Raw genomic sequence first — 230686 nt, 5'->3', positions numbered from 1 at the left:
CGCCGGAATGGTGAACGGCGACAGCTTGCGCGGCCCGCGGCTGTCGGTGGTGCGCACGGCGTCGACGATTGTGCCAAAGCCACCAATGCCCGACCCGATCACCGTGGCCGTGCGCTGCCGCGACGCCTCGTCCGTGGGCGCCCAGCCCGCCTGGGCCAACGCCTCGCGGGCGGCGGCGAGGGCAAACATAATGAAACGGTCCATCTTCTTCTGTTCCTTGGGCGCCGCGGCCAGGTCCGGGTCGAAGCCGGCCTGCGGATCTTCCCCAAGCGTTGGCACTACCCCGCCGACCCGCGCAGGCAGGTCGGCGACCACGCTTTCAGGCAACTCACGCAAGCCTGATTGGCCGGCCAGCAAGCGGCCCCACACGGTTTCCACGCCGGTGCCGAGTGGCGAGACCAGGCCCATGCCGGTGATGACGATTCTGCGGTTGTTCATGATATCCCCTTGCTAGAAGCAAAAACCTGTCGCCACAACCTCAAGGCCGCTGCGGCAGCCGTGCCGCCGTGGCAAAACCCTCGGGATAAGAAGGCAATTAAATGTCAACCATAATTCTATAAAATAGTATTACATCCATAATCTTAAAAAGCAATCAACCCTGAGGGGAGCATTTCCTCACTCGATACGCGTGGCTACGTTTCCATTTTATTTGTATTATCGTACAAATAATTGGCTGCGGCCGATCAAGGACGACACACCATGAAACTCATGCTCGTACTGCTTGCTGCCACCCTGACTGGCTGCGGCACCATCAATACCGTCTTTCGCGACGATCAGGTTACCGTCAAGAATCTCAATGACGCGAAATCCTACTGCGGCGCCGTCCCTCGAGTATACAGCGGCGTCATGTATGACTTCTGTGCGCTGCACGCGCCCGTCAAGGAGAGTGACTCGCGCACCGGTTCCAGCTCATATGCCATGGGCATGGTCCTGGACGTCGCGATCTCCGGCGCACTCGATACTCTCGTATTGCCCTACACGCTCGTGCGCCAGCACAGCGACGGCAGCATCGTCCTGAACTAAGCCCCCTCCCCCGCCAAGCAACCCCTTTTTTCAAGGAAAGATCAATGCAGTTGTCGCCCAGGCGCCCTGTAAGTGGCCAGTATTACCCTTACATTGATGGCCTCCGCGCCCTTGCGGTGCTCGCAGTATTCATTTTCCACCTTAACAGCGCCTGGCTACCGGGCGGTTTCGTCGGTGTGGACGTCTTCTTCGTCATCTCCGGTTTTGTCGTCAGCGCGTCGATGGTCAACCATCCAGGACGCAACCTTCTCGAATTTCTCGGGCTGTTTTACTCCAGGCGGCTGAAAAGGCTGTTCCCGGCGCTGATCGTCTGCCTGCTGGTGACCACCGTACTCACGGCCTTGTTCGTGCCCACTTCGTTCCTGAGCGTCGCCAACCAGAAGACGGGGTTAAGTGCGTTTTTCGGGTTCAGCAATTTCCTGCTTGCCAATGGTGGGCGCGATTACTTCGGGACTCTGACCGAGTTCAACCCCTACACCCATACCTGGTCACTGGCGGTAGAGGAGCAGTTCTATCTGGTGTTCCCACTCCTGTTCTTCGGCTGGGTAGTGGGGGGCAGGCTGCGCTGGCTGTCCTGCGGCCTGCTGGCTGCGGGCGTGCTGGCGTCAGGCATATTCTCCACCTGGCAAAGCAGCAGCGATCCGACCGCTGCGTTTTTCCTCAGTCCTGGGCGTTTCTGGGAGCTTGCGGCCGGCGCGCTGTTGTTCCAGTTCATCGATAGCCGTGAGCGAGATGCTACCGGCAAGGCACTCTGGAGGCTGGTGGTTGCAACACTATCCCTGGGTTTGCTGGGGGCCGGTTTCTTTCTCTCCAGGCCACAGCATTTCCCGATGCCGGGTGCCCTGATTGCCGTGGCTGCCACCCTTGGGCTGATCGCAAGCCTTCACCAGGCCAATGGCGACAATCCAATCCAACGACTGTTGGGAACACGCTGGTTGGTCAGTGTCGGCCTGATTTCCTATTCGCTTTACCTGTGGCACTGGCCAGTGTTCGTGATGTTCCGATGGACCTGCGGTCTGGATTCAATCATCACGCAATTGGCCGCGACCCTCCTTTCCTTCGCCTTGGCCATCGCTTCCTACCAATGGGTGGAGAAGCCGGTCCGGCATAGTGCCTGGCTGCGCCGCGCACCTACCTACGCCGTAGTAGGCTGCGCGCTGCTGGCCATCACCGCTTCGTGGCACATTGCGAAGAAGATCAACAAAAAAACCAGTGAATTGTCGCTTAGCGTGGTGGTACAAAACCTCCAGCAATGGACGCCCTATGAATATGCGAGCCTGCCGGACCACCCAGGCTGCCGGGTGGCAACCCAGGGCACGGTCATGGGCGGCGGTATTCGCTACGATTACCAGCCCCAAGGCTGTGACCAACCGATTTCCGTGGGCAACACTCACCTGTTCACTATCGGTGATTCGCACAACATGTCGTATTCCCGGATGTTCAAGCAGTTCAGTGTGGAAGCTGCGTCCCTGGTAACGTCCTACGACAACGGCGGGTGTCCGTTCCTCAGCTTCCAGCCCGAACGGGACCTGGATAATGCCGCATGCCGCAACAACACTGAAGCGGCTCTGCTGGACATCAAACAGCATGCAAAACCTGGCGATATCCTTTTCCTGCCTTCGTTGCGCCTGCCGCGCTTCGCGGACCAGTGGGCCTATCTGGGAGATGGCTGGGTCAATGAAAAGATGTTCGGCGAGCGTGCGGTTCAGGACCGTGAACGCGCCACCGAAAATGCGATAACAATGCTACGGCCAATCACGGAGCTGGGTATCAAGGTGGTTTTCGAGGCACCGAAGCCGGTTTTCTATTCCCCCGCCATGCGCTGTGCCGACTGGTTCAATAGAGCGAACCCCGCGTGCAAGTTTGGCCTGGAAATACCACGAGATAAGGTAGAGGCACTTCGCGCCCCCGTAATGACCCGGCTTGCCGAAATAACCAACGCGGTGCCCGGTGTCAGCGTCTGGGACCCGTTGCCCGTGCTATGCCCCACCGCTTCCTGCAACGCTTTTGACGGTTCAAAGCCGCTCTTTTTCGACGCTGATCATTTGAGCGGCCATGGAAATGAAGTATTGCTAAGGCCGTTCATGTCGTTCATGGCTGCGCATTTCCCTCCTCAGGCACCGCAATTGACTGCGGTTCCTTGAGTATTCCGTAGCCGTCAGGTTGGGGCGCCAGGCGCCCCAACCCAGACCTACGTCACTCCAGCGTCAGCTTGTCGCGGTTCTTGTCGACCAACGACTTGCCGATGCCTTTGACTTCAAGCAACTCATCCACCGACGTGAATACACCGTGCTGTTCACGATGCGCGACGATAGCTAGTGCCTTGGCTGCACCTATACCGGACAACTCTTGCTGCAGTGTATTTGCGTCGGCCTGGTTGAGATTGACCTTGCCGGCAGCGGCAGCCTGCACCATTGCAGATGGAGTGGGGGCAACCGGCGCGGCGTTGGCGAGCACGGATGCGCTGGCCAGCAGCGCGAACAGGATGGAACGGAACAAGGTTGGCATGAAACAGCTCCTGACTACAGTGGGTTCAAAGGCGGCTTTCCTGAGCCGCCCTTTCAACCTAGTCGAGCCTGATACGTTGTCCAACGGCATCACGTCAGGGGATGTTTCACCGGGACTCAATGCCCCGTGGATTGAAGCTGTACCGAGCGCAGGTAAATTCCCAGTACCCGGCCGTCGGTGCTCCCGGACAGCTGGCTGGGCGCCCTGGCGCCGAGGACGGAAAACTCGAAGACCTGATCTTCACGGCCGGCCTCCAACGGCAAGGCAAGCGTCACCACGTCATCATCGAGATGCACCTGCTGGACCGGCGCTGCTGAGCCCTCTGGTTTGCGCACCTGCAGCGTTACAGGATGCCCTGCGGTCGCCCCTACTGTGTTGTAGGACAGCAGCACCCGACACCCCCCGCCCTTGCATTCGGGCGGAACCGGCAAACGCAGGCTCGCTTCAGGCTTCGACCAGACCGCCCCTGGCTCAAGCGTGTACCACCCGGACAGAAGCAGAAACGCCGCGTTGGGCAAGCCACTACCGAAGGCGATGGGGTAAGGCGTCGCCGCCAATTGTTCCAGGCTGACCCGAGTGGTCTGTTCGCTCGACCTGGCCTTGAGCTGGACTATCGCAAAATAGGGCGTCTGCGTGACGGAGAGCAACGGATTACCTTGCAGAAGGCTGACCGTACCCGCCAGCACCTGCCGGAATTGTGCAGGGCATTTGAAATTATCCAACAGCGACAAGCGTCGATCCTCGGCCGTCAATATGGCAGGGCTCAACTCCGGGCATGGCCAGACTTCTGCGCCCCTCAAGGTATTGAAATAAGGGATGACGATAGCGTCGGCATGGTTGTCCAGCAAGAACTTCAACACCTGGTCAGGACGTACGCCACCCGCGCCATCGAAGTAGTCCAGCATGGCAGCAGGCCAATGTTTCTGGGCCATCGCCAGGTTCTTGTCGCCGCCGATATTGTAGGTGCGGTAGCCGCCAAACGAAGCCAGGTGGTTAACCATGAAATCGTTGGTATAGGGCACGAATGCGACCAGCTCATTGTGGGAAAATGCTTTGGCCAATGGCTGCGTAACGTCACGTTCAATGGCGTCGAACATCTGCCGGTTGATGACCGCACGCTGCCAGTTTTCACCCGCCGCTGGCCAGTACAGCACGAACAGCACCAGCACGCCTGCCCCAGCCCAGCGCACGCTGCGCGTCTCGAGCGCTGCCAGGCCCATGACGCTCAGCCACCACAGCGCAAGAATCGCCAACGCGGCCCAGCGATAGGTAGCGCGCATCACCTTGAAGCCCGGCAGGTACTCCCAGACCCAGGCGTTGCCCGTGGCAGGTGCCAGACCGGCGGGCATCAAGGCACTCAGCGCACCAGGCGCCTGCTGCTGCACCAGCAACGGCTTGACGCTGTCTATCTTCAGCGACGGGCCCAGGGCCAGGTAAAAACCAAGCAGCGCCACCACCAGCAATGCAGAGGCAAGCCATTCGCGGCGGCGTGCGCTGCAGTAGCCGAGCAACCCAGCTAGCAGGATAGGCAGGCTATAGGGGGTAGCCCAGACAGACTTGTCCCCGTAATACAGCTCGTTTGAACGATAGACACTCCAGCCCAGGGCATCGGCCACCGCACTGACCCCGTGGGTAGGCACCAGGGCAAACGAGAGATCCAGGCCCCAACCACGAAAAAACGCCAACGGGCTGGGGGTAAAGTGCGAACTTCCAACGTAATGCGTATAGGCCTCGTAGGCCAAGCCAAACCCAAGCAGGCACACCGGGGCGGCGAATACCAGCAACTCACGCCGCGCGGCAGGCTGGCGCAACAGAAACGCTACCCCCAGGACAGCCATGCCGGCGAAGAACATCACAAAGGTGTAGCCGTCCATGAACACCGAAAGCAGCGTGGTCATGACGAATAGCAATCCGCGCGTCAATCGAGCAAAGCGCCCCAGGCCATGGGTCGTGAACAGGCGATACCCTACGAGAAAGTAACTGGGCAGCAATGCCATCGCCATGGACAACATGCTGTAACCCGCATGGCCCCAGATAATTGGCAGGCAAAGCCACAGCGCCGCAGCACTGGCAGCGAGGCTGATGGAGCGCATATACAGGCGCGCCAGGCCTATGGCCCCCCAGTAAGCGAGGGCAAGCCACAGGGCACACACCAGCGAATAGGCATTGGCCATGTCCATGCCGGTCCGAATCAACAGCGCCATCGGCCATGCGCCGGCTAGCCCGAAGGCAAGCGGGGCCCCTGAGGGGTAGCCAATGAAAATCGAATGCGTACTGAACAACCCTTCACGCGCCAGCGACTCGGCAAAGCCCCCCAGCCATAGCGCCTGTCCCAGAGTAGGCACAGCCACGAACGGCACCGCACCCTGATAGGCGAGAATGCCCACCAGCAGGGCAACGGCGAAGATAATGCGTTTTAAGTCCCACTGCATTTAACTTGCCCTCCCAGGCTGCCGCAGTTTCAGCCGCCATAAAGACGCCACCACAAAGGCAAGTACATCGCCACTCACTGTCACGACGCGACCAGCGACTACCGCTACTATCACGTCAGTTTCCGTCAGCGTCGTCTTGAGGAAGAAAAACAGCACCATTTCCCGGATGCCGATGCCTGCTGGCGCCCCCGGCGTCACCATGCCAATGAGCCAGGCCAGCACATAGGCACCTACTACCAGCACCACATTGGTGGATGCCCAGTCCGTTCCATAGTCAAGCACCCGCAGGACACCCTGGAAAACCAGGCCCGATATGAGCAGGAACAGACTGTATAAGGCAAAGGCCCAAGCCAGCCGGCCACCCTGCCAGCGCCGAAGCACAAGCAGCACCAGTGCTGCGCCTAGCAGGTAGGCAGAGACCGCGAAGCCGGTGCCCAAGGCCGGCTCCAATCGTGCCAGCGCGAGGCAACCGAGCAAGGCGCCCGCCATGCACAGCAGAACAGTTTCCAGCACGGCACTCTTGGCCAGCCGCCAGCCTGGCAGACCCGCCATCATTCCGAGGGCTTGCCGCCCCGCGAGATGAAAGATGTTGCCAGGCACGTACTTCGACAGCTGCGTGGCGCCATACACGCTGCAGGCCCACTGCGGCGCCACCGCGAGGCCCAGGTGACCAAGGCATTGCCACCAGCCAGCGCCCAGCAGCGCAGTGGCCAGGCCATAGGTGGCGGCCAGCCCGACCAGCGCCCACCATTGCCCCGTTCGCACCGTGGAGAAATCCAGCACTGCATCATATTTGCGGAAGCTCAGGACAATGAAACCAATGGCCAGCACGGCCAAAACGCTTCCCACCGTTCCTGTAATCGTCTTGCCATGGCGCCGCAACAGCCCAGGCATGGCACTCAACGGGTGCGCGCCTTGCACAGCACCATGGTCCACGGCAAGGGGCTGCGCACTTCGACCACATCGAAATACTGCGACACAAAGGCCACGAATTGGCGTTTGGACCAATGCTGAATATGGCCGGGCGTGTTTCCCCACTGCCGCAGGTATTTCCCCCGGACGAAGTTGAGCAGGCACCACAAGGGTTCCCGCGGCACACTCAGGATCACGTAGCCGGTGGCGATGGACTGCAGCGCGGCAATCCCCTGCTGCGGGGATTCCAGGTGTTCCAGAACCTCACAACACACCACCAGGTCGGCGCCGTCCGCAGGCGCCTTCAGGTCGTAGATGCTCTTCACGGAGAAACGCTCTGGCGGTACCTGGTTGAGCGCCGCGTTCTGCTGGGCGATCTCCACCACCTTGCCGGAAAAATCGCAACCGCGCACATCAAGGCCCTGCTTGAGCCACTGGATAGTCCAGAAACCTTCGCCGCAGCCTATTTCATGAATGGCTTTGGCATCGGTGCGGGCCATCAACGACGCAAGCGCGTCATCGAAGCCTTTCATCATCCAGCGGACAATGGGGTTTCGAGAACCATACTTGTCGAACGCGTTGCCAATGACGATATCGTCTTCAGTCGCGCCACCCGCCATCTTCATGTGTTGCGCTCCCGGGGTTGGTTCACTCATCACTTTTGTTCGAACTGTTCAATTTAAAGCGAATATCTTCCAACAACTTTCGGTTCGCTGCCTGCAGGTCCGCCACCACGGCGATCAGTAGCGTCTGGAAGCCCATGATCAGCAAGGTGGCGGCCAGGATCAAGGATTGCACGTGACCGCCGCCATCCCCCTGAAGGTACAGGTTGAGAAACCTGCCACCCAATACCAGCCCGCAACAGAAAATGACCAGGCCGATAGTGCCGAAAAAGCGAAATGGCCTGTAAACGATGAAAATTCGAAGTATTGTCACAATACTTTTTTGAATGTATGACGGGATACTTTTCACTAATCGCGAGGGACGCAAATCACCGTTCACCCGCACCGGTACGGAAACCACGGCCATATTCTTCTGGCCCGCCTGGATAATGGTCTCCAGTGTGTAGGTGTAATTGTTGAATACCATCAGGTGCTGTGCCGCTACACGGCTCAGTGCACGAAAACCACTGGGTGCATCCGGAATATCGGTGTTACTGGCCACGCGTACCACCCAGCTACCCAGGCGCTGCAACAGCTTTTTAACCGGAGAAAAGTGCTCGATGGCATCGATGGGGCGAGCGCCAATCACCATGTCAGCGCGGTGTTCGAGAATAGGCTGGGTTAACGAAGGAATATCTGCCGCGCAATACTGGTTGTCGGCATCTGTATTGACGATGACATCGGCACCCCGTTGCAGGCATGCATCCAGGCCGGTCATGAATGCCTTTGCCAGCCCTTGGTTGCGGGTATGGCGTACCACATGATCCACCCCAAGGCTTCGGGCGACCTCACTGGTGTTGTCCTGGCTGCCGTCATCGATAACCAGCCATTCGACCGTGTCAAAGCCTGCCAATGACCTTGGCAATGCAGCAACAGTGACAGCTAACGTGGCCGACTCGTTAAAGCAGGGAATCTGTATGATAAGTTTCAATACAACACCTCAGATTACCCGGCATGCGGGTCACTGTTATTTTACTCTTCTTCGACAACCACCCCACACTTCCCCACATTTGTATAGATATGGATACTTTCGCCGACGAAGATTGCGCGGCGAAAGTTTCCTCCAGTAGGCACCTTAACGCAATAATGGCCATTAGATGCCACCGCGCTGTATTTGTAATAACAAACCAGGTCCAGCATTTACGCCGCATCACTGCAGCAACGCGATGCTGCCCACTTCATTACAGCTCGTTGCGCTGCTGCAGGTATACCCAATCGACAATCTCGCCCTCAGGCGTATAACCACTCACCGTATCCCGAAGCAACTGCCTTACCCGGGAGTAATCATTGCTTTCAATACCCTGCATCAATTCAGCGAGCCGCTCCTTGAGCAGGTCCCAATGAATGTGCTCCTCATGAGCGCTCATGATCATGGGGTGCCGGGTCAACACCACGTTGTCGCCAATCAGCAGTTCCTCATACAACTTCTCCCCAGGCCTGAGCCCGGTAAATTCAATGGCGATATCGCCCTGCGGGTTTTTCTCGGAACGAATGCTCAACCCGGACAAGTGCACCATTTTCTCCGCCAGCTCGGCAATGCGCACCGGCTCGCCCATGTCGAGCACGAACACGTCGCCGCCTTGCCCCATCGAGCCCGCCTGGATAACCAACTGGGCAGCCTCGGGGATGGTCATGAAGTAACGGGTGATCTTGGGATGGGTAACCGTCAGCGGCCCACCTGACTTGATCTGCTTGTGGAACAGCGGAATCACTGAACCGGAGGAGCCAAGCACGTTGCCGAACCGCACCATGGTGAAGCGGGTCTTGTTGACGCGGGCCACATTGGCCGGGTCGCCGTACAATACCGGCGCCAACTCCCGGCTCAGGGCCTGCAAGGTCATTTCCGCAAGGCGCTTGGTGCTGCCCATGACATTAGTAGGGCGCACCGCCTTGTCGGTGGAGATCAACACGAAATTGGCCACTCCCGCCTGGAGGGCGGCCTGAGCAGTATTAAGGCTGCCAATGACGTTGTTCAACACCCCCTCGGCAATGTTGTGCTCCACCATGGGCACGTGCTTGTAGGCGGCCGCGTGATAGACGGTGTTGATGTTCCAGGTCTTCATCACTTCGAGCAATTTATGCGGGTGGCGCACCGACCCCAGGATAGGCAACAGGCGCACTGTCAGCGCCTCTCTTTCCAGGCGCTGTTCCAGCTCGGTCATGATGCTGTAGAGGTTGAACTCACTGTGCTCGAACAGCACCAGCAGCGTTGGCCGCAAGGCAACGATCTGGCGGCAGAGCTCGGACCCGATGGAGCCACCGGCTCCCGTTACCATCACCGCCTTGTCGCTGATGCAGTGGGTCAACAGGTCATCCTGGGCCGGCACTGCGTCGCGGCCCAGCAGGTCGGCAATGTCGACTTCCTGGATGTCATCCACCTTGACCCGGCCACTGGCAAGGTCGGTGACGTTGGGCACGCTGCGCACGTGCAACGGAAACCCCTCCAGGAAACCGAGGATTTCCCGGCGTCGTGCGCGGGTAGTGGAAGGCAGCGCCAGCAATATTTCCTGGGCACCGGTGACGTCGATCATCTGCTGGATATGCTTGGGCTTGAACACCTGCAAGCCGGAAATAATGCGGTCGGCAATGCTGTTGTCATCGTCGATGAACGCCACCGGCCGCATGGTGCGGCCCATGCGCAAGGCTGCGACGAGCTGGTTGCCGGCCACGCCCGCCCCATAGACGGCTACCTTGGTGAGCCCCTCGTCACGGTTGCGAAACGGCACATAATTGACCGAGGTGAACCAGTCACCCATGAAATATTGCCGCATGGCCAGACGCAGCCCGCCAATGATCACCAGGCTCAGCCACCAATAGTTGAAGATGATCGAGCGCGGGACCACCGCCTGGTGGTTGCTGTACCAGTAAACCACCACGGCCAGGATGAGTGACGACAGGCTTACGGCCTTGACGATGGCCACCAGGGCATCATTGCCGAAATAGCGCATCACCGCCCGGTACATGCCGAAACGAATAAACAGCGGGATGGCCACGATCGGCGCGCACACAAACAGCCAGGTATGGACGATGAAAGGGTTGTACATGTCCTCGATGCCCAGCCGCACCATGAAGGCCAGCCATAGGGCACCCCACACCAGGAGAACGTCGGTCGCCACCTGAATGATCCGCTTGTGGCGGCGCGGGAGGCTCAATAAAAACGTTCGAAATCTATCCATAATCCCTTTACCTTCAAGGTCTACTGCATCCAACAGACCGGATCATTGTAGCGGCATTGCCGAGACTAGATCATCAGACAGCAGGATTCACGGTTTCCCGCACGCCTGCATGATATTTCCACGCCAACCCCAGCAGCGGCATGTATGCCAGCAACAACCCTGCCAAACCGTCCAAGTGCAGCCAGGTTACCGCCAGCGCCATGGGCAGCAGCCACAGCACGTTGATCAGGGCCACCGCCAGGGTCACCGGACGATGCCCGCGAAAATGCCGCGACGCATACTGATAGGCGTGGCTGCGGTGCGCCTCGTAGACCTTCTCGCCACGGGCCAGGCGCCGCGCGAGGGTGAACGTGGCATCGACGATGAACACCCCCATCAGGATCAACCATGCCCACAGGTAGCCAGTTTCAACGTGAGCGCCCTGCAGCGACAGCGCCGCCAGCACAAGCCCGAGGAAACCACTGCCGGCATCGCCCATGAAGATTTTTGCCGGGGGAAAATTCCATAGCAGGAAGCCCGCTGCCGCAGCGGCCAGCATCAACGGCGACCACGCCAGTTCAACATGCCCGTCCAGCCAGTAGACCAGGCAGATGCCGAGGCACACCGTCACTGCCTGCACGCCGGCAATACCATCGATGCCATCCATGAAGTTGTAGAGGTTGAGCATCCACACAAGGTAAAGCAGGCCCACCACGCCCATCAGCCAGCCGGCATCCAGCCGCAGGCCGGCGAACTGCACCACCGGCATGCCGCCCACGAAGTACAGTACCCACGCCCCAGCACAAAAATGCCCCAGCAGGCGCCAGCGCGCGGCAATATGACCATGGTCATCCATGAAGCCGAGTACCGCGACCAGCAAGCCCGATCCCGCCAGAGCTACGAACGCGCTGCCTGCCACGCCCCCCTGGAGCGCCAACGCCGCCAATGCCGCCAGATAGGCACAAACGATAGCCACACCCCCGCCTCGCGGGGTCGGTACCGTGTGCGAACTGCGGGCATTGGGCACATCCATGAGGCTGCGCTTGAGCGCATAGCGTCGTAAAACGCCCGTCAGCAGGAAGGACCCCGCCAGCACCAGCAGCCCTGTTATGCAATGGTTCATGCCCGACGAGACTCCCTGTAGGACTTTGCTGTGTCGGCCAACGCCGTTTGCGTTGCCACTGGCGGAGCCCAACCCAGCAGCCGTTTATTTTTGCCCAGGTCCACTTGCAGGCTACCCAGCAACCGTTGTGCCACCGCTCCCTTGCCCAACAGCCGGGCCGCCAGGGCAAGCCAGGCTGCCGGCACCGGCACCAGCCGGGCGGGCCGGCCCAAGGCCTGCCCCAACTGTACCAACAGTTGCGTGGTGGACAGGTCGTGGCCGTCGCTGGCGAGGAACACCTGGTTAGCCGCCGCAGGGTGATGGATACATGCTTCGATCAGGTCAACCAGATTGCCCAGGTACACCAGACTCCGGCGGTTGTTCACCGCCCCCAGCGGCAATGGCACACGCTTGTCCAGCCAGCGCATCATGCTGTGAAAATTGGCCTTTACCCCAGGGCCGTACACCAGGACCGGGCGAATGATCACCACTTCCATAGCGGTGTCACGGGCAAGGGCCAGCAACTGCTGCTCGGCTTCCCATTTTGATTCACCGTAGGGGTCAAGGGGAGCTGGTGCGTCGTCTGCAGAAAAAGGTCGGCCCACGGCTGTCTGTTCGCCGTTGACCTTGATGGAACTGATGAACACAAAGCGGCGGACACCTGAGGCGGCAGCCTGTCGAGCCAATGCCAGGGTGCCCTCGACGTTCACCTGGCGAAACGCGGCAAGGGGATTCTCGGCGCGTTCGTTCATCACATGCACGCGTGCCGCGCAATGCACTACCGCGTCGACCCCAGCAAGCGCAGCCGACCAGTCCGTGGCACGGTCGATGCTGCCGATGAGACAGGATTGCACGTTTGCCGGCAGCCTGCTGGCGGGGTTACGCGACGCCGCGACTACCCGTTGGGATGGCCGCCCGGCAAAATGCCGGACGACAGCGGAACCCACGAAACCGGCGGCTCCGGTAACCAATATGGAATTGCACGACATGCCAAGCGCCTCAAGAAAATCGACCCATCAAACAGGCTATGCCCTGCCCAGCAGCTCATCATAAAGGCCCGCGTAGGCATCAACCATTCCATCGATGGAGAATACCGTCTCGAATCGTTTCCGCGCGTTCCCCCCCCACCGGGTCGCCTCTTCAGGCTCACTCCACAGCTGGATCATTGCCTGGGCCAGCGCCGGTGCATCCCGCGGTGGTACAACCCGCCCCGTCACCCCGTCGATATTGATGAACGTGGTGCCGGTACCAATCTCGCAGGAGATCATCGGCTTGCCATACATCGCCGCCTCCAGCAGCGATATCCCGAAGGACTCGGAGCGCAGGTGCGAGGGGAACACAAACCCCAGGCAGAGTTGCAGCAACGCAGCCTTGTCCTCGTCCGGCAAGCCGCCCAGGAAATGCACGTTGTTCAACCCCAGCCGCAGCGCTTGGGCCTTGAGCTCCTGCTCCAGGTGGCCGCCACCTACGATGGCCACCGGCAGGCCGGTCAGATGCGCCGCCTCAAGCAGGTAGTCGATGCCCTTGTAGTACCGCAACGCCCCCACGAACAGGAAAAACCGCGGCCCCAGGGTTTGCCGCCAAAAAGCCAGGCGCGCGGCATCGGGCACCGGATAGGTCGACTCGTCCAGCGCGTAGGGGATCATCCGCACCTTGTCGCCCAGCCCCTGCAGCACCGGGCTGCTGCGGGCATAGTTGGGCGACGAGGTTACCACCGCATCGACACTGTTGAGGAACCGGTTCATCAGCGGCTGGTAAAGCTTGAGCAGGTGTTTCTGCTTGACGATATCGGAGTGGTAGCTGACCACCGTCGGCTTGCGTACGCGGCTGGCGAAATGCACCAGGTCCATGAAGGGCCAGGGGAAGTGGTAATGAATCAGGTCTGCCTCAGCGGCCAGCTCCTTGAAGTCCTTGAAAGCAGACAGCGAAAAGCCGGTGGACGCGACATGCAGGTCCAGCCTGGAGCGATGGGTGACATGGTGGGCCAGTGGCTGGTTGCGCGCAGCACCCTGCTCGCTCAGCGACAGCACCTGGGCGTCGAAACCACGCGGCGTGCAACCCTCGGCGATCTGGAAGATGACCTGTTCGATCCCCCCCATGCTGTCTGGGTAATAGGTTTTGAAGAAATGCAGGACCTTGGTCATCGCCCCTGGCTCACTGTCTGGTAGACGTCGAGTGTCTGTGCAGTGCAGCGCTCCCAGGAAAAGCGTGCGGCATGGGCAAGCCCGCAGGCGACCGCCTGCTCGCGCCATGCGGCGTCTTCGAGGCCGCGTTGCAGGTTGGCTGTCAGGGCATCCACGTCCATGGGCGCGCACATCAGTGCTGCATCCCCTGCCACTTCGGGCAGTGACGAACTATTGGAACAGACAACCGGCACACCTGAGCTCATGGCCTCGAGCACCGGCAAACCGAACCCTTCGTAAAGCGACGGGAAGGCAAACAGGCGCGCCCCCGCAAACAGCAATGGCAAGTCCTCACTGGGGACGAACCCCAGGTACCGCGCCCAGCCCTCGCGCTTTGCCTGGTCCAGGCGTTTATGAATAGCCTCGTTGGCCCAGCCATGATAACCGGTGAGAATCAGTGGCCAACGACGGCGCAGTGCCAATGGTAAGCGCCCATAGGCGTCGAGCAGCGTGTCAATGTTCTTGCGTGGCTCGATGGTGCTGACAAACAGGCTGTAGCCGCCTGGTGCAAGGTCATGGCGTGCAAGAGCTGGCGCCAGCGCTTCGGCCGTACGCGGGTAGAACTCTGGCGAACTGGCCAGAGGAACCGCGTGGATGCGCTCCAGCGGGAAGTTGAAATAGTTCGCCAGTTCGTGACGGGTGTATTGCGAGTCCGTGATCAGCGCATCAGCGCGGGCCACCGTCACGGTCAACTCCTTTTGCAGGTAACGCGCCATCTGCGGTGCATGGCAGTGCGCCCAGGTGAAAGGCGACAGGTCATGGAACGTCGCAACGCTGCGCCCGGCAAAAGGCGGGAGGTAATAGTTGGGGCTATGGTACAGGTAATCACCATGCCCCTTGAGCGCGCGCTTGCGCAAATACGGCATCAGCAACCGATAGGCTTCGATGGCGAGGAAGTTTTTCTGCACCGCGCGCTTGAGCCCGTAGCCCGACCCCGATGTTTCGGCGGCCGTGGGCAGTGCAGGCAGAAAAGAGCGGCCGGCGAAATACTGCAAGTCACTGATTTCAGGACTCTGCTGTAGCCGCATGGCCAGTTCGTAGGTATAGCGACCTATGCCGGTCAGCGGAAAGCGGACCGGCTCAACGGAAAGGATGACCTTCATTTATTCAGCCAGCATCCAACCCAGGGTGTCTTGCAAGGGCGGAGTTTGCCAGCCCGGTACCAGTGCACGCAGCTTGGCATTGTCACCGCAGAGGGTCTTGACCTCATTGGCGCGCACAAAGGCGGGGTTCACCTCGACCTGCAACTGATGCCCGGTGATTTCGCTGCACATGGCAATGACCTCGCGCAGCGAGTAGGTCTTGCCCGAGCTGACGTTGACCGTCTCGCCCAGGGGCCTGGCCTCGATAAGCCCGCGGTAGGCCTTGACCAGCGCGCGCACATCACTGAAATCACGCCACACATCCAGGTTGCCCAACTCGATCCGTTCGGCCTTGCGGCGAAAATGGGAAACGATCTTGGGCAACAGGAAATTGTCAGCCTGGCCTACGCCGGTGTAGTTGAACGGTCGCGTCATGACGATAGGCAAGCGGTCACACCACAGCTTGACCATGTATTCCATGGCCAGCTTGCTCACGGCATAGTCATTGGCCGGCGCTGGCGGGGTAACCTCGCTCAGCAAGCCCTCGGACACGTTGCCGTAGACATTGGCGCTGCTGGCGACCAGCACGCAGTCCGGGGTCTTGCCGCAAGCGGCGACGGCCTCCAGCAGGTTGCGCGTGCCTATCAGGTTGACCTGGTAGAACGCCTCGGCCGAGCCGTGCCCGACAAAGGCAAGCGCGGCCAGGTGAATGACGATATCTGGCTGAAGCACTGCCAGCAGCGTGCGCAGTCCCGGCGCATCGGCCAGGTCCACTTGATGATAATTGACTTCATCCGAGGGGTGGGTACCCATCCCCAGCACTTCATAGCCATGGGCTTGAAGCTCTGCCGCCATGTAGCGACCGGTAAAACCATGAATCCCTGTTATCAGTGCACGTTTGCCGGCAGTGGTCATCAGAAGGAAAATCCTTTTTCGTTACGGCGCAGGTCGGCCAATACCATCATCCGACACAGTTCTTCGAGAGAAGTTTTCGGCTCCCAGCCCAAAATCTCTTTCGCTTTCGCGGGGTTGCCGATCAGCAGGTCAACTTCGGTCGGGCGGTAGAACTTAGGGTTCACCGCTACCACAACCTTGCCGGTGGCCTGGTCGATGGCGTGCTCGCCTTCGGCTTCGCCGTGCCACTTGATCTCGATGTTCGCGGCCTTGAACGCCATGGTGACGAAATCACGCACGGTTTCAGTACGGTTGGTGGCCAGCACGAAGGTATCCGGCTCGTCCGCTTGCAGCATGCGCCACATGCCTTCGACGTATTCCTTGGCAAAGCCCCAGTCGCGCTTGGCGTCCATGTTGCCCAGTTCCATCTTGTCCAGCAGGCCCAGCTTGATCTTGGCGACCGAGTCGGTGATCTTGCGGGTGACGAACTCACGACCGCGCAGGGGCGATTCGTGGTTGAACAGGATGCCGCTGGTGGCAAAGATGCCGTAGGACTCGCGGTAGTTGATGGTCATCCAGTGCGCGTACAGCTTGGCAACGCCGTATGGGCTACGTGGGTAGAAAGGCGTGCTTTCGATTTGCGGGATAGCCTGCACCTTGCCGAACATTTCCGAGGTCGACGCCTGATAGAAGCGGACCTTGGGGTTGACGATGCGAATGGCTTCCAGCAGGTTCACCGCGCCCAGGCCGGTGATTTCGGCAGTGGTCAGCGGTTGCTCGAAGGAGACGCCCACGAAGCTCTGTGCCGCCAGGTTGTAGACTTCGGTGGCCTCAGTGGTCTGCAGCAGGCGAATGCTGGCCGACAGGTCGGTCAGGTCGTACTCGACAAGGTGCAGGTTCGGGTTGGTATGGATACCCAGCTCTTCGATACGCCAGAAATTGACAGAACTGGTACGGCGGTAGGTACCGTAGACGGTGTACCCCTTCTCCAGCAGCAACTCAGCCAGGTAGGCGCCGTCTTGACCAGTGATACCAGTGACAATTGCTTTCATTCGAGCTTCTAAACTCCATTTTGATGCCGGATCGGCATGCGCAGACAAGGACAAGGACAAGGACATGCCACGGTAGCGGCGCTAAGCATCTGATTGATTACATCAGGATAGGCGATTATACAACCCACGGCACCATCACTCGAGATGAAGATCGAGCAATGGCCGGGAAATTGTAACCGGTTCAATCAAAGACCACGACCGCCGCACGTGCTCAGGCACTTACATCAGGCAATGGTTCCATTGTGCCTGCTAGCGCACTGCAGTGGCCTGCCCTGGTGCCGGGGCTGGCACGGCAGGCGCTGGCGCGCCCCCGAGCCAGGCGTTGACATCGCTGACACTGGCTTCGGAGAGCTTGCCAGCCCAGCGATCCAGCATGAACAGGTTGGTGACGAAATCGTATTGGGACTTGAGCAGGTCGCGACGGGCCTTGAACTCCGCCTGGACGCCGTTGAGCACATCCACCGCGTTCACCACACCGTAGGCAAATGCCTTCTGGGCGGCGACACTGGACTGGCTGGCCGAACTCAATGCGTTGCGGTTGGCGCGGATCTTTTCCACACTCGACTGGGCAGTCAGGTAGGCGCTGGTGGTTTCCTTCACCACCTGGCGCTTCACCGCCTCCTGCTCCTGCTCGGCGGCGTCCTGCTCATCGTAGAGTCCCCGCACCCGCGCAGACGTTGAGCCACCGCTATAGATAGGCACTTTCAGCCCCAGCGTAGCCACGTAGCTGTCCGCACGCGGCGACTCGGTATTGTCGTAGCCTTCATCGCTCTGCTGCCCGCTGAGGCTGAAGCTCAGCGACGGGTAGTGGCCGCCCTTGCCGCCCCGCACAGCCGCTTCGGCAGCCTCCAGGTTACTTTGCTTGGCCTTCAGCGCCGGGTTGCTGTTGATCGCCAACTGAATCCAGTTATCCAGGCTATCCATGGGCGCGCGGTAGGTCACGTCATCGCGAATGCGGCTCAAGGCCTCATTGATCGGCCGCCCCACCAGCTCCGAAAGGGCCGCGCGGCTCAGGCGCACCTGGTTGCGCGCCTCCACTTCCTGCGCGGCAAGGCTGTCAACCCGCGCCTGCAGGTCCAGCTGGTCGGTAATCTTGGCCATGTGCCGAGCGTACAGGGCATTGACCTGATCAAGGTTTTTTTGCGTGGCGCGACGCTCGGCCATCAACAGCTCAAGCTCGTCATCGGCAGCCAGGGCCGTGAAGTAGCGCTGGGCAAGATCAACCGTCGACTCGGCGAGCGCCTCCTCGGCTTCGGAGCCTCGCTGGCGGGTGACGCTCTTGCTCTTCTGCCAGTCTTCCCAAGCCTGCTTGTTATAGATGTACTGGGTCAGGCTGAGCGAATAGCTCTGGCTGTCATACACCTCGCGGGAATATTCATCCTTGCGCAAAATCCGGTTGTAATTGCCGTTGGCGGAAATCTGGGGCAACAGGCCACCCAGGGCCGCACGCTGCTGTTCGGCGGCAGACCGCGCGTGCAGGCCCGCGGCAATCACCCGCGGATCCTGCAGCCGGGCTTCCTTGTACAGGGACAACAGGTCGAGCGCATACGTGTTGGCACTGACGCCACGCGGTGCAACATCCCCGGCAGCAGCCTGCACCTGGACCGCGAGCAGGCTGAGCAAGGCAACGGGTAACAAACGCACAATCATTCCTCGATCATCGACTTGGCGAACATGTTGTGCGCAGGGCGCAACAGGTACTGCAGCATGGTCCGGCTACCGGCATTGATCAGCACTTCGGCCGGCATGCCTGGCAACAGCTTGCGCTCGCCCAATTTCTTCAGGCCATCTTCGGTCAGCGCCACGCGCACCAGGTAATAGGGGTCGCCAGTGCGATCATCGGTCAGCCGGTCGGCTGAGATCCGGGTGACCGTACCCTCGATGACGGGCGTGGTAGCGTTGTTGAACGCGGTAAAGCGAATGTCGGCCGTCTTGCCCAGGGAGATCCGATCGATATCGTTCAACCCCACGTGCGCCTCGACCACCAGCTGCGACGACTCCGGCACGATATCCATCAACGGCGTGCCCGGGCTGACCACCCCGCCCACGGTGTGAACCTTCATGTCGAGCACCATCCCCTCTTCCGGTGCGCGGATGACGATACGAGTCAGCTTGTCCTTGAGCGCGGAGACCTTTTCCTGCAAGTCAAACACCTGACTCTGCACGTCGGCCAGGTCCTTCACCACTTCAGAGTTGAAGTTCTTGGTCAGCTGGACGATCTCCAACTGCGTCTCGTTGATCTGCAGGCGCGTGGTGAGAATGCTTGACTGATGGTCAGCCACCTCCGCCTTCAGCGAATCCAGCTTGCGCTCCTGGTCCAGCAACCGCTGCTTGTCGACGAAGCCCTGGGCCAGCAGCTCCTTTAGTTCGCGAATCTCGCCCACGTAGGATTGCGCCATGCCCTGCTTGTTGCGAATCATCGCCTCAAGCCCGGTGATCTGCTGGCCCAACTGGCCAACGCGCTCTTTCTTTACGGCAATCTCACCCAGCCGCGAGTTACGGCGAGCATTGAACACATGAGCCTCACCCTCGAGCGCCTCCTGGGCACGCTGGGAGTCCGCGCCGTCGAACGGCACCTGAGGCATGGCCGGCAGGTCATCCCGCTCGGCGCGCAGGCGAGCTTCCTTGACGCGCGCAGCGATCAGCTGGCTGTGCGCCGATTCGTATTCGGCGCTGACCTGGGACTGGTCGAGTACAATCAGCGGGTCACCCTTGTGCACCAGCTGGCCATCATGCACCAGCAGCTCTTTGACGATGCCGCCTTCCAGGTGTTGCACGGTCTTGCGATAGCTTTGCACAGTGACCTGGCCACTGCCGAACACGGCGTTATCCAACGGCGCCAAGGCCGCCCAGCCACCGAAGATGCCGAAGGTCACAAACACGATGCCCATGCCCAGGCGGCGGATATTGCGGTCAGACGTAGGCACTTCGTCCAGGTCGTCGCCCAGAGGCAGGAGGGTAGTACTGGTCATTTGAAATAATTCCTTTTACGCGCTGGCCGGGGCGGCACCGGCGGCGGGCGCTTGCGCGACGCGCTGCTGGGCTTTTGCCTGCTGATTGGCCAGTTCGGCGATCACTTGCTCACGCGCGCCATAGAGACTGATGGTACCGGCGCTCAGCACCATGATGCGATCAAGGCGCGAGAGAATGTTGGGGCGGTGCGACACGATGAATACCGTTGCGCCGCTCTCCTTGATTTTCTGCAAGGCGACGCCCAGCGCCCGCTCGCCGACCTCGTCGAGGTTGGAGTTGGGTTCATCCAGCACGATCAGCCGCGGGCTGCCGTAGATGGCACGCGCCAGGCCGATCCGCTGGCGTTGACCGCCGGACAGGTTGATCCCTTCGCCACCGATCACGGTGTCGTAGCCGTCAGGCAGCATCAGGATCATTTCGTGTACGCCGGCAGTCTTGGCGGCCAGGACCACCTTCTCCGCATCGATGGCTTCGAAGCGTGCAATATTTTCGCTGATGCTGCCTTCGAACAGTTCAATGTCCTGCGGAAGGTACCCTACATACGGGCCCAGCTCCTGCTTGTCCCAGGTACTGATGTCGGCACCATCCAGCCGCACCACACCGCGCTGCGGCTTCCAGATGCCCATGATGGCGCGCACCAGGGTCGACTTGCCGGCCGCGCTGGGCCCCACGATACCCACGACACTGCCCGCCGGCGCGACAAAACTGATGCCACGCACCACGGGCTCCTTGGCACCAGGCGGCATGACTACCAGGCCTTCGACCTGGATATGGCCCTCGGGGGCCGGCAGCTTCATGCGCTCGGGTTCGGCGTTGAGCTTGTCCAGTGTTTCATTGAGGCGCTGGTACTGCACCCGCGCCGCCACGAACCCCTTCCAGTTGCCGATCATTTGGTCGATCGGCGCCAGGGCGCGCCCCAGAAGCAGGGAGCCGGCCATCATGAGGCCTGGGTTGATGTCGTGATTGATGACGAGGTATGCACCCAGCGCAAGGATGATGGACTGGGTCCACTGGCGAAACGTCTTCGAGAATGACGTGATGATCCCGCTTTTATCACTGGCATAAGACTGAAGCCGCAAGACCTTACGCTGGCGCGCCGCCCAGCGATTCATCAGCGTCCCCAGCATCCCCATCGACTCAATGACTTCAGCGTTTCGCAAGGTCTTGCTGGTATGGAGCGACGCCTTGACATTCTCCTTGTTCGCCTCGGTGATCGCCGCCCCGGTGAACCGTTGATTCAGCACCGCCAGGACAATCAGCACGATTGCACAGCCCACTGTCATCCAGCCGAACATGTCGTCAAAAATGAACATGACCCCGATATACACGGGCAGCCAAGGCGCATCGAAAAATGCGAACAGACCGCTACCGGTCAGGAATTGGCGCAAGGCGGTCAGGTCGCTGAGCGACTGCGCCGAAGCGTCCATGCCGCCGCTCTCCAAGGCACGACGAAAACTGGCCCGGTAGACGTCATGGCTGAGCAAGGCATCGAGGCGGTTACTGATGCGCACCATAATGCGCGAGCGCACCCACTCCAGTGCACCCATGGTCAACATCAACACGCTCATGATCAGTACCAGCATCAGCAAGGTCGACTCACTGCTGCTGGGCACCACGCGCCCGGATACCTGGATCATGAAGAAGGTGGGGACCAGCATGAGGGCATTGACGAAGAGGCTGAAAAAACCCACGGAAAGGAAACTGCCTTTGCAAACCTTGAGGGCGGCCTGCAAGTTGTTTTCGTGTAAGCGACTCATAGCATCCATACTGAAGGGGAAAGGCGGAAAGCGCCGGAGTGTACCACTCGGTCCGGGGCTGAACAGCCAAAAAAATAAAATCAGCTGCAAGTTTAATGTTTTGCCGACGAGCGACGACAACTGTTACGGAGTATAACAAAGTGAATAATAGCCAATAGCCACTACCACAGGCGCGCATCGCTCACCACAGTCCTTGCACTGCCAATCCGAACACACCTCCCATATGTAGGACCACTATGTAGGGCATTTCCCAAAACGGAGCCAAATCGACCACCGGTACAGACATCATGATTTTTTGCCCCTACCATAGCCCATCGATTTTCGGACCATTTGGCCTTCCGTCTCGGAACTTTCCAACACAGCCGAAAGACCAAGAAATACGCGCACGGAAGCAGACAAACTGCAGCCACGAGAGTGCAGAGCAAGGACCCATGAACCTACTGTTTATTCATCAAAACTTCCCCGGACAGTTCCTCCACGCCGCGGTCCATTTTGCCAGCCTGGGGCATCGGGTGATGGCGCTGCGCGAGGGGCCGATGAAGCACGCCCCGCTGGCCGGCGTGGAGGTGTTGAGCTACCGACCAAAACAGGGCAATACCCCCGGAATACATGGGTTTGCGCAGGAATTCGAAAGCAAGACGCTGCGCGCGGAGGGCTGCGCCCTGCTGGCCCAGAACCTCGCGGAGAGCGGCTTTGTACCCGACGTGATACTTGCCCACCCCGGCTGGGGCGAAGCGCTGTACCTCAAGGATGTTTTTCCGGAAGCACGCCTGGTCTGCCTCATGGAATATTTCTACCGCGCCAAGGGCCAGGACCTGGATTTCGACCCGGAATTTCCCGCCCTCGACCTGACAGCAAAGGCGCGCCTGCACACCAAGAACGCCAATTTGCTGCTCGCAATGGAGGCCATGGACCTGGGCATCGCCGCCACACACTGGCAGGCGAGCACCCTGCCCCAGTGGGCTCGCGCCAAGACCACCGTCATCCACGAAGGTATCGACACTGACGAAGTGGCCCCACACTCCGCAGCCGAATTACGCTTGCCGAACAAGCACCTGCACGTGCGCCATGGGGACGAGGTACTGACCTTCGTGGCTCGCAACCTGGAGCCCGTACGCGGCTACCACCAGTTCATGCGCGCCCTGCCGGCTATCATGAAAGCGCGCCCGAACCTCCAGGTATTCATCGTCGGCGGCGAAGCACAAGGGTACGGCAGCAAGGGCGAAACCCTGAGCTGGCGTGAACATTACCTCAGCGAAGTAGCGCACCTGCTGGACCCTGCCCGCGTGCATTTCCTCGGGCAGGTTTCGCGCACCGTGTTCCTGCGCCTGATGCAGATCAGCCGCTGCCACGTCTACCTGACCTACCCCTTCGTGCTGTCCTGGTCGATGCTGGAAGCCATGAGCGCGGGCGCCATAGTTGTCGGCTCCGACACCAAACCCGTACAAGAAGTGATTGAGCACGGCAAGAATGGCCTCCTGGTCGACTTCTTCAACCCACAACAGATCGCCAGCACCGTCTGCCACGTACTGGCCAACCCCAATGAATACGGGCACATCAGGGCTCAAGCGCGCGCCACTATCAAGGCTCGCTATGACCTCAAAAGCGTTTGCCTACAAGCCTATGAAAAAATTCTTACACAACCCCATTGTGAAAGAGAACAAGATCGATTAATCTCGCTTCCAGTCAGGGAAGCCACCATAACGCCATTAGCCTTTAATTAAGTAAGATCAGTTACCGCTCGGTTCACCTTTTTACACGAGCGAAGGCGCTTACCGTTCAAGGATAGAAGGAGCTTCATCGGGTGTCGTCTCAAACTACAGATGGTCTCAAGATTACCTCTCGAGTTACACTTCTCGAGCCGGGTATGTATATCTTTCGCTATGCATCGCAAACCACGACGGAAAAAGCCGTGTGCATTGCGCTGCAACAAGCGCCATTAGGCAAAGGTCTAATCGACTTCTTCCCCGCCGAGGGCGTCAGCAAGAACATGCTGACCAAACTGGGCGACTGCATTATTGGCCGGGTAAAAAACGGCGTCACCACGGTATTGATCACCGAATACCACCTGGCCAATGTGGAAGTTGATCCTGTCGATCTGCGTATTGACCGAATCGACACTTCCGCAGCAATCATGCGTAACTTTTCCGCGCCGGAAACTGTCATCGAAACTTCCCCTGTGGCCTTGATGCCCGCGGGTGAAAGTGCGCACCTGAAACTGCTGGGCCATATCGAATCCCTGGGTGATGTCGCCGCTGCCGATGGGTGGCTGGGCGATGCCCGTGGCCAGGCGCGCCTGGAAGGTTTCGTGGTCGAGTGGGCTGACCGCCCGGCCGGCGTCGACCTTGTCTACACCAGCACCCTCGCAGGCTCCGGCCCCAGCCCCAAAGTGCTGTCGGGCCAGTACAGCGGCACCCGCAGCAAGGGTGCTGCGCTGGTGGCCGTCGGCTTCGGCCTGACCGGCCCCAACAGTGCCCGCTACCAGCTGAGCGGCCACGTGGCCTTCGCCGGTGCCGCGCCAAAACCAATTGCTGCCGACCAGATGCTTTTCGGGCCCACGGGCAAGGAACCTCTGGTTGCCATACAGCTAACGATTTCCCCCCATCCTGAGATCAACGCTCCCCGCTATAAGTCTCCATGGGAAAACCCTGCGGTTACGCAAAAATATAGCTCTGAGGGCCAACTGGCCTGATCTACAGGAATTAAACAATGCAATATGATAATCCGTTCTGGTCCAGCGAAATCACCGACGCCCTGACCGGCTCGTCGGCCAACCTGTCCACCACCACCGTGGACGCTATCTCTCAGATCCTGAACCTGGACACCGTTGAGTCCGTGGTTGTTGGTTCGTGGGATGGTTCGGGCGATGTCGTTGTCCCAACCGGTAAGACTGCCCAGGCTATCTTCGCTGACGTTGCTGGCGCTGCCGGCACCGACGTTGACGTCAACCTGCACGCTGACGGCCTGGCTGCTGCCAAGGCATTCGTATTCGCCAGCGACGCCAACCTGACCCTGGACTTCACTGCTCCAGAAGCCAGCGCATTCGTCCGCGCTGCCGTCACCACCACTACCGACAACGTTGATCGCGTTATCGTCAGCGGCAACGGCAACGACACCATCACCGTCGGCAATGGCAACACCACCATCGACGCTGGTGCTGGCAACGACACCGTTCACACCGGCAGCGGCAATGACCTGATCATCGCCAACAGCGGTAACAACGACATCTCCACCGGTGCTGGCAACGACACCATCATCGCTGGTACCGGCAACGACACCATCGACGCTGGCGACGGCTTCGACACCGTTCAAGTAGCTGCCTCGCGCGCTGACTTCACCGCTACCGTTTCGGGCGACGACGTTGTTCTGACCGCTGCTGGCCAGACCATCACTACTGCCAACGCCGAGTTCATCAGCTTCAACAACGGTGACTCCATCGCTGTTGCTGCCAACGACCAGGAAGCTGCTGCACTGCGCCTGTACGAAGGCCTGCTGGGCCGTGACGCTGACGCTGCCGGTGCACAACACTGGACCGCAGAAGCTGACGCTGGCACTTCGCTGACCGATATCGCCAACGCCTTCCTGAGCTCGGGCGAGTTCTCGAACAACGCGAACGACGCTTTCGTTGAAAGCCTGTACACCAACCTGCTGGGCCGTGAAGCTGACACCGCTGGCGAAGCCAAGTGGCTGGCTGACCTGGCCAACGGTGCAAGCCGTACCGACGTCATCAACAGCATCGCTGGTTCGGCCGAAGGCCAGGCCGCTTCCGCTTCGTCGGCTAACGCTGACTACGTCGAAGCCCTGTACTCCAGCGTTCTGGGTCGCACCGCTGACGCTACCGGCCTGCAGAGCTGGGTTGCCCAACTGGAAGCCGGTGCAGACCGCGCTACCATCGCCGACGGTATCGCAGGTTCCGCCGAGGCTTCGGCCAAAGCCACCTCCGACTTCCTGGACAACCTGTACGAAAGCGCTCTGGGTCGCGACGTCGACGCACTGGGCAAAGCTGCCTGGACCTCCGCTCTGGAGCACGGCGCTACTCAGGCTGAAGTGGCTATCGCTGTCGTCGGTTCCGACGAAGGCGTTGCTCACAACACCAGCGTTGTGGTTGTACACGGCGTAGCGTAACGCTACCTCGTTGCACGCTTGAAAGCTTCCGGCCGCAAGGCCGGAAGTCTTCGAAAAAGGGGCCCCTCATGGGTGCCCCTCTTTTATTTCACAGTGGTACCCCAATTCCATGTCAAGACACCTCGACCATGAGCCCCTGACGCTTATGGAACTCTTCCATCGCGAGCGCCAGAATGGCCAGCATGGCAGTGCGTCGGCCCATCTCGAACGTGCCTTGCATACCCCCGAATACCGCTCCGAGGCCCTGATCTGGAAAGGGATCGATGCCTTGCAGCAACACAAGCCTCAGGATGCCTTCGTGCACTTGAGCAATGCCGCCGCAGCCCTGCCGCGTCGTACCGACATACTGGCGCTGACAGCCCGGTGCATCCAGGCGCAACAGCAGCCTGACCTTGCTACCCGCTTCCTCGCCGCCGCCTGGCGCGACCACCCCACCGATACAGCCTTGCGCCTGGCACTGTGGCAAGCCCGCAACCATACCGAGACACCGGCGCGCCTGCGGCAATTGATACTGCAACAACTTGCGGATATCACCGACGCTCGTGAATTGAAACTGGTGCTGGGCCTGCTCGCAGCGCAGGCCGATGCACCGCCACACATCGGCGTCGTCTACCCACCTGTCGGCACCCAGGCACTGTCGGGCTGGGCCGTCAACCTGCGCAGCCCGCAAGCACCGGTACGCCTGTGGCTGAAGCAGGCGGGCAAGCGCACCCTGGTCAAGGCCAACGCCCCCCACGCGCTGCTGGCCGGCCTTGGCCTGGCCCATCACGGCGGCTTCAGCGTCGCTGCCCAAAGCGGCGTAGCCCCGTCTACCCTGGAGTTCGAAGACGGCACGGCACTGCGCGGCTCCCCAGTGGTCATCCTGCCGCCGTTGCAGACGCACGCTATCGCCAACGACAGCGTGCCAGGCGAACAACCGGTCGACGTACTGATTCCCGTGTATGAAGGGCTTGATGAAACCCTTGAGTGCGTGCACAGCGTGCTGCGCCATCGCAGCGCCAACCGCACCGAACACCGGGTAGTGGTGCTGGACGACGCCTCGCCAAACCTGGCGCTGGCCCAAGCCCTCGCAGCCCTGGGCGAACAAGGTCTCATCCACTACCTACGCCAGCCTGTGAACCTGGGCTTCATTCGCAACACCAACCGCGGCATGGCGTTGAGCCCCGACCGCGACGTGGTGTGGCTCAATGCCGACACCCGGGTGCATGGCGACTGGCTCGACCGGCTGCGCGATGTCGCCGGGCAACGCGATGACATCGCCTCTGTGACACCCTTTACCAACAACGGCGAGTTGATGAGTTTCCCGCACAGTCGGGTCAGCCAGCCCATGCCCGATGCACTCGCCCAAGCCGAACTCGATACGCTGGCACGTACTACCCGCACCCCAGCTGTGGAAATTGAAACGGGTTGCGGCTTCTGCCTGTATATCAAGCGCGACGCCCTGAACGACGTGGGTTTGCTGGATGAGGTTCACCTGTCCCGGGGCTACGGCGAAGAAACCGACTGGTGCCTACGGGCCCGCAGCAAAGGTTGGCGCCACATGGGCGCTACCCAGGTATTCGTTGCCCATCAGGGCGGCATCTCGTTCGGCGATGAAAAAGTACTGCGCGTGGCCCAGAACAACGCCATCCTGCGCCGTCGCTACCCTGATGCCGAAGCTCGCTACAAAGCCTTCTGCAAACGCGACGACCTCAAGTCCGCACGCCAGGCCCTGCAGCGGGCACGCCTGCACCAGTTGCCCCAGTGGATGCTTGGCGCACCCGCCTGCGCGCGCACTGGCAAACAACCGACTTCGTTGCACCTGCATGGCAATCGCAGCGTCGATGCACCGCTGCACCTGCAATTCGCGGTGCAGCGAAGCGGTGCGCGCGTCACCTTGAACGCAGCCCTTGCGCCGCTGCCGTTGGCAATCGACTACCGCTGGCCAGCCCAGGCCACCGAATTGCTGGACGACCTGCGGGCGCTGCCGATCGAAGAGCTGGTCTTCGAGCAACTGCAGGGCTGCCCTGCCGACCTGCTGACCTTGCTTGAACGCCTGCAGCGCCCCTATCGCATACTGGGCCCGGACGACTGCCTGGCGCGTGCCGATACGCCACACAACTGGCCTGCCTTTGCCGCCAGGGCGCGAGAAATCGTGCTGCCGTTCCAGGCGCTGCTCGCCAGTTACCAGGCCGCACACCCCCAGGCGACGTTCAGCCTGGCACCCCATACCCCTGCGCAGCACGCTGCCGCCACGCCTCCCGGCGTGCTGCTGATTGCCGACGACCTGCACAGCGCGCCCACCGGCCAGCGCTGGCTGGCACTGGCGCGGCAGCTTCGCAGCCAAGGCTCGGCGCTGCGCCTGCTGGTGCTGCAAGACAGCCCATGGCTGGCGCAACTGCAACACACAGGTTGCGCCGAACTGCTGCCTGAATTGCCGGGGCTCAGCGTGCACGAGTGCCTGGCACTCGCTGGCTGCACCGCCGCCGCCAGCCTGGTGGAGACACCAGGGGCGGACTGGCGAGCCCCGGCGCTAGCCCAAACCTACCACTTGCCCCTCTACGCCCCAGCCGGCGCAGTCGCCCATGAAGCCGGCGCCTTGCCCCTGGCCCTGCTGCCTTTACCCGGAGTCGCGCCCAGCGCAAGCCAATGCCCATGAACATTCCCGCTACCCTGCCCCAACCCTTGTACGAAGGCGCAATCACCGGACTGTACGGAGACGTGCTGCAAGGCTGGGCCAAAGACCTGACCAACCCGGACCTGAGCCTGGTGGTCGAGATCTGCGTGGATGGCGCGTATGTGGCCATGGTACGGGCGGATCAGTTTCAGCCCGATGGGGAAGCCGGGGAGTATCACGGTTTCGCTATTCAACTTCGCCAAGCGTGGCTGGAGGGGGCTCGATCTATTGCTGCACGCGTTGCCAATCAGCCGAAATGGCTGGACGGCAGTGTCGAAATGCCAGCTCGCAAACCTTCCATCCCGGCAGCGGTTGCCAGCCAGGTGTGGCATACAGGTGGGCTGCGTATCAGTGGCTGGGCGTGGGATGCCGAAGACCCTGCGCGTCATGTGCAGATCTCGGTACGCGAAGGTGAGCAGACCTTGGCCGTCACCTCGGCCAACGTGAAACACCAGGCACTGGCAAACCGGGAAAGCGACACACACGGCTTTAACCTCGACCTGCCTTGGGCGCTGGCGGACGGCAAACTGCACACCCTGATCGTAGAAAATGACTTGGGCGAGCCCTTATCCGGTAGTCCACTCACTCTATGCTGCTGGCCAGAAGGCCTTGAAGGCCTGCTGCATGAGTTGGACAAGGAAAATCCCCAACCGGAAAAACTTCGGTTGCTGGAAGTCATGGCCCGTGAACATACCCTGCGCGCACCGAAAAGCGTGGGCTTCCACCATTATCCGCAATGGTTCGAGGTGTTTCAGCAACCGGAACCGCTGGCTTCCGACCTGCAGCGTACGGTCGGCATCCTGCTGATCAGCAATGGTGATCCTGGCCTGGACCACATCTCCGTTCTCAGCATCCAACGCCAACGCCTGCCGGCGCTGGAAACGATGTCAGCGCCGGCCAGCAATCTGTTGCCAGCCCTCGAGTATCTACTGAATGCCGGGTGCACAGCCATCCTGCCGGTGTTCGCTGGAGACCGCTTGGCAGATCATGCGCTCGACCATCTTGCCTCGCTGCTCGACACTACCAGTGCCTGGGCGTTTGCTGACTGCGACCACGACACTCCCGATGGTCAACGAAGCGCCCCCTGGCTGAAGCCCGTATGGGATCTCGACCTATTCATGGGCGCGGATATTTTCACCCCGGGCGCGATCTTCAGCGCAGAGATCATCAAGCATACCCTGCAGTCCCTGGCCCCAGCAGGCGGCCTCAGCTACATGACCTGGCAGCACCTCATGGCTGGTATCGCGCTGACCACAGAGCGGAATCAAGCGAGTGTTACACACTTGCCCAAGGTCCTTTACCACCGTCACAGCAGCGCTCCCACCTGCCCTTCCGCAGCGACCCCGGACCTGGACCGCCACCAGGCAATGGCCTGGTTGGCCCAACAGTTGGCAGCAGGCGCCACCGTCGAGCCGGTGGCCGGTTACCCTGCCCTGCTGCGCACCCGCTGGCCGCTGCCCGAGGCACTGCCTTTGGTGAGCCTTATCGTCCCGACACGCGATCAGGTGGGCTTGCTAAAGACCTGCATCGAAGGCCTGCTGAATGACACTGATTATCCGAACCTGGAAATCATAGTCGTTGATAACCAGTCCAGCGATCCGGAGGCCCTGAAGTACCTGGCCTCGTTGCCGGAGCGTGGAGTGAAGGTGCTGGCGCACCCTTATCCGTTCAACTACTCGACGATTAATAATCGAGCGGTGGAGGTTGCGAGGGGGGAGATTGTAGGGCTGGTGAATAATGATATTGAGATTATTGACCCATCATGGCTCGATGAAATGATCGCCCATCTGCTGCGGCCTGGAATAGGGATAGTCGGAGCTAAGCTGCTTTGGCCAAACCGCATGGTCCAGCATGGCGGAGTGGTGGTCGGGATTAATCAACTCGCTGCACATACCGGAAATAATTTAGCAGAAGGCGATGCTGGATATCTTGGATTCAATCAAATAACGCGGCAGCAGAGCGCGGTGACTGCCGCTTGTCTCCTTGTGCGCAGAGAAAACTTCCTTACCGCAGGAGGGCTCAATGAAACAGCATTTCCTGTGGCTTTCAATGACATTGATTTCTGCTTACGTGTAAAACACCCCTCCGCAAAGGTTATATGGACTGCCTTCGCCACGTTGATCCATGCAGAGTCAGCGAGCCGAGGGAAGGATCAGGCCCCAGCGCAACGCGCACGCGCCGAGCGGGAGCAGGACAACTTTAGGAAGCGATGGAACCATCTGACAATCGATCCGGCGTATCACCCACACCTCAGCTTTGACTACGCAACTGGCCCTTACGGGGGACTGGCACTTCGCCAGCAACAAAAGCCAGCCGGGAACACGGGATTAAACTTGATACCCAGAAACAATTGCAGATAAACATCAAACAGTAGACCAATACTCAACTGGCTCACCAGAAAAATTTAACCAGATAATATTTCATGTTTACGACAACCAAAGCTTGGTGCACAAGAAAAGCCCAAAGCCCGCAGGCCGCGCTGCTAGCCCCTGAAGGAATCCAATGAAGATTGCAATCGCAGGGACGGGGTACGTTGGGCTCTCAAATGCCATTTTACTTGCGCAAAATAACGATGTTTATGCATTGGACCTTTTGCCTGAAAAAGTAGCATTGATAAATGATCGCTGCTCTCCAATTGCGGACCGAGAAGCAGAACATTACCTTAAAAATGAAAAGCTCAGTCTCACCGCGACGACGGATAAAAACCTCGCATTCAAAAACGCCGCAGTGGTTATAGTTGCGACTCCCACCGACTATGACCCAGAGACAAACTACTTTAACACCCTGTCGGTAGAGCAGGTAATTTCCGACGTACTGGCAATTCAGCACGACGCAATCATCGTTGTAAAGTCCACCGTACCAGTAGGCTTTACAGAGACTATGCGCCAAAAATTCAATTATCAAAAAATCATATTTTCCCCGGAGTTCCTAAGGGAAGGCCGAGCATTGCAGGATAACCTGTTCCCATCGAGAATCGTGGTTGGGGATCAAACGGAATCAGGAACCCTCATTGCTAACTTACTACTTCAAGGTAGCGCCAAAAAAGATGCACCCGTCTTGCTTACGGACTCTACAGAAGCAGAGGCTATAAAACTGTTCTCCAACACTTATCTGGCGATGCGCATCGCTTACTTCAACGAATTAGATACTTACGCGGAACACCACAACTTAAATTCAAAACAAATTATTGATGGCATTGGACTTGACCCGAGAATAGGAAGCCACTATCAAAACCCTTCTTTTGGCTACGGCGGCTATTGCCTACCTAAGGATACCAAACAACTACTAGCAAACTATGAAGCCATTCCAAACGACCTTATCCAGGCGATTGTAGCTTCCAATACTACGCGCAAAAACTTCATAGCAGAATCGATTGTGAAGCGAGCTCCCAAGGTAGTAGGGATTTTCCGCTTAATCATGAAAGCCGGGTCAGACAATTTCCGAGAATCATCAATTCAGGGAATAATGAAGCGTTTGAGGGCACAGAAATTAAAAATCATCATCTATGAGCCCGCGCTGAACGCGAAAACATTCGATGGCTTTGAGGTAGTCAGGGACCTTGAAGAATTCAAATCACTGGCTGACGTTATCGTTGCAAATCGACCTACCAGCGAAATTTTCGACGTTAGAGACAAAATATACACCAGAGACATCTTTGGAAGCGATTAGCGCAACCAGACAATCACTTCCAAAACTACAGGATCAGCGATGAACATAAGCCACAAATCACTCTACGAATTCGGAATGAGCTTTCTAGCTCCTATTTTAAACCACTATACCCGGCAGATTGTTAAAAACTCCAAGAATAAAATTCCTGTATGCCTTGCACGCGAAGGCTGGGTATTGCATTTGCTCTTGACCCGACTTCAAGATAAAAACCTGATAAAACTTGATTTCCCGCCGATTTACCTTCGCGTTTCACGCACACTTTTATTCCGCAGCCAACTCGGCAACGCTGACGCGTGGGATATTACGCTAAAAAATCGCTTTAAAGGCTCAGTACTCCAACTGCTGATGAAGCGCTTTGGCATCCAGTTTCACGAGGCGTATGCGCTCCTCCCATCGACGCTATTGGACTTCGAGCTTTCTCTTCCAGAGGATCTTGAAAAGGTTAAACAGTGGTTAGCCCCCCATGAGGAGCGACTTGCCGAATTCGCTCACCCCACCAAGATGGGACTTCTGGCGTATTTGGACCAAGCCGGTGTATCGGGATCCGGACCAGAATCGTTAATGCTGGACATCGGCTACGCAGGCACCATTCAAAAGATGCTGACCGGCCTCATCAACAAAAACACGAATGGACTCTACTTCATTGCCAATGATGCCTCGGGTGCAAAAGTAGGAAAAAATTTAGCTCGTATGAAGGGCGTTTTTCGGGAAGATATTAACTGGCAGGCCGGTTATCTAATGCTTGAAAGATCTCTTTTGCTTGAGTGCATCATGACGGCTCCTCACGGGCAGGTCGTAGACATTCGACTTCAATCTAACGGGCAGTTAGATTTTTTCTATGGACGCCTAGCGGCACCGCAACGTCACTTCCAGGATCTCGATGTCGTTTTTCAAGGAGCCGTGGACGGAGTCGAAGCCGGCTTCAAGAGCGGAATTGAATATTCAATCGAGGAAATTGAGGAGATATTTTCTGCTTTTGCCTGCTCCCCGAGCGCCATCCCCAAAGCTGTTCAACACCTTTTCAGCATAGATGATGAATTTTCCGGGAATGGTATTTTGAATGCCACTGCAGTCTTCGGTCTTTAACCCATCTCCCCACAATACTTTTGAAAGCAACTTTTATGACAACGCACAAAAACGTCAAAACCATGACCATCAACGACTATATAAAACTAGTTGAATCCAGCGGCGCATTTGACAAAAAATTCTACCGTGACCAGCTAAAAAAAATTGGAATAGACGCAAAAGAAGTCATAAAACATTACTTAACTGAAGGTTGGAAATCCGGTCTCGAACCGCACCCCTGCTTCAATACAATCTTCTACTTCAAAAGCAATACAGATATTCATGCATTAAACACTCACCCTTTCCTTCACTTCATCACCCACGGTTTCAAAGAAGATCGGATGACAAAGGATGATTTCTCCCTTACAAACTATCGCCAGCTGCACCCCGAAGTTTCAGCATTGGGAATAAATCCATTAAAGCACTTCACAAAAAACTACGGACAAAGCGCGATAGCTTTCAACGGAGGCCACTCGCCCTTCCCTAAGGCCCTAGTGAAAACAAAGAAAAGCACCAATGATATAAATCATTTGCTTTCTGCTGCCCTAAAGCTTGGCCTATTTGATCCAGCCTGGTATGGCCAAACATACAAAAAAGATTTTACCAGCGCTTTCGACGCTTTCGCTGATTACCTGGAAAAGTCAGAGTTCTCGTCAATCAACCCCTCAACAAAATTTGACACAGAACATTATCATCGCGCAAACCTTGATGTGCATCACGCACGTATGAGTCCTCTGCACCATTATATTATCTCGGGAAAAAAAGAGGGCCGAGCCATCGTTCCTGCAATAAATCGCTGGACCCCCAGCAAGGAGCTAGATAGCGGCAATTGGCTATCGCCAACTTCTGCCACGCTCAACGTAGCGATTTGTTTGCATATCTTTTATGCAGACTACATAGAGAAATTCGCGAAAGCTCTTGATCATTTTCCCATCAGTGTGGATGTGTATGTCACACTAGCCCATCAAGAACACGAAGCGGAAGTTCTTTCCACTTTCCAAAACCACCCAAAAGTTAAAAAGGTTACAGTTCGAATAGTACCTAATCGAGGAAGGAACTTTGGACCGCTGCTGGTAGAGTTCGCAGAAGCTCTCAAGCACTACGATCTATTTTGCCATCTACACTCGAAGAAATCACTATATTCCGGCAGAGAACAGACTCATTGGGCGGATTACCTTTGCGAGTACATGCTGAAAGACTCCAACATAATCACGAGACTTCTCAATATCTTCTCAACTCATGATGACCTAGGTGTTTATTATCCAACTACTTACTGGATGATGCCTTCATGGGTAAACCATGTAACTATGAACAGCGGACACATGCGGGAGTGGGAAACAACGCTTTCTCTGAAAGAGCATAGAGGCTTCTTGAGTTATCCTGCCGGTGGGATGTTCTGGGCCCGACCGGCCGCGCTCAAAGATCTACTGGACCAACCATTTACGTATGATTCATTTCCACCAGAACCGCTCCCAAATGACGGATCCATGCTTCATGCTTTAGAAAGGATCATTGGGGCGATAGCCGAGAAAAATAAATACAAACAGTTCTTTTTCCACCCATCATCCGGAAAGTTCACCACAGATGATAGTTATACAACAATGAACTACAAGGGGCAAATGGAGGGCCTAACAAGCCAACTAAGGAACTTCTCCATCATCAGCTTTGATGTTTTCGACACTCTAGTACGCCGCGAACACACCGTCCCCGACTATGCAAAGCTTCTTCTCGGGAAGGAATTAGAAGCTAACAACATTGTTGCTTCAGCTGCACATTTTGTAGAGATTCGCAATTCGGCTGAGTTCAATCTTCGAAAACGCTCCAACTTCCAAGGAGATGTTGGCCTGGAAGCAATTTATGCCGAAGTATGCAACCTCCTGGAGCACAGCCACTTGGATGCGCTACATCTTATGAATCGCGAATTCGAGCTTGATTTGAGCTTGATTTGTGCAAAAGATGAAATGGTTGACACTTTCAACCACCTAGGCAGCCTTGGGCACATCCTTTGGGTGATTTCGGATACTTATTACTCCAAAACACAAGTCGGCCTTATGTTGAAAAAAGCTGGCGTCAGTGTGCCGTTTAGACTTCTTGTATCCAGCGAAGAACAGAAACGAAAAGACAATGGAACCATGTGGCACATGGTGAAATCCGACCTATCTTCCGAAAACATTAGCTCCTATATTCACGTCGGCGATAACGTTGTAGCTGACGCCCAAATTCCTGGCGATTTAGGGCTAGCGTCTTTTCACATCCTGCACCCAGAAGACAAATGGCAGGCGCTTGGGTTCCCCGAATCCCGACTACATTCTACCCCTCTTAACGAGACTGAAATCTTGAAATGGGGTAAACTTATTAGCTGTGTCGGGCGAGTACCTTTTATCTAACCACTGGCGCCACGCTGCGCTCCACCATTAATACTGGAAGCGATGATAAAGTATGAAAATAAAATTAGCGGCCATTGCCAAGAACGAAGCAGCATACATCCCTCAATGGATCTTCCACCATCTCAAATGCGGATTCGACGGTATTGAGATTTGGATCAACGGCACCACTGATAACTCTAGAGCAATGATAGCCAAAATAAGCGAAGCTTATCCCGGAAGAATTGCGCTACAAGAAGCCGATGAACTCTTAGAAATATGCAAAACCAAAGAGCTAAATTTTCAAACTCAAGCTTACAAAAAAATATTTGAAGAAACAAAAGCGAAGGGAGAGTTCACTCATCTCTTTTTCCTAGACTTAGACGAATATTGGATGTCAAGCGCTCCAGACGTCTCCATCCACGATTTTCTGTCATCTCGATTAGATGCAGACGCAATTTCTCTTCAGTGGTTCATCGACACTCCGGATTATGCGCGCGACGTTTTCGAACGAATCATCAAAAATGAATATTTTGTGCGCAAAGATCGACACGTAAAGACAATACTCAAAATATCCGACAGAATTAATCAAGTTCTCATTCACAATAGCAAAATTACCAATGGGATTTTCCTGCTTCCCGACGGTACCGAACTAGCGGAAACAGATCCAGAACAGGAACACCGCCAAAAGGTGTCTAAGGAGTACTTTAACAAGACCCAGATGGAGCCTGAAGATTTTTTCATCTTCCATTTTGTTCATCGGTCTCAAACCGAGTATACTGCCTCGCTTATGCGTGGACGCGTTCATGTGAACGACAATCATATTTTCAAATTTAATCGAGCCGGCTACATCCCGAAACATCACTCTGATGAGCAACACATTACTTTCAACGAATCACGTACACTAACATACAATCACCAATATGATGATTTCCTGCTCGAGTGTGGTTTGAGTTCCCTTTTAGCAGAAGCAAAAGATTTCGTTCATGCGAAATGCAATCATGTGCTCGACCTTCTCTCCACAAACCCTGAGTTAATACAACGATACTCTCTTCAGCTCAGCGGCTTGCAAATTGACCATCTTCAAAAGATTCGTAGAAAAGCCACGTCACCGCATCATCACATCGACGTCATAAGGCTAGATAGCGGCACCTTGGAAATTCGCGGCTGGGTATTCGACCCGCTGTCAAATGACCCAATCCAAATATCCGTTGAACCTGATTTTGGTTCTATGGTGGGAATTGAACGAATGGATCGCCCCGACGTGGTAAAAGCCTACCCTACCGCGAATATTGATTGTGGCTTCAAGGTACTTATGGAAATCAAGGGAGACCATAGCTTCCTTCAAGACCAATCGTCACCCGTAACGGTCCTCGCCACAAATACATACTTTAATGTCGAACTTAAAACATCAAAAAAACTCACAATAGCATCATAAAATACCTATTATAAAATTAGCGCGAATCATGGCCCAAACAACCCCTTGGGCCATTACTTTGCGACCTTTCCTATTATCGAGATACTTCAACCAGTAGCTAACCAATCACCCGCCTCAACCCCCTAATCGGCGCCGTAATCCGCCAACTCGTAGAACTCTGCAGCACCTCCAACCCCTGCCTCAACAGCTGCACTTCCCTATCCTTTTCCTCGAGCTGACGGCGCATCTGCGCAAGTTCTGCCTCGATCAGTTCACGCTCCAGCACCGCCGGGTCAATGATGGGGTGGACCACTGCCGGCAGCGGGGTTGCGTACCGCGATAGCGGTTTGCGCAGCACCAGCACGCGGCCGTCCATGGCGGCGTCGATGCCGGGGTATTCAGGCACCACGGGCCAGGCGTAGCCGGCCTGCTCGTCAAATTCCAGGGTCTGTGCCGCAAAGCCTTCGTAGGCCGCCAGTTGCAGCAACTCCGTGTGGGAAATCAGGCGCATTTCAAGGGTGCTGCCAGGGCCGCCGTGGAAGCACGGGCTGGTGTTCACGTGCGACTGGCCCATGGCGTCTGTCCAGTGAACACTGTAGTTGCCATCCAGGTTACGTACTTCCAGTGACTGGGCGTCGGGGTACCATTCCAGGGTTTTTGCGAAGGTATAGGTGGGTACCGAGAGAATCAGCGTGCCGCCAGGCTTGAGCATTCGGAACATGTGCCGCAGGGTGACGTGGGGACGTTCGCTGGTGTGTTCGATTACGTCGGAACACACAATAAGATCAAGTTCGCTATAGGTGCAAATCGACTGCTCATTGCACAAGTCCAGGAACGGCTCGGTGTGGTAATAGGTGTTCGTATAGCTCAGTTTGGCTTCCAGTAGCTGCGCATAGGACTGGCTATCGGAAACGCCAATTGCCTTTATGTCATCGCGTGGGGGCTGCTGTAATAGTGGTACCGTCGCGTCGTGGATGACATGGCGCATCACACCCAGCATCAAACCACGAAATCGAGAGTTGCTGCCGCACCCCGAACAGATGTTCATTTCACGATGAACCGATTCACCCCAGTTCTGCTCGAGCCCACAGATGCAACAGCTGAAGCCATCCATTACTTCACCCCGCTATAGGTCGGTATTTTTATAATTAAACCGTTACAATGCGCCACGTTAGCACGGCAAAAACAACCGCGCTACCGTGCCTAGGCAGCCTCCCGTAGAAAGCTTTCTAACAAAAACTCTTTCAAAACATTAGCTTATAAACGCCCGCAATCGTGCGAACGTTATTCTAGCGATGAATGGTTAACTTCCCTTTATTTCATTCCTGTCCAAACACAAACGGGTAATAACGATCGGGAATATCCAACGGCGGCTTGAACCAATCTATACCCTTGGGAATGGCCCAATGGCCATTCACCGACTGCCGTGCCAAGGTGTTTTTCGTGATTGCTCCAGTTTTACCGTTTACCTCGAGGCGCTGACTGGCCAGCCCCTCTCCATAAAGAATGCTGGTGTTCATTGGCCGCTGATACCAGGCACTGAAGGCCTTGGCGAGCAGGCTGTTGTCAGGGGTGTAGGCATTCACCCAGATATCATCGCCGCGCTGTATGACCACTGGGGTAGCTTGAGTGTCCCCCGGCAGAGTGATGTTGGCCAAGGCCTTGCACTCGCTGCAGGGGATAGCGTGGATGACGTCGTCGCGCACGAAGATATGGGTCTGCAGGTCGGGGACAGCCACCTCGGCGTTAACGGTAGGGGCGTCAGACAACTGTGCAAAATAACTGGCAACCGCACCGCCATTGGACGTCGCCAAGGGCGCGAACGCCAGGATATGGTGGTTGGCCATGCGTTCCAGCAACCAGCCTGGCAGGCTGCTGCCTTTCTGTGACGACGCATCGATGATGTAGGGATAGGCATCCAGCAGCTTCGGGCTGGTTTCCTCTACGGTGCGCACATCAGCCTGGGGGGCAAACCGACGCATGCTGTACAACAACATGTCCCGTAGGATCGATAGATGCCAGTCATCCCTGCGGCTGGACCAGTATTGGTCCAGGTCGTCGACGATGAGCAGGGTCTTGGGCAGTGGGGCCTCGTCGTGGGCATTCATCCGCTGGATCAATGCCTTGGCGAGGCGCGCCTTGGTGTCCGCCCAATGTTGCGTGGGCAGCAGCATGGAGCCTTCGAACGGCTCGTTCCAACTATAGATAAACAGCAGCGAAGGGTCTGCGGCATTGCTGAGCCAGCCCATTTCCTCAATATAGCGTTTGTCCTGGCGTACTACCCGCTGGAGGCCGTCGCGGCGCAGCACGCCCAGGTTATCGAAGCCAAAGTTCCAGGTGACCGAATCGTGACCGAATTGGCTTTGCGGCGTGTCGAGGACAAAATGGAAGGGGATGAAATTGTCACGGTGGTGGAGAAACAGGTGCTCTTCGAAGATTGAATTCTTTGCGGTCCAGTAGAACGCAGGCTCCACGCCTGTGAATGTTTTGACCTGGCTGACCAGGCCGTCGCCAAACTGTTTCCAGTTTGCCGGGTTCGGTTGATTGTCGTCAAAGCCGTAACCAAAGACGAAGTTGACGGCACGGCCCTTGGTGTCCACCGCCCGCAGGTCCGCGGGGACCTTGTCGTAGAACTGCTGGAGGTCCTGGGCAATTTGGTTGACCGTATCCAGGTCAGGCTTGATCGAGCCCGGCGTGGATAAGGTAGGCAGCCGTTTGGAGTTGAACTCGGTGCGCACCTTGGCGCAAATTTCCCAATCGTAGAACGGCGCAATCTTCAAGCCGCTGCGACGCAGGGCACGCAGGGCAACTTCGGATGGATACGTGAGCTGGGTACCACCGGGAATGTAGTACTCCCACGCCAGGGCAGTCACACCCAAGGACTTTATGTACTTGAACTGCCGGTAGTAAAAGTCTTCCGATGCGCGGTCGTCACCCTGTATGCCCAGATACTTCCACTCAGGCGGGTCGACGAATTTCTGTTCCTGCCATTCCGGCAAGTGGAACCAGTCAAAGAAGTGCAGGAACACCGGACGTTGCGGTGCCGTGTTGTTTGCTTGGGCGGCACTGCCCTGTAACGACCACAGCAACGAAAGACTCAACAGACTGCTGACTACTAATCGCGTAATACCCATGCGAATCGCTTACCCCTACGGTCTTCATTCCTTTTTAACGCACGGTGCGAGGCGGCAGTTGGGCCGAAAGCATGCACCTGCGCGCGAGACCAATAGGTGATAGACGTAAAAACGGGGGCTCGCCAGCGAATGGCGACTTTTATTTCAGAAAGTGTCTGATGGGCGCACCTGCCGGGTAACGGCAGGTGCGCTGCCGTACTACTCCAGCATGAAGGCGTTCAACAGTGCCACGCTTTCCTGCCAGGGGCGCGCGGGCAGGGTCGCTGCGGTAGCGCCATCGCCAGCCAGCGGCATCAGCCCTACCCGCAGCGGCCGAACCCGTTTGGCTGCGTAGCTGTGGTGCCATTCGCCAAACGCGTTCAAGGCCGGCTGCGAAGTAGCCATGAGACCATCCATGTAGCGGCTCAAGTGCAGCCAGCGCTCCGCTATCGAGCTTGCGTCCGACTCGGCCCCACGCGGATGCTCCAGCAGCGGCAGGTCGTAGAGCATGAAATACACGCCTACGCCGGCGCGACGCAGAAAGCGATAGAAAGGCGCCTGCGCCACCTGCGCTTCAGGATTGTGGGCGAGCCCAAGGAACAAGTCTCCCGCGTGAATATCCACCGGGCCGCCATCAGCGCCCGGCACGTCAGTTGCCGAGGCGTAGCGGTAGCCGAATGTTTCCGCCATGGCGATGACCGGCCGAACAACAAAGCCGGCAGGCGGCTGGGCCTGCAGCGCCATCAGCAGCGCCTGCACGGCCTGCTGGCTCGCGATGACCTGCTGCCCAGGCGCAAGGCCCGACACATCCACCAGCAGCTGGCGCTCAGCGACCGGCGTGTGCAGCGCCAGGGATTGCGCGGTGCCACGCATCTCATCTTCGGAAAACGAAGCACTGCTGGCAGCAATTTCCTGCAGCAACCAGGTGCGCCGGGCGGCAGCCCCGAGCCCCTGGGGTGGCGCCCCTGCAGTACGCGCATGGAACTGTTCGAACGCCTCAAGGGTGCGCCTGGCGCTGATATCCCAGCTGAACCTGCGCGCCTGGATGGGGCCGTTGGCTTTCAACTGTTCATACAGTCGGGAATCCCCCAACACTTCAATGACCTTGTCGGCCATGGACCGAGGCGACGTAGGGTCGAACAGGGCCCGGGGGTCAACCAGGATTTCGGGCACACTGGTGGTGTTGGAACCAATTGCCGCAGCGCCACAGCACATGGCCTCCAGTACCGGCAAGCCAAAACCTTCGTGCAGTGATGCAAATATGTACAACGCGCATTGGTTGTAGAACTGCACCAACTCATCATCGCTGACACGCCCGGTGATGATGACATCGTCCAGACTAAGGCCGCACTTGAGAATGTGCTGTTCAAAGTGAAAACGATGGACATCAGGCAAGCCGCCTACCAGCAACAGCTGGTATTGCGTGCGTAATGCCGGAGGCAGCAGCGCGTAGGCGCTGATCAACCCCAGATGGTTCTTGCGATCGTCGGTAGCGCCGGAGTACATCAGGTACGGCCCCCGGACGCGGTACTTCTGCTGCAGCGCCTGGGTCGCTTCTTCCGTATAGGCGTGCGGCTGGAATATATCGTCGACCGCCGCCGAGATGTTCACCAGCTGGTCCTCGCCCAGGGTCAGGTAATCCCGGGCCTCCAGCCGCGACGACTCGGAGATCGCCAGCATCAGGTCGGCGCGATTGAGGTGGCCGATCTTTTCCCGGTAAAGCCGTTCGAAGTCCGGGTAGGGTTTGAAGTAGGTGTCACTCTGAATCAGCGGAATGAGGTCGTAGAAGGTGACGGCCGTGGGTATCTTGAACGGGGCAAGGCCGACGCTGTGCACGGCATCATCACCGAAACCTTCGATCAGGCTGGTGACGTGCACCATGTCAGGCTCCAGGCTGGCCAGAAACTCTTCACGAATCAGCTCGGCGTTGTGTTTGCGGGTGTCGTTCTGCGGGTCGAAGGAGTGCACGGGACCGACCGCGTACCACACCTTGATGTTCTCCGGTGGCAGCACTTGGGCAAAGGTATCGCGCAGGTCATCCAGGGTCTCAGTGAAAAGGCCGTTCAGGGCAAGAATGATCTCGTGATCGCCTTTGTGCCTGATCATGGCCAGGGCCAGGGCCGTCGTGTAGCGGCCAATACCGCGCAGGCGGCTTCCGGTCTGGGCCCCTTGCATGTCGATGACAATACGCATTACTGGCCATCCTTGGTCGGCATTAACTGCTTCAACTGGGCATGAATCTCCTGGGCTTGAGGCGACAGGGGCAGGTAGCGCGGGTCAAACTCCAGCATGTTGCCGCCGTACAGGTTGGGCCCCTGCCCTTTGCTGGTAGCCAGCAAGCCGCGGCGGTGGGCAAACAGGCGTACTTTCTGATACAGCCCGGGATGGCGACGGCACAGGTCCTGAAGGGCATGGCGGGCGCGAGGGTTGCGGACAATGGGCCCCACGGCGACCATCAAGGCCGCACGGGCCATTCTGAGCGCCTTGCGCTGGACCCTGCCGGGCAGGCTGCGCAAGGTGTGCCGGACGAGACGGTACGGCGTGGCCATCATCCCGGCCAATCTGGATAGCATGGAAAACCTCAATTACGGGGGGACTTCGCGATGGCCGGGGCAACGCGGACCGCGACCCAAAGTTCGCGGCCCGGTGCCTGCCAGTGTTACGCCTGGATCAGTTTTTCGAGTTCGGCCACTCGCACGGCGACCTGGGGCTGGTCTGCACGAGTCTCGACGTTGAGCCGCAGCAACGGCTCGGTGTTGGAACCGCGAACGTTGAAGCGCCAGTTGGCAAACTCCACGCTCAGGCCGTCGGTAGTATCGATCGCCGGCGACTGCGCCTCATAGAAGCTGAGGATGCGGGCCAGGGTGGCCTTGACGTCACTGACCTTGTAGTTGATCTCGCCACTGCAAGGATAGGACTCGATGCGCTCGTCGACCATCTGGGCCAGGGTTTTGCCGGTGCGTGACATCAGGGCAGTCACCAACAGCCAGGGAATCATGCCGCTGTCGCAATAAGCGAAGTCGCGGAAGTAGTGGTGGGCGCTCATTTCCCCGCCGTATACCGCATCTTCGGCGCGCATGCGCTCCTTGATGAACGCGTGGCCGGTCTTGCTCTGGATGGCGTCACCACCCGCCTCGCGGACCTGATCGATGGTGTTCCAGGTAAGCCGCGGGTCGTGGATGATCTTGCTGCCGGGGTGCAGTTGCAACATCATCTCGGCCAACAGCCCGACCAGGTAGTAGCCCTCGATGAAGCGGCCGTCTGCGTCGAAGAAGAAGCAGCGGTCGAAGTCACCGTCCCAGGCCAGGCCCAGGTCGCACTGGTTGTCCAACAGGGCCTGGCGGGTGAGGTCACGGTTTTCGGGCAGCAGTGGGTTAGGTACGCCGTTGGGGAAATGGCCGTCGGGCTCGATGTTGATGAACACCCACTCGAACGGCAGGCGCTTGGCCAGGGCCTGCAGGGCTGGCCCCACCGCACCATTGCCGGCGTCGCCCAGAATACGCAGTGGCTTGAGGGCGGATACGTCAACGTAACCGATCAGGTGATCAAGGTAGGCCGTCTTGTCCTCGGCGTGACGAACCACGCCTGGGGTGGCGCCGGCAGGGGCCAGGTCGCCCGCCTCTACGCGACGACGAATCGCGTCCAGCCCGGTGTCACCGCTGATGGGGCGTGATTGTTCACGAACCAGCTTCATGCCGTTGTAACCCTTGGGGTTATGGCTGGCAGTGACCATCACGCCGCCATCCGCCTGGTGGTGGCTGGTGGCGAAATAGACTTCCTCGGTGCCGCACAGGCCAATATCGATAACGTCGGCACCGGCCTCGGTGATACCACGAATCAACGCACTGGCTAGGGCCGGGCTTTCCAACCGCACATCGCGGCCAACGACGAAGCTTTTGCCCTGAAGCTCGACCACCAGGGCGCTGCCGATGCGATAGGCGATGTCTTCGTCCAGCTGATCCGGCACCTGGCCGCGAATATCATAAGCTTTGAAGCAGTGGGTCTTGACTGGAGGGTACATAAGCTCACCGACTGAAATGCCGCGCCAGCCACCCGGCCACACGCGGCAAAATGAAGGATTGCCAGGCCTGCGGGCCTGGCGTTCGAAGCATTACGAAAACCAAAAAGGCATTCGGTTCAATTACTGCTCCACACGACCGTAGTTATCTTCGAAGCGGACGATGTCGTCCTCCCCCAGATAATCCCCGCTCTGTACTTCAATCAGCACCAGGTCGATAACCCCCGGGTTCTTCAAACGATGGGTGTGGCCAGCACGAATGAAGGTCGATTCATTGGTGTTGAGCATCATGGTGCGCTGGTCGTTGACGACCTCGGCCATGCCACTGACCACAATCCAGTGTTCACTGCGGTGATGGTGCATCTGCAGCGACAGGGACGCCTGGGGCTTGACCACGATCCGCTTGATCTTGAAGCGTTCGCCGTTCTCCAGCGTAGTGTAGGTGCCCCATGGCCGATGGACGGTACGATGCAGGAGGTGAGCGGTATGTCCGTTAGCCTTGAGTTGGCCGACGATGCCCTTGACGTCCTGGGCGTGGTCCTTGTGGGCGATCAGGACCGCGTCTGGCGTGTCGATCACCAGCAGGTCCTCCACGCCTACCAGGGCAGTCAGGCGGCTTTCGCTGTTGACGTAGTTGTTGCGCGCGTCCTGACACAGCACCTCCCCTTCGAAGCGGTTACCGTTGGCATCGGCGGGGGTCAGTTCGCTGACCGCGTTCCAGGAGCCAATATCGCTCCAGCCAATATCACACGGCACCGTAGCGACGCGTTGCGAACGCTCCATCAGCGCATAGTCGATGGAGATATCCGGCACCTGGCCGAACGTCTGCGGGTCCAGGGTCAGGCAGCTGTACTGCTTGCCCGAGACAAGACGCGAAGCCTCCAGGGCCACGCTGACTGCTTCGACCACTTCGGGAGCATGTTGCTTGAGCTGCTCGAGCACCGTGCCCACACGGAAGCAGAACATGCCCGAGTTCCAGTAGTAATGGCCTGCATCAATGTAGGCTTGGGCAGTTGCCAGGTCCGGCTTTTCAACAAAGCGCGCGACCCCGAAACCGCTCGCCAGGGGTCGCGTCTTGTCAGCATCGATATAGCCAAAGCCTGTTTCCGGGTACTGGGGCTCGATACCGAACGTCACCAGCCAATCTTCTGCCGACAGCTTCAGCGCAGCCGCCACGGCTTCGGAGAACGCCTGCTCGTTGCTGATGAGGTGGTCGGCGGCCAGCACCAGCATGTGCACGTCCGGCCCGTGGGCGTCGTGGAGGTGCATGGCCGCCGCCGCCACCGCCGCTGCAGTGTTGCGGCCAAAGGGCTCGAGGATGAAGCTTTGGGCATGCCCCGCCTTGTTCACCGCCACGTATTCATCTTCAGTCTTGAACAGCAGTTCGCGGTTGGTGACCGTGAGAACTTCACGCACGCCCGGCAGGCGGGCAGCGCGGGCAAATGTCTTCTGGATCAGGTTCTGACCGTCCGGCAACGTCATGAAGGGCTTGGGATGCGCCTCCCGCGACACCGGCCACAGCCGGCTGCCTACGCCACCTGACAAGATGACGGGAATCAATTCCATGTTCAAATCCTTATCGCCCTCTGCGTTAACTGAAATCATTGGGTGGGCTCGCTAGCGACCAGTAAGGTCGAAAAGATCCTGGCAAGACGGCGGGCGGCGGCGCGGCAGATGCCTTCTGCTCGATACGCGCGCCGGCCGCCAGCCTGCGTGTCAGATAGAAGTAACTGGCAACTTCCGGTTACTGTGCCGCCGAAAGTGCTTGTGTCGCCACAGGTTCGAACGCTTGCAAAAACTCACTGAACGATGCGCTGAATACCTCTTTCGAGTAGTCCTGAGCCCGGACCTGCGCGCACTCGCGCATCTGCGCAATCTTGTCGTCTTCACCGAACAAGATAGTCATGGTGTGCTCGATCAACTCGTTCTCGGTGTCGTAGCAGAAACCACTGATACCGTGCTGCACCGAGATAGCCGGGCCGCCGTTGTTGACCACGACCGGAATAACCCCGGCAGACATGGCCTCGACGACGCTAATGCCGAAGTGTTCACATTTCTCCGGCGCGACGTCAGTATCCACGCCATAGCCGCCACCGTGCCAGTACACCGAGGCTTCGGCATACAGGTCGACCAGCACTTCCGTCGCCGCATCCACATGGAAGTGCACTGGCAACCCTTGGGCCAGGCGCTGGCATTCCACGAAGTACTCACGGTGCTGGCTTTCGGATGGCAACGAACCCACCAGATGCAACTCTGCATCGATGCCCATTTCGATCAGGCGGCGGAACGCGACGATCAGCATGTGTTGCTGCTTGCAGTGGCCACCGGTGAAGAAGCGACCCACCGAGATAATACTGCCGCGCTTCTTCTCGCCCGACACCTGCAGCATGTCCACGGGAGGACGAATGATATGCGTCGGCATTTCGGGGAACTTGTGCAGGCGCAGTTGCTTGTGGATGTTGACCTCTACAAACTCCGAATAGAGGATGTAGGCGTCGAAACCCTCGAGCCATGGCCGACGGCGCTCCAGTTCCTGGTCTGAACAGGGGAACGGGAATTGGCAGCAGTAGAAGCTTTTCTTGCCCAGGGCAGCGATCGGTGGTGCGATCTCGTTGGCCATGGCCACGAACACATCAAAGGGCTGCATCGCTTCGGCTTCGTCGGTAGTGATGATCGCCAGCCCTTGCAATTGCAAGCCAAAGATCCCAGCCACCTTGGTGATGCGCAGCAACGAGTAGCGCTCCGGGGTCACAAGCCAGGTCTGGTAGCCAGCGCCGATCAGGGCCTCGGCAATGGACAGCAGGTAACGCTCACCACCACCGGGGTTGATGTTGTAAGGCGTGTAGATCGCCGCTGTCCTGGCGCCAGCGGTAGTTGCCGGGCGAATGACCGGAAAGTCGTTCGGATGGAAGTCCAGGTGCACGCCGGTTTTCAGGAATTGATCCCAGCGCGCCACGAATTTTTTCTGGTTGACTGCCACGATATTATTCAGCAGCGCGCTATTACGCGGGTCTGCGGTTGTGGCATTTTCGTGGTGAACCACGCACGACTCTGGAATGTAGTACGTCTTCAAGCCGATCTGCCCAAGCTTCAGGCAAAGATCGACGTCTTCGTAATAGGCCGGCTCGTAGATAAAGTCGAACCCCAGAATCTCCTCGAACTTTTCCTTGCGCATCACCACCGTGGCGGCGGAAACATAGTCAACCGTACGACCAAGGTTGAACTGTGGCAGCTTGGGGTCCTGGAACTTGCCGATCTGCACCGAACCGCCATGCTCGTCCATCAGCGCGCCAGCTTCCTGCAGCATACCGTTGGGGTACAGGAATTTGGGGCCAGTGGCACCGCAGTCGGAATGCTTCTCGAACGGTTCCATCAACGGCGGCAGCCAGTTGGAAGTTACCGTGACGTCATTGTTCATGAACACCACGAACTCGCCCTTGGCGGCTTCGGCACCTATATTGTTGCCTTCGCCGAAGTAGCGGTTCACGTCGAGACGCAGCAGCTTGTAACAGCCTTTGAAGTCGGAAAGGATGGCAAACTCGTCTGGTCGACTGCCGTTATCCACCACAATGATTTCGTAGCGGTAGCCTTGGGTATATTCCCACAGGCTTTGCAGGCAATCGATGGTCAGCTTGGCCTTGTTGAAGTTCAGCACCACGATTGAAACCTGAGGCGCTTCGGGGCTGTACCAGCTCATGGCCTTGATGAAGCTTTCTTCTGTCGTGATCCGCATGTGCTTACACCCGATTTTGCTGGGTTTGAATGGACGCAACAGTGCGGAAACCACGCTTGATCCCCGCGAAGCCCTCTGCCTTGTAGAGGCGCAGGGCCTTCTGGGCAGTGCTACGCACGCCGCCACCGTGGTACAGGGCTGGCCCCATCAAGCGCAGCGCATGCTTGACCCGTTGCAGGGAATAGGAGAACGAGCGCACTGGTGCCGAAAGCTGGGCGCCAGCCATGCCGCGCATTTCAGCCAACTGGCGATCTTTCTCCGCCAACGCGCGTTGCCCTTCCAGTACCTTGCACGACAGTTGGAACTGGGCACGGTAATTTTCGATCTCGACCTGGCGCACACGCAGCTTCAGGTCCAGCACCTGCTGGCTCAGGCCCTGGATTTCCAGGTCCTTGACACCATTGGCCTGAATAGCGGCGTCAGCGGCGGCGGCCTGGGCGCTCACACGAGCGAACTCTGCCTCCTGGGCCTCACGCTCGGCCGCTAGCTGCGGGTCGACATAAACAACCTTGGGCGCCTGCTTGCCGATGACCTTGCCCAACGAGGCAAACACTCGGCGTGCATAGCCACGTGCCTGGTCATCGAGGGCAACCAATTCCTGCGCCTCGGCGCAGGCCTTGTCGCCGTACACCAGCACGCCAAGCCCATTGCAGTGGAGGAACGAGAAAGTCTTGCCCGGGTAGGTTTCTTCCAGCTCGGCGAAGAACTTCCATACGCCGAACTCACGTTCCTTGACGTTGATGTCGTGGAACAGCACAACGGCGCGATCACTAAGCTTGGGGCGCCAGGATTCGAAGTCATACTTGACGTCTTCATAGCCGTGGCGACCGTCGATGTGCAGCAGGTCAACGCTGCCATCTTCGAAATACTGCAGGGCATCGTCGAAGGTGGTGCGGATCAGGCGCGAGAAGCCGGCGTAGTGTTCGGCGTGGTAGGCGGAAAACTCTTCGTACACCTGCTCGCTGTAGTGGCCTGCATGCTCCTCGCCTTTCCAGGTGTCGACGCCATAGCAGGCAGTCGGCAACTGGAACGCTTCCACCGCCTGGCAGAAGGCGCTGTAGGAGTCGCCCTTGTGCACGCCCAGTTCGACGAACACGGACGGCTGGACCTTGCTGATCAACCAGAAAGCAAACGGAATGTGCTCGTGCCAGCTGATGATTTCAGTCAACCGCTTGGGCGTCATTTCCAGGTAGCGGACATCGGAGAAAAGCAGTTCAAAAGACGCTGCACCAAGGTTTTTTGCCATGATCAATGAGCTCCAAAATAAGCGGCTGCAACTGTTTCCGGATCGCCGTCCATACGGATCTTTCCGTGTTCAAGCCAAATCACGCGGTTACAGGTATGCATGACCAGGTCACGGGAGTGGCTGGCGATCACCAGGATATTTGTGGCGCTGACCAGCTCGGTCATGCGCGCTTCGGCCTTATGCCGAAAACCTTCGTCACCTACCGACAACCATTCGTCCATCAGCAGAATTTCCGGGCGCACTGTGGTGGATACCGCGAAGGCCAGACGCAAGTGCATGCCGGTGGAGTAAGTACGCAGGGGCATGTCGACGAAGTCGCCCAGTTCGGAAAACTCGATGATTTCCTCTATTTTGCTGGCGACTTCCTTCTTGGACATACCCAGCAGCGCGCCCCGCAGGAAGATATTCTCGCGCCCGGTTGCCTCAGGGTCGATGCCCAGGGAAATATCGATCAGCGACCCAATATCGCCCTTGATGACTGCGGTACCACTGGACGGCTCGTAGACACCGCTGAGCAGGCGCAACAAGGTGCTCTTGCCCGCGCCGTTATGACCGAGCAGGCCAACCCGGTCGCCGTCGTTAAGAGTAAAGTCCAACCCTTCCAATGCCCGCACAACTACTCGTCCATTAGGGTCGGAGCCCAGCTGGCCGCCGGTGGCAACCTGGATCAAGCGTTTTTTCAGTGATCGACCACTGGCGTTATAAATTGGAAAATCCACACTTACATTTTGAAATTCAATAGAAGCCATATTATTTTCTTCTTTATAACCAGTAAGCGATGCGACGCTTGTATACGCCATAGATCAAAGCGGCGGCGATCCATCCAACCACTGCCATCGCACCGGAAACCTGCCAATTAAGGGCAGTTGGAACCTCGTCCATCAACGGCGAACGCACCACCGAAATAACGTGGTAAATAGGGTTCCAATCGAGAAGATAAAGGTTGGCCTTGCCCGAGAGCAGACTGGGCATCCACATGATGGGCGTCAGGTAGAACAGAACTTGCAACGCACTGCCGATGATTTGTGGCAGGTCACGGTAACGTGCGCACAATACACCGAGCAACAGTGCCACCCATACCAGATTAAGCACCGCAAGCATGAACCCTGGAATGGCTAGCAGTGCAATCCAGCCTATAGGCTTGCCAACTGCCAACAACACCAGCGGGTAGATAACGATGTTGTGGCCGAAAATCAGGATATTTCGCCATGTCATCCGCATGACGTGTATGAACAAAGGCAGCGGCAGTTGCTTGATCACCCCTTCCGCGGCGATGAACGTCATGCAACCATCGTTGACCACGGACGAGATGAACGACCAGAGAATCATGCCCGCCGCCAGGAACGGCAGGAACTCGCGCAGCGGGGTCTTGAAGATCTCCCCAAACACCACGCCGATGGTGCCAATCATGACCCCCATGCTGATGGTCAGCCAGAACGGCCCAAGCGCAGAGCGCCGGTAGCGCTGCCTTACGTCCTGCCACCCCAGCATTCCAACCAGCGAGTAACGCTTGGTTGCCTGAACTATATCCTTTAGTGCGACACTTACTGATCTTCCAGGCATTACCCACACTCTTTCTTGGAAACCTTGCATCTTAATGGAAGACCGCACTGCCTGTCATCCCGACCCGGGCAAAGGCAGGCGCGACCCATAATTCTAAAATTCAGGCTTTCACTGAAAAATCAGAGCGAGACTCTGTATGAAACTGTAATGAGGCCCAAAGTATGGCGCTGCAGTCACATATAAGACTTCAGTAGCCAGCATCCTATCGGACACAATTGGTGGCACAAAACTCAACTATAGGGCGATATCATTTAGCCACGTTGCGCGGCACTGATCTGCGCCCCATCAAAGCTGCCAGTACCGGACCGATGGCAAGACCTACCAGTAGCGCCCCCAACACCAGCAACGATACCGGCAATTGAGGCCCCACCCTGCCGAACACCACCAGGGCGACGCTTTGCTGGTTTTCCAGCACGAACAGCAACGTCACGACGACAATCGCCAAAAGCACCAACATTCCCACTAGCCGTTTGACGTTTCGCACGCCCGCCTCCTGTCCCAACCACGCTATGCGTGGACTTCACCCTCTTCATCCTCATTCACCCGGTCGCGCAGCTCCTTGCCCGGCTTGAAGTGAGGAACGAATTTCCCATCCAGACTGACCGACTGCCCGGTCTTGGGATTGCGGCCTACCCGTGGCGCCCGGTAGTGCAGCGAGAAGCTGCCAAAACCGCGAATCTCGATACGATCACCCGTGGCCAGGCACTGTGACATCTGCTCAAGCATGGTCTTGATGGCCAGCTCCACATCCTTGGATGAAAGCAGGCCTTGATGGGTGACAATACGGTCGATCAGTTCAGATTTCGTCATATTTTTCCCTTCTTTATCAAGAAGCTAGACAATCGCTTCAAAGGTTTTAGCATGGCTGGAGGGATTTGAACAGCCCGCGTATTGACTTGTTGCAAAGGTTTACGGTAGATCACGGAATCCAGCTGTCAGGACTGCCGGCAACGCACCACCAGGCTACGGCTCGACATACCTGCAGGATTGATACCAAAGGGGTAGTCAGGCGTATCATCACTGAGGTCCGTGGACTTGCTCAGCACGCTATACCCTGGCGCCCCGCAGGCGCTCTCCGCTTTCTCGTAGCACTTCTCCCACGAGGACGTGATACCCGAGCAATTGATGTGCAGGGTAGCGATGCCCTTCACGTTGTGGCTGGACATGGTCGCTGCGCAGCCTGACAACGCGATCAACAGGGTGAGTGGCAGCCATCCTTTCATTACCGATCCTTTCGATTGCCCCGGAAACGGTCAATGACCCTTTCGCCGAGTCGCCGCATGCCCTCTTTTGGGTAGACAACTGATTTTGCAGGAGATTCTCCTGCATTCCGGATTTCTTCCGGCGGAGCATCAGAGTGGCGACTGTTTATGACTGTTTAATGTAGCAGGCCGGATGAAGGTACACCGCTGCCGCACCGGCACAATCAGCAGGCAGGCCGAAATGGCCTGCCTGCTGCTGGAGGCCACTGATTCACTGCACCTCGACCTCAACGGCCTGATCTCCCCTTGGGGTGCGCTCGACGCTGAAGGTCACTCTCTGGCCCTCCAGGAGGCTCTTGAAGCCATCACCCTTGATGGCCTTGTAGTGAACGAACAGATCCTTGCCTGTTTCAGCGGCGATGAAGCCAAAGCCTTTTTCGTTGTTGAACCATTTGACGGTGCCGGTGGGCATGGGCGCTTCTCCTTGAATGAACAGCCGCGACGATGGGAACGCGCGGGCTTCCTGCATGGGTGAGCGGACGATAGTGCGACAGGAGAGGCAGGAGGATCAACGAAGGGATTGTTTCAAAATGAAGCCGTAGCAGCGGCCGCCAGGCCGCGTCTGGGTGAACCGTGATACGCCTGGAGTAGCCAGCGCCTGCGGACGCGGCCTGGCGGCCGCCGCTACGGGGAGTGTCGCTCGATCGCCGGCAGGTAAATCGCGGGCACAAAAAAGGGCGACCGAAGTCGCCCTTTTTCTAATGGTCAATCAGAACTTAGTTCTGCTTTTCCATTTGAGCACGCAGCAGGTCACCCAGGGTGGTTGGACCAGTTGCGATGTCCGAAGCAGCTGGCTTGTCGCGCAGGCTCTGGATTGCTTCTTTCTCGTCTTCAACGTCTTTCGACTTGATGGACAAGTTGATCACGCGCGACTTGCGGTCAACGCTGATGATCTTGGCTTCGACTTCTTCGCCTTCCTTCAGGACGTTACGCGCGTCTTCAACGCGGTCACGGCTGATTTCGGAAGCTTTCAGAGTGGCTTCGATGTCGTCGGCCAGGGTGATGATGGCGCCTTTGGCGTCAACTTCTTTAACGGTACCGCGAACGATAGCGCCTTTGTCGTTGACAGCAACGTAGTTGGAGAACGGATCGCTTTCCAGTTGCTTGATGCCCAGGGAGATGCGCTCACGCTCTGGATCAACCGACAGGATCACAGTGTTCAGCTCATCGCCTTTCTTGTAGCGGCGTACTGCTTCTTCGCCAGCTTCGTTCCAGGAGATGTCGGACAGGTGAACCAGACCGTCGATGCCGCCGTCCAGACCAATGAAGATACCGAAATCGGTGATCGACTTGATGGTGCCGGAGATTTCGTCGCCCTTGTTGAACTGGCCAGAGAAGTCTTCCCATGGGTTCGACTTGCACTGCTTGATGCCCAGGGAGATACGACGACGCTCTTCGTCGATGTCCAGAACCATGACTTCCACTTCGTCGCCGACTTGTACGACTTTCGAAGGGTGGATGTTCTTGTTGGTCCAGTCCATTTCGGAAACGTGTACCAGACCTTCAACGCCTTCTTCCAGCTCAGCGAAGCAGCCGTAGTCGGTCAGGTTGGTCACGCGCGCCATGACGCGGGTGTTCTCTGGGTAACGAGCCTTGATAGCAACCCATGGGTCTTCACCCAGTTGCTTGAAGCCCAGGGAAACGCGGTTGCGCTCGCGATCGTACTTCAGAACCTTGACGTCGATCTCGTCGCCAACGTTGACCACTTCGGAAGGGTGCTTGATGCGCTTCCAGGCCATGTCGGTGATGTGCAGCAGGCCGTCCACGCCGCCCAGGTCCACGAAGGCGCCGTAGTCGGTGAGGTTCTTGACGATACCCTTGACTTGCTGGCCTTCCTGCAGCGATTCCAGCAGAGCTTCGCGCTCGGCCGAGTTCTCTGCTTCCAGGACGCTGCGACGAGAAACGACAACGTTGTTGCGCTTCTGGTCCAGCTTGATGACCTTGAATTCCAGCTCTTTGCCTTCCAGGTGCGTGGTATCACGAACCGGACGGACGTCGACCAGGGAACCAGGCAGGAACGCACGGATGCCGTTAACGTCGACAGTGAAGCCGCCTTTAACCTTACCGTTGATAACGCCCTTGACCACTTCTTCGGCGGCGAAAGCTGCTTCCAGAACAATCCAGCACTCGGCGCGCTTGGCTTTTTCACGGGACAGCTTGGTTTCGCCAAAGCCGTCTTCGACCGCGTCCAGCGCAACGTGAACTTCGTCACCGACCTTGATGGTCAGCTCGCCAGCTTCGTTGTAGAACTGCTCGAGCGGGATGACGCCCTCGGATTTCAGACCGGCGTGGACAGTAACCCAGTCACCGTCGATATCGACAACGATACCGGTGATGATCGCACCTGGTTGAAGGTTGAGGGTTTTCAGGCTTTCTTCAAAGAGTTCCGCAAAGCTTTCGCTCATTTTAATTCCTGTAGATTTGGGCGGTAGAAACGCCCATCAGCCGCACTCCAGACAATGCGGGTTCGTTCATAGTAAAGAAGGCGTACGGGCTAGGGACTGGTTTCCCGTACGCGTTCTGGTCACCCGGCGATGTCGCGTAGTGCGACTTCGCTCATGATGCGTTCCAACACCTGCTCGATGGACAATTCCGTGGAATCCAGCTGTATGGCGTCAGCCGCCGGCTTGAGCGGGGCTACCGCTCGCTGGGTGTCACGCTCATCGCGCGCACGTATCTCATCTAGCAGACTCGACAGACTAACATCTTCGCCTTTGCCCTTCAACTGCAAGTAACGTCGACGAGCACGCTCCTCGGCACTGGCGGTCAGGAAGATTTTCAGCGGTGCATCAGGGAACACCACGGTGCCCATGTCGCGGCCATCGGCGATCAGGCCCGGGGCCTCCAGGAACGCGCGCTGGCGCTGCAGCAGGGCGTCACGCACGGCCGGCAGGGCGGCGACTTTCGAGGCGCCGGCGCCGGCGGTCTCGGTGCGGATCACGCTGCTGACCTCATCACCCTCGAGGATGATGCGTTGCAGCTGGCCTTCGGTGGCGGCGATGAATTGCACATCCAGATGAGCGGCCAGTTGCGCGAGCAAGGCTTCGTTGTCCAGGGCCACGCCATGGTTGCCGGCATTGAAGGCCAGCAGGCGATACAGGGCGCCGGAGTCCAGCAGGTTCCAGCCCAGGCGCTTGGCCAGGATACCGGCCACAGTGCCTTTGCCCGAGCCGCTTGGGCCGTCGATAGTAATTACTGGCGCGTGGGAAATCACGACTTGCCCTCTTCGGTTACACGGATCCCGACCTGGCCGCACAGGGCCAGGAAGTTGGGAAAGGAGGTGGCGACGTTGGCGCAATCCAGGATGCGGATGGGCGCACTGGCGCGCAGCGCGGCGACGCTGAAGGCCATGGCGATGCGATGGTCGCCCTGCCCTTGCACTTCGCCGCCCTGCATTGCACCGCCGTCGATGATGATGCCGTCCTCGGTTGGCTGACATGTTACACCCAGCGCCTTGAGGCCGTCGGCCATGGCCTGGATGCGATCCGATTCCTTGACCCGCAGCTCCTGGGCGCCGCGCAGCACGGTACGCCCCTGGGCGCAGGCGGCGGCGACGAACAGCACCGGGAATTCGTCGATGGCCAGCGGTACCAGCTCGACAGGAATATCGATGCCCTTGAGCGGCGCCGAGCGCACATGCAGGTCGGCCACCGGTTCGCCGCCCACTTCACGACGGTTTTCCAAGCGAATGTCGGCACCCATCAGGCGCAGGATGTCGATGACACCGGTGCGTGTGGGGTTGATACCCACGTGTTCCAGCACCAGGTCCGAGCCTTCGGCGATGGACGCGGCCACCAGGAAGAACGCGGCGGAAGAAATATCCCCCGGCACTTCGATGCGCGTGGCCGTCAGTGGCTGGCCGGCCGCCAGGGACACCGTGGCGCCCTGCGTATTCACCGGGTAGCCGAAGCCACGCAGCATGCGCTCGGTGTGGTCGCGGGTCGGCGCCGGCTCGGTGACGCGGGTCTCGCCCTGGGCGTACAGGCCCGCCAGCAGCAGGCTGGATTTGACCTGGGCACTGGCCATGGGCAGCGTGTAGTCCAGCGCCTTGAGCGGCTGGCCACCGCGAATGGTCAGCGGCGGCAGGCCGTCGGCGCCGGTCTCGATCTGCGCGCCCATTTCCCGCAGCGGCTTGGCCACGCGGCTCATGGGGCGTTTGGACAAGGACGCATCGCCGGTCAGCACGCTGTCGAAGCGCTGGGCCGCGAGCAGCCCAGCCAGCAGGCGCATGCTGGTGCCGGAATTGCCGACATAAATAGGCCCCGGCGGCGGCTGCAAGCCGTGCAGGCCGACGCCATGAATGGTCAAGCGGCCGTGGTGCGGGCCCTCGATGACCACGCCCATGTCGCGGAACGCCTGCAGGGTGGCCAAGGCGTCCTCGCCTTCAAGGAAGCCTTCCACCTCGGTGGTGCCGTCGGCGAGCGCGCCGAGCATCACCGCGCGATGGGAAATGGATTTGTCGCCCGGCACGCGGATGCGCCCCGACAGGCGGCCACCCGGCGCGGCGACGAAGTTCAGGTCGCGCGCCTCGCGCTTGTCGACGTAGGCACGGCGGGCGAGGATCTTGCCGAAGTGCTCGCGCGCCATGCGCGCACGGGTGAACACGCCGAGCATCTTCTGCCCGTCGCCGGCGTCCACGGCGTCGCGCAGCGCGTCCAGGTCGCTGCGGAAGGTGTCGAGGGTGCGCAGCACCGCGTCACGGTTGGCCAGGAAGATGTCATGCCACATCACCGGATCGCTGCCGGCAATGCGCGTAAAGTCGCGGAAACCGCCCGCGGCGTAGCGGAAGATTTCCAGGTTTTCGTTGCGCTTGGCCAGGGAATCCACCAGGCCGAAGGCCAGCAGGTGCGGCAGGTGGCTGGTGGCCGCCAGCACTTCGTCGTGGCGCTCGATGGCCATGTGCTCGACGTCGGCGCCCAGCGCACGCCACAGCGCGTCGACGATGGACAGCGCACGCGGCGCGGTCTCCGGCAACGGCGTGAGGATGACCTTGTGGCGCTGGAACAGCTTGGCGTTGGAGGCCTCCACCCCGCTCTGCTCGGACCCGGCAATCGGGTGGCCGGGCACGAAGTTGAGCAGCTGCGCCGGCGCCAGCACCTCACGCGCCGCACGCACGACGTTGCCCTTGGCACTGCCCACGTCGGTGAGGATGGCATCGCCCAGGTCGAGCTGCGCCAGCTTGGCCAGCAGCTTTTCCATGGCCAGGATGGGCACGGCCAGCTGGATCACGTCGGCGCCCTTGCAGGCTTCGGCCAGGTCGGCCTCGCAGCGGTCGACCACGCCCAGCTCCACCGCCAGCTTGCGCGACTGCGGGTCCAGGTCCAGGCCCACCACTTCCGCGCACAGGCCGCTTTCGCGCACGCCCTTGGCGAAGGAACCACCGATCAGGCCCAGGCCAACCACCACCAGGCGGCCGATCAGGGGCTTGGGTGCTACTACCGAAAAACCATCAACCACGTGCCAGGACCTTGCTCAGCGCTTCCAGGAAACGAGCGTTTTCAGTCGGCAGGCCAATGGTCACCCGCAGGTGGTTGGGCATGCCGTAGTTGGCCACCGGACGCACGATCACGCCTTCCTGCAACAGGCCCTGGAACACCGGTGCGGCCACGCGGCCCAGGTCGATGCAGAGGAAGTTGCCCTTGGACGGGATCCAGCCCAGGCCCAGCTCGCGGCAGCCTTCCTGCAGCTGTTGCATGCCGAACTCGTTGAGCTCGCGGCTCTTGGCCAGATAAGCGGAGTCGGTCAGCGCCGCACAGGCGGCCGCCAGGGCCAGGCTGTTGACGTTGAACGGCTGGCGCACGCGGTTGAGCACGTCGGCGATCACCGGCGAGGACAGCGCGTAGCCCACGCGCAACGCTGCCAGGCCATAGGCCTTGGAGAAGGTGCGCGAGACCAGCAGGTTGGGGTGCCGCGCCAGGTAGTCGAGGCCGTCCGGCAGCTCGCCGCCGGTGGCGTATTCGATGTAGGCCTCGTCCAGCACCACCAGCACGTCCTGCGGCACGTCGCGCAGGAAATCGCCCAGCGCCTGGGCATTGAACCAGGTGCCGGTAGGGTTGTTGGGGTTGGCGATGAAGACGATGCGGGTGTCGGCGTCGATGGCCGCCAGCATGGCCGGCAGGTCGTGGCCCCACTCCTTGGCCGGCACCACGCGCGACTCGGCGCCCACGGCCTGGGTCACGATCGGGTAGACGGCGAAGGCGTGTTCACTGAACACCGCGTTCTGGCCAGGGGCCAGGTAGGCGCGGGCCACCAGCTCGAGGATGTCGTTGGAGCCGTTACCCAGGGTGACCTGATTGACCTGCACGCGGCAGCGCTCGGCCAGCAGGGTCTTCAGCTCGAAGCCGTTGCCATCGGGGTAGCGGGTCAGCTCGGCCAGTTCGTTGGCGATGGCTTCGCGCACCTTGGGGCTGGCACCCAGCGGGTTTTCGTTGCTGGCCAGCTTGACGATGTTCGCCGGGTCCAGGTTCAACTCGCGGGCCAGTTCATCCACCGGCTTGCCGGGGACGTAAGGCGACAGCTTTTGTACGCCCGACTGCGCGAGGGCGAGAAAATCACTCATTGCTAAACCTCAGAGAACGGCTTTCGGGTACGAGCCCAGCACCTTGAGTGCCACGGCTTCCTGGCTGATCTTCTCGAGCACGCCCTTGATCAGCGGATCACGGTGATGGCCGACGAAATCGATGAAGAATACGTAGGTCCATTTACCGCTGCGTGACGGACGGGTCTCGATACGGGTCAGGTCGATGCCGTTGTCGTGGAACGGCACCAGCAGCTCGTGCAGCGCACCCGGGCGGTTGCTCATGGAGACGATGATCGAGGTCTTGTCGTCGCCGGTGGGCGGCACTTCCTGGTTGCCGATGATCAGGAACCGCGTGGAGTTGTCCGGGCGGTCCTCGATTTTCTCGGCCAGGCGGGTCAGGCCGTAGAGGCTGGCCGCCATGTCGCCGGCGATGGCCGCCGAGTTCCACTCGCCCTTGACCCGCTTGGCGGCCTCGGCGTTGCTGGACACGGCGATGCGCTCGACGTTGGGGTAATGCGCGTCCAGCCACTTGCGGCACTGGGCCAGGGACTGGGCGTGGGAATAGATACGCGTGATCGCGTCGGTCTTGGTGCTTTCGCCAATCAGCAGGTGATGGTGGATACGCAGCTCCACCTCACCGCAGATGACCATGTCGTGTTCCAGGAAGCTGTCCAGGGTGTGGTTGACCGCACCCTCGGTGGAGTTTTCCACCGGCACCACGCCGAAGTTGACCGCACCGGCCACCACTTCACGGAACACTTCGTCGATGGCCGCCATCGGCTTGCTGATCACGGCGTGACCGAAGTGCTTCATGGCCGCGGCCTGGGTGAAGGTACCTTCAGGGCCCAGGTAAGCGACTTTCAGTGGGTTCTCCAGGGCCAGGCACGAGGACATGACTTCGCGGAACAAGCGCGCCATCTCTTCGTTGCTCAAGGGGCCCTTGTTGCGCTCCATCACGCGCTTCAGCACCTGGGCTTCGCGCTCGGGCCGGTAGAACACCGGCACCTCGCCTTCGGCCAGGGAGGCCATTTTCACGCGGGCAACTTCTTCGGCGCAGCGGGCACGATCGCTGATCAGTTCGAGAATTTTCTCGTCCAGGGCATCGATGCGCACCCGCAGGGCTTTCAGCTCCTGGTCAGACATCAGGCGTTTTCCTTCTCGAACTCGGCCATGTAGGCAACCAGCGCTTCAACCGCGTCCAGGCCCAGGGCGTTGTAGATGGAGGCACGCATGCCGCCCACCGAACGGTGGCCCTTGAGGTTGAGCAGGCCACGGGCGTCGGCGCCGGCCAGGAAGGCCTTATCCAGGCGCTCGTCCGCCAGGCGGAACGGCACGTTCATCCACGAGCGGGCGTTGTGCGAGATCGGGTTGGTGTAGAAGGCGCTGCTGTCGATGAAGCCGTACAGGCGGTCTTTCTTGGCGCGGTTGCGCGCTTCCATGGCCTCGACGCCACCCTGCTCCTTCAGCCACTCGAACACCAGGCCCGAGAGGTACCAGGAGTAAGTGGCCGGGGTGTTGTACATCGACGCGTTGTCGGCGGCGATCTTGTAGTTGAGCATGGTCGGGCAGGCGCTGCGGGCGCGGCCCAGCAGGTCTTCGCGAATGATCACCACCACCAGGCCGCTGGGGCCGATGTTCTTCTGCGCACCGGCGTAGATCATGCCGTACTGCGACACGTCGATGGGGCGCGAGAGGATGTCGGAGGACATGTCCACCACCAGCGGCACGTCACCGGTCTGCGGTACCCAGTCGAATTCCAGGCCGCCGATGGTTTCGTTGGACGCGTAGTGAACGTAGGCGGCGCCTGGAGTCAGGTTCCACTCGTTCTGGCCAGGAATGGCCAGGTAGTCGTAGGGCTTGGCGCTGGCGGCGACGTTGATGTTGCCGTAGCGACGCGCTTCCTCGATGGCCTTCTTCGACCAGATGCCGGTCTCGATGTAGTCCGCAGTGCCGCCTTCGGGCAGCAGGTTCAGCGGGATCTCGGCGAACTGCTGGCTGGCGCCACCCTGCAGGAACAGGACCTTGTAGTTGGACGGAATGGACAGCAGGTCACGCAGGTCCTGCTCGGCCTTCTCGGCAATGGCCACGTAGTCGTCGCTGCGGTGGCTCATCTCCATGACGGAGAGGCCCTTGCCGCGCCAGTTCAGCATTTCGGCCTGGGCGCGCTGCAGGACAGCTTCAGGGAGCGCAGCGGGACCTGCGCAGAAGTTAAAGGCTCGGTTGCTCACATCCACTCTCGCTCTGCTTGAATTCGTTAGATCGGCGGTGAGGCCATCGCGGCCAAGGCCGGCTCCTACGGCCAACGTTGACGGCAACCAGCACCACCACCCAAATATCATTGAGGGCACCGAAGTGCCCCCATGATCCATCACGACAATTTATTCCTGCGGCAACTCGTCGTCGCCTGGCGCCTCATCCGGCACCTCGGCGCCTTCGGCCGGCGCTTCGAAGCCCTCTTCGCCCTCGAGCAATTCCTCGCCCTCGACTTCCGATGGCTCCTGCACGCGCTCCAGGCCTACCAGCGTCTCGTCGCTGGCCAGCTTGATCAGCGTCACGCCCTGGGTGTTACGGCCCAGGCTGGACACTTCGCTGACGCGGGTACGCACCAGGGTGCCCTGGTCGGAAATCAGCATGATCTCCTCGCCGTCGAGCACCTGTACAGCCCCGACCAGACGGCCGTTGCGGTCGTTGCTGACCATGGCGATGACGCCCTGGCCGCCACGCTTGTACTCGGGGAACTCGCCGATGGCGGTGCGCTTGCCATAACCACGCTCGGAAGCGGTGAGGATCTGGCTGCCTTCTTCAGGGATCAGCATGGAAATCAGCTTCTGCCCTTCTGGCAGGCGCATGCCGCGCACGCCGCGGGCGGTACGGCCCATGGCCCGTACGTCGGATTCCTTGAAGCGGGTAACCTTGCCACCGTCGGAGAACAGCATGACCTCACGCTCGCCGTCGGTGATGGCGGCCGAGATCAGCACGTCGCCTTCGTCCAGCTCCAGGGCGATCAGGCCCACGCTGCGCTGGCGGCTGAAGGATTCCAGCGGGGTCTTCTTCACGGTGCCGTTGGCGGTGGCCATGAAGATGAAGTGACCTTCGGTGTATTCCTCCACCGGCAGCATGGTGGTGATGTACTCGCCATCGTCCAGCGGCAGCAGGTTGACCAGCGGGCGACCACGGGCGGCACGCGAGGCCTCCGGGATCTCGTAGGTCTTGAGCCAGTACACCTTGCCCTTGCTGGAGAACAGCAGCAGGGTGGTATGGCTGTTCGCTACCAGCAGGTGGGCGATGTAGTCTTCGTCCTTCACGCCGGTAGCCGACTTGCCCTTGCCGCCGCGGCGCTGGGCCTGGTAGGCAGCCAGTGGCTGGGTCTTGGCGTAGCCGCCGTGGGAGATGGTCACCACGCGCTCTTCTTCCGGGATCATGTCACCCAGGGTCAGGTCCAGGCGCGCGTCGAGGATCTCGGTGCGGCGCACGTCGCCGTATTCGGCGCGGATCACTTCCAGCTCTTCGCGGATCACTTCCATCAGGCGCGCGGCGCTGTTGAGGATGCGGATCAGTTCGCCGATCTGGTTGAGGATCTCCTGGTACTCGGCCAGCAGCTTCTCGTGCTCCAGGCCGGTGAGGCGGTGCAGGCGCAGGTCGAGGATGGCCTGGGCCTGTTCCGGCGACAGCCAGTACTTGCCGTCACGCAGGCCGTACTGCGGGTCCAGGTTCTCGGGGCGCGACGACTCGGCGCCGGCCGCTTCCACCATGGCTACCACGGCGCTGGATTCCCAGGCGGTGCTGACCAGCGCTTCCTTGGCCTCGGACGGCGTCGGCGAGGCCTTGATCAGGGCGATGACCGGGTCGATGTTCGACAGGGCAACGGCCTGGCCTTCCAGGATGTGGCCGCGCTCGCGGGCCTTGCGCAGCTCGAACACAGTGCGGCGGGTGACCACTTCGCGGCGGTGGCGCACGAAGGCTTCCAGCAGGTCCTTGAGGTTCAGCACGCGCGGGCGGCCGTCGATCAGGGCCACCACGTTGATGCCGAACACGGCCTGCATCTGGGTCTGGGCGTAGAGGTTGTTGAGGATCACCTCCGGCACTTCGCCGCGACGCAGCTCGATGACGATGCGCATGCCGTCCTTGTCGGACTCGTCGCGCAGTTCGGTGATGCCTTCCAGCTTCTTCTCTTTCACAAGCTCGGCGATCTTCTCGATCAGGCGGGCCTTGTTCAGCTGGTACGGCAGCTCGGTGACCACGATCTGCTGGCGGCCGCCGACCTTGTCGATGTCTTCGACGGTGGAACGGGCACGCATATAAATGCGGCCACGGCCGGTGCGGTAGGCCTCGATGATGCCGGCGCGACCGTTGATGATGCCTGCGGTCGGGAAGTCGGGGCCAGGGATGAACTGCATCAGTTCATCGATGGTGATGTCGGCGTTGTCGATCAGCGCCAGGCAACCGTCGATGACTTCACCGAGGTTGTGTGGCGGGATGTTGGTGGCCATGCCCACGGCGATGCCGCTGGAGCCGTTGACCAGCAGGTTGGGGATGCGCGTCGGCATCACCGCCGGGATCTGCTCGGTGCCGTCGTAGTTGGGCACCCAGTCCACGGTTTCCTTGTGCAGGTCGGCCAGCAGCTCATGGGCCAGCTTGGTCATGCGCACTTCGGTGTAACGCATGGCCGCGGCGTTGTCGCCGTCCACCGAACCGAAGTTGCCCTGGCCGTCTACCAGCAGGTAGCGCAGGGAGAAAGGCTGGGCCATACGCACGATGGTGTCGTAGACCGCGGTGTCACCGTGAGGGTGGTACTTACCGATCACGTCACCGACCACACGGGCGGATTTCTTGTACGGTTTGTTCCAGTCGTTACCCAGTTCACTCATCGCAAACAGAACGCGGCGATGCACGGGCTTCAAGCCATCACGCGCATCAGGCAGTGCACGCCCGACGATGACGCTCATCGCGTAGTCGAGGTAGGACTGTCTCAGCTCGTCTTCGATATTGACCGGGAGGATTTCTTTGGCCAGTTCGCCCATGAGAAGCCTGATTCCTTTTTCTGGTGAAACTCCGTCACATCCAATGGGACGAACGAAGCTCGCCGCCGACGGCACGGCCGTGAGGCGACTTACGACAAATCAACGAGTTATGCTCTGGATCTGCGCAGTGGGGGCCGCCTCAAAGGGCGACCCTGGAAACCGTCGGATGTTACCACAAAGCCCGTCAGGGACCTATCCCCTGGAAGGCTTGCAAACCCATTAATTGATGAGTGATCGCGCCTGGGATGGCTCTGAGGGGCTTTTGTGCGCAATTGGCAATGTTTACACCCCTGATTTCCCCGTAGCAGCTGCCGAAGGCTGCGTCCCGGATCGGCGCAGTCCCAGAGCGTGCGTGGCGCAGGTGTGAGTCAATGCAACCGCTTGCGACACATCAACTGGGCCAGCTTGGCCGCGTCGGGCCGCTCGACGATACCTTTCTCGGTGATGATCGCGTCGATCAGGTCCGCCGGGGTCACGTCGAACACCGGGTTGAAGGCATCGACGTCGGCGCCCAGGCGCTGCCCGCCCACTTCCAGCAGTTCGCGGCCGTCGCGCTCCTCGATGGGAATGTCCTCGCCACTGGCCAGGCTCATGTCGATGGTGGAGCTGGGCGCCACCACCATGAAGCGCACGCCGTGGTGCATGGCGGTAACGGCCAGTTGGTAGGTGCCGATCTTGTTCGCCACGTCGCCGTTGGCGGTGATGCGGTCGGCGCCGACGATGACCCAGGTGATGCCCTTGGTTTTCATCAGGTGCGCGGCGGCGGAATCGGCGTTGACGGTGACCGGGATGCCCTCGTTGGCCAGCTCCCAGGCAGTCAGGCGCGAGCCCTGCAGCCAAGGGCGGGTCTCGTCGGCATAGACGCGCTCGACCATGCCTTCGATGAACGCCCCGCGGATCACCCCCAGCGCCGTGCCGAAGCCGCCGGTGGCCAGGGCGCCGGTGTTGCAGTGGGTGAGGATGGCCTGGGCGTTGCCCTGGTGACGACGGATCAGGTCCACGCCCAGCTGGGCCATGGTCAGGTTGGCCTCGCGGTCGCTTTCATGGATGGCCAGGGCCTCGGCCTCCAGCAGGCCCAGCACGTCGGCATGGGCCTTGACCCGCTCCAGGCGCTCGCGCATGCGGTTCAGCGCCCAGAACAGGTTGACCGCCGTAGGCCGTGAGGCCGCCAGCACGGTGAAATCCTGCTCCAGCGCTGCCAGCCAATCGCCACCCTGGGCATGACGTTGGCGGGCGCCCAGGACGATGCCATAGGCGGCACTGATGCCGATGGCCGGCGCCCCGCGCACCACCATGGCGCGAATGGCCTCGGCGACGCCGGCGGCGTCGGTGTAGGCCAGCCAGGTCTCCTGGTGCGGCAGCACACGCTGGTCGAGCAGATGCAGGGCCCCGTCACGCCAGTCGATGGCCTTCACTTTCTCTGCTGCCAATAGACGTTCGCGCATTGCCCACCCCTGATCTGAAAGCTGACATCAAAAGCGGCCGATTATAGCGAGCCCCCGGGGAAGACGCTCGGGTATACTTCGCCATCACCGACCCAAAGCACTGGAACCTCACCATGCCCGACGCTGCCCAGCCCCTCGACCTGTTGCTGTTGCCCAGCTGGCTGGTGCCCGTGGAACCGGCCGGCGTGGTGCTGAAGGAGCATGGCCTGGGCGTGCGTGATGGCAATATAGTGTTTATCGGCCCGCGAGCGGAAGCCTTGAAGCTGGCGGCCCGCGAGGTGCGCGAGCTGCCCGGCATGCTGCTGACCCCGGGTTTGGTCAACGCCCACGGCCACGCGGCCATGACCCTGTTCCGCGGCCTGGCCGACGATTTGCCGCTGATGACCTGGCTGCAGGACCACATCTGGCCCGCCGAAGGGCGCTGGGTGGACGAGGCCTTCGTACGCGACGGCACTGACCTGGCCATCGCCGAGCAATTGAAAGGCGGCGTTACCTGTTTTTCGGACATGTACTTCTACCCGCGCGCGGCCAGCGAACGGGTGCACCACAGCGGCATGCGCGCGCAAATCAGCATTCCGGTGCTGGATTTCCCCATTCCGGGCGCACGCAGCGCCGATGAAGCCCTGCACCAGGGCGTGGAACTGTTCAGTGACCTGAAACACCATCCGCGCATCTCCATTGCCTTCGGCCCCCACGCCCCTTATACCGTGGGTGACGCCAACCTGGAAAAAATCCGCGTGCTGGCCGACGAACTGGACGCTGCCATCCAGATGCACGTGCACGAGACGGCTGGCGAAGTGGAGCAGGCCCTGGCGCAGGGTGGCGAACGGCCACTGGCGCGCCTGGGCCGCCTGGGCCTGCTGGGCCCGCGCTTCCAGGCCGTGCACATGACGCAAATCAGCGAAGAGGACCTGGCCCTGCTGGTGGAAAGCAACACCAGCGTGGTGCACTGCCCCGAATCCAACCTCAAGCTGGCCAGCGGCTTCTGCCCGGTGGAACGCCTGTGGCAGGCCGGCGTCAATGTGGCAGTAGGCACCGACGGCGCCGCCAGCAACAATGACCTCGACCTGCTGGGCGAGACGCGCACCGCCGCGCTGCTGGCCAAGGCCGTGGCCGGCAACGCCACCGCCCTGGACGCCCACCGCGCCCTGCGCATGGCCACGCTCAACGGTGCCCGCGCCCTGGGCCTGGAGGCCAGCATCGGCTCGCTGGAAGTGGGCAAGGCCGCCGACATGACCGCGTTCGACCTGTCGGGGCTGGCCCAGCAGCCAGTGTACGACCCGGTGTCGCAACTGATCTACGCCACGGGCCGGGACTGCGTGACGCACGTCTGGGTCGGTGGCACCGCCCTGCTCCAGGACCGTGCGCTGACGCGCATGGACGAACAGGGCCTGGCGGCCACCGCCGCCGGCTGGGGCCAGCGCATCGTGGCCCGGCACGAATAACCCTTGCGGCCGCCTGGTGGCGGCCGGCACTACGCCAAATTCAACACAGTTTTCAAAAGGACACCCCAATGAGCAACGTCGACCACGCCGAAATCGCCAAGTTCGAAGCCCTGGCGCACCGCTGGTGGGACCGCGAGAGCGAGTTCAAGCCCCTGCACGACATCAACCCCATGCGCGTCAACTGGATTGACGAGCGCGCCAAGCTGTCCGGCAAGAAGGTCCTGGACGTAGGCTGCGGCGGCGGCATCCTCAGCGAAGCCATGGCCCTGCGCGGCGCCACCGTCACCGGCATCGACATGGGCGAGGCACCACTGGCCGTGGCCCAGCTGCACCAGCTGGAGTCCGGCGTGCAGGTGGAATACCGGCAGATCACCGCCGAGGCCCTGGCCGAGGAAATGCCTGGCCAGTTCGACGTGGTCACCTGCCTGGAAATGCTCGAGCACGTGCCCGACCCGTCGTCGGTGATCCGCGCCTGCTACAAAATGGTCAAGCCGGGCGGCCAGGTGTTCTTCTCCACCATCAACCGCAACCCCAAGTCCTACCTGTTCGCCATCATCGGCGCCGAGTACATCCTCAAGCTGATGCCGCGTGGCACCCACGACTTCAAGAAATTCATCCGCCCTTCCGAGCTGGGCGCCTGGGCGCGCACCGCCGGCCTGTCGGTCAAGGACATCATCGGCCTGACCTACAACCCGCTGACCAAGCACTACAAGCTGGCCGCCGACGTCGACGTCAACTACATGGTCCAGACCCTGCGGGAGGAGTGATCGATGCGCTTGAGAGCGGTTCTCTTCGACATGGACGGCACCCTGCTGGACACGGCGCCGGACTTCATCGCCATCTGCCAGGCCATGCTCGCCGAGCGCAACCTGCCGGCCATCGATGAGCAGCTGATTCGCGACGTGGTGTCGGGCGGCGCCAAGGCCATGGTCTCGGCCACCTTCGCCCTGTCGCCCCAGGCGCCGGAGTTCGAGGCCCTGCGCCTGGAATTCCTGGAGCGCTACCAGGTTGGCTGCGCGGTGCACAGCCACCTCTACGAGGGCATGGCCGAGCTGCTGGACGACATCGAGAAAGCCGGCCTGCGCTGGGGCGTGGTCACCAACAAGCCAGTGCGCTTCGCCGAGCCGATCATGCAACAGCTGGGGCTGGCCGAGCGCTCGGCGCTGCTGATCTGCCCGGACCACGTGACCAACAGCAAGCCCGACCCCGAGCCGCTGACCCTGGCGTGCAAGATGCTCGACCTGGACCCGGCCAGCGTGCTGTTCGTGGGCGACGACCTGCGCGACATCGAGTCGGGCCGCGACGCCGGCACCCGCACCGCGGCCGTGCGCTACGGCTACATCCACCCCCACGACAACCCCAGCCACTGGGGCGCCGACGTGGTGGTGGACCACCCGCTGGAACTGCGCAAGGTGCTGGACCAGGCCATGTGCAGCTGCTGACCGCCGGCCCACCACGCCCGTAGCCGCTGCCGCCAGGCTGCGCTGGCCCTATGCCCCGCTGGAGATCTACGGCGCAGTTCAGGGCCAGCGCAGGCTTCGCCAGCGGCTACGGGGATGTGGCGGCCGCAAAGGAGAATTTTCATGTTCGACTACACCGCACCACCCGCCCTGCTCAAGGACCGCGTCATCCTGGTGACCGGCGCCGGCCGTGGCATCGGCGCCGCAGCCGCCCTCGCCTACGCCGCCCACGGCGCCACCGTGCTGCTGCTGGGCAAGACCGAAGCCAACCTGAGCGAGGTCTACGACCAGATCGAGGCCGCCGGCCATCCGCGCCCGGTGGTCATCCCCTTCAACCTGGAAACTGCCCTGCCGCATCACTACGACGAGCTGGCAGTGATGATCGAGAACGAGTTCGGCCGCCTCGACGGGCTGCTGCACAACGCCTCCATCATCGGCCCGCGCACGCCCCTCGACCAACTGTCGGGCGAGCACTTCATGCGGGTGATGCACGTCAACGTCAACGCCACCTTCATGCTCACCAGCACGCTGCTGCCACTGCTCAAGCTGTCGGCGGATGGTTCGATGGTGTTCACCTCCAGCAGCGTCGGGCGCAAGGGCCGGGCCTACTGGGGTGCGTACGGGGTGTCGAAATTCGCCACCGAAGGCCTGATGCAGACCCTGGCCGACGAGCTCGATGGCATGGGCACGTTGCGCGCCAACAGCATCAACCCGGGCGCCACGCGCACCAGCATGCGCGCCCAGGCCTACCCGGCGGAAGCGCCGGAGAAGAACCCGCTGCCCGAGGCCATCATGCCGGTGTACCTGTACCTGATGGGCCCGGACAGCAAGGGCGTGAACGGCCAGGCATTCAACGCCCAGTAATCACCCTCAGTGCTGGGCGGCCACGGCCGCCAGGCGTTCGCGGCGCACGCTGTGCTGCTCGCGCTCGAACGCCATGCAGCGCTCCAGGAAGTTGAACATGTAGTCGTAGCTGCGGCACACCGCGCGGCGCAGCTCGGCCTGCAGCGCCTTGGTGGGGTTGTGGCCGGCCAGGGTGCAGATGATCTCCAGCGCTTCCCACGGGTGGGCATCGTCGTACTGGGCGTGCATCTTCAGCCACTTCATGGCGCGCTTGCGACCTTCCTCGGGGAAGGAATTGGCGTACACGTCGTTGGCGCAGACCACCGCCGACCATTCGCCGGTGGCGCCCTCGATGGCGTAGTTGGTGGCGGCGATGCCGACGATCAGCGAATCCGCCGACGTGGTCTGCCAGCACCAATGGCTCAGCGACAGCAGCTCGGCAGGCACGTCCTGCGCCTGCAGATCTTCCAGGCTGACGCCATGGGCGTTGCACCAGTGCACCCAGTAATCGGCATGGTTGAGTTCCACGCGAATGTTGCGCATCAGCCAGCGGCGGGCCATGTCCTCGCCCGGGTGGCGGCCAAAACGGGTCTTGGTCAAGCTCTGGGCCATGTACAGGGCAAACTGCTCCACCACCGGCCAGCCACCAATCAGGTACTGACGCATGGTCTTGGCGCTGAGGGTGGCATCGCGCATGGCGCGGTACAGCTCATGGTCCACCACGCGCCGCTTGCTTTCGCTGCAGTCACGAATCAGCTGTTGGGCCCAGAGCGGGTAACTGGTGGCTTCCATGAGGGGGCCAGTACGGACGAACGCCTCGATCACTTGTCAGATTCCTTCTTTATTGAGTGACGGTCACGGCTGCGGCATCAGCGAAAAGTCCCCGGCGCCTTGAACAACAAGGGGCGCGGGCGGACCTCGCGACGTTGCAGACTTTCGCAGGTGAATACCTGTGGACGTTCTATCAGATAACCCTGGGCATAATCTACCCCGATTTCCAGCAAAGCCTGCTCTATCAGCGGGGTTTCGACGAATTCGGCAATGGTTTCCTTGCCCATCACGTGGCCGATATGGTTGATCACCTCGACCATGGCGCGGTTGATGGGGTCGTCGAGCATGTCCTTGACGAAGCTGCCGTCGATCTTGAGGAAGTCCACTGGCAGGTGCTTGAGGTAGGCGAACGAGGACATGCCGGCGCAGAAATCGTCCAGCGAGAAGCGGCAACCCAGGCTCTTGAGCTCGTTGATGAAGCGAATGGCGCTGCCCAGGTTGGAAATCGCCGCGGTCTCGGTGATTTCGAAGCAGATCAGCTCCGGCGGGATGGCAAAGCGCTGGAACTGCTCGCGCAGGTACTCCAGGAACGCCTCGTCGCCGATACTGGTGCCCGACAGGTTGATGGCGCAGATGGCCAGCGGCCCTTCCACGCCTTCGCTCATGCACTGCTGGATGATTTTGAAGACGTTCTGCACCACCCAGCGGTCCAGCGCCGTCATCAGGCCGTAGCGCTCAGCGGCGGGGATGAAGTTCTCCGGCATGATGATGCGCCCGCTTTCATCGTGCAGGCGCAGCAAAATCTCCACATGGCCGCCGGAGGCCGAAGTGCGGCCCAGGGCGGCGATTTCCTGGGCGTAGAGCACGAAGCGGTTCTCTTCCAGGGCCATGTGCAGGCGCTGCACCCAGGCCATCTCGCCGAAGCGCATGGACAGCTCGGTGTCGTCGGCGTGGTACACCTGCACGCGGTTGCGGCCCTTCTCCTTGGCCATGTAGCAGGCCATGTCGGCGGCGCGCAGGGAGGCTTCCAGGGTAGTGGGCAACTGGGCAATGTGCACCAGGCCAATACTGACGGTGGTCACGAACGGCCGGCCCTTCCACACGAAATGCAGGTTCTGCACGGTCTGGCGCAGGCTGTCGGCGATGCGCTCGGCGACATCGGCCGGGCAGTTTTCCAGGAGGATGCCGAACTCGTCGCCACCCAGGCGCGCCAGGGTGTCACCGTCGCGCAGCCCCGATTGCAACAAGGTGCAGATATGCCGCAGCAGCTCGTCGCCGGCAGCGTGGCCGCAGGTGTCGTTGACCAGCTTGAACTGGTCCAGGTCGAGGAACATCAGCGAGTGGCGGCACTGGTTGCGGCCTACGTTGCCCAGGGCCTGTTCCAGGCGGAATTCGAACTCGCGGCGGTTGGCCAGGCCGGTCAGGGCGTCGTGGGTGGCCTGCCAGGACAGGTTGGCGATGTACTGCCGCTCCTGGGTCATGTCGTGCAGCACCAGCACGGTGCCGCTGATGCGCCCGTCGGTGCGGATGGGCGCGCCCACCAGGGTCACCGACACGGTGCTGCCGTCCAGGCGCTGGATCAGCTTGGCGTGCTCGCTGCCACCGGTCAGCTGGCCGCCGAGAATGTGCTCGATCAGGGTGAAGCTGTCTTTCTCGGCGTTTTCGTCCAGCAGGTTGAACAGCGAGGCCAGCGGCAGGCCGGCCGCCTGCTCGGCGTTCCAGTGGGTGAGCTGCTCGGCAGCCGGGTTCATGTAGGCGATGCAGCCCTCGAAGTCGGTGGCGATCACGCCATCGCCGATGGACGCCAGGGTCACCTGGGCACGCTCTTTCTCAAGCTCCAGGGCCGTGGCGAAGGCGCGGCGCTGCACCAGCAGCTTGTGGCTGCGCCAGAGGGCCAGGGCGATGAGCAGCAGCGCGGTGCCGACGTTGACCAGCATCAACAGCCGCCAGAGGAACCGCGAGCCCTCCCCCAGCGCGTCGCTGAAAGCCTTGGCCGCCGGCGTGACGCCGTCGTTGATGGCCAGGATGCGGTCCTTCCAGCGCATGATGTCTTCTTCGCTGGCGCTGCCACTGCCGATGCCGGCGTGCATCTGCTGGGCCACCGAGTCCAGCTGCACCAGGTAGCTGTCGCCCACGGTCCAGCGCTCGATGGCGCGCTCCAGGTAGCTGAAATGACGGAAATTGAGGTACAGCCAGATCAGGCTGGACACATCGTCAGGGTGGTTGCCGCCCTGCAGGATGCCCTGGCGTGCCGCGACCAGGTCCGGAACGGGCTGGTCGAGGGCCACGCGCAGGTCATGGCTGCCCTGCGGCACGGCAATGGCAGCCTGGTACTTGCTGAAAATGCGTTCGTCGCGGCTGTCGGCGTACAGGTTCAGGTAGTAGATGGCGTCTTTCTGGCCCTTGGACCACAGACTCTCGCCGGCCACATAGCCCCGCACGGCCGACAACGCGTATAGGCTGATGCACCCCAATAGTGCCTGAAACAATACGACTGCTATAAATGGCCAGACGATGCCCAATAATCTCGGCGTTTCGAGAGTCCGATTTTGCTTCATGAGGTCCCTTGCATCAGCAGAGCCAGACAACCATCCAGGAAAACTCCACTCACATCAGCTCAGCCTAGGCGAAAACTGCGCGTTCAGTGGGTTATCGATGATCAGGCATTACATTTCGTTCAAGGCGGCACTTTACAGGCCTATCCAAATGAATGGCTAGCGTTGTCTTTGGTACAAATGTACTCAAAACCGGACGTTTCAGACCTGTTGCAAGTGGCCGTACAGCCGCGCGTACAGCCCGCCATCGGCAATCAATTGCTGGTGATCGCCGTCCTCGGCCACCCTTCCGCCATCGAACACCAGCACCCGGTCGGCCTGTTTCACCGCCGACAAGCGATGGGCGATGATCAGCGTGGTGCGGCCGTTGAGGAAGCGCGCCATGGCCTGGTGCAGGTTGTACTCGGTGGCAGCGTCCAGCGCCGAGGTGGCCTCGTCGAGAATGACCACCTTGGGTTGCGCCAGAATCATCCGGGCAATCGCCAGGCGCTGCCGCTGGCCGCCGGAAAGGCGCACGCCAGAGCGGCCGACGATGCTGTCCAGGCCTTGCGGCAGCAGGCGGATGGCGGCGTCCAGCTGGGCGATCTCCAGGGCCTGCCAGCAGGCTTCGTCGCTGCGCTCGCGGCCCATGGTGAGGTTGGCGCGCACGGTGTCGTTGAACAGCGACGGGTGCTGCAGCACCACCGCGACGTTTTCACGCAGGGTGGTCAGGCCGATGTCCTGCTGGGTGCAACCGCCAAAACGGATGACCCCGCTCTGCGGCGTGTACAGGCCCAGCAGCAGTTGCACCAGGGTGCTCTTGCCGCCGCCACTGGCGCCGACGATGGCCACTTTCTCGCCCGGGGCGATGGACAGGTCCAGGTGCTCCAGCACCTGGTCCTCGCCGTAGCCGAAGCTCAGGTCGCGCACCTCGATGCCCACGGTGTCGCGGTTGCGGAACGGGTCGATGCCGCCGGGGTATTGCGGCTCGTCGGCGCGCGCCAGCAGTTCGTTGATGCGGGTCAGCGCGCCACCGGCGGCGTAGTAGGCGTATTGCAGGTTGAGCAACTGCTCCACCGGGCTGATCATGAACCACAGGTAGCTGAACACCGCCAGCATCTGGCCGATGGACAGGTCGGAAAACAGCACGGTGAGCATGGCCACCGCGCGGAAGATATCGATGCCGAACTGGAACAGCAGGCCGCTGGCACGCCCCGAGGCATCGCTTTTCCATTGCGAGGCCACGGCATAGTCGCGCACTTCACGGGCGCGCTGGCCCAGGCGGCCGAGGAAGAAGCCCTGGCGGTTGCCGGCGCGCACCTCCTGGATGGCCTCCAGCGTTTCGGTCAGCGCCTGGGTAAAGCGTGCGGTGCTGTCGTTTTCCAGCTTCTTCAGGTGCTTGACGCGCTTGCCCAACTGCACCGTGGCGAAAATCACCAGCGGGTTGAAGCACAGAATCAGCAGCGCCAGCTTCCAGTTCATCCACATCAGGATGGTGGCGGTGCCCACCAGGGTGAGCATGGCCACCAGGAAGCGGCTCAGGGTTTCGCCAACGAACTTGTCCAGGGTGTCCAGGTCGGTGACCAGGTGCGTGGTCACGGTGCCGCCGCCCAGGCTTTCGTATTCGCTGAGGGAGATGCGCTTGAGGCGTTCGATCAGGCGGATGCGCAGGCGGTAGACGATGTCCTTGGCCAGCCCGGCGAACAGCCTGGCCTGCACCACGTTGAACACCAGCGCCAGGCAGCGCAGGGCAAAGGTCACCAGCAACATCAGGCCGATGTAGCCGGCGGCCTTCTGCCAGGCGCCGGGCAGCACGTGGTTCATCACTTGCAGCGCGGTGTCGCCATGGCCCAGCAGCACTTCGTCCACCAGCAACGGCAACAGCAGGGGAATGGGCACGCTGCACAGGGTGGCCAGCACGGCCACGCCATTGGCCAGCCACAGCGCTTTGCGGTGCCGCAGGGCCAATTGCCGAATGTGCGCCCAACTCAACCGGTCGGGGGTGACCGGCCCGGGCCGCAGGGGCAGTTCGGTCGGCCCGGGCAGGTCAAGCATGGGCAGCCCGTTCCAGCCAGCGGGCGAACAGCGGCGCCAGCTCGTCCAGCGGCTGGTAGCCGTTGGTCAGCAGGGCCATCTGGCCGCCGCGCTGGGCCAGCAAGGTGGGGAAGCCGGCAATGTTGAGGTCGCGCACCCAGTTGAAGTCGGCCGCGGTGGCTGCCAGTTGCTCGGCGCTGTCAAAGGCGGCGGCGAACTCGATGCGCGGGATGCCGGCCGCCTCGGCCAGTTCCACCAGCACCGCCACCTGGGTCACGTCGCGGCCTTCAGCATAGAAGGCGTGCTGGATCAGCTTGGCCATGGCCCAGGCCGCGCCTTCGTCGAGGCTGCGCACCGCCACCACCGCCCGGCAGGCCGGTTCGGTGTCGTAGACGAAGCCTTCGGGCAGCGCGCCGTCGAACTGGAACGGCTGGCCGGTGGCCTCGTGCACCGCGTGCCAGTGGTGCAGGATGCTGCTGCGCAGCGACGGTTCCAGCGCCGCGCCGCCGCCAGTGCGCAGGCCGCCCATTACCAGGTGCACGCCCACGCCAGCGGCCTGGGCTTGCTCGATCAGCGCCTGCGCCACGGGTGCGAAGCCCCAGCACCAGGAGCACATGGGGTCCATCACGTAGAGCAGGCGGTTTTGCATGGCGTCAGTCCTGGGCAGCGGCTTTACGGTAATTATGGCCTATCGGATGCGGAAGGTTGCGCGCCTTGGCCAATTCAATCTGCTTCTGGCGGTCGATGGCGCTCTTGCGGGTTTTCTCGCTCAGGCTGTCCCAGCAGTGCGGGCAGCTGATGCCGGGCGCGTAGTGCTCGCTGGCGCGGTCTTCGACGCTGATGGGCGTGCGGCAGGCGTGGCACTGGTCGTAGTCGCCCTCGGTGAGGTCGTGGCGCACGGTGACGCGGTTGTCGAACACGAAGCAGTCGCCCTGCCACTTGGACTCTTCCTGGGGCACTTCTTCCAGGTACTTGAGGATGCCGCCCTTGAGGTGGAACACCTCGCCGTAGCCTTCGCCCAGCATGTAGCTGGAGGCTTTTTCACAGCGGATGCCGCCGGTGCAGAACATGGCCACTTTCTTGTGCACCGCCGGGTCGAAGTTCGCCTTGATGTAGTCGGGGAACTCGCGGAACGAGGTGGTCTTGGGGTCGATGGCGCCTTCGAAGGTGCCGATGGCCACTTCGTAGTCGTTGCGGGTGTCGATCAGCAGCACTTCGGGGTCGTTGATCAGCGCGTTCCAGTCCTTGGGGTCGACGTAGGTGCCGACGCTGCGGTTGGGGTCCACGCCCGGCACGCCCAGGGTCACGATCTCTTTCTTGAGCTTGACCTTGGTGCGGTAGAACGGCTGCTCGTCGCAGTACGATTCCTTGTGGTCGATGTCCACCAGGCGCGCGTCGCTGCGCAGCCAGGCCAGCAGGCCGTCGATGCCTTCGCGGGTGCCGGAGACCGTGCCGTTGATGCCTTCCTCGGCGATCAGCAGGGTGCCCTTGATGCCGTTGTCGACCATGGCATTGAGCAGGGGCTCGCGCAGGTCAACGTAATCTTCCAGGGTGACGAACTTGTACAGTGCCGCCACGACAATGGCTTGTGTCATGGATGAAACTCCAGGTGGTTGCCCTCGTAAAGGGCGGACCGGGTTGATGGTTCAGGGGTACGAAAAATAAATGTGGGAGGTTGCTTGTGTGGGAGCTGGCTTGCCAGCGAGCTCTGAGAATCAAAGGCTCGCTGGCAAGCCAGCTCCCACACAAGCAACCTCCCACAGTGTCAGCAATTACACCTGGGCCAATTCTATCAAAAAACCGGCCCAGGAAGTATTGCTCTGGATCAATGCCCGCCCGCGCAGGTGGGCGACGCCGGGGCGGCGCCCAGCTGTGCCCATTCCTCGGGGGTGTAGGTGTGCTGGGCCAGGGCGTGGAACTGCCCCATCAGCTCACCCAGGGTGGCATAGACCATCTGCTGACGCTTCACGCGCGACAGGCCGGCGAAACGGTCGGTGACCAGCACCACCTTGTAATGGGTTTCCTGGCCGCGGCTGTGCATGTGGCTCTCGTCGAGCACCTGCAAATGCGCCGGGTCCAGGGCCACCAGGGCCTGTTCAATGCGTTGCTGCATGGTCATGACGGGCCCCGCTTACGGCTTCTTGGCCGGTGCGGCTGGCGTGGCGGCCTTGGCCGGTGCCAGTTCGTTGGTCATGTCAGACAGCAGCTTGTTGACCACCGGCACCGCGCTTTCCAGCTTCTGCTGGGTGATCTGGGCGGACTGCTGGGTCACTGAAGGCATCTTCTCCAGCACTTTCTTGCCCAGTGGCGACTGGTAGAACTTGACCAGGTCGCGCAGCTCCTGCTCGGTGAAGTTGTCGGTGTACAGCTTGACCATGTCCGGCTTCAGCTTCGGCCAGCCAATGGCCTGGTCCAGGGCGGCGTTGGCCTTGGCCTGGTAGGTTTCCAGCACGGCGCGCTTGGAGTCCGGGGCCTTGGTCTGTTCGAAACGCTGGGCAAACATCTGCTGCACCTGCATGTAGACCGGGGTCCCGAGCTTGTCGGCGTGCGCCATCATCAGGAACGATTCGGCACTGGCGTTGTGGCTGGCGGTGTCGGCGAAGACCTGGCCGCTGGCGCAGACCAGAGCAACCGCGGTACAGATGGCACGAAGACGGGTCATCGAGTTTCCTTAAGTTAGCAGGCGAGGTAGTACCCCGGAATCGAACATTCTGCGCCCAAGCAAGCCTGTGGCTCAACCCCGGGCGCACGGTCGGCAGATGAAACCTGATGGAACCGCAACGGCGATCCGCAGCCTAAACTGCCAATCACACCGTTAAGGAGGACCGTCGCATGAGCCGAACAGAAACTGACAGCCTGGGCCCCATCGAAGTTCCCGACGAGGCCTACTGGGGGGCCCAGACCCAGCGCTCGCTGATCAACTTCGCCATCGGCGACCAGCGCATGCCCCTGGCGGTGCTGCATGCCCTGGCGCTGATCAAGAAGGCCGCGGCGCGGGTCAATGACCGCAACGGCGACCTGCCGGCCGACATCGCCCGGCTGATCGAACAGGCGGCCGACGAAGTGCTGGGCGGCGAGCACGACGACCAGTTCCCCCTGGTGGTGTGGCAGACCGGCAGCGGCACCCAGAGCAACATGAACGTCAACGAGGTGATCGCCGGGCGCGCCAACGAGCTGGCCGGCAAGGGCCGCGGCGGCAAGGCGCCGGTGCACCCGAACGACCACGTCAACCGTTCGCAGAGCTCCAACGACTGCTTCCCCACGGCCATGAGCATCGCCGCCGCCCAGGCGGTGAACCAGGACCTGCTGCCGGCCATCGCCGAGCTGTCGGCGGGCCTGGCGGAACTGGCGGCGCGGCACATGCACCTGGTCAAGACCGGGCGCACGCACATGATGGACGCCACGCCCATCACCTTCGGCCAGGAACTGTCGGCCTACGTGGCGCAACTCGATTACGCCCAGCGCGCCATTCGCGCGGCGCTGCCGGCGGTGTGCGAACTGGCCCAGGGCGGCACGGCGGTAGGCACTGGTTTGAACGCGCCCCACGGTTTTTCCGAGGCCATCGCCGCCGAGCTGGCGGCGCTGTCGGGGCTGCCGTTCATCACCGCGCCGAACAAATTCGCCGCCCTGGCCGGCCACGAACCGCTGACCACCCTGGCTGGCGCCCTGAAGACCCTGGCGGTGGCCCTGATGAAGCTGGCCAACGACCTGCGCCTGCTGGGCTCCGGCCCCCGCGCGGGCATCGCCGAGGTGAAATTGCCGGCCAACGAGCCGGGTAGCTCGATCATGCCCGGCAAGGTCAACCCCACCCAGTGCGAGGCGCTGTCGATGCTGGCCTGCCAGGTGCTGGGCAACGACGTGGCCATCGGCTTTGCCGCCAGCCAAGGGCACCTGCAGTTGAACGTGTACAAGCCGGTGATCATCCACAACCTGCTGCAATCCATCCGCCTGCTGGCCGACGGCTGCAGCAACTTCCAGGCCCACTGCATCGCCGGGCTGGAGCCCGACCCGGTACAGATGGCCGACCACCTGGAGCGCGGGCTGATGCTGGTGACCGCGTTGAACCCGCACATCGGCTACGACAAGGCCGCGCAGATCGCCAAGAAGGCCTACGCCGAGAACCTCACCCTGCGCCAGGCGGCGCTGGACCTGGGTTACCTCACCGACGCCGAGTTCGACCAGTGGGTGCGTCCGGAAAACATGCTCGAATCAGGGAAGACCGGCTGACAGCGCTCCGCCTTGCACACTCCGGCGCCCGTGACGCGGCCTGATGGCCGCTGCTACGGGGGTGACGGGTGGTAGCTATGCTGGCGGGGGAAAATGGATAAGATGAAGGCAACCAGCCTGGGGGAATTTCCATGTACGGCAAGCGTGCGCAAGACCCGGTACCCACGGTGCACTACCGCAGTGACCGGGTGATCATGGTCAATGGCGAGTTTTTCTTCACCACCCGGGAAAACACCCAGGAAGGCCCCTACCCTACCCGCGAGCTCGCGGCGCAGGAGACCGAGGCCTATATCCAGCGCATGCAGCGCCAAGGCTGAAGGCTTACAGCGCCTCGAACAGCCCCGCCGCGCCCATGCCGCCGCCCACGCACATGGTCACCACGCCATAGCGCAGCTTCTGCCGCTGCAGTTCACGCACGATATGCCCCACCTGCCGCGAGCCGGTCATGCCGAACGGGTGGCCGATGGCAATCGAGCCGCCGTTGACGTTGTACCTGGCGTTGTCGATTTCCAGGCGGTCCCGGCAGTACAGGCACTGGGAGGCAAACGCCTCGTTCAGCTCCCACAGGTCCACGTCCTGCAGGCTCACACCCGCCGCCTTCAGCAGCTTGGGCACGGCGAACACCGGGCCAATGCCCATCTCGTCCGGCTCGCAGCCGGCCACGGTAAACCCGCGGAAGATAGCGCGCGGCTTCAGGCCCAGGGCCTGGGCACGTTCCAGGCTCATGACCAGGGTCATGGAAGCGCCATCCGACAGTTGCGAGGCGTTGCCGGCGGTTACCGAACCGTCTTCGCTGAACGCCGGCTTCAGGCTGGCCAGGCTTTCCAGGGTAGTGTCGGGGCGGTTGCAGTCGTCGCGGTCGACCACGCCGTCCTGCCACTTCTGCTCGCCGCTGGCCTTGTCTTCCACCAGGTAGCGGGTGTGCATGGCCACGATCTCGTCGTCGAAGCGGCCATCGACCTGGGCCTGGGCGGTGCGTTGCTGGCTCTGCAGGGCGTAGGCGTCCTGGGCCTGGCGGCTGACCTGGTAACGCTTAGCCACCACCTCGGCGGTCAGGCCCATGGGCATGTAGATGCCTGGCGAGCTTTCCTGCAGGGTGGGGTTGAGCAGGCGGTCCTGGTTGACGCTGCGCAGGGTCAGGCTGATGGACTCAACGCCGCCGGCGACGATGATGTCGCTGAAGCCCGAGGCAATCTGGTTGGCCGCGATAGCGATGGCCTGCAGGCCCGAGGAGCAGAACCGGTTGAGGGTCATGCCGGCGGTGCCGGTGCCCAGTTTCGACAGCACCGCCACGTTGCGGCCAATGTTGAAGCCTTGGGCGCCCTCGTTGGACGCCGCCCCCACGATACAGTCCTCGACGCTGGCCGGGTCGATACCGTTGCGCGACAGCAGCGCGTTGACGCAATGAGCCGCCATGTCATCGGGGCGGGTCTGGTTGAACTTGCCGCGAAAGGACTTGGCCAGGCCGGTCCGCACGCTGTCGACGATCACCACTTCACGCATGCCACACCTCGTTGTTGTCGTTGTCGGGAATGTGACCCAGCATAGGTGCGGAGTAGCGCTGCCGCGACGATAATCGAGGCGCCTGATGCCGCGCCATCGCGAAGGTTTTGCGGGGCAGATGATCTGCCGTTGATCGGTTGTTGATCTGGCTTGTGATCTGGCTTGTGATCTGGCTTTTGATCTTGATCTTGATCTTGATCTTGATCTTGCTTTTGATCTTGGCCCCGTTAAGCGCCAGGGCCGACTGGAGGCGTCGATCAACGGGCTGCCCGAAGGGCCGAGGCCGCAGGCCGAAGAGACGGTAACCCGCAGGCTTCTATAGCGGGTGCCGTCTGATGTGGCCTAATTATCCCGGACACGCCCAAAGGAGCGGTAATCTACCGCTCAACCAAGAGGTGTTCGATGTCCCGACGTAATTTTTCGACAGAGTTCAGGCAAGAGGCAGCAGCCCTTGTTCTTGATAGTGGCTACACCACTCCAGAAGCCTGCAAAGCCATGGGCGTGGGCCCGACCGCACTGCGTCGGTGGGTGGAACAACTCCGCCAAGAGCGTTTTGGCATCACCCCTGAAACGGCCTCTGCCATGACGCCTGAACAACAGCAAATCCAGGCGCTGCAGGTAAAAATCCGCAAGCTCGAGCTGGAGAAGGAAATCTTAAAAAAGGCTACCGCTCTCTTGATGAACGATTCCCTCGATCGAAGGCTTTGATCGATGCGTTAAGTGAGCGTTTCTCGGTGACTGATTTGTGTCGTGTTTTTGGGATAAGCCGCAGCGGTTATTACGAGCATCTCAAGCGCCGCAATTGCCCCGATCCAGACCGGGAACGGCTGAAAACGTTGGCCACAGGGCTGCACGCCGAAAGTCGAGGCTCCATGGGCGCACGAGTATTGTCTGCGGCGCTCAAGGCCCAAGGCGAGCAGGTGGGGCGTTTTTTGGCCGGACGTTTAATGGCCGAGGCTGATTTGCGGAGCATTCAACGTCGGCCAAACCCTTATCGCCTGGCCACGGTGGAGGCAAAATTTGCACCCAATCTATTGGAGCGCCAGTTCGAAGTGTCGGCGCCCAATCGGGTTTGGTGTGGTGATATCACCTATATCTGGGCGGGGACGCATTGGCTCTATCTGGCGGCTGTCCTCGATCTGTATGCCCGGCGGATCGTGGGTTGGGCCATCTCCAAAAGCCCCGATTCGGCATTGGCGTGCAAGGCATTGGAGCTGGCTTATCAGGCCCGCGGAATGCCCGACAAGGTCATGTTTCATTCGGATCAAGGCTGTCAGTACAGCAGTGAGCTGTTTCGCGACAAGCTTGAAGGATTCGGGATGAGGCAAAGCATGAGCCGGCGTGGAAACTGCTGGGATAATGCACCGATGGAGCGTTTTTTCAGCAGCCTGAAGTCAGAATGGATACCCAAGAAAGGCTACCAGGACGAGGCGAAGGCCAGGCCGGATGTGCTTCGATACGTGATCCATCATTACAACCAGGTCCGGCTTCACAGCCATAACGAGTACCGCACGCCGGTGGAGCATGAAAGGCTGGCGGCGTAGCTCCTAAACAAATGTCCGGGATTGGTTGACCAGATCAGTCTGCCCGTTGAGCGGCGCCGGAAGGAGGGGACCCGTAGCGCAGCGGAGGGCCCAAGCAGGGGCAAGCGTTTTTTGCTTACTTTTTTTGGCGTCTGAAAAAAAGTGAGTCGGCGTAAGGCCGAAACGGTCGGTGGTCTCACCGCGAAAATGGATATGTCCGAATCCCTCAGAAGCGAGATTCGAAAGCCATGCACATATCCAATGCCAAGGGTGATGCACAATCACCTTTCCGGCCTTACGTGAACTGACCCCCGAATGTTGGACACCTGACCTCGCCGGAGGGTGTTCAATGACGAAGTACGACCGATCGCTCAAACAATCACTGATTGAGGAATGTCTGTCTGCGGGCAGTGTTCATGAGGTGGCAATCAAGCATGGCCTGAGCCCATCGATCCTGCGCCGCTGGGTCAAAGGCTATGAGACGCACGGCGCCGCAGGTTTGGCTGCCAAATACAGCCACTACGATGCCCAGTTCAAAATGAAGGTGTTGCAGTGCATCGAGCAAGAGGGGCTGTCAACCCAGCAAGCGTGCATACGGTTTGATATCCGCGGCCCGAGCAGCATCAGGCAATGGAAAACGCGGTACGATGCAGGCGGAATTGAAGCACTTCAATCGCATCGTCACCGAGAGCCCAGCGTGTCCCGCAAAACCTCCAAAGCACCCACAGTAAGTCCTGAGAACCATGCGGACGCTGACCTGACACCTGAGCAAATGCTCAAGGAGCTGGCCTATCTGCGCGCCGAGAATGCCTATCTAAAAAAGCTCGATGCCTTGATCCAGGCGGATCCTCGGACTGCGCAATCAAAAAAACGCAGGCCGTCCAAGGATTGAGGCAGGTATATCCACTTGCTTTGCTGCTTCGTGCTGCCGGGTTGGCGCGCAGCACCTTCTACTACCAAGGCAAGGCACTGCTGACTGACAAGCATTCTGATCTGAAAGACCGCATACGCAGCGTCTATCACAAGCATCGAGGGCGCTACGGCTATCGCCGCATCACCGCAGCCCTTGGGCGCACTGGTGAGTCGGTCAATCACAAGAAGGTGCAGCGTCTGATGCAGTTGATGGGCCTAAAATCGCTGATCAGGGTGAAGAAGTACCGTTCTTATCGGGGCGATGAGGGGCTTGCCTCACGTAATCTGCTTAAGCGCGAATTCAAGGCAGAAGCCCCCAACCAGAAATGGGCGACCGATGTGACGGAGTTCAACGTAAGAGGGCAGAAGTTGTTTCTTTCGCCTGTGATGGACCTGTACAACGGAGAAATCCTGGCTTACCAGACCAACCGCCGCCCTGAGTTCAATATGGTTTCGAGCATGTTGGAGCAAGCTTTTGGGCGGCTTAATCAAGGTGACAAACCGATCCTGCACTCTGATCAAGGCTGGCAGTACCGCCAGCCGACCTACCGGCACATGCTGGCCGAAAAAAACATTGAGCAGAGCATGTCGCGCAAGGGCAATTGTCTGGACAACGCCGCCATGGAAAGCTTTTTCGGCACGCTCAAGAGTGAGTTCTTCTACCTGGAATCTTTTGAGAGCGTGGAGCAACTGGCATCAGGGCTAGAGAGCTACATCGACTACTACAACCAGGAACGCATAAGCCTCAGATTGAATGGCTTGAGTCCGGTACAATTTCGGACCCAAGCACGGAAACACTAACCCTTGTCCAACATTAGGGGGTCAGTTCAACGCCGGCTCACTTTTTGTCAAACGCCACAAAAAGTAAGCAAAAAAGGCTTGCCCCTGCTTGGTCCCTCCGCTTCGCTGCGGGTCCCCTCCCTCCGGCGTCGCCCAAGCGGCCGACGGCCCGGAATAGAAGCGCCTCCGGTTCCGTCTTCTTCGGCTACGCCTCAGCCCGCTTGGCCGACGCCTCCAGTCGGCCCTGGCGCTTTATGGGGCACACAATCAAGATCAAAGGCCTCACGGGATCAAGATCAAAGGCAGCTTGCGGCGCAGCGGGTAGCGCAGCTGCGCAGCAGCGCAGCCTACTTCTTGTCATGCTTGAACGCCGCCTCCAACGCCTCATTGATCGTGCGCAACACCTTCACCCGCGCCCAATGCTTATCATTGGCTTCAATCAACGTCCAAGGCGCCAGTTCGGTGCTGGTGCGGTCGACCATGTCGCCGACGGCCTGGCGGTACTGGTCCCATTTCTTGCGGTTGCGCCAGTCGTCCTCGGTGATCTTGAAGCGCTTGTAGGGCACCGCCTCGCGGGCCTGGAAGCGCTCCAGCTGGGTCTGTTTGTCGATGGCCAGCCAGAACTTCACCACCACCACGCCGGCGTTGTGCAGCTGCTCTTCGTAGTCGTTGATTTCACCGTACGCACGCAGCCAGTCAACATCGCTGCACAGGCCCTCCACCCGCTCCACCAGCACCCGCCCGTACCAGCTGCGGTCGAAGATGGTGAACTTGCCCCGCGCCGGGATCTGCCGCCAGAAGCGCCACAGGTACGGCTGCGCCAGCTCGTCCTGGCTGGGTGCGGCAATGGGCACGATGTTGTACTGGCGCGGGTCCAGGGCCGCGCACACCCGGCGAATGGCGCCGCCCTTGCCGGCGGCGTCGTTGCCTTCGAACGCGGCCACCAGGGCGTGGCGGCGCATGCGCTTGTCGCGCAGCAGGCCGGCCAGGCGCGCCTGTTCGGCGGTCAATTGCTTGCGGTAGTGATCCTTGTCCAATTGCTGGCTCAGGTCGAGGCTGTCGAGCAGGTTCTTGCCGTCCAGGCTCACGCCCAGTGGCGCGACGCTCTGGTGCACCGGCTCGGTCGGGGCCTTGAGTGCGGCCTGCAGGCCTTCGAGCAGCAGCTTGCCCACGGTGAGGCTGCGGTAGTGTGGGTCCACACCCTCGATGATGTGCCAGGGCGCGTACTCGCGGCTGGTGCGGCGCAGCACGCGCTCACCGAAGCGCACGAAGCGGTCGTAGGTTTCCGATTGCTGCCAGTCCAGCGGGCTGATGCGCCAGCTGTGCAGCGGGTCGTCCTGCAGGGCCTTGAGGCGCGCCTTCATCTGCTTCTTGGACAGGTGGAACCAGAACTTGAAGATCAGCGCACCTTCGTCGCAGAGCATCTGCTCCAGGCGCTCGGCACCATTGATGGCCTGGTCCAGCACCGCGTCCTTGAACTCGCGGTGCACGCGGCCCTGGATCATCTGGCTGTACCAGTTGCCGAAGAACACGCCGATCTTGCCCTTGGCCGGCAGCTGGCGCCAGTAGCGCCAGGCTGGCGGCCGGGCCAGTTCCTCGTCGGTCTGCTGATCGAAGGAACGCACTTCGATCAGCCGTGGGTCCATCCACTCGTTGAGCAGCTTGACCGTCTCGCCCTTGCCCGCCCCCTCGATGCCATTGATCAGCACGATCACCGGGAAGCGCGCCTGTTCCTTGAGCTCGTTCTGCGCTTCCAGCAAGGCCTCGCGCAAAGCGGGCACCTCGGCGTCGTAGGTCTCCTTGTCGATGGCATGGCCGATTTCGGCGGACTCGAACATAAGCATGGGCTCCTTGGCAGCTAATGCCTGGAGCGTAGCGCATCAGCCCGCCGAAGGGTTATCCCCGCGCTCGGCGCGCGTCAGGTGGGCAAAGATTGCCTCCCGGGCCTGGTCACGCCCTGGCCAGTCCCCTACGGCTTCGAACGGCGCCAGGACAGCGTTGATTTCCATAGAGTGGTTGCGCATCAAGTGGGCAACCCACTGCTGCCGGCTGATCAGGTATTGGATGAAATCCTCGCCTTGTTCGGCGGCCACCAGCGCTTGCCGTGCAGCCTCGACCTGCACGCCATCAAGCAGGGCGGTGCCGGGAACCGGGCCGCGCAGGGGGTGCGCCGGCATGGCGAAATGCTCACCCAGGGTCGCACGCAGCTGCAGGCGCACGGTAGGCTCCTGGGCCAGCAGCCCGGGTATTCTCAAGTCGCCAAACACCAGTCGGGTGGCGTAGTCGTGGATCTGCTGGTCCCGGAACATCGAGCGCAAGCGGCTGTACAGCAGTTGCCCGGATTGTGGGTTGAGCTCGGGGTCGGCGGGCTCGAATCCGAAAGCCGCCATTTCCAGGTCGCTGAAAGTCAGCACCGTCGCATCCTCGCTGCCAGCCGCGAAGCGGGCGATATCGAACAGACGCGTGCGCAGGGTTGGAATGCGTACCGCACGCTGCACCAGCTCCAGCACCCGCCGCGACAGGTCAACCCGGTCGAGGGTGTATTGCGGCGTGCTGCGCAGGTCTTCGAGCACATTGAGAAAGCGCACTGAACGACCGTGGCCGATCAACGCACGCCAGTCATTGAGGTAGCCCTCATGATCGACGCTGTTGAGCCCCAGCAACCAAGGGCTCGACAGGTGCTCGGCGCTCCAGGGCACGGGGGGCTCGGTGAAATAGAGGTCGAACAGGCGCCCGGCCAGCGCCCGGCCGACGATACGCCTGCGCAGCGGCGCCGGGAAAGGATTCGAGCGCAGGTCCACCTGGATCAGCCGGCCCTCGCCCTGCTGCGTCCAGAGTTGCTCGGGCAGTTGCACCAGCCCGGTGTTGGTGAGATTCAAGGCACGCAAGCGCGGCAGGGTCGCCACCCACTCAGGCCAGTTCCCCAGGGCAGTATTGCCCAGGTCCAGGTTACGCAGGCGCGCAAAGCCATTGGCCTGGGTGACGCCCAGCAACAGGTTGCCGTTGAGCGAGAGCGTGCGCAGTGCCGGCAAGCGCCCCAGCTCACCCATCATCGCCTGGTCCAGCAGCAGATGGTTACCGCCCAGCTCCAGGTTGCGCAGGGTGGCCCGCTGATGTGATAGATCGGGCAACACCTGCAGCCCGGCGTTGCTCAGGTCCAGGTCACGCAACTGACGGAAATTGAGCAGCAATTCGCCCAGGCCTTCCGCGCTCAGGTGACTGTGGCTCAGGTCCAGGCGCGCGATGAAATTGAAAGCATGCATCAGCGGCGGCAGCTCCAGCAGCGACAAACCGCTGAGGTCCAGCGCCGGGTTGTTCAACTCGTGGGGGAATTCGTCGGGGCCATTGCGCCGCCAGGTCATCAGCAGGCGCGAGCGCACGTCGCGGCGCTGGTGCTGCAATTCCAGCAGGTCGCCGTTGAAGCGGCGCAGCGCCTCTGCCGACGGCTGAGCTTCAACCCACAGCTGCAAGTAGATATCCAGCTGCTGATACTCGGCCTGGTGCGCATCGAGGATGGCCAGGGCATCATCATAGCGGCGGCCGAAACGGTGGATGTAACGCAGGTACTCCAGGGCCTGAGGCCTGCCCAGCGCCGGGAACAACGCGCGGACCCTGCTGACCATGTGGTTCTGGCTGGGGTTGTCAGCAGGCAATTCGCCCGCCCTGCGGCCAGACATTCCATACCCCCAGCGGCCCAGTTCGTCACGTGCCGGGGCACTGAAGAACGCCGCCGGCGGTTGCTGCTTCAGCCAGCGGGCACATTGCTCGCGGTCGGCCAGGGCCGCGTCTCGTATCTGGGCGGCACTGGCCTGCGCCCCGAGGCGCTTCCTGAAGTTGCCCGCCAGTACAGCGCTGTCGGGCGTCGCCAGGCGTGCCCGGCACAGCCCCTCGAGGGCGCGATTCAGGCGCAATGCCTGTTGGTAAAGACGCGCCTGCTCAGCCACTGCCAGCGGCAACCGCTGAGCCTGGGCGAGAGCCAACCGCGCCTTCGGGCTAAGCTTGCGCAACAGTTCCTCGGCCACCGCCACCGGCAGCGAGGGAAAGTCGCGACGCACCACGCCGTTGGCAAGGTCACTGCCGAAATGGGAGTCATCGTACAGCGCCTTGAACAGTGCGTTGTCGTCGCTGCCCTGGGCCTCGGCCTGGAAGGTTTCCGCCAGCTTGTAGGCCAGGCTCGAACGCGTCACCTCCAGCCCCTGGCGGTGTTGGCTGATGGCCAGGTCAATATCGAAACGTTCAAGCGTATCAGTCAGCAGCGCCGAGGCGCGGGTGCCGCGGTAAAACACCTGGTCAAGCAGCTCGGGCTCCACCCCGGCACAGCGCATCGCCAGGCCCAGCCCTTGGCTGTCCAGGTGCGCCGCCGGACCATCCAGCAGGGTGCGCAGGCTGCGTCCAGTGACAGCCTCGGCCTGCTCGGGCGCCAGTTGCCACACGCCCGAGTCCTCCATGACGAGCGGCTGGTAGGCGTTGTGATCCTCAGGATGAATGACCCGCCAGGCCTGGCGGTCGCCGTCGAAGCGCACCGCGTAGGGGCGCCCCTGGATCAGCACGTATTCCTGGTCCAGATACTCCATCACCAGATCATCATTGAGCGGCAGGTCGCCGGGCAGTGCCAGGCGTTGCGCATAGCCGTCCAAGGTCGAGCGCAACAGGCGTTCGGCACCACTGGGCAGTCGCAGCGGCTGCAACTCATCGAATGCCGCACCCTGGGGCCACATAGGCACCCGCGGGCGTGCAGCCAGCGCGGTCCCGGCGCTCATTACCGCCAGCAACGCCAGGTTTTCAGCCACGCCTAGCGCATGGGTCGCGGCGGCATCGGCGTCGCCATGGCGCCAGTCCTGCACCCCGGTGTATACCTCGTACACCAGCTGCGCCGCAGCGCAGGCCAGCATCAACTCACCCACGCCGGGGATGAATAATGCCACCACTCCCAGCAACTCCAGGCCCGCACTCAGCCAGCTGCGGTTGCGCTCATCGCGCTGCTGCTGGTCGACTTCGGCGGTAGGCATGGCCAGGGTGCGGCCGTCGTCCAGCACGCGTGCCACGCGACGGGCATGCACCGCAGCGAACAACGGCCCGGTCAGCGCAACCCGCTCCAGGAACAGGTTGGCTTCGGGGTCGGGGGCTCGCCGGGGAGTCGCGGGAAAGGTGGTGACCAGTGGCGTCAGGCGGTCCTTGAGGTGGTCCAGGAACGGGGCAAGGTGAGCATGGCTGACAAAGCGCTGCCAGTAACGCAGGTAGGCCGGGGCGCGGAGCTTGTTCCGAAGGGCGTCATGGGCAGCCTGCAGCGAGGCGAACTCCTGGAGCGGCTGCTCCGGCTCCTGGGGCAGGTACAGCACGCAAGGACCGTGGTCGGTTGTATCCAGCAACAGCGGCCCGTGCAGGTCGCCCCCGTCGAAGGTCGAGCTGTGCATCATGCGCAAGGCGCTGGCGCGCACTGGCCGTTGGTGCCAGGTAGCGGGCCGGCCGGCGGCCAGGTCCAACAGCATGCGGTAGGCCGGTTCGCTGAGATGCTTGCGCAGATGCCCGATGTGCGCCAGCACCTCCAGGCCGTGACGGTCATTGTCGGTGAACAGGGCCTCGATGCGCTCGGCCTGCGCGCTGGGGCTGAAATACTGCTTGAGCTGCAGTTGATACGCACCGCCGATGTCCTGCGTGCGGCACAACCGCGCGAACTGCGCCGCAGTGATGGCCAGGGCGCTGCCCGGGTTGACGCGGTAGCTCATGCCCGCGTCTTCCAGCACCAGGGCATGGTCGGGCAGCACCAGCGAGCCTTCCAGGAAGGCTTCGTTTTCGACGAAGTTCTGCAGCGCGGCGTGCAACAGGGTCTGGCGAGTCATCTGCAGGCGTGGCACGCCCAGCGAGGTGATGTCCTTCTTGCGAGCCAATATGTGTTTGTGTACATCGACTTGACCGATCAGGGGCTGCAGTGCTGCCTCCAGACGGGTCTGGGCGAAGGTTTCCAGGCCTGGCAGCGGCGCCAGCCACTCGGTCAATGCCTGGCGGGCGACCTGGCTGCGGGCCTGGCTGGCGCGCAACGCCGCCTGCACGTCCGGTGACGCGTCCAGCAACCAGCGGGGCAGGCTGGCGGCGACGACGCGAGCGTGATTGCGCGCCTTGAAGTCGCCTTCCTGGGCAACCGGAATAAGAAAAGTCTCCTGGGGATTCATGCTCGCTCCTTGCGATGGCGTTGAATGACCGCCACCCTACCAAGCGCTTCCCGGCTAAAAGGCGGCAATAAACACCACCCGCCGTTATCATGGGCGCTTGTCTGTCGCCGAGCCGAACATGAGTACCGAACCGCTGCACGCCCAGATCGACTGGGACGACCTGGGCCGCCCCACCTCGCGCCACTACGGCGACGTCTATTTCGCCGCTTCCGGCCTGGAGGAGACGCGCCATGTGTTTATCGACCAGAACGACCTGACCGCGCGCTTCAGTGCCCTGGGCGACGGCCAGCGCCTGGTGATCGGCGAGACCGGCTTCGGCACCGGGCTGAATTTCTTCTGCGCCTGGCAGCTGTTCGCCGAACGCGCCGCCCCCGGTGCGCGCCTGCAGTTCATCAGCGTGGAGAAATACCCGCTCAGCCACGCCGACCTGAGCCGCGCCCTGGCGCTGTGGCCGGAACTGGCGCCGTTCACCGGGCCGCTGCTGGAGCAGTACGCGGGTATCCATGCCGGCTTCCAGCGCCTGGTGTTCGACGGCGGGCGGGTGACCCTGACGCTGCTGATCGGCGACGTCCTGGAGAAACTGCCGCAGCTGGACGCCCAGGTCGATGCCTGGTTCCTGGACGGCTTCGCGCCGGCGAAGAACCCGGAAATGTGGACGCCCGAGCTGTTCGCGGAATTGGCTCGGCTGGCCGCACCAGGTTCCACCCTGGGCACTTTCACCAGCACCGGCTGGGTGCGCCGCGGGCTGATCGCGGTGGGCTACAAGATGAAACGCATTCCCGGCATCGGCAAGAAATGGGAGGTGTCGCGGGGCAGGTTCGAGGGCTTCATGGGGCCGCCCGTGCCACGCGTCAAACCCTGGTTCGCTCGCCCGCCGCACCCGACGGGCGAACGCCACGCGCTGGTCGTCGGCGCCGGCCTGGCCGGCTGCGCCACGGCGGCCAGCCTGGCCGCGCGCGGCTGGCGGGTCAGCCTGCTGGAGCGTCACGGCGCCGTGGCCGAGGAGGCGTCGGGCAACCCCCAGGGTGTGCTTTACCTCAAGCTGTCGGCCCACGGCACGGCACTGTCGCAGCTGATTCTCAGCGGTTTCGGCCACACCCGCCGGCTGCTGGAGCGCTTGCAGCGCGGCCGCGACTGGGACGCGTGCGGCGTGCTGCAGCTGGCGTTCGACGCCAAGGAAGCCCAGCGCCAGGCGCAACTGGCCACGGCCTTCGACCCGCAGCTGTTGCAGGTGCTGAGCCGCGAGGAAGCCCAGGCCCGGGCCGGTGTACAGTTGCCCAGCGGCGGCCTGTACTTCCCGGAAGGCGGCTGGGTGCACCCACCGGCGCTGTGCCAGTTCCAGGCGGCGCAGCCAGGGGTAACGCTGCTGGTGCATCACGACGTCCTGCAACTGCGCCACGTCGACGGCCAGTGGCAAGCCTGGGACGGCGAGCGCCTGCTGGCCAGCGCACCGGCGGCGGTGCTGTGCACGGCGGCCCAGGTGCGCGAGGTGGAGCAGACCGCGCAACTGCCGCTCAAGCGCATCCGCGGGCAGATCACCCGGCTGGCCGAGACCGCCGCCAGCGCCGCGCTGGCCACCGTGGTGTGCGCCGAGGGCTACGTGGCGCCCGCGCGGCTGGGCGAGCACACCCTGGGCGCCAGCTTCGATTTCCACAACGATGACCTCACCCCCACCCTGGCCGAGCACCAGGGCAACCTGGCCATGCTCGACGAGATCTCCCCCGACCTGGCCACGCGCCTGGGGGTTGCCGACCTGCCCGCCGAGCAGTGGCAGGGCCGCGCGGCGTTCCGTTGCACCAGCCCCGACTACCTGCCCATCGTTGGCCCGGTGGCCGACCGCGAGGCGTTTGCCAGCACCTACGCCATCCTCGCCCGCGACGCCCGCCAGGTGCCCGCCCTGCCCTGCCCATGGCTGCCTGGCCTGTACGTGAACAGTGGCCATGGCTCGCGCGGCCTGATCACCGCGCCGCTGAGCGGCGAGCTGATCGCCGCCTGGCTGGACGACGAAGCCCTGCCCCTGCCGCGCGCCGTGGCCGAAGCCTGCCACCCCAACCGCTTCTGGGTGCGCAACCTGGTGAAGGGCAAGGCGTAGCAGCGGCCGCTGTTGTGGGAGCTGGCTTGCCAGCGAGCTGTTGAGGCCCTAAAAACTCGCTGGCAAGCCAGCTCCCACAAAGACAGTTGCGGCTACGGTGCTTGTGCCGGCCACTGCTGGTGAGGGATGCTGGGGGCCGGCGTCACCCACGGACAGTCCCATGCTGCGCATCACCCAACTGCACAAATCCTACCCCACGCCCCAGGGCCCGCTGCCCGTGCTGGCCGGCGTCGACCTGCAGCTGGAACAGGGCCAGAGCCTGGCGTTGATGGGCGAGTCGGGCAGTGGCAAGAGCACCCTGCTGCACCTGGTGGCCGGCCTGGACCGGGCTGACCGCGGCCACATCGACGTGAACGGCCAGGCGCTGGAAAAATTGGGCGAACGCCAATTGGCTGCCTGGCGGCGCAGCGGCATCGGCCTGATCTTCCAGCAGTTCAACCTGGTCACCAGCCTCACCGTGGCCGACAACCTGGCCTTCCAGGCGCGCCTGGCCGGCCGCCACGACCCAGCCTGGCAAGGCGAGCTGGCCGAACGCCTGGGCCTCACCGCACTGCTGGCGCGCTACCCCGAACAACTCTCCGGCGGCCAGCAGCAGCGGGTGGCGCTGGGCCGCGCCCTGGCCTCGCGCCCGGCATTGCTGTTGGCCGACGAGCCTACCGGCAACCTCGACGAGCACACCAGCACCCAGGTGCTCGACCTACTACTGCAGCTGCAGGCCGACAGCGGCTGCAGCCTGCTGATGGTCACCCACAGTTCGGCCATCGCCGCGCGCCTGCAACGGCGCGTGGTGCTCAAGGCCGGCCGCGTGCAGGGCAACTGACATGCCCACCCTGTACTGGGCCCTGTGCACGCTATTGAGCCACTGGCGCAAACACCCGGTGCAACTGGCCAGCGTGCTGGCCGGGCTGTGGCTGGCCACGGCCCTGCTGATTGGCGTGCAGGCCCTCAACGGCCAGGCCCGCGCCAGCTACGCCCAGGCCAGCGCCTTGATTGGCGGCCAGGCGCAGGCCAGCCTGGTGCCGACCCAGGGCGAACGCCTGCCCCAGGCGCTGTTCGTCAGCCTGCGCCGCCAGGGCTGGCCGGTGTCGCCCTTGCTGCAGGGCCGGCTGGACCTCAACGGGCAGCGCCTGCAAGTCACCGGCATCGACCCGCTGAGCCTGCCACCTCGCACCGCCCTGGCCGGGCAGGTGCCGACCGCGGATGAGCTGTACGCGTTCATCGGCGACCCTGGGCAAACCTGGGTGTCGCGCCAGACCCTCGACGCCCTGGGCGTTGCCGACGGCAGCCGCCTCAACGACACGCTGCCCCCGCTGCATGCCCGGGACGACATGGCGCCCGGGGTGCTGCTGATGGACATTGGTCACGCCCAGGCCGTGTTGCAGGCCCCCGAGCAACTGTCGCGCCTGCTGTTGCCCGCCGACTTCACGGCCGCCCTGCCGCCCGACCTCGCCGCGCAGCTGCGCATCGATCACAGCGACCCGGGCCAGGACATGCAGCGCCTGACCGAGGCCCTGCACCTGAACCTTGCTGCCCTGGGCCTGCTGTCGTTCGTGGTCGGCCTGTTCATTGCCCAGGCGGCCATTGGCCTGGCGCTGGAACAGCGGCGTGGCTTGCTGCGCACCCTGCGCGCCTGCGGCGTGGGCCTGGCCACGCTGGTGACGGCGCTGGTGCTGGAGCTGACGCTGCTGGCCCTGCTGGGGGCCGTCGCCGGCGTGCTCAGCGGCTACGCATTGGCCAGCGCCCTGCTGCCCGACGTCGCCGCCAGCCTGCGTGGCCTGTACGGCGCCGAGGTAGGCACGCAGCTCAGCCTCGGAGCCGGCTGGTGGCTGGGCGCCATCGGCCTGAGCCTGGCCGGCGCGCTGCTGGCCGGGGCACAAAGCCTGTGGCGCGCCGCCCGCCTGCCACTGTTGGCGCTGGCCGCCCAGGAAGCCTGGCGCAGTGCCCACGGCCAGTGGCTGCGGCGCCAAGGCTATGCCGCGTTGCTGCTGGGGCTGGCGGCGTTGCTGCTGGCCTGGCGCGGTGACAGCCTGGCGGCCGGCTTTGCCCTGTTGGCCTGCCTGCTGCTGGCTGCGGCGCTGGCCCTGCCGGTGCTGCTCGATGGCCTGTTGGCCGCGCTGCGCCCCGCCCGCCCCCTGGCCCAGTGGTTTCTCGCCGACTGCCGCCAGCAGTTGCCGGCCCTGAGCCAGGCGCTGATGGCCCTGCTGCTGGCCATGGCCACCAACATCGGCGCCTCGAGCATGACCGAGGGTTTCCGCCATACTTTCACCCACTGGCTGGAGCAGCGCCTGGTGGCCGAGCTGTACGTGCGCCCCACCGACGCCAGCCAGACCGCCCGCATACAGGCGTGGCTGGCGCAGCGGAGCGATGTGACGCGGGTGTTGCCCGGCCGCGAGCAGGACATCAAGGTGCAGGGCTGGCCAGTCGAGGTACACGGCGTCATCGATGACCCGCTGTACCGCGATCACTGGCCGCTGCTGCAACAGGCCGCCGGTGCGCCCTGGGACGATTTGTTCGACAGCCCCAGCCTGATGCTCAGCGAGCAACTGGCCCGCCACCTGCGCATCGGCATTGGCGACCGCCTGCAGGTGCCGGGGCAGGCGGCCAGCGAGCCACTGACCGTGGTGGGCATCTACGCCGACTACGGCAACCCCAAGGGCCACGTGCTGCTCAGCGCCGCCACCTGGCAAACCCTATGGCCGACCGAAGGCCCCACGCGCCTGGCCCTGCGCCTGACGCCCCGGGCAGTACCGGCGCTCAAGGCCGACCTCCTGGCAAGCTTTGCCCTGGACGACAGCCGCGTGGTCGATCAGGGCCAGCTCAAGCGCTGGGCCGTGCAGGTGTTCGAGCGCACCTTTAGCGCGACCACGGCCCTGGACAGCCTGACCCTGGGCGTGGCCGCCCTGGCCCTGTTCATCAGCCTGCTGACCCAGAGCGACAATCGCCTGGGCCACCTGGCGCCGCTGTGGGCGCTGGGCGTGGGCCGGCGGCAACTGATCCTGCTCAACCTGGCGCAGACCTGGCTGATGAGCCTGTTGACCCTGCTGCTGGCCATGCCCCTGGGCATTCTCCTGGCCTGGTGCCTGGTGGCGGTGGTCAACGTCCAGGCCTTCGGCTGGCGCCTGCCGCTGCAAGTGTTCCCGCTGCAGCTGCTGCAACTGCTGGGTTGGGCACTGCTGGCCACAGTCCTGGCATCCATTTGGCCGCTGGTGCGCCTGCTGCGCAGCAAGCCTGCGGACCTGCTGCGAGTATTCGCCGATGAACGCTAGAAGCGCGCTGGCGCTGACCCTGTTGCTGGGCCTGGCCGCATGCGACCAGCCTGCACCACCGCCCCAGGGCTTCGCCGGCCTGGGTGCCGAGGGCCAGGGCTTCGCCCAGGTCACCCGCGGCGCGCCGCTGGTGTTCCCCCGCGACCACGGCGCCCACCCCGGCTACCGAATCGAATGGTGGTACGTGACCGCCAACCTCAAGGCCGCCAGCGGCGAAACCTTCGGCGCCCAGTGGACCCTGTTCCGCAGCGCCCTGGCGCCCGGTGCCGAGCCCGCCGGCTGGAGCCACAAGACCCTCTGGCTGGCCCACGCCGCACTCACCGGCGCCCACTTCCAGCACAGCGCCCAGGCCCTGGCCCGTGGCGGCACCGGCCAGGCCGGGGTGCAGGCGCAGCCCTTCGCCGCCTGGATCGATGACTGGCAACTGGAAGCCCGCGAACCGGCCACCGACAACCTCGGCAACCTGCGCATGCGCGCCCACGGTGCCGACTTCAGCTACGACCTGACACTACAGGCCGACAAGCCGCTGGTGCTGCAGGGCGACCACGGTTACAGCCGCAAGTCGTTACAGGGCCAGGCCTCCTGGTATTACAGCCAACCCTTCTACCAGGCCAGCGGCAGTATCCAGGCCCAGGGGCAGCAGTGGCAGGTCAGCGGTCAGGCCTGGCTGGACCACGAATGGAGCAGCCAGCCCCTGGCCGCCAACCAGCAAGGCTGGGACTGGTTCGCCCTGCACCTGGACGACGGCAGCCAGGTGATGCTGTTCCGCCTGCGGCAGCAAGACGGCGCAGACTTCATCAGCGGCAACTGGATCAGCCCCGACGGCCACGGCCAGCCCCTGGCCAGCGGCCAGGTCGAACTCCAGGCCTCGGCGCCCATGGCCACCCTCGACGGCCACCAGGCGCCCACGCGCTGGCACCTGCGCATCGCCAGCCATGGCCTGGACGTGCAACTGCACGCCCTGAACCCTGAGGCCTGGATGAAGGTGGAACCGCCGTATTGGGAGGGCCCGGTGCGGCTGGATGGCAGCCACGGTGGCCAGGGTTATCTGGAAATGACGGGGTATTGAGGGGTCAGATCAGGCCGCACAGCACCGCTTTCACCACGGCCGAGAGCTTGTTGCACACCCCGAGCTTTTCGATGCAGCGCGCAATATGGAAATTCACCGTGCGCTCGCTCAGTTGCAGCACGTTGGCAACGTCTACCGAGGTCAGGCCCTGCGCCGTCCACTTCAGTACTTCCAGCTCCCGGGGCGACAGGCTGGCCTGTACCCCGCTGTCTACCAACTGCCGCTGGGCCTCCTCCTCGATGCGCGGCACCAGCGCGTTGTGCATGAGATTGGCCAGCCACAGCACGTCGCCGGCCTTGTCATAAAACTCGGCATTGCTGATGGCGTCCTGGCTGCGGGCCAGGCTCAGGACAGTGGTAGCGCCGTTGATGCCATGCACCGTCTGGCTGACCCCATGGCACAGGCCATGGGCATGGTACTGGCGCTCGATCTCACGCTCGTCCACAAACAACTCCGGCTGCCACAACAACGGGAGATGGCAGCGCATGCTTGCTTTGATCAAGGGGTCACTGACGGCGTAGCGGTTGTCTTTGTAAAATTGGTTCCATTTCACCGAATAATTGTTGCGCTTGAAAACTTTGTTGTGTCCCAGGGGGCGATGTACGTAGATATTGAGGCTGAAATACTGATAGCCCAACTCGCGGGTTACCGCGAGCAACGAGCCAAACAGGCTGTCTTCGCTGGCATCAGGGCAAAACCTTTCGAGCGATCGCAAGGTCCACAACATGATCGAATATCCATTTACGAAGTGCCCCGGTATGGGATCCAAGATTTATTATCAACAAAATAGTAGACCAACAGTTGTTGGCGTGACAAATAACCAATCGAAATTTAAGACCGGTTGAAATGGCAGCAGGAGATGTACAAATGAAAAATGGCAACTTTCAAAAAGTCGCGAAATATATTTCACAATATTTTGATTAATTACTCTAAAAAATGGAGCAACAATAATCCATTATAACATATCGATCTAAAACTCTTGAAAATCTCACCGGTCAGTTCCTTAAGCGCGCCCCTAGCGGCGCCCCTCCCCAACGGAACAACCGGTAAGGACTTATGTGCGGATTAGCAGGTGAACTTCGTTTTGACCAACAACCGGCGGACCTCGCCGCCATCGAACGCATCACCCACCACCTGGCCCCTCGCGGCCCGGACGCCTGGGGCTTCCACAGCCAGGGGCCAGTAGCCCTGGGCCATCGGCGGCTGAAAATCATGGACCTGTCGGATGGCTCGGCGCAGCCCATGATCGATCAGCAGCTGGGCCTGTCCCTGGCGTTCAACGGCGCCATCTACAACTTCCCCGAACTGCGCAGCGAACTGGAAGCCCTGGGCTATGCCTTCTATTCGGGCGGCGACACCGAAGTGCTGCTCAAGGGCTACCACGCGTGGGGCGAGGCGCTGCTGCCCAAGCTCAACGGCATGTTCGCCTTTGCCATCTGGGAACGCGATACCCAGCGCCTGTTCATCGCCCGCGACCGCCTGGGCGTGAAGCCCCTGTACCTGTCGCGCACGGCTGGCCGTTTGCGCTTTGCGTCAGCCTTGCCGGCGCTGCTCAAGGGCGGCGACATCAATCCGATCCTCGACCCCGTGGCGCTGAACCACTACCTCAACTTCCACGCCGTGGTGCCGGCGCCGCGCACCCTGCTGGCCGGCATCGAGAAACTGCCACCGGCGACCTGGTTGCGCATTGACGCCCAAGGCAACACCGAGCAGCAGACCTGGTGGACCCTGCCCTACGGCCCCCACGCCGACGAGGCCAACCTGACCCTGGAAGACTGGCGCGACCGCGTGCTGGACAGCACTCGCGAGGCAGTTGCCATCCGCCAGCGCGCCGCCGTGGACGTCGGCGTGCTGCTATCGGGCGGCGTCGATTCCAGCCTGCTGGTGGGCCTGTTGCGCGAAGTAGGCGTGGAAGACTTGTCGACCTTCTCCATCGGCTTCCAGGACGCCGGTGGCGAGCGCGGCGACGAGTTCCAGTATTCCGACCTGATCGCCAAGCACTACGGCACCCGCCACCACCAGTTACGCATTGACGAAGCCGAGATCATCGAACAGCTGCCAGCTGCCTTCCGCGCCATGAGCGAGCCGATGGTCAGCCACGACTGCATCGCCTTCTACCTGCTGTCCCGAGAAGTGGCCAAGCACTGCAAGGTGGTGCAGAGCGGCCAGGGCGCCGACGAACTGTTCGCCGGCTACCACTGGTACCCGCAGGTGGACGGCGCCAGCGACCCCTATGCCGCCTACCGCGACGCCTTCTTCGACCGCAGCTACGACGACTACGCGGCCACCGTGCAGCCGGCCTGGCTGACCAAAAATGACGCCGCCGGCGACTATGTCCGCGAGCATTTCGCCATGCCCGGCGCCAGCGCCGCCGTGGACAAGGCCCTGCGCCTGGACAGCACGGTGATGCTGGTGGACGACCCGGTCAAACGCGTGGACAACATGACCATGGCCTGGGGCCTGGAGGCGCGCACGCCGTTCCTGGACTACCGCCTGGTGGAACTGTCGGCGCGGGTGCCAGCGCGCTTCAAACTGCCCGACGGCGGCAAGCAGGTGCTCAAGGAAGCCGCGCGCCTGGTGATTCCCAGCGAAGTCATCGACCGCAAGAAAGGCTACTTCCCGGTGCCGGGCCTCAAGCACCTGGAAGGTAACACCCTCAACTGGGTGCGCGAGCTGCTGCTGGACCCCAGCCAGGATCGCGGCCTGTTCAAGCCGGCCATGCTCGACCAGTTGCTGACCAACCCCCAGGGCCAGCTGACGCCGCTGCGCGGCTCCAAGCTGTGGCAACTGGCGGCCCTGAACCTGTGGCTCAGCGAACAAGGAATCTGACCGATGAAACCCCACGCCACGGCCTACAACCAGCGCCTGCTGCGCGGCCAGTCGCCCAGCTATGAACGCCTGCAGGCGCGCTTTGCCGAAGACGGCAGCGCCCACGGCGGCCAGCCCCACGCCGTGCATTGCGGCTGGGGGCGGCTGCTGATGGGCCACACCTTCCCCGACCCCGCCAGCCTGGCCGCCGAACTGGCCGACGAACAGCACGGCGAGCGTGACATCGCCCTGTACGTGGCCGCCCCCCAGCAGGTGCTGGCCCAGGCGCCGCAGCAGCTGTTCCTCGACCCCTCCGACACCCTGCGCCTGTGGTTCAGCGACTACCGGCCGGCCCAGCGGGTGTTCCGCGGTTTCCGCATTCGCCGGGCGCAAAGCGACGCCGACTGGGAGGCCATCAACCAGCTGTACCTCAAGCGCCGCATGCTGCCCATCGACCCCACGCGCCTGACCCCACGCCACCAGGGCGGCCCGGTGTACTGGCTAGCCGAGGATGAGGAAAGCGGCCAGGTGATCGGCAGCGTCATGGGCCTGAATCATGAAAAGGCCTTCCACGACCCCGAGCACGGCAGCAGCCTGTGGTGTCTTGCAGTGGACCCGCGCTGCACCCGCCCAGGCGTGGGCGAAGTGCTGGTGCGCCACCTGATCGAGCACTTCATGAGCCGTGGCCTGAGCTACCTGGACCTGTCGGTGCTGCACGACAACCGCCTGGCCAAGAACCTCTACGCCAAGCTCGATTTCCGCACCCTGCCCACCTTCGCCATCAAGCGCAAGAACGGCATCAACCAGAGCCTGTTCCTCGGCCCCGGCCCCCAGGCAGACCTGAACCCCTACGCGCGGATCATCGTCGACGAAGCCCTGCGCCGCGGCATCGAGGTGCAGATCGACGACGCCGACGCCGGCCTGTTCACCCTCAACCATGGTGGCCGGCGCATTCGCTGCCGCGAGTCGCTGTGCGACCTCACCAGCGCCATCAGCATGAACCTGTGCCAGGACAAGAGCCTGACCCACAAGGTACTCAGTGCCGCCGGGCTGAAACTGCCGGCGCAGCAGCTGGCCGGCAGCGCCGACGACAACCAGGACTTCCTCGAGCAGCACGGGCGCATTGTCGTCAAGCCGGTGGACGGCGAGCAGGGCCAGGGGGTGGCGGTGGACATCGACAACCTCGATGACGTGCAGCAAGCCATCGAACACGCCCACCAGTTCGACAGCCGCGTGTTGCTGGAGAGTTTCCACGCGGGCGCCGACCTGCGCATCGTGGTGATCGGCTTTGAAGTGGTGGCCGCAGCCATTCGCCGCCCGGCGTCCATCACCGGCGATGGCCTGCACGCCATCGGCGCGCTGATCGAGGCCCAGAGCCGCCGACGCCAGGCCGCCACCCAGGGCGAAAGTCGCATCCCGCTGGACCACGAGACCCAGCGCACCCTGCACGCCGCCGGGGTGGACTACGACACCGTGCTGCCCAAGGGCCAGGTGCTGGCTGTGCGCCGCGCCGCCAACCTGCACACCGGCGGCCACCTGGAGGACGTGACCGACATCCTCCACCCGGTGCTGGCCGATGCCGCCGTGCGTGCCGCCCGCGCGCTGAACATTCCGGTGGTGGGCCTGGACCTGCTGGTGCCGGCGGCCGACCAGCCGGAGTACGTGTTCATCGAAGCCAACGAACGCGTGGGCCTGGCCAACCACGAGCCGCGGCCTACCGCGCAGAAGTTCATCGACCTGCTGTTTCCGCACTGCCAGGTCCTTACCTGAACCACCTTGTAGCCGCTGCCGCCAGGCTGCGCTGGCCAGTTGCCCCCGCCGGAGATTTCCAGCGCACACGACGGCCAGCGCAGCCTGACGGCAGCGGCTACAGACCGAGGAGTTTTCATGACTAGCAAGATTCCCGAACCCGACACCCACTACCTGCAGAAAGTCCTGCTGGAAATGCTCGCCATCCCCAGCCCCACAGGTTTCACCGACACCATCGTGCGCTACGTGGCCGAACGCCTGGAAGAGCTGGGCATCCCTTTCGAACTCACCCGTCGCGGTACCATTCGCGCCACCCTCAGGGGCCAACAGAGCTCGCCTGACCGCGCCGTGTCGGCGCACCTGGACACCATTGGCGCCAGCGTCCGCGCCTTCCAGGACAACGGCCGCCTGTCGCTGGCGCCGGTGGGCTGCTGGTCCAGCCGCTTCGCCGAAGGCAGCCGGGTCAGCGTGTTCACCGACACCGGCGTGATACGCGGCAGCGTGCTGCCGCTGATGGCCTCCGGGCACGCCTTCAACACCGCCGTGGACCAACTACCCGTGAGCTGGGACCACGTGGAGCTGCGCCTGGACGCCTACTGTGCCACCCGCGCCGACTGCGAGAGCCTGGGCATCAACATTGGCGATTTCGTAGCCTTCGACCCGCTGCCTGAGTTCACCGACAGCGGCCACATCAGCGCCCGCCACCTGGACGACAAGGCCGGTGTCGCCGCCCTGCTGGCAAGCCTCAAGGCCATCGTCGAGAGCGGCGCCCAACCGGCCATCGACTGCCACCCGCTGTTCACCATCACCGAGGAAACCGGCTCCGGCGCCGCCGGCGCACTGCCCTGGGACGTCAGCGAGTTCGTCGGCATCGACATCGCCCCGGTGGCCCCGGGCCAACACAGCAACGAGCACAGCGTCAGCGTTGCCATGCAGGACTCCAGTGGCCCCTACGACTACCACCTGTCACGCCACCTGCTGAACCTGGCTCGCGACCACGAGCTGCCGGTGCGCCGCGACCTGTTCCGCTACTACTTCAGCGACGCGCATTCGGCGGTGACCGCCGGGCATGACATCCGCACGGCGTTGCTGGCGTTCGGCTGCGATGCCACTCACGGCTACGAGCGCACGCACATCGACAGCCTGCAGGCGCTGAGCCGCATCCTGACCGCGTACATGCTCAGCCCGCCGGTGTTCGCCAGCGATGCGCAGCCGGCGCATGGTTCATTGGAAAGGTTCAGCCACCAACTGGAGCATGATGCGCAAATGGAGAGCGACACCCGGGTGCCGGCGGTGGATACCCTGGTGGGCCAGAAATAGAGGCCCGGGAACACATAATTGTGGGAGCTGGCTTGCCAGCGAGCCTTTAGGAGTCAAAAACTCGCTGGCAAGCCAGCTCCCACAAATTGGTTCCGATTTCGCCTCAGCGGTCGTTGTGGCCCAGGTCGCGGGCCGGGTCGATGTGGTCGCGCACGCGCTGCTTCAACACCTTGGCCTCAGGGAAGCCCCCGTCGGCCTTGCGCTCCCAGAGCTGCACGTCGTCGCAGGTGATGCGAAACACCCCGCCGGTGCCGGGCTCCAGGCTGACCCGGCCCAGGTCGTCGGCAAAGGTGCTGAGCAGCTCCTGGGCCAGCCAGGCGGCGCGCAGCAGCCATTGGCACTGGGTGCAGTAGGTGATGACGATGTGCGGGCGGGTGCTGGTCATGCTGGCCTCAGGCAATTTTCGACAGTAGCTGGCGCGCCACCTGCTGGTCGTCTTCATCGCCGTCCAGAAGGATCTCGTGCAACAGGTCGGCGGCGCTGCGCAGGTCACCCTGGTCGATGCAGTTCTGCGCCTGTTCAAGCTTGTCCGGCGTTTGCGGCGCCTCGTCCTGGGCATCGAAGTCCACGGTCAGGGCATCCAGTTCGGGCAAGTCGGCACCGGCGACGAAGCTGTCGAGGAAAGCGTCGTCCAGGCCATCGTCCGCCGTCACCGGCTCTTCCTCGGCGAAGTCGCTGAGGAACTGCTCGTCGGGCATCTCGAACACGTCCGGGAACTCCTTGAGGTTGCTGGCGAACTCCGGGTCCACCGCCGCTTCAGGCTCGGCCGGGGTGTCGGTGCCCTTGCGCGCCGGGGCCGGATCGAAGGGGCTGACCAGGTCCCAGTCGGCGTCCATGGACAGGTCGTCCAGGTTCAACTGGAAGTCATCCAGCGGCTCGGCGGCAGGCGGCGGGGTATCGACAATGGCCGGGGCCACGGCCGCCACGGTGGCCAGCGCCGCAGGGATCACCGGCAGCGCCTCGGGAGCTGCCTGGGGTACCGGCGTGGCCGGTTGCAGCTTGGGGTAGTGCCCGCGGATGGCCTCGATCTTCTCGGCCTTGAAGTCCTGGGCCAACAGCGCCCGCTCCTCTTCGGCAAAGCCGGCGACGTCGCCCTGCTGGCCCAGCACCTCCAGCAGGCGCAGGCGCAGGTCGGTGCGGTGCGGTTCCTTCTGCAGGCCTTCACGCAGGATGGCCGTGGCCTCGTTGAAGCGGCCATAGGCGATGTAGATGCTGGCGCCGTCCATGGCGTCGGTAGCCGGGCCGCTCTCGCGCTTGGGCGCAACACCGGGCACCGGCTCGTCCTCGATAAGCTCGGGGGCCGGCGCCAGGCCGCCCTGGGCCGGTTTTATCAGCACGTCAGGCTCATGGGCCGGGTACGCGACCGGTATCACCGCCGCTTGCTGGCGGCGACGGTTGTAGACCAGGCCACCCAGCAGCAACAGGATCAACACCACCCCCAGGATCGGCAGCCAGGGGATATCACCACTGTCGTCGATGACCGGGGCCGGCGTCACCGGCGCAGGCGGCGCCGCCGGCACCACGGGCTTGGGCGCGGGGTGGGCCTGGGCTTGCGCCTGGGCCAGTTGCTGCTGCAGTTGCTGCAGTTGCTGGTCCTTGCCGTTCATCTGCTCTTGCAGGGTTTGCAGCTTGGCGTTGAGGTCGTCGATGTCCTTGTGCAGCGCCTGGTCGTCCGGCGCCGGTGCAGCGGCGGGCGGGGTGTCAGGCACCGCCGGTGCAGCGGCCGATGCAGGCGCGGCGACCATGGCGGGCGCCGGCTGGGCACCGGGCAGCACCGCGCTGTCTGGCAGCAACAGGCTCTGCCCGGCCTTCAACCTGCCCGGGTTCAGGGCGCGCAGTTGCTGCACCAGGGTATTGGGCGGCGTTGTGGTGCCAGCCGCCTGCAGGCGCTTGGCGATGCTCCACAGGGTGTCGCCCTTCTGCACGTCCAGGCGTTTTTCCTGGGTAGCCGGTGGCAACGCTGCGGCGGGCTGCTGCGCGGCTGCAGCCCGGGCGGTCGGCGTGGGGCCGTTGGCGCTGGCCAGGGCACTGGCGATGCTGCTGACCGGGGCATCGTCGAACTTGGGCGCCGGCGGCAAGGCCACGGTGCCCGGCGGGTCGATGAGCACGGTGAACTCGCGCAGCAATTGGCCGCTGGGGCGGTTCAATTGCACCAGGAAGTCCAGGTAAGGCTCGGTCACCGCCTTGCTGGTGGTGACGTGAATGAATTTGTAGCTGCCGCTCAGCACCGGGGTGAAGTGCAGGTCATTGAGGAAGAACGCGCGGTCGACGCCAGCCCGGGCGAACTCGTCGGCCGTGGCCAGGCCCACCGACAGGTCGGCGGCCCCCAGCCCCTGGGCATCCACCAGCGCGATATCGGCGCTCAGCGGCTGGCCCAGCGAGGAATGCAGGGTGATGTCACCCAGGCCCAGCGCGTAGGCCTGGCCGGCGGCGGCGGCCAGCACGGCCGCCAGCAAGCGGGCGGTGGTCGAGGTGGAAATGGCCCGGAACATGGACCGCGAGCGCTCTAGCATGAGAATCCCTTTGAGGAACCTGCTTCCTGTCATTCTGGTTATAGCCTGCGAACCGGCCTTTCTCAAAGCGCGCGGAGTACGCGGGCTCAGGATTTTTTCTCGAGGTTGTCCAGAATCTGCTTGTGCACGCGCATGCAGACGCGCATTTCGTCCTCGTCCACGCCCACGAACAGCTCGGCGCGCAAGGTGTTGGCAATGGTCTCGATCTGCTCGATCAGCGGCAAGGCTGGCTCGCACAGCAGGATCTTCTTCGCCCGGCGGTCTTCGAGCACCGCCTGGCGCTGCACCAGCCCCTGGGTTTCCAGGCTGTCGAGCAACCGCGCCAGGGTCGGACCCTCCACCCCCACGCTCTGCGCCAGTTCGCGCTGTGTGGGGGTTTCCTCGAACCGGGCCAGGTGCAGCAGCACCAGCCAGCGCGCCTGGGACAAGCCCAGGCCGGCCAGGCGGCGATCCAGTTCCGCACGCCAGCCCCGGGACATCTGGGCCAGCTGCATTCCGAAACGGTGTTGGTCAGTCAACGGCATAAGCAACTCTTAAAGGACAAAACTAATTGATAGTGAGCTAATCATGGCCTTGACCAAGAGGCAATACTCATGCCGGAACGAATGTGTATTTCGCAATGTACAAATGTCAGTCTGAAACCGCTCACATTTCGAACTCGGACTGCAACGCTGCCCTCACGCAATACAGCACGCCCTCCGGCACGCGGCCGAAGAACAGCGGCGCAATGTCGGTCACCGACGGCAGCTCGCCCTCGCCATCCAGGAACGCATCCTGCACCTCGGCCATCACCTCCTCGGGCAGGTCCAGGGCCTGTTCCAGGGACAGTTGCTGGGCAGCGATGGCCTCGGCCAGCAGGCTGTAGACGTTCTTCTCGCTGCATTGCAGCTGGCCGGCGATCTGCAGCGGGGTCATGCCGGCACGGGCCAGGCTGATCAGCTCATGGCGCAGGTCGGCGACCACCCGCGGTGCCTCTTCCGCGCCACCGTTGAGCACGCCCAGGAAGGCCTCGCCGTAACGCTCCAGCTTGCGCGCGCCGACGCCGCTGACACGGCCCATCTCGGCCATGCTGCCCGGCTGGCTGCGGAGCATTTCCAGCAGCGTGGAGTCGGGGAAGATGACGTACGGCGGCACGCCGTGCTCCTCGGCCAGCTTGCGCCGCAGGGTGCGCAGGGCTTCCCACTGCTCGCGCTCTTCGCCGCGCACCAGCTGGCTGGCCGGGCTGCCGGAGCCGCTGCGGGTGCTGCTGCCCTTCTGCGGCTTGGGCTCCAGGCGCAGTTCCAGGGTGACTTCGCCGCGCAGCAGTGGCCGGCAGGTGTCGCTCAGGCGCAGGCCGCCGTAGCCTTCCAGGTCGATGTCGGCCAGGCCGCGGGCCACCAGTTGGCGGAACAGCGAGCGCCATTCGTGCTCGCTGCGGGCCTTGCCCACGCCGAACACCGAGAGTTTCTCGTGGCCGAAGCTGCGGACCTTTTCGGTGTCCTTGCCCAGCAGCACGTCTACCAGGTGGCCTACGCCGTAGCGCTGGCCGGTGCGGAACACCGCCGACAGGGCCTGGCGCGCCGGTTCGGTGGCGTCCCAGGTCTGCACGCCGTCGATGCAGTTGTCGCAGTGGCCGCAGGCGGTGGGCATGTCTTCGTCGAAGTAGGCCAGCAGCGCCTGGCGGCGGCAGCGGGTTTCCTCGCACAGGGCCAGCATGGCGTCGAGCTTGTGCTGTTCAACGCGCTTATGGCGTTCATCGCCTTCGGAGTTCTGCAGCATCTGCTTGAGCATCAGCACGTCCTGCAGGCCGTAGGCCATCCAGGCATCGGCGGGCAGGCCGTCACGGCCACCACGGCCGGTTTCCTGGTAGTAGGCTTCCAGCGACTTGGGCAGGTCCATGTGGGCCACGAAGCGCACGTTGGGCTTGTCGATGCCCATGCCGAAGGCGATGGTGGCGACCATGATCAGGCCCTCCTCGTTGAGGAAGCGCTTCTGGTTGGCGGCGCGCACGTCCGACGGCAGGCCGGCGTGGTACGACAGCGCCGGGAAGCCCTGCTCGCAGAGGAACGCGGCGGTCTCGTCGACCTTCTTGCGCGACAGGCAATAGACGATGCCGGCGTCGCTGCGGCGCTCGGCCAGGAAGGTCATCAGCTGCTTGCGCGGGTTTTCCTTGGGCACGATGCGGTAGAAAATGTTCGGCCGGTCGAAGCTGGACAGGAAGCGCTCGGCGTCCTGCAGGTGCAGGCGGTTGACGATTTCCTCGCGGGTGCGCTTGTCGGCCGTGGCGGTCAGGGCAATGCGCGGGACGTTGGGGAACAGCTCGGCCAGTTGCCCAAGTTGCAGGTACTCGGGCCGGAAGTCGTGGCCCCATTGCGACACGCAGTGCGCTTCGTCGATGGCGAACAGGGCGATGTCCAGGTTGCGCAGGAAATCGAGCATGCGCGGCTGCACCAGGCGCTCGGGGGCCAGGTAGAGCATTTTCACCTCGCCGCGACGAATGCGCGCAGCCAGGTCGCGCTGCTGTTCGGCGCTGAGGGTGGAGTTCAGCGATGCAGCGGCCACGCCCAGTTCTTCCAGGGTGGCGACCTGGTCGTCCATCAGCGCGATGAGCGGCGACACCACCACCGCAAGGCCCGGGCGCAGCAGGGCCGGCACCTGGAAGCACAGGGACTTGCCGCCACCGGTGGGCATCAGTACCAGGGCATCGCCGCCACTGGCCACGCGCTCGATAATGGCACCCTGGCGACCCCGGAAACTGTCATAGCCGAAGATGTCCTTAAGGACGCGTTGAGCCTGTTCGAGCATAAGAACTCCAAATATCGCAGAACCATCCGGGCCTAGGCTGGATGAAAATCGCGCGCGTTTCACGCAAAAATGCGTAAGCGCCCGTTGCCGGGGCAACCTTTCAGGGCGTGAAACGGCCAAAGCGGCGCATTATACCCGAGCGCCCGCCTGCGCAGGGCACCACTGATAAGGCCATGTTTTTCAGGCTTGGGTGGCGCATGCCCCCTAACAAGGCCTAGAATTCACTATCGTAAATTCTTCAAGGTAGCCTTTTAATGTCCTTCGCTGAGCAACTGAACCGCCTGCAAGCCTTCCTCGACGCCGATGAGCTGCACGAGGAAGCGCTGGACTACGTGGCCGCTCACGGCTATCTGACCGCCCTTTCCGTGTGTTCCGAGGAAGTGCCGGAGCGCGAGTGGATCGACGCCCTGTTCGCCGAGGAGCCGCACTACAGCAGCGACGCCCAGCGCGCGGAAATCGAAGGCACCCTGGTGGCCCTCAAGGCGCACATCGCCCGCCAGCTGGCCAGCGACGAGGAATTCGAACTGCCGTGCGACCTGGACCTGGGTGAAGAGCCGGACGACTCCGAGCTGCGCGGCTGGTGCATAGGCTTCATGGAAGGCGTGTTCATGCGCGAAGCGGCCTGGTTCGAGACCGCCGAGGACGAAGTCAGCGAAATGCTCCTGCCGATCATGGTGGGTTCGGGCCTGTTCGACGAACAACCGGAGTTCGCCGACATTGCCGCCGACGCCAACCTGCAGGACGACATGATCGTGCAGATCCCCGAGGCGCTGACCGCCCTGTACCTGCTGTGCAACGCCCCGGACGAAAAACCGGCCATCCTCAAGCCACGCCATCACTGATCGCACCTGCTGTAGCCGCTGCCGAAGGCTGCGCTGGCCCCATACGCCACTGGAGATCTCCAGTGCACATCCGGGCCAGCGCAGCCTGACGGCAGCGGCTACGCAGCGATGGTCCATACACCGTATGTGGTGTACGGAAATATATATCCCCTCCCCCCTGTGCTGTCCGTTCGCCATCTCCTAGACTCTACCGACTGACCCCAGAGTTTCCTGGCATGCTCCACCGCCCGCGTCGACAAGGATGGCTCTCGCCCCGGCTGTGGCATGTGTTCGGCTGGATGGTGCTGTGCCTGTCGCTGAGCGTGGCCGGCGACAACTGGCCCGAGTGGGACTTCAACCAGATCATCAGCAAGGCCGACCAGCAGTACGGCGGGTTGGGCTCCGCCCGCGAGCGCCTGGAGGCCTGGGCGCGGCTGCTGCAGACCAGCGGCGACAAACCCGAGCTGGAAAAGCTGGCCCTGGTCAACAGCTTCTTCAACCGCCAGATGGCGTTCAAGGACGACATGACCGTGTGGCACGTGGAAGACTACTGGGCCACCCCGTTGGAAGCCTTGTGGAAAGGCGCTGGCGACTGCGAAGACTATGCCATTGCCAAGTATTTCAGCCTGCGCCGCCTGGGCGTGCCCGCCGACAAGCTGCGCATCACCTACGTCAAGGCGCTGGAGCTGAACCAGGCGCACATGGTGCTGGCCTACTACGCCACCGACCGCGCCGACCCGCTGGTGCTGGACAACCTCAAGCCCGACATCAGGCCCGCCTCCCAGCGCAAGGACCTGCTGCCGGTGTATGCCTTCAATGCCGAGGGCGTGTATTTGCCCGGCGCCTCGGCCAGTGCCCGCACCAGCGACAGCAAGAAGCTGTCGCGGTGGCAGGATGTGTTGCAAAAAATGAAAGCCGAAGGCTTCGCCATTGGCGACGGATAGGAGTGCCCGATGTCATTACTCAAGCAACTGTTCCTGGCGATCTGCCTGTTCCTGGTGGTGGCCTTCAGCGGCAGCTTTTTCGTCGGGCTGGAGAACTCCCGTGAACAGCTGGTCAGCCAACTGCGCTCCCATGGCCAGGACGCGGCCACGGCGCTGGGGCTGTCGCTGGCGCCCCACGTGGACGACCCGACCATGATCGAGCTGATGGTCTCGTCGATCTTCGACAGCGGCTATTTCTCCAACATTCGCGTGGTCAACCTGGCGGACAACAGCACCCTGGTGGAACGCGCCGCGCCGCCGGGCACGGGCGAGGTGCCCGACTGGTTCGTGCGCCTGGTCAACCTCAAGCCCCAGGGCGGTGACGCGCTGGTGATGCGCGGCTGGGAACAGGCGGCGCGGGTGGAAGTGTTGAGCAACCCGCAGTTCGCCCTGGCCAAGCTGTGGGAAACCGCCATCGGCAGCCTGGCGTGGCTGGCCCTGTGCGGCCTGTTGAGCGCGATTTTCGGCGGCTGGCTGCTGCGCAAGCAACTGCGCCCGCTGGACAACATGGTGCAACAGGCCAACGCCATCAGCCACCGCGAGTTCCTGACCTTGCCGCGCATCCCGCGCACGCCGGAACTGCGACGGGTGGTGCTGGCCATGAACCAGATGGTCGAGAAGCTCAAGGCGTTGTTCGCCGAGGAAGCGGCGCGCAGCGAAAAACTGCGCGAAGAGTCCTACCAGGACAGCCTCACGGGCCTGGCCAACCGCCGCCTGTTCGACACCCAATTGACCAACCAGCTGATGGTCACCGAGCAGAACAGCGAGGGCTTCGTGCTGATGTTGCGGGTGAACGACCTGGCCGGCCTCAACCAGCGTCTCGGGGGCCAGCATACCGACGCCCTGATCGCCGAGATCGGCGAGGTGCTCACCGCCCAGTTGCAAGACCCACGGCGTAGCCGCTGGACCGCCGCGCGCAACCGTGGCGGCGAATTCAGCCTACTGGCCCCGGCCATCAACGGCGAGGACGCCCAACGCCTGGCCGAAGACCTCAGCCGCCAGCTGGAGAACTTCTACCTCACCGGTGCCAGCGACCGCTCGCCGGTAGCGCACATCGGCGTGGCCGCGTACAAGCCCGGCGAGGCGCTGAACACGGTGTACATGCACCTGGACCAGGCCGTCACCGAGGCGCAGAACCACCCACGCCAGCCTTGGGCCGTGCTGGCGCACTTCAATGGCGCGCCTATCCAGAACCCGGCGCAGTGGCGCACCTGGATCGACGAAGCGCTGACCCTGCGCAAGCTCAAGCTGTACTTCCAGCCGGTGGTGCCCTGTGCAGAGCCGGGGCAGATCCTGCACCACAAGGTACTGGCGCGCCTGCTCGACCCGGCGGGCGAGGCCGTGGCCGCGGCGCATTTCCTGCCGTGGATCGAGCGCCTGGGCTGGTCGGCGCGTTTTGACCTGGCGATGCTGGAACATACCTTGGAATACTTGCAGGAACACCCTCACCCGCTGGCGTTGAGCCTGTCGGGCAGCACCCTGCGCAGCGAGGAACACCTAACGCCGATCCTCGACCTGCTCAAGGCCAGCCCCGGCCAGGCGCACCTGCTGACCCTGGAGGCGGACGAACACCACCTGCCGCCGCCTGATCAGTTGCAGAGCCTGAGCCAGGCCATTCGCGACACCGGCTACCGCTTTGGCCTGCAGCATTTCGGCGGGCGCTTCAGCCAGATCGGCAACTTCACCCACCTGGGCCTGGCGTACCTGAAGATCGACGGCAGCTACATCCGCGCCATCGACCAGCAGAGCGACAAGCGCCTGTTCATCGAAGCCATCTATCGCGCCACCAACAGCATCGACATGCCGCTGATCGCCGAGATGGTGGAGACCGCTGGCGAGCTGGAGGTGTTGAAAGAACTGGGGCTGCACGGCGCCATGGGCCGCCTGATCGGCGCGCCTGCACCGCAGGTCTGAAGCCAGGCGCCGGGCGCGCCCCTTGCGTAGCAGCTGCCGCAGGCTGCGTCCGAAATCGCCGCGGTATGCCTGGAGCTGCGCGGCGGCCCCGACGCGGCCTGCGGCCGCTGCTACGGAACCCTGCGTAGCAGCAACTGTCTTGAAATGGCGTCGTCTGCATCGCGACTAAAGTCGGCTCCTACACTATTCGTGGTAGGAGCCGGCCTTGGCCGCGATGCAGGCGACGCGGTCCATGGGGTATCCGTATTCGCGTAGCAGCTGCCGCAGGCTGCGTCCGAAATCGCCGCGGTGTGCCTGGGGTTATGCGGGCCGGGGGTGGGCTTGCAGCTTGCAAAAAAATCCCGCCATCGTGGCGGGATTTTTTCTTCAGCGGTGAAGCGTCATGCCACGTCCACCTTCAACGAATGATCCCCCAGCATCCCGCTGACGATGGTCGCCGTGTCATGGGACGAGATGGTGCCGCCCGAGCCCGGGGTAACCCCGTAGTGGCTGGCCAGGTCGACGCCTTTCAGGTCGATGGTCTGGCTGGCCGCGCCGCCGGCGGTGGTGCTGACGTCGATGCTGGAGACCAGCCCCGAGCCGCTGCCGGTGACCTTGAAGTGCAGGTAGCTGTCCAGGGTAGACGCCGTGGCCCCGTCACCTTGCAGCAGTTGCGACAGGTCGAGCTTGTCGGTGCCCACGGTGAAGTCGGTGATGGTGTCGTGGCCCGAGTTGCCGGCCAGGTACTTGAAGGTGTCGGCACCGTCGCCGCCGGTCAGGGTGTTGTTGCCCAGGCCGCCAATCAGGGTGTCGTTGCCGCCCCCGCCGTTGATCACGTCATTGCCCGCGCCGCCGGTGATGACGTTGGCCTGGCTGTTGCCGGTCAGGTGGTCGCCGTAATCGGAACCGATCAGGTTCTGGATGTTGACCAGCTGATCGTGCCCGGCATTGACGGTGTCCTGCACCCCGGTGTTGCTCAGGTCGACCGTCACCGGCCCCTTGGCGTTGTGGTAGCTGACCGTGGTCACGCCGGTGCCGCCCTGGAACACATCGTCGCCAGCGCCGCCCATCATGAAGTCGTGGCCCGCCACGCCCACCAGCTTGGTGCCGCTGTCGTTGCCGATCAGGATGTCATCGCCCGCCGTGCCGGTCAGGGTATGGCCGGCCTGGTAGGTGATGGTCGCCGCCGCGGTGTCGCTGCCGCCATGGTTGTCGGTGACGGTGTAGGTCGCCGGCAGGTCCGGGGTATAGCTGGCGGCGCCGGCATAGTTGATGCTCATGTCCAGGCTGTAGGTGGTCTGCCCGGTGTGGCCGCTGGCGTGGCTGATGTGGATGGTGTAGTCACCGTCGCTGCTGGCAGTGAGCTCATTGCCGTTCAACGTGGTGTAGGTATTGCCGGTCTTGAGGCTGAAGGCCAGGTGGCTGTTGCCGTTGTCCGCCAGGCTCAAGGTTTCGCCGGCGTTCAGGTGCACCGTGATGTTGTCACTGGCGTTGGCATTGCTGCCCGAGCCCAGGAAGCCGGCGACCATGAGCAGTGCCGTGGTGCCGCTGGTGATGCTGAACTCACTGCGGTCCAGGGTCTTGGTCTGGTTGAGGCTGGAATTGCCGGTGCCGGCGAACTGGATGGTCTGCACCGTGATGGCGGTGAAGTCCGCGCCCTTGGGCGCCCAGCCGGTGTCGAAGCCGGTGTTGGCCACGGTCAGCGGGTCGCCGTTGGCATCGGTGTCGTTGGCCGTCAGGGCCTCGCTCGGCACGATGATGGTGGACGACAGGATGTTGGTGATCACGTGGTCGGCAGCCGCCACCGGTGGCGAGTTCGGCGTCACGGTGATGCTCAGGTTGGCCGGGCTGGACAGGTCGCCGTCGTTGTCGGCCAGCACGAAGCCCACCTTGTCGGTGAAGGTCGAGCTGCCGCCACTGGACGCGGCGGTGTAGGTGTAGGCGCCGGTGTCCATGTTCACCACCACGGTACCGCCGTGGCTGCTGGCCACGCTGATGCTGTTGGTGGTCGTGTCGAACGTACCGTGGCTGGTGCCACCTTCAGTGGTCATGCCGCCGGTGCCGTTGTTGGCCTTCGGATCGTAGGTGTAGGTGGTGCCGTCGACGGTGATGGATTTGACGAAGCCACCGTCGGCGCCAAAGCTGCCGTTGGTCAACAGGGTACCGGCCAGCGATACGCTCTGCACCGTGCTGCTGAGCACGTTGTTGAGGTCGTTGAGGTTGGTGACTACGGTCGAATTGGTGTTGGTGCCGGTGGTGCCGTCGTAGGCGATCGGGTTGAGGTACTGGGCGTCGACGCCGTTGCCCAGGCCAATGGCGTAGGCCTTGATGTCGTTGGCATTGAGGAAGTCGGTCCAGGCCTTCTCCTCGGTGGTGTCGATACCGTCGCCCAGGTTGGGGTTGGTCTGGCTGCCCGACTGGCCGTTACCCGATGTCGGGTGGGTGCTGGACAGGGTCGGGTTGCCGTCCGAGAAGAAGTACGCCACGTTCTGCCCGCCCACCAGCTTGCCGTTGGTGGTGAAGGCGTTTTCGGCCGCGCTCAGGGCGTAGTCGTAGTTGGTGCCGCCGTTGGCGTGCAGGCCGGCGATGTAGGCCTTGGCAGTGGCCACGTCGACCCAGACGTTGCTCGGGGTCTCGGTGCCGTTGCTGAAGGTCACCACCTGCACTTTCACGTCGCCCATGCCGTCGTACTTGTCCAGCAGCGCGCTGATGGCCTGCTTGGCCAGGTCCAGGCGCGACAGGTTACCCACGCCGGACGGATCGTCCATGCTGCCCGACACGTCGATCACCAGCAGCACGTTGGTGTTGAGTTCCGGGGCGATGGCCACGCGGTCGATGGCGCCCGCCTGGGGCACGTCATCGGTGATGTTGATCACCAGTTGGTTGGTGAGGCTGTTGCCCTGGCTATCGGTGCCGCGGTAGGTGATGGTGTCGGTGGTGGTGTCGGCGCCGTTGTTGGCCGATGGGTCGGTCTTGGGTGCCGAGGTCAGGGTGTAGGTGTAGCTGCCGTCGGCGTTGAGCTGGATCACCCCGTGGGCGGTGGTGAACAGGCCGTTCACCGCGCCTTCGATGCTGTAGGTAATGCCACCGCTGCCGCCGGCGATGGAGCCTGCCACCGAGCCGGTGGTGGTTTCGGCGGTGGAATCGGGGTTGCTGCCGGTGACGGTGCCGGCGGCCAGGTCCTTGCCGTCCTGGTTCAGGTCCAGGGCGGCTTCGGCCACGGTCACGCCCGGGCCGTCGCCCGGCACGATGTGCAGGCCGGCGCCGCCGACCTGGATGGTGACGGTGGTGGTGCTCAGGTCACCGTCCTTGTCGGCCATGGTGTAGGTGAAGGTGTCGGTCACGTCGCCATGGTTCGCCGCGTTGGCGTTGGCGTGATAGGCACTGCTGCCGTCGGCCGCGATGATCAGCTGGCCATACAGCCCCTCGATGACGGTACCCACGCCGGTGGTGACCGGCTTGCCATCCAGGCCGCCGGCGCGCACGCCGACCACGCCGTAGAAGCCGTCGGCCCCCGCCACGTCGTTGCCTAGCACGTTGCCCTGCACGGTCTGGCCTTCGAGGATGTGCGCGGAGTCCGGATAGGCCTGCGGCTTGTCATCGACGATCTTGATGGTCAGCTGGCTGGCCACGTGGTTGCCGACGCTGTCGGTGGTCACCAGGGTGAAGGTTTCGGTGGTGCCGATGCCGTGCACCTGGGGGGCACTGGTAAGGGTGTAGGTGTAGGTGCCGTCGGCGTTCATGTGGATCACGCCGTACTGGCCCTGCAGGTCGCCGCTGGCGTTGGAGCCGTAGAGGCTGTAGTTCAACGCACCTACCCCGCCGGTCACCGAACCGGCAACGGTGCCGCTGGCGGTTTCCGAGGTCCAGTCCGGGTGGCTGCCGGTGGTGTTGCCGGCGGCCAGGTCGTTGCCGTCCTTGGTGGTGTCCAGGGCAGCTTCGAAGACGGTGACGCCGTCGACGTTGGTGGCTTTCAGGTGGGCGTCGTCGACCTTGATGGTGAGCGTGGTGGTGCTCAGGTCACCGTCCTTGTCCGCCACGGTGTAGGTGAACACGTCGACGCCGAAGTGGCCGACCGAGTTGGCGTTGGCGTGGTACACGCTGGTGCCGTCGGCAGCGATGACCAGTTCGCCGTACTGGCCCTGGATCACGGTGCCGACGCCGCTGGTGACGGCCTTGCCGTCCAGGCCGCCAGCACGCACGCCAACCACGCCGGCGAAGCCGTCGGCGCCCGACACGTCGTTCTGCAGCACGTTGCCCTGGGCGGTCTGGCCCTCGGTGATGCGGGCAAAATCTGCGTAGGCCTGCGGCTGGTCGTCGACGATCTTGATGGTCAGCTGGCTGGCGACGTGATTGCCGACGCTGTCGGTGGTCACCACGGTCAGGGTTTCGGTGGTGCCCAGGCCCGCCACTTGCGGGGCGCTGGTGAGGGTGTAGGTGTAGGTGCCGTCGGCGTTCATGTGAACGACGCCGTACTGGGTCTTCAGGTCGCCATTGGCATCGGAGCCGTACAGGCTGTAGGTCAGTGCGCCAACACCGCCGGTCACGGAGCCGGCGACGGTGCCGCTGGCGGTTTCCGAGGTCCAGTCGGGGTGGCTGCCGGTGGTGGTGCCGGCGGCCAGGTCGTTGCCGTCCTTGGTGGTGTCCAGGGCGGCTTCGAACACGGTGACGCCGTCGACGTTGGTGGCCTTCAGGTGGGCGTCGTCGACCTTGATGGTGAGCGTGGTGGTGCTCAGGTCACCGTCCTTGTCCGCCACGGTGTAGGTGAACACGTCGACGCCGAAGTGGCCGACCGAGTTGGCGTTGGCGTGGTACACGCTGGTGCCGTCGGCGGCGATGACCAGTTCGCCGTACTGGCCCTGGATCACAGTGCCCACGCCGCTGGTGACGGCCTTGCCGTCCAGGCCACCAGCGCGCACGCCAACCACGCCGGCGAAGCCGTCGGCGCCTGACACGTCGTTCTGCAGCACGTTGCCTTGGGCGGTCTGGCCCTCGGTGATGCGGGCAAAATCTGCGTAAGCCTGCGGCTGGTCGTCGACGATTTTGATGGTCAGCTGGCTGGCCACGTGGTTGCCGACGCTGTCGGTGGTCACCACGGTCAGGGTTTCGGTGGTGCCCAGGCCCGCCACTTGCGGCGCGCTGGTGAGGGTGTAGGTGTAGGTGCCGTCGGCGTTCATGTGAACGACGCCGTACTGGGTCTTCAGGTCGCCGTTGGCATCGGAGCCGTACAGGCTGTAGGTCAGCGCGCCGACGCCGCCGGTCACGGAGCCGGCCACAGTGCCGCTGGCGGTTTCCGAGGTCCAGTCCGGGTGGCTGCCGGTGGTGTTGCCGGCGGCCAGGTCGTTGCCGTCCTTGGTGGTGTCCAGGGCAGCTTCGAAGACGGTGACGCCGTCGACGTTGGTGGCCTTCAGGTGGGCGTCGTCGACCTTGATGGTCAAGGTGGTGGTGCTCAGGTCACCGTCCTTGTCCGCCACGGTGTAGGTGAACACGTCGACGCCAAAGTGGCCGACCGAGTTGGCGTTGGCGTGGTACACGCTGGTGCCGTCGGCGGCGATGACCAGTTCGCCGTACTGGCCCTGGATCACAGTGCCCACGCCGCTGGTGACGGCCTTGCCGTCCAGGCCGCCGGCCCGCACGCCAACCACGCCGGCGAAGCCGTCGGCGCCCGACACGTCGTTCTGCAGCACGTTGCCCTGGGCGGTCTGGCCCTCGGTGATGCGGGCGAAGTCAGCGTAAGCCTGCGGCTGGTCGTCGACGATCTTGATGGTCAGCTGGCTGGCCACGTGGTTGCCGACGCTGTCGGTGGTCACCACGGTCAGGGTTTCGGTGGTGCCCAGGCCCGCCACTTGCGGCGCGCTGGTGAGGGTGTAGGTGTAGGTGCCGTCGGCGTTCATGTGAACGACGCCGTACTGGGTCTTCAGGTCGCCGTTGGCGTCGGAGCCGTACAGGCTGTAGGTCAGCGCGCCGACGCCGCCGGTCACCGAGCCGGCCACAGTGCCGCTGGCGGTTTCCGAAGTCCAGTCCGGGTGGCTGCCGGTGGTGGTGCCAGGCGCCAGGTCCTTGCCGTCCTGGTTCAAGTCCAGGGCGGCCTCGAAGACGGTGACACCGTTGACGTTCTTGGCGTGCAGGCCCGAATCGGTGACGTTAATGGTGACGGTGGTGGTGCTGATGTCGCCGTCTTTGTCGATGATCGAGTAGGTGAAGGTATCAGTGGCGCCCGCCTTGCCTACCGAGTTGGCATCGGCGTGGTAGATGGCGGTGCCATCGGCCTTGATCAGCAGTTCACCGTAGGTGCCCTGGATGACCGTGCCCACGCCGCCGGTGACTGGGGTGTTGGTGTTGCTGCCGGCGCGCACGCCGATCACTGCGGCAATGCCGTCGGCGCCACCGACGTCGTTGGCCAGCACGTTGCCTTGCGCGACAAGGCCCTCGGTGATGGACACGCTGTCGGGCACTGCCACCGGGGCGTCGTCGACGATCTTGATCGACACCTGGCTTTCAACGTGGTTGCCGACGCTGTCGGTGGTCACCAGGGTGAAGGTGTCGAGGGTGCCAATGCCCGGCACTTGCGGGGCAACGTTGAGGGTGTAGGTGTAAGTGCCGTCGGCATTCAGGTGCAGGGTGCCGTACTGGCTGGTGACATTGCCGTTGGCGTCGGAGCCCAGCAGGCTGTAGGTCAACTGACCGACGCCGCCAGTGACAGAACCGGCGACCGTGCCGGTGCCCACTTCGCTGGTCCAGTCCGGGTGGCTGCCGGTGGGCAGCGCCGCTTCGAACACGGTGGCGCCATCGACGTTGGTGGCCTTCAGGCCCGCGTCGGTGACGTTGATGGTGATGGTGGTGGTGCCGATGTCGCCGTCTTTGTCGATGATCGAGTAGGTGAAGGTATCGGTGGCACCCGCCTTGCCTACCGAGTTGGCATCGGCATGGTAGATGGCGGTGCCATCGGCCTTGATCAGCAGTTCACCGTAGGTGCCCTGGATGACCGTGCCCACGCCGCCGGTGACTGGGGTGTTGGTGTTGCTGCCGGCGCGCACGCCGATCACTGCGGCAATGCCGTCGGCGCCACCGACGTCATTGGCCAGCACGTTGCCTTGCGCGACAAGGCCCTCGGTGATGGACACGCTGTCGGGCACTGCCACCGGGGCGTCGTCGACGATCTTGATCGACACCTGGCTTTCAACGTGGTTGCCGACGCTGTCGGTGGTCACCAGGGTGAAGGTGTCGAGGGTGCCGATGCCCGGCACTTGCGGGGCAACGTTGAGGGTGTAGGTGTAGGTGCCGTCGGCATTCAGGTGCAGGGTGCCGTACTGGCTGGTGACATTGCCGTTGGCGTCGGAGCCCAGCAGGCTGTAGGTCAACTGACCGACGCCGCCAGTGACAGAACCGGCGACCGTGCCGGTGCCCACTTCGCTGGTCCAGTCCGGGTGGCTGCCGGTGGGCAGCGCCGCTTCGAACACGGTGGCGCCATCGACGTTGGTGGCATTCAGGCCCGCGTCGGTGACGTTGATGGTGATGGTGGTGGTGCTGATGTCGCCGTCTTTGTCGATGATCGAGTAGGTGAAGGTATCGGTGGCACCCGCCCTGCCTACCGAGTTGGCATCGGCATGGTAGATGGCGGTGCCATCGGCCTTGATCAGCAACTCGCCATAGGCGCCCTGGATGACCGTGCCTACGCCGCTGGTCACAGGCGTGGAAACGTCGCTGCCCACGCGCACGCCGATCACCGCGGCAATGCCGTCGGCGCCGCCGACGTCATTGGCCAGCACGTTGCCTTGAGCCACAAGCCCCTCGGTAAGGGTGGCGGTGTCGGGCACTGCCACCGGCGCGTCATCGACAATCTTGATCGCAACCTGGCTTTCCACCTGGTTGCCGGCGCTGTCGGTGGTCACCAGGGTGAAGGTGTCCAGCGTGCCCACCCCCGACACTTGCGGGGCGACGTTGAGGGTGTAGGTGTAGGTGCCGTCGGCATTCAGGTGCAAGGTGCCGTACTGGCTGGTGACGTTGCCGTTGGCATCGGCGCCCTGCAGGCTGTAGGTCAGTGCGCCGACGCCGCCCGTGACCGAGCCGGCCACGGTGCCGGTGCCCACTTCGCTGGTCCAGTCGGGGTGGCTGCCGGTGGGCAGCGCGGCTTCGAACACGGTGGCGCCATCGACGTTGGTGGCCTTCAGGCCCGCGTCGGTGAGGGTGATGGTGACGGTGGTGGTGCTGACATCACCGTCCTTGTCGACGATCGAATAGGTGAAGGTGTCGGTGACCGAACCGTCGTTGGCGACGTTGGCCTTGGCCTGGTAGCTGCTGGTGCCGTCGGCGTTGATGGTCAGGCTGCCGTACACGCCTTCGATGGCCACGCCCACGCCGCCAGCCACGGGAGTGCTGGTGTTGCTGCCGGCGCGCACGCCTACCACGCCGCCGAAGCCATCGGCCCCGCTGGCGTCGTTGCCCACGACGTTGCCGATGTCGACCTTGACGCCTTCGGTGACCGACGCGGTGTCGGCCACGGCATGGGGCACGTCATCGACGATGGTGGTGGTCAGCTGGGTGGTGGCGGTGCTGCCATCGGTGTCGGTGGCCACCACCTGGAAGGTGTCGGTGAGGGTGTTCGGGCCCTGGACGTCAGGGTGGGTGTCGGCATGGGTCAGGGTGTAGGTGTAGCTGACCACGCCGGTAGTGGGGTTGTAGCTGTTGATGGTCAGCGTGCCCAGCTGGGTGACGATGCTGACCGGCGAGCTGATGCCCACGCCGCCGGTGACCACCGCGACGCCGCCGATGGTCAGGGTCTGCAGGCCATCGGGGGCGGTGACGGTGAACTGGCCATTCTGCGACAGGGCCCCGGCGTTGGGGCTCGAACCGTTGTCCAGGTTGGCTTCGTTGACCGTGGTGTTGAGGCCGCCCACGGTGGGTGCGGTGATGGTCACCGGGTCGTTGATGTTGTTGATGTTGAGCGTCAGCACCGCGGTGCTGGTGTCGCCATCGGCATCGTTGAGGGTGTAGGTGAAGCTGTCGGTGCCGCTGCCACCGCCGTGCAGGTTGTTGAACGCCTGGCCGGCCGCGTTGAGGGTGTAGGTGTAGCTGCCATCGCTGGCCAGCACCAGGGTGCCATAGGTGCCGGTGTAGGTGCCGGCGGTGATCGGGCCGCTGGTGGCGGTGATGGCGATGCGGTCGGCGCCCTGGATGTCGTTGGTCAGCACGTTGCCGGTGAGCACCAGGTGCTGCTCGGTGGCGGGGGTGGTGGGGTTGTCGTTGACTGCCTGGGGCACGTCGTCGACAACGGTCACGGTCACCGAACCGGTGCTGGTGGTGCCGTTGGAGTCAGTGGCGCTGACGCCCAGGTTCTCGCTGACGGTGTTGGCGCCGCCACCGGCTGGCTGGGTATCGGGGCCGGTCAGGGTGTAGCTGTAGCTGACCTGGCCGGTGGTGGGGTTGTAGCCGGTGATGGTCAGGGTGTTGCCCAGGCCGGTGGTGATGGACTGGCCCACGCCGACCACCACGCCGTTGTTGATCACGGTGATGCCGCCTACCACCAGGCTGGTGAGGCCATCGGCGGCGGTGACGGTGAAGCTGCTGCCCTGGGTCAGGGCCGAGGCTTGCGGGTTGGAACCGTCGGCCAGGTTGGCCTCGTCGACGCTGACGCCGTTGCCCAGGCCAGTGAGGGTGATGCCGTTGTCCACCGCCACCAGCGCCGCGGCGTTGGTGTTGGTAGCGCCCAGCACCTGGGGCGTGGCGAAGTCAGGCACGCCGTTGAAGCCTGCGGTGGGGTAGCCCACCACCGGGTCGACTACGCCGGCGGTCTCGGTGAGCAGCACGAAGCTGTGGCCGCCACCGGCCTCGCCGCCCGCAGCTGGGGTGCCCGCTGCAGCCGGGCCAGCGGCGGTGGCTTCAGCCGCCTGGGTAGGGTCGGCACCGGCGGCGATGGCTTGCTGGATTTTCTGTACGTCGGTCAGCTCGGCCTGGCTGGGCGCGGCGACTTCCTGGGTGGCCACGTGCGGGGCCATGTCGCCCAGCATGTTCTGGTTGAGCGTGACTTCGCTGCCGCGCCCCAGGGTCAGTTCCTTGCCGTTCTGCAGGTGCACCGACACGGCGCCATCGGCGCCCGTGTCCAGCTGCTCGCCGACGAACAGCCGGTCGCCCTGATGCACCGCGCGGCGCGTGCCGTCGGCGCCGATCGCAAATACCTGTCCGATTACCTGACTGACTACACCAATCAACGTGGCCATTGTGCACTCCTCATCTGCCGCTCTGGGCATGGGGTTTTGCAGAAAAAGTGCTATCGGCTTCGCGTGTGGTCGTGGCTGATGAGTCTGCTGAGGGCTCCCAAGAAGGAGCACTACCCGGCGCTAGAGTTCAGGCCCTACCTAATCCTGGAAAAAGTCTTCCTCATGAACTAAAACTTCAATTAATTCAAAGAGTTTGATGAAAACTTGTACCAGTGAAGTTACAGGATAAACGTTGGCACTGCGGGTGACAATTTTTTGTCGCCATAATTTCTCCTGTTTCCTCCCCTTCGCTACATCCCCGCCCTATGCTGCAAAAATTTGTTGAACTTTTCTTCGCCGCCCGTAACTCTCCGGTTTAACTGGGTCACGCGGGTGGCCTGGAGAGAACAATGTCTCGAAATCGGAACACTGCATAAGTTTTTTTTAGAATAAGAGTTATGCAAAAAAGTTCTTAGATTTCGCTAAGGATGTTCTTAGCTCTCATGTTACAAGCCTGAAACGGATTGGCCCTTATTTTTCGCCATTTTTTTGGCGATTGCTGCACCACTTAAAGACTCAGGGAGATTCACCCCATGCGCGTTTACACCCCCATCTGCAGCGCGGTCTTGATCGCGATGGCCTGCGCCCAAGCCCAAGGCATGACGCTGACAGAGGCGATTCAGAGCACGATCAGCTACCACCCCGAAATCCAGTCGAATCTGAATAACCGCCTGTCCGCAGATGAGGATGAGAAAGTCGCGCGCGGGGGCTACTACCCCACCGTCGACCTGGTGGCCGCGTACGGGCGCGCGCGCACCGACAGCCCCACCACCCGCGCCATCGAGGGCAACAGCCCCGAGAGCCTGAACTACACCCAGTCCGAGCTGCGCCTGCGGCAGATGCTGTTCGACGGCTTCAACACCCCCAACGAAGTGCAGCGCACCAAGGACGTGGTCAACTCGCGCGCGTACTACCTGCGCGGCACCGCCGAGACCCAGGCCCTGCGCGCCATCGAGGTTTACCTGAACGTGCTCAAGCAGCGCGAGCTGGTGACCCTGGCCAAGAACAACCTGCAGGCGCACCTGCGCGTCAACGACCAGATCGGCCTGCGCAGCGAGCGCGGCGTGGGCAGCACCGCCGACGTCGACCAGTCCCGTGCCCGCCGGGCCCTGGCGGAGAACAACCTGTACACCGCCCAGGTCAACCTGGCCGATGCCGAGGCCAACTTCTTCAGCACCGTGGGGCGCATGCCCGACGAGCTGGAAGCCCCGCCCAGCATCCGTGGCGAAGTGCCCACCGACATCCTCGCCGCGCGCCAGGCCATGCTCGAGAACAACCCCTACCTGAAGTCGGCCCAGGCTGACGTGGCCGCCGCCGAAAGCCAGTACGAAGTGGCCAAGTCGCCGTTCTACCCACGCTTCGATGCAGAGCTGGCGGTGGACGCCAACAACAACATCTCCGGCGAGCAAGGCCGCGACAACGAGTGGCGTGCCGGCGTGGTGATGAACTACAACCTGTTCAAGGGCGGCAGCGACAAGGCCCGCCTGCAGTCCGACGCGCACAAGATCAACCAGGCCATGGACATCCGCAACAACGCCCTGCGCATGCTCAACGAGAACCTGGCGCTGGCCTGGCATGCCATGGACAACGCCCACACCCAGACCCCGTACGCGCGTGAATACGCCGAGACCACCACCAAGGTGCGCGCCGCCTACCAGGACCAGTTCGGCCTGGGCCAACGCACCCTGCTCGACCTGCTGGACAGCGAGAACGAGCTGTACACCGCCAACAGCCGCTACACCGAAGTGCGCTACACCGAGGAGTTCTCGATGTACCGCGTGCTCGCCAACATGGGCGTGCTGCTGGAGAAAGAACGCGTGGTACTGCCCAACGAAGCGGTTGCCCAGACGGAAGTGAAGAACGAAGCACGCCTTCCGGACATGAAGTAACGGCACCTTGGGTAACTGCCTTTTGGCTTTGGAGTAACACACGTGACCAGCATGCAACCTGCGGGGCCGGCAACGGACCCGCGCCTGAGTTTCGATGACCCCCTGCTGGACGGTTTGCTGATCCTGTGCAAGCTGCACGGCTGTGCCGTCAGCCGCGCCAGCCTGAGCGCCGGCCTGCCCCTGGCGCAACAGCGCATGAGCCTGGAACTGCTGCCCCGCGCCGCGGCCCGGGCCAGCCTGTCGGCGCGCCTGCTGCGCCGCGAACTGGGCGCTATCTCGGCGCTCAACCTGCCGGTGCTGCTGATGCTCAAGGGCGGCCGCTGCGCCGTGCTGCGCCGCCTGGGCGAGGACGGCCGCGCGCTGATCCTGCCCAGCGAGGCCGAAGGCGGCGAGCAATGGGTGAGCCAGGAGGAACTGGCCGCCGAGTACACCGGCGAGGCCCTGTTCGCACGGCCGCGCCACGAACTGGAAGACCTGCGCCAGCCGCTGATGCCGCGGGTGCATGCCTGGTTTCGCGACACCCTGAAACTGTCGCGCTGGCTGTACAGCGATGCGATCCTGGCCAGCCTGATGATCAACCTGCTGGGCCTGATGGTGCCGCTGTTCGTGATGCAGACCTACGACCGCGTGGTGCCCAACCAGGCCACCTCCACCCTGTGGGTGCTGGCCATCGGCTTGCTGGTGGGCACGCTGTTCGAACTGGTGCTGCGGGTGCTGCGCGCGCACCTGCTGGACACCGCCGGCAAGAAGACCGACCTGATTCTCTCCGCGACCCTGTTCGAGCGCATCACCGGCATGGCCATGAAGGCCAAGCCGGCCACCATCGGTGGTTTCGCCCAGAGCATCCATGACTTCCAGGGCCTGCGTGAATTCCTCACCGCCGTGACCCTGACCAGCATCATCGACCTGCCCTTCGCCGTGCTGATGCTGGCGGTGATCGGCCTGCTGGGCGGCTGGCTGGTGCTGGTGCCCATCGTCGCCTTCCCGCTGACCATCGGCTTCGCCTTGATCATCCAGGCCAAGCTGCGCGACACCGTGCAGAAGAGCCTGGCCCTGGGCGCCGAGCGCCAGGCGCTGCTGATCGAAACCCTCAGCGGCCTGGAAAGCATCAAGGCCTGCAGCGCCGAGAGCGAGCGCCAGTACCAGTGGGAGTCCACCCACGGCGCCCTCACCCGCCTGGACAGCCACGCCCGCAACCTGGCGGCGTTGGCCACCAACGGCACGCTGTTCATCCAGCAGTTCGCCGGCATGGCAGTGATCGTCGCCGGCGTGTACACCATCATCGCCGGCAACCTCAGCGTCGGTGCCCTGGTGGCCAGCTACATGCTCAGCAGCCGCGTGCTGGCGCCCCTGGGCCAGATCGCCGGGCTGATCACCCGCTACCAGCAGGCGCAGCTGACCATGGTCAGCACCGACGCGCTGATGGCCCTGCCCCAGGAACGCGACCCACGCCAGCGGCCGCTGGAACGCACGCAACTGCAGGGCGCCCTGGCCGTCAGCCAGGTGACCTTCCGCTACGCCAACCAGAACGCCCCGGCGCTGGGCAACGTCAGCTTCAGCATGCGCGCCGGCGAGCGCATCGGCATCATCGGCCGCAGCGGCTCGGGCAAAAGCACCCTGGCGCGGCTGGTGATGGGCTTCTACGAACCCGAGGAAGGCCAGATCCTGCTGGACAACCTCGACCTGCGGCAACTGGACGTGGCCGACCTGCGCCAGCAGATCGGATACGTGGCCCACGACCTGCCGCTGCTGGCCGGCAGCCTGCGCGACAACCTGACCATGGGCGCCCGCTACGTCAGCGACGCGCGCATGCTGGAAGTGGCCGAGATGACCGGCGTCACCGAGCTGGCCCGCCAGCACCCGCAAGGTTTCGACCGCCCGGTGGGCGAGCGCGGCCAACTGCTCAGCGGTGGCCAGCGCCAGGCCGTGCTGCTGGCCCGCTCGCTGCTGCTGGACCCGCCGATCATGGTGCTCGACGAGCCCACCAGCCACATGGACAACGCCAGCGAGGACGCCCTGCGCCTGCGCCTGCACAACTGGGTGGGCGGCAAGACGCTGCTGCTGGTCACCCACCGCACCTCCATGCTCAGCCTGGTTGACCGCCTGGTGGTGCTGGACAACGGCCGCATCGTCGCCGACGGGCCCAAGGACGCGGTGATCGAAGCCCTGCGCAAAGGCCGCGTTGGCCAGACGCCTGTTTAGGAGTGGTATTGATGTCAGCTTCCCAAGGCCTGCGCGGCTATTTCAGCAGCTTCGGCAAGACCGCCGAGAGCGAGTTCATGCCCGAGCTTGCCAGCGCGGCGCTGCAAGATTCACCCCGGCTCACGCGCATTACCGTGTGGCTGTGCGCCGCCCTGCTGCTGGCGGCGTTGATCTGGGCCAAGTTCGCCGTACTGCAGGAAGTCACCATGGGCGAAGGCAAGGCCATTCCGTCCAGCAAGGTGCAGGTCATCCAGAACCTGGAGGGCGGCATCGTCACCGAGATCTACGTGCGCGAAGGCCAGGTGGTGAACAAGGGCGACACCCTGCTGCGCCTGGACGACACGCGCTTCCTGTCCAACAAGGGCGAGAGCGAGGCCGACCGCTACGCGCTGATGGCCCAGGTCGAACGGCTGTCCGCCGAGGCAGATGGCAAGCCGTTCGTGGTCTCCGATGAGGTGCGCAAAAAGGCCCCGCAAGTGGCCGAGGACGAGATGGGCCTGTACCAGTCGCGCCAGCGCCGCCTGGCCAGCGAGCAGCAGACCCTCAGCGAGCAACTGCGGCAGAAGACCCAGGAACTGGCGGAGTTCCGCTCCAAGCAGGATCAGTACCGCTCAAGCCTGGGGCTGCTGCAGCAGGAACTGAACATGTCGACGCCGCTGGTGGGCACCGGGGCCATCTCGCCGGTGGAAATCCTGCGGCTCAAGCGCAGCGCGGTGGAAGCCCGCGGGCAGATGGACGCCACCACCCTGGCGATTCCCCGGGCCGAAGCGGCGATCAACGAGATCAAGAGCAAGATGAACGAGTCGAACCAGCAATTCCGCTCCGACGCCTCCAAGGACCTCAACGCCAAGCGCACCGACCTGTCGAAAATCACCGCCACCAGCATCGCCATCGACGACCGCGTCAGCCGCACCACGGTGGTGTCGCCGGTGCGCGGCATCATCAAGACGCTGAAGGTCAACACCATCGGCGGCGTGGTGCAGCCGGGCAGCGACATGGTCGAGATCGTGCCGCTGGAAGACAACCTGCTGATCGAGGCCAAGGTGCGGCCCCAGGACGTGGCGTTCCTGCACCCCGGCCAGCCGGCCATGGTCAAGTTCAGCGCCTATGACTACACCATCTACGGCGGCCTGAAGGCCAAGCTGGAACTGATCAGCGCCGACACCATCACCGACGACAAGGGCAACAGCTTCTACCTGATTCAGGTGCGCACCGACGCCAACCACCTGGGGGGCGACGCCAAGCCGCTGGTGATCATCCCGGGGATGACGGCGACGGTAGACATCATCACCGGCGAGAAGAGCGTGCTCGACTACCTGCTGAAGCCGGTGTTGAAGGCACGCACGGAGGCGTTGCGCGAACGTTGACGGGACCTGGACGCGGCCTGCGGCCGCTGCTACGCGAATACGTATACGCCATAAATCGGATCTGCGTAGCAGCGGCCGCAGGCCGCGTCCAATGCCACCTCACACCAAGGACGGATCGACGATCAACACCACCTTGCCCGACACCTGGTTGCTGGCCAATTCGGCGAACGCCGCCTCGGCATCACGCACCGGGAAGGTCCGCGCCACCTGTGGCTTCAGGCGCCCTTCCTCGAACAGCGGCCACACGTGCTGACCCAAGTCGCTGAGCAAATCCGCCTTGAACTGGTCGCTGCGGCTGCGCAGGGTCGAACCCAGCATCTGCACGCGCTTGCCCAGCACCTTGCCCAGGTCGATGTTGGCCTTGGTGCCGCCCATCAGGCCGATCAGCACCCAGCGCGCGTCCACCGCCGCCACCTTAAGGTTCAGGTCGGCGTAATTGGCGCCCACCGGATCCAGGATCACATCGAACGGGCCGAAGTCGCTCAGCGCGTCCAGGCCATCGCCACGCACCACGCCGCCCTGGGCGCCCAGCGCCTCGCAGTAGGCCAGGCGCTCGGCCGAGCCGACGCTGACCCAGGTGGGGTTGCCGAACGCCTTGCACAGCTGGATGGCCGCCGAGCCGATGCCGCTGGCACCGGCGTGCAGCAGCACCTTTTCACCGGGCTTGAGCGCCGCCAGCTGGAACAGGTTCAGCCACACCGTGGCGTACACCTCGGGAATGGCCGCCGCCTCGATCAGCGACAGGCCCGCCGGCACCGGCAGCACGTGACGGCCGTCGACCACCACTTCCTCGGCCATGCCGCCACCGGCCAGCAACGTGCACACCCGGTCGCCCACCTGCCAGGACGAGCCGGGGCCCACTTCGCTGATCACGCCGGCGCATTCCAGGCCCAGCACCTGGCTGGCACCCGGCGGTGGCGGATAGAGGCCGGCACGCTGCAACAGGTCGGCACGATTGAGGCCGGCGGCAGCTGTCTGAATTTTCACTTGACCCACGTCGCAAACCGCGCTCGGATGGTCTACCCACTCCACATGTCCTTCAACGCCTTGCAATGCCTTCACAGTGCCTCCATAGTTGACTCATGACTGAGCCCGGTGCCTAGGCGCCGGGCTTGTTGCATTATGCGACCGGTTTCAATGAAACCGGCGAATTCAAAGACGGCCTAATATGCGTGATCAATTGTCCCCACGTCGAATCAGCATGAAGCATCTACTGCCCAGCTCCGCCCTTGCACTGTGCATCGGCCTCGGCGCTCTGTCGATGTCCGCCCGCACCTTCGCAGCCAACAGCTGGGATAACCTTCAGCCTGACCGTGACGAGGTGATCGCCAGCCTCAACATCGTCGAGCTGCTCAAGCGCCATCACTACAGCAAGCCGCCGCTGGACGACAAGCGTTCGGTGATCATCTACGACAGCTACCTCAAGCTGCTGGATCCCTCGCGCAGCTACTTCCTGGCCAGCGACATCACCGAGTTCGACAAGTGGAAGACGCAGTTCGACGACTTCCTCAAGAGCGGTGACCTGGACCCAGGCTTCACCATCTACAAGCGCTACCTTGACCGGGTGAAATCGCGCCTGGACTTCGCCCTGGCCGAACTGGGCAAAGGCGTCGACAAGATGGACTTCACCGGCCACGAGACCCTGGCCGTGGACCGCAAGGACGCCCCGTGGATCACCACCGAGGCGGACCTGGACAACCTGTGGCGCAAGCGCGTGATGGACGAAGTCCTGCGCATGAAGATCGCCGGCAAGGACAACAAGCAGATCCAGGACACCCTGACCAAGCGCTACAAGAACCAGCTGGCGCGCCTGGACCAGACCCGCAGCGAGGACATCTTCCAGGCGTACATCAACACCTTCGCCCAGTCGTATGACCCGCACACCAACTACCTGTCGCCCGACAGCGCGGAAAACTTCGATATCAACATGAGCCTGTCGCTCGAAGGTATCGGCGCCGTGCTGCAAAGCGACAACGACCAGGTCAAGGTAGTGCGCCTGGTACCTGCCGGCCCGGCCGACAAGACCAAGCAGATCGCCCCGTCCGACAAGATCATCGGCGTCGCCCAGGGCGACAAGGAAATGGTCGACGTGGTGGGCTGGCGCCTCGACGAAGTGGTCAAGCTGATCCGCGGCGCCAAGGGCTCCGTGGTGCGCCTGGAAGTGATCCCGCACACCAATGCGCCGAACGACCAGACCAGCAAGATCGTTTCCATCACCCGTGAAGCGGTGAAACTCGAAGAGCAGGCGGCGAAGAAATCCATCCTGCACCTCACCGAGAACGGCAAGGAATACAAGCTGGGCGTCATCGACATCCCGGCCTTCTACCTCGATTTCAAGGCCTTCCGCGCCGGCGACCCGGACTACAAGTCCACGACCCGCGACGTGAAGAAACTGCTGACCGAGCTGCAGAAAGAGAACGTCGACGGCGTGGTCATCGACCTGCGCAACAACGGCGGCGGCTCGCTGCAGGAAGCCACCGAACTGACCAGCCTGTTCATCGAGAAAGGGCCAACGGTGCTGGTGCGTAATGCCGACGGCCGTGTCGACGTGCTGGAAGACGAGAACCCGGGCGCCTTCTACAAAGGCCCGATGGCCTTGCTGGTGAACCGCCTGTCGGCCTCGGCCTCGGAGATCTTCGCCGGCGCCATGCAGGACTACCACCGCGCGTTGATCGTCGGCGGCCAGACCTTCGGCAAGGGCACCGTGCAGACCATCCAGCCGCTGAACCATGGCGAACTGAAGCTGACCCTGGCCAAGTTCTACCGTGTTTCCGGCCAGAGCACCCAGCACCAGGGCGTACTGCCTGACGTGGCCTTCCCGTCGATCATCGACACCAAGGAAATTGGCGAGAGCGCCCTGCCAGAGGCCATGCCGTGGGACACCATCCGTCCTTCGATCAAGCCTGCGGTCGACCCGTTCAAGCCGTTCATTGCCCAGCTGAAAGCTGACCACGACGCGCGCACCGACAAGGACGCCGAGTTCATCTACATTCGCGACCGCCTGGCGCTGGCCGAGAAGCTGATGAGCGAGAAGACCGTCAGCCTCAATGAAGCCGACCGCCGTGCCCAGCACGCCGACATCGAAGCCAAGCAGCTGGCGCTGGAAAACGCCCGTCGCAAGGCCAAGGGCGAAGCGCCGCTCAAAGAGATGAAGAAAGAAGACGAGGACGCCCTGGCGGCCGAGCCGGACAAGACCAAGCCTGAGGACGACGCCTACCTGGCCGAGACCGGTCGCATCCTGCTGGACTACCTGAAGCTGAACTCGACGGTTGCCAAGCATTGATGAAATGATGGCCAATTGTCATCAAATGGTCATCCAGCTGTCGTGAAATAAGGGGCTGGGCACTGTAAGAGGTGCCCAGCCTTTTTTGTGGGAGCTGGCTCGCCAGCGAGCTTTTAATTGCCCCCTCAAAAGCTCGCTGGCAAGCCAGCTCCCACAAGGTTGCAATATTCATGACCATCACCGAACAGCTGGGCGCATTGGCCACCATCCTGGCCCAGGGCAACCTGCATACCCTGTTCCAGCCCATCGTCTCGCTGTCGGAGCGGCGCATCCTGGGGTATGAGGCGCTCAGCCGCGGGCCGTCGAACAGCGCCCTGCACTCGCCCATCAACCTGTTCGCCGTGGCGCGCCAGGCCGGGCGCCTCAGCGAGCTGGAGATCGCCTGCCGGGAAACCGCCTGCCGGGGCTTCAGCGAGCAGAAGCTGGCGGGCAAGCTGTTCCTCAACGTGTCGCCCGAGTCGCTGCTCGAACCCAGCCACCAGCCAGGCATGACCCTCAAGCTGCTGCAGGCCCACGGCATCCCGCCCAGCGACGTGGTCATCGAGCTGACCGAGCAGACCCCCACCGACGATTTCCAGCTGCTGTACAACGCCCTGCACCACTACCGCGCCATGGGCTTTTCGATTGCCCTGGACGACCTGGGCGCCGGCTATTCGAGCCTGCGCCTGTGGTCGGAACTGCGCCCCGACTACGTGAAGATCGACCGGCACTTCATCGACGGCATCCACCAGGACGCGCTCAAGCGCGAGTTCGTCGGCTCCATCCTGCAGATCGCCAAGGCTTCGCGCGCCCAGGTGATCGCCGAGGGCATCGAACTGCCCGAGGAGCTGACCGTGCTGGCGGAAATGGGCGTGGACCTGGTGCAGGGCTACCTGCTGGCCCGCCCCCAGGAACATCCGCCCCACGACGCGCGGGTGCTGTTGCCGAAGCTGGACAGCAACCTGATGCCCCTGGCCGATGAAGGCAGCGACCTCAGTGCGCTGCTGATCGAACAGCTGGCGGTGCAGCAGGACATGCCCACCGCCGCGGTGCTGGAGGCGTTTCGCAGCCAGGCCAACCTCAACAGCCTGGCGGTGCTGGACGCCCAGCAGCAGCCCTGCGGCATCGTCCACCGGCACTCGTTGTCCGAGGCGCTGCTCAAGCCCTACGCCACCGAACTGTTCGCGCGCAAGCCCATCAGCCGGCTGATGAGCGAGGACTTCCTGGCGGTGGAGGTCAGCCAGTCTCTTCAGCAGGTCAGCCGCCTGCTCACCAGCCGCGCCCGGCAACGCATGGAAGAAGATTTCATCATTACCCTGGACGGCCGCTACCTGGGCCTGGGGCGGGTGATCGACGTGCTCAAGCTGATCACCGAAATGAAGATCCAGCAGGCCCGCCACGCCAACCCGCTGACCCTGCTGCCGGGCAACGTGCCGATCCAGCAGTGCCTGACCCGGGTGCTGCAGCAAGGCCGCGAGGCGGCCATCTGCTACGTGGACATCGACAGTTTCAAGCCCTTCAACGATATCTACGGCTACGGCCGTGGCGATGAGGTGTTGCTGTGCCTGGCCCAATGCCTGAACGAGCGCGTGGACCCGGCGCGCGACTTCGTCGGGCACATAGGCGGCGATGATTTCATGTTGGTGCTGAACTCGCCTGACTGGCGCAAACGATTGAACCAGCTGCTGGAGGACTTCCAGGCCCAGTGCCGGCGTTTCTACCGCGCCGAGCACCTGGAGGAAGGCTGTTTCGTGGCCCACAACCGCCAGGGCCAACGGCAGGAGTTCGCGCTGCTGTCACTGTCCATCGGCGTGGTGCATTTGCACCCTGAAGCCTGCGCCGAGCTGGATGCCAGCCTGCTGGCCGAGCTGGCGTCCCAGGCCAAGCACCAGGCCAAGGTGGTGCCCGGCTACAGCATCCAGGTACTCGACACCCTCAGCCCCGAGGTGCTTCGTAGCGCGCCGCCCGCTCAGGGTCTGGCGCCAGCCCCGGGCCACCCTGGCGGTACAGCTGCGCCAACTTGAACGCCGCCAGCGGGTGACCGCCGGCCAGGGCCATCTCCCACCAGTGCACCGCGGCTACCCCATCCGGGGCGCTGCGCAAGGTGCCCGCCAGGCTGATCACGCCCATCTGGTACGCCGCCCGCGCGTCGCCGCGTTCGGCCGCCAGGCGCAGCAGGCGCTGGCCCTCGTCGCGGGCTGCCAGGCCCTTGCCACGGAACATCAGGATATGGCCGTAGAAGCCCATGGCGTTGACGTCGCCCAGGTTGGCCATGCGCGAAAATTGCCCTTCCAGCCACGCCCAACCTTGCGGCTGGCGCACGAACCAAGGCCAGTGAAACAGTTGGCGAGCCACCCAGTAACTGATCCGCGCGCGGAGCAGCCACAGCGTTTTGTTCACGATGTGCATTCTTCCGGGTAGCTGAATTCGAACACCCGCACCACTTCCGAGGCGTGCCAGGAGGCGGCGGCAACACCATCGGACGGCCCGGAAAAACGCCCCAGGCGCTCCACGCATTCGAAGAACCCGGTGCGCGGCAGGCGGCTGGCGCCCTGGCTGATCACCAGCGAGCTGCGCAACGGCTGCTCGGCGCGGGCGTCGATCACGGCCAGGTACTCAAGGGCAGCGGTCAGCGTCTGCATGGCCGGGCTGGGCAGTTGCAGGCGCTCAAGCAAGGCGCGGTAAGTCAGCAGGTGGCGCTGGCGGCGGGCATGGTCCAGCTCGTTCAGCAGGCCATCCCACTGCTGGCGGCTGATGCGCACGCTCACGTCGGCTCTCCCCAGCCGGGAACCCCCAGCTCCCACGCCAGGCTTCGTCGAATGGCGGCGTCGGGTTCGCGCTGGCCAGACTCGATCATGGCCAGGTAGGACGGGCTGATGCCCACGGTGCGCGCCAGCTGGTCCAGGGCCAGGCCCTTGGCTTCACGCAGTTCGCCCAGGCGCGAAAACGCCGGCGCAGCCTGCTCGGCTACCTGCGGCGCTGGCGCCTCGACGCTGGGCGCCGGGGCAACGGGTTGCCCGGCGGCGGCCAGCAACGCCTGGTATTGCTCCCACGGCAGCACGGCATATTCCGGCTTGCCATCGCGACTGATGACCTGAACACCCATTACAACCCCCTGTAGGATCACCATATGTAATCTGTAGGCATAATCCTTATGCCAAATATAGTAACAGCAGCAGGGTCGTAACGGGATTTTCTATTTCAACTTGCTTACATAGTCGGTTTTTCGCCGCTGTTGTGTTCAAGTTGCAAGGCGCGCGGGCTGGCCGGCAGGCGCTCCACCACCCGCAGCTTCTCGGGGCGCAGGCTGTCGCGCCAGGCCTTGAAGGCGGCCAGTTCCTTCTCCAGGCTGTTGACCACCCAGGCCAGCACGGCAATGTCGTCGAGCAGGCCGATGCCCGGTATCCAGTCGGGGATGGCGTCGATGGGGCTGACGAAGTACAGCAGGCCGGCGACGATCATCACCAGCGAGCGCGGGTTGATGGCGCGGTACTCGCCGCGCCAGTAGGCCAGGCACAGCGCCTGCAACAGCCGCACGTTGGCCTTCAACTCGCTGAAACGCCCTGCCGTGCCCTGGCTCTTGCGCACCACGGCGAAGATCAGGGCCGGCAGTTTGCCGCGGTTGAGCAGGCGCTCGGCCAAGGGCAGGAAACGGGCAAAACTCCAGGGTGCTTTCATCGCCCCTCCGGGGGAAACAGGGTGGCAGGGTTATCCACAGTTATTGTGGATAACCTTGTGAACAGCGGCCGTTTTAATGGCGCAAAGCCAGGTTTTTCAAGGCTTGCGCTTAGATCGGGCGTTTTTTACACACTTTGAGACGTTGAGGTAAATCGTTTGCGCCTGACACCTTCTTGAGACTGTTCAGCCATCCAGCAGGTTCAATCCTACCGTAGCCGCTGCCGTAGGCTGCGCTGGCCAGCGTGTGCCCCGTGAATCTTCAGCGAGGCAGAAGGCCAGCGCAGCCTACGGCAGCGGCTACGTTGAAAATGTGCGCGGGCAAAAAAAAACGCCCCGCAAGGCGGGGCGTTTTTGTGCGCAAGGCTGCGAATTACTTCGAAGCAGCCTTGTCGGCCTTGTCGCCATCAGCAGCGTCAGCCTTGTCGGCGTCAGCGGCGGCAGGCGCCTGGTCGGCCTTGGCCGGATCCTTGATGGCCAGCAGTTCCAGGTCGAATACCAGCACCGAGTTGGCCGGGATTTTCGGGCTTGGGCTCTGGGCACCGTAGGCCAGGTCAGCCGGGATGAACAGCTTGATCTTCTCGCCAACGTGCATCAGTTGCAGGCCTTCGACCCAACCAGGGATCACGCCACTCACTGGCAGGTCGATTGGGCTACCACGCTCGATGGAGCTGTCGAAGACGGTGCCGTCGGTCAGCTTGCCTTCGTAGTGGACAGTCACCACATCAGTCGGCTTGGGCTGTGGGCCGTCGGCTTTCTTGATGATCTGGTACTGCAGGCCGGAAGCGGTAGTGACCACGCCTTCCTTCTTGCCGTTCTCTTCGAGGAATTTCTTGCCGGTCGCTTCAGCTTCGGCGTTCATCTTGGTCATGCGCTCTTCGGCACGCTTCTGCAGCGCAGCGAAGGCTTCGACCAGTTCGTCGTCCTTAAGCTTCTGGGGTTTCTTGCCGACAGCATCTTCGATGCCTTGGGCGACGGCCTTGGAGTCCAGATCGTCCATGCCTTCCTGTGCCAGGCTCTTGCCCATGTTCAGGCCGATGCCGTAGGAAGCTTTCTGCGCCGGGGTTTTCAGTTCCACGCTGGAATGATTGTCGCAACCTGCGAGTACCAGAGTGACCAAGGCAACCGCCGCCGCCAACCGATGCTGTTTCATGCTATTTCCTTGTTCATGCGCCAAATGGGCAATCGAGTAAAGCCGCGAGCTTATCAGGCGGCCACGACCAATGGCTACCGGCATGAGAGCCGGAAAATACAGATAAGTTCAGGTGTTTAAAGGGTTTCATCTGAATGATGGCAAACCTTACCAAAATCTTACATTCAGGCTTCGCGATAACTGGCCGCCACCTCGCGCACCACATCGCACAGCCACTGCGCCGGCAGCGACAGCGCCAGCGAGGCGTTGCTGCAGATGCCCACCGAGCCGCCGGGCTCGCGCACGCCCAGGTCCAGCTCGAACAGTTCGCCCTGGCGGATGTCCAGCAGCACTGCGTCGCGCGGGGCCACCCAGATGGCGTCGCTGCTGAGCACGTAGCGGCGGCTGAGGGTCGGCGACAGGGTTTCCAGGCGCTGGGCAGCCGGCTCGATGGCGCACTGCACGAACAGGCTGTCGGCGTGCTTGCGGATGGTGGTGCCGGCCAGCGGCAGCACCAGCGGGTAGCGGTTGACCTTGCCGCGGTCGGTGGGCACCTCGCCCAGCAGCGGGTGGCCGGGGCGCACCACCAGGGTCATGGCCTCGCTGTACAGGTGCTCGAACATCAGGCCCTGGATTTGCGGGTTGTCGGTCATGCGCCCGATCACCAGGTCCAGCTCGCCCACGTGCAGCTGCGCCAGCAGGTGCGCGCCGGGGCCGGTGGCCACGCTGACCACCAGGGCGGCGTGGCGCTCGTTGAGGCGGCACAACACCTCGGGCATCAACCGGCTTTCCACGGTGGACAGCACGCCCACCTTCACCTGCGGCGCCTCGTGCTGCTCGCTGCGCAAGGTGCTCACGCCGTCGCGCAGGGCCTGCACACAGGGCGCGGCGTAGCGCATGAAGCGCACGCCGGCGGGGGTCAGCTCGACGCCGCTCTTGTCGCGGTCGAACAGGCGGGTCTGCAGCAGGTCTTCCAGCTCCTTGAGGGTCTTGGAGATGGCCGGCTGGCTGATGGCAACGGCGTCGGCGGCCTTGGCGAAACTGCCCTGGCGGGCGATTTCGAGAAAGCACAGCAGGTGGCGGAATTTGATGCGGGTGTCGAGGTTCATGGCGACGATGTTACACCGCTCTTGTGGGAGCTGGCTTGCCAGCGAGCTTTGGGGGGCAACAAAAAGCTCGCTGGCAAGCCAGCTCCCACATATATCACGCGGCTATCTGGACTTCATCACCCACCAGCCGCACAGGCCAGGTACGCAAGCGCTCGCCGGGTTCTTCCAGGCAATGGCCGTCCGCCAGGGCGTAATGCTGCTTGTACAGCGGCGCCGCCACCACCAGCTGGCCCTTGAGCTGGCCGACGATGCCGCGGCCGATCACGTTGGCGCCCGAGCGCGGGTCGTGGTTGTCGATGGCGTGCAGCACCTGGCCGTCCGGGGCGTCGGGCAGGTAGAACAGCGCCACCTGGGCGCCGTCCAGCCACACCACCACGCCGCTGTTGGCCACCAGGTCGCGGCGCTGGCACACCGGCCGCCAGGCCTGGGCTTGCACAGTTTGATGGGCGTTGTTCATCACAGGGCCTCCTCGGCGAGCGGGATCAGTTTCAGTTCATGGTGGGTGGCGGGCCGGCGCTGGCCGCGCTCCTTGACGAAGTGCACGCCGGGGTCGTCGCGGCGGTCGTTGACGAAGGTGCGGAAGCGCTTGAGCTTCTCCGGGTCTTTCAGGGCGTTGGCCCACTCGCATTCGTAGCGGTCGACCACGTGCTGCATCTGCGCTTCCAGCTCGGCGCCCAGGCCCAGGCTGTCGTCGATGATCACCTGTTTGAGGTAGTCCAGGCCGCCTTCCAGGCTCTCGCGCCACACCGAGGTGCGCTGCAGCTTGTCGGCGGTGCGGATGTAGAACATCAGGAAGCGGTCGATGTAGCGGATCAGCGTGGCGTCGTCCAGGTCAGTGGCGAACAGCTCGGCGTGGCGCGGGCGCATGCCGCCGTTGCCGCTGATGTACAGGTTCCAGCCCTTCTCGGTGGCGATCACGCCCACATCCTTGCTCTGCGCCTCGGCGCACTCGCGGGTGCAGCCCGACACCGCGAACTTGAGCTTGTGCGGCGAGCGCAGGCCCTTGTAGCGGTCCTCGATGAACAGCGCCATCTTCACGCTGTCCTGCACGCCGTAGCGGCACCAGGTGCTGCCCACGCAGCTTTTCACCGTGCGCGTGCTCTTGCCGTAGGCGTGGCCGGTCTCGAAGCCGGCGTCGATCAGCTCGCCCCAGATGTCGGGCAATTGGTGCAGCTGGGCGCCGAACAGGTCGATGCGCTGGCCGCCGGTGATCTTGGTGTACAGGTCGTATTTCTTCGCCACCGCGCCGATGGCGATCAGCTTGTCCGGGGTGATCTCGCCCCCGGGAATGCGTGGCACCACCGAGTAGGTGCCGTTCTTCTGCATGTTGGCCATGAAGGTGTCGTTGGTGTCCTGCAGCGGCGCCAGCGACGGGTCCATGATCGGCTGGTTCCAGCACGAGGCGAGGATGTTGCCGACGGTGGGCTTGCAGATATCGCAGCCCACGTGGCCACGGCCGTGGCGCGCCAGCAACTCCTCGAAGCTGTGGATATCGCCCACCCGCGCCAGCGCATACAGTTCCTGGCGGGTGTAGGCGAAGTGCTCGCATAGGCTCTTGTCCACAGCCACGCCGCGGGCGATCAGCTCGTGCTCGAACACCTGCTTGAGCAGCGCCGCACAGCCGCCGCAACCGGTGCAAGCCTTGGTCTGCGCCTTCAGGCTGGGCAGGTCGCCGCAGCCGCTGTCGATGGCCGCGCACACCGCGCCCTTGGTCACGTTGTGGCAGGAACACAGGGTAGCGCTGTCGGGCAGGGCATCGGCGCCCAGGGCCGGGGCGCCGTCGCTCAGGGGCAGGATCAGGCTGGACGGATCCTTGGGCAGGGCGATGCCGTTCTGCACGTACTGCAGCAGCGTGTCGTAGTAGCTGTTGTCGCCCACCAGCACGGCGCCGATGACCTTGCTGCCGCACGGCGACACCACCAGGCGCCGGTAGCTGGCGTTGGCCTCGTCGATGAAGCGGTAGCTTTTCGCACCCGGCGTGGCGGCGTGGGCGTCGCCGATGGAGCCCACGTCCACGCCCAGCAGCTTGAGCTTGGTGGACATGTCGGCGCCGCTGAAGGTGGCCTCGCCCTGCCCCGCCAGCAGCGCCGCGACGTTGCGCGCCATGCTGTAGCCAGGCGCCACCAGGCCGAACACGCTGCCGTTCCAGGACGCGCATTCGCCGATGGCGAAGATCGCCGGGTCGCTGGTGCGGCAATGCTCATCCACGACCACGCCGCCACGCGCAGCAACGTCAAGGCCGGCGCCGCGCCCCAGGGCGTCCTGGGGGCGGATGCCGGCGGAGAACACCACCAGGTCGGTTTCCAGGAACTCGCCACCGTCGAAGTTCATGCGGTAGCGATAGGCCTCGCCGGCGACGATGGCCTGGGTGGCACGCGACACATGCACGCCTACCCCCAGGGCCTCGATCTGCGCACGCAGGGCGGCGCCGCCGTCGTTGTCCAGTTGCACCGGCATCAGCCGCGGGGCGAACTCCACCACGTGGGCTTCCAGGCCCAGGGACTTCAGCGCGTTGGCCGCCTCCAGGCCCAGCAGGCCGCCCCCCACCACCACGCCACGGCGGGCAGTGCTGGCGGCCTGGCGGATGGCGTCGAGGTCGTCGAGGGTGCGGTACACCAGCCGCGCGTCGCCTTCGGAGCCGGCAATGGGCGGCACGAACGGGTAGGAACCGGTGGCCAGCACCAGTTGGTCGTAGGCATAGCGGCCTTGGGCGGTGACCACCTGGCGGTTGGCCCGGTCGATCTCCAGCACCGCTTCGTCCAGGTGCAGCTGCACGCCGTGGTCGGCGTACAGGGTGGCATCGCCCAGGGCCAGCGCCTCGGCGTCCTTGCCGCCGAAGTACTCGGACAGGTGCACGCGGTCGTAGGCGCGCTGGCGCTCTTCGCCGAACACCCGCACCTGGAACTGCGCCAGGGCCCCGCGCTCAATCAGTTGCTCGACACAGTGGTGGCCGACCATGCCGTTGCCGACGATGATCAGTTGCGGGCGCGGCTTGAGCGTCATGAATGCGTTCATGCAGGTTTTCCTCGAACAAAAAAAAGACGCCTGGAGCCGTTAAGCTCCAGGCGCCTTTGCCTGGTATCTGTGTGGGGTGCCCCTGGGTGCGATCGCCGTTGAACGCGGGTGGGCTGATAGTCTCGAAGCAGGTTGCATGCCAACACGGGGTTTAACCCGTAGCGCTGCCGCGTACGCCCACAAAATCCAGGTTGCAATACCGGCCAGCGCAGCCTGGCGGCAGCGGCTACGGGGCCAGGTTGGTGCGAAAACCTGCGCTGTGCCTCGTTTCAGTACACATCGCGCAGGTAGCGCTTGGCCTTGCTCATCTGCGCCACGTACGCCTCGGCGTCCACGCCGCCATGCTCGGCGATCACCGCCTTCAGCGCCGTGTCGACGTCCTTGGCCATGCGGCTGGCGTCGCCGCACACGTAGAAGTGCGCGCCCTGCTGCAGCCACGCCCACAACTGCGCGCCCTGTTCCAGCATGCGCTGCTGCACGTAGACCTTCTGCGCCTGGTCGCGGGAAAAAGCCGTGTCCAGGCGTTGCAGGTGGCCCTGCTGCAACCAGCTCTCCAGCTCGTCGCGGTAGTAGAAATCGGTGGCCTGGCGCTGCTCGCCGAACAGCAGCCAATTGGGGCCGCTGGCGCCACTGGCCTGGCGCTCCTGCAAGAAGGCGCGGAACGGCGCGACGCCGGTGCCGGGGCCGACCATGATCATCGGCGCGGCGGGGTCGGCGGGCACTTTGAAGTGTTTGGACGGCTGCACGAAAATCGACACCAGGCCGTTGCTGGCGCGGTCGGCGAGGAACGCCGAGCACACCCCGCTGCGTGCGCGGTCGTTGTGGCGGTAGCGCACGGTGGACACCGTGAGGTGCACCTCGTTGGGCGTGGCCTGGGCGCTGGAGCTGATGGAGTACAGCCGTGGTTGCAGCGGTTTGAGCAGGCCCAGCAATTCATCGGTACTGACTTCGGTGGGGAATTCGTCCAGCAGGTCGAGCAGCTGCCGGCCCCATAGCCACTGGTTCAAGCCTTCCTTGTTATCCGCCGCCAGCAACTCGGCCAGCCGCGGGCTGCCGCTGCGCTCGGCCACCAGCGCCAACCAGGCGGGGGTGATGCGGGTGATCTCGTAATGTTTGTGCAGCGCCTGGGCCAGGGCCATCTCGCCCTGGTCGGGCACCTGCACGTGCTGGCTGCTGTCCAGGCCCAGGGCGGCGAGCAGTTCCTCTACCAGGGTCAGGCAGTTGGTGGGCCACACGCCCAGGGCGTCGCCGGCCTGGTACTGCAGGCCGGTGTCGCTCAGATCGAAGACGATCTGCCGGGTTTCCTTCTCCGCGCCCGCCGCGTTGAGCAGGCGGTTGTGCTTGATGCGCACCTGGCAGGGGCGCTGGCGGCTGTAGCCGCTGTAGTCCCTGGCCACCGCAGGCCGGACTGGCGCAGTGCCCGTCAGCGCCAGGTTGATCTGGCCCAGCCACTGCTCGGCCAGTTCCTGGTAGTCGGGCTCGCAGTCCATGCGCGGCACCAGCGCGGTGGCACCCAGGTGTTGCAGGCGGGCATCGAGTTTGCGACCGAAGCCGCAAAACTGCTCGTAGCTGCTGTCGCCCAAGGCCAGGACCGAATAGCGCACCCCGGCCAGCTGCTCGGCGCCCCCCTCCTGCAATGCGGCCCATAGCCCACTGCCGTTGTCCGGCGCGTCACCGTCGCCAAAGGTACTGGTGATCAACAGCACGCTGCGCGCCTGGCGCAATTGCGGCAGGCTGACTTCGTCCATGCAGTTGACCTGCACCTGCAGGCCCGCACCCCGCAACTGCTCACCGCAGAGGCTGGCCAAGGCCTCGGCGTTCCCGGTCTGGGAGGCCCACAGCACCCACTGCTCGGGCACCACCGCGTCAGGCTGGCAAGCATCGGCTTCGACCGTGGGTATCAAGGCACCGCTGACCCGGCTCAGGGTCACGGCGCTGAACTTGAACTCCGGCTGCCACGACACCGGGTCGACGGCGTCGCTGGTCATGGCGTTGACGGCCAGGTCGTCGCCGTACAGATCATTCCAGTGGAACGGCGCGAACAGGTTGCCCGGCAGCACCCGGTCGCTGACCCGCGCTGGCAGCACCGCGTGGCCGCGGCGGGTTTGCAGGCGCACCTGGTCGCGCTCGGCGATGCCCAGGCGCGCGGCGTCCTCGGGGTGCACCTCAACGAAGGGCCCGGGGTTGAGCTTGTTGAGGCTGGCGACCTTGCCGGTCTTGGTCAGGGTGTGCCACTGGTGCTGCACGCGGCCGGTGTTGAGCACCAGCGGGAAGTCATCGTCGGGCAACTCGGCGGGGACCATGTGCGGCCGGGCGAAGAAGCGCGCGCGGCCGTCGTCGCTGGGAAAGCGCGGGCCGTCGGGCGTGAGGTAGCGCACCGGGTTGCGGTCGTCGCCGCGGCCCGGCTCGCACGGCCATTGCAGCGGCGTCTGGCGCAGGCGCGGGTAATCGGCGCCGCGCACGTCGTAACCGGTGTCGGGGTTGTGGAAGCCCTTGATCTCTTCGAAAACGGCTTCGGCGCTGGGGTAACTGAACGCGGCCTCAAAGCCCATTTCACAGGCCACTCGGGCGATGATCTGCCAGTCGGGCAAGGTCTCGCCGGGCGCGTCCACGGCCTTTTGCATCAGCGTGAGATTGCGCTCGGAATTGATCATTACGCCTTCGGCCTCGGCCCACAGGGCGCCGGGTAGCAGGATGTCGGCGTAGCGGTTGGTTTCGGTGTCGAGGAAGGCGTCCTGGGTGATCACCAGTTCGGCGGCTTGCAGGGCGTCGATCACCCGCTGGCGGTTGGGCACGCTGGCCACCGGGTTGGTGCAGATGATCCAGCAGGCCTTGATGGCGCCGTTGCGCAGCTGTTCGAACATATCGATGGTACCGGCGCCGGTGTCGCTGCGCAGGGTGCCGGGCGGTAACTGCCACTGTTGCTCGACGAAGGCGCGGTCGCGTGCCACCAGCAGCGAGCGCTGGCCCGGCAGGCCCGGGCCCATGTAGCCCATCTCGCGCCCGCCCATGGCGTTGGGCTGGCCGGTCAGCGAGAACGGCCCGCTGCCGGGGCGGCAAATGGCGCCGGTGGCCAGGTGCAGGTTGCACAGGGCGTTGGTGTTCCAGGTGCCGTGGGTGCTCTGGTTCAGGCCCATGGTCCAGCAACTCATCCAGTTGGGTGCCTCGCCGATCCAGTCGGCGGCCTTGCGGATATCCGCTTCGGCAAGGCCAGTGAGCTGCGCCACGTTAGCCGGGGTGTAGTCGGCGAGAAATTCGGGCAGTGCCTCCCAGCCTTGGGTGTGGCGGGCGACGAAGGCCTGGTCGACCTTGCCGTTGTGCAGCAGCAGGTGCAGCAGGCCGTTGAGCAGCGCCAGATCGGTGCCCGGGCGAATCTGCAGAAACAGGTCGGCCTTGTCCGCCGTGGCGCTGCGCCGCGGGTCCACCACGATCAGCCGCGCCCCCGCCTTGACCCGGTCCAGCAGGCGCAAAAACAGGATGGGATGACAGTCGGCCATGTTCGCGCCGCTGACGAAAAACAGGTCGGCCTGGTCGAAATCCTGATAGGAGCCCGGCGGCCCGTCGGCCCCCAGCGACTGCTTGTAGCCGCTGCTGGCGCTGGCCATGCACAGCCGCGAGTTGGACTCGATGTGGCGGGTGCGAATAAACCCCTTGGCCAGCTTGTTGGCCAGGTACTGCGCTTCCAGCGACATCTGCCCGCTGACATAGAAGGCCACGGCGTCCGGCCCATGGGCGTCGATCAGCGCGCGCAGGCGCCGGGCGGTGGCGCTGATGGCCTGGGCCATGGGCGTGCGCGCCGGGTCGCGGGCCCGCTCGCTACGCACGTAGGCGTGCTCCATGCGGCCGCTGTCGGCCAGCGGCTGGTGGCAGCTGCTGCCCTTGGTGCACAGCCGGCCGAAATTGGTGGGGTGGGCCTTGTCGCCGGCCACCTTGGTCACGCGGTTAGCGCTGACGCTCATGATGATGCCGCAGCCAACACCGCAATAGGGGCACACACTGCGAACCGTGGTACTGCTCATGGGCCTGCCTCGACCTGGAAAAACAAAAAGGCGCCGGCTGCCCCGCACTCTACTGAGCGGGGGCAACACGGCGCCTTTGTCGTGATGGGTGCAATCGACGTTGACTGCGGATGATGGAGGCAGTGCAAAGGCCGCGCCAGAACGCCGAGGCCGCGTTTTCGCGAGGGTTATCCAGTCCCACGCCGCTTTCGGTGCACCTGCATGCAGCACACGCACCAAAACAACGCCGCCTTTGTGGGAGCTGGCTTGCCGGCGAGCTTTCAGGGGCCTCAACAGCTCGCTGGCAAGCCAGCTCCTACAGGATACAAAGTAGTACATAAAACAGGGGAATAGCCACTTGCCACTGTATATATAATCAGGCATAAAAGGGGACTGTTTCCCTGATATGGATGTCTGCCGTGCGTTTCGTCTCCCGCGCCCTGCTGGTGCTATTGTTTGGCCTTTTCGTCGTGTTGGCGGTGGTGCTGTACTACACCGCGCGCCCCAACCTGCCCCGCTACGAGCCGGCGCAGACCCTGCGCTACCTGGACCAGTGGAGCGCCGCCGACCGCCAGCTGTACTACTTCACGCCCCAGGGCACCCAGGTCAAGGGCCTGCATTACGACTGGTTCACCAACCTGGAATTGCCGTTCTCCCAGGACCGCTTCGCCGCCCCCGAGTACCTGGCGCGCTTCGGCTTCCTCACCGAACCGCACCAGCAGGCCAGCGCCGCCAACCCCGGCAACCTGCCGGTAGGCTTTGCCCGCCACCGCAACGACGGTGACAACGCCGAGTACCTGGACATCACCTGCGCCGCCTGCCACACCGGCGAGCTGCGCCTGAACGGCCAGGCCGTGCGCATCGACGGCGGCACCGCCCAGCACGTGCTGCCTTCCAGCGTACCGACGCTCAAGGGCGGCAGTTTTGGCCAGGCGCTGGTGTCGAGCCTGGCGGCCACCTACTACATCCCGTGGAAGTGGAGCCGCTTCGCCCACCGCGTGCTCGGCGAGCGCTATGACAGCGACCGCGACCTGCTGCGCAAGCAGTTCAAGGCCTCGCTGGACACCTTCGCCCACACCGCCTGGAACGACTGGCACCGCAACCTCTACCCCACCCAGGAAGGCCCTGGCCGCACCGACGCCTTCGGGCGCATCGCCAACGCCACCTTCGGCGACGCCATCTCGCCCGCCAACTACCGGGTGGCCAACGCCCCGGTGGACTACCCGCAGCTGTGGGACATCTGGACCTTCGACTGGGTGCAGTGGACCGGCTCGGCGCAGCAGCCCATGGCCCGCAACGTCGGTGAATCCCTGGGCGTGGGCGCCACCCTGAAGTTCTTCGACGAGCACGGCCAGCCGCTGACCGGCGACGACCGCTACGCCTCCAGCGTGCGGGTCAAGGACCTGTACAGCATCGAAACCGCACTGCAGCACCTCAAGGCGCCAGCCTGGCCCGAAGACATCCTCGGCAAGGTCGACCTGCAGAAGGCTGCAGCGGGCCACGCCTTGTTCACCGACAACTGCGCGGGTTGCCACGTGCCGCCCACTGACAAGAGCAGCGGGCGCCCGGTGCGCCAGATGGTGCTGGTACCCACGCAAACCATCGGCACCGACCCCACCGCCGCCAACAATATCGCCACCTACCGCTACGACGTCAGCAGCCTGAAGTGGACGCCCGAAGACCTCAAGGGCCTGAACGTGACCCTCCAGCCCGACCCCGGCCCGCTGGACCTGACCAAGGTCTCGGTGGCCCAGGGCCTGGCGTACGTCACCGCGTTCGTGGAGCGGCACGCCTACAAGGCCGCCGGCATCAGTGAAGCCGACCAGGCCCGCTACAACGGCTTCGGCCTGCCGATCGGCGTGCTGGAAGTGCTGGCCTATAAAGCTCGCCCCCTGGCCGGCGTGTGGGCCACCCCACCGTTCCTGCACAACGGCTCGGTGCCCAGCGTGTACCAGCTGCTGTCGCCGCAAGATGAACGCCAGCGCACGTTCTACCGTGGCAGCCTGGAATACGACCCGGCCAACCTGGGCTACCACACCGCGCGCTTCGACGGCGCCTTCCTGTACGACACCGCCATCACCGGCAACCACAACAGCGGCCACGAATTCCGCGACGGCCCGCGTCAGCGTGGCGTGATCGGCCGCTACCTGGCCCCGGAAGAACGCCGCGCACTCATCGAATACCTGAAAGTTCTGGGCGGCCCGCTCGAGGAAAAATTGCCATGATGTTCAGCGACTCGTCCCGCCTGCCGGGCTTCTTCGGCCGCCTGTGGCTGCGCCTGGGCCGCGGCCTGTTCAAGCTGGCGCTGTGGCTGCTGGTGCTTGGCGCCCTGGGCATTGCCATCGGCTACGGCTACTACGCGTGGAAGTTCTCTGGCCCCGTGCCGGCCGAGGAACAGGTGCCGCCCGGCGAGGCGGCCATGACCCAGGACATCATCCAGACCGCCATTCGCATCGTCGACCAGCACCGCGAGCCCACTCGCTACCTGCGTGACGCCCACGCCAAGGCCCACGGTTGCGTGACCGCCGAGGTCAGCGTGCCGCAGAATTTGCCCGCCGACCTGCGCCAGGGCGTGTTCGCCCAGCCGGGCAAGGTCTGGCAGGCCTGGATGCGCCTGTCCAACGGCAACGCCTACCCGCAGTTCGACCAGCTGCAGGACGCCCGCGGCATGGCCATCAAGCTGCTCGACGTACCCGGCCAGCAACTCATGGCCGACCAGGCGGGCAAGCACGAGCAGGACTTCGTGATGTTCAACCACGCCAACTTCTTCGTCAGCGACGTGGCCGAATACCGGCAGAACATCGGCGCCCAGGCCGACGGCAAGCAGGTGCTGGCCTTCTTCCCCAGCTGGGACCCGCGCAGCTGGCAGCTGCGCCACCTGCTGATCGCCAAGGCCACCCTGGCCGACGCGCCCGCCAGCCCTACCCTGGCCACCTACTACTCGGTGTCGCCGTACAAGTTCGGCAGCGCCAACGCCAAGTTCCGCGTGGTGCCCGACCCCGGCAGTTGCCCGCCCTACACCGTGGCGAAGCAGAACCAGGACCTGCCCAACTTCCTGCGCACCGCCCTGCACCAGCAGCTGACCACCGACCAGCAGCCGGCGTGCTTCATGCTGCAGATCCAGCGCCAGGATGCGCGCAAGTACATGCCCATCGAAGACACCAGCGTGCAATGGAAGGAAAGCGACGCGCCGTTCCAGACCGTGGCCATGATCCGCGTGCCACCCCAGGACTTCGACACCCCGGCGCAGAACCTGATGTGCGACAACCTCTCGTTCAACCCCTGGCACGGTATCGAGGCCCACCGCCCCATCGGCGGCATCAACCGCCTGCGCAAGGCCGTATACGAAGCCGTTAGCGACTACCGCCACGCGCGCAATGCGGCGCTGAACCCAACCCCGTAAAAACTGCCGCACGAAGGCGCCTGTGGGAGCTGGCTTGCCAGCGAGTTGTTGATGGCCGAAAAACTCGCTGGCAAGCCAGCTCCCACATGGACAGTGGTTGCTACGGGTATCAGGTTTTGCGCACGGTATCAGCGGTCATGATGCCGTGCGGAAACGATGATATTTCAGACGCAGGCGTCTACCAGCGCCTTGGCCTTGGTGAGCAGCGGCAGCCCCGCGCGGGCGAAGGCCTTGTCGTAGGTGGCGTCGCTGTCGGCGATTTCGTAGGCGGTGGCGTGGGCGTAGCCCAGCAACAGGGAAACCTGGGCCAGGGCGTCTTCGGCGGGGATGCCGGGGTTGACGGCGAACATGGGTTGGCCCGTGCTGTCGGTGGGGCCGAAGGGGGTGAGTTGGGTGACGGTTGGGATGTCGGAAGTCATGAACAAGTCTCGTATTGGTTAGGTAAGCCAACCTCCGCTTGCACGCGATGGGTGGCAGCTGCACGCAGGTGTGCAAGACCAGGAACGAGTAAACCCGGCAGGACCGAAGCCCTCCCGCGCACAGCTACCATAATCGTCGAGGCGTACGGATACGCCGGCTCGAATCTTACAATAGCCGCACTCGTTTGACCCAGGCTTGCACGCCTGCTCGCTGTGTTTGCAGCGAGGCCCGGAGACTAGCCCCCCTGCCCCCCGAGGCTCAAGTCAGACGTTTCCGAAACTGTTTCCGCGCTTGTAGGACGCACCGGTCCGTAGCAGCTGCCGAAGGCTGCGTCGGGGGCACGGCGGGGCTGGGGACGCAGCCTTCGGCAGCTGCTACGGGGGTATTTTTGGGGGTGGGGAAAGTTCGGCACACGGCGCGCAAATATTTTCGGACTTTTTTACGAACCCCAGAGTCGGACTTAATAAGCCGTCACGCTTTTTCCTGACGCTAAAAGCCTGCACCCCAAAAGTCGAATAAAGGATAACGCCATGGGCACCATACTTATCATCATTCTCATCCTGCTGTTGATCGGTGGTCTTCCTGTATTCCCGCACTCCCGCAGCTGGGGTTACGGGCCATCGGGCATTATCGGCGTAGTGCTGGTGGTACTGCTGATACTGGTATTGCTGGGCAGGATATAACCGGTAAAAAGCCCTACAAAAAAGGCAGCCCGAGGGCTGCCTTTTCATTACGCGCTTTATAACTTAGTGGGCCACTGCCCCGCTGGCGCCCAGGCCGGTCTGCGAACGCACGAACTGCGGCATGAACAGCGCCCGTTCATCATCGGCCGCCTTGGACTTGTCGGTGATGGAGAAGAACCAGATACCCACGAAGGCAATGATCATCGAGAACAGCGCCGGGTATTCGTAGGGGTAGATGGGTTTCGCGTGGCCGAGGATCTGCACCCAGATGGTCGGGCCCAGGATCATCAGGCCCACGGCGCTGATCAGCCCCAGCCAGCCGCCGATCATGGCACCACGGGTGGTCAGGCGTTTCCAGTACATGGAAAGGAACAGCACCGGGAAGTTGCAGCTGGCGGCGATGGAGAACGCCAGGCCCACCATGAACGCGATGTTCTGGTTCTCGAACAGGATGCCCAGGCCGATGGCCAGGATCCCCAGGGCGATGGTGGTGATTTTCGAGACGCGAATCTCTTCTTTCTCGTTGGCCTTGCCCTTCTTGATCACGCTGGCGAACAGGTCATGGGACACCGCCGAGGCACCGGCCAGGGTCAACCCGGCGACCACTGCCAGGATGGTGGCGAAGGCCACGGCCGAGATGAAGCCCAGGAAGATGCTGCCACCCACGGCATCGGCCAGGTGCACCGCCGCCATGTTGTTGCCGCCGAGCAGCGCGCCAGCCGCGTCCTTGAACGCCGGGTTGGTGCTGACCAGCAGGATGGCGCCGAAGCCGATGATGAAGGTGAGGATGTAGAAGTAGCCGATGAAGCCGGTGGCGTACAGCACGCTTTTACGCGCTTCCTTGGCGTCGGACACGGTGAAGAAACGCATCAGAATATGCGGCAGGCCAGCAGTGCCGAACATCAGCGCCAGGCCCAGGGAGAACGCCGAGATCGGGTCTTTCACCAGGCCGCCGGGGCTCATGATGGCCTCGCCCTTGGGGTGAACCTTGATGGCTTCGGAGAACAGCGTGTTGAAGTCGAAGTTGACGTGTTTCATCACCATCAGCGCCATGAAGGTGGCACCCGACAGCAACAGCACGGCCTTGATGATCTGCACCCAGGTGGTGGCCAGCATGCCGCCGAACAGCACGTACAGGCACATCAGGATGCCCACCAGCACCACGGCCACGTGGTAGTCCAGGCCGAACAGCAGCTGGATCAGCTTGCCGGCGCCGACCATCTGCGCAATCAGGTAAAACGCCACCACCACCAGCGAACCACAGGCCGACAGGGTACGGATCTCGGTCTGCTTCAGGCGGTAGGAAGCCACGTCGGCAAAGGTGTATTTGCCCAGGTTGCGCAGGCGTTCGGCGATCAGGAACAGGATGATCGGCCAGCCCACCAGGAAGCCGATGGAGTAGATCAGGCCGTCGTACCCAGAGGTGAACACCAGGGCCGAAATACCCAGGAAAGACGCCGCCGACATGTAGTCACCGGCAATGGCCAGGCCGTTCTGGAAACCGGTGATGCGCCCCCCCGCCGCGTAATAGTCGGCTGCGGACTTGTTGCGCTTGGAGGCCCAGTAGGTGATGCACAAGGTGGCGCCCACGAACACCACGAACATGACAATGGCCGAGACGTTGAGTGGCTGTTTCTGCACGGCGCCGGTAATGGCATCGGCGGCGAACAGCGCCGGGGCGAACCCAAGGAGGCCGAGGCTGGCCAATAATCGCTTGATCATTGTTGCGCCTCCTTGAGAATTTCCTTGTTCAGGTCATCGAACTCGCCGTTGGCACGACGTACGTAGATGCCGGTCAATATGAATGCGCTGAGAATCAGCCCGACACCAATGGGAATACCCCAGGTGATAGACGATTCGGGGGTCAGTTTGGCGCCCAATATATGGGGGCCGTAGGCGATCAGTAGAATGAACGCCGCATAAAGCCCAAGCATGATCGCCGAGAGTATCCAGGCGAATCGTTCCCTTTTTTGCACCAGCTCCTTGAAGCGCGGGCTGTTTTGTATCGATAGGTAAATGCTGTCGTTCATTGTTTTTATCCTCGCAGCACAGATGGGGTGACACTGTTCCACTTTAGGCTGCTGTGAAAGCGGCTCCAGACGACCTTAGTATTAGATCGACATTACCGCTTTGCCAGTCGACATAGTTGCTTAGCTTACTTATGACAATAATAAAACCTGCCTGCCATTGCACTGAAACGAAAAAACCGCCGGGGCTATTAACCCCGACGGTTCTGGAAGTTGCGGTATAGAGCGGTTGCGGGTTATTTAGCAGTCCACTCTGCCACGCGGTCAGGGTGCTTGGCGACCCAGTCCTTGGCCGCAGCTTCAGGCTTGGCGCCTTCCTGCACGGCCAGCATCACCTCGCCAATCTCGTCCTTGGAGTTCCAGTGGAATTTCTTCAGGAAGGTAGCCACTTCCGGCGCCTTGGTGTCCAGTTCCTTGCTGCCGATGCTGTTCACGGTTTCAGCCGCGCCGTACACGCCTTTCGGGTCGTCGAGGAAGCGCAGTTTCCACTTGGCGAACATCCAGTGCGGCACCCAGCCGGTCACGGCGATGGATTCATGCTTGTCGTAGGCGCGGCCCAGTTCGGCGGTCATGGCGGCGCCGGAGCTGGCCTGCAGCTTGTAGCCGGTCAGGTCGTAGTCCTTGATGGCCTGGTCGGTCTTGAGCATCACGCCGGAACCGGCGTCGATGCCGACGATCTTGTCCTTGAAGGTCTTGTCGGTCTTCAGGTCGGCGATGGACTTGGCGGCCACGTACTCGGGCACGATCAGGCCGATCTTGGCGTCCTTGAAGTTGGGGCCGTAGTCGACCACCTTGTCCTTGTTCTTGGCCCAGTACTCGCCGTGGGTAACCGGCAGCCAGGCCGACAGCATGGCGTCGAGCTTGCCGGTGGCCACGCCCTGCCACATGATGCCGGTGGCCACGGGCATCAGTTTCACGTCGTAGCCCAGCTTCTGCTTGATCACTTCCGAGGCCACGAAGGTGGTGGCGACGCTGTCGGACCAGCCATCGACATAGCCGATGCTCAACGTTGGCTTGGTCTCGGCGCTGGCCAGGGTGGAACTTGCAGCAAGTACCAGAGCGGTGGCCGCTCCCAGGATTTTCTTCATCTTCATCCAGACTTCCCCAAAAGGCTGCGCTCGACGGCGGTCGAGCATCGTTGGCGTGCACGGCGCTGGCAAATCGCCTTGTAGTGCCCAGTGATCATCAACCTCGCGGGCCGAGCATCCTGCTCTGGCTGCGACCTTGAGGCAGCGAGAAACGACATCACCTTGCCATTAGCGCCACCGACCAACGGTCGTCTGCCCGAACTTTGCATGGTGAATGCATAAGCGCCGGGCAAATACAGGTAACATGCGCGGCTTTGTTGCCTGACGAAAATAGCCAATGCCCGCCACATCCCGCTCCACCCTGTTGCCGTACCTGTTTGCCTGTGTGCTCGGTCTGCTTGCCCTCGCCGGTTTCTGGTACGGCCTGGGCAAACCGGTGGTGCTGCCCGACGCGGCCAGCGCCACGCATAAACTGCAGTGCGCCTCGTATACGCCGTTCGACAAGGACCAGTCGCCGTTCGACCAGCCGTTCAAACTGCGCCCCGAGCGCATGGACGCCGACCTTGCGCTGCTGGCCACCCGTTTCGAGTGCATCCGCACCTACTCCATGACTGGCCTTGAGGGCATCCCCGCCCTTGCCCGCAAGCACGGCCTGAAGGTGATGATCGGTGCCTGGGTGAACGGCAACCCGGTGGACACCCAGAAGGAAATCAAGGCGCTGATCACCGCTGCCAACGCCAACCCCGACGTGGTGACGGCGGTGATCGTCGGCAACGAAACCCTGCTGCGCAAGGAAGTCACCGGCAAGCAGTTGGCCACGCTGATTCGCCAGGTGAAGAGCCAGGTCAAGCAGCCGGTCACCTACGCTGACGTCTGGGACTTCTGGCTGCAGTACCCGGAAGTGGCGCCGGAGGTGGACTTCCTCACCATCCACCTGCTGCCCTACTGGGAAGACAACCCCAGCGGCATCGACAAGGCCCTGGCCCATGTGGCCCAGGTGCACGACGAGTTCGCCAAGCGCTTCGCGCCCAAGGACATCCTGATTGGCGAGACCGGCTGGCCCAGCGAAGGCCGCCAGCGCGAGACCGCCCTGCCCAGCCGCGTCAACGAGGCGCGCTTCATCCGCGGCGTAGTGGCCATGGCCGAGCAACGCGGCTGGCACTACAACCTGATCGAGGCCTTCGACCAGCCGTGGAAACGCGCCAGCGAAGGCGCCGTGGGCGGCTACTGGGGCCTGTTCGACGCCGACCGCCAGGACAAGGGCGTGCTGCAGGGCCCGGTCACCAACGTGCCGTTCTGGCCGCAGTGGCTGGGCGCCGGCGTGCTGCTGTGGTTGGCCACCCTGGCCTTCGCCGGGCGGGTGAACAACCGCCGCAGCGCCCTGCTGCTGCCGCTGCTGGCGGCCGTGGGTGCCGGCAGCCTGGGCGCCTGGGGCGAGCTGGTGCGCATCAACGCGCGCTTCGCCGAAGAGTGGGTGTGGGCGGTGCTGCTGGTGGGCCTGAACCTGATCGTGCTGGCCCATGGCGTGCTGGCCCAGGCGCAGCGCAGTGGCTGGCGCGAGCGCCTGTTCGCCTGGCTGGACCGCCGTGGCGGTTGGTGGCTGGGGGCCGCAGGCTTCGCGGCGGCGGTGATGATGCTGGCGCTGGTGTTCGACGCCCGCTACCGCAGCTTCCCGAGTGCGGCGCTGGTGCTGCCGGCGCTGGTGTACCTGCTGCGCCCGGTGCGGGTGCGCAGGCCCGAGGCGCTGCTGCTGACGGCAATCGTGGCCGTGGGCATTCCGGTGCAGCTGGCCATTGAAGGCCTGCAGAACCAGCAGGCCTGGTGGTGGGCGATTGTCAGCGGCCTGATGGTGTGGGCGCTGGCGCGCAGCCTGCGCACCTCGCGGTAACCGCGCGGGCCTCATCGCGCCCAAGGGCGGCTCCTACACCGATCCGCGTAGGAGCCGGCCTTGGCCGCGATGCAGGCGACGCCAAATCAGCGTCTTACCAGGCGCAGGCCGGCGATCACCACGGCGAACACCGCCAGGCTGGCGCTGTACAGCACCAGCCCGGGAATGCCGATGACCAGCGCCAGCACCGCAAGCCACCAACCCAGGCAGCGCGGCACCAGGAAGCCAACCACGGCGGCCGCCAGCGCCGCCATGGAAATCATGCGGAAGTGAATCAGGTAGCCCAGCCCCGAGCGCAGCTGGCATTCCCAGCGGCTGGCCTCGTCGCTGCACAGCCCCACCCAGCGGGCATCCTCCATCAACCCGTAACGCACGCCATAGCTGGCAGCCAGGCTCAGGGCAACCAGGACGAAAAGCACGATCAGCGACGTACGGCGGGACATGACACACTCCGGAAAGGAAAAACGGCGCCAAGAATAACCACCCCGCCCTGTTATGCAAGGCGAAAACAGCCAATGTAGCTATTGTGTCTGTTGGTGTATCACGCCCGTACAATATTTAGCGTGTCAAAAGTAGTCATACTGGGCAACTTGCCACCAACGTGGTGGTCAGAGCCTGCGTACTTCACTTAGCTTTCGCCTTTTAGGGACACCGTCATGCTTCGAATACTGCACTTCGCTGCCTTGCTGGGCGGCCTCATTTTGAGTGCGTCCGCGCTAGCCAAGGATGTCGACGTCGCCACCTATGGCTACCCGTTGACCAACCCCTTCGAAGCCACGATTGCCTCGACACCGCCGGACCTGCGCCCCAAGTTGCCCGCCGATGACGACATCAAGCAGGCCGACCACACGCTGAACCTGCGCCCGGACCGCGACTTCACCCTGCCCGACAACTTCTGGGCGGTGAAGAAACTGCGCTACCGCCTGGCCTACCAGGACCACGCCGCGCCGCTGATCTTCATCATCGCCGGCACCGGCGCGCCGTACACCAGCAGCCTCACCGAGTACCTGAAGAAGCTGTATTACCAGGCCGGCTACCACGTGGTGCAGCTGTCGTCGCCCACCAGCTACGACTTCATGAGCGCCGCCTCGCGCTTCGCCACGCCCGGGGTCACCAAGGAAGACGCCGAAGACCTGTACCGGGTGATGCAAGCCGTGCGCGCGCAGAACCCCAAGCTGCCGGTCACCGACTTCTACCTGACCGGCTACAGCCTGGGCGCGCTGGACGCCGCCTTCGTCAGCAAGCTGGACGAGACCCGCCGCAGCTTCAACTTCAAGAAGGTGCTGCTGCTCAACCCGCCGGTGAACCTGTACACCTCCATCAGCAACCTCGACAAGCTGGTGCAGGCCCAGGTGAAGGGCATCAACAACACCACCACGTTCTATGAAGTGGTGCTGCAGAAGCTCACCCGCTACTTCCAGCAGAAAGGCTACATCGACCTCAACGATGCCCTGCTGTATGACATCCAGCAGTCCAAGCAGCACCTGTCCAACGAACAGATGGCCATGCTGATCGGCACCTCGTTCCGCTTCTCGGCGGCCGACATCGCCTTCACCTCGGACCTGATCAACCGCCGCGGGCTGATTACCCCGCCCAAGTTCCCGATCACCGAGGGCACCAGCCTGACGCCGTTCCTCAAGCGCGCGCTGCAGTGCGACTTCGACTGCTACCTGACCGACCAGGTCATCCCCATGTGGCGCGCCCGCACCGACGGCGGCAGCCTGCTGCAGCTGGTGGACGAGGTGAGCCTGTACGCCCTCAAGGACTACCTGCACGACAGCCCGAAAATCGCCGTGATGCACAACGCCGACGACATCATCCTGGGCCCGGGCGACCTGGGTTTCCTGCGCAAGACGTTCGGCGACCGCCTGACCGTTTACCCCCACGGTGGCCATTGCGGCAACCTCAATTACCGCGTCAACGCCGACGCCATGCTGGAGTTCTTCCGTGGCTAAGACCTTCTTCCTGGCCGCCGCACTGCTGTGTGCCGGCATGGCCCACGCCGACGAGCAACCGACCCACGCCGACCCGGACGGTTTCACCGAGCCGCTCAAGCAGCTCAAGTTCAACCCCGGCCTGGACCAGCGCGAGTTCGAGCGTTCGAGCCTGACCGCGCTGAACGTCTACGACCCGGTGGAGAACTGGAACCGCCGCGTCTACCACTTCAACTACCGCTTCGACGAGTGGGTGTTCCTGCCGGTAGTCAACGGCTACCGCTACATCACCCCCGGCTTCCTGCGCAGCGGCGTGAGCAACTTCTTCAGCAACCTGGGCGACGTGCCGAACCTGGTCAACAGCCTGCTGCAGCTCAAGGGCAAGCGCTCGCTGCAGATCACCGGCCGCCTGCTGCTCAACACCACCATCGGCGTGGCCGGCCTGTGGGACCCGGCGACGAAGATGGGCCTGCCGCACCAGACCGAGGACTTCGGCCAGACCCTGGGCTTCTACGGCGTGCCGGCCGGGCCGTACCTGGTGCTGCCGGTGTTCGGGCCGTCGAACCTGCGTGACACCACCGGCCTGCTGTTCGACTACGGCGCCGAGTCGCAGATCAACTTCCTCAACGTGTCCCAGGAAAGCAGCCGCCACCCGGAAATCTGGGCGTTGCGCGCGGTGGACAAGCGCTACACCACCAGCTTCCGCTATGGCTCGCTGGACACCCCGTTCGAGTACGAGAAGGTGCGCTACATCTACACCGAATCGCGCAAGCTGCAGATCGCCGAGTAATAGCGCGGTGCTTCGGACGCGGCCTGGCGGCCGCTGCTACAAAACCCGTAGCAGCGGCCGCCAGGCGGCGTCGCCTTCACAAAGCATCAATTCCATCGATAGTTGATAGCCAAAATAGTCGCTATTCGTTCGATATTTCCCGCGCAACAATAGAGCCATTCCCACCCTCCTACAGGAGTTGTGCAATGACTCAATTTCGCAAGATCATCGGCATCCAGGCCGGCCAGGCCACTTCCGACGGCGCTGGCGTCAGCCTGACCCGCGTCATCGGCGGCCCCGGCATCGAACGCTTCGACCCGTTCCTGATGCTCGACGAGTTCGGCTCCGACAACCCCGACGAATACATCGCCGGCTTCCCGCCGCACCCGCACCGTGGCTTCGAGACCATCACCTACATGCTCGAAGGACGCATGCGCCACGAAGACCACCTGGGCAACGTCGGCCTGCTGCAAGGCGGTGGCGTGCAATGGATGACCGCTGCCCGCGGCATCATCCACAGCGAGATGCCCGAGCAGGAAGAAGGCGTGATGCGCGGCTTCCAGCTGTGGCTCAACCTGCCCGGCAAGGACAAGCTCGGCACCCCCGGCTACCGCGACATCCAGCCCGAGGACATTCCGCGCCTGACCACCCCGGACGGCATCGACGTGGTGGCCATCGCCGGCACGTTCGACGACGGCCAGGTGCAGCAACTGGGCGCCGTGGAGCGGCCACACACCGAGCCGCACCTGTTTGACCTGCGCCTGCCAGCCGGCGCCAGCATCAGCCCGCGCCTGCCCGAGGGGCACCGGGTGATGCTGTACGTGTACGAAGGCGCGGTGCAGCTGCCCGGCCATGCCGGCAGCGTGGCGGCCAGCCGCCTGGTGCGCTTGAGTGACAGTGGCGAGCTGCGCATCGACAGCGCCGAGGGCGCACGGGTACTGGTACTCGCCGGCGAGCCGCTGAACGAGCCGGTGGTGCAATACGGCCCGTTCGTGATGAACAGTCGCGAAGAGATCGAACAGGCCCTGCGCGACTTCCGCGACGACCGCCTGACGGCCTGACCCCACCCGTGGGAGCTGGCTTGCCAGCGAGCTGTTGAGGCCCGAAAAACTCGCTGGCAAGCCAGCTCCCACAGACGGTTATAGCGGTTGGAGGAAGGCCAGGATTTCAGCCTGCTTGGCCAGCGCATCGCGCCGCCCCAACTCGATCAGTTCGCTGCAATACCCCGCCTCGAACAGCAGGTAACTCAGCAACCCCGCCCCACTGGTTTTCGTCGCCCCCGGCCCGCGCAGGAACAGACGCAACGCCGCTGGCAGTTCATGCCGGTGCCGCGCGGCGATCTCGTCCAGCGGCTGGCTGGGCGACACCACCATCACCTCCACCGGGTTCAAGCCCAGCGGCGCGCTGTGCACGTCGGCCGGCAACAACCGCCCCAGTTGGTTGAGGCGCTGCAGCAGTTCCAGGTCGTCTTCCAGGCTGTCGATGAAGGCGCTATTGAGCAGGTGCCCGCCGATCTGCGCCAGGCTCGGCTGCTGGTCGCTGCCGGCCAGTTGGCCGCCGTCCGGGCCGCGGGCGTTGCCGCTGACGCCCACCACCAGCACCCGCTCGGCGCCCAGGTGCAGCGCCGGGCTGATGGGCGCGGACTGGCGCATGGCGCCGTCACCGTAGAAGTCATCGCCAATGCGCACCGGCGGGAACAGCAGTGGGATGGAGGCGCTGGCCAACAGGTGCTCGACGGTCAGGCGGGTCGGCACGCCGATACGGCGGTGGCGTAGCCAGGGCTGGATGCCGCGGCTGCCCTGGTAGAAGGTCACCGCCTGCCCGGAGCTGTAGCCGAACGCCGTCACCGCCACCCCATGCAGGACGCCAGCGGCCAGGGCGCCCTCGATGCCGGTGAGGTCCAGGCGCTCGCGCAGCAGCGCGCCCAGCGGGGCGTTGTCCACCAGCGCCACCGGCACGCTGCCGCCAATGCCCAGCAGGCTGTGACGGATGAAGCGGCTGGCCTGGCGCACCACGCCGGGCCAGTCGCTGCGCACCACCTGGTGGCTGGCGAAACCGCGCCAGAACGCTTCCAGGCGCTGCACCGTGGGCACGAATTGACGGGCGCCGCTGGCCAGCGTCACGGCGTTGATGGCGCCGGCCGAGGTGCCGACGATCACCGGGAAAGGGTTGGAGGCGTCGGCGGGTAGCAGCTGCGCGATAGCCGCCAGCACGCCCACCTGGTAGGCGGCGCGGGCGCCACCACCGGAAAGGATCAGCCCTGTGATTGCAGGCATTGCGTGCTCCTGTAGCGGCAAACATCCTGTGGGAGCTGGCTTGCCAGCGAGCTTTCAGGGCCCCAACAGCTCGCTGGCAAGCCAGCTCCCACAAAGACAGTCGCTGCGACGGGCTACCGGCGGCGCTTTTCGTAGAGTCTAGGCGAGCCCGGCGGCCGCGACTTGAAGCGCCGGTGCGCCCACAGGTACTGCTCCGGGCACTCGCGAATGGAAGCTTCCACCCACTGGTTGATGCGCAGGCAGTCGGCCTCTTCGCTCTCGCCGGGGAAATCCGCCAGCGGCGGGTGAATCACCAGCCGGTAGCCGCTGCCATCGGCCAGACGCTGCTGGGTGAAGGGAATCACCCGGGCCTTGCCCAGCCGCGCGAATTTGGTCGTGGCCGTGACCGTGGCCGCCGGAATGCCGAACAGCGGCACGAAAATGCCCTGCTTGGCGCCGTAGTCCTGGTCGGGGGCATACCAGATGGCGCGGCCCTTGCGCAGCAGCTTGAGCATGCCGCGCACGTCCTCGCGCTCCACGGCCAGGGAATCGAGGTTATGACGCTCGCGGCCCTGGCGCTGGACGAAGTCGAACAGCGGGTTGCCGTGCTCGCGGTACATGCCGTCGATGGTGTGGCGCTGGCCCAGCAACGCGGCACCGATTTCCAGGGTGGTGAAGTGCAGTGCCATGAGGATGGCACCCTCGCCGGCCTGCTGGGCAGCCTGCAAATGTTCAAGCCCTTCGATGTGCGCAAGCCGCGCCAAGCGGGCCTTTGGCCACCACCAGCTCATGGCCATTTCGAAGAAGGCGATGCCGGTGGAAGCGAAATTTTCCTTGAGCAAACGGGTTCTTTCGACGAGCGGTAGTTCGGGGAAACACAGCTCCAGATTGCGCGCCGCAATACGGCGGCGTTCGCCGGCGATGCGGTACATGCCAAGGCCCAGCAGGCGGCCGATCACCAGCAAGGCGCGGTACGGCAGCTGCACCACCAGCCACAACAGGCCCAGGCCCAGCAGCAGCGGCCAGAAACGGGGGTGAAGAAAGGTTCGGTTAAAACGCGGGCGATCCATTACAGATTCCGGACAGACAACATGGCCGCGCATTCTACATGGGTTCGCCCGGCTTGCGGCTGGCGGGCGTTCTCGTTATAAGTCTCGGCACTTTTCGTTACAAGGCGCCTTTTTGCCGACCATGAGCCAGACCGAACCGCTAGACCAGGAAAACGTGTTCCAGCTGAAGGGCAGCATGCTCGCCATCACCGTGCTGGAACTGGCCCGCAACAACCTTGAAGGCCTGGACCGCCAGCTGGCGGCCAAGGTTGCCCAGGCCCCGAATTTCTTCAGCAACACCCCGCTGGTACTGGCGCTGGACAAGCTGCCGGCCAGTGAAGGGGCGGTCGACCTGCCCGGCCTGATGCGCGTGTGCCGCCAGCATGGCCTGCGCACCCTGGCCATTCGCGCCAGCCGCATCGAGGACATTGCCGCCGCCATCGCCATCGACCTGCCGGTGCTGCCGCCGTCGGGCGCGCGTGAACGGCCGATAGAATTGGAGCCGCCCAAGCCCAAGCCGCCGGAAAAACCGCCGGCGCCGGTGGTAAATCCGACGAAAATCATTACCTTGCCGGTGCGCAGCGGCCAACAGGTCTATGCTCCGGGGGGCGACCTGGTGGTCATGGCCACCGTCAGCTCCGGTGCGGAACTTCTGGCCGATGGCAACATCCATGTGTACGGCCAAATGCGCGGCCGTGCCCTGGCGGGTATCAAGGGCGACACAAAGGCGCGCATCTTCTGCCAGCACCTGGGCGCCGAGCTGTTGTCCATCGCCGGCCAGTACAAGGTCTCGGAAGACCTGCGCCGCGACCCCTTGTGGGGGGCAGGCGTACAAGTCAGCTTGTCTGGTGATGTGTTGAACATCACCCGCCTTTAACGGATACTGCCGCCATTTTCCGTACAACTTTTAAACTTGGCGGCAAACGGCCATTATCACGGCCTGCCGACTGCAGTTGTTTACAAGTCATGCTTTCATTCAGGGACTAGCAATCCTTTTTCATTAGGGGTGATACACCTTGTCCAAGATTCTCGTGGTTACATCCGGCAAAGGTGGTGTGGGCAAGACCACCACCAGCGCCGCCATCGGTACCGGCCTGGCCCTGCGCGGCCACAAGACTGTCATCGTCGACTTCGACGTGGGCCTGCGCAACCTCGACCTGATCATGGGCTGTGAACGCCGCGTGGTGTACGACTTCGTCAACGTGGTGAACGGCGAAGCCAACCTGCAGCAGGCCCTGATCAAGGACAAGCGCCTTGAGAACCTGTACGTGCTGGCGGCCAGCCAGACTCGTGACAAGGACGCGCTGACCAAGGAAGGCGTGGAAAAAGTGCTGATGGAGCTCAAGGAAACCTTCGAGTTCGTGGTCTGCGACTCCCCGGCGGGCATCGAGACTGGCGCCCACCTGGCCATGTACTTCGCCGACGAAGCCATCGTCGTCACCAACCCCGAAGTGTCCTCGGTACGTGACTCGGACCGCATGCTGGGCCTGCTGGCCAGCAAGTCGCGCCGCGCCGAGCGCAACGAAGACCCGATCAAGGAACACCTGCTGTTGACCCGCTACAACCCCGAGCGCGTGAGCAAGGGCGAGATGCTGGGCGTGGAAGACGTCAAGGAGATCCTGTCGGTGACCCTGCTGGGCGTGATTCCCGAGTCCCAGGCGGTGCTCAAGGCCTCCAACCAGGGCGTGCCGGTCATCCTCGACGACCAGAGCGACGCCGGCCAGGCCTATAGCGACGCCGTCGACCGACTGCTGGGCAAGAACGTGGAACACCGCTTCCTCGAACAGCAGAAGAAAGGATTCTTTGAGCGGCTCTTTGGGGGTAACTGATGAGCATTTTTGACTTCTTTCGTTCCAAAAAGGTCAATACCGCGTCGGTAGCGAAAGAGCGTCTACAGATCATCGTGGCGCACGAACGTGGCCAGCGCAGCACCCCGGACTACCTGCCTGCCCTGCAGAAGGAGCTGGTGGAAGTGATCCGCAAGTACGTCAACATCGGCAACGAGGACGTACAGGTGGCGCTGGAAAACCAGGGCAGCTGCTCGATCCTGGAACTCAACATCACCCTGCCTGACCGCTAACACGGCCTGGCAGCACCCGCGGCGATTGCCGGTGTCCCCTGGTGGGAATACCGACAATCGCCGTTGGCGTTTCTACCGAGACAATTTCAATGCCGCTGTCGAACATCCACATCCTGCATCAGGATGACGCCATCCTGGTGATCAACAAGCCGACCCTGCTGCTGTCGGTGCCTGGCCGTGCCGAGGACAACAAGGACTGCCTGATCACCCGCCTGCAGGAAAACGGCTACCCCGAGGCGCGCATCGTGCACCGCCTGGACTGGGAAACCTCGGGCATCATTCTGCTGGCCCGCGACGCCGACACCCACCGCGAGCTGTCGCGGCAGTTTCATGACCGCGAAACCGAAAAGGCCTACACCGCCCTGGCCTGGGGCCAGCCGGAACTGGACAGTGGCAGCATCGACCTGCCGCTGCGCTACGACCCGCCCACCAAGCCGCGCCACGTGGTGGACCACGAGCAGGGCAAGCACGCCCTGACCTTCTGGAAGGTGCTGGAGCGCTGCGGCGACTGGTGCCGCGTGGAGCTGACGCCAATCACCGGCCGCTCGCACCAGCTGCGCGTGCACATGCTGTCCATCGGCCACCCGCTGCTGGGCGACGGCCTGTATGCGCACCCCGAGGCCCTGGCGGCGTACCCGCGGCTGTGCCTGCACGCCAGCATGCTGAGCTTCACCCACCCCACCACCGGTGAGCGCGTGCGCTTCGAGTGCCCTGCGCCGTTCTGACGGCGCCCCGCCTTGAAACCTTCCACCGTAGCCGCTGCCGCAGGCTGCGCTGGCCCTCGACCACACTGAAGATCTCCAGTGTGCAAGCGGGCCAGCGCAGCCGGACGGCAGCGGCTACAAACGCGCCCACAGCTGCGTTCAATACGTTAAACTCGCGCCATTGCTGTCTGGAGCCAATTATGCGCGAAGCTTTGAACCAGGGCCTGATCGACTTCCTCAAGGCCTCTCCCACGCCCTTCCACGCCACCGCCAGCCTGGCCATGCGCCTGGAAGCGGCCGGCTACCAACGCCTCGACGAGCGCGACACCTGGGCCACCGTGGCCGGCGGGCGCTATTACCTGACCCGCAACGACTCCTCCATCATCGCCTTCAAGCTGGGCCGTCATTCGCCGCTGCTGGGCGGCATCCGCCTGGTGGGCGCCCACACCGACAGCCCGTGCCTGCGCGTTAAGCCGCAGCCCGAGCTGCAGCGCCAGGGTTTCTGGCAGCTGGGCGTGGAAGTCTACGGTGGCGCGCTGCTGGCGCCGTGGTTCGACCGCGACCTGTCGCTGGCCGGCCGTGTCACCTTCCGCCGCGACGGCAAGGTGGAAAGCCAGCTGATCGACTTCAAGCTGCCGATCGCCGTGATCCCCAACCTGGCCATTCACCTCAACCGTGAAGCCAACCAAGGCTGGGCCATCAACGCCCAGACCGAGCTGCCGCCGATCCTGGCCCAGGTGGCCGGCGACGAGCGCCCGGACTTCCGCGCCCTGCTCACCGACCAGTTGGCCCGCGAACACGGCCTGAACGCCGACGTGGTGCTGGACTATGAGCTGAGCTTCTACGACACCCAGAACGCTGCGGTGGTGGGCCTGCATGGCGAGTTCATCGCCGGCGCGCGCCTGGACAACCTGCTGTCGTGCTACGCCGCGCTGCAGGCGCTGCTCAACGCCGACAGCGAGGAAACCTGCGTGTTCGTGGCCAACGACCACGAGGAAATCGGCTCGTGCTCGGCCTGCGGTGCCGACGGCCCGATGCTGGAGCAGACCCTGCGTCGCCTGCTGCCCGACGGCGACGACTTCGTGCGCACCATCCAGCGCTCCTTGCTGGTGTCGGCCGACAACGCCCACGGCGTGCACCCCAACTACGCCGAGAAGCACGACGCCAACCACGGCCCGAAACTCAACGCCGGCCCGGTGATCAAGGTCAACAGCAACCAGCGCTACGCCACCAACAGCGAGACCGCCGGTTTCTTCCGCCACCTGTGCATGGCCGAGGAAGTGCCGGTGCAGAGCTTCGTGGTGCGCAGCGACATGGGTTGCGGCTCCACCATCGGCCCGATCACCGCCAGCCACCTGGGCGTGCGCACCGTGGACATCGGCCTGCCGACGTTCGCCATGCACTCCATCCGCGAGCTGTGCGGCAGCCAGGACCTGGCACACCTGGTGAAGGTGCTGGAAGCGTTCTACCGCAGCCGCGAGCTGCCGTAACCCCGCCCCCCTGTAGCAGCGGCCGCAGGCCGCGTCCAATGGCGCCGAACCGCGTCAGGGCCGGACGCCGCCTGCGGCAGCTGCTACGGGGTAAATTTCATGATCCGGATCAAACCCGGCTGCGCTGGCGGGCCTAAACTTAGTACAGGCTCCCTCGCACAAGGACAACGGTCATGGACGAATTCACCTCCCTGCTCATCCAGGTCAGTGCCAGCCTCGGCTTGCTGACCTTCGGCTTCAGCCTGCGCGAACGCAATATCGGCGTGCTGATGCTCTGGCTCGGCATGCTCTGCCTGCTCGGAATAGTCCTGTATAAAATCCTCGTGCGAATCGGCGCATAACCGCTCGCCTTGGGCCTTGGCGCCTCGTACACTCCCTCGATCAGAATTACCCTGGGTTCATTGTCGAGTGTCTGTCTCCTTGCGTCTGCCTGCCCTGTTTTTCCTCCTGCTGACCTGCCTGCTGGCCGTGCTGCCACAGGCTGAGGCGGCCGGCCTGCCGAGCCTGCTCGGCAGCGGCCAGAGAGCCCAGCCACAACCCACCGAGCCGTTGGCGCAGTCACTGGACCAGGTGATCAACTCCCTGGAAAACGACCAGCAGCGCACGCAACTGCTCACCGACCTCAAGCGCCTGCGCGACACCACCAAGAAGGCCCAGCCGGCCGGTGAAGAAGGCGTGCTGGGGCTGATCGGCAGCACCCTGGGGCAGTTCGAGAAACAGTTCGCCGGCGAAGACAGCCCGTTCAACCGCTGGTCCAACGAGTTCGACCAGGCCGGGCAAGAGCTGTCCGACCTGATGCTGCCGGTGGCCCAGTGGCCGCCGATCATCTTCGGCTTCGTGCTGATCATCCTGGTGTGGAGCCTGCTGGCCTACGCCCTGAACTGGATCAGCCACCACATCCGCATGCGCTTCGGCCTCAGCGAGGAACTGCCCCAGCACCCGCGCACCCTCGACCTGCTGCGCTTCGCCCTGCGCAAGCTGGGGCCCTGGCTGGTGGCGCTGATCATCACCGTGTGGGTGGGCTACGCCCTGCCCTCGTCGCTGGGCAAGGACCTGGCCATGGTGCTGGCCTACGCGCTGGTGGTGGGCACCTGCTTCTCGGCCATCTGCGTGGTGGCCTTCTCGCTGCTCGACGGCCCGCACCGCCACCGCGCCCTGTACATCCTGCGCCACCAGGCGTTCCGGCCGCTGTGGCTGATCGGCAGCTTCGCCGCCTTCGGCGAGGCGCTGAACGACCCGCGCCTGGTGGCCAGCCTGGGCTCGCACCTGGCCCACACCGCCGCCACCCTGGCCAACATGCTGGCGGCGCTGTGCACCGGCATGTTCATCCTGCGCTTCCGCCGCCCGGTGGCCCACCTCATCCGCAACCAGCCGCTGGCCCGGCGCCTCACCCGCCGCGCGCTGAGCGACACCATCGAGATCCTCGGCACCTTCTGGTACCTGCCGGCGCTGGTGCTGGTGGGCATCTCGCTGCTGGCCACCTTCATCGACGCCGGCGACACCAGCACGGTGCTGCGCCAGTCGCTGGTGTGCACGGTGCTGCTGGTGCTGTGCATGGTCTGCAACGGCCTGGTACGCCGCCACGCCGTGCGGCCGCACAAGCGCATGAAGCGCCACGCGGTGTACTCCGAACGCCTGCGCAACTTCGGCTACACCCTGGTGCACCTGCTGATCTGGCTGTGCTTCATCGAGCTGGGCCTGCGGGTGTGGGGCATGTCGCTGATCCGCTTCACCGAGGGCGACGGCCATGACATCAGCGTCAAGCTGTTCAGCCTGGCCGGCACGCTGATCCTGGCCTGGCTGGTGTGGATCCTGGCCGACACCGCCGTGCACCACGCCCTTACGCACTCGCGCAAGGGCCTGGCCAACGCCCGCGCGCAAACCATGATGCCGCTGATCCGCAACGTGCTGTTCATCGCCATCTTCATCATCGCCGCCATCGTCGCCCTGGCCAACATGGGCATGAACGTCACGCCGCTGCTGGCCGGTGCCGGCGTCATTGGCCTGGCTATCGGTTTCGGCGCCCAGTCGCTGGTCGCCGACCTGATCACCGGCCTGTTCATCATCATCGAGGACTCCCTGGCCATCGACGACTACGTGGACGTCGGCGGCCACCTGGGCACGGTGGAAGGCCTGACCATCCGCACCGTGCGCCTGCGCGACATCGACGGTATCGTCCACACCATTCCGTTCAGCGAGATCAAGAGCATCAAGAACTACTCGCGGGAGTTCGGCTACGCGATTTTCCGGGTCAACGTGCCGCATACCATGGACATCGACACCGCCATCAAGCTGATGCGCGACGTGGGCCAGAAAATGCGCACCGACCCGCTGCAACGGCGCAACATCTGGTCGCCGCTGGAGATCCAGGGCGTGGAAAGTTTCGAGTCTGGTACAGCCATCCTGCGTGCCCGCTTCAAGACCGCGCCCATCAAGCAATGGGAAGTGTCGCGGGCGTTCAACCTGGCGCTCAAGCGCCAGCTGGACGAGTCCGGCCTGGACCTGGCCACCCCGCGCCTGAGCGTGCAGGTGGTGACCAGTGCCGGTGGCACGGTGACAGCGGAGGCCGCTGCACCTTCGACCTGAGTTTGTCCGATCCGACAATAGACCTAGGGCGCCACACGGGTTAGCGTTGTGGCTTCGACTTCTTCCAAGTGCAGTAGAGGGAACCCGCGATGCTTGGCCCCGACCTTGCCAGCCAGCTGATGCAAATCGACGAGGCGTATTTCAGGCACACCGGCAAGCACCTGCCCATGGCCATCCCCGGCGCGCCGGTGGACCTGTCGTGGGTGCACGACCAGGCGCCCTACGGCCTGCTGGCCCACGACGGCAGTGACAACCCGCGCTTCATCTACGCCAACCGCCAGGCGCTGCGCTGCTTCGACTACCCGCTGGACAGCTTCATCGGCATGGTCTCGGAGCTCAGCTCGCCGCCCGAGCAGCGCGCCGCGCGCCAGCATTACCTGGAGCGCGTGCGCAAGGCCGGCTACAGCTTCAACTACCAGGGCGAACGCTACTCGCGCAGCGGCCAGACCTTCCAGATCTACGACGGCGAGATCTGGGAACTGTCACCGCCCGAGGCGTCGCTGCGCATCGGCCAGGCGTCGCTGTTCTGGCTGACGGAAGTGGAAATCAAGGCGGCGAGACATCGGCACTGAGCCGGATGGCGTCGTGCCGCCAATACTCCAGGTCACAGTCGATCAGCCGCCCCTGCTGGTCATGGTTGACCCGGGTGATGCGCAACCCGGGGCTGCCCAGTGACACCCGCAACGCACTGGCGGCCTCGGCCCGCAGCGCCGTTGGCGCCATTTCAAAACGCACCCGGCCATACTCGATGCCGTAGTGACGCGCGTAGATCTCGGTCAGCGGCTGGTTCAGGTCCAACTCGAGAATGCCGGGGAAATACTGCGGGTTCAGGTAGTGCTCCACGTACAGCACCAGGCGCTGGTCGATGCAGCGGGTGCGGCACAGCTGAATCACGCTGGACAGCGGCGGCAAGTGCAGGTTGGCGCAGATCGCCGCCGACGCGGGCACCAGCCGGCCTGACAGCAGCTGGGTGGACGGCTCGCGGCCCTGCTCGCGGACCATGGCGTGGAAGTGGCTGCGCTTCATCAGGTCGTAGGTCAGGCGTGGCGGCGAGATGAACCAGCCGCGGCGCTCCTCGCGGTAGATCAGCCCCCGGGCCTCCAGTTGCACCAGCGCCTCGCGCAGGGTGATGCGCGTGGTGTCGAACACTTCGCTGAGCTTGCGCTCGGCCGGCAGCTTGCAACCGGCGGCCAGCAGGCCATGCTGGATTTGCTCTTGCAGCGCCTGGCAGATGGCGGTGACGGCTCGGGGTGCACTGTTACGCATCGTTTCAACCTGTCTGGACTAGACCAGCGACAAAAAGGGGCAGCGCTGGCGGCGGTGGGCCATGGCTGCAGCCTAGGCAAAATAAATGACCGCGGGATGACAAGCATCGCGGAAAAGCCCTACATCAAGCAGCGCAAGCCGTTGCAGATCAGGCAGTTAAATCTGAACTACGCTTATTCCCCACGGGCAGCGCCAAGGCCGCTGCAAGGCCCGCGCCAGCCCGCCATACATCAAATTGTCATCACCCCCACCTAGATTGGCTCAGGTCTTGCTGATCTAGACCACCTCGCGACATCGTCCAGATAAAAACCAGCGTTCGCTGAACGCGCCCAAGGAGCTTCGGATGAAAAAGCTTTTCCTGGCATCACTGGTAGGCATGGGCATCACCATGAGCATCAACGCCATGGCTGCCGACGTCGATTTGAACACCCTGGAAGCGGCCGCCAAGGCCGAAGGCGCGGTCAACAGCGTCGGCATGCCCGATGACTGGGCCAACTGGAAAGGCACCTGGGCGGGGCTGCTGGCCAAGTACGGCCTGACCCACATGGACACTGACATGAGCTCGGCCCAGGAAGTGGCCAAGTTCGCCGCCGAGAAAGACAACGCCAGCGCCGACATCGGCGACGTGGGCGCCGCCTTCGGCCCCATCGCCGAGAAGCAGGGCGTGACCCAGCCCTACAAGCCGACCACCTGGGACCAGGTGCCGGATTGGGCGAAAGACAAGGACGGCCACTGGGCCCTGGCCTACACCGGCACCATCGCCTTCATCATCAACAAGCAGCTGGTCAAGGATGAAGACGCGCCCAAGAGCTGGGCCGACCTGGAGAAAGGCAAGTACAAGGTGGCCATCGGTGACGTGAGCACCGCGGCCCAGGCGGCCAACGGCGTGCTGGCCGCAGCCATTGCCCGTGGTGGTGACGAAAGCAACCTGCAGCCGGGCCTGGAGCTGTTCACCAAGCTGGCCCAGCAGAAGCGCCTGTCGCTGGCCAACCCCACCATCCAGACCCTGGAAAAGGGTGAAGTGGAAGTGGGCGTGGTCTGGGACTTCAACGGCCTGAGCTACCGCGACAAGATCGACCCCACCCGCTTCACGGTGCTGATCCCCTCCGACGGCACGGTGATTTCCGGCTACACCACCATCATCAACAAATACGCCAAGCACCCGAACGCGGCGAAGCTTGCGCGTGAATACATCTTCAGCGACGAAGGCCAGTTCAACCTGGCGCGCGGCCATGCCCGGCCGATTCGTGCCGAGCACCTGAAGCTGCCGGATGACGTCGCCTCCAAGCTGCTGCCCAACGAGCAGTACAAGAACGCCAAGCCGATCAAGAACGCCGACGCCTGGGAGAAGAGCTCCAAGGAGCTGCCGCAGAAGTGGAACGAGCAGGTCATCATCGAGATGAACTGATACCTGTGGGAGCTGGCTTGCCAGCGAGCTTTTTGGGGCGCTGAAAAGCTCGCTGGCAAGCCAGCTCCCACATCTGTGCAAGCCCTGGCAACAGAGTATTCAGAGGCGAAACCATGTCCCACAAAACCCTCCTGGTCCTGCTCGACGGCCTCAGCCATCAGGTCGCCGAGCACGCCATGGGCCACCTGCAGGCCTACGTCGGTGCCGGCAAGGCCGCGCTGTACCAGCTTGAGTGCGAGCTGCCGGCGCTGTCGCGGCCGTTGTACGAATGCATTCTCACCGGCGTGGCGCCCATCGACAGCGGCGTGGTGCACAACAACGTCAGCCGCCTGTCCAACCAGCGCAGCGTGTTCCACTACGCCAGCGCGGCCGGCAAGGTCACCGCCGCGGCCGCCTACCACTGGGTCAGCGAACTGTACAACCGCTCGCCGTTCAATGCCGCCCGCGACCGCCACACCCAGGCGCCGCAACTGCCCATCCAGTTCGGGCACTTCTACTGGGCGGACAACTACCCCGACTCGCACCTGTTCGCCGACGGCGAGGACCTGCGCCTCAAGCACCAGCCTGACTTCCTGCTGATCCACCCCATGAACATCGACGACGCCGGGCACAAGCACGGCCTCGACAGCGCCCAGTACCGCAACAGCGCCCGCGGCGCCGACGTGATCCTGGCCGATTACCTGCAAGGCTGGCTCGACGCCAGCTACCAGGTACTGATTACCGCCGACCACGGCATGAACAACGACCGCTCCCACAACGGGCTGCTGCCCGAAGAACGGCAAGTGCCGCTGTTCGTGCTGGGCGACGCCTTCAGCCTCGACCCCGCGGCACGCCCGCGCCAGACCGAGCTGTGCGGCACGCTGTGCGAGCTGCTGGGCGTGCCCCACGACAAGCCGCTGTGCCGGGAGTTGCTCAAGTGAGCCAACCAACCAGAGGGCGCGGCTGGGCCATCCTGCTGCTGCTACCCTTCGCCGCCGTGTTCTTCATCTTCCAGATCGCCCCGCTGCTGTGGGTGGCCATCCACAGCCTGCAGACCGACAGCGGCTGGAACCTGGACAACTTCATCAGCGCCTTCAGCTCGCGCTTCTACCGCCAGGCCATGCAGTTCAGCCTGGAGATCAGCTTCTGGTCGAGCCTGTTCGGCATCATCATCGCCGTGCTGGGCAGCTACTCCCTGCGCCGGGTCGACTCCAAGCTGCGCGACTTCGTCAGCGCCTTCGCCAACATGACCAGCAACTTCGCCGGGGTGCCCCTGGCGTTCGCCTTCATCATCCTGCTGGGCTTCAACGGCAGCCTGACCATGATCCTCAAGCAGGCCGGCATCATCGAGGACTTCAACCTGTACTCCAAGACCGGGCTGATCATCCTCTACACCTACTTCCAGATACCCCTGGGGGTGTTGCTGCTGTACCCGGCCTTCGACGCCCTGCGCGAGGACTGGCGCGAGTCGTCCGCGCTGCTGGGCGCCAGCGCCTGGCAGTACTGGCGGCACATCGGCCTGCCGGTGCTGACCCCGGCGCTGCTGGGCACTTTCGTGATCCTGCTGGCCAACGCCCTGGGCGCCTACGCCACGGTGTACGCGCTGACCACCGGCAACTTCAACGTGCTGCCCATCCGCATCGCCGCCATGGTGGCCGGCGACATCAGCCTGAACCCCAACCTGGCCGCCGCCCTGGCGATGATATTGGTGGGCATGATGACCCTGGTCACCGTGGTCCACCAGTGGCTACTCAAGAGGAGCTACCATGTCGCGCGCTGAAGCCAGCCCGGCGGCGCTGTACCACCGCGTGGTGGTGTGGCTGCTGTTCCTGATCCTGCTGCTGCCCCTGGCGGGCACCCTGCTCTACTCCCTGGCCACCAGCTGGTCGGCGACCATCCTGCCTAGTGGCCTGACGTTCCAGTGGTACGTGCAGCTGTGGAGCGACACGCGTTTCCTGCACGCCTTCGGCCAGTCGCTGATCGTCTGCGTGGGCTCGCTGGCCTTGTCGGTGGTGCTGATCCTGCCGCTGCTGTTCGTGGTGCACTACCACTTCCCGCGCCTGGACGCGCTGATGAACATCCTCATTTTGCTGCCCTTCGCGGTGCCGCCGGTGGTGTCGTCGGTGGGCCTGCTGCAGCTGTACGGCTCCGGGCCCATGGCCATGGTCGGCACGCCGTGGATCCTCATCGGCTGTTACTTCACCGTGGCGCTGCCGTTCATGTACCGGGCCATCACCAACAACCTGCAGGCCATCAACCTGCGCGACCTGATGGACGCCGCCCACCTGCTGGGCGCCAGCACCTTCAAGGCGGCGCTGCTGGTGGTGCTGCCCAACCTGCGCAAGGGCCTGCTGGTGGCGTTGCTGCTGTCGTTCTCGTTCCTGTTCGGCGAGTTCGTGTTCGCCAACCTGCTGGTGGGCACCCGTTACGAGACCCTGCAGGTGTACCTGAACAACATGCGCAACAGCAGCGGGCACTTCAACAGCGCGCTGGTGATTTCCTATTTCGTGTTCGTGCTGGTGCTGACCTGGGCCGCCAACCGCCTGAACAAGGACAAAGACTGATATGAGTTTCGTCAGCGTCGAACAACTGCAGAAGCACTACGGCGACACCCCGGTGTTCAGCGACATCAACTTCACCATCGCCCGCGGCGAATTCGTCACCCTGCTGGGCCCCTCGGGCTGCGGCAAGTCGACCCTGCTGCGCTGCATCGCCGGGCTGACCCCGGTGAACAGCGGGCGCATCCTGCTGGACGGCCACGACCTGGTACCGCTAAGCCCGCAGAAGCGCGACATCGGCATGGTGTTCCAGAGCTACGCGCTGTTCCCCAACATGACCGTGCAGCAGAACGTGGCCTTCGGCCTGCGCATGCAGAAAGTCGCCAAGGACCAGGTCACCCAGCTCGTGGACGAGGCCCTGCGCCTGGTGGAGCTGCACGACCTGGCCAACCGCTACCCGCACCAGCTGTCCGGCGGCCAATGCCAGCGCGTGGCCCTGGCCCGCTCGCTGGTCACCCGCCCGCGCCTGCTGTTGCTGGACGAACCGCTGTCGGCGCTGGACGCGCGCATCCGCAAGCACCTGCGCGAACAGATCCGCGCCATCCAGCAGGAACTGGGGCTGACCACCATCTTCGTCACCCATGACCAGGAAGAAGCCCTGACCATGAGCGACCGCATCTTCCTGATGAACAAGGGCCTGATCGTGCAGAGCGGCGACGCCCAGAGCCTCTACACCGCCCCCACCGACGCCTTCGCCGCCGGCTTCATCGGCAACTACAACCTGCTCGACAGCGACCAGGCCGGCAAACTGCTGCAACGTCCGGTGCACACCCGCCTGGCCATCCGCCCGGAGGCCATCAGCCTGAGCCTGACCGGCGAGCTGGAAGGCGAGATCCGTAGCCACAGCCTGCTGGGCAACGTGATTCGCTACCGGGTGCATGCGCGTGGCGTGGAATTGGTGGTGGACGTGCTCAACCGCTCGGCGAGCGATTTGCTGCCCAACGGGCAACGGGTGTCGCTGGCTATCGATGCACAGGCACTTTGTGAGGTAGCCTGACAAAAGAGCTTTTGATGTTGATCCGCTGTTGATCTGCTGTTGATCTGCTTGTGATCTGGCTTTTGATCTTGATCTGGCTTTTGATTGTATGCCCCGTAAAGCGCCAGGGCCGACTGGAGGCGTCGATCAACGGGCTGCCCGAAGGGCCGAGGCCGCAGGCCGAAGAGACGGTAACCCGCAGGCTTCTATAGCGGGTGCCGTCTGCCCGTTGAGCGGCGCCGGAAGGAGGGGACCCGTAGCGCAGCGGAGGGCCCAAGCAGGGGCAAGCGTTTTTTGCTTACTTTTTTTGGCGTTTGAAAAAAAGTGAGTCGCCGTAAGGGCGAAACGGTCGGTGATCGCACCGCGAAAATGGATATGTCCGAAACCCTCAAAAGCGGGATCCACATATCGTGAACATATCCATTACCGAGGGTGATGCACAATCACCTTTTCGGCCTTACGCCGAGTCACTTTTTGACAGACGCCTCAAAAAGTAACCAAAAAAGGCTTGCCCCTGCTTGGTCCCTCCGCTTCGCTGCGGATCCCCTCCCTCCGGCGTCGCCCAAGCGGCCGACGGCCCGGAATAGAAGCGCCTCCGGTTCCGTCTTCCCCGGCTACGCCGTGGACCGCTTGGCCAACGCCTCCAGTCGGCCCTGGCGCTTTATGGGGCACACAATCAAGATCAAGAGCCGCACGGGATCAAGATCAAAAGCCGGATAGCGGTGCGGCTGAAATTGGCGTGGCTGAAATTATTGTGTGAATCAATCTGAAGGACTACTTGTATGGCACTGGCAATCTTCGACCTGGACGAAACCCTCATCCACGGCGACTGCGCAACCCTGTGGAGCGAACAGATGGCCCGCCTTGGCTGGGTCGACCCGGAATCGTTCATGCGCAAGAACAATGAACTCATGGACGCCTACAGCCAAGGCAAGCTGGCCATGGAAGACTACATGGCCTTCAGCCTGGAACCCATGATCGGCCGCACCCCCGAAGAGGTCGACCACCTGGTAGGCCCCTGGGTAGAGGACTTCATCGAGCCCATCATCTTCAGCGACGCCACCAAGACCATCGCCGCCCACCGCAAGGCCGGCGACCGCATCCTGATCATCTCCGCCTCGGGTACCCACCTGGTAGGCCCCATCGCCGAGCGCCTGGGCGTGGACGAAATTCTTGCCATCGACCTGGACGTGCAGCACGGCGTGTACAGCGGCGCCACCGTTGGCACGCTGACTTACCGCGAAGGCAAGATCACCCGCCTGCTGGAATGGCTGGACCAGGAAGAAGAAAACCTTGAGGGTGCCACCTTCTACTCCGACTCGCGCAACGACCTGCCACTGCTGCTGAAGGTCGACCACCCTCACGTGGTCAACCCCGACCCGGTGCTGCGCGAACACGCGGAAAAGGCCGGTTGGCCGATTCACTCCTGGACGTGATTGCGCCGGTAGACGTCCTCGCCCATGGCCGCGATCTGGCCGTCAATCAACGCGTCGAAAGGCGCCAGCAGCGCCTGGAATGACGCGGGGGCTTCCAGCACTTCCAGGGCCTGGGTGATGGCCTCGATGGTGGACAGCGCGCCAGCCGCAGGCGCCTTGCGCAAGCGGTAGCGCGAAGGCGGCGCGCCGTCGAGGGTCACCCGTGGCAACGCCGCCAGCGCGGGGTTGAGGTGCAGCAGCTTGCGCGCCTTGCGCCAGGTGCCGTCGGGCACCACCAGCAGCATCGGCTGCTGCCCCGCGGAACTGGCGGCCAGCGGCTGCGCGCCCTCGCCGGGGAACAACAGGCAGGCGCGGTAGCCGGGCGGGTCCAGCAGCGCCGCGTCAACCGTTTCGCCCACCACCAACTCGGCGTTCACCAGCCCCAGCGCCGCCAGGCGCGCGGTGTTGAGGGCGTGGTTGACCTCGCTGGGGTGCTGCAGGATAAGCACCCGGGTGCGGCTGGGCAGGCGGGGGATCAGCGCGCACAGGCAACGGGATTCGGGGCGGTTGCAGCGGGGGCAGATGATTCGAGGCATGCCCCATTTTGCCACAGAACCCAGCTTCCACGCCTATCAACTGTAGCCGCTGCCGAAGGCTGCGCTGGCCCTTGCATACACCGCAGATCTCCAGCGAGGCTGAGGGCCAGCGCAGCCTGGCGGCAGCGGCTACGGGACGGCGAAGCCCGCGGCGGGTCAGCGGCTAAAGCGCTCTGCCAGGTCGTGCAGGTACTCCGCCATGCGCTCCAGTTCCTGGCTGATCTGCGCCCCTTCGCGGGCCTGGGTGGCGCTGCGGTCGCACAGCTGGGCGATGCGGGTGATCTGCTGGTTGATGTCCTCGGCCACGTGGCTCTGCTGCTCCGAGGCCGTGGCCATCTGCTGGCTCATGCCGGTGATGCGGCTCACCGCCTGGGTAATGCCCACCAGCGCGGTCTGCACGGCCTCGACGCTCTGCACGCTGTCCCTGGAGATCTGCTCGCCACGGGTGGCGGTGTGCACGGCGCGGTCGGCGCCAGCCTGCAGCGAGGTGATAATCTGGTGGATCTGCTCGGTGGACGTGCGCGTGCGCATGGCCAGCGAACGCACCTCGTCGGCCACCACGGCAAAGCCCCTGCCCCGCTCGCCGGCGCGCGCCGCTTCAATGGCGGCGTTGAGGGCCAGCAGGTTGGTCTGCTCGGCAATGGCGGTGATCACGTCGGCGACGCTACCGATGGACTGGGTCTCCTGGGCCAGGGCGTTGACCGCCTGGCCAATCTCGCTGACCGCGCCACTCATCAGGCCCATGGCCTGCAGGCTCTGCTGGGCCAGGGCGCTGCCCTGCTGGGCGAGCTGGTCGGCGTCGGCGGCGGCCACGGCGGTGTTCTGCACGTTGTGCGCAACTTCCTGGATGGTGGCGGCCATCTCGGCGATGGCCGTGGCCGACTGGTCGGTCTCGCTGCGCTGGCGGTCCAGCAGCTCGGCCTGGGCGCCCGACAGGCCCGACGACTGCGAGGCGCGCTCGCGCACGCTGACGCCGGCGTCCACCAGCCGGGTTAGCGCTGTCTGCAACCGCGCTTCTTCACTGAACATAGCCAGGTCCAGGCGCCCCTGGGCGCCGGGTGTGTCGCTGTAGGTGAGGGCCACCAGCGGGCTGGTGAAGGATTTCGGGTGGTCGCCCAGGGTGCGTTCGATGTCACGCACCTGGCGCCGTTCGGTCAGCGCCCAGGCGCCCACCAGGCTGGCCAACACCACCAGCAACGCCGGGTAGCCATCGAGGAGGAAGTGGCTGACCACCGAGACCACCGCCGCGGCCAGGATCGGCCAGCCCCGCAGGAACGCCTTGCCCAGACGCGCCGCTGGCGCCACCGGGGATTTGCCGGCCCGCAGGCGTGCATACAGTTCACTGGCGCGGCGGATCTGCTCGCGGCTGGGCACCGAGCGCACCGACTCGAAGCCGCTGATGCGGCCGTGCTCGTAGATAGCGGTGACGTAGGCGCTCACCCAGTAGTAATCGCCGTTCTTGGCGCGGTTCTTCACCACGCCCATCCACGGCTTGCCCAGCTTGATGGTTTCCCACATCTGCGCGAACACTGCCGGCGGCATGTCCGGGTGGCGCACCAGGTTGTGGGGCTTGCCCACCAGCTCGTCGTAGGTGAAGCCGCTGATGCTGACGAAGGCATCGTTGCAGTAGGTGATGTTGCTGTTCAGGTCTGTGGTGGAGATCAGCCGCTGGTCGCTTGAAAAGGTGCGTTCGTGTTCGGTAATGGGCAAATTCATGCGCATCGTTGGGCCGTCCCTGCTGTCGATGAGAAAATGTGTCATCAAGCTCTGAAAAGTGTAGCAGAGCATTTCAGGGCTGTAGGGGCGTTCGACGCGCCGAGTATCGGCAAACGCACAAATAATGGCGTTTTAGCGGTGCGACCCAGCGCCGCACCGCTGGATTCACACCGGCGTGAGCTGCGCCTTGAGCAGGTCGCGGAAGGTCTGGATCAAGGGTTCACGGCTGCGACCGCGGCGAGTGATCATGGAAAACGGCGCCTGATAGCCGAAAGTGGCCGGTGATAGCACCCGCAGGTCGCCTTTGTCGGCCCAAGGCTGGGCGTAATGTTCGGGCAGGTAGCCGATGTAGGCGCCCGACAGCACCAGGATCAACTGCGCCTCCATGCTCTCTACCGTGGCGGCGCTGTGCTTGAAGCCGTGGCGGGCCAATTCGGCCTGGCTCCAGTAGCCACGGCCGACCATGCGCTGCTGGGTGATGACCTGCTCGGGAATGCGCCGCTCGGCGTACAGCGGGTGGCGGTTGCTGCAGTACAGCCAGTGCTGCTCGCGGTACAGCGGCTGGTAGACCAGGCCACTCATGCGCGTGGAAAACGCGCCGATGGCCAGGTCCAGGCGGTTTTCCTGCACCCCCAGTTGCAGCTCGTAGGGGCTGGACACCGACAGGTGCAGGTGCACCGCCGGGTGCTCCTGGCAGTAGGCGCCGATGGCCTCGGCAAACGGCAGCGCGCGGTCGCTGACGGTGGAGTCGATGACCCCCAGGTTGAGGGTGCCGCGCAGCTCGCCCTTGAGGGCGGCGGCGTACTGCTCGAAACCTTCCATTTCCGCCAGCAGGCGCAGGGTTTCCTGGTGGAACAGCTCGCCCTTGCTGGTCAGGCTGAAACCGCCGCGGCCGCGGTGGCACAGCACGATGCCCAGGGCCGCCTCCAGCTGGCTCATGTAGGTGCTGATGGCCGAGGTGGACAGGTTCAGCTCCTGCTGGGCGTTGGCGAAGCCCTGGTGGCGGACGACGCTGACGAAGATGCGCAGCAGTTTCAGGTCGGGAAGTGCGTTGGCCATGGCATTTGCAACATTCTAGGACTGCCGCCGACCACCGGTAGGAGCCGGGCTTGCCCGCGATGGGGCCAATGCGATCGCCATCGCGGGCAAGCCCGGCTCCTACAGGGGTACGTCAGACGATTGTGGATGATTCGGGCGGCTAGTGTAACGCCATTACTTCAGAAAAATCTGAACTAAGTATTTCTCTGTAGCGATTCTTCAGGGTCACTACCTTTATGCAGACTCCGCCTCAACGTGCCGGCCTTGACCGAGCGCAAAGAAAAAATACAAACGATGAGGTAACCCGTGGACAAGATTCTTCACCAACCACTGGGCGGTAACGAAATGCCGCGTTTCGGCGGCATCGCCACCATGATGCGCCTGCCCCACCTGCAAACCGCAGCCGGCCTGGACGCAGCCTTCGTCGGTATTCCGCTGGACATCGGCACCTCCCTGCGCTCCGGCACCCGCTTCGGCCCACGCGAGATCCGCGCCGAATCGGTCATGATCCGCCCCTACAACATGGCCACCGGCGCCGCCCCCTTCGACTCGCTGTCGGTGGCCGACATCGGCGACGTGGCGATCAACACCTTCAACCTGCTGGACGCCGTGCGCATCATCGAAGAAGCCTACGACGAGATCCTGGAACACAACGTCATCCCGCTGACCCTGGGCGGCGACCACACCGTGACCCTGCCGATCCTGCGCGCCATCCACAAAAAGCACGGCAAGGTAGGCCTGGTGCATATCGACGCCCACGCTGACGTCAACGACCACATGTTCGGCGAGAAAATCGCCCACGGCACCACCTTCCGCCGCGCCGTGGAAGAAGGCCTGCTGGACTGCGACCGCGTGGTGCAGATCGGCCTGCGCGCCCAGGGCTACACCGCCGAGGACTTCAACTGGAGCCGCAACCAGGGCTTCCGCGTGGTGCAGGCCGAAGAGTGCTGGCACAAGTCGCTGGCGCCGCTGATGGAAGAAGTGCGCGCCAAGGTCGGCGACGGCCCGGTGTACCTGAGCTTCGACATCGACGGCATCGACCCGGCCTGGGCGCCTGGCACCGGCACCCCGGAAATCGGCGGCCTGACCACAATCCAGGCCATCGAGATCGTGCGTGGCTGCCAGGGCCTGGACCTGGTCGGCTGCGATCTGGTAGAAGTCTCGCCGCCCTACGACACCACCGGCAACACCTCGCTGCTGGGCGCCAACCTGTTGTACGAAATGCTCTGCGTGCTGCCGGGCGTGGTCCACCGCTGAGGACATGGCCATGAGCAAACAAGAACAAGTATTGCAAGCCGCCCGCGACCTGGTCACCGCCTTTGCCAGCAACGACCGCGAGGCGTATTTCGACGCCTTCACGGCCGATGCCACCTTTGTGTTCCACACCCTTGCGCAGCCCCTGTTGTCCCGCGATGCCTATCGTGAGGTGTGGGACGGCTGGCGGCGCGAGGATGGCTTCGAGGTGATTGAATGCACCTCGAGCAACGCCGTCGTCAGCCTGCAGGGTGACGTGGCGATATTCATGCATGACGTGGCCACCCAGCTGCGCATGCAAGGGGAGCTGTACTTTAGCCAGGAGCGCGAGACCATTGTGTTTCGCCAACAACAAGAAGGCCGCTGGCTGGCCTGCCACGAACACTTGTCCGCTGCACCCTCGACACTGCCCTCCCCTTGACCGCCGCGACGCCCGCGTAGACGGGCGCCCGCAATGATCGGAGCAGATCATGAACAATAACAACAGCACGACCAGCATCAGCCAGATAGAAACCTTCGGGGTCGAACAGATCCCGGACCACGAAAGGAATGCCAAGCCCCTCGACCTGTTCCGCCTGATCTTCGGCGGCGCCAATACCTTTTCCACCGCGGTGCTGGGCAGCTTTCCGGTGCTGTTCGGGCTGTCGTTCCAGGCCGGCCTGGTGGCCGTGCTGCTGGGCACCTTGGTCGGCGCGCTGATCCTGGCGCCCATGGGCCTGTTCGGCGCCATCAACGGCACCAACAATGCGGTGTCCTCGGGTGCGCACTTCGGCGTGCACGGGCGCATTGTCGGCTCGTTCCTGTCGCTGCTGACCGCCATCGCGTTCTTCTCGCTGTCGGTGTGGAGCTCGGGTGACGCCCTGGTGGGCGGCGCCAAGCGCCTGATCGGCCTGCCGGAAACCGACCTGACCCTGGGCCTGACCTACGGGCTGTTCGCGGTGCTGGTGCTGGCCGTGTGCATCTACGGCTTCCGCTTCATGCTGTGGGTCAACAAGATCGCCGTGTGGACCGCCAGCATCCTGTTCCTGTCGGGCATCGCCGCCTTCGCCGGGGCCTTCGACGTGAACTACGCCGGCACCGTCAGCCATGGCCAGGCCGGCTTCTGGGCGGCCTTCATCGGCGCCTCGCTGGTGGCCATGAGCAACCCGATCTCGTTCGGCGCGTTCCTGGGCGACTGGTCGCGCTACATTCCGCGCAGCACCTCCAAGGCGCGCATCATGGGCGCAGTGGTACTCGCCCAGCTGGCCACCCTGCTACCACTGCTGTTCGGCCTGGCCACCGCGACCATCGTCGCCACCCAGGCGCCGGACTACATTGCCAACAACAACTACGTCGGCGGCCTGCTGGCGGTGTCGCCGGGCTGGTTCTTCCTGCCGGTGTGCCTGTTGGCGGTGATCGGCGGCATGTCCACCGGCACCACCTCGCTGTACGGCACCGGCCTGGACATGTCCAGCGTGTTCCCGCGCCTGTTGTCGCGGGTGCAGGCCACGCTGCTGATCGGCCTGATGTCGATTGCCTTCATCTTCATCGGCCGTTTCGCCTTCAACCTGGTGCAGAGCGTGTCGACCTTCGTGGTGCTGATCATCACCTGCACCACGCCGTGGATGGTGATTATGCTGATCGGCCTGCTGGTGCGCCGCGGCTGGTACTGCCCCGATGACCTGCAGGTGTTCACCCGCGGCGAACAGGGTGGCCGCTACTGGTTCCACCACGGCTGGAACTGGCGCGGCCTGGGGGCCTGGATTCCCAGCGCCCTGGTAGGCCTGTGCTTCGTCAACCTGCCGGGGCAGTTCGTTGGCCCGCTGGGCAACCTGGCCGGCGGCATCGACATCAGCCTACCGGTGACCCTGGGCCTGGCGGCGGTGGTGTACCTGGTACTGCTCAAGCTGGTGCCCGAAGCGGCAGCGGTATACGGCCCAAACGGTAAAACCGGCAGCACCTCCATCGCTGCCAGCGCAACCACCGCCTAACCCGTAGCAGCGGCCGCAGGCCGCGTCCTGTACATCAGGACGCAGCCTGCGGCAGCTGCTACGTACACAATAAGATCGGAGAAACTCCCCATGGCTCTGGATATTTTCGTCGTCGCGATCTACGCGGCGGGCATGCTGCTGCTTGGCTGGTACGGCATGCGCAAGGCAAAAACCCATGAAGACTACCTGGTGGCCGGCCGCAACCTGGGCCCGTCGCTGTACATGGGCACCATGGCCGCCACCGTGCTGGGCGGTGCGTCCACCGTCGGCACCGTGCGCCTGGGCTACGTGCACGGCATTTCCGGCTTCTGGCTGTGCGCGGCCCTGGGCCTGGGCATCGTCGCCCTCAACCTGTTCCTGGCCAAGCCGCTGCTCAAGCTGAAGATCTTCACCGTCACCCAGGTGCTGGAGAAGCGCTACAACCCCATGGCGCGCCAGGCCAGTGCGGTGATTATGCTGGCCTACGCGCTGATGATCGGCGTGACCTCGATCCTGGCCATCGGCACCGTGCTGCAAGTGCTGTTCGGCCTGCCGTTCTGGCTGGCGGTGATGGCTGGCGGCGGCGTGGTAGTGGTGTACTCGACCATCGGCGGCATGTGGTCGCTGACCCTGACCGACATCGTCCAGTTCGTGATCAAGACCGTCGGCCTGATGTTCATCCTGCTGCCCATCTGCCTGTACCGCGTGGGTGGCTGGGATGAGCTGGTGGCCAAGCTGCCGGCGTCCAGCTTCAGCTTCACCAGCATCGGCTGGGACACCATCATCACCTACTTCATGATCTACTTCTTCGGCATCCTGATCGGCCAGGACATCTGGCAACGGGTGTTCACCGCCAAGAACGAAAAGGTCGCCGTGTACGCCGGCACCACCGCTGGCCTGTACTGCATCGTCTACGGCCTGGCCTGCGCGCTGATCGGCATGGCCGCCCACGTGCTGCTGCCGGACCTGGACAACGTCAACAACGCCTTCGCCGCTATCGTGAAAGCCAGCCTGCCCGATGGCATCCGTGGCCTGGTGATCGCCGCGGCCCTGGCCGCCATGATGTCCACCGCCAGCGCCGGCCTGCTGGCCGCCTCCACGGTGCTGACCGAAGACCTGCTGCCCAAGCTGCGCGGCGGCAAGCAGTCGAGCCTGGGCATCAACCGCCTGTTCACCCTGCTGACCGGTATCTGCGTGCTGGGTATCGCCCTGGTGGTGAACGACGTGATCAGCGCCCTGACCCTGGCCTACAACCTGCTGGTGGGCGGCATGCTGATCCCGCTGATTGGCGCCATCTTCTGGAAACGCGCAACCACTTCCGGGGCCATTTGCAGCATGACCCTGGGCTTCATCACCGCCCTGGTGTTCATGTTCAAGGACGGCCTGGATGCCAACACCCCCATCTACTACAGCCTGGCGGTGGGCCTGGTAAGCTTCGTGCTCGTCAGCCTTTTGTCACGCCGCCCGGCGCTGGCAGCCAAACTGGCCTAAGATGTTGAAAAAAGCCGTATCCCTGGTAGTTGCATAAACCAAGGGGTGCGGCGCTTTCACCAGGAAGGCCGCTGTTGTTCTGACAGTACCGCAAACGAATTGCCGGACGGAGCGTGCACGCATTTCGGAGGTCTGCCATGAACCGCACAGACATTCAGTTGTATATCCACAGCACCATCGAGCAACAACTGGCGGCGCAGCAATGCGACCCGCCCCGCCTGGACCTGGCCGAGCTGTTCCGCCGCCTGGAAAAGCTCTTCGGCGTGCCGCTGGACCCTGACCGGGTGCTGCGCCAGGTCAGCACCATCAACGACCTTTCCCGCTTGATTCAACGGATGAATCCCCACGACCGCGCTTCCGCGTAGGGGCCTCGCCATGCCGCGATTCGGTATTCGCAAGACCGTGCACAATTTCATCAGCGACTTTCTGGGGGACGGCGACTTCGACGACGATGTCAGCCTCGAATCCCTGGGGCTGGACAAGAAGGACATCATGGAATTGATCACGCGCCTGGAGGACGAGTACGGGCTGACGGCGTTTACCATCGAGGAGGACAGGTTGCTGGAGCAGGCGGTGACTGCCAATGACTTGTGGCGGTTCTTGCGCGAGATTGCGCGCCACTGACGAACCCATAGCCGCAGCCTGGCGGCAGCGGCTACCGGTGGATTGAATGCAGACTCAGCGGCGCGGTTGGCGGCGACGGTCTTTGTCTTCGGTGGGAATCGGGATTGGCTGCAGCGGCGGCGGAATCAGGCCCAAGGCAACGCCAAGGTCGTGGAGCCAGTTGTACAGAGTGCGGTTCATAGAGCCCCCCTTAGGGTAAACCTGAGCGACGGGTCAATGTTTGCGTCGTCTCAAGCAGATCATAGTCCTGATTGCCATCATACGCACCGGGTAAAGTGCGGCAAAAGGTCTCAATCAGGACGGATTTCATCTGCCAGCCAGCGTGTGCCCGACGATCGGTCGGTTACACCGACCCACCGGCGATCTGCGCCTTGCTGGCCACCTCATCGAAGGTGTCCGGCAGCAGCGCGTCCTGCTGTTCATCCAGCACCTGCCGGGGGTGTTCATGCCCCGGAATGCTGGTGTCGATCAGGCTCAACAGGCTGGAACCACGCGGGGTCAGCACGAAGTTCTCGCCGTTGCCGCCCTCATCTTCGGGGCGCGGGGCGATGTAGCCGCGGTCCAGCAGCAGCTTCTCGTACTCGCCGGCCAGGGCCTTGAGGTGGTCCAGGTCCCCTGGCGCGCCCCCGTCTGCGGCTACCTGGGCGGCATGCTGCTCGGCATAGGGGCGCGGGGTGAAGCTGTGCCCGGCGCCGTTCTGCACCTCATGCAGCAGGCGTTCGATCAAATCCCAGTTATACGTTGTCATCCTGAGCTACCTCCAACACAGAGTGAAAGGGCCTACACAGGTTGTGACCCGCGCGCCGCGCAGCCGTTCACGCTGAACTTTCGGCGGGCGCGCAGGCTCCACCGGGTATCGCGGCAGGAGGTGGATGATGAAGACGGTAACGAGCATCGCGGGCGCGTGCATGCTGCTGGTAAGCGTGAACGGCTTCGCCTGTACCCTGGAAGAGGCCACGGCCAAGCGTGAGCAGTTGGCGCAGGAGGTGGCCAGGCTGACCCAGCAGAACCCGCAGAAGGCCAGGGAAATCAACGCTGAGCTGCAGGGCATGAAGCTGGACACCGCCAGCAAGGATTTACCGGACAAGTGCCAGCTGATCGACAAGCGCCTGCAGGAGCTGGATGAAGCCGGCATGAAAGCCGACTCCTGAGACATCAAGCAACCGCTGCCTGGCGGCAGCGGCTACGACCGCGGGATTATTCGGCGTCAGCGGCCGGCTTGCGGCGCTTCAACGGCGCCATGCCGTCGCTGCTCACCAGCTGCTCGGCCTTGGGCTTGTTGACTGTCTTGCGCTTGGTCGGGCCCTTGGCGGCGGTTTTCTTGTCACCTTTCTTGGCGTCGGTCTTTTTCTTCTTCACACCCACGGCCTTGCCCGAGGCCTTGACCTTCTTCGGCCCGCTGTAGGTGCCTTTCACTTCCTTGATGACGCGGCGCTCGAACTTCTGCTTCAGGTAGCGCTCGATGCTCGACATCAGGTTCCAGTCGCCGTGGCAGATCAGCGACACGGCCAGGCCTTCGTTGCCGGCGCGGCCAGTACGGCCGATGCGGTGCACGTAGTCATCGCCGCTGCGTGGCATGTCGAAGTTGACCACCAGGTCCAGGCCGTCCACGTCCAGGCCACGAGCGGCCACGTCGGTGGCCACCAGAATCTTCACGCCGCCCTGCTTGAGGCGGTCGATGGCCAGCTTGCGGTCCTTCTGGTCCTTGTCGCCGTGCAGCACGAACGCCTTGTATTCCTGGGCCACCAGGCGGCCGTAGATGCGGTCGGCCATGGCCCGGGTGTTGGTGAAGATGATCGCCTTCTGGTAGGTCTCGTTGGCCAGCAGCCAGTTGAGGATCTGTTCCTTGTGCACGTTGTGGTCAGCAGTGACGATCTGCTGGCGGGTGCCTTCGGCCAGCTGGCTGACGTTGTTGATCAGCAGGTGCTCGGGGTCTTTCAGCACCTTGCCGATCATGTCGCGCAGGCCGGCGCCGCCGGTGGTGGCCGAGAACAGCAGGGTCTGGGCGCGGTCCTTGCACTCGTCGCTCAGGCGCGTGACGTCTTCGGCGAAGCCCATGTCGAGCATGCGGTCGGCTTCGTCCAGCACCAGCACTTCGACCTTCTTCAGGTCCAGGTTGCCGGCGTTGAGGTGTTCCAGCAGGCGGCCAGGCGTGCCGATCAGGATGTCCGGCACCTTGCGCAGCATGGCGGCCTGCACCTTGAAGTCTTCACCGCCGGTGATCAGGCCGGACTTGATGAAGGTGAACTGCGAGAAGCGCTCCACTTCCTTCAGGGTCTGCTGGGCCAGCTCGCGGGTCGGCAGCAGGATCACCGCGCGAATTTCCACGCGGACCTTGGCCGGGCCGATCAGGCGGTTGAGGATCGGCAGCACGAAGGCTGCGGTCTTGCCGCTGCCGGTCTGCGCCGTCACCCGCAGGTCACGCCCTTGCACTGCCAGCGGGATAGCCGCTACCTGCACCGGGGTAGGCTCGACGAAATTCAGCTCGGCCACGGCTTTGAGCAGGCGTTCATGCAAGGGGAATTGGGAAAACACGGGTGTTACCTCGGCGAAGTACATAAATTCAACTGCATAGCGTAACGGTTTGCGCGGCAATAAGCCGAACTTCTTTACGTGTGGTAACGCACTTTTTGCCAAATTGTCGTGTCGATGGGCTCTAATGACCGGCCCGACCGCTGACCGGACGCCCGTCGCACCCCATGGATATTCACGCTTTCTGGCTCCAGGCCCAGGCCCTGTGGGCCGCCCTGGAACATCAACCGCTGCTGCGCACCGGCCTGGCCCTGGCCGTGCTGCTGGCCATTGCCCTGGGCCTGGGCCGCCTGGCCCGCCAGGTGCTGCTGTACGGCATGCGCCTGCTGGCCCGCCAGCCGGCCCTGCACTGGCTGGACGACCTGCACCGCAACAAGGTGTTTCACCGCCTGGCGCAGACGGTGCCGTCGCTGGTCATCCAGTTCGGCCTGGCGCTGGTGCCGGGCCTCAGTGACAAGACCACCCTGTTCATCGGCAACCTGGCCCTGGCGGTCACCTTCCTGTGCCTCACCCTGGGCCTGGGCGCCCTGCTCAACGGCCTGCTGGACATCTACGCGCGCACCGAGCACGCCCGCACGCGCTCCATCAAGGGCTACGTGCAACTGGCGAAGATGATCCTGTACATCTTCGCCGCCATCGTCATCGTCGCCACCCTCATCGACCGCTCGCCGCTGTTGCTGCTGTCGGGCCTGGGCGCCATGTCGGCGGTCATCCTGCTGGTGTACAAGGACACCCTGCTGTCGTTCGTGGCCAGCGTGCAGCTCACCAGCAACGACATGCTGCGCGTGGGCGACTGGATCGAGATGCCCCAGGTGGGCGCCGACGGCGACGTGGTGGACATTACCCTGCACACGGTGAAGGTACAGAACTTCGACAAGACCATCGTCAGCATCCCCACCTGGCGGCTGATGTCCGAGTCGTTCAAGAACTGGCGCGGCATGCAGCAGTCCGGCGGCCGGCGCATCAAGCGCAGCCTCAACATCGACGCCAGCGGCGTGCGCTTCCTCACCGACGAGGAACAGCAGCACCTGGCCCGCGTGCACCTGCTGACCGACTATGTGGGCCGCAAGCAGGCCGAAGTCGCCAGCTGGAACCAGGCCCAGGGCGAAGTCGCCGACCTGCCCGCCAACCGCCGGCGCCTGACCAACCTGGGCACCTTCCGCGCCTTCGCCCTGGCCTACCTGAAAAGCCACCCCGACATCCAGCCGAACATGACCTGCATGGTCCGCCAGATGCAGACCGACGCCCAGGGCGTGCCGCTGGAAATCTACTGCTTCACCCGCACCACGGTGTGGGCCGAATACGAGCGTATCCAGGGCGATGTGTTCGACTACCTGCTGGCGGTGTTGCCGGAGTTTGGCTTGAGCTTGTATCAGCAGCCAAGTGGGGCGGATATGCGGGTGCGCCTGGTGCGTCCCTAGGGGACGTATGAAAAAGCATGTGAGGGTGGGTTCTGGTGTGGGAGCTGGCTTGCCAGCGAGCTTTTCGGGCCTCAAAAGCTCGCTGGCAAGCCAGCTCCCACAGTGTTCCACGCGCGCTCCACACATTTCATGCAGAGCCTAGCCGCCACACGCTTTAGTAAATTTCACTACGCCAACCGTTCTTTTCAAACTGCCCCCGCCCCGCCCCGGCTTATAGCATTGATGCCCTGCCACGCATCCTTCGCCACGGGGCCCCATGAATAACAACAAGGTAGCGCTGCCGGCGTTCTACACCATCGTCACGCTGTTCACCGGCCTGGACATGGCCATTGTCATCGCCATGGTGTGGTTCGGCCTGCAAGCCACCGGTTCCACCTTCCTGGTGGGCGCCACGCTGTGTATTGCCACGGTGGTGCCCTACGCCCTGGAGCAGTACCTGGGCCGCTATTTCACGGTCGGGCTGAGCATGAAACGGCTGGTGTACATCCGTCTCGCGGTGTTCCTCGCCATCCTGGGGTTGTCGTTGACCCAGGCGGCGCTGATGCCGGTCGGTTTCCTGGGCATCGCGTTCCTGGTGGGGGTGACCGATTACTTCACCATCAGCACCCTGGAATCGCAGAACACCAAGCAGGTGCTGGCCGGGCGGACCAACAGCGACACCTCGGCGCGCCTGATGCAGACCGCTATCCAGATCGGCGCCTTTGGCGGGGCGATGCTGGGCGGGGTGATCGTCGACGTGTTTCCGCTCAACCAGACCCTGCAGTTCATCGCCGTCGCCGCTATTGCCTCGCTGAGTGCCATCGCCCTGGTCGGGGGCATCTCGGCCGAGGTCAGCGCGGTGTCCCAGCCGGGCAGTTCGCCGGCGCCCGCCGTCAGCCTGGGCAGCCAGCTGTACCTGCTAATCGTGGTGTTGAGCCTGATCGGTTTCCACATCGGCGCGTTCAACAGCCTGGTGCCCATCGTGTTCCAGAAGCTCAACGGCTGGCACGCCACGCTGTTTGGCACCGCCAGCGGCCTGGCCGGCCTGGGCGCTTTCTGCGCGGCGGTGTTGCCGCGGGTGCGGCTGGGCAGCTACGCCGCGGTGGCGCTGATCGTCGTCGCCGACGTGGCCATTGTCTACTTCGCCAACCCGTGGGCGGTGCTGACCGCAGCCTGCGTGCTGGGCTTCTGCATCAACAGCCTGCGTATCCAGTTGCGCCGCCAGCTGATCGAGGCTGCGCCCGACGCCCATGCCGCCGACCTGATCGCGGCCAGGAGTTCGCTGTATTACCTGCTGGTCAGCGGCGCCGCGCCCATGTTGCTGACCCTGTTCACCACCCACGCCATGCTGGGCTTCGAGGGGGCGCGGGCGCTGATGGTCGCCGCTGCCCTGCTGCTGGGCAGCGCCGTGCTGCTGCGCACGCGCTGGCCCGCACCGCGCGCCGCCGTCGCGGCCAAGTAGGAACCTGCGCCCATGAGTTATGTTGTGATCGTCGACCCGTTTTCCACCGGCAAGCTCTACGCACCGCTGCTCAATACCCTTGGCCTAAGCTGCATCGCCATCATTTCCCGCCCCAACCTGCCAGCGCACTTTACCCAGGACCTGGTGCCCGGGCATTTCACCCATGTGCTGGACTGGAGCCCCGAGGCCGCACACTTCCTCGACGCCTTGGGTGTGCAGGCGGTGATCGCCGGCTGCGAGACTGCCATCCATCTTACCGACCGCCTCGCCAAGCAACTTGGCCTGCGGGGCAACAGCCCCGTCACCAGTGGCGCGCGGCGCAACAAATACATCATGCAGCAGGCGTTGGAACAGCGCGGTGTGACCCACATCCCGACCCGCCTGGTAACCCGCCCACGGCAGATCGCGCAGGCGCTGGAGGCCGTGGCTGACGGGCGCCAGTACGTGGTCAAGCCCATCAATTCCGCCGCCTCCCAGGGGGTGGTGTTTGCCACGGGCCGCGAGGCGGTGGCCCAGGCCCTGGGCAGCGCCGGGTGGGAGCAGAAGAACGACCTGGGGGAAACCAACCTGGGGTTTGTGCTGCAGCCGTTCATCAGCGGCCCGGAATACGTGGTCGACATGGTCGCGTTCAGTGGCCAGTACCATATCGCCTCGGTGTGCCGATACACCAAGATCCGGCGCAACGGCAGCCCCGTCGTCTACGACAGCCTCGACACCCTGGACCCGGCGGACGAGGCGCTGGCGCCGCTGCTGGCCTACGCCCGCCAGGCCGCCGCCGCGCTGGACGTGGCAGTCGGGCCGCTGCACATGGAGATCATCTGGGCGAAAGACGGCCCGGTGATGATCGAGGCCGGCGCGCGCCTGCACGGCGGCATTGCCCCACAGCTGTTCCAGCAGGTGTACCAACCCGACCTGTTGTCGCTGGCCGTCGACAGCTACCTGGGCCGCCCCGCGCCTGCCGGGCCCGGCTACTCGCGGCAGGCCCGGCACGGCCGCATCGGCTTCTTCTGGACCGACCGGCCGGGCACCTTCCAAGGCCCCGGCAACGAACGCGCCGCGGCCACGGTGCCCGGCTACGGCGGCCACCGCTACTTCGTCAGCCCAGGCAGCGCGCTGCCCGCCACCCTCGACTTCGCCACCTGCCCGGGGCTGTTCTGGCTGAGCCACGACGACCCGGACCAACTGGACCGCAGCGCTGAACAGCTGCGCGCCTTCCTATGGGGCCACTGAGGCCTCAGCGCCAGGCGGTGAGCACCGGGTTGATGACCACGTCCCGCACCTGCTCCAGGGCCAGGATCTGGCCCTTGAGCGCCATCAGCTCTTCGAAGCTGCGATAGCTGACCTGCAACAGCATGTCGGTATCGCCGAACAGCGAGTAGGCATGGATGATCTGCGCGTGCGCCTGGAGCTGCGGGAACACCAGGTGGCAGCTGTTGCCCTCCAGTTGCAGCATCAGGAAAGCGCTCTGGTCACCCTTGTCGTCTTCGGCGACGTTGATGGTGAAGCCGAGGATGACGCCGCTGTCGACCAGCTTCTGTACCCGTGCCTCCACCGCCGTGCGCGACTTGTGCACCTGCCGCGCCAGCTGCGCCAGGCTGACCCTGGCGTCTTCCTTCAACGCAGCGATGATCTGCTTGTCGACCTTGTCCATTGTCACGTTCCTGCAGGTTCACCCGCGCCACGGCGGCTGATCCACAGCGACGCCAGTATCACCGCGCCGCCCAGCGCCAGGCGGCCCAGGGGCTCGCTGTGGTTCCAGAACAACAGGTTCATCAGCAGCCCGGTGGGGATGTGCAGGTTGTTCATCACCGCCAGGGTGCCGCCGTTGACCTGGCTGGCGCCCTTGTTCCAGGCGTACATGCCCAGCGCCGTGGCTACCAGGCCGAGGAACACCAGCACGCCCCACTGGGTCGGGTCCTGTGGCAGGTGCTGGGGGTTGCCGAACGCCAGGAACGCCGGCAACGCCACCAGCAACGCGCCGACGAAGAAGTAGCCGAAGCGGCGGTACTGCGGCTCGTCGCTGGGGTAGCGCGCCACCAGCCGCTTGTACAGCACCTGGCCGGCGGCGTAGGTGAAGTTGGCCAGTTGCAGCAGCAGGAAGCCCATGAAGAAGTCCGGGGCGATGCGGTCGAAGCGGATGATCGCCGCGCCCGCTACTGCCACCAGCGCCGCCAGCAGCGCCCAAGGGTTGAAGCGGCGGTTGAGGGCGTCTTCGATCAGGGTCACGTGCAACGGCGTGAGGATGGTGAACAGCAGCACCTCGGGCACGGTCAGCACGCGGAAGCTCAGGTACAGGCACACGTAGGTGACGCCGAACTGCAGCGCGCCAATCAGCAGCATCGAGCGCACGAACCCCGGCGCCATGCCGCGCCAGCGGCTTAGCGGAATGAACACCAGGCCGGCAATGATGACGCGCGCCAGCACGGCGAAATAGCTGTCCACGTGGCCAGCCAGGTAGACGCCGATGAGGTTGAAGGAATATGCCTGAATCAGTGTGACGAGAAGTAGATAGCCCATGGGTGCCCCTTGCGTGAGGCGGCGACCTTAATCAATTGCCCGGCACGGGGCAACCCACGGGGTCGCGACGGCGCCCCGTAGCCGCTGCCGCAGGCTGCGCTGGCCCTGTGCCTCGCTGCACATCGGCAGGGTTCATGTAGGCCAGCGCAGCCTGGCGGCAGCGGCTACAGGCCTGCGTGGAATGCGGGCAATAAAAAAACCCGGCACGCGTGGGGGACGCGGCCGGGTTGAAGCACCAAGGAGCGGGAAGTGCAGAAAAAGGAGCAATCAATCGATGAATCAAGCCACCTGGGCCACCAGCGCCTTGGCCTGGTTCAGGCCTTTCTCGCTGAAATCGCCACCCAGGTTCATGCCCTCGGCATGAATGAACTGCACGTCGTGGATGCCGATGAAGGCCAGCACCTGGCGCAGGTAGGGTTCCTGGTGGTCAGCGCTGCTGCCGGCGTAGATGCCGCCGCGGGCGGTCAGCACGATGGCGCGCTTGCCGGTGAGCAGGCCCTGGGGGCCGGTCTCGGTGTACTTGAAGGTCACCCCGGCGCGCAGCACGTGGTCGAGCCAGGCCTTGAGGGTGCTGGGGATGGCGAAGTTGTACATGGGCGCGGCCAGCACCAGCACGTCGGCAGCCAGCACTTCCTCGGTCAGCGCGTTGGAGCGGGCCAGGGCCTGCAGTTCCTCGGCGCTGCGCTGGGCCTCGGGCTTCATCCAGCCACCCAGCAGGTCGGCGTCCAGGTGCGGCACCGGGTCAGTGGCCAGGTCGCGCACGCTGATGACGTCCGCCGGGTGGGCCGACTGCCACTGGTCAATGAACTGCGCAGTGAGCTGGCGCGAGATGGAACCGTCTTTGCGGGCGCTGCTTTCGATGATCTGTACGCGGGACATGGGCTTGGCCTCCAATCAGGTGCGCTGAGTTGATGGAGGCCATGTTAGAGCGGGAATAGTTGATAAAAAAGCGCAAAAAACCGCTTCAACCTATCAATTAAGTTGATTTACCAAGCCGTTCCTCTACTCTATTTCCCATGCGTTCAGGCTGGCTTGCAGGTGATCGTCAGGCGCAACTTGAGAATGTCGCGGTTGAAGCGCTGCAAGGCGCTGGCGGTCTGCCCAGGCTCCACCCGCACCTTGCGGGTGCGCGGGGATTCGGGGCCGTTGCGGAACACCACGGTGCATTCCGCGGCTTCCGGCCCGTCGTTGCGCAGGTCGATCGAACCCATGTCACCGGCGGTGTCATAAGTGGTGTAGGAGATTTCGGTACCCGCCAGGTGTTTTTCCACCTCGATGGGGTAGGCGAAGGCAGCCACGGGCAACAGCGTCAGCAAGAGCGCACAGCAACTTTTCATTCGGCAGTCTCCAATAGGGAATTGCCAGCTTAGGACATCAGGAGCCGATGATGAAAGCGCCCCGCGTTACCCTGGATCAGTGGCGAACCTTGCAGGCAGTGGTCGACCATGGCGGTTTCGCCCAGGCCGCCGAAGCCCTGCACCGTTCCCAGTCGTCGGTCAGCTACACCGTGGCGCGCATGCAGGACCAACTGGGCGTGCCGCTGTTGCGCATCGACGGGCGCAAGGCCGTGCTCACCGAGGCCGGCGGCGTGCTGCTGCGCCGCTCGCGGCAGTTGGTGAAGAACGCCAGCCAGCTGGAAGACCTGGCCCACCACATGGAACAGGGCTGGGAGGCCGAGGTGCGCCTGGTGGTGGACGCCGCCTACCCCAGCGCCCGCCTGGTGCGCGCGCTGACCGCGTTCATGCCGCAGAGCCGCGGCTGCCGGGTGCGCCTGCGCGAGGAGGTGTTGTCGGGGGTCGACGAGGTGCTGACCGAAGGCGTGGCTGACCTGGCCATCAGCAGCTACAGCATCCCCGGCTACCTGGGCACGGAAATGAGCGCCGTGGAATTCGTCGCCGTCGCCAGCCCGGACCATGCCCTGCACCGCCTCAACCGCGAGCTGAGTTTCCAGGACCTGGAAAGCCAGTTGCAGGTGGTGATCCGCGACAGCGGCCGCCACCAGCCCCGCGACGTCGGCTGGCTGGGCGCCGAGCAGCGCTGGACCGTGGGCAGCCTGGGCACCGCCGCCACCTTCGTCGGCAGCGGCCTGGGCTTTGCCTGGCTGCCACGGCACCTGATCGAGCGCGAGCTGCGCGAAGGCCTGCTCAAGCCACTGAAACTGGAACAGGGTGGCAGCCGCCACCCCACCTTCTACCTTTACTCCAATAAGGACAAACCCCTGGGCCCGGCCACGCAGATCCTCGTGGAACTGCTGCGCCAGTTCGACACCGCGCCCCTGGATGCGCCCTTCGCCGCCCCTCAACAAGCCTGACAGGAGTCGCCCATGGCCTTTTTCGAACACGACGGTTGCGCACTGCACTACGAAGAATACGGCCAGGGCGAACCCCTGCTGCTGGTCCACGGCCTGGGTTCCAGCGCCCCGGACTGGGAATACCAGGTACCCGAACTGGCGCCCCACTACCGCGTCATCGTGGTGGACCTGCGCGGCCACGGCCGCTCCGACAAGCCCCATGAACGCTACAGCATCGAAGGTTTCGCCGCCGACCTGGCGGCGCTGCTGGAGCGCCTGGGCACCGGCCCGGTGCACTACGTGGGCCTGTCCATGGGCGGCATGACCGGCTTCCAGATGGCCGTCGACTACCCCGCCCTGCTCAAGAGCCTGACCATCGTCAACGCCGCGCCCGAGGTCAAGCTGCGCAAGCCCGACGACTACTGGCAGTGGTTCAAGCGCTGGGGCCTGATGCACCTGGTGAGCATGGGCGCCATCGGCAAGGGCCTGGGCGGGAAACTCTTCCCGCTGCCCGAACAGGCCGAGCTGCGGCGCAAAATCAGCGAGCGCTGGGCCCACAACGACAAGCGCGCCTATATCGCCAGCTTCAACGCCATCGTTGGCTGGGGCGTGCAGGAACGCATCGGGCAGATCCGCTGTCCCACCTTGATCATCAGCGCCGACCGCGACTACACCCCGGTGGCGCTCAAGGAGCAGTACATCAAGCTGATGCCCAACGCAAAACTGGCGGTCATTGCCAATTCGCGGCACGCTACGCCCCTGGACCAACCCGAACTATTCAACCGGACACTCAAGGACTTCCTCGCCACAGTGTCCTCCACCCCCAAGGATCAACGAGTCCCATGCTGAAAAAAATCGCCCTCGCCGCCTGCTCCCTGATGTTCGCCAGCCAGCTGATGGCCGCCGACGCCCAGCACCCCCACGTGCTGATGGACACCAGCTTCGGCAAGGTGGAAATCGAACTGGACATGGTCAAGGCCCCCATCAGCAGCAAGAACTTCCTGGCCTACGTGGACAGCGGCTTCTACAACAACACCATCTTCCACCGCGTGATCCCCGGCTTCATGGTGCAGGGCGGCGGCTTCACCCCGCAGATGACCGAGAAGGAAACCCGCGACCCGATCAAGAACGAAGCCGAGAACGGCCTGAAGAACGTGCGTGGCACCCTGTCGATGGCGCGCACCAGCGTGGTTGACTCGGCCACCAGCCAGTTCTTCATCAACGTCAACGACAACGCCATGCTCGACCACGGCAACCGCGACTTCGGCTACGCCGTGTTCGGCAAGGTGGTCAGCGGCATGGACGTGGTCGACCAGATCGTCCACGTGCAGACCACCAGCAAAGGTGGCATGCAAGACGTGCCTGCCGACCCCATTCTGATCAAGTCGGCCAAGCGCGTCGACTGACGGCCTGGCCCGAAGGCCAGGCCCAGCACAGGAGTTTTCGCCCCATGCTTTACCGCCGTTTCGAAAAATGGATCGATATCTTCCGTGAGGCGCCCACCGAGTCGCCACCCACCCGGGTGCTGGCCTTCTACGTGTACTACCTGCGCCAGGTCTGGCCCAGCTTCGCCGCCCTGCTGGTGGTGGGGCTGGTGGGTGCGCTGATCGAGGTGGCGTTGTTCAGCTACCTCAGCCGCATCATCGACCTGGCCCAGGGCACGCCCAACGTGCACTTCTTTACTGACCACGGCCTGGAACTGACGTGGATGGCCGTGGTGGCCCTGGTGCTCCGGCCGATTTTCGTGGGCCTGCACGACCTGCTGGTGCACCAGACCATCAGCCCGGGCATGACCAGCATGATCCGCTGGCAGAACCACAACTACGTGCTCAAGCAGAGCCTGAATTTCTTCCAGAACGACTTCGCCGGGCGCATCGCCCAGCGCATCATGCAGACCGGCAACGCCCTGCGTGACTCGGCGGTGCAGGCGGTGGACGCGCTCTGGCACGTGCTGATCTACGCCATCAGCTCGTTGATCCTGTTCGCCGAGGCGGACTGGCGCCTGATGATCCCGCTGATCAGCTGGATCCTTGCCTACATCGTTGCCCTCTACTACTTCGTGCCGCGGGTGAAGGAGCGCTCGGTGATCTCCTCCGATGCCGGCTCCAAGCTGATGGGCCGCATCGTCGACGGCTACACCAACATCGCCACCCTGAAGCTGTTCGCCCACACCAACATGGAACAGCGCTACGCCCGCGAGGCCATCAGCGAGCAGACGGAAAAATCCCAGCTGGCCAGCCGCGTCATCACCAGCATGGACGTGGCCATCACCACCCTCAACGGCCTGCTGATCGTCGGCACCACGGGCCTGGCCCTGTGGTTGTGGACCCAGTCGCTGATCTCGGTCGGCGCCATCGCCCTGGCCACCGGCCTGGTGATTCGCATCGTCAACATGTCCGGCTGGATCATGTGGGTGGTCAACGGCATCTTCGAGAACATCGGCATGGTCCAGGACGGCCTGCAGACCATCGCCCAGCCGGTCAGCGTCACCGACGCCAAGAACGCGCCCAAGCTGAAGGTGGACCGCGGCGCGGCGCGTTTCGACAACGTCGACTTCCACTACGGCAAGGGCAGCAAGATCATCGAGAGCCTGACCCTGGACATCCGCCCCGGCGAGAAGATCGGCCTGATCGGCCCCTCCGGCGCGGGCAAGTCCACCCTGGTCAACCTGCTGCTGCGCCTCTACGACCTGCCCGGCGGGCGCATTCTCATCGACGGCCAGGACATTGCCCACGTCAGCCAGGAAAGCCTGCGTGCGCAGATCGGCATGATCACCCAGGACACCTCGCTGCTGCACCGTTCCATCCGCGACAACCTGCTGTACGGCCGCCCCGGCGCCAGCGAGGCGCAACTGTGGGACGCGGTGGTGAAAGCGCGCGCCGACGAGTTCATCCCGCACCTGTCCGACGCCCAGGGCCGCACTGGCCTGGACGCCCACGTGGGCGAGCGCGGCGTGAAACTGTCCGGCGGCCAACGCCAGCGCATCGCCATCGCCCGGGTGCTGCTGAAAAACGCGCCCATCCTGATCATGGACGAAGCCACCTCGGCGCTGGACTCGGAAGTGGAAGCGGCGATCCAGGAAAGCCTGGAAACCCTGATGCAGGGCAAGACCGTGATCGCCATCGCCCACCGCCTGTCCACCATCGCCAAGATGGACCGGCTGGTGGTGCTGGAGAAAGGCCGCATCGTCGAGCTGGGCAGCCACAAGGAGCTGTTGGCGCACCAGGGGTTGTATGCGCGGTTGTGGCACCACCAGACGGGTGGGTTCGTAGGGATCGATTGAGGTGGGACGCCGCCTTCGGCGGCTGCTACGGGGTGTCTGGCTGGCGATAGGGTAGCGCCGCCCGCGCCTCTTCGGCGTATGCCCTGACCCCGGCGCGCTCTTCGTGGAGGAACTCCGCTACTGCGTTCTTTAGCCCCGGATGGCTGAGGTAATGCCACGACCGGGTAATCACCGGCTCGAACCCGCGAATCAGCTTGTGCTCGCCCTGCGCCCCGGCGTCGAAGCGCTGGAAGCCCTGGGCGATGGCGTAGTCCATGCCCTGGTAAAAGCAGGTCTCGAAGTGCAGGCGGTCGAATTCGGCCAGGCAGCCCCAGTAGCGGCCGTACAAGGTGTCGCCGCCCACCAGGCTGAAGGCCATGGCCACCGCCCTGCCGGCCTGGCGGGCGAAGACCACGCGGATTGACTCGGGCATGCGTTCGGCCAGCAGGCTGAAGAAGGTGCGCGTCAGGTAAGGGGCCTGGCGCCGTACTGCGTAGGTGTTGGCGTAGCAGGCGTAGACGAAGTCCCACTCGGCTTCGGTGAGGCCATTGCCCTCGCGCCAGTCGAACTCGAATCCCTGCCCGGCCACCTGCTCGCGTTCCTTGCGCATCTGCTTGCGCTTGCGCGAGGCCAGGCCGTCGAGGAAGTCCTGGAAGTCGCGGTAGCCGCGGTTGTGCCAGTGGTACTGGCAGCCCAGGCGCTCCAGCCAGCCGGGCTGGTCGGCGATCAGCGCATCCAGCGCCGGGTCGGTGAAGTTGATGTGGGCGCCAGACAGCGCTTCCACCTCCACATACCCCGGCAACGCCTGCAGCAACGCCTGGCCGCTGCCCAGCAGGCGCGGCCCGGCCACCGGGCTGAAGGGCACGGCGCACAGTAGCTTGGGGTAATAGTCGATGCCGGCGCGGCGGCAGGCGTCGGCCCAGCCGTGGTCGAACACGTATTCACCGTAGGAGTGCCATTTGCGGTAGGCGGGCATGGCCGCGACCAGCGTGCCGTCCTCGATGTGCAGCAGGTGTTCGGGACGCCAGCCGGACTGCTTGCCCAGGCTGCCGCTGTCTTCCAGGGCGCTGAGGAAGGCGTGGCGCAGGAATGGCTGGTCGATGGGCAGCAAGGCGTCCCAGTCGCTGGCGGCGACTTCACCCAGGCTGTGCGCGACGTGCAATGGCATGGCAATCCCCTCGTTGGAAGGGGCAAGAATGCCATAGTTGCGCCCTGACCTGTAGCAGCGGCCGCAGGCCGCGTCGATGACCCCGGTGCCTGGGACGCGGCCTGCGGCCGCTGCTACGGGCAAAAAAAGCCCCGCACTGGGCGGGGCAAGAGAGAGCTTTAACGGATGAGGAAAAAGCGGTTACACATTCAGCGAATTACAGAAGCGGGATCGAGTAGCTCAGGATCACGCGGTTCTCGTCCTGGTCGCGCTGGCCCGGGATGTCGTTGCGCCACATGCCGTTTTTCCAGGTGAAGCCCAGGCCCTTGAAGGTGCCTTCGGGTACCACGTAGGCCAGGGTGATGTCGCGTTCCCACTCGGTGCGGTTGTTGCCTGCAACGCCGCCAGTCGCCGTCACGGTGTCGATGTCGCTGCCACGCAGGTAGGTCACGCCAGCGGTCGCGCCCGGGAAGCCGATCGCGGCGAAGTCATACGAGTAGCGCGCCTGCCAGGTGCGCTCGCCGGCACGGCCGAACTTCTGGATCTGGGCGTCGGTGATGGTGTAGTTGGACGAACCGTTGCCCTGGTTCAGCCACGGGAAGTCGCTGTCGCCGTTGCTGACCTGGTAGCCGCCGCCAAAGGTATGGCCGGCCACGGTATAGAGGAACAGCGCGCTGTACAGGTTGTTGTCGACCTTGCCCTTGCCGCTGGCCTGGCCCAGGTAGTTGCCCGAGCTGTAGTAGGTTGGGTCGTTGGCGTCCTTGCCGTCGTCGCGGCTGTTGAAGTAGCGGAAGTCCGACTTCAACACGCCCGGGCCGATAGACCAGTTGTGTACCAGGCCCAGGAAGTGCTGCTTGTAGAAGTCATCCAGGTTGCCGTAGTAGTACTGGAACAGCAGGTCCTTGGTGATCTTGTAGTCGCCACCGGCGTAGATGAACTTGTTGCTGCGACCACCGGTGTTGCTGTTGCCGCTGCCGTTGGCGCCGCCGATGGACAGGTCTTCGTTGTTGCTGGAGTTACGGTCCTTGACCTTTTCGATCTGACCGGCCACCAGGGTCAGGTCCTTGATGTCGCCGGACGTGATCTGGCCACCCTGGAAGGTTTGTGGCACCAGGCGGCTGTCGTTGTACTGGATGACAGGCAGCTTGGGCAGCAGGGTACCCAGTTTCAGCTCGGTCTTGGAGATCTTGGCCTTGGCGGTCAGGCCCAGGCTGGAGAAATCGTCAACGGCGTGGTCACCGTCGCTGGGGAACACGTTGCCGCCGTCCAGCGCACCGGTGGGGTTGCCGTGGCGACCGGCGCCGGAGTCCAGGCGGATGCCCAGCAGGCCGATGGCGTCCAGGCCGAAGCCCACGGTGCCGGCGGTGTAGCCGGACTGGAAGTCCAGCTGGAAGCCTTGGCCCCACTCGGACTGGTAGTTGGCGTTCTTGGCGGTGCCCGAGTCGCGGTTGTCGTTGTTGATGTAGAAGTTGCGCAGCTTCAGGGTCGCCTTGCTGTCTTCAAGAAAGCCTTCGGCCATAGCCTGCTGCGCCATGATACCCAGAGCCATGGTCAGGGCCACGGTGGACTTGTTCATTGATTTACTCCTTTGAGTACTGCTTTTTTAAGTTTTTCAGCGGCGCTGCCTGGTATGCGGGCGCAAGTCCGGCAAGCTTTATGGGAGGGCATCTTGACCAGCGGATATTTCAGCGAGGTGGCTCGTTTATTAAGATTTGATGACAGCGGAACTTTTTGAAATGAAGATTAGTTAATGTTGAAACGTAAAACCGGGGGTTCCAGGCGACCTATTTGTCCCAGAAGATGAAGACACCTTCATAATCGGTGGGAGCTGGCTTGCCAGCGAGTTTTTGGGACGCCCGAAAAACTCGCTGGCAAGCCAGCTCCCACAGAAATGAAAACGCCACCGTTGCGGTGGCGTTTTGGTCGAGCGGCAGGGGTTACAGCTTGCGCAGGATCACGCTGCCGATGGAATAGCCAGCGCCAAACGAGCTGAGTACCGCCAGCGAGCCCTTGCCCAGGTCGTCCTGGTGCTTGTGGAAGGCGATCACCGAGCCCGCCGAGCTGGTGTTGGCGTAGGTGTCGAGGATCACCGGTGCCTCTTCTTCAGTGGCCTCGCGGCCCAGCAGCTTCTTGACGATCAGGTGGTTCATGCTCAGGTTGGCCTGGTGCAGCCAGAAGCGCTTGACGTCGTTGACGTCGATGCGGTTCTCGCCCAGGTGCTGGCCGATCAGCTCGGCCACCATCGGGCACACCTCGCGGAACACCTTGCGGCCTTCCTGCACGAACAGCTTGTCCGGCGCACCGATGCCCTCCTCCGCCGCGCGGTTGAGGAAGCCGAAGTTGTTGCGGATGTTGTTGGAGAACTGGGTCAGCAGCTTGGTGCTGACCACCTCGAACTGGTGCGGCGAGGTGGCCAGGTCGGCACGCTCGACCACCACCGCGGTGGCGGCGTCGCCAAAGATGAAGTGGCTGTCGCGGTCACGGAAGTTCAGGTGGCCGGTGCAGATCTCCGGGCTGACCACCAGCACCGCGCGGGCCTGGCCCAGGGCCACGCTGTTGTAGGCCGTCTGGATGCCGAAGGTCGCCGAGGAGCAGGCCACGTTCATGTCGAAACCGAAGCCCTGCACGCCCAGCGCCTGCTGCACTTCGATGGCCACGGCCGGGTAGGCGCGCTGCAGGTTGGAGCAGGCGACGATCACCGCGTCGATGTCGGCGGCGGTCTTGCCGGCGCGTTGCAGCGCCTGCTCGGCCGCGGCCACGGCCATCTGGCAGAGGATCGACTGCTCGTCGTTGGAACGCTCCGGCAGGCGTGGCTTCATGCGCTGCGGGTCGAGGATGCCGGCCTTGTCCATGACGAAGCGGCTCTTGATGCCCGAGGCCTTCTCGATGAAGGCGGCGCTGGACTCGGTCTGCGCGGCCAGCTCGCCACGCTCGATGGCGGCGGCGTTGTCGGCGTTGAACTGGTGCGCCCAGGTGTTGAAGGACTGCACCAGCTCTTCGTTGGAGATGCTGTCGGCCGGTGTGTACAGGCCGGTGCCGCTGATGACGACGTTATGCACGCTCGTTCCTCTATTATTGGTAGCCGGTGCGGGGCAGCGGCAGAGTGAGTCGCAGTCAATATGGCACTGTAGTACCAATTTACAAAAAGTATTGCCACGGGCGCGAAGGGGGTCAGGCAACCCTGGCTTCGCGGGCGAATCGATGGGCAATTGTGCCAGATTTGCCGAAAAAGTGCCCTTTTCACGATAAAGGGCACTCCTGGCTTCAGGCCTCTACCTGGCTCCACTGTTTGCTCAGGCGCTTGTCGGAGATCGGCACTTTAGTGCCCAGCTGCTGGGCGAACAGCGACACGCGGTATTCCTCGATCAGCCAGCGGTACAGCTCCAGCTCCGGGTCGCGCTTGCCTTCCTGGGCATGCTTGGCCTGGCGCGCCTGGTACTGGGCCCAGACGTTGCCCAGCTCGATGCTCCACACGCGGTCCTTCTGCACCTGGCTGCCCAGCTTCTCCAGGCGCATTTCCACGGCCTTGAGGTAGCGCGGCAGCTCCTTGAGCCAGGCCGACGGCGTCTGCCGGACGAAGCCGGGGTACACCAGCTGGCTCATTTGCGCCTTGATGTCGTTGAGCGCCACGGCCTGGGCCAGGTCGATCTTGCCCTTGAAGCGCTTCTGCAGGCCATGCCACAGCTTGAGGATGTCCAGGGTCTGGCGCGCCAGGCGTTCGGCGTGCTCGGCCCAGGCACCGCGCTTGCGCTCCGCCAGCGCCGCCAGGCCAGCGCCGTCGCGCGGCAGGCTGGCTTCGCCTTCAAGGATGCAGGTATCGAGACTGGCCAGCAGGATGTCTTCCACCAGCGCCTCGATGCGCCCCAGCTCGCGATAGAGCAGGCCCAGCTCGGTCTGGCCCGGCAGCTTGCCACGCAGGAACTTGGCCGGCTCGGCCAATTGCTGCAACAGCAGGCGCTGCAGCGCGCGGCGGTGCTGGAATTCGGCTTCGGCAGCGGTGGAGAAGCGGCCTTCCTTGACGGTGCCATTCTCTTCCACCAGCGCCGGGTACACGGTCATCGACAGCCCGGCGATCTTCTGCTGGGTGGTCTCGGCCACGGCCGCGAAGGCCTTGGCCTCCACGGGCTGCTGGCTCTTGGCCGACTGCGGCGCCGCCAGGGCGGCCTGGCTGGCCTGCACGAAGCGGGCAGTCAGTTCGGCCAGGTCGCGGCCTTCGCCAAGGAACTTGCCCTGGCCGTCCAGCACTTCGATGTTCATGCGCAGGTGGCTGTCCACCTGCTGCTCGGCCTCGGCCCAGGCCTCGTCGCTGACCCGCGCGCCGGTCATGCGCAGCAGCTCGCGGCCCAGCGCCTGGGGCAGCGAGCCGTCGCCGAAGGTGATGCGCGCCAGCGCCGCGCGGACAAAGTCCGGCACCGGCACGAAGTTCTTGCGGATGGCCTTGGGCAGGTTACGCACCAGGGCGATGCACTTGGCTTCCAGCAGGCCGGGCACCAGCCACTCCAGGCGCTCGTTGGGCAGCGCCGGCAGCAACGGCGCCGGCACGCTCACGGTGACACCGTCGCGGGGGTGGTTGGGCTCGAAGTGGTAGCTCAGGGCCAGGGTCAGGTCGCCCAGGCGCAGGGTGTCCGGGTACTGGCCGGCGGTGACTTCGCTGGCCTCGCGGGCCAGCACGTCTTCCTCGCGCATGATCAGCAGCTTCGGGTTCTTCTGGCTCTCGGTCTTGTACCAATGGTCGAAGGTCGCCGTCTGGTGGATCTCGGCCGGCACCCGCGCGTCATAGAAGGCGTACAGGGTTTCCTCGTCGGCGAGGATGTCGCGGCGCCGCGCCTTGGCTTCCAGGGCGTCCAGCTGCTCCAGCAGCTCGCGGTTGGCCACCAGGCACTTGGCCCGCGACTGGATCTCGCCACGCACCAGGCCTTCGCGGATAAACAGCTCGCGCGACACCACCGGGTCCACCGGCCCGTAGTGCACGGGACGGCGGCCGACCACGATGAGGCCGAACAGGGTGATCTGCTCGTACGCCACCACCTGGCCGCGCTTCTTCTCCCAATGGGGCTCGAAGTGGTTCTTCTTGATCAGGTGGCCGGCCAGCGGCTCGATCCAGTCGGCGTCGATCTTGGCCACCATGCGCGCGTACAGCTTGGTGGTTTCCATCAGCTCGGCAGTCATCAGCCACTGCGGGCGCTTCTTGCCGATGCCCGACGAGGGGTGAATCCAGAAACGCCGCTGGCGGGCGCCCAGGTAGTCGCCTTCCTCGGTCTTCTGGCCGATCTGGCTGAGCAGGCCGGAGAGAATCGCCTTGTGGAATTTCGGGTAGTCGGCCGGTTCCTTGTTGATGGTCAACTGCAGGTCGCGGCAGATCAGGCTCAACTGCCGGTGCGCATCGCGCCATTCGCGCAGGCGCAGGTAGTTGAGGAAGTTCTTGCGGCACCAGTTGCGCAGCGGGCTGGCGGTCAGGGCCTGGCGCTGCTCTTCAAAGCCGCGCCACAGGTTGACCAGGGCGGCGAAGTCGGAATCGGCGTCTTTCCACTGCGCGTGGGCCTGGTCGGCGGCTTGCTGGCGCTCGGGCGGGCGCTCGCGCACGTCCTGCACCGACAGCGCACTGGCGATGATCAGCACTTCCTGCAGGCTGCCCTGCTTGGCGGCTTCCAGCAGCATGCGGCCCATGCGCGGGTCCACCGGCAGGCGCGCCAGCTGGCGGCCAATCGGCGTGAGCTGGTTCTCGCGGTTGACCGCCGACAGCTCCTGCAGCAGGTTGAAGCCGTCGGTGATGGCCTTGCCATCCGGCGGCTCGATGAATGGGAACTGGTCGATCTCGCCCAGGCGCAGGTGCAGCATCTGCAAAATCACCGCGGCAAGGTTGGTGCGCAGGATCTCGGGGTCGGTGAATTCGGGGCGGGCGATGAAATCCTCTTCGCTGTACAAGCGAATGCAGATGCCCGGCTCCACCCGCCCGCAGCGGCCCTTGCGCTGGTTGGCGCTGGCCTGGGACACCGCCTCGATGGGCAGGCGCTGCACCTTGGCGCGGTAGCTGTAGCGGCTGATGCGCGCGGTGCCGCTGTCGATCACGTAGCGGATGCCCGGCACGGTCAGCGAGGTCTCGGCAACGTTGGTCGCCAGCACCACGCGGCGGCCCGGGTGGCTCTGGAAGATTTTCTGCTGCTCGGCCGGCGACAGGCGCGCGTACAGCGGCAAAATCTCGGTGTGCTTGAGCTGGGCCTTGCGCAGCATTTCCGCGGCGTCGCGAATCTCGCGCTCGCCCGGCAGGAACACCAGCACGTCGCCCGGCCGCTTGCCTTCGCTGCGCTCGAACGCGGCAATTTCATCCAGGGTGGCGATGATCGCCTGGTCGACGGTGAGGTCGTCCTCGACACTGTTGCCCTCCTCGTCCTGCTCGCTGGTCAGCGGCCGGTACCAGGTGTCCACCGGGTAGGTGCGGCCCGACACTTCGATGATCGGCGCGTCGTCGAAGTGCTTGGAGAAGCGCTCCAGGTCAATGGTCGCCGAGGTGATGATCACCTTCAGGTCCGGGCGGCGCGGCAGCAGGGTCTTCAGGTAGCCCAGCAGGAAGTCGATGTTCAGGCTGCGTTCGTGGGCTTCGTCGACGATGATGGTGTCGTAGCGTTCCAGGAAGCGGTCGTGCTGGGTCTCGGCCAGCAGGATGCCGTCGGTCATCAGCTTGACCAGGGTGTTGGCGTCGCTCTGGTCCTCGAACCGCACCTGGTAGCCCACCAGCGCGCCCAGGGGCGTGGCCAGTTCCTCGGCCACGCGGGTGGCCACGCTACGGGCGGCGATCCGCCGGGGCTGAGTATGGGCGATCAGGCCGTGCTGGCCGCGGCCCAGCTCCAGGCAGATCTTGGGCAGCTGGGTGGTTTTGCCCGAGCCGGTCTCGCCGGCGATGATCAGCACCGGGTGCTCGGCGAGGATCTTCTTGATCTCGTCGCGCTTGGCGGCAATCGGCAGGCTGTCGTCGTAGCGAATGGTCGGCACGCTCTGCCGGCGCGCGGTGACCTGGGCCATGGACGCCTGCGCCCGCTCGACCCACTGCCCCAGCTTGACCTCGTCGGGCTTCTTGCGCAGCTCGTGCAATTGCCGACGCAGGCGATGGCGATCGCCGATCATGGCCTGGTCGAGGTTCTTGAACAGTGTGTCGATAACGGGATTGTGGTCGGTCATCAGGTACGCAAATGGCTACGCGGCAAAAGGAATGGGCGGGATTGTCGCAGATTTGGCCCCTTCATTCCTAATCCCACCGCGAATCCGTAGCCGCTGCCGACAGGCTGCGCTGGCCATCGTGCCCACGGAAGATCTGCAGCGAACGCCAGGGCCAGCGCAGCCTGGCGGCAGCGGCTACATTGTTTAGCGTCAGCCGTACTGAAGGTACGACAATCCCGATTTAACCGCCCGGACCACCATGCAACCATCCAGGCACCATGAACGCCACCCCGCTTCCCCCCGCCAGCACCGAACCGCGCACCCCGCGCCGTAGCGTCTGCCTGCGCCCCGGGGAGAACCCGCTGTTCAACGTGATCCTGGCCTTCTGGGCCCTGTGGCACTGCCGCCACGCACGCCCGCCGGACGCCGCCCTCGCTGCCTGACCAACCTTGTACTCCCGTCACCGCGACGGGCCGTTCACGTGTGCGCAAGCGAGAGCCCACCCATGCATTTTGCCCCCCTGCAACAGGCCCAGGCGTTCCTGGACCAACACCCGCATATTGAAATGTTCGAACTATTCATCCTCGACGCCAACGGCGTGCCACGCGGCAAGCTGCTGCACCGCGATGAACTGCTGGCCGTGTACCAGAGCGGCCGGCCGCTGCCCAGCACCATCCTGGGCCTGACCCTGAACGGCGATGACGTGGAAAACTCCGGCCTGGTGTGGGACGTGGGCGACATCGACTGCCGCGCCTACCCGCTGGAAGGCAGCCTGGTGCCGCTGCCGTGGCGCAAGATTCCGACCGCGGCGGTGCAGGTCAGCATGCACCCCACCGAGGGCCTGCCCGCCACCGTGGCCGACCCGCGCCATGTGCTGGTCAAGGTGATCGACGCCTTGAAGGCCGACGGCTTGCACCCGGTAATGGCCTGCGAGCTGGAGTTCTACCTGCTCGATGCCAAGCGCGACGCCAACGGCCGCCCGCAACCGGCGCTGGACGCCGACGGCGCCCGCCCGCGCAGCACCCAGGTGTACGGCCTGCGCGAGCTGGAGCAGATCGAGCCGTTCCTCGCCGACCTGTACGCCGCCTGCAAGCAGCAGGGCATCCCGGCACGCACGGCAATTTCCGAATACGCCCCCGGCCAGGTGGAGATCACCCTGGAGCACGGCGACGCGCTGTTGGCCATGGACCAGGCGGTGCGCTACAAACGCATCGTCAAGGGCGTGGCGCACCAGCACGGCATGCAGGCCTGTTTCATGGCCAAGCCCTTCGATGACCTGGCCGGCACCGGCATGCACATGCACGTCAGCCTGGCCGACGCCGACGGCCGCAACCTCTACGCCAGCGAGGACAAGGCCGGCACGCCGCTGCTGCGCCAGTCGGTGGGCGGCATGCTTGCCCACCTGCTCGACAGCCTGCTGCTGTTCTGCCCCAACGCCAATTCCTACCGACGCTTCCAGGCCAACAGCTACGCGCCCCTGGCGCCCACCTGGGGCGTCGACAACCGCACCGTCAGCCTGCGCGTGCCGGGCGGGCCAGCCAACACCCGGCACATCGAGCACCGCATCTGCGGCGCCGACGCCAACCCGTACCTGGCCGCAGCGGCCATCCTGGCGGCCATTCACGATGGCATTCGCCAGCAGCGCGACCCTGGCGCGCCGGTGCAGGGCAACGGCTATGCCCAGGCTACGCACTTCCTGCCCACTGACTGGCTGACCTCGCTGACTGCCCTGGAGCGTTCCGAATGGGCCCGCGAGGCCTTGGGCGATGCGTTCCTCAAGGTGTACCTGGCGGTCAAGCGCGCCGAGTACCGGCAGTTCATGGCCGAGGTAGGCGAACAGGATTGGCGCTGGTACCTGACCAACGCGTGACCCCTCATCAAAAATCAAATGTGGGAGCTGGCTTGCCAGCGAGCTTTTGCGGACCAAAAGCTCGCTGGCAAGCCAGCTCCCACATAAAGAGCGCTTACCCATGACTCAACGCATCAACTCCTACTACACCGCCACCCTCAACCAGGAAACCGACTTCCCGGTGCTGCAGGGCACCCATAGCGTCGACGTGGCCATCATCGGCGGCGGCTTCACCGGCGTGGCCACCGCCGTGGAGCTGGCGGAAAAAGGCCTGAAGGTCGCCCTGCTCGACACCCACAAGATCGGCTGGGGCGCCAGCGGGCGCAACGGTGGCCAGGTCACCGGCAGCCTTTCCGGCGACGAGGCCATGCGCAAGCAGATGCGCCGCAAGCTGGGCGCCGAGGTGGATGATTTCATCTGGCACCTGCGCTGGCGCGGGCACGAGATCATCCAGCAGCGGGTGGCGAAATACGGCATTGAGTGCGACCTCAAGCACGGCCACCTGCACGCGGCCATGAAGCCGTCGCACCTCACCGAACTGCGCGCCTCGCTGGAGGAAGCCCAGGCCCGTGGCATGGGCGACCAGGTGACGCTGCTGGACCAGGCCGGCGTGCGCCAGCATCTGGACAGCCCGCTGTACCTGGGCGCCCTGAAGAACACCCGCAACATGCACCTGCACCCGCTCAACCTGTGCCTGGGCGAGGCCCGCGCGGCGCAGTCGCTGGGGGCGCTGCTGTTCGAGCACAGCGAGGTGCTGGACATTGTCCATGGCCCGCGCCCTGCCGTGGTCACCGCCAACGGCCGCATAGAAGCCAGGCAAGTGCTGCTGGCCGGCGACGTCTACCACAAGCTGGAACCGGGCAAGCTCAAGGGCAAGATCTTCCCGGCCATGGGCGGCATCGTCACCACCCGGCCGCTGGGTGAACTGGCGCGCCAGCTCAACCCCCAGGACCTGGCGGTGTACGACTGCCGCTTCGTGCTGGACTACTACCGCATGACCGCCGACGGCCGCCTGCTGTTCGGTGGCGGCGCCAACTATTCCGGCAAGGACTCGCGCGACATCGCCGCCGAGCTGCGCCCATGCATCGAGCGCACCTTCCCGCGCCTGCAGGGCGTAGACATCGAATTCGAGTGGAGTTGCGCCATGGGCATCGTGGTCAACCGCATCCCGCAACTGGGCAAGCTGTCGGACAACGTCTGGTACTGCCAGGGCTATTCGGGGCATGGCATCGCCACCAGCCACATCATGGGCGAGATCATGGCCAACGCCATGACCGGCACCCTGAGGCAGTTCGACACCTTTGCCGGCTGCCAGCACATCAAGGTGCCCATGGGCGATGTGCTGGGCAACCCGTTGCTGGCGGTGGGGATGTGGTACTACGGGATGCTGGAAAAACTGCGCTGAAAAACGCCTGTAGCCGCTGCCGCCAGGCTGCGCTGGCCCTATGCCTCGCCGGAAATCTCCAGCGTACGTAAAGGCCAGCGCAGCCTGCGGCAGCGGCTACAGGGTTAGGCTATCTTCTTCAGGCCCAGCTTCTTCAGTTCCTCGTCACGCAGTTCACGGCGCAGGATCTTGCCGACGTTGGTGGTCGGCAGGCCGTCGCGGAACTCCACCGAGCGCGGCACCTTGTAGCCGGTGACGTTGGCGCGCATGTGCTCCATCACCTGGTCCTTGGTCAGCGTCACGCCCGGCTTGGCGACGATGAACATCTTGATGGCCTCGCCGGACTTCTCGTCCGGCACGCCGATGGCCGCGCACTGCAGCACGCCCGGCAGGGTCACCAGCACGTCTTCCAGCTCGTTGGGGTAGACGTTGAAGCCGGACACCAGAATCATGTCCTTCTTGCGGTCGACGATGCGCATGTAGCCGTCGTCCTGGATCACCGCAATGTCGCCAGTCTTCAGCCAGCCCTCGGCGTCGAGTATCTCGTCGGTGGCGTCCTGGCGCTGCCAGTAGCCCTTCATCACCTGCGGGCCCTTCACGCACAGCTCGCCCACTTCGCCCAGGGCCAGTTCGCGGCCGCTGTCATCGGTGACCTTGCAGCGGGTGGACGGCACCGGAATGCCGATAGTGCCCACCTGGATGTTCTGGATAGGGTTTACCGACGCCACCGGGCTGGTCTCGGTCATGCCGTAGCCTTCGCAGATGGCGCAGCCGGTCACGCTTTTCCAGCGGTCGGCAGCGGCCAGTTGCAGGGCCATGCCGCCCGACAGGGTGACCTTCAAAGCCGAGAAGTCGAGGTTGCGGAAGTCGGCGTTGTTGCACAGCGCCACGAACAGGGTGTTCAGGCCGACGAAGCCGCTGAACTTCCACTTCGACAGTTCCTTGACCATGGCCGGCAGGTCGCGCGGGTTGCTGATCAGGATGTTGTGGTTGCCGATCAGCATCATCGCCATGCAATGGAAGGTGAAGGCGTAGATGTGGTACAGCGGCAACGGCGTGATGAGGATCTCGCACCCTTCGTTGAGGTTGGAGGCCATCAACGCCTTGCACTGCATCATGTTGGCGATCAGGTTGCGGTGGGTGAGCATCGCGCCCTTGGCCACGCCGGTGGTGCCACCGGTGTACTGCAGCACGGCGACGTCTTCGGCGTTGGGGTTGGCTTCGCGCACGGGCTGGCCGTGGCCCTTGGCGAGCACGTCGTTGAATTTGACGGCGGTGGGCAGGTGATAGGCCGGCACCATCTTCTTCACGTACTTGATCACGCTGTTGACCAGCAGGCGCTTGACCGGCGGCAGCAGGTCGCCGACCTGGGTGACGATCACGTGCTTGACCGAGGTCTTGGGCACCACGTGCTGCGCCAGGTGGGCCATGTTGGCCAGGCACACCAGGGCCTTGGCGCCGGAGTCGTTGAACTGGTGTTCCATTTCCCGTGCGGTGTACAGCGGGTTGGTGTTGACCACGATCAGGCCTGCGCGAATCGCACCGAACACCACCACCGGGTATTGCAGCACGTTGGGCAGCTGCACGGCGATTCGATCACCGGGCTGCAAGTCGGTATGCTGTTGCAGGTACGCCGCGAAGGCGCCAGACAGTTCGTAGAGTTGACCGTAGGTGAGCGTCCTGCCCAGGTTGCTGAACGCCGGCTTGTCGGCGAAGCGCTGGCAGGACTGCTTCAATACAGCCTGAATGTTCGGGTACTCATCAGGATTGATGTCCGCAGCAATACCTGCTGGGTACTTATCCTTCCAGAAATTTTCGATCATGGAAGCCCACTCCTCCAGCACAGCGAATTCATCACCGCTTCGTATGCGATTATTATTGATAGGTGATCACGGTACGTGAAGCACCGATCGATCGAAAGCGCGCCGAGAGTAGCAGCTTTGGAAAAGGTCGCATAGAGGCCGAATTGGCCCGACCGGTCACGGAAATGACTCTATGAATTCCAGTAGTCATTTTTAGAGTAAAAATACTATTGTGCTGGGACGCGGCCTGCGGCCGCTGCTACAAAACCCTGTAGCAGCGGCCGCAGGCCGCGTCATGCCTCACGCAATATCCCGCAACTCACGCCGCAGGATCTTGCCCACCGCCGTCATCGGCAGCGACTCGCGCAGCACGATGTGCTTGGGCACCTTGTAGCCGGTGAAGTTGGCCTTGCAGTAGGCCTTCAGCTCCTCGAGGCTCACGCCACTTTCACGCGGCACCACAAACAGCTTCACCGCCTCCCCCGAGCGCTCGTCCGGTATGCCGATGCAGGCGCAGTTGGCCACCTTGGGGTGGGCCATCACCACGTCTTCGATTTCGTTGGGGTACACGTTGAAGCCGGAGACGATGATCATGTCCTTCTTGCGGTCGACGATACGCACGAAGCCGTCGGGGTCGATCACACCGATGTCACCGGTGCGCAGCCAGCCCTCGGCGTCCAGCGCCTCGGCGGTGGCGTCGGGGCGCTGCCAGTAGCCCTTCATCACCTGCGGGCCCTTCACGCACAGCTCGCCACGCTCGCCCCCGGGCAGCTCGTTCCCCTGGTCATCGATAATCTTCAACTGCGTGCCCACCACCGGCAGGCCCACGGTGCCCAGGCGCGCGGCGGCGCCATAGGGGTTGGTGCTGACCACCGGCGAGGTCTCGGTCAGGCCGTAGCCCTCGACGATGCGGCAGCCGGTGAGCTTTTCCCAGCGGTCGGCGGTGGCCTTCACCAGCGCCGTGCCGCCGGAGTTGGTGACCTTGAGGTGGGAGAAGTCCAGGTCCTTGAAACCGGGGTGCTCCATCAGCGCCACGAACAGCGTGTTGAGGCCCAGCAGCGCGGTGAACTGCCACTGCTTGAGTTCCTTGATGAACGCAGGGATGTCGCGGGGGTTGCTGATCAGCACGTTGTGGTTGCCGGTGACCATCATGCCCATGCAGTTCGCCGTGAACGCATAGATATGGTACAGCGGCAGCGGCGCGATCATGACCTCCTGGCCTTCGCGCAGGATCTTCACGCCGTGCTCGTCGGTCTGCTCGAAACAGCACAGCACCTGCTGCATGTTGGCCACCAGGTTGCCGTGGGTGAGCATCGCGCCCTTGGACAGACCGGTGGTGCCGCCGGTGTATTGCAGCACGGCGATGTTGTCGAGGGTCAGCGGCACCGGCGTCGGCGTGTGCCCGCGGCCCAGGCCGAGGGCGCGCTTGAGCGAGATGGCCTGGGGCAGGTCGAAGGCCGGCACCTTCTTCTTCACCTTGTCCACCAGGGTGTTCACCAGCCAGCCCTTGGCGGCGGGCATCAGGTCGCCCATGCGCGCCTCGATCAGGTAGCTGATGCCGGTGTCGGGCAGCACTTCCTGCACCAGCTTGCCGAACATGTTCAGGTACACCAGCGCGCGGGCGCCGGAGTCCTTGAACTGGTGGCGCATTTCCCGGGCGGTGTACAGCGGGTTGGTGTTGACCACGATCAGGCCCGCGCGCAAGGCGCCGAACACCACGATGGGGTATTGCAGCACGTTGGGCAGCTGCACGGCGATGCGGTCGCCGGGCACCAGGTCCGTCTCGTGCTGCAGGTAGGCGGCGAATTCCGCGCTATGGCGCTCAAGCTCCGCGTAGGTGAGGGTCACGCCCAGGTTGCTGAAGGCCGGGCGGTCGGCGAATTTGCGGCAGGAACGCTCGAACACCTCGACCACCGACTTGTACGCCCCCAGGTCCAGCGTGGTGGGCACCCCGGCGGGGCGTTTATCGTTCCAGAATTCAGCTTGCATTATTATTGTCCTCTTGCCTGAGCCGATTCAGGCCGCCCATTCCGTACGCAGCGGCCGGTGCTTTGCCGACGTTAGCAGTTAAGCAAGCACTGGCAAACACGCCAGGTGCCGTCATTAACATCGTGAATCTAAATGCTGCGCCGCGCTGGATTCGCGCCATGGGCTATACAATGAGCTCGTCCCCACCGCACCGTGCAAGGAACCGCCATGCCCGCCGAGGCGTTCTGGCTTGAAGCCAGTGATGATTGCCGTTTGTACGTCCATGCCTGGCGGCCCGAGGCGCCGCCCAGGGCCGTGGTGCTGCTGGTGCACGGCATGGCCGACCATGGCGGCCGCTACCAGCGCCTGGGCCAGGCGCTGGTAGCGGCCGGGCTGGCGCTGTACGCCCCGGACCTGCGCGGCCACGGCCACACCGCCGAAGGCGGCGTGCTGGGCCACTACGCCGACGCCAACGGCTGGAACCGCGTGCTCGACGACCTGGCCGTGCTGGCCCGCCACGCTCGCCAGGCCCACCCCGGCGCGCCGCTGTTCCTGCTGGGCCACAGCATGGGCAGCTACCTGGTGCAGGGCTACCTGCTGCACCACAGCGCCAGCGTGCAGGGCGCCATTCTCAGCGGCTCCAACTACCAGCCGGCGCTGTTCTACCGTGCCGCGCGCCTGGTGGCCCGCCTGGAACGCCTGCGCCAGGGCCCGCGCGGGCGCAGCGCGCTGATCGAATGGCTGTCGTTCGGCTCGTTCAACAATGCCTTCAAGCCCACCCGCACCGCGTTCGACTGGCTGAGCCGCGACCCGGCCGAGGTGGACCGCTACATCGCCGACCCGCTGTGCGGCTTCCGCTGCACCAATCAATTATGGCTCGACCTGCTGGCAGGCCTGGCGCAAATCAGCCAGCCGGGCAGTCTTGCGCAGATCGATCGCGGCCTGCCGCTGCTGATCATCGGCGGTTCATGTGATCCGGTCAGCCAGGGCAAGCGTCTCACTGATCTGGCCCGTGCACTGGGGCGCACCGGCAACCGCCAGGTGGAGCTTGTGCTCTACCCTGACGCCCGCCATGAAGTGCTCAACGAACTCAACCGCGAGCAGGTCACCGCCGACCTGCTCGCCTGGCTGCAGCGGGCCCTGGCCATCCAGCGCCCGGCACGCAGCGAATAACCGCACTACTGACGAAAAGGAACAGTCACCCATGACCCAGGTCACCAACACCCCGTACGAAGCCCTCGAAGTGGGCCAGAAAGCCACCTTCAGCAAGACCGTCGAAGAGCGTGACATCCAGCTGTTCGCCGCCATGTCCGGCGACCACAACCCGGTGCACCTGGACGCCGAGTTCGCCGCCGCCACCATGTTCAAGGAGCGTATCGCCCACGGCATGTTCAGCGGTGCGCTGATCAGCGCCGCCGTGGCCTGCGAGCTGCCTGGGCCGGGCACCATCTACCTGGGCCAGAAAATGAGCTTCCAGAAGCCGGTGAAAATTGGCGACACCCTGACCGTGCGCCTGGAAATCCTGGAAAAGCTGCCGAAATTCCGCGTGCGCATCGCCACCCAGGTGTACAACCAGCGTGACGAGATGGTGGTGGACGGCGAAGCCGAGATCCTGGCGCCGCGCAAGGAGCAGACCGTGAACCTGGTAAGCCCGCCGGCCATTACCATCGGCTGATGACGAGGTAGCCGCTGCCTGCTGGCAGCGGCTACAACCTTACTTCAAGACCTTTCCTACGCCTCATCGCGAAACATCTGATTTTTCCCTCCCGACTGCTGCCCTAGCGTGACCGTCCCTGCACACAAACAAGGACGCGTCAGCCATGCAGCGCTACCACATCACCGTGGGTGCCCGTACTACCGCTGGCGGCACCGTGACTTCGGGCTCCAGCCGCAGCACCATCAATGACCAGCCAATGGCCCGCGAAGGCGACGAGGTAGACTGCCCGGCCTGCGCCAGCACGGGGCGGATTGTGAAGACCCGCGCTTCCAGTGGGCCGGCCTGGCGGCCTTCGCCTCCAAACAGGTGGGCTGCGGCCTGCTGCACGCAGCCGAGTCCATCGAGAAGGTTCAGGCCGAACATGACACCCGCCAGCACCTGGAGCAAAGCGCCCGGCGCGGCTTCTTCGGGCTGTTCAGCAGCCGCAGCGAGCGGGAGCGGCGGGAGAAAGTCGACGCGTTCAAGCAGAGCCGGCACGAACATCAAGCCGCCCGCGACAACAACCCGGTGCCAAATATCGACCTGCGGCGCACGGGCGAGCCGTTATCGCTGGTGCAGCAGCAGTTGCAGCATGTGTACGACATGCTGGCGATGGGGAATACCACGCTGTTCCTGGATGTTTATCCGCTGCATCTTTTTTATCGGGAGCGGGGATTGGGGGCGTTGGAGGGGTGTTTGCCGGTTCGTGTTGAACTGTACAAGAAGCATCCGGTGCTGTGGCTGGTTCAGCGGGAGACGTTGGCGTTTGGCCGAGTTCGTACTGAGGTTCTGGAAACGTTTCGTGCAATTGAGTCAGGGAAAATTGCGAACAGCGTCGAATCTCTCGCCAAGCATGAACAGGTCAATATCCTGCAACCCGTCATGTATGGCAATTCACAGTTTGTGCGCCTGTTAAGAGGCAACCATCTCTCGTTCGTGATTGGATTCCCGTCCGGCGCCGCGCAAGCGATTGAGCTAACGCTAGCCAACCAGTGCCGACGAATCGATGATGAGCGCACCATAAGTTTCGGCAACAACCCGTTTGCCGACCTGTCGGATATCAACCAGCGTATGCCGTTCGTGCTTAACGCTGCTACGAGGTTCGATCACCTGCTCAATAGCAGCAGCCGCACTCTCATAGAACAATCCCTGCGCAATATCGCTTCGGCAGGGATGGAGCCATGACCCGCATAACCCGGTTGGGCTGGCGGCATGCATTGATTGCTTTGGCAGTGCCTTTTCTGATCACGGTAGACGTACTTTCGGATGACCCGGAAATAGCGTTGGTCATTGGCGAGCCTTTTGAGGATATGCGCCGACGTTCCAGCGCATCCATTGCACCCGCGTTTACGGGCCATAGCTGGTTCAGCATTCCCAAGTCCGACGCCCGCTTGAACTTCATGGATGCCCACTATGGGTTTGTGACGCCATTGGCCCGCTTCTTTGTTGTCATGTACGACGAGGGGCTGATCGGCAGTGTGCGAATGTCTCCTCAAACAGAGCCACTCCTACTCGACGAAACCCTCAAAATTGCTTTGGACTTACAGGACCAATGGCGTCGAACCGGGTGGACACTCACCCGGCCGGGGGATTTTCCAGCCATCGCCGACACGCCTGCCTGGCGAGAGCGCCTTAGACAAAGACGCACAGGCATCACTACGTATTGGCAGGCAGAAGATCGATACCAGGTCGTCATGGATATCGGCAGATTTACCGACCGCAGGCGCCCGGATGAAGAGCGCTATCTCATCTCGCTGGCGGTATCAAAGCCTTTCGTGAAACCTTGGGAAGGTTATTCGGCGCCAGTTGCACCATGAGCACGCTACATCTTCTGGGGTGGCGGCATGCATTGATTGCCTTCGCGATACTGTTCCTGTTCACGTTCAAAGCTTTTTCGGACGACCCCGAAATTGCGTTAGTCATCGGCGAACCCTATGAGGACATGCGTCAGCGATCCAGTGCCTACATCCCCCCTGCACTCCCCGGAGAAATATGGTTCAACATCCCGGACTCCGACGCACGCCTGAACTTTATCGACCCCACCTACGGATTTGTAACGCCACTGGCCCGTTTTTTTACGGTGATCTACGACAAAGGCTTGATTAACAGCGTGCGAATGTCCCCACAAATCGAACCGCTCCTACTCGACGAAACCCTGAAGGTCGCGCTGGACTTGCAGGACCAATGGCGCCGAACAGGCTGGACTTCCACCCGACCTGATGAATTCCCACCTATCGCTGGTACCCCTGCCTGGCAAGAGAGAATTCAGCAAAGCCGTAACGGGATAAAAACCTACTGGCAAGCAGGCGACCAGTATCAAATCATGCTAATGGTTGGGCGCTTTGCCGACAGCCGACACCCTGGTGAAGAGCGCTATCTCATCTCGCTGTCGCTTGCAGAGCCTTGGGTAAAACCTTGGGAAGCGTATGACACGCTCGCTGTTCCATGAGCCTGAAACAACACTTGGGCTGGAGGCACGTGATGATTGCCCTGGCGATACTGTTCCTGATCACATTCAAGGTTTTTTCGGACGACCCCGAAATTGCTTTAGTCATCGGCGAGCCTTATGAGGACATGCGCCAGCGGTCCACTGCCTACATCAGCCCTGCACTCCCAGGCGAAACATGGTTCAGCGTTCCAGATTCTGACACTCGCTTGAATTTCATGGACGCCCAATATGGATTTGTCACCCCCCTGGCCCGTTTCTTTACGGTGCTTTACGACAACGGCTTGATTAACAGCGTGCGACTGTCCCCTCAAATCGAACCACTGCTATTCGGAGACGCTCTTAAAATCGTGCTCGACTTGCAGGAACAGTGGCACCGAACCGGTTGGACACCCACCCGACCTGACGACTTCCCACCCATTGCAGACACCCTAACCTGGCGAGACCGACTGCAAAGAAACAGCCTAAGTGGAAAAACTTTTTGGAATGCGCACAACAAGTATCAGGTCATGTTGGGAATTAGGCGCTTCGACGATCCGAATAATCCTGGCGATGAGCGTTATCTAATATCGCTGTCCGTCGCCGACGTTTGGGTAAAACCACTGTGAATAGCTACGGCGGCGGTCCGCCCATGAGCCTGCACCGTCTTCTGGGCTGGCGGCAAGCATTGAATCAAGCCATTGCACGTTGCAAGAGATGTAGCAGCTGCCGCCAGGCTGCTACATCCTGTGGGAGCTGGCTTGCCAGCGAGCTGTTGGGGCCATAAAAGCTCGCTGGCAAGCCAGCTCCCACAAGACAGTTGCTGCTACACCTCTTGCAACTTGCCACGGACAGTTTGTGTTGGGGGGGGATTTCCAAGCGGTTATTGAAGGGCAAAAAAATGGGCGACCGAAGTCGCCCTAAATGCCTTGCGTGCTCTGTTGAAGCGCAAACCGCGTTTGCGTTCGATGGAGCAAAGATTAGCGAAGCCCTGGCCAGGGGAAACTGACCCAGGTCAAGGTTTCAACGCTTCTTGGGCTTTTTCTTCGGCTTTTTCTTCGCCGCGCCCAGGGGCATGGCCTGCTCGAACTGCTGGCGCATGTCGTTCAGGCGCTTGTCGTTGAGGTCGTGGACGCGCTTGGCGCGCTCCGCGGAGAAGTCGATCAGCTTGTCGTCCTGGCTCATGGTCACTACGTCAGGTGGGGCGAAATAGGCCTTCATAATGGCGGCAGACGCCCGCCGGATCAAACCTCGATGTCCACCCACAGGCCCTGGCGCGGTTCGTCGTCGATCAACGGTGCCACCGGCACGGTGTTGTCGGCGTTGAGTTCGTGGCCCGGCACCGGCAAATGCGCCTCGGGGTCGTTCTCGGCCTCTTCGCGCTGGCGCTGGCGGCGGCGCTGGCGCTCGGCTTCCTCGCGCAGCAGCAGGGCGGCGGTTTCCTGGTCACGCTGGCGCAGGTCGATCTCGCTCTCGTCCGACGTCGGCTGCGTGGGCGCCACCGGCGCGATCACCGTGGGCGCTGGTCTGACCGGGTCCAACTGCGACGTCACCGGGACTACGCTGAGTGGAAGGATGGGTGGCAACATGTTCGAGTTCTCCTGTTGCCGGGGTAACGGCGGCAGGTGGTTCGGCTTGAAAGGTTTCTCCTTGAAGTATCGACTCCGTCACAAACAGTTTAGTGCAATCGGCGTGAGCAGCTTCCCGACGAGACTCTTTGGCCCTGAGCCCCATCATCCGGTACCATAGTCGGCTTTTTCATGGCGGGAGTCAGGCAGCATGGCGCAGCAGTATCAACCGGGGCAACGCTGGATTAGCGACAGCGAAGCAGAGCTAGGTCTTGGCACCGTTCTGGCACAGGACGGTCGCTTGTTGACCGTGCTCTACCCGGCCACTGGCGACACTCGCCAATACGCCCTGCGCAACGCGCCGCTGACCCGGGTGCGGTTCTCTCCAGGTGACCAGATCACCCATTTCGAAGGCTGGAAGCTTACCGTCCAGGAAGTCGAGGACGTCGACGGCCTGCTGGTGTACCACGGCCTGGACGCGCAGAACCAACCCTGCACCCTGCCCGAGACCCAGCTCTCGAACTTCATCCAGTTCCGCCTGGCCAGCGACCGCCTGTTCGCCGGCCAGATCGACCCGCTGGCCTGGTTCTCGCTGCGCTACAACACCCTGGAGCACACCAGCAAGCAGCTGACCTCCTCGCTGTGGGGCCTGGGCGGCGTGCGCGCACAACCCATCGCCCACCAGCTGCACATCGCCCGCGAAGTGGCCGACCGCATCGCCCCGCGCGTGCTGCTGGCCGACGAAGTAGGCCTGGGCAAGACCATCGAGGCCGGCCTGATCATCCACCGCCAACTGCTGTCGGGCCGTGCCGCCCGCGTGCTGATCCTGGTGCCGGAGAACCTGCAGCACCAGTGGCTGGTGGAAATGCGCCGCCGCTTCAACCTGGAAGTCGCGCTGTTCGACCGCGAGCGCTTCATCGAAAGCGACGCCACCAACCCCTTCGAGGACGCGCAACTGGCGCTGGTCTCGCTGGAGTGGCTGACCGAGGACGAGAAGGCCCAGGACGCGCTGTTCGCCGCCGAGTGGGACCTGATGGTCGTCGACGAAGCCCACCACCTGGTGTGGCACGAGACCAAGGCCAGCCCGCAGTACGCGCTGGTGGAGCAACTGGCCGAGGTCATCCCCGGCGTGCTGCTGCTCACCGCCACCCCGGAACAGCTGGGCCAGGACAGCCACTTCGCACGCCTGCGCCTGCTGGACCCGAACCGTTTCCATGACCTGGCCGCCTTCCGCGCCGAGAGCGAGCACTATCGCCCGGTGGCCGAAGCCGTGCAGGAGCTGCTGGACAAGGGGCGCCTGTCGCCCAAGGCCCACGAAACCATCCACAACTTCCTGGGTGCCGAGGGCGAGGCCCTGCTGACCGCCGTCAACGACGGCGATGCCGAGGCCAGCGCGCGCCTGATCCGCGAACTGCTGGACCGCCACGGCACCGGCCGCGTGCTGTTCCGCAACACCCGCGCCGCCGTGCAGGGCTTCCCCGAGCGCAAGCTGCACCCGTACCCGCTGGCCAACCCGGACGAGTACATGGAGCTGCCGCTGGGCGAACACGCCGAGCTGTACCCGGAAGTGGCCTTCCAGGCCCAGGCCGAGACCGACGAGGAAAACCGCTGGTGGCGCTTCGACCCGCGCGTCGAATGGCTGATCGACCAGCTGAAAATGCTCAAGCGCACCAAGGTGCTGGTGATCTGCGCCCACGCCGAGACCGCCATGGACCTGGAAGACGCCCTGCGCGTGCGCTCCGGCATCCCGGCCACGGTGTTCCACGAGGGCATGAACATCCTCGAGCGTGACCGCGCCGCCGCCTACTTCGCCGACGAAGAGTTTGGCGCCCAGGTGTTGATCTGCTCGGAAATCGGCAGTGAAGGCCGCAACTTCCAGTTCGCCCACCACCTGGTGATGTTCGACCTGCCGGCCCACCCGGACCTGCTGGAGCAACGTATCGGCCGCCTGGACCGTATCGGCCAGAAGCACGTCATCGAACTGCACGTGCCGTACCTGCAGGACAGCCCGCAAGAGCGCCTGTTCCAGTGGTACCACGAGGCGCTGAACGCGTTCCTCAACACCTGCCCTACCGGCAACGCCCTGCAGCACCAGTTCGGCCCGCGCCTGCTGCCGCTGCTCGAAGGCGGCGACGAAGACAACTGGGACACCCTGGTGGCCGAGGCCCGCGGCGAGCGCGAGCGCCTGGAAAGCGAGCTGCACACCGGCCGCGACCGCCTGCTGGAGCTGAACTCCGGCGGTGGCGGCGAAGGCAAGGCGCTGGTCGCCGCCATCGAGGAACAGGACGACCAGTTCGCCCTGCCGATCTACATGGAAACCCTGTTCGACGCCTTCGGCATCGACAGCGAAGACCATTCCGACAACGCCCTGATCCTCAAGCCGAGCGAGAAAATGCTCGACGCCAGCTTCCCGCTGGGCGATGACGAAGGCGTGACCATCACCTACGACCGCCACCAGGCGCTGTCGCGTGAAGACATGCAGTTCATCACCTGGGAACACCCCATGGTGCAGGGCGGCATGGACCTGGTGCTGTCCGGCTCCATGGGCAACACCGCCGTGGCGTTGATCAAGAACAAGGCGCTCAAGCCCGGCACCGTGCTGCTGGAACTGCTGTACGTCAGCGAAGTGGTGGCCCCGCGCGCCCTGCAACTGGGCCGCTACCTGCCGCCCCAGGCGCTGCGCTGCCTGCTGGACGCCAACGGCAACGACCTGTCGTCGCGCGTCTCGTTCGCCACCCTCAACGACCAGCTGGAAAGCGTGCCCAAGGCCAGCGCCAACAAGTTCATCCAGGCCCAGCGCGACGTCCTCACCCCGCGCATCAACGCCGGCGAGACCAAGGTCCTGCCGCGCCACCTGGAACGCGTGGCCGAAGCCAAGCGCCGCCTGGCCGCCGAAACCGAAGAAGAACTGGCCCGCCTGACCGCCCTGCAGGCCGTCAACCCCACCGTGCGCACCAGCGAACTGGATGCACTGCGCAAGCAGCGTGAACAGGGGCTGGCGATGTTCGAGAAGGCGGCGTTGCGGTTGGAAGCGATTCGGGTGTTGGTGGCGGGTTGACCGCTTAGCTTGATCCGGAAAAGAAGCCCGCGCGATGCGGGCTTTTTTTATGGTTTTTTCGCGCGGCCACGCTTGCCCTCCCCCATCGCACATCAACTACTGGCGCTTTCGTACGAACGCAAAGCAAAGACCCAGAACATTCTTGAAATGCAGAGTGAGATCAGGCAAGCCAGAGTTGCACCTACCACAGATGCTTGACTTGCCATTCCCATAGCGCCGTCTACAGGTACGTTCGAAATAAAGTATATAGGAACAAAAAACGTCAGCAGTACCCGAACGGACTGTGGAAAAGCCGAAACTGGAAAACGGCCGACCTCCATGATGGTGTAACTGACAATCCAGATATCTCCGATCTTTACGAACCATATAGACAGCGTGCAGGTAATCAAGAACAACGAATAAAAAATTGCGACGCCTCCCATCAGCAGGCCAGCAAAAACCAGTAGGTTGCTGCCCCCCAACGTGCCTTGGGCGTGCATCGAATAGACGACGACGGCAACACCAATGATCGCTCGCGGCAGCTCCCAGATATTAACTTTTGAGAATGACACCGAAAACTGACAGTCAACCGGGCGAAGCAAAAGGCAATCCAGGTCTCCGGTACGAACTTTTTCTGACAACGCATGCAGGCTTGGAAACAGCCACATTTCAAGCAGCCCCTCGAGAGTCAGGGCCACGCCAAACAAAGCAAGCACTTGGTAAATATTCCACCCTCCAAGGCTGCCCACTTCAGCGAACATGGCATCTAGAAAATAAAGCGCCAAGATCAACCCAACCAATGTAGTGATCATATTGGCGACGGCGTTCGTCCTGAACTCCATTTCCTCAATAGCCGAATGCCTGACCAGCGCTGCCAGAATTTTCAGATTCCTCAAGGTCATATACCCGCCCCCGAAAACCGTTTCAACCCTTGCGTCCAGAGTTTACGGCGGAGGGCAACGAGCGTGAAAACCCAAAAAAGCTGGACAGAGAAACCCTGCAAATACTCTACCCCTGACGCCTTCCCGAGCAGAACCTTGACGGGAAAGTCTAGCGCTGCGGCGAACGGCAACAACAAAACGATCGAGCGAGTTGCCTCAGGCAACAGATCAATGGGAATGAGCGTGCTGCCAAGAACGGTGTATAACGACCAGACAGCAGCGTCAAATGCAACAGAGTTGGCCGTCCAGAATGCGAGCAAACCAACACAATAATAAATATGAAAAACTATAACCCATGCCAACACAAGCGCCACCAGGAATAGTGGCAACTGCTTAATCACCACCTGCAGATCGATCGAAAAAATCAACCCACCAATACAGAACACAGTGACTACTATCGGTGCACGCACCAGCATCTTCCCCACTGGTTCAGCGACATGAAACCAGAAAGGCGGAATTGGCTTGAGCAGCCTCCCCGAGAGTGTGCCTTTGCGTATTTCATCGTTAAGAACGAAGATAACCCAGGCCGCCGTGAGCTGGCGGACCAAATAGACCCCCAAGAAATATCCTGCAAAATCCTTCGCCGTATAGCCGTTGATTACTTTGTCTCGTGAAATCTCCCACCAGATCATCATCATAAATAAAGGCGCGACGCCACTGAGCAACCACACAACTAGCTGAGCCCTGTAGATGATCGTCATCTGCACGCTGATTCGGAGGAGCTGACCAGCAACGGCGAGCATTGAAAATTTGGTCATTAGCAAACAGGTTCCTTCGCCAGCAGCAATCGAGGGAATGCCTGTTCAAGCGAAGGCCGCTGGATCGAAATATCCGTTACAGGCAGGTTCGCAAGCAGCCGAGCGACAGCATCGGTTACTTGGCCGTCAGGCACCAAAATTTCCGCGCCATCAGGTGTCAGACTAATAAGCGTACCGTAAGCCAGAAGTGACTCTCGACACACAGGCAGTGAGAAGCGGAGGGAAACCTGTCGCTCGGACACTTGGGCTTTCACCAGTGCTTGGCGATCACCGTCAAATACGATTCCCCCTTCATTCAAGACGATTACCCGGTCAGCCAAGGCTTCTATATCTGCCATGTAGTGTGACGTCAATATGATGGTCGCCCCCGTTTCTTTATTGTAATCAAATAGGAATTTGCGGATAGCCGCCTGCATCGCAAGATCAAGACCAATTGTGGGCTCATCGAGAAACAGGATATTTGGACGGTGCAACAACGAAAGCATCAACTCGCATTTCATCCTCTCACCCAGTGATAGCTTCCTCACCGGACGATGAATGATGTCATCGGCCGATAGCAATTCACATAATTCTTTGATCCGCTGACGGCGCTCCGTAGGGGGGATATCGTAAAGCGCGGCTTGAAGATGGAATGACTCAAGCGCCGGCAAGTCCCAGGTCAGTTGTTGCTTCTGCCCCATGACTAACGCAATCGACTTGAGAAAGTCGCGCTGCCTCTTGAACGGCTCTTGCCCGAGCACGCACAAGCTCCCGGCACTGGGCCTTATTATTCCCGAGAGCATTTTCAGTGTGGTGGTCTTTCCTGCGCCGTTACTACCCAGAAACCCAACCACCTCCCCCTCATCAATGGAAAAGGAAACATCCTTGACGGCTGAAATGCTAATCTGCTCTCTACGAAAGTATCGAAACAAATTGCGTGAGGCTTGGTCAGTCCTGTGCACTCGGTACACTTTACTTACAGCAGACAACTCAATTACCTTTGACATACTCTTCCGCACCCACCCCGCTCACTGTAGAAGTTATTTTCGAACCTCGCCCTTATCAGCTTGATGCTTCAACAGCATGTCACTACTGAGGTGCCGTGCCTATAGGTTTGATTACACCAAGGAAGTCGTCAAGGGCAAAATCTGATTTCGGGTCTCGGCCAGCTTTGAAAAGACCCTCCTCGCCCACGCTTAGTTGCTAGCCATTAGCAAGCCAAATAAACCGAGAGCACAACCATAGCGCTGCTAGCAGAATAAACCACAACCCCATCAACAAGTTGTAAAACGCAACTGCCACTGCCAAGCGAAGACGATCTCGGCCCGTAAACCCACTATCGCGCCTCCCACCCATTACGACTGCAACACCTTGAAAAATCTTTCCAGAAAGACCCGACACAGCCACAAGCCCAGCAATATCCGGAAATAATTTCACTCAGCATGCACTCTCAGAAAACTACAGCACAAAGCTTGCTATTTCACCAATGCGGTGTGGGGGCAAACCCAACATCCCGTTACAACTCCATGAATTGCCATCCACACGAATGCCGACCAAGATTCAGCCTACGCGGCACGGCGCCAACTCCAGCGACCAAAAAACAAAAGCAACCCGACACCAGGAGCCACCATGCGGTCCACTCAAACATTTCCGGCCGACATCACCACCCAACGCCTTACGTTATTTTATTTCCTTGTTTCATTCTCAGTAGAACGCGGGCTTTTCGTATTCTTCCTGAAGGAGAATGGATATACGCTTATTGAAATCGGGCTACTCCAAACAGCCTTTTCAGTTTCACTGTTTTTATTTGAGTTACCCAGCGGCTATTTAGCCGACAAATTTGGGCGGGTAGCCGCGCTTGCAGCAGGAGGGTTATTAGCGACAACGAGCTTGTCCGGACAATTTATTTTTGTAGCCTGCCTGCCACTGACGACAGTCTTCTTCATCACTCACGCGCTGTCTTTCTCTTTAATCTCCGGGTCTTTAAGCAGCGCACTGCACCAACATCTCACCACGCTCGATGTCTTGCACCGGTACTCGAGCCACTACGCAGCCCTCCAGTTCGCAGGCAGCCTTTCATTGGGACTGGCGATGATCGCCGCAGCCCCGATCCTAAGCCTGGGGGGATGGACCGCAATCTACGTGACTTCCGTCTTCGTGACCGGACTCAGCGTAATCGTGATATTCCCGCTTGCTCGTCAGGAAGCGTCAGCCTTGACGGCAAGCACACACTCCATAAAGCTCACCATCTTCATCAAGGAGTTGGTCGCCATAGCGCCCATCGCGATTCCCTTTGCGATGATACATGCCGCAATGACACCCTATTTTCTCTACGCCAGTTCTTCATTCCATGAGGCAGGCTTGAGCAAAGGCGCGGCCAGCGCCGCTGTAGGCATCGCGGAGATACTCAGCGCAATCGCGGTCCTGTGCCTGACACGCTTCCTGCCAGCTACGTCGAAACACAGCATACCGACCCTCATGCTACTGACGTCCGTTGTCATTGCAGCGAACCCGCTGTATTCCCCATACGTGGCAATCACCGCTTTCCTCATTGCCAACACCTTGACGCTTTGGGCAACCATACTCACCAACAACACCATAAACTCGACCATCAAAGCGGAACATCTCAGAACAACAACCTTATCGGCGGCAGCGTTTGTTGACATGCTATTCATTTCAGCTGGGTTCATGACCTATGGTTTCGTGGCCGAATCGTACTCCAGCAGCATCTCGCTACTCGCCGTTTCGATTTTCCCCCTCGCAGGAGCGATCACGCTTATCGCAACCACAAAAACAATAAGCGGCAGGAAAAGCAGCGCTTCATCCAGTTAGCAATCTCCGCCGCTACGCACCCACCACCACCCCACCCTCCGCCCGAACCACCACCATCCCCTCCCGCATCCGCTGCGCATCCCGCTTGAAGCTCCTGGCCGCCAACCCCAGGAACACCAACGTCATCACCAACGCCACCGGTATCGACAGCATGGCGTCATGCAGCCCTTCGGCCTTGAACACTTCGCTCATTTCACTGGCCCCGGCCGCGGCCATGGCCTGGTGGGCGAAGCGGTCGCTGAGCAGACCGGCCACTACCGGCCCCATGGAGCCGCCCAGCAGGTACAGGCCGGCGAAGAACAGGGCCATGGCGGTGGCGCGCATGCGTGGGTGCACGACTTCCAGGATGGCGGTGTAGGCGCAGGTATAGAAGGCGTAGCTGAAGAACCAGCCCAGGCCGAACACGGTAACGAACAGGCCGATGTCGATGCGCCCGGCCATCAGCGCCCAGGCGGTGGCGCTGGCGGCGACCACCATGCAGCTGGCGGCCAGCACCAGGCGGCCGTTGGCCAGGCGTTGCTGGACCTTGTCGGCCACCCAGCCGCCCAGGGTCAGGCCTACCAGGCCAGTGACGCCGACGATGACGCCGGTGGACACTGCGGCCTGGTGCAGCGGCAGGTGGAAGTAGCGTTGCAGCAGCGGCACCATGAAGCTGTTGCAGGCGTAGGTGGCGAAGTTGAACGCCAGGCCCGCCAGCACCAACCAGCAGAAGGTGGGGATGGCCAGCAGCCGGCGCAGGGGCTTGTCCAGCGGCTGCTGGGACACCGGCTCGGCCTCGGCGGCGCCGCGCGCTGGTTCGCGGATGGTGAACATGAACAGCGCCAGCAGCAGCCCCGGCACCGCCGCCACGAAGAACGGCGCGCGCCAGTTGCCGAAGAACTCGACCATGGCGCCAATGGTGAAGAACGCCAGCAGCAGGCCCAAGGGCAGGCCGAGCATGAAGATGCCCATGGCCCGGCCACGGCGCTGGGGCGGGAACAGGTCGCCGATCAGCGAGTTGGCCGCCGGCGCGTAGCTGGCCTCGCCGATGCCGATGCCCATGCGCACCAGCAGGAAGGTCCAGAAGCCACCGACGAAGCCGTTCACCGCGGTCAGCGCGCTCCACACCGCCAGCCCCCAGCCCATCATCTTGCGACGCGAGCCAGTGTCAGCCATGCGCCCCAGGGGGATGCCGGCCACGGCGTACACCAGGGTGAAGGCGGTGCCGGCGATGCCCAGTTCGAAGTCACTGAGGTGCCACTCCATGCGCAGCGGCTCGATGATGATGGCCGGAATGGTGCGGTCGAAGAAGTTGAACAGGTTGGCCAGGAACAGCAGGAACAGGATGCGCCACGCGTGGGGCGCCTGGGCGGATGTCGGCATGAGTGGGCTCGCTATTCTTGTTATTGGGCCTGATGAAATCTAGAAGGTGAATTCGCGCATGTCCGTTGCATCAGCTAGCGTGATGGTGAGGCATTGACAGACGGGGCGCTGGTTATCGCGGATGGCTATTGTATTGATTACGAAATGATTGGAAGCACTTTGCCAGCAGGCAAGGGCCACCTTCTATACTGTTCCTGAATAGCCACCTCTGGGTGGTGTGGGGGCGTTTGTCCAGAGGCATGCTATGGATTGGCTCGGCTTACATTTCATCGGCGACTTGCCCGAATCAGGGCAGATCCTGCTCAACTGCAGCCACAACCCGTTCCTGGTACTGCTGGCCTATGTCGTGGCCTGCGCCGGCAGTTTCGCCACCCTCGACATGGCCGAGCGCATCAGCCATGTCGAACGCCCCGGCGCCCGCCACCAGTGGCGCTGGATCGGCGCGCTGTGCCTGGCCGGCGGCATCTGGGCCATGCATTTCATCAGCATGCTGGCCTTCGAAACACCCATCGAGATGCATTTCGACCTGCCGATCACCGTGGTCTCGCTGCTGATCGCCCTGGTGGCCGGCCTGCTGGCCATGAGCACCCTGAGCCGCGAAGTCATCACCCTGCCCGACTACATCAAGTCGTCGATCGGCATCGGCCTGAGCATCGCCGGCATGCACTACGTGGGCATGGTCGCCATGCGCTCCAATGCCACCCAGTACTTCGAGCCCAAGCTGTTCGTGCTGTCCATCCTCGTGGCCATTGGCGCCAGCTTCGCCGCGCTGATGCTGGCGCGGCACTTCCGCAACGGCAGCGGCACCTTCCACCAGTTGCTCAAGTACAGCGCCAGCCTGCTGATGGGCGCCGGCATCGTCGCCACGCACTTCCTGGGCATGTGGTCGCTGGTGATGGCCGTGCCCCAGGGCAGCGCGCTGCACGCGCCCATGGTCGACAACAGCCTGGAGCTGGGGCTGACCGTGGCGTTCATCACCCTGCTGATCATTGCCAGCAGCCTCAGCGCGGCGCTGGCCGACAAGAAGCTGCAGAGCAAGGAGCACGACCTGCGCCGGGTCAACGCCCTGCTCAGCCAGCTGGACCAGGCGCGGGTGTCGCTGCAACAGGTAGCCCACTACGATGCGCTGACCAACCTCATCAACCGCCGCGGCTTCAACCAGCTGTTCGGCGAAAAACTGATCGAGCAGAAACTCAACGGCGGCATGCTGGCGGTGATGTTCCTCGACATCGACCACTTCAAACGCATCAACGACAGCCTCGGCCACGACGCCGGCGACGAGCTGCTCAAGGTCATCGCCGGCCATATCAAGGCCGCCACCCGCAGCCACGCCGACGTGGTGGCGCGGTTTGGCGGCGACGAGTTCTGCATCCTGATTGCCATGAACAACCGCGACGAAGCCCGGCACATGGCCCAGCGCATCATGCTGAAGATGAAGGAGCCCATCGACCTGGCCGGCCGGCGCATGGTGATGACCACCAGCATCGGCATCAGCGTGTTCCCCGATGATGGCGACTCCTGCGAAGAGCTGCTCAAGCACGCCGACCTGGCGCTGTACCAGTCCAAGGGTGCGGGCCGCAACGCGTTGCATTTTTTCAGCGCCAACCTGCGCACCAAGGCAACGCTTGAGCTGCAACTGGAGGAAGAACTGCGCAATGCCCTGCGCTCGGGTGACGAGCTGGAGCTGTTCTACCAGCCCATCTTCGACCTGCACAGCGGCCAGGTGTCCAAGCTGGAGGCGCTGATCCGCTGGCGCCACCCGCAGCACGGCTTGCTCAGCCCCGACCGCTTCATCGCCATTGCCGAGACCAACGGCCTGATCGCCGAACTGGACAACTGGGTGCTGCAACGGGCCTGCCGCGACCTGGCGCACCTTGGCCATAACGGCTGCGAGCAACTGAAGATCACGGTGAACTGCTCAGCCCTGAACCTGGCCCGCGAAGAGCTGGTGGGCGAGATACGCGAGGCCTTGGCCGAAGCGGGGGTGGCGCCCCAGCGCCTGGAGCTGGAGGTGACCGAGAACGCGCTGATGGGCAACATCACCACCACCATCAGCCTGCTGTCGCAGATCCGCGCGCTAGGCGTGTCGCTGTCCATCGATGACTTCGGCACCGGCTATTCGTCGCTGGCCTACCTCAAGCGCCTGCCGCTGGACACCCTGAAGATCGACCGCTCGTTCATCCAGGACATCCCCCGTTCGGCCGCCGACATGGAGATTGTCCAGGCTATTATCGTCATGGCCCACACCCTGCACCTGCAGGTGGTGACCGAAGGCGTGGAAACCGTGCAGCAGTACGAATTCCTCAGCCGCTACGGCTGCGACTACGTGCAGGGCTACCTGCTGAGCCGGCCGGTGCCACTGTCGGAGCTGCGGCCGATCCTGGACCAGCTCAACCAGTACCCTGGCAACAGCAACAGCTACCCGGTGCCCACCCGCGCCAACGACGAACGCGTCGTGCGCGACCTGTTCGCCGAGGCGCCCGCCACCCAACCCCTGGCCCGCCCGGCCAGGTAAACCCGAGCGCCCCGTAGCAGCTGCCGCAGGCGGCGTCCGGCCACACCGCCAATGGGTGATCGGACGCAGCCTGCGGCAGCTGCTACGAGGCACCGTTGTGGTGCAGGAATTACTGCGCTGCCCTTTCCTGGATCAGCACCCAGGGCGACACCACCACCGCCCACAAGGTTGGATTTCGTTCAACACAGTCCAGCGCCTGCGATTCAGACACCTTGTCGAGCAAACCTTCGCTCATCCACTGCGCCACTTTCGCGCCATCATCCGTGGCCACGGCCTCCGCGGCAGCGACCAAATCCAGCGCAGGCTCGACCCACAACAGGGCACCGCGGGCAAAAAACGGTTGCAGCTCCTGCCATCCGATAACGGCGGTCTCGCCGAGCAGCTTGGCATAGAGGGTGCTAGGTTGTTCAGTCATGGGTTTCACCAAAAATAAAATCTGGCGCAATGATAACGTCCGGATTGCCTTGGAAAAACCCGGTTTCAAATAAGTGATTGATTGGCAAGTTCGGAAAAGCCAAGGATGACGACCTGCTGCACCGGTTGCGCCGCCGTAATTCTGTAACTTCCTGTCGATAAAGCGACACCCTGGCCATTTGCCCCCAGGCGCCAGCTTTTCAATGGAACAAGCGGCGCTCTACACTGTACCGGTACAGTTACCGGGGGCTGATCGGGGTGTCTGCCGTTCGCTCGGGCAGTCGTGGAAACACACGACACCCGTCTCGACATGACCCGGTCCTGCAGCTTTCGCCGCAAGACTATAAAAAATACAACAGTTAGAGTGGAGCATTATGACTAAGCAGATTTCCAAGCTGTTCGCCGCCATGGTCCTGGCGGGGGTTGCCAGCCATTCGTTCGCTGCCGACACCATCAAGATCGGCATCGCCGGTCCTAAAACCGGCCCGGTTACCCAATACGGCGACATGCAGTTCATGGGCGCCAAGATGGCCATCGAGCAGATCAACGCCAAGGGCGGCGTCGATGGCAAGAAGCTCGAGGCCGTCGAATACGATGACGCCTGCGACCCGAAACAAGCCGTGGCAGTGGCCAACAAAGTGGTCAACGATGGCGTCAAGTTCGTCGTCGGCCACCTGTGCTCCAGCTCTACCCAGCCTGCTTCGGACATCTACGAAGACGAAGGCGTGATCATGATCACCCCGGCGGCCACCAGCCCGGAAATCACCGCGCGCGGCTACAAGATGGTCTTCCGTACCATCGGCCTGGACAGCGCCCAGGGCCCTGCGGCCGGCAACTACATTGCCAAGTTCGTGAAGCCCAAGCTGGTTGCCGTCATCCACGACAAGCAGCAATACGGCGAAGGCATCGCCACCGCCGTGAAGGCCACCCTGGAGAAGGACGGCATCAAGGTGCCGGTGTTCGAAGGCATCAACGCCGGCGACAAGGACTTCTCGTCGCTGATTGCCAAGCTCAAGCAAGCCAACGTCGACTTCGTCTACTACGGCGGCTACCACCCCGAGCTGGGCCTGATCCTGCGCCAAGCCAAGGAAAAAGGCCTGAACGCCAAGTTCATGGGCCCTGAAGGCGTGGGCAACGACTCCATCTCGCAAATCGCCCAGGACGCTTCCGAAGGCCTGTACGTGACCCTGCCGAAATCCTTCGACCAGGACCCGGCCAACAAGGAACTGGCCGACGCCTTCAAGGCAGCCAAGAAGGACCCGAGCGGCCCGTTCGTGTTCCCGGCCTATTCGGCGGTTGAAGTCATCGCCGACGGCATCAAGGCTGCCGGTAGCGAAGACACCGCCAAGGTGGCCGCGGCCATCCACGCCGGCACCTTCAAGACGCCTACTGGCGACCTGAGCTTCGACGCCAAGGGCGACCTGAAGGACTTCAAGTTCGTGGTCTACCAATGGCACTTCGGCAAGCCGAAGACCGAAGTCAGCCCTCAGTAAACGCTGCCTGACACGCCACGGAGCCCACTGCGCGAGCAGTGGGCTTTGTTTTACGAGGTATCGGGCCGCCGTTCCGTGATCCGGAAGGCGGCCCACCTGAAAATCTCAAAACCGTCACCAGCGGTTCGCTGGCATAAAGCTTCGCATCCGGGCCCGGCCCTGTGCGCGAGCGGGAAAATGACTCCACCAGTGAAATGCGTATCAGGTTTTTAGGAGCGCGCGGTAATGCCTGACATCTATCACTTCTTCCAGCAGCTGGTTAACGGCATGACCGTTGGCAGCACGTATGCCCTCATCGCCATCGGCTACACGATGGTCTACGGCATCATTGGAATGATCAACTTCGCCCACGGCGAGGTCTACATGATCGGCTCGTACGTGGCGTTCATCGCCATTGCCGGCCTGGCCATGCTGGGCCTGGACAACGTGCCATTGCTGATGACCGCGGCGTTCTGCGCCAGCATCGTCGTCACCAGTGCCTATGGCTACAGCATCGAACGCATTGCCTACCGCCCCCTGCGCGGCAGCAACCGTCTGATCCCGCTGATCTCGGCCATCGGCATGTCGCTGTTCCTGCAGAACACGGTTCTGCTCTCGCAAGACTCCAAGGACAAATCGATACCCAACCTGATCCCGGGCAACATCAGCTTCGGGCCAGGGGGGGCACAGGAAGTGCTGGTCTCGTACATGCAGATCGTGGTGTTCGTGGTGACCCTGGTCGCCATGCTCGGACTGACCCTGTTCATCTCCCGTTCCCGCCTGGGCCGCGCCTGCCGCGCCTGCGCCGAGGACATGAAGATGGCCAACCTGCTGGGCATCAACACCAACAACATCATCGCCCTGACCTTCGTCATCGGCGCGGCCCTGGCGGCCATCGCCGCGGTGCTGTTGAGCATGCAATACGGGGTGATCAACCCCAACGCCGGTTTCCTGGTGGGCCTGAAGGCCTTCACCGCGGCCGTGCTGGGCGGTATCGGCAGCATTCCGGGCGCCATGCTCGGCGGGCTGGTATTGGGTGTGGCCGAAGCCTTTGGCGCCGACGTGTTCGGCGACCAGTACAAGGACGTGGTGGCGTTCGGCCTTTTGGTTCTGGTGCTGTTGTTCCGGCCGACCGGCATTCTGGGCCGCCCGGAGGTTGAAAAAGTATGAACAAGACTCTTAACTCGGCGTTCTTCAGCGCCCTGCTGGTGTGGGCCGTGGCCTACCCGGTGCTGGGGCTGAAGCTGTCCATCGACGGCATCAAGCTGATCGTCGAAGGTGCCAGCACCACCACCCTGCTGATCATCGCCGCCTGCTCGGTGCTGATGTTCCTGCGGGTGCTGTTCAACGCGCAGATCAGCGCCGCCTGGCGCGCTTCGCCAAAAGTGCCGTCGATGCCAGCCGGTGCCAGCGACTTCCTGACCCAGCCCAAGACCCAGCGCTGGATCCTGCTGGGCCTGATCGTGGTGGCCTTCATCTGGCCGTTCTACGGTTCGCGCGGCGCGGTCGACCTGGCCACCCTGGTGCTGATCTACGTGATGCTGGGCCTGGGCCTGAACATCGTGGTGGGCCTTGCCGGCCTGCTGGACCTGGGCTACGTGGGTTTCTACGCGGTGGGTGCCTACACCTACGCCATGCTGTCGCACTACTATGGCTTCAGCTTCTGGGTGTGCCTGCCGCTGGCGGGCCTGGCGGCGGCCGTGTTCGGCTTCCTGCTGGGCTTCCCGGTGCTGCGCCTGCGCGGCGACTACCTGGCCATCGTGACCCTGGGCTTCGGTGAAATCATCCGCCTGTTCCTGCGCAACCTGACCGACCTCACCGGCGGCCCCAACGGCATCAGCAACATTCCCAAGCCGACCCTGTTCGGCCTGTCGTTCGACCGCACGGCCGCTGAAGGCGCGCAGACGTTCTACGACTACTTCGGCCTCGCCTACAACCCGGTGGGCAAGGTGATCTTCCTGTACCTGGTGGCACTGA

Annotated in this window: 179 protein-coding genes and 2 pseudogenes (2 of these 181 running past the window's edge); 85 read left to right on the top strand and 96 right to left on the bottom strand. The window is 63.2% G+C overall.

Annotated elements, in window-relative coordinates; all coding sequences use genetic code 11:
• On the bottom strand, positions 1-438 hold the beginning of the coding sequence (gene fabF, locus RAM80_RS24870) for a beta-ketoacyl-ACP synthase II (RefSeq protein WP_416423059.1). Its footprint begins 834 nt before the window's first position; only the first 438 of its 1272 coding nucleotides appear in the window; its start codon is at positions 436-438; the stop codon falls past the left edge of the window.
• 261 nt (positions 439-699) lie between these two features.
• On the opposite strand from fabF, the gene RAM80_RS24865 reads away from it, so the two are divergent.
• Complete coding sequence (locus RAM80_RS24865) at positions 700-1023, top strand: YceK/YidQ family lipoprotein (protein ID WP_416423058.1); 324 nt, start codon at positions 700-702, stop codon at positions 1021-1023.
• A gap of 44 nt (positions 1024-1067) precedes the next feature.
• A complete protein-coding gene (locus RAM80_RS24860) occupies positions 1068-3167 on the top strand; it encodes an acyltransferase family protein (protein WP_416423057.1) in 2100 nt (699 codons plus the stop codon).
• A 52-nt stretch (positions 3168-3219) separates the two neighbouring features.
• On the opposite strand, the gene RAM80_RS24855 is transcribed toward RAM80_RS24860, so the two are convergent.
• The 15 genes from RAM80_RS24855 to RAM80_RS24785 all read right to left on the bottom strand — a co-directional run bounded on the left by RAM80_RS24855 (position 3220) and on the right by RAM80_RS24785 (position 21735).
• Positions 3220-3531, bottom strand: coding sequence for a ComEA family DNA-binding protein (locus RAM80_RS24855; RefSeq protein ID WP_416423056.1), 312 nt, complete (start codon positions 3529-3531; stop codon positions 3220-3222).
• Positions 3532-3647: 116 nt separating this feature from the next.
• Complete coding sequence (locus RAM80_RS24850; RefSeq protein ID WP_416423055.1) at positions 3648-5963, bottom strand: hypothetical protein; 2316 nt, start codon at positions 5961-5963, stop codon at positions 3648-3650.
• The gene (locus tag RAM80_RS24845) at positions 5964-6866 is read right to left on the bottom strand and encodes a hypothetical protein (protein ID WP_416423054.1); all 903 of its coding nucleotides are present in this window, start codon (positions 6864-6866) and stop codon (positions 5964-5966) included. It abuts the gene before it with no gap.
• Positions 6863-7501, bottom strand: a complete 639-nt coding sequence (locus tag RAM80_RS24840) for a class I SAM-dependent methyltransferase (protein ID WP_416423053.1) — start codon at positions 7499-7501, stop codon at positions 6863-6865. The genes RAM80_RS24845 and RAM80_RS24840 overlap by 4 nt, the downstream gene beginning before the upstream one ends.
• A gap of 22 nt (positions 7502-7523) precedes the next feature.
• The gene (locus tag RAM80_RS24835) at positions 7524-8468 is read right to left on the bottom strand and encodes a glycosyltransferase family 2 protein (protein ID WP_416423052.1); all 945 of its coding nucleotides are present in this window, start codon (positions 8466-8468) and stop codon (positions 7524-7526) included.
• A gap of 250 nt (positions 8469-8718) precedes the next feature.
• Positions 8719-10713: a polysaccharide biosynthesis protein gene (locus tag RAM80_RS24830; RefSeq protein WP_416427554.1), complete on the bottom strand. Its 1995-nt coding sequence runs from the start codon at positions 10711-10713 to the stop codon at positions 8719-8721.
• A gap of 73 nt (positions 10714-10786) precedes the next feature.
• Positions 10787-11815, bottom strand: a complete 1029-nt coding sequence (locus RAM80_RS24825) for an MraY family glycosyltransferase (RefSeq protein ID WP_416423051.1) — start codon at positions 11813-11815, stop codon at positions 10787-10789.
• Positions 11812-12783 (bottom strand): UDP-glucose 4-epimerase family protein, encoded by a 972-nt coding sequence (locus RAM80_RS24820; protein WP_416423050.1) that lies wholly within the window; start codon positions 12781-12783, stop codon positions 11812-11814. Before RAM80_RS24820 ends, RAM80_RS24825 begins: the two co-directional genes overlap by 4 nt.
• A 36-nt stretch (positions 12784-12819) precedes the next feature.
• A complete protein-coding gene (locus tag RAM80_RS24815; RefSeq protein WP_416423049.1) occupies positions 12820-13938 on the bottom strand; it encodes a glycosyltransferase family 4 protein in 1119 nt (372 codons plus the stop codon).
• Entirely contained in the window at positions 13935-15080 is a 1146-nt protein-coding gene (locus RAM80_RS24810) for a glycosyltransferase family 4 protein (RefSeq protein ID WP_416423048.1), read from the bottom strand. The genes RAM80_RS24815 and RAM80_RS24810 overlap by 4 nt, the downstream gene beginning before the upstream one ends.
• Positions 15081-15974 (bottom strand): GDP-mannose 4,6-dehydratase, encoded by an 894-nt coding sequence (locus RAM80_RS24805; RefSeq protein WP_416423047.1) that lies wholly within the window; start codon positions 15972-15974, stop codon positions 15081-15083.
• A complete protein-coding gene (gene gmd / locus RAM80_RS24800; protein WP_416423046.1) occupies positions 15974-17005 on the bottom strand; it encodes a GDP-mannose 4,6-dehydratase in 1032 nt (343 codons plus the stop codon). Before gmd ends, RAM80_RS24805 begins: the two co-directional genes overlap by 1 nt.
• A 249-nt stretch (positions 17006-17254) precedes the next feature.
• Positions 17255-18655, bottom strand: coding sequence for a TolC family outer membrane protein (locus RAM80_RS24795; RefSeq protein WP_416423045.1), 1401 nt, complete (start codon positions 18653-18655; stop codon positions 17255-17257).
• The gene (locus tag RAM80_RS24790; protein WP_416423044.1) at positions 18652-19977 is read right to left on the bottom strand and encodes an HlyD family type I secretion periplasmic adaptor subunit; all 1326 of its coding nucleotides are present in this window, start codon (positions 19975-19977) and stop codon (positions 18652-18654) included. The genes RAM80_RS24795 and RAM80_RS24790 overlap by 4 nt, the downstream gene beginning before the upstream one ends.
• Positions 19978-19992: 15 nt before the next feature.
• Positions 19993-21735, bottom strand: a complete 1743-nt coding sequence (locus tag RAM80_RS24785; RefSeq protein ID WP_416423043.1) for a type I secretion system permease/ATPase — start codon at positions 21733-21735, stop codon at positions 19993-19995.
• Positions 21736-22166: 431 nt separating this feature from the next.
• On the opposite strand from RAM80_RS24785, the gene RAM80_RS24780 reads away from it, so the two are divergent.
• The 9 genes from RAM80_RS24780 to RAM80_RS24740 all read left to right on the top strand — a co-directional run bounded on the left by RAM80_RS24780 (position 22167) and on the right by RAM80_RS24740 (position 37051).
• Positions 22167-23459 (top strand): glycosyltransferase, encoded by a 1293-nt coding sequence (locus RAM80_RS24780; protein ID WP_416423042.1) that lies wholly within the window; start codon positions 22167-22169, stop codon positions 23457-23459.
• Positions 23460-23602: 143 nt separating this feature from the next.
• Positions 23603-24427, top strand: a complete 825-nt coding sequence (locus tag RAM80_RS24775; RefSeq protein ID WP_416423041.1) for a hypothetical protein — start codon at positions 23603-23605, stop codon at positions 24425-24427.
• A gap of 17 nt (positions 24428-24444) precedes the next feature.
• Positions 24445-25860, top strand: coding sequence for a DUF4214 domain-containing protein (locus RAM80_RS24770; RefSeq protein ID WP_416423040.1), 1416 nt, complete (start codon positions 24445-24447; stop codon positions 25858-25860).
• Between the two features lie 145 nt (positions 25861-26005).
• Positions 26006-28498: a glycosyltransferase gene (locus tag RAM80_RS24765; RefSeq protein WP_416423039.1), complete on the top strand. Its 2493-nt coding sequence runs from the start codon at positions 26006-26008 to the stop codon at positions 28496-28498.
• Complete coding sequence (locus RAM80_RS24760; protein WP_416423038.1) at positions 28495-30876, top strand: glycosyltransferase family 2 protein; 2382 nt, start codon at positions 28495-28497, stop codon at positions 30874-30876. The genes RAM80_RS24765 and RAM80_RS24760 overlap by 4 nt, the downstream gene beginning before the upstream one ends.
• A 142-nt stretch (positions 30877-31018) precedes the next feature.
• Positions 31019-32185, top strand: coding sequence for a nucleotide sugar dehydrogenase (locus RAM80_RS24755; protein ID WP_416423037.1), 1167 nt, complete (start codon positions 31019-31021; stop codon positions 32183-32185).
• Positions 32186-32224: 39 nt separating this feature from the next.
• The gene (locus RAM80_RS24750) at positions 32225-33271 is read left to right on the top strand and encodes an HAD family hydrolase (RefSeq protein WP_416423036.1); all 1047 of its coding nucleotides are present in this window, start codon (positions 32225-32227) and stop codon (positions 33269-33271) included.
• Positions 33272-33333: 62 nt separating this feature from the next.
• Complete coding sequence (locus RAM80_RS24745) at positions 33334-35637, top strand: rhamnan synthesis F family protein (protein ID WP_416423035.1); 2304 nt, start codon at positions 33334-33336, stop codon at positions 35635-35637.
• A 52-nt stretch (positions 35638-35689) separates the two neighbouring features.
• Positions 35690-37051, top strand: coding sequence for a glycosyltransferase family 2 protein (locus RAM80_RS24740; RefSeq protein WP_416423034.1), 1362 nt, complete (start codon positions 35690-35692; stop codon positions 37049-37051).
• A 97-nt stretch (positions 37052-37148) separates the two neighbouring features.
• Here RAM80_RS24740 and RAM80_RS24735 read toward each other — a convergent pair whose 3' ends face one another.
• The 22 genes from RAM80_RS24735 to mtnA form a co-directional block, all read right to left on the bottom strand.
• Positions 37149-38144 (bottom strand): class I SAM-dependent methyltransferase, encoded by a 996-nt coding sequence (locus tag RAM80_RS24735; protein WP_416423033.1) that lies wholly within the window; start codon positions 38142-38144, stop codon positions 37149-37151.
• Positions 38145-38349: 205 nt separating this feature from the next.
• Positions 38350-40131, bottom strand: a complete 1782-nt coding sequence (locus tag RAM80_RS24730) for a hypothetical protein (RefSeq protein ID WP_416423032.1) — start codon at positions 40129-40131, stop codon at positions 38350-38352.
• 231 nt (positions 40132-40362) lie between these two features.
• Positions 40363-42336: a glycosyltransferase family 4 protein gene (locus tag RAM80_RS24725; protein WP_416423031.1), complete on the bottom strand. Its 1974-nt coding sequence runs from the start codon at positions 42334-42336 to the stop codon at positions 40363-40365.
• Positions 42336-42617 carry a hypothetical protein gene (locus tag RAM80_RS24720; RefSeq protein ID WP_416423030.1) on the bottom strand — a complete coding sequence of 94 codons (282 nt, stop codon included), beginning with the start codon at positions 42615-42617 and terminating at the stop codon, positions 42336-42338. The genes RAM80_RS24725 and RAM80_RS24720 overlap by 1 nt, the downstream gene beginning before the upstream one ends.
• Positions 42618-42802: 185 nt before the next feature.
• Positions 42803-44164: a phosphomannomutase gene (locus RAM80_RS24715; protein WP_416423029.1), complete on the bottom strand. Its 1362-nt coding sequence runs from the start codon at positions 44162-44164 to the stop codon at positions 42803-42805.
• A 120-nt stretch (positions 44165-44284) separates the two neighbouring features.
• On the bottom strand, positions 44285-45727 hold the full coding sequence (locus RAM80_RS24710; protein WP_416423028.1) for a mannose-1-phosphate guanylyltransferase/mannose-6-phosphate isomerase: 1443 nt from the start codon (positions 45725-45727) through the stop codon (positions 44285-44287).
• A 178-nt stretch (positions 45728-45905) separates the two neighbouring features.
• On the bottom strand, positions 45906-47894 hold the full coding sequence (locus tag RAM80_RS24705) for a glycosyltransferase (protein ID WP_416423027.1): 1989 nt from the start codon (positions 47892-47894) through the stop codon (positions 45906-45908).
• A 4-nt stretch (positions 47895-47898) separates the two neighbouring features.
• The gene (locus tag RAM80_RS24700; protein WP_416423026.1) at positions 47899-49140 is read right to left on the bottom strand and encodes a class I SAM-dependent methyltransferase; all 1242 of its coding nucleotides are present in this window, start codon (positions 49138-49140) and stop codon (positions 47899-47901) included.
• A 2-nt stretch (positions 49141-49142) separates the two neighbouring features.
• Positions 49143-49889, bottom strand: a complete 747-nt coding sequence (locus tag RAM80_RS24695) for an ABC transporter ATP-binding protein (protein ID WP_416423025.1) — start codon at positions 49887-49889, stop codon at positions 49143-49145.
• 13 nt (positions 49890-49902) lie between these two features.
• Positions 49903-50703: an ABC transporter permease gene (locus tag RAM80_RS24690; RefSeq protein ID WP_416423024.1), complete on the bottom strand. Its 801-nt coding sequence runs from the start codon at positions 50701-50703 to the stop codon at positions 49903-49905.
• Between the two features lie 247 nt (positions 50704-50950).
• Positions 50951-51187 carry a DUF1049 domain-containing protein gene (locus RAM80_RS24685; protein WP_416423023.1) on the bottom strand — a complete coding sequence of 79 codons (237 nt, stop codon included), beginning with the start codon at positions 51185-51187 and terminating at the stop codon, positions 50951-50953.
• Between the two features lie 23 nt (positions 51188-51210).
• Positions 51211-51513, bottom strand: coding sequence for an integration host factor subunit beta (ihfB, locus tag RAM80_RS24680; RefSeq protein WP_416423022.1), 303 nt, complete (start codon positions 51511-51513; stop codon positions 51211-51213).
• Between the two features lie 125 nt (positions 51514-51638).
• Entirely contained in the window at positions 51639-51926 is a 288-nt protein-coding gene (locus RAM80_RS24675; protein ID WP_416423021.1) for a hypothetical protein, read from the bottom strand.
• Positions 51927-52176: 250 nt separating this feature from the next.
• Complete coding sequence (locus RAM80_RS24670; RefSeq protein ID WP_416423020.1) at positions 52177-52377, bottom strand: cold-shock protein; 201 nt, start codon at positions 52375-52377, stop codon at positions 52177-52179.
• 304 nt (positions 52378-52681) lie between these two features.
• Positions 52682-54370: a 30S ribosomal protein S1 gene (gene rpsA, locus RAM80_RS24665; protein ID WP_027977357.1), complete on the bottom strand. Its 1689-nt coding sequence runs from the start codon at positions 54368-54370 to the stop codon at positions 52682-52684.
• A gap of 119 nt (positions 54371-54489) precedes the next feature.
• A complete protein-coding gene (cmk, locus tag RAM80_RS24660) occupies positions 54490-55179 on the bottom strand; it encodes a (d)CMP kinase (RefSeq protein ID WP_416423019.1) in 690 nt (229 codons plus the stop codon).
• Complete coding sequence (locus tag RAM80_RS24655) at positions 55176-57386, bottom strand: bifunctional prephenate dehydrogenase/3-phosphoshikimate 1-carboxyvinyltransferase (RefSeq protein WP_416427553.1); 2211 nt, start codon at positions 57384-57386, stop codon at positions 55176-55178. Before RAM80_RS24655 ends, cmk begins: the two co-directional genes overlap by 4 nt.
• 28 nt (positions 57387-57414) lie before the next feature.
• Positions 57415-58524 carry a histidinol-phosphate transaminase gene (gene hisC, locus RAM80_RS24650; RefSeq protein WP_416423018.1) on the bottom strand — a complete coding sequence of 370 codons (1110 nt, stop codon included), beginning with the start codon at positions 58522-58524 and terminating at the stop codon, positions 57415-57417.
• A 9-nt stretch (positions 58525-58533) separates the two neighbouring features.
• On the bottom strand, positions 58534-59628 hold the full coding sequence (gene pheA, locus RAM80_RS24645; RefSeq protein WP_416423017.1) for a prephenate dehydratase: 1095 nt from the start codon (positions 59626-59628) through the stop codon (positions 58534-58536).
• The gene (serC, locus tag RAM80_RS24640; protein ID WP_416423016.1) at positions 59628-60713 is read right to left on the bottom strand and encodes a 3-phosphoserine/phosphohydroxythreonine transaminase; all 1086 of its coding nucleotides are present in this window, start codon (positions 60711-60713) and stop codon (positions 59628-59630) included. Before serC ends, pheA begins: the two co-directional genes overlap by 1 nt.
• Before the next feature lie 150 nt (positions 60714-60863).
• The gene (gene gyrA / locus RAM80_RS24635; protein ID WP_416423015.1) at positions 60864-63506 is read right to left on the bottom strand and encodes a DNA gyrase subunit A; all 2643 of its coding nucleotides are present in this window, start codon (positions 63504-63506) and stop codon (positions 60864-60866) included.
• A 368-nt stretch (positions 63507-63874) separates the two neighbouring features.
• Positions 63875-64951: an S-methyl-5-thioribose-1-phosphate isomerase gene (gene mtnA / locus RAM80_RS24630; protein ID WP_416423014.1), complete on the bottom strand. Its 1077-nt coding sequence runs from the start codon at positions 64949-64951 to the stop codon at positions 63875-63877.
• A 113-nt stretch (positions 64952-65064) separates the two neighbouring features.
• Here mtnA and RAM80_RS24625 point away from each other — a divergent pair, with 113 nt between their 5' ends.
• The 4 genes from RAM80_RS24625 (at position 65065) to RAM80_RS24610 (ending at position 68720) form a co-directional block, all read left to right on the top strand.
• Positions 65065-66396, top strand: a complete 1332-nt coding sequence (locus tag RAM80_RS24625; RefSeq protein WP_416423013.1) for a TRZ/ATZ family hydrolase — start codon at positions 65065-65067, stop codon at positions 66394-66396.
• Positions 66397-66464: 68 nt separating this feature from the next.
• Positions 66465-67163 (top strand): bifunctional 2-polyprenyl-6-hydroxyphenol methylase/3-demethylubiquinol 3-O-methyltransferase UbiG, encoded by a 699-nt coding sequence (gene ubiG / locus RAM80_RS24620; RefSeq protein ID WP_416423012.1) that lies wholly within the window; start codon positions 66465-66467, stop codon positions 67161-67163.
• Positions 67164-67166: 3 nt separating this feature from the next.
• Positions 67167-67838: an N-acetylmuramic acid 6-phosphate phosphatase MupP gene (mupP, locus tag RAM80_RS24615; RefSeq protein ID WP_416423011.1), complete on the top strand. Its 672-nt coding sequence runs from the start codon at positions 67167-67169 to the stop codon at positions 67836-67838.
• Positions 67839-67979: 141 nt separating this feature from the next.
• A complete protein-coding gene (locus RAM80_RS24610) occupies positions 67980-68720 on the top strand; it encodes a YciK family oxidoreductase (RefSeq protein ID WP_416423010.1) in 741 nt (246 codons plus the stop codon).
• A 6-nt stretch (positions 68721-68726) separates the two neighbouring features.
• Here the strand turns inward: RAM80_RS24610 and RAM80_RS24605 are convergent, their stop codons facing one another.
• From RAM80_RS24605 to RAM80_RS24575, 7 genes are all read right to left on the bottom strand, one after another.
• A complete protein-coding gene (locus tag RAM80_RS24605; protein WP_416423009.1) occupies positions 68727-69524 on the bottom strand; it encodes a TenA family transcriptional regulator in 798 nt (265 codons plus the stop codon).
• 44 nt (positions 69525-69568) lie between these two features.
• Positions 69569-72028: an EAL domain-containing protein gene (locus tag RAM80_RS24600; RefSeq protein ID WP_416423008.1), complete on the bottom strand. Its 2460-nt coding sequence runs from the start codon at positions 72026-72028 to the stop codon at positions 69569-69571.
• A gap of 198 nt (positions 72029-72226) precedes the next feature.
• Entirely contained in the window at positions 72227-74059 is a 1833-nt protein-coding gene (locus tag RAM80_RS24595; RefSeq protein ID WP_416423007.1) for an ABC transporter ATP-binding protein, read from the bottom strand.
• The gene (locus RAM80_RS24590) at positions 74052-74687 is read right to left on the bottom strand and encodes a DsbA family protein (protein WP_416423006.1); all 636 of its coding nucleotides are present in this window, start codon (positions 74685-74687) and stop codon (positions 74052-74054) included. Before RAM80_RS24590 ends, RAM80_RS24595 begins: the two co-directional genes overlap by 8 nt.
• Before the next feature lie 4 nt (positions 74688-74691).
• Complete coding sequence (locus RAM80_RS24585) at positions 74692-75633, bottom strand: rhodanese-related sulfurtransferase (protein WP_416423005.1); 942 nt, start codon at positions 75631-75633, stop codon at positions 74692-74694.
• Positions 75634-75863: 230 nt separating this feature from the next.
• Positions 75864-76157, bottom strand: a complete 294-nt coding sequence (locus tag RAM80_RS24580; RefSeq protein ID WP_416423004.1) for a BolA family protein — start codon at positions 76155-76157, stop codon at positions 75864-75866.
• A 12-nt stretch (positions 76158-76169) separates the two neighbouring features.
• On the bottom strand, positions 76170-76700 hold the full coding sequence (locus RAM80_RS24575; protein WP_416423003.1) for a DUF2059 domain-containing protein: 531 nt from the start codon (positions 76698-76700) through the stop codon (positions 76170-76172).
• 170 nt (positions 76701-76870) lie between these two features.
• Between RAM80_RS24575 and RAM80_RS24570 the strand changes: the two genes are divergently transcribed.
• Together RAM80_RS24570 and RAM80_RS24565 are read left to right on the top strand one after the other, a co-directional pair.
• Complete coding sequence (locus RAM80_RS24570) at positions 76871-78265, top strand: class II fumarate hydratase (protein ID WP_416423002.1); 1395 nt, start codon at positions 76871-76873, stop codon at positions 78263-78265.
• A 131-nt stretch (positions 78266-78396) separates the two neighbouring features.
• Positions 78397-78582 carry a DUF6316 family protein gene (locus RAM80_RS24565; protein ID WP_416423001.1) on the top strand — a complete coding sequence of 62 codons (186 nt, stop codon included), beginning with the start codon at positions 78397-78399 and terminating at the stop codon, positions 78580-78582.
• Between the two features lie 4 nt (positions 78583-78586).
• Here RAM80_RS24565 and RAM80_RS24560 read toward each other — a convergent pair whose 3' ends face one another.
• A complete protein-coding gene (locus RAM80_RS24560; protein ID WP_416423000.1) occupies positions 78587-79768 on the bottom strand; it encodes a thiolase family protein in 1182 nt (393 codons plus the stop codon).
• A 402-nt stretch (positions 79769-80170) separates the two neighbouring features.
• Here RAM80_RS24560 and RAM80_RS24555 point away from each other — a divergent pair.
• Together RAM80_RS24555 and RAM80_RS24550 are read left to right on the top strand one after the other, a co-directional pair.
• Positions 80171-81312, top strand: a protein-coding gene (locus tag RAM80_RS24555; RefSeq protein ID WP_416422999.1) for an IS3 family transposase whose coding sequence is annotated in 2 segments (ribosomal slippage) — positions 80171-80420 and positions 80420-81312 — 1143 coding nt in all. Because the reading frame shifts where the segments join, the coding sequence is not laid out codon by codon here.
• A 328-nt stretch (positions 81313-81640) separates the two neighbouring features.
• A protein-coding gene (locus RAM80_RS24550) for an IS3 family transposase (protein WP_416422410.1) occupies positions 81641-83004 on the top strand; the annotation gives its coding sequence in 2 pieces (ribosomal slippage) (positions 81641-82106 and positions 82106-83004; 1365 coding nt in all).
• 326 nt (positions 83005-83330) lie between these two features.
• Here the strand turns inward: RAM80_RS24550 and pap are convergent.
• Positions 83331-84821 carry a polyphosphate:AMP phosphotransferase gene (gene pap, locus RAM80_RS24545; RefSeq protein ID WP_416422998.1) on the bottom strand — a complete coding sequence of 497 codons (1491 nt, stop codon included), beginning with the start codon at positions 84819-84821 and terminating at the stop codon, positions 83331-83333.
• Positions 84822-84863: 42 nt separating this feature from the next.
• The gene (locus RAM80_RS24540) at positions 84864-89153 is read right to left on the bottom strand and encodes a dermonecrotic toxin domain-containing protein (protein WP_416422997.1); all 4290 of its coding nucleotides are present in this window, start codon (positions 89151-89153) and stop codon (positions 84864-84866) included.
• Positions 89154-89271: 118 nt separating this feature from the next.
• Between RAM80_RS24540 and mnmC the strand changes: the two genes are divergently transcribed.
• The 4 genes from mnmC (at position 89272) to RAM80_RS24520 (ending at position 95580) form a co-directional block, all read left to right on the top strand.
• Positions 89272-91245, top strand: a complete 1974-nt coding sequence (mnmC, locus tag RAM80_RS24535) for a bifunctional tRNA (5-methylaminomethyl-2-thiouridine)(34)-methyltransferase MnmD/FAD-dependent 5-carboxymethylaminomethyl-2-thiouridine(34) oxidoreductase MnmC (protein WP_416422996.1) — start codon at positions 89272-89274, stop codon at positions 91243-91245.
• A 160-nt stretch (positions 91246-91405) separates the two neighbouring features.
• Positions 91406-92065 carry an ABC transporter ATP-binding protein gene (locus RAM80_RS24530; RefSeq protein ID WP_416422995.1) on the top strand — a complete coding sequence of 220 codons (660 nt, stop codon included), beginning with the start codon at positions 91406-91408 and terminating at the stop codon, positions 92063-92065.
• Position 92066: 1 nt separating this feature from the next.
• Positions 92067-94511 carry an ABC transporter permease gene (locus RAM80_RS24525; protein WP_416422994.1) on the top strand — a complete coding sequence of 815 codons (2445 nt, stop codon included), beginning with the start codon at positions 92067-92069 and terminating at the stop codon, positions 94509-94511.
• A complete protein-coding gene (locus RAM80_RS24520; protein ID WP_416422993.1) occupies positions 94501-95580 on the top strand; it encodes a lipocalin-like domain-containing protein in 1080 nt (359 codons plus the stop codon). Before RAM80_RS24525 ends, RAM80_RS24520 begins: the two co-directional genes overlap by 11 nt.
• A 4-nt stretch (positions 95581-95584) precedes the next feature.
• Here RAM80_RS24520 and RAM80_RS24515 read toward each other — a convergent pair whose 3' ends face one another.
• On the bottom strand, positions 95585-96307 hold the full coding sequence (locus tag RAM80_RS24515; RefSeq protein ID WP_416422992.1) for an autoinducer binding domain-containing protein: 723 nt from the start codon (positions 96305-96307) through the stop codon (positions 95585-95587).
• A 329-nt stretch (positions 96308-96636) separates the two neighbouring features.
• Here RAM80_RS24515 and RAM80_RS24510 point away from each other — a divergent pair, with 329 nt between their 5' ends.
• From RAM80_RS24510 to RAM80_RS24500, 3 genes are all read left to right on the top strand, one after another.
• Positions 96637-98409, top strand: a complete 1773-nt coding sequence (locus RAM80_RS24510; RefSeq protein ID WP_416422991.1) for an N-acetylglutaminylglutamine amidotransferase — start codon at positions 96637-96639, stop codon at positions 98407-98409.
• A 3-nt stretch (positions 98410-98412) separates the two neighbouring features.
• The gene (gene ngg / locus RAM80_RS24505; protein WP_416422990.1) at positions 98413-100158 is read left to right on the top strand and encodes an N-acetylglutaminylglutamine synthetase; all 1746 of its coding nucleotides are present in this window, start codon (positions 98413-98415) and stop codon (positions 100156-100158) included.
• A gap of 117 nt (positions 100159-100275) precedes the next feature.
• Positions 100276-101457, top strand: a complete 1182-nt coding sequence (locus RAM80_RS24500; RefSeq protein WP_416422989.1) for an osmoprotectant NAGGN system M42 family peptidase — start codon at positions 100276-100278, stop codon at positions 101455-101457.
• A 103-nt stretch (positions 101458-101560) separates the two neighbouring features.
• Here the strand turns inward: RAM80_RS24500 and RAM80_RS24495 are convergent, their stop codons facing one another.
• From RAM80_RS24495 to recQ, 4 genes are all read right to left on the bottom strand, one after another.
• The gene (locus RAM80_RS24495) at positions 101561-101842 is read right to left on the bottom strand and encodes a SelT/SelW/SelH family protein (RefSeq protein ID WP_416422988.1); all 282 of its coding nucleotides are present in this window, start codon (positions 101840-101842) and stop codon (positions 101561-101563) included.
• Positions 101843-101849: 7 nt separating this feature from the next.
• Positions 101850-103970 (bottom strand): FimV/HubP family polar landmark protein, encoded by a 2121-nt coding sequence (locus tag RAM80_RS24490; protein ID WP_416422987.1) that lies wholly within the window; start codon positions 103968-103970, stop codon positions 101850-101852.
• An 86-nt stretch (positions 103971-104056) separates the two neighbouring features.
• Positions 104057-104494, bottom strand: a complete 438-nt coding sequence (locus RAM80_RS24485) for a MarR family transcriptional regulator (RefSeq protein ID WP_416422986.1) — start codon at positions 104492-104494, stop codon at positions 104057-104059.
• 121 nt (positions 104495-104615) lie between these two features.
• Complete coding sequence (recQ, locus tag RAM80_RS24480) at positions 104616-106754, bottom strand: DNA helicase RecQ (protein ID WP_416422985.1); 2139 nt, start codon at positions 106752-106754, stop codon at positions 104616-104618.
• A 254-nt stretch (positions 106755-107008) separates the two neighbouring features.
• Here recQ and RAM80_RS24475 point away from each other — a divergent pair, with 254 nt between their 5' ends.
• The 3 genes from RAM80_RS24475 (at position 107009) to lapD (ending at position 110472) form a co-directional block, all read left to right on the top strand.
• On the top strand, positions 107009-107596 hold the full coding sequence (locus RAM80_RS24475) for a UPF0149 family protein (RefSeq protein ID WP_416422984.1): 588 nt from the start codon (positions 107009-107011) through the stop codon (positions 107594-107596).
• Between the two features lie 215 nt (positions 107597-107811).
• Positions 107812-108519 (top strand): cysteine protease LapG, encoded by a 708-nt coding sequence (gene lapG, locus RAM80_RS24470; protein ID WP_416422983.1) that lies wholly within the window; start codon positions 107812-107814, stop codon positions 108517-108519.
• A gap of 9 nt (positions 108520-108528) precedes the next feature.
• Complete coding sequence (gene lapD / locus RAM80_RS24465) at positions 108529-110472, top strand: cyclic di-GMP receptor LapD (RefSeq protein WP_416422982.1); 1944 nt, start codon at positions 108529-108531, stop codon at positions 110470-110472.
• A gap of 380 nt (positions 110473-110852) precedes the next feature.
• Here the strand turns inward: lapD and RAM80_RS24460 are convergent, their stop codons facing one another.
• Positions 110853-120668, bottom strand: coding sequence for a retention module-containing protein (locus RAM80_RS24460; RefSeq protein WP_416422981.1), 9816 nt, complete (start codon positions 120666-120668; stop codon positions 110853-110855).
• A gap of 572 nt (positions 120669-121240) precedes the next feature.
• On the opposite strand from RAM80_RS24460, the gene RAM80_RS24455 reads away from it, so the two are divergent.
• Genes RAM80_RS24455 through RAM80_RS24445 form a run of 3 tightly spaced genes read left to right on the top strand, consistent with a single transcriptional unit; the run spans position 121241 to position 126165 of the window.
• On the top strand, positions 121241-122596 hold the full coding sequence (locus RAM80_RS24455) for a TolC family outer membrane protein (RefSeq protein ID WP_416422980.1): 1356 nt from the start codon (positions 121241-121243) through the stop codon (positions 122594-122596).
• Between the two features lie 42 nt (positions 122597-122638).
• A complete protein-coding gene (locus RAM80_RS24450) occupies positions 122639-124798 on the top strand; it encodes a type I secretion system permease/ATPase (protein ID WP_416422979.1) in 2160 nt (719 codons plus the stop codon).
• A gap of 11 nt (positions 124799-124809) precedes the next feature.
• On the top strand, positions 124810-126165 hold the full coding sequence (locus tag RAM80_RS24445; protein ID WP_416422978.1) for an HlyD family type I secretion periplasmic adaptor subunit: 1356 nt from the start codon (positions 124810-124812) through the stop codon (positions 126163-126165).
• A 99-nt stretch (positions 126166-126264) separates the two neighbouring features.
• On the opposite strand, the gene RAM80_RS24440 is transcribed toward RAM80_RS24445, so the two are convergent.
• Positions 126265-127227 carry a zinc-binding dehydrogenase gene (locus RAM80_RS24440; protein ID WP_416422977.1) on the bottom strand — a complete coding sequence of 321 codons (963 nt, stop codon included), beginning with the start codon at positions 127225-127227 and terminating at the stop codon, positions 126265-126267.
• Positions 127228-127366: 139 nt separating this feature from the next.
• On the opposite strand from RAM80_RS24440, the gene RAM80_RS24435 reads away from it, so the two are divergent.
• Together RAM80_RS24435 and RAM80_RS24430 are read left to right on the top strand one after the other, a co-directional pair.
• Positions 127367-129448: a carboxy terminal-processing peptidase gene (locus RAM80_RS24435; protein ID WP_416422976.1), complete on the top strand. Its 2082-nt coding sequence runs from the start codon at positions 127367-127369 to the stop codon at positions 129446-129448.
• A 170-nt stretch (positions 129449-129618) separates the two neighbouring features.
• On the top strand, positions 129619-131451 hold the full coding sequence (locus tag RAM80_RS24430) for a bifunctional diguanylate cyclase/phosphodiesterase (RefSeq protein WP_416422975.1): 1833 nt from the start codon (positions 129619-129621) through the stop codon (positions 131449-131451).
• Here the strand turns inward: RAM80_RS24430 and RAM80_RS24425 are convergent.
• From RAM80_RS24425 to RAM80_RS24385, 9 genes are all read right to left on the bottom strand, one after another.
• Positions 131363-131830: a tetratricopeptide repeat protein gene (locus RAM80_RS24425; RefSeq protein WP_416427551.1), complete on the bottom strand. Its 468-nt coding sequence runs from the start codon at positions 131828-131830 to the stop codon at positions 131363-131365. The two genes, RAM80_RS24430 and RAM80_RS24425, sit on opposite strands and share 89 nt — an antisense overlap.
• Positions 131824-132195, bottom strand: coding sequence for a hypothetical protein (locus RAM80_RS24420; protein WP_416422974.1), 372 nt, complete (start codon positions 132193-132195; stop codon positions 131824-131826). The genes RAM80_RS24425 and RAM80_RS24420 overlap by 7 nt, the downstream gene beginning before the upstream one ends.
• Positions 132192-132533, bottom strand: coding sequence for a helix-turn-helix domain-containing protein (locus RAM80_RS24415; RefSeq protein WP_416422973.1), 342 nt, complete (start codon positions 132531-132533; stop codon positions 132192-132194). The genes RAM80_RS24420 and RAM80_RS24415 overlap by 4 nt, the downstream gene beginning before the upstream one ends.
• Before the next feature lie 104 nt (positions 132534-132637).
• Positions 132638-133105, bottom strand: coding sequence for a YkvA family protein (locus tag RAM80_RS24410; RefSeq protein WP_416422972.1), 468 nt, complete (start codon positions 133103-133105; stop codon positions 132638-132640).
• A 370-nt stretch (positions 133106-133475) separates the two neighbouring features.
• Positions 133476-134255 carry an FKBP-type peptidyl-prolyl cis-trans isomerase gene (locus RAM80_RS24405; protein WP_416422971.1) on the bottom strand — a complete coding sequence of 260 codons (780 nt, stop codon included), beginning with the start codon at positions 134253-134255 and terminating at the stop codon, positions 133476-133478.
• Between the two features lie 164 nt (positions 134256-134419).
• On the bottom strand, positions 134420-135343 hold the full coding sequence (gene pcaQ, locus RAM80_RS24400) for a pca operon transcription factor PcaQ (RefSeq protein WP_416422970.1): 924 nt from the start codon (positions 135341-135343) through the stop codon (positions 134420-134422).
• 94 nt (positions 135344-135437) lie between these two features.
• Complete coding sequence (gene nirD / locus RAM80_RS24395) at positions 135438-135800, bottom strand: nitrite reductase small subunit NirD (RefSeq protein ID WP_416422969.1); 363 nt, start codon at positions 135798-135800, stop codon at positions 135438-135440.
• Positions 135800-138358 carry a nitrite reductase large subunit NirB gene (gene nirB / locus RAM80_RS24390; RefSeq protein WP_416422968.1) on the bottom strand — a complete coding sequence of 853 codons (2559 nt, stop codon included), beginning with the start codon at positions 138356-138358 and terminating at the stop codon, positions 135800-135802. The genes nirD and nirB overlap by 1 nt, the downstream gene beginning before the upstream one ends.
• 269 nt (positions 138359-138627) lie before the next feature.
• A complete protein-coding gene (locus tag RAM80_RS24385) occupies positions 138628-142377 on the bottom strand; it encodes a sulfite reductase subunit alpha (protein ID WP_416422967.1) in 3750 nt (1249 codons plus the stop codon).
• Positions 142378-142775: 398 nt separating this feature from the next.
• On the opposite strand from RAM80_RS24385, the gene RAM80_RS24380 reads away from it, so the two are divergent.
• Together RAM80_RS24380 and RAM80_RS24375 are read left to right on the top strand one after the other, a co-directional pair.
• The gene (locus RAM80_RS24380; RefSeq protein ID WP_416422966.1) at positions 142776-144581 is read left to right on the top strand and encodes a di-heme-cytochrome C peroxidase; all 1806 of its coding nucleotides are present in this window, start codon (positions 142776-142778) and stop codon (positions 144579-144581) included.
• On the top strand, positions 144578-145759 hold the full coding sequence (locus RAM80_RS24375) for a catalase family protein (RefSeq protein ID WP_416422965.1): 1182 nt from the start codon (positions 144578-144580) through the stop codon (positions 145757-145759). Before RAM80_RS24380 ends, RAM80_RS24375 begins: the two co-directional genes overlap by 4 nt.
• A 164-nt stretch (positions 145760-145923) precedes the next feature.
• Here the strand turns inward: RAM80_RS24375 and RAM80_RS24370 are convergent, their stop codons facing one another.
• Entirely contained in the window at positions 145924-146178 is a 255-nt protein-coding gene (locus RAM80_RS24370) for a DUF3077 domain-containing protein (RefSeq protein ID WP_416422964.1), read from the bottom strand.
• Positions 146179-146709: 531 nt separating this feature from the next.
• On the opposite strand from RAM80_RS24370, the gene RAM80_RS24365 reads away from it, so the two are divergent.
• On the top strand, positions 146710-146862 hold the full coding sequence (locus RAM80_RS24365) for a DUF3309 family protein (protein WP_009045034.1): 153 nt from the start codon (positions 146710-146712) through the stop codon (positions 146860-146862).
• Positions 146863-146925: 63 nt separating this feature from the next.
• Here the strand turns inward: RAM80_RS24365 and RAM80_RS24360 are convergent, their stop codons facing one another.
• The 3 genes from RAM80_RS24360 to RAM80_RS24350 form a co-directional block, all read right to left on the bottom strand.
• Positions 146926-148584, bottom strand: coding sequence for a cation acetate symporter (locus tag RAM80_RS24360; RefSeq protein WP_416422963.1), 1659 nt, complete (start codon positions 148582-148584; stop codon positions 146926-146928).
• A complete protein-coding gene (locus tag RAM80_RS24355; RefSeq protein ID WP_416422962.1) occupies positions 148581-148892 on the bottom strand; it encodes a DUF485 domain-containing protein in 312 nt (103 codons plus the stop codon). The genes RAM80_RS24360 and RAM80_RS24355 overlap by 4 nt, the downstream gene beginning before the upstream one ends.
• A 233-nt stretch (positions 148893-149125) precedes the next feature.
• On the bottom strand, positions 149126-149983 hold the full coding sequence (locus tag RAM80_RS24350) for a glycine betaine ABC transporter substrate-binding protein (RefSeq protein WP_416422961.1): 858 nt from the start codon (positions 149981-149983) through the stop codon (positions 149126-149128).
• A 271-nt stretch (positions 149984-150254) separates the two neighbouring features.
• Between RAM80_RS24350 and RAM80_RS24345 the strand changes: the two genes are divergently transcribed.
• The gene (locus RAM80_RS24345; protein ID WP_416422960.1) at positions 150255-151805 is read left to right on the top strand and encodes a beta (1-6) glucans synthase; all 1551 of its coding nucleotides are present in this window, start codon (positions 150255-150257) and stop codon (positions 151803-151805) included.
• 86 nt (positions 151806-151891) lie between these two features.
• Here the strand turns inward: RAM80_RS24345 and RAM80_RS24340 are convergent, their stop codons facing one another.
• Positions 151892-152248 carry a hypothetical protein gene (locus RAM80_RS24340; protein WP_416422959.1) on the bottom strand — a complete coding sequence of 119 codons (357 nt, stop codon included), beginning with the start codon at positions 152246-152248 and terminating at the stop codon, positions 151892-151894.
• A 213-nt stretch (positions 152249-152461) separates the two neighbouring features.
• Between RAM80_RS24340 and RAM80_RS24335 the strand changes: the two genes are divergently transcribed.
• The 3 genes from RAM80_RS24335 to RAM80_RS24325 all read left to right on the top strand — a co-directional run bounded on the left by RAM80_RS24335 (position 152462) and on the right by RAM80_RS24325 (position 155569).
• A complete protein-coding gene (locus tag RAM80_RS24335) occupies positions 152462-153760 on the top strand; it encodes a serine/threonine protein kinase (RefSeq protein WP_416422958.1) in 1299 nt (432 codons plus the stop codon).
• Positions 153753-154529, top strand: a complete 777-nt coding sequence (locus RAM80_RS24330) for a VacJ family lipoprotein (protein WP_416422957.1) — start codon at positions 153753-153755, stop codon at positions 154527-154529. Before RAM80_RS24335 ends, RAM80_RS24330 begins: the two co-directional genes overlap by 8 nt.
• A gap of 185 nt (positions 154530-154714) precedes the next feature.
• Positions 154715-155569, top strand: a complete 855-nt coding sequence (locus RAM80_RS24325) for a pirin family protein (RefSeq protein ID WP_416422956.1) — start codon at positions 154715-154717, stop codon at positions 155567-155569.
• A gap of 78 nt (positions 155570-155647) precedes the next feature.
• Here RAM80_RS24325 and RAM80_RS24320 read toward each other — a convergent pair whose 3' ends face one another.
• Both RAM80_RS24320 and RAM80_RS24315 read right to left on the bottom strand, forming a co-directional pair.
• Positions 155648-156784 carry a patatin-like phospholipase family protein gene (locus tag RAM80_RS24320; RefSeq protein ID WP_416422955.1) on the bottom strand — a complete coding sequence of 379 codons (1137 nt, stop codon included), beginning with the start codon at positions 156782-156784 and terminating at the stop codon, positions 155648-155650.
• 113 nt (positions 156785-156897) lie between these two features.
• Positions 156898-157833, bottom strand: a complete 936-nt coding sequence (locus tag RAM80_RS24315; RefSeq protein WP_416422954.1) for a lipid A biosynthesis lauroyl acyltransferase — start codon at positions 157831-157833, stop codon at positions 156898-156900.
• Positions 157834-157945: 112 nt separating this feature from the next.
• On the opposite strand from RAM80_RS24315, the gene minC reads away from it, so the two are divergent.
• The 8 genes from minC (at position 157946) to RAM80_RS24275 (ending at position 165244) form a co-directional block, all read left to right on the top strand.
• A complete protein-coding gene (minC, locus tag RAM80_RS24310) occupies positions 157946-158689 on the top strand; it encodes a septum site-determining protein MinC (protein WP_416422953.1) in 744 nt (247 codons plus the stop codon).
• A gap of 139 nt (positions 158690-158828) precedes the next feature.
• The gene (minD, locus tag RAM80_RS24305) at positions 158829-159641 is read left to right on the top strand and encodes a septum site-determining protein MinD (protein WP_027977290.1); all 813 of its coding nucleotides are present in this window, start codon (positions 158829-158831) and stop codon (positions 159639-159641) included.
• Positions 159641-159892, top strand: coding sequence for a cell division topological specificity factor MinE (minE, locus tag RAM80_RS24300; protein WP_008366588.1), 252 nt, complete (start codon positions 159641-159643; stop codon positions 159890-159892). Before minD ends, minE begins: the two co-directional genes overlap by 1 nt.
• 89 nt (positions 159893-159981) lie before the next feature.
• Positions 159982-160617: an RluA family pseudouridine synthase gene (locus RAM80_RS24295; protein WP_027977289.1), complete on the top strand. Its 636-nt coding sequence runs from the start codon at positions 159982-159984 to the stop codon at positions 160615-160617.
• Between the two features lie 179 nt (positions 160618-160796).
• Positions 160797-162086, top strand: a complete 1290-nt coding sequence (locus RAM80_RS24290; RefSeq protein WP_416422952.1) for a M18 family aminopeptidase — start codon at positions 160797-160799, stop codon at positions 162084-162086.
• 173 nt (positions 162087-162259) lie between these two features.
• A complete protein-coding gene (locus RAM80_RS24285) occupies positions 162260-162427 on the top strand; it encodes a hypothetical protein (RefSeq protein ID WP_416422951.1) in 168 nt (55 codons plus the stop codon).
• A 79-nt stretch (positions 162428-162506) separates the two neighbouring features.
• Entirely contained in the window at positions 162507-164672 is a 2166-nt protein-coding gene (locus RAM80_RS24280) for a mechanosensitive ion channel family protein (protein ID WP_416422950.1), read from the top strand.
• Positions 164673-164761: 89 nt separating this feature from the next.
• Complete coding sequence (locus RAM80_RS24275) at positions 164762-165244, top strand: MEKHLA domain-containing protein (protein ID WP_416422949.1); 483 nt, start codon at positions 164762-164764, stop codon at positions 165242-165244.
• Here RAM80_RS24275 and RAM80_RS24270 read toward each other — a convergent pair.
• Positions 165219-165938 carry a UTRA domain-containing protein gene (locus RAM80_RS24270; RefSeq protein ID WP_416422948.1) on the bottom strand — a complete coding sequence of 240 codons (720 nt, stop codon included), beginning with the start codon at positions 165936-165938 and terminating at the stop codon, positions 165219-165221. The two genes, RAM80_RS24275 and RAM80_RS24270, sit on opposite strands and share 26 nt — an antisense overlap.
• Before the next feature lie 343 nt (positions 165939-166281).
• Between RAM80_RS24270 and RAM80_RS24265 the strand changes: the two genes are divergently transcribed.
• The 6 genes from RAM80_RS24265 to RAM80_RS24240 all read left to right on the top strand — a co-directional run bounded on the left by RAM80_RS24265 (position 166282) and on the right by RAM80_RS24240 (position 172295).
• A complete protein-coding gene (locus tag RAM80_RS24265; protein ID WP_416422947.1) occupies positions 166282-167346 on the top strand; it encodes an ABC transporter substrate-binding protein in 1065 nt (354 codons plus the stop codon).
• A gap of 113 nt (positions 167347-167459) precedes the next feature.
• The gene (locus RAM80_RS24260) at positions 167460-168266 is read left to right on the top strand and encodes an alkaline phosphatase family protein (RefSeq protein ID WP_416422946.1); all 807 of its coding nucleotides are present in this window, start codon (positions 167460-167462) and stop codon (positions 168264-168266) included.
• On the top strand, positions 168263-169105 hold the full coding sequence (locus RAM80_RS24255) for an ABC transporter permease (RefSeq protein ID WP_416422945.1): 843 nt from the start codon (positions 168263-168265) through the stop codon (positions 169103-169105). The genes RAM80_RS24260 and RAM80_RS24255 overlap by 4 nt, the downstream gene beginning before the upstream one ends.
• Entirely contained in the window at positions 169092-169889 is a 798-nt protein-coding gene (locus RAM80_RS24250) for an ABC transporter permease (RefSeq protein ID WP_416422944.1), read from the top strand. The genes RAM80_RS24255 and RAM80_RS24250 overlap by 14 nt, the downstream gene beginning before the upstream one ends.
• A gap of 1 nt (position 169890) precedes the next feature.
• The gene (locus tag RAM80_RS24245; protein ID WP_416422943.1) at positions 169891-170880 is read left to right on the top strand and encodes an ABC transporter ATP-binding protein; all 990 of its coding nucleotides are present in this window, start codon (positions 169891-169893) and stop codon (positions 170878-170880) included.
• Between the two features lie 761 nt (positions 170881-171641).
• The gene (locus tag RAM80_RS24240; protein ID WP_416422942.1) at positions 171642-172295 is read left to right on the top strand and encodes an HAD family hydrolase; all 654 of its coding nucleotides are present in this window, start codon (positions 171642-171644) and stop codon (positions 172293-172295) included.
• On the opposite strand, the gene RAM80_RS24235 is transcribed toward RAM80_RS24240, so the two are convergent.
• The 4 genes and pseudogenes from RAM80_RS24235 to RAM80_RS24220 form a co-directional block, all read right to left on the bottom strand.
• Positions 172280-172870 (bottom strand): tRNA-uridine aminocarboxypropyltransferase, encoded by a 591-nt coding sequence (locus tag RAM80_RS24235; RefSeq protein ID WP_416422941.1) that lies wholly within the window; start codon positions 172868-172870, stop codon positions 172280-172282. The genes RAM80_RS24240 and RAM80_RS24235 overlap by 16 nt on opposite strands.
• A 156-nt stretch (positions 172871-173026) precedes the next feature.
• Positions 173027-174142: a methyl-accepting chemotaxis protein gene (locus RAM80_RS24230; protein WP_416427550.1), complete on the bottom strand. Its 1116-nt coding sequence runs from the start codon at positions 174140-174142 to the stop codon at positions 173027-173029.
• A 138-nt stretch (positions 174143-174280) separates the two neighbouring features.
• Positions 174281-174586, bottom strand: a pseudogene (locus RAM80_RS24225) (PAS domain-containing protein); the annotation flags it as partial.
• A 165-nt stretch (positions 174587-174751) separates the two neighbouring features.
• A complete protein-coding gene (locus RAM80_RS24220; protein ID WP_416422940.1) occupies positions 174752-175645 on the bottom strand; it encodes a LysR family transcriptional regulator in 894 nt (297 codons plus the stop codon).
• Positions 175646-175930: 285 nt separating this feature from the next.
• Here RAM80_RS24220 and speB point away from each other — a divergent pair, with 285 nt between their 5' ends.
• The 6 genes from speB to RAM80_RS24190 all read left to right on the top strand — a co-directional run bounded on the left by speB (position 175931) and on the right by RAM80_RS24190 (position 180942).
• Positions 175931-176881, top strand: a complete 951-nt coding sequence (gene speB / locus RAM80_RS24215) for an agmatinase (protein ID WP_027977277.1) — start codon at positions 175931-175933, stop codon at positions 176879-176881.
• 10 nt (positions 176882-176891) lie between these two features.
• Complete coding sequence (locus RAM80_RS24210) at positions 176892-177299, top strand: YybH family protein (protein ID WP_416422939.1); 408 nt, start codon at positions 176892-176894, stop codon at positions 177297-177299.
• A 49-nt stretch (positions 177300-177348) separates the two neighbouring features.
• Entirely contained in the window at positions 177349-178848 is a 1500-nt protein-coding gene (locus RAM80_RS24205) for a purine-cytosine permease family protein (protein ID WP_416422938.1), read from the top strand.
• A 90-nt stretch (positions 178849-178938) separates the two neighbouring features.
• The gene (locus RAM80_RS24200; RefSeq protein ID WP_416422937.1) at positions 178939-180318 is read left to right on the top strand and encodes a sodium:solute symporter; all 1380 of its coding nucleotides are present in this window, start codon (positions 178939-178941) and stop codon (positions 180316-180318) included.
• Positions 180319-180455: 137 nt separating this feature from the next.
• Positions 180456-180683: a phosphopantetheine-binding protein gene (locus RAM80_RS24195; protein WP_416422936.1), complete on the top strand. Its 228-nt coding sequence runs from the start codon at positions 180456-180458 to the stop codon at positions 180681-180683.
• 10 nt (positions 180684-180693) lie between these two features.
• Positions 180694-180942: a phosphopantetheine-binding protein gene (locus tag RAM80_RS24190; protein WP_416422935.1), complete on the top strand. Its 249-nt coding sequence runs from the start codon at positions 180694-180696 to the stop codon at positions 180940-180942.
• A 54-nt stretch (positions 180943-180996) separates the two neighbouring features.
• Here the strand turns inward: RAM80_RS24190 and RAM80_RS24185 are convergent, their stop codons facing one another.
• The gene (locus RAM80_RS24185; RefSeq protein ID WP_416422934.1) at positions 180997-181122 is read right to left on the bottom strand and encodes a PA1414 family protein; all 126 of its coding nucleotides are present in this window, start codon (positions 181120-181122) and stop codon (positions 180997-180999) included.
• Positions 181123-181285: 163 nt separating this feature from the next.
• A complete protein-coding gene (locus tag RAM80_RS24180) occupies positions 181286-181690 on the bottom strand; it encodes a transcriptional regulator (RefSeq protein WP_416422933.1) in 405 nt (134 codons plus the stop codon).
• Positions 181691-181817: 127 nt separating this feature from the next.
• On the opposite strand from RAM80_RS24180, the gene RAM80_RS24175 reads away from it, so the two are divergent.
• On the top strand, positions 181818-182093 hold the full coding sequence (locus RAM80_RS24175) for a hypothetical protein (RefSeq protein WP_416422932.1): 276 nt from the start codon (positions 181818-181820) through the stop codon (positions 182091-182093).
• Between the two features lie 46 nt (positions 182094-182139).
• Here the strand turns inward: RAM80_RS24175 and RAM80_RS24170 are convergent, their stop codons facing one another.
• Positions 182140-183477, bottom strand: coding sequence for a DEAD/DEAH box helicase (locus RAM80_RS24170; RefSeq protein ID WP_416422931.1), 1338 nt, complete (start codon positions 183475-183477; stop codon positions 182140-182142).
• A gap of 164 nt (positions 183478-183641) precedes the next feature.
• Here RAM80_RS24170 and RAM80_RS24165 point away from each other — a divergent pair, with 164 nt between their 5' ends.
• From RAM80_RS24165 to RAM80_RS24155, 3 genes are all read left to right on the top strand, one after another.
• A complete protein-coding gene (locus RAM80_RS24165) occupies positions 183642-184895 on the top strand; it encodes a mechanosensitive ion channel family protein (protein ID WP_416422930.1) in 1254 nt (417 codons plus the stop codon).
• Between the two features lie 256 nt (positions 184896-185151).
• Positions 185152-186336, top strand: coding sequence for a hypothetical protein (locus RAM80_RS24160; RefSeq protein WP_416422929.1), 1185 nt, complete (start codon positions 185152-185154; stop codon positions 186334-186336).
• Positions 186337-186348: 12 nt separating this feature from the next.
• Positions 186349-187566, top strand: a complete 1218-nt coding sequence (locus RAM80_RS24155; protein WP_416422928.1) for an ATP-grasp domain-containing protein — start codon at positions 186349-186351, stop codon at positions 187564-187566.
• Positions 187567-187570: 4 nt separating this feature from the next.
• On the opposite strand, the gene RAM80_RS24150 is transcribed toward RAM80_RS24155, so the two are convergent.
• The 4 genes from RAM80_RS24150 to RAM80_RS24135 all read right to left on the bottom strand — a co-directional run bounded on the left by RAM80_RS24150 (position 187571) and on the right by RAM80_RS24135 (position 190190).
• Positions 187571-187987, bottom strand: a complete 417-nt coding sequence (locus tag RAM80_RS24150; protein ID WP_416422927.1) for an Lrp/AsnC family transcriptional regulator — start codon at positions 187985-187987, stop codon at positions 187571-187573.
• Positions 187988-187989: 2 nt separating this feature from the next.
• The gene (locus RAM80_RS24145; RefSeq protein ID WP_416422926.1) at positions 187990-188853 is read right to left on the bottom strand and encodes a carboxylate/amino acid/amine transporter; all 864 of its coding nucleotides are present in this window, start codon (positions 188851-188853) and stop codon (positions 187990-187992) included.
• A gap of 279 nt (positions 188854-189132) precedes the next feature.
• Positions 189133-189732: an FMN-dependent NADH-azoreductase gene (locus tag RAM80_RS24140; protein ID WP_416422925.1), complete on the bottom strand. Its 600-nt coding sequence runs from the start codon at positions 189730-189732 to the stop codon at positions 189133-189135.
• 143 nt (positions 189733-189875) lie between these two features.
• Complete coding sequence (locus tag RAM80_RS24135; RefSeq protein WP_416422924.1) at positions 189876-190190, bottom strand: 3-phosphoglycerate kinase; 315 nt, start codon at positions 190188-190190, stop codon at positions 189876-189878.
• 50 nt (positions 190191-190240) lie between these two features.
• On the opposite strand from RAM80_RS24135, the gene RAM80_RS24130 reads away from it, so the two are divergent.
• Genes RAM80_RS24130 through RAM80_RS24115 form a run of 4 tightly spaced genes read left to right on the top strand, consistent with a single transcriptional unit; the run spans position 190241 to position 194426 of the window.
• Positions 190241-191164, top strand: a complete 924-nt coding sequence (locus RAM80_RS24130) for a LysR family transcriptional regulator (RefSeq protein ID WP_416422923.1) — start codon at positions 190241-190243, stop codon at positions 191162-191164.
• 12 nt (positions 191165-191176) lie between these two features.
• The gene (locus RAM80_RS24125; protein ID WP_416422922.1) at positions 191177-191992 is read left to right on the top strand and encodes an alpha/beta fold hydrolase; all 816 of its coding nucleotides are present in this window, start codon (positions 191177-191179) and stop codon (positions 191990-191992) included.
• Positions 191986-192549, top strand: coding sequence for a peptidylprolyl isomerase (locus RAM80_RS24120; RefSeq protein WP_416422921.1), 564 nt, complete (start codon positions 191986-191988; stop codon positions 192547-192549). The genes RAM80_RS24125 and RAM80_RS24120 overlap by 7 nt, the downstream gene beginning before the upstream one ends.
• A 44-nt stretch (positions 192550-192593) precedes the next feature.
• Complete coding sequence (locus RAM80_RS24115; RefSeq protein ID WP_416422920.1) at positions 192594-194426, top strand: ABC transporter ATP-binding protein; 1833 nt, start codon at positions 192594-192596, stop codon at positions 194424-194426.
• A 25-nt stretch (positions 194427-194451) separates the two neighbouring features.
• On the opposite strand, the gene RAM80_RS24110 is transcribed toward RAM80_RS24115, so the two are convergent.
• From RAM80_RS24110 to hrpA, 4 genes are all read right to left on the bottom strand, one after another.
• Positions 194452-195573 carry a GNAT family N-acetyltransferase gene (locus RAM80_RS24110; protein WP_416422919.1) on the bottom strand — a complete coding sequence of 374 codons (1122 nt, stop codon included), beginning with the start codon at positions 195571-195573 and terminating at the stop codon, positions 194452-194454.
• A gap of 196 nt (positions 195574-195769) precedes the next feature.
• The gene (locus RAM80_RS24105; RefSeq protein WP_416422918.1) at positions 195770-197128 is read right to left on the bottom strand and encodes an OprD family porin; all 1359 of its coding nucleotides are present in this window, start codon (positions 197126-197128) and stop codon (positions 195770-195772) included.
• 361 nt (positions 197129-197489) lie between these two features.
• Entirely contained in the window at positions 197490-198611 is a 1122-nt protein-coding gene (locus tag RAM80_RS24100) for a beta-ketoacyl-ACP synthase III (RefSeq protein WP_416422917.1), read from the bottom strand.
• A 205-nt stretch (positions 198612-198816) separates the two neighbouring features.
• Positions 198817-202728, bottom strand: coding sequence for an ATP-dependent RNA helicase HrpA (hrpA, locus tag RAM80_RS24095; protein WP_416422916.1), 3912 nt, complete (start codon positions 202726-202728; stop codon positions 198817-198819).
• Positions 202729-202985: 257 nt separating this feature from the next.
• Here hrpA and RAM80_RS24090 point away from each other — a divergent pair, with 257 nt between their 5' ends.
• The 3 genes from RAM80_RS24090 to RAM80_RS24080 all read left to right on the top strand — a co-directional run bounded on the left by RAM80_RS24090 (position 202986) and on the right by RAM80_RS24080 (position 205961).
• Positions 202986-203150: a hypothetical protein gene (locus tag RAM80_RS24090; RefSeq protein ID WP_416422915.1), complete on the top strand. Its 165-nt coding sequence runs from the start codon at positions 202986-202988 to the stop codon at positions 203148-203150.
• Positions 203151-203212: 62 nt separating this feature from the next.
• Positions 203213-204577 carry a glutamine synthetase family protein gene (locus tag RAM80_RS24085; protein ID WP_416422914.1) on the top strand — a complete coding sequence of 455 codons (1365 nt, stop codon included), beginning with the start codon at positions 203213-203215 and terminating at the stop codon, positions 204575-204577.
• 100 nt (positions 204578-204677) lie between these two features.
• A complete protein-coding gene (locus RAM80_RS24080) occupies positions 204678-205961 on the top strand; it encodes an NAD(P)/FAD-dependent oxidoreductase (protein ID WP_416422913.1) in 1284 nt (427 codons plus the stop codon).
• Between the two features lie 104 nt (positions 205962-206065).
• Here RAM80_RS24080 and fadD1 read toward each other — a convergent pair whose 3' ends face one another.
• Both fadD1 and fadD2 read right to left on the bottom strand, forming a co-directional pair.
• On the bottom strand, positions 206066-207763 hold the full coding sequence (fadD1, locus tag RAM80_RS24075; protein WP_416422912.1) for a long-chain-fatty-acid--CoA ligase FadD1: 1698 nt from the start codon (positions 207761-207763) through the stop codon (positions 206066-206068).
• Between the two features lie 279 nt (positions 207764-208042).
• Positions 208043-209731, bottom strand: a complete 1689-nt coding sequence (fadD2, locus tag RAM80_RS24070; RefSeq protein ID WP_416422911.1) for a long-chain-fatty-acid--CoA ligase FadD2 — start codon at positions 209729-209731, stop codon at positions 208043-208045.
• Between the two features lie 207 nt (positions 209732-209938).
• Here fadD2 and RAM80_RS24065 point away from each other — a divergent pair, with 207 nt between their 5' ends.
• The 7 genes and pseudogenes from RAM80_RS24065 to RAM80_RS24035 all read left to right on the top strand — a co-directional run bounded on the left by RAM80_RS24065 (position 209939) and on the right by RAM80_RS24035 (position 214460).
• The gene (locus RAM80_RS24065) at positions 209939-210883 is read left to right on the top strand and encodes a lysophospholipase (protein ID WP_416422910.1); all 945 of its coding nucleotides are present in this window, start codon (positions 209939-209941) and stop codon (positions 210881-210883) included.
• A 31-nt stretch (positions 210884-210914) separates the two neighbouring features.
• Entirely contained in the window at positions 210915-211385 is a 471-nt protein-coding gene (locus RAM80_RS24060; protein ID WP_416422909.1) for a MaoC family dehydratase, read from the top strand.
• A 145-nt stretch (positions 211386-211530) separates the two neighbouring features.
• A pseudogene (locus RAM80_RS24055) lies at positions 211531-211632 on the top strand (hypothetical protein); the annotation flags it as partial.
• 101 nt (positions 211633-211733) lie between these two features.
• Complete coding sequence (locus RAM80_RS24050; RefSeq protein WP_416422908.1) at positions 211734-212591, top strand: DUF2515 family protein; 858 nt, start codon at positions 211734-211736, stop codon at positions 212589-212591.
• A complete protein-coding gene (locus RAM80_RS24045) occupies positions 212588-213223 on the top strand; it encodes a hypothetical protein (protein ID WP_416422907.1) in 636 nt (211 codons plus the stop codon). Before RAM80_RS24050 ends, RAM80_RS24045 begins: the two co-directional genes overlap by 4 nt.
• A complete protein-coding gene (locus RAM80_RS24040) occupies positions 213220-213855 on the top strand; it encodes a hypothetical protein (RefSeq protein WP_416422906.1) in 636 nt (211 codons plus the stop codon). The genes RAM80_RS24045 and RAM80_RS24040 overlap by 4 nt, the downstream gene beginning before the upstream one ends.
• A gap of 32 nt (positions 213856-213887) precedes the next feature.
• Positions 213888-214460 carry a hypothetical protein gene (locus RAM80_RS24035; RefSeq protein ID WP_416422905.1) on the top strand — a complete coding sequence of 191 codons (573 nt, stop codon included), beginning with the start codon at positions 213888-213890 and terminating at the stop codon, positions 214458-214460.
• 394 nt (positions 214461-214854) lie between these two features.
• On the opposite strand, the gene RAM80_RS24030 is transcribed toward RAM80_RS24035, so the two are convergent.
• Complete coding sequence (locus RAM80_RS24030) at positions 214855-215016, bottom strand: hypothetical protein (protein ID WP_416422904.1); 162 nt, start codon at positions 215014-215016, stop codon at positions 214855-214857.
• Positions 215017-215075: 59 nt separating this feature from the next.
• The gene (locus tag RAM80_RS24025; RefSeq protein ID WP_416422903.1) at positions 215076-215420 is read right to left on the bottom strand and encodes an aspartate-semialdehyde dehydrogenase; all 345 of its coding nucleotides are present in this window, start codon (positions 215418-215420) and stop codon (positions 215076-215078) included.
• A gap of 190 nt (positions 215421-215610) precedes the next feature.
• Between RAM80_RS24025 and rapA the strand changes: the two genes are divergently transcribed.
• Positions 215611-218457, top strand: coding sequence for an RNA polymerase-associated protein RapA (gene rapA, locus RAM80_RS24020; protein ID WP_416422902.1), 2847 nt, complete (start codon positions 215611-215613; stop codon positions 218455-218457).
• A 92-nt stretch (positions 218458-218549) separates the two neighbouring features.
• On the opposite strand, the gene RAM80_RS24015 is transcribed toward rapA, so the two are convergent.
• From RAM80_RS24015 to RAM80_RS24005, 3 genes are read right to left on the bottom strand one after another with little or no spacing between them, the layout of a single operon-like run.
• On the bottom strand, positions 218550-219338 hold the full coding sequence (locus RAM80_RS24015) for an ABC transporter permease (RefSeq protein ID WP_416422901.1): 789 nt from the start codon (positions 219336-219338) through the stop codon (positions 218550-218552).
• Positions 219335-220135 (bottom strand): ABC transporter permease, encoded by an 801-nt coding sequence (locus RAM80_RS24010; RefSeq protein WP_416422900.1) that lies wholly within the window; start codon positions 220133-220135, stop codon positions 219335-219337. Before RAM80_RS24010 ends, RAM80_RS24015 begins: the two co-directional genes overlap by 4 nt.
• Positions 220135-221121, bottom strand: coding sequence for an ABC transporter ATP-binding protein (locus tag RAM80_RS24005; protein ID WP_416422899.1), 987 nt, complete (start codon positions 221119-221121; stop codon positions 220135-220137). Before RAM80_RS24005 ends, RAM80_RS24010 begins: the two co-directional genes overlap by 1 nt.
• Before the next feature lie 622 nt (positions 221122-221743).
• Between RAM80_RS24005 and RAM80_RS24000 the strand changes: the two genes are divergently transcribed.
• Entirely contained in the window at positions 221744-222946 is a 1203-nt protein-coding gene (locus RAM80_RS24000; RefSeq protein WP_416422898.1) for an MFS transporter, read from the top strand.
• Positions 222947-222958: 12 nt separating this feature from the next.
• On the opposite strand, the gene RAM80_RS23995 is transcribed toward RAM80_RS24000, so the two are convergent.
• On the bottom strand, positions 222959-224308 hold the full coding sequence (locus RAM80_RS23995; RefSeq protein WP_416422897.1) for a spinster family MFS transporter: 1350 nt from the start codon (positions 224306-224308) through the stop codon (positions 222959-222961).
• A gap of 244 nt (positions 224309-224552) precedes the next feature.
• Here RAM80_RS23995 and RAM80_RS23990 point away from each other — a divergent pair, with 244 nt between their 5' ends.
• Entirely contained in the window at positions 224553-226823 is a 2271-nt protein-coding gene (locus RAM80_RS23990) for a putative bifunctional diguanylate cyclase/phosphodiesterase (protein WP_416422896.1), read from the top strand.
• 109 nt (positions 226824-226932) lie between these two features.
• Here the strand turns inward: RAM80_RS23990 and RAM80_RS23985 are convergent, their stop codons facing one another.
• Positions 226933-227238, bottom strand: coding sequence for a DUF2288 domain-containing protein (locus RAM80_RS23985; protein ID WP_416422895.1), 306 nt, complete (start codon positions 227236-227238; stop codon positions 226933-226935).
• A gap of 373 nt (positions 227239-227611) precedes the next feature.
• On the opposite strand from RAM80_RS23985, the gene RAM80_RS23980 reads away from it, so the two are divergent.
• From RAM80_RS23980 to RAM80_RS23970, 3 genes are all read left to right on the top strand, one after another.
• Positions 227612-228730 (top strand): branched-chain amino acid ABC transporter substrate-binding protein, encoded by a 1119-nt coding sequence (locus tag RAM80_RS23980; RefSeq protein ID WP_416422894.1) that lies wholly within the window; start codon positions 227612-227614, stop codon positions 228728-228730.
• A gap of 225 nt (positions 228731-228955) precedes the next feature.
• A complete protein-coding gene (gene livH, locus RAM80_RS23975; protein ID WP_416422893.1) occupies positions 228956-229879 on the top strand; it encodes a high-affinity branched-chain amino acid ABC transporter permease LivH in 924 nt (307 codons plus the stop codon).
• Positions 229876-230686, top strand: the 5' portion of a protein-coding gene (locus RAM80_RS23970) for a high-affinity branched-chain amino acid ABC transporter permease LivM (RefSeq protein ID WP_416422892.1). Its footprint extends 446 nt past the window's final position; only the first 811 of its 1257 coding nucleotides appear in the window; it begins with the start codon at positions 229876-229878; its stop codon lies off the right edge, out of view. The genes livH and RAM80_RS23970 overlap by 4 nt, the downstream gene beginning before the upstream one ends.

This window comes from Pseudomonas sp. App30, assembly GCF_047947025.1.
Classification (GTDB): domain Bacteria; phylum Pseudomonadota; class Gammaproteobacteria; order Pseudomonadales; family Pseudomonadaceae; genus Aquipseudomonas.
The sequence above is the reverse complement of the archived record's forward strand: the minus strand, read 5'-3'. Positions and strand labels throughout refer to the sequence as shown.

Coding starts and splice junctions, on each gene's coding strand:
- RAM80_RS24150 (WP_416422927.1), bottom strand. CDS start 187,987: ATGGACAAGGTCGACAAGCAGATCATCGCTGCGTTGAAGGAAGACGCC.
- RAM80_RS24700 (WP_416423026.1), bottom strand. CDS start 49,140: ATGGCAAAAAACCTTGGTGCAGCGTCTTTTGAACTGCTTTTCTCCGAT.
- RAM80_RS24520 (WP_416422993.1), top strand. CDS start 94,501: ATGAACGCTAGAAGCGCGCTGGCGCTGACCCTGTTGCTGGGCCTGGCC.
- RAM80_RS24260 (WP_416422946.1), top strand. CDS start 167,460: ATGTCCCACAAAACCCTCCTGGTCCTGCTCGACGGCCTCAGCCATCAG.
- RAM80_RS24430 (WP_416422975.1), top strand. CDS start 129,619: ATGACCATCACCGAACAGCTGGGCGCATTGGCCACCATCCTGGCCCAG.
- RAM80_RS24695 (WP_416423025.1), bottom strand. CDS start 49,889: ATGGCTTCTATTGAATTTCAAAATGTAAGTGTGGATTTTCCAATTTAT.
- RAM80_RS23995 (WP_416422897.1), bottom strand. CDS start 224,308: ATGCCGACATCCGCCCAGGCGCCCCACGCGTGGCGCATCCTGTTCCTG.
- RAM80_RS24610 (WP_416423010.1), top strand. CDS start 67,980: ATGTTCGACTACACCGCACCACCCGCCCTGCTCAAGGACCGCGTCATC.
- ihfB (WP_416423022.1), bottom strand. CDS start 51,513: ATGACGAAATCTGAACTGATCGACCGTATTGTCACCCATCAAGGCCTG.
- RAM80_RS24115 (WP_416422920.1), top strand. CDS start 192,594: ATGCTTTACCGCCGTTTCGAAAAATGGATCGATATCTTCCGTGAGGCG.
- RAM80_RS24485 (WP_416422986.1), bottom strand. CDS start 104,494: ATGCCGTTGACTGACCAACACCGTTTCGGAATGCAGCTGGCCCAGATG.
- RAM80_RS24815 (WP_416423049.1), bottom strand. CDS start 13,938: ATGACCAAGGTCCTGCATTTCTTCAAAACCTATTACCCAGACAGCATG.
- RAM80_RS24760 (WP_416423038.1), top strand. CDS start 28,495: ATGAACATTCCCGCTACCCTGCCCCAACCCTTGTACGAAGGCGCAATC.
- ngg (WP_416422990.1), top strand. CDS start 98,413: ATGAAACCCCACGCCACGGCCTACAACCAGCGCCTGCTGCGCGGCCAG.
- RAM80_RS24220 (WP_416422940.1), bottom strand. CDS start 175,645: ATGGCCAACGCACTTCCCGACCTGAAACTGCTGCGCATCTTCGTCAGC.
- lapD (WP_416422982.1), top strand. CDS start 108,529: ATGTCATTACTCAAGCAACTGTTCCTGGCGATCTGCCTGTTCCTGGTG.
- RAM80_RS24830 (WP_416427554.1), bottom strand. CDS start 10,713: ATGGATAGATTTCGAACGTTTTTATTGAGCCTCCCGCGCCGCCACAAG.
- RAM80_RS24060 (WP_416422909.1), top strand. CDS start 210,915: ATGACCCAGGTCACCAACACCCCGTACGAAGCCCTCGAAGTGGGCCAG.
- RAM80_RS24795 (WP_416423045.1), bottom strand. CDS start 18,655: ATGATTGTGCGTTTGTTACCCGTTGCCTTGCTCAGCCTGCTCGCGGTC.
- livH (WP_416422893.1), top strand. CDS start 228,956: ATGCCTGACATCTATCACTTCTTCCAGCAGCTGGTTAACGGCATGACC.
- RAM80_RS24135 (WP_416422924.1), bottom strand. CDS start 190,190: ATGAAAAGTTGCTGTGCGCTCTTGCTGACGCTGTTGCCCGTGGCTGCC.
- RAM80_RS24840 (WP_416423053.1), bottom strand. CDS start 7,501: ATGAAGATGGCGGGTGGCGCGACTGAAGACGATATCGTCATTGGCAAC.
- RAM80_RS24245 (WP_416422943.1), top strand. CDS start 169,891: ATGAGTTTCGTCAGCGTCGAACAACTGCAGAAGCACTACGGCGACACC.
- RAM80_RS24290 (WP_416422952.1), top strand. CDS start 160,797: ATGCGCGAAGCTTTGAACCAGGGCCTGATCGACTTCCTCAAGGCCTCT.
- fadD1 (WP_416422912.1), bottom strand. CDS start 207,763: ATGATCGAAAATTTCTGGAAGGATAAGTACCCAGCAGGTATTGCTGCG.
- RAM80_RS24435 (WP_416422976.1), top strand. CDS start 127,367: ATGAAGCATCTACTGCCCAGCTCCGCCCTTGCACTGTGCATCGGCCTC.
- RAM80_RS24250 (WP_416422944.1), top strand. CDS start 169,092: ATGTCGCGCGCTGAAGCCAGCCCGGCGGCGCTGTACCACCGCGTGGTG.
- RAM80_RS24580 (WP_416423004.1), bottom strand. CDS start 76,157: ATGACCATGCAGCAACGCATTGAACAGGCCCTGGTGGCCCTGGACCCG.
- RAM80_RS24410 (WP_416422972.1), bottom strand. CDS start 133,105: ATGAAAGCACCCTGGAGTTTTGCCCGTTTCCTGCCCTTGGCCGAGCGC.
- RAM80_RS24010 (WP_416422900.1), bottom strand. CDS start 220,135: ATGACCAAATTTTCAATGCTCGCCGTTGCTGGTCAGCTCCTCCGAATC.
- RAM80_RS24375 (WP_416422965.1), top strand. CDS start 144,578: ATGATGTTCAGCGACTCGTCCCGCCTGCCGGGCTTCTTCGGCCGCCTG.
- RAM80_RS24735 (WP_416423033.1), bottom strand. CDS start 38,144: ATGGATGGCTTCAGCTGTTGCATCTGTGGGCTCGAGCAGAACTGGGGT.
- RAM80_RS24340 (WP_416422959.1), bottom strand. CDS start 152,248: ATGTCCCGCCGTACGTCGCTGATCGTGCTTTTCGTCCTGGTTGCCCTG.
- RAM80_RS24405 (WP_416422971.1), bottom strand. CDS start 134,255: ATGAAACAGCATCGGTTGGCGGCGGCGGTTGCCTTGGTCACTCTGGTA.
- RAM80_RS24045 (WP_416422907.1), top strand. CDS start 212,588: ATGACCCGCATAACCCGGTTGGGCTGGCGGCATGCATTGATTGCTTTG.
- RAM80_RS24120 (WP_416422921.1), top strand. CDS start 191,986: ATGCTGAAAAAAATCGCCCTCGCCGCCTGCTCCCTGATGTTCGCCAGC.
- RAM80_RS24065 (WP_416422910.1), top strand. CDS start 209,939: ATGCCCGCCGAGGCGTTCTGGCTTGAAGCCAGTGATGATTGCCGTTTG.
- RAM80_RS24750 (WP_416423036.1), top strand. CDS start 32,225: ATGAACATAAGCCACAAATCACTCTACGAATTCGGAATGAGCTTTCTA.
- RAM80_RS24015 (WP_416422901.1), bottom strand. CDS start 219,338: ATGACCTTGAGGAATCTGAAAATTCTGGCAGCGCTGGTCAGGCATTCG.
- RAM80_RS24035 (WP_416422905.1), top strand. CDS start 213,888: ATGATTGCCCTGGCGATACTGTTCCTGATCACATTCAAGGTTTTTTCG.
- RAM80_RS24165 (WP_416422930.1), top strand. CDS start 183,642: ATGGATATTCACGCTTTCTGGCTCCAGGCCCAGGCCCTGTGGGCCGCC.
- RAM80_RS24675 (WP_416423021.1), bottom strand. CDS start 51,926: ATGAAAGGATGGCTGCCACTCACCCTGTTGATCGCGTTGTCAGGCTGC.
- RAM80_RS24130 (WP_416422923.1), top strand. CDS start 190,241: ATGAAAGCGCCCCGCGTTACCCTGGATCAGTGGCGAACCTTGCAGGCA.
- minE (WP_008366588.1), top strand. CDS start 159,641: ATGAGCATTTTTGACTTCTTTCGTTCCAAAAAGGTCAATACCGCGTCG.
- pheA (WP_416423017.1), bottom strand. CDS start 59,628: ATGTCTGACCAGGAGCTGAAAGCCCTGCGGGTGCGCATCGATGCCCTG.
- RAM80_RS24860 (WP_416423057.1), top strand. CDS start 1,068: ATGCAGTTGTCGCCCAGGCGCCCTGTAAGTGGCCAGTATTACCCTTAC.
- RAM80_RS24445 (WP_416422978.1), top strand. CDS start 124,810: ATGTCAGCTTCCCAAGGCCTGCGCGGCTATTTCAGCAGCTTCGGCAAG.
- RAM80_RS24270 (WP_416422948.1), bottom strand. CDS start 165,938: ATGCGTAACAGTGCACCCCGAGCCGTCACCGCCATCTGCCAGGCGCTG.
- gmd (WP_416423046.1), bottom strand. CDS start 17,005: ATGAAAGCAATTGTCACTGGTATCACTGGTCAAGACGGCGCCTACCTG.
- RAM80_RS24455 (WP_416422980.1), top strand. CDS start 121,241: ATGCGCGTTTACACCCCCATCTGCAGCGCGGTCTTGATCGCGATGGCC.
- RAM80_RS24810 (WP_416423048.1), bottom strand. CDS start 15,080: ATGAAGGTCATCCTTTCCGTTGAGCCGGTCCGCTTTCCGCTGACCGGC.
- RAM80_RS24510 (WP_416422991.1), top strand. CDS start 96,637: ATGTGCGGATTAGCAGGTGAACTTCGTTTTGACCAACAACCGGCGGAC.
- RAM80_RS24490 (WP_416422987.1), bottom strand. CDS start 103,970: ATGCTAGAGCGCTCGCGGTCCATGTTCCGGGCCATTTCCACCTCGACC.
- RAM80_RS24825 (WP_416423051.1), bottom strand. CDS start 11,815: ATGAACCATTGCATAACAGGGCTGCTGGTGCTGGCGGGGTCCTTCCTG.
- RAM80_RS24265 (WP_416422947.1), top strand. CDS start 166,282: ATGAAAAAGCTTTTCCTGGCATCACTGGTAGGCATGGGCATCACCATG.
- RAM80_RS24740 (WP_416423034.1), top strand. CDS start 35,690: ATGAAAATAAAATTAGCGGCCATTGCCAAGAACGAAGCAGCATACATC.
- RAM80_RS24525 (WP_416422994.1), top strand. CDS start 92,067: ATGCCCACCCTGTACTGGGCCCTGTGCACGCTATTGAGCCACTGGCGC.
- RAM80_RS23985 (WP_416422895.1), bottom strand. CDS start 227,238: ATGACTGAACAACCTAGCACCCTCTATGCCAAGCTGCTCGGCGAGACC.
- RAM80_RS24195 (WP_416422936.1), top strand. CDS start 180,456: ATGAACCGCACAGACATTCAGTTGTATATCCACAGCACCATCGAGCAA.
- RAM80_RS24495 (WP_416422988.1), bottom strand. CDS start 101,842: ATGACCAGCACCCGCCCGCACATCGTCATCACCTACTGCACCCAGTGC.
- RAM80_RS23990 (WP_416422896.1), top strand. CDS start 224,553: ATGGATTGGCTCGGCTTACATTTCATCGGCGACTTGCCCGAATCAGGG.
- RAM80_RS24125 (WP_416422922.1), top strand. CDS start 191,177: ATGGCCTTTTTCGAACACGACGGTTGCGCACTGCACTACGAAGAATAC.
- RAM80_RS24240 (WP_416422942.1), top strand. CDS start 171,642: ATGGCACTGGCAATCTTCGACCTGGACGAAACCCTCATCCACGGCGAC.
- mtnA (WP_416423014.1), bottom strand. CDS start 64,951: ATGCGCGAACGTCTATTGGCAGCAGAGAAAGTGAAGGCCATCGACTGG.
- ubiG (WP_416423012.1), top strand. CDS start 66,465: ATGAGCAACGTCGACCACGCCGAAATCGCCAAGTTCGAAGCCCTGGCG.
- RAM80_RS24350 (WP_416422961.1), bottom strand. CDS start 149,983: ATGAAGATGAAGAAAATCCTGGGAGCGGCCACCGCTCTGGTACTTGCT.
- nirB (WP_416422968.1), bottom strand. CDS start 138,358: ATGAACGCATTCATGACGCTCAAGCCGCGCCCGCAACTGATCATCGTC.
- RAM80_RS24155 (WP_416422928.1), top strand. CDS start 186,349: ATGAGTTATGTTGTGATCGTCGACCCGTTTTCCACCGGCAAGCTCTAC.
- RAM80_RS24570 (WP_416423002.1), top strand. CDS start 76,871: ATGAGCCGAACAGAAACTGACAGCCTGGGCCCCATCGAAGTTCCCGAC.
- RAM80_RS24080 (WP_416422913.1), top strand. CDS start 204,678: ATGACTCAACGCATCAACTCCTACTACACCGCCACCCTCAACCAGGAA.
- RAM80_RS24200 (WP_416422937.1), top strand. CDS start 178,939: ATGGCTCTGGATATTTTCGTCGTCGCGATCTACGCGGCGGGCATGCTG.
- RAM80_RS24160 (WP_416422929.1), top strand. CDS start 185,152: ATGAATAACAACAAGGTAGCGCTGCCGGCGTTCTACACCATCGTCACG.
- RAM80_RS24090 (WP_416422915.1), top strand. CDS start 202,986: ATGAACGCCACCCCGCTTCCCCCCGCCAGCACCGAACCGCGCACCCCG.
- RAM80_RS24275 (WP_416422949.1), top strand. CDS start 164,762: ATGCTTGGCCCCGACCTTGCCAGCCAGCTGATGCAAATCGACGAGGCG.
- RAM80_RS24715 (WP_416423029.1), bottom strand. CDS start 44,164: ATGTACCCTCCAGTCAAGACCCACTGCTTCAAAGCTTATGATATTCGC.
- RAM80_RS24315 (WP_416422954.1), bottom strand. CDS start 157,833: ATGGATCGCCCGCGTTTTAACCGAACCTTTCTTCACCCCCGTTTCTGG.
- nirD (WP_416422969.1), bottom strand. CDS start 135,800: ATGAACAACGCCCATCAAACTGTGCAAGCCCAGGCCTGGCGGCCGGTG.
- RAM80_RS24025 (WP_416422903.1), bottom strand. CDS start 215,420: ATGTTGCCACCCATCCTTCCACTCAGCGTAGTCCCGGTGACGTCGCAG.
- lapG (WP_416422983.1), top strand. CDS start 107,812: ATGCTCCACCGCCCGCGTCGACAAGGATGGCTCTCGCCCCGGCTGTGG.
- RAM80_RS24705 (WP_416423027.1), bottom strand. CDS start 47,894: ATGCGGATCACGACAGAAGAAAGCTTCATCAAGGCCATGAGCTGGTAC.
- RAM80_RS24185 (WP_416422934.1), bottom strand. CDS start 181,122: ATGAACCGCACTCTGTACAACTGGCTCCACGACCTTGGCGTTGCCTTG.
- RAM80_RS24295 (WP_027977289.1), top strand. CDS start 159,982: ATGCCGCTGTCGAACATCCACATCCTGCATCAGGATGACGCCATCCTG.
- hrpA (WP_416422916.1), bottom strand. CDS start 202,728: ATGACCGACCACAATCCCGTTATCGACACACTGTTCAAGAACCTCGAC.
- RAM80_RS24595 (WP_416423007.1), bottom strand. CDS start 74,059: ATGCTTGACCTGCCCGGGCCGACCGAACTGCCCCTGCGGCCCGGGCCG.
- RAM80_RS24790 (WP_416423044.1), bottom strand. CDS start 19,977: ATGACCAGTACTACCCTCCTGCCTCTGGGCGACGACCTGGACGAAGTG.
- pcaQ (WP_416422970.1), bottom strand. CDS start 135,343: ATGAACCTCGACACCCGCATCAAATTCCGCCACCTGCTGTGCTTTCTC.
- RAM80_RS24325 (WP_416422956.1), top strand. CDS start 154,715: ATGACTCAATTTCGCAAGATCATCGGCATCCAGGCCGGCCAGGCCACT.
- RAM80_RS23980 (WP_416422894.1), top strand. CDS start 227,612: ATGACTAAGCAGATTTCCAAGCTGTTCGCCGCCATGGTCCTGGCGGGG.
- RAM80_RS24030 (WP_416422904.1), bottom strand. CDS start 215,016: ATGAGCCAGGACGACAAGCTGATCGACTTCTCCGCGGAGCGCGCCAAG.
- RAM80_RS24565 (WP_416423001.1), top strand. CDS start 78,397: ATGTACGGCAAGCGTGCGCAAGACCCGGTACCCACGGTGCACTACCGC.
- RAM80_RS24000 (WP_416422898.1), top strand. CDS start 221,744: ATGCGGTCCACTCAAACATTTCCGGCCGACATCACCACCCAACGCCTT.
- RAM80_RS24370 (WP_416422964.1), bottom strand. CDS start 146,178: ATGACTTCCGACATCCCAACCGTCACCCAACTCACCCCCTTCGGCCCC.
- RAM80_RS24530 (WP_416422995.1), top strand. CDS start 91,406: ATGCTGCGCATCACCCAACTGCACAAATCCTACCCCACGCCCCAGGGC.
- RAM80_RS24355 (WP_416422962.1), bottom strand. CDS start 148,892: ATGAACGACAGCATTTACCTATCGATACAAAACAGCCCGCGCTTCAAG.
- RAM80_RS24600 (WP_416423008.1), bottom strand. CDS start 72,028: ATGAAGCAAAATCGGACTCTCGAAACGCCGAGATTATTGGGCATCGTC.
- RAM80_RS24040 (WP_416422906.1), top strand. CDS start 213,220: ATGAGCACGCTACATCTTCTGGGGTGGCGGCATGCATTGATTGCCTTC.
- RAM80_RS24720 (WP_416423030.1), bottom strand. CDS start 42,617: ATGGCCCGTGCGGCCTTGATGGTCGCCGTGGGGCCCATTGTCCGCAAC.
- RAM80_RS24805 (WP_416423047.1), bottom strand. CDS start 15,974: ATGACCACTGCCGGCAAACGTGCACTGATAACAGGGATTCATGGTTTT.
- RAM80_RS24235 (WP_416422941.1), bottom strand. CDS start 172,870: ATGCCTCGAATCATCTGCCCCCGCTGCAACCGCCCCGAATCCCGTTGC.
- RAM80_RS24710 (WP_416423028.1), bottom strand. CDS start 45,727: ATGGAATTGATTCCCGTCATCTTGTCAGGTGGCGTAGGCAGCCGGCTG.
- RAM80_RS24755 (WP_416423037.1), top strand. CDS start 31,019: ATGAAGATTGCAATCGCAGGGACGGGGTACGTTGGGCTCTCAAATGCC.
- RAM80_RS24180 (WP_416422933.1), bottom strand. CDS start 181,690: ATGACAACGTATAACTGGGATTTGATCGAACGCCTGCTGCATGAGGTG.
- RAM80_RS24345 (WP_416422960.1), top strand. CDS start 150,255: ATGCCCGCCACATCCCGCTCCACCCTGTTGCCGTACCTGTTTGCCTGT.
- RAM80_RS24285 (WP_416422951.1), top strand. CDS start 162,260: ATGGACGAATTCACCTCCCTGCTCATCCAGGTCAGTGCCAGCCTCGGC.
- RAM80_RS24785 (WP_416423043.1), bottom strand. CDS start 21,735: ATGAGTCGCTTACACGAAAACAACTTGCAGGCCGCCCTCAAGGTTTGC.
- gyrA (WP_416423015.1), bottom strand. CDS start 63,506: ATGGGCGAACTGGCCAAAGAAATCCTCCCGGTCAATATCGAAGACGAG.
- hisC (WP_416423018.1), bottom strand. CDS start 58,524: ATGAGTGATTTTCTCGCCCTCGCGCAGTCGGGCGTACAAAAGCTGTCG.
- RAM80_RS24670 (WP_416423020.1), bottom strand. CDS start 52,377: ATGCCCACCGGCACCGTCAAATGGTTCAACAACGAAAAAGGCTTTGGC.
- fadD2 (WP_416422911.1), bottom strand. CDS start 209,731: ATGCAAGCTGAATTCTGGAACGATAAACGCCCCGCCGGGGTGCCCACC.
- RAM80_RS24560 (WP_416423000.1), bottom strand. CDS start 79,768: ATGCGTGAAGTGGTGATCGTCGACAGCGTGCGGACCGGCCTGGCCAAG.
- RAM80_RS24460 (WP_416422981.1), bottom strand. CDS start 120,668: ATGGCCACGTTGATTGGTGTAGTCAGTCAGGTAATCGGACAGGTATTT.
- RAM80_RS24865 (WP_416423058.1), top strand. CDS start 700: ATGAAACTCATGCTCGTACTGCTTGCTGCCACCCTGACTGGCTGCGGC.
- RAM80_RS24335 (WP_416422958.1), top strand. CDS start 152,462: ATGCTTCGAATACTGCACTTCGCTGCCTTGCTGGGCGGCCTCATTTTG.
- mnmC (WP_416422996.1), top strand. CDS start 89,272: ATGAGTACCGAACCGCTGCACGCCCAGATCGACTGGGACGACCTGGGC.
- RAM80_RS24585 (WP_416423005.1), bottom strand. CDS start 75,633: ATGACACAAGCCATTGTCGTGGCGGCACTGTACAAGTTCGTCACCCTG.
- RAM80_RS24725 (WP_416423031.1), bottom strand. CDS start 42,336: ATGCGTATTGTCATCGACATGCAAGGGGCCCAGACCGGAAGCCGCCTG.
- RAM80_RS24190 (WP_416422935.1), top strand. CDS start 180,694: ATGCCGCGATTCGGTATTCGCAAGACCGTGCACAATTTCATCAGCGAC.
- RAM80_RS24475 (WP_416422984.1), top strand. CDS start 107,009: ATGTCCTTCGCTGAGCAACTGAACCGCCTGCAAGCCTTCCTCGACGCC.
- RAM80_RS24145 (WP_416422926.1), bottom strand. CDS start 188,853: ATGGGCTATCTACTTCTCGTCACACTGATTCAGGCATATTCCTTCAAC.
- RAM80_RS24205 (WP_416422938.1), top strand. CDS start 177,349: ATGAACAATAACAACAGCACGACCAGCATCAGCCAGATAGAAACCTTC.
- RAM80_RS24175 (WP_416422932.1), top strand. CDS start 181,818: ATGAAGACGGTAACGAGCATCGCGGGCGCGTGCATGCTGCTGGTAAGC.
- RAM80_RS24385 (WP_416422967.1), bottom strand. CDS start 142,377: ATGAGCAGTACCACGGTTCGCAGTGTGTGCCCCTATTGCGGTGTTGGC.
- RAM80_RS24320 (WP_416422955.1), bottom strand. CDS start 156,784: ATGCCTGCAATCACAGGGCTGATCCTTTCCGGTGGTGGCGCCCGCGCC.
- RAM80_RS24775 (WP_416423041.1), top strand. CDS start 23,603: ATGTATATCTTTCGCTATGCATCGCAAACCACGACGGAAAAAGCCGTG.
- mupP (WP_416423011.1), top strand. CDS start 67,167: ATGCGCTTGAGAGCGGTTCTCTTCGACATGGACGGCACCCTGCTGGAC.
- RAM80_RS24005 (WP_416422899.1), bottom strand. CDS start 221,121: ATGTCAAAGGTAATTGAGTTGTCTGCTGTAAGTAAAGTGTACCGAGTG.
- RAM80_RS24210 (WP_416422939.1), top strand. CDS start 176,892: ATGAGCAAACAAGAACAAGTATTGCAAGCCGCCCGCGACCTGGTCACC.
- RAM80_RS24855 (WP_416423056.1), bottom strand. CDS start 3,531: ATGCCAACCTTGTTCCGTTCCATCCTGTTCGCGCTGCTGGCCAGCGCA.
- RAM80_RS24780 (WP_416423042.1), top strand. CDS start 22,167: ATGAACCTACTGTTTATTCATCAAAACTTCCCCGGACAGTTCCTCCAC.
- RAM80_RS24850 (WP_416423055.1), bottom strand. CDS start 5,963: ATGCAGTGGGACTTAAAACGCATTATCTTCGCCGTTGCCCTGCTGGTG.
- rpsA (WP_027977357.1), bottom strand. CDS start 54,370: ATGAGCGAAAGCTTTGCGGAACTCTTTGAAGAAAGCCTGAAAACCCTC.
- RAM80_RS24085 (WP_416422914.1), top strand. CDS start 203,213: ATGCATTTTGCCCCCCTGCAACAGGCCCAGGCGTTCCTGGACCAACAC.
- pap (WP_416422998.1), bottom strand. CDS start 84,821: ATGTTCGAGTCCGCCGAAATCGGCCATGCCATCGACAAGGAGACCTAC.
- RAM80_RS24770 (WP_416423040.1), top strand. CDS start 24,445: ATGCAATATGATAATCCGTTCTGGTCCAGCGAAATCACCGACGCCCTG.
- RAM80_RS24500 (WP_416422989.1), top strand. CDS start 100,276: ATGACTAGCAAGATTCCCGAACCCGACACCCACTACCTGCAGAAAGTC.
- RAM80_RS24540 (WP_416422997.1), bottom strand. CDS start 89,153: ATGAATCCCCAGGAGACTTTTCTTATTCCGGTTGCCCAGGAAGGCGAC.
- recQ (WP_416422985.1), bottom strand. CDS start 106,754: ATGCTCGAACAGGCTCAACGCGTCCTTAAGGACATCTTCGGCTATGAC.
- RAM80_RS24365 (WP_009045034.1), top strand. CDS start 146,710: ATGGGCACCATACTTATCATCATTCTCATCCTGCTGTTGATCGGTGGT.
- RAM80_RS24820 (WP_416423050.1), bottom strand. CDS start 12,783: ATGTCGTGCAATTCCATATTGGTTACCGGAGCCGCCGGTTTCGTGGGT.
- RAM80_RS24690 (WP_416423024.1), bottom strand. CDS start 50,703: ATGCCTGGAAGATCAGTAAGTGTCGCACTAAAGGATATAGTTCAGGCA.
- RAM80_RS24140 (WP_416422925.1), bottom strand. CDS start 189,732: ATGTCCCGCGTACAGATCATCGAAAGCAGCGCCCGCAAAGACGGTTCC.
- RAM80_RS24105 (WP_416422918.1), bottom strand. CDS start 197,128: ATGAACAAGTCCACCGTGGCCCTGACCATGGCTCTGGGTATCATGGCG.
- rapA (WP_416422902.1), top strand. CDS start 215,611: ATGGCGCAGCAGTATCAACCGGGGCAACGCTGGATTAGCGACAGCGAA.
- RAM80_RS24575 (WP_416423003.1), bottom strand. CDS start 76,700: ATGACCCGTCTTCGTGCCATCTGTACCGCGGTTGCTCTGGTCTGCGCC.
- RAM80_RS24590 (WP_416423006.1), bottom strand. CDS start 74,687: ATGCAAAACCGCCTGCTCTACGTGATGGACCCCATGTGCTCCTGGTGC.
- RAM80_RS24110 (WP_416422919.1), bottom strand. CDS start 195,573: ATGCCATTGCACGTCGCGCACAGCCTGGGTGAAGTCGCCGCCAGCGAC.
- RAM80_RS24745 (WP_416423035.1), top strand. CDS start 33,334: ATGACCATCAACGACTATATAAAACTAGTTGAATCCAGCGGCGCATTT.
- RAM80_RS24415 (WP_416422973.1), bottom strand. CDS start 132,533: ATGGGTGTTCAGGTCATCAGTCGCGATGGCAAGCCGGAATATGCCGTG.
- RAM80_RS24515 (WP_416422992.1), bottom strand. CDS start 96,307: ATGTTGTGGACCTTGCGATCGCTCGAAAGGTTTTGCCCTGATGCCAGC.
- RAM80_RS24360 (WP_416422963.1), bottom strand. CDS start 148,584: ATGATCAAGCGATTATTGGCCAGCCTCGGCCTCCTTGGGTTCGCCCCG.
- RAM80_RS24625 (WP_416423013.1), top strand. CDS start 65,065: ATGCCCGACGCTGCCCAGCCCCTCGACCTGTTGCTGTTGCCCAGCTGG.
- RAM80_RS24765 (WP_416423039.1), top strand. CDS start 26,006: ATGGAACTCTTCCATCGCGAGCGCCAGAATGGCCAGCATGGCAGTGCG.